Genomic DNA, 227,736 nt, shown 5'->3' with positions numbered 1-227,736 from the left:
CAGCAGTCGTGTTGCCATTGCGCTAGCCAGTTATATCTCCACGGCCAGCTTCGTCGAGTGGGACATGGAAGTATTGGGCCTAGACGTTCACGTTTGACTTCTCAACGCCTCCCGTACTACCTCGGTTGCCCGTCCTGGAGTGAAAGCGCCTGGCGTGATTCGCTGTACCCGGAAAATGCGCGGCCCAACGATTTCCTCGGGTTGTACGCACAGGTGTTCAATGCGGTGGAAGGCAATACCACCTTCTACGCGCGACCATCGCCGATCATCGTCCAGCGTTGGGCGCAGACCCTGCCAGAACACTTTCGCTTCACTGCCAAATTCCACCGCGACATCAGCCATGGCGGCGATCTGCGCCAACAATTGCAAGCCGCAGACGATTTCGTGCAACTGCTGGCACCGCTGGGCCAACGCGTAGCGCCCCTGTGGCTGCAATTGCCGGCCAGTTTTGGCCCGCTGCGCCTGGCGGAGTTGGCCAGCTTCATCGATGCCCTTGATCGTCCGTTGGCCGTCGAAGTACGCAACCGGGCGTTCTTTGCCAAGGGCGATGAGGAGCGCATGCTCAATCGCCTGCTGCTGGATCGCGGTGTCGAACGCATTTGCCTCGACCCGCGCGCGCTGTTCAGTTGCGTGTCGAGTGATCCGGCGGTGCTGCATGCACAATCGAAAAAACCCAAAGTCCCGCCACGTCCAGCGGCCCTGACGCAATTCCCTCAGGTGCGCTTCATCGGTCATCCGGTGCTGGAGGCCAATGATGCGTTTCTGCTGCCCTGGGTAGAGAAAGTCGCCGGCTGGATCGAAGAAGGGCGCACGCCCTACGTGTTTCTGCACACCCCCGATAACATCCAGGCGCCGGAGCTGGCCCGTCGCTTTCATGGGCGACTGATGGCACGCTTGCCAGGACTGCCAGAGCTGGCGCTGTTGGAGCGCGCGCCGGTCGCGCAGCAGTTGGGCTTGTTGTAAGGTCATACGCCTACCCAACAAGAATCAGGAGTGCACAAATGGGGACGCAATTACTTCGAGCCGAGCGCTTTAAAGCCTTGCATGAACGTGAGGGCGCGTTCGTCATTCCCAACCCGTGGGACGCTGGTTCGGCCAAACTGTTGGCGGAGCTGGGGTTCGAGGCATTGGCCACCACCAGTGCCGGCCTGGCCTTTACCCTGGGGCGTGCCGACGGCGAGGGCTTGGTCAGCCTCGATGAGACCCTGGATAACCTCAGTGCCATCGTCAGTGCCACACGCCTGCCGGTGTCGGCCGATCTGGAAAACTGCTTTGCCGACAGCCCGGAGGAGTGTGCCGAGACCATCCTTAAAGCAGCGGATGTCGGGATTGTCGGTGGTTCGATTGAAGATGCCACGGGTAACCCGCATGACCCGATCTACAGCTTCGAATTGTCAGTAGCGCGGGTCAAGGCCGCCGTTGACGCTGCGCGCAGTTTGCCGTTCCCCTTCATGCTCACCGCTCGTGCGGAGAACCTTCTGCATGGTCGAATGGACTTTGCTGACACGCTACGACGGATTACTGCCTACGCCGAAGCGGGCGCGGACGTGTTGTTCGTGCCGGGATTGCGCACCCGCGAGGAAATCATCGCCGTGGTCCAGGCCGTGGCGCCGAAGCCGGTCAATGTGCTGATGGGGTTAAGCGGCGCCACGCTGTCGGTGGCCGAATTGAACGCCTGCGGGGTCAAGCGCATCAGTGTCGGTTCGTCGTTGGCGCGCACTGCGTTGGGTAGTTTTTATCGCGCGGCGCAAGAAATCAGCGAAAAAGGCACGTTCACCTACAGCGAGCAGGCCCTGCCAATGTCGAAGCTGAATAGTTTATTCGAGGACTGAGGGGTGAGGCTTAAGCGGCCATGCGCAGGTTTTGCAGGATCAGCGGCCGCGCCCAGCCGTTATCGAAGTCCAGGTGACGCTGCTGAGCGTCGATGGTTTGCGGATCGAGGGGCAGGGCAGGCTTGTCCGCCAGGTCCCATTCGAATTCGGCGATCGGCAGGTGCAGCGGACGCTCTTGCGGCGCCGGGCCCGGATCGGCCTGGGGTGGATCAAGTACCAGCGGCCGAACCCAGCCGCTGTCGAAATTCAGGTTGCGTTGCTGTTCGATCATATCGCTGACGCTGAACGGTTCGGCGGGCTTGGGCAGCAAGTCCAGTTCGAACTCGGCAATCGGCAGGTGCAATGGCACGGGCGGAGTGCGCGGTACGCCTTCTACCGGGAGCTGGCGCTGGTCGACGATTTGCCCCAATGCGTTGCTGCCACCCAGCGGTTCGCCGGTGACCGGGTTCGCCGCAGTGGGGCTGACCTCGGTGGAAACGCCTGTGCTTTCACCAACTTGTTCTGCCATTGCGCGAGCGAACGCGTCCGACCAGAGCTGGGTGACACCGCTCAAGGCTCGGGAGTTGCGAAGGCTGTAGTCGCCGGCGTGCGACAAATAGCCTATCGATTTGTTTTCAATGTCAGACATAGCGCTCGTTAATCGTCCGGCTCTGGCAAAATGCTGGATATTCTCGTTATCGGCCAATGTTGCCGATCATTAACAAATAATTGAGCGTGTGGGCACATGAGTGAGCAACAAGCGGGCAATCGCATCCGGGTCGAGACCTTGACCAGCAACGGGCAGGCGCAGGCGCAGCATTGGGCGCAGCGTCTGGGCTTGCCGTTGACGGATGCCGAAGCGGAGTTTGCCCTGCAGGTGACGGACGACGGTTTGCAATTGCAGCAGTTGGGCGCCGACACCTCGGGCCCGGTGCGCGTGGATTTTGTTGAAGGTGCTACGGCCCATCGGCGCTTGTTCGGTGGCGGCACCGGGCAGATGATCGCCAAGGCAGTGGGCATTCAGCCCGGCGTACGTCCGGTGGTATTGGATGCGACGGCGGGGCTGGGCAAGGATGCGTTCGTGTTGGCTAGCCTGGGCTGCGAAATGAGCCTGATCGAGCGTCAGCCGATCATTGCTGCGTTGCTGGAAGATGGCCTGAACCGTGGCCGGGAGGACCGTGAGGTGGGGCCGATCATGGCGCGCATGCGGTTGTTGACCGGCAATTCCATTGATCTGATCCGCGCCTGGGAAGGTGAAGCGCCGCAGGTGATCTACCTCGACCCGATGTTCCCGCATCGTGAGAAAACCGCGCTGGTGAAAAAGGAAATGCGCCTGTTCCGGCCGCTGGTGGGCGATGACATGGACGCCCCTGCATTGCTCGAAGCAGCGTTGGCGCTGGCAACCCATCGGGTGGTAGTCAAACGCCCGCGCAAGGCGCCCTGCATCGACGGGCCGAAGCCGAGTTATGCGCTGGATGGGAAGTCGAGCCGCTACGATATTTATCCGAAGAAGGCATTGAAAGGCTGAAGACGCTTCGCAGCCTTCGGCAGCGCCTATAGAAATTGCGCGGTCTCTGTAAGAGCTGCCGAAGGCTGCGATTGTCGCAAAGCGACATCAGGGCCGATAAGCCCGCATGAAAAAACTCACGACTTCCTGAACATGCTCTTGCGCTTCTTGCTCGCTGGGCTGTTCAGCGCAGCCGATTAGCAATTGGAAGTTACAGACGCCCTTGAGCAGCGACAAAAAATGTTCGGTGGCAATGCGCGGGCTTTCGATGCGCAGGCAACCGCTTTTGTCGATCTCGCTCAGAAAACGCTCCATTTCCTGCTGGATGCGTTGCGGTCCGGCCTCGAAGAAAATCTGCGCCAGTTTCGGCTCCTGGGCGCCTTGAGCGACCATCAATCGATGCAGTTCCAATGACTCGGGACTGTTGATCAGCGCATAAAAGCCACGGCCGATGTTGTTGAGGACCACCTCCACCGGCGTGTCGTGGGCAACCTCGAAAAAAAGATCCGGCAGTTGTTCTTCGCAGCGCGCCACCACGGCAGCAGAGAACAAGGTCTCTTTGTCCGTGAAATGGCTATAAACCGTCAGTTTCGACACACCTGCCTCAGTGGCCACCGCGTCCATGCTGGTGCTGGCGTAACCGTTGCGCAAAAACAGGTTTTTCGCCGCGTCGAGAATAGCCTGGCGCTTTGCCAGGTCTTTGGGGCGGCCGGGGCCGGTCGAGGCTAATGAATTATCTGGCATCTTCGTTTTATTAGTGGACTGGTGAGTTTGGTATTTCTTACTATACGCTTCAGTACAACAATTAAAGCATTCTTTGCCGAAGGCCCATCACCATGTTTCGCGATGCCTTGTCCTTTACCCTGCCGATCAGCCTGGTGCTTCTGCTGACGGCCTGTGGCCATGAAGCGCCTCCACAGGCCACGGTGCGCCCGGCCATGGTCATTCAGCCGCAGCCGGCGTCGCAGTCGATGGAAAGTTACCCTGGCGAAGTACGCGCGCGCTTCGAGCCAGAACTGGCGTTCCGCATTCCCGGCAAAGTGACCAAGCGTCTGGTGGAAGAGGGTGAGCGGGTCAAGGCCAATCAGCCGCTGGCCGAGCTGGACCCCCAGGACATGCGCCTGCAACTGGAGTCTAGCCGCGCTCAGGTCGCCGCCGCCGAAGCTAATTTGCAGTTGGTGCGCTCGGAACGTGACCGCTATAAGACCCTGATGGAGCGGCAACTGGTCAGCCGTTCGGCCTTCGATAACGCGGAAAACCTTTACCTCGCCGGCGATGCCCGCCTCAAGCAAATGAAGGCGCAATTCACGGTGTCCGATAATCAGGCCAGTTACACAGTGCTGCGTGCGTCGCAAGATGGCGTTATCGCCCGCCGTTTGGTGGAAGTCGGACAAGTGGTCGCCGCCGGACAAACGGTATTCACCTTGGCGACCGACGGTGAACGCGAAGTGCTGATCAGCCTGCCGGAGCAAAACTTCGGCCGATTCAAGATCGGCCAGCCGGTAGCGGTCGAATTGTGGGCACAGCAGGATCAACGCTTCCCCGGTCATATTCGCGAGCTTTCACCGTCGGCCGACCCGCGTTCGCGGACGTTCGCTGCGCGGATTGCGTTCGCCGGCGGCAAAGTCCCTGCCGAGCTGGGCCAGAGCGCCCGGGTATTTATCCAGACTGACCAGACCGTGGCGCTGTCTGTGCCCTTGTCGGCATTGACCGCCGAAAACGGTGCCACCTATGTCTGGCGCCTGGAGTCCGACAACACGCTCAAGCGCACTCCGGTACAGGTCGCGGCCTACGGTCAGGACAGCGTGCCGGTGCTGAGCGGCCTCAACGTCACCGACTGGATCGTCGCGGCGGGGGTGCATGTGCTGCATGACGGGGAAAAGGTGCGTCCGGTGGATCGGAGCAATCGGGAAGTGAAACTGGCGGCGAAGGAGTAGCCCTGCATGCGTTTCAACCTTTCCGAATGGGCCCTGCGCAATCGGCAGATCGTGCTGTTTTTGATGATGTTGCTGGCGATCGTTGGCGCGCTGTCCTACACCAAGCTCGGCCAGAGTGAAGACCCGCCGTTCACCTTCAAGGCCATGGTGGTACGCACCTTGTGGCCGGGCGCCAGTGCCGAAGAAGTAGCACGGCAGGTCACCGACCGCATCGAAAAAAAACTGATGGAAACCGGTGATTACGAGCGCATCGTTTCGTTCTCGCGTCCCGGCGAGTCGCAGGTCACCTTCATGGCCCGCGATGCCATGCTCTCCTCAGACATTCCGCAGTTGTGGTATCAGGTCCGCAAGAAGATCGGCGACATCCGCCAGACCTTGCCGCAGGGCATTCAGGGGCCGTTTTTCAACGACGAATTCGGCACCACCTACGGCAATATCTACGCGCTGACCGGCGAAGGTTTCGACTACGCGGTGCTCAAGCACTACGCGGATCGCATCCAGATCCAGCTGCAGCGAGTGAAGGACGTCGGCAAGATCGATCTGCTGGGCCTGCAGGACGAGAAAATCTGGATCGAGCTGTCGAACGTGAAACTGGCCACCCTCGGGCTGTCACTGCAGAGCGTACAGAAAGCCCTGGAAGACCAAAACGCGGTGGCGACCGCAGGATTTTTCGAAACGCCCAGTGAGCGCATTCAACTGCGGGTGACCGGGCGGTTCCAGACCGTGGACGAAATCAGGAGCTTCCCGATCCGGGTCGGCGATCGCACCTTCCGCATCAGTGACGTCGCCGAGGTGCAGCGGGGCTTCAACGATCCACCGGCGCCGCGCATGCGTTTCATGGGCGAAGACGCGATTGGCCTGGCGGTGGCGATGAAGGACGGCGGTGACATTCTGTCGCTGGGTCATGCGCTGGAAGACGAATTTGCCCACATCCAGAAAAACCTCCCGGCAGGCATGGAACTGCGCAAGGTCTCGGACCAGCCAGCGGCGGTAAAATCCGGGGTTGGCGAGTTCGTGCATGTGCTGACCGAGGCCCTGGGCATCGTGTTGCTGGTGAGTTTCTTCTCTCTGGGCATGCGCACCGGGCTGGTGGTGGCGTTGACCATTCCGCTGGTATTGGCGATGACCTTCGCCTGCATGTATTTTCTCGGTATCGGCCTGCACAAGATTTCCCTCGGTGCCCTGGTGCTGGCGTTGGGCTTGCTGGTGGACGACGCGATCATTGCCGTGGAGATGATGGCGATCAAAATGGAACAGGGTTTCGACCGGCTCAAGGCCGCTAGTTTCGCCTGGACCAGCACGGCGTTCCCGATGCTCACGGGTACGTTGATCACCGCTGCGGGCTTTTTGCCGATTGCCACGGCGCAGTCCAGTACCGGCGAATACACCCGTTCGATCTTCCAGGTGGTGACCATTGCCCTGCTGGCATCGTGGGTCGCCGCCGTGGTGTTCGTGCCGTATCTGGGTGACCGGCTACTCCCGGACCTGGCGAAAATCCATGCGGCGAAACATGGCCCGGACGCTCAGGCCCACGACCCCTATGGCACGCCATTCTATAAACGTGTCCGTGCCCTTGTCGGCTGGTGCGTGCGTCGACGCAAGACGGTGCTGGTGTTGACGGTCGGCCTGTTCGTGCTGTCGGTGGTGATGTTTCGATTCGTGCCGCAGCAGTTCTTCCCGGCGTCCGGGCGACTGGAGTTGATGGTCGACCTGAAACTGGCCGAAGGCGCCTCGCTGAGCAGTACCAACGAGCAGGTCAAGCGTCTGGAAGAGATGCTGAAGAATCACCAAGGCATCGACAATTACGTGGTCTATGTCGGTACCGGCTCGCCGCGTTTCTACCTGCCGCTGGATCAACAATTACCGGCGGCCAGCTTCGCCCAGTTCGTGGTGTTGGCGAAAACCATCGAGGATCGCGAGACCTTGCGCACCTGGTTGATTACCACCCTCAACGAGCAGTTTCCGACCTTGCGCCCTCGGGTGACACGTCTGGAAAACGGTCCGCCGGTAGGCTTCCCGGTGCAGTTCAGGATTTCCGGTGAACACATCGAAAAAGTGCGCGAACTGGCGCGCGAGGTCGCCGCCAAGGTGCGGGAAAACCCGCATGTGTCCAACGTCCACCTCGATTGGGAGGAGCCGAGCAAGGTGGTGCACCTCAACATCGATCAGGACCGGGCGCGGGCCTTGGGGGTGACCACCGCCGACCTGTCGCGCTTCCTGCAAAGCTCGTTGACCGGCTCCAGCGTCAGCCAATACCGCGAAGACGATGAGTTGATCGATATCCTGCTGCGCGGTACGCATCAGGAGCGCGAAGGGCTGGCCTCGTTACCGAGCCTGGCCATCCCGACCAATAACGGCACCAGCGTCGCCTTGTCGCAAATCGCGACGCTGGAATATGGCTTTGAAGAGGGCGTGATCTGGCACCGCAATCGCCTGCCCAACGTGACCATCCGCGCCGACATCTACGGCAAGGAACAGCCGGCGACCCTGGTGGCGCAAATCCTGCCGACGCTGGACGGCGTGCGCGCCGAATTGCCGGACGGTTATTTGCTTGAAGTCGGCGGTACGGTGGAAGACTCGGCGCGTGGACAGAACTCGGTGAAGGCCGGCGTACCGTTGTTCATCGTCGTGGTGCTGACCCTGCTCATGCTGCAACTGCGCAGCTTTTCGCGCACCGCCATGGTGTTCCTCACGGCACCGCTGGGCCTGATCGGCGTGACGTTGTTCCTGATCGTGTTCAACCAGCCGTTCGGCTTCGTCGCCATGCTCGGCACCATCGCCCTGTCCGGGATGATCATGCGCAACTCGGTGATTCTGGTCGACCAGATTGAACAAGACATCGCCGGCGGGCTGGACCAATGGCAAGCGATCATCGAAGCCACCGTGCGCCGCTTCCGCCCCATCGTTCTGACGGCGTTGGCGGCGGTGCTGGCAATGATTCCGCTGTCACGCAGCGTGTTCTTCGGCCCGATGGCGGTGGCGATCATGGGCGGCCTGATCGTCGCGACGGCGCTGACGCTGTTGTTCCTGCCAGCGCTGTATGCGGCGTGGTTCAGGGTGAAGAAGGTCGAGGGCTGACTTGTCCTACTCCCGTAGCGGTCCGGCTTGCCGGCGATGGCGATCTTACAGGCGCTGACGCCGGCAAGCCGGACTGCTACGGATTTACATGACCTTTTTGCCTTACAACGCCCCAAACACCTTCTTCGCCAGGCTGGTCGCCGCCGCAGCCGGGTTTTGGCGGATGCTGGCTTCTTGCTTGCCGATCATCTCGAACAGGCCGTTGAGGGCTTGTTCAGTCACGTAGCCTTCGATGTTGGCGTCTTTGCTATTGACCACGCCCAGTGAGGCGGCCTGACCGGCGAAGCTGTTGTATTTCTGGGCAACGCCGACCTTGTCAGTGGCTTGTTTGACGATCGGCAGGAATTTCGCGCGGATTTGATCGCGGCTGGTTTTGTTCAGGTACTGAGTGGCGGAGTCGTTGCCGCCCGTCAGAATCGCCTTGGCGTCCGTCACGCTCATCTTCTTCACCGCATCGACCAGAATCGCCTGGGCTTGCGGCACGGCGGCTTCGGCGGCCTGGTTCATGCTGGCTTCCAGTTCATCAACCTGGGCCCCCATGCCGAACTGTTTCATCTTCTTCGCGACCTTGCCGAGGCTGCCTGGCAGCTCGATGCGCACGTCCTTGTTGTTGCTGAAACCACCCGGTACGCCCAGTTGTTTGACGGCGATTTGTGCGCCTTGGGTCAAGGCGTCCTTGAGGCCGCCAGAAGCGTCCGACTGCGACAGGTCGCTGATGGACAGGGCAAACACGTTGGCCGACAGCAGCAGGCCCGCGAACAGGCCGGCAAAGGTAACGGAAGGGCGGAGCATGGAAACATCCTTTTCAAAGGGGATCGGGTGAGAGGCACGGAATGTTCGCTCGGTGCCGAGAGAATTTACTGAACTGAATCCACGCGGATTCTCAGCGGTTGTTGATCCTGGCCGTCGAGTTGTACGGGATGGTGTCGGGTGCTGATAAACAGCAGTTTTCCGTCCAGTTCAATGCGAGCACTGACCACATAACGATGGCCGGCCTGTACTTTTTTCGGATCATAATCCAGGTGGAAGGGTAGTGGCACCTGGCCTTCGATGGGGCCGCTTTGTCTGGCCAATACCACAACGGGGGCGTCGGCCTTGGACACATCGTGTAGGGCGACGCTCAGGGTTGCTGTGGGCGGCAGGGCCATGCGTTGCAGGTAAAAGACCTCGCCGTCGAGACTGGCCTGCCCCGGGGGGTGTCCGGTGCTGCAGGCACCGAGCAGGGCGGTCAGAAAGAGCAGTGCTAGTTTTTTCATCGGAATCTCCGTACCGGTGGTGCCAGAAAAAGCCTGGCACCAGCGCTACGAAACTTAACGGATTTTACGGCGCAGGGGCTGGTTCTGTTACATCTTCGCTGCGATGCAGGGCGACCTGGCGGATCGACAAACGGATTTCCGCCGGCAAAACCCGCTTCGCCGCGCCTTCCGCCAGCTCACCGAGCAGCGCGTGATAACCGAGTTTTCCGGCGGGGTCTTTGCGTAAAACATCCTGCTCGAGCAGCGTCTGAATGAAATGCCGGAACAAGCTTTTATCGAAAAATTCCGGCGCGTTCAGGCCGTGCAGAATCGACAGGCGTTGGGCCATGATCGTGCACAGGTCTTCCAGCTCTTCGGCGCTGATAGTGTTCTGGCCGCTGTTGAGCAGCAGCGAAATCGCCATATAGAAGCGTTGCAGGGTCTGGGCGATGGCCCGCGAGAGCAATGTCAGCAACACGAAATGACGCGAGCTGGGTGCCGGACGCAGGTACACATCGTTCTCGAAGCGCAGCAGACCTTGCTCGACAAACGCCTCCAGCCACTGATCAATCACGCCGTCCAACTCGTCCAGAGTCCAGCGAATGAACAGTTCGGATTGCAGGTACGGATACAGCGCGCGGGTGTAACGCAGCAGCTGTTCGCGGGTCATGCGCGACGAACTTTGGAAGAAGCTGGCCAGCAGTGAAGGCAGGGCGAAAATGTGCAACACGTTGTTGCGATAGTAGGTCATCAGCACTGCGTTCTGCTCATCGAGGTACAAAATCTTACCCAATGCGTCCTTTTGTTCCGACAGCAGATCCATCCCTTTCACGTACTCGATCAGCGCCTTACCGTCGCCTTCGGGCAGGGTGGTGTGGGGCGAGTACGGCACTCGACGCAATAAGGTCAGGTACAGGTCCAGCACCCGCGCCATGGCCTGATCGTCCAGCGCCAGCTTGTTGGTGGACAGCAATGCCAAGGCCACCAGATTCACTGGGTTGATCGCGGCCGCTTCGTTCAGACGCTGAGCGACACGTTCGCCAAGGCGATTGGTGGTTTCGTTGAGCCAGGCCGGGCGGAATTGCGGCCCCAATTCCTGTTGGCGCCAGTCCGGTTGCTCGTGGTCGAGAAACTCGGCCAGCTTGATCGGCTCACCGAAGTTGACCGACACCTGGCCGAAGCGCTGTTTGAGCGCGCCGAATACCTTGAGCATGTCGAAAATCGATTCTTTCTTCTTGCTCGCGCCGCGCAGTTCGCCCAGGTAGGTGCGGCCTTCGAGCACGCGTTCGTAGCCGATATACACCGGCACGAAGACGATCGGCATCCGCGAGTTGCGCAAGAAACTGCGCAAGGTAATGGACAACATTCCGGGTTTTGGCCGCAACATGCGCCCGGTACGCGAACGGCCGCCCTCGACGAAGTATTCGACCGGGAAGCCTTTGGTGAACAGGGTGTGCAGGTATTCGTTGAACACTGCGCTGTACAGCGGGTTGCCCTTGAACGTACGGCGCATGAAGAACGCCCCGCCACGACGCAGCAAACCGCCCATGCCTGGCATGTTCAGGTTGATACCGGCGGCAATATGCGGCGGTGTCAGACCGTTGCGGAACAGCAGGTAGGACAGCAGCAGGTAATCGATATGGCTGCGGTGGCAGGGCACATAAATCACCTCATGGCCGGGGGAGACCGCCTGCACGCCTTCGATGTGGCTGACCTTGATCCCGTCGTAGATCTTGTTCCAGAACCAGCTCAGCACCACTTCCAGGAAGCGGATCGCCGAGTAGGTGTAGTCCGAGGCGATTTCGTTGCCATAGCGCAGCGCCTGTTCCCGGGCTTTGCTCTCCGGGATCTTCTCGCGCTCGGCTTCGTCGAGAATCGCCTGTTTGACCATCGGCTCGTCGACCAGGCCCTTGACCAGATTGCGCCGGTGCGACAGGTCGGGGCCGATCACTGCGGTTTTAAGGTTGCGGAAATGCACGCGCAAGATGCGTTGGGTCATGCGCAGGGTGCGTTCGTGGCCTTTGTTTTCATTCACCAGCTCGCGCAAATGCACCGGCGCGGAGAATTGCACGCGGGTTTTGCGTCCAAGAATCAGGATGCGGATGAACTGACGCAAGCGCCCGGTCACTGCCCAGCTGTCGGCGAACAACAGCTTCCACGGGCTCGACTCGCTGTCCGGCGACTGGCCCCAGAACACACTGACCGGGATGATCTGCGCATCTTCGGCGGCGTTCTGACTGATGGCACTGACCAACCGCTCCAGCGTCGGCGGCGCTCCGCGTTTGTCCTGGCGACCGAGCCAGTCCGGTTCCGGCGTCAAATAGAAGAACGCCGCAGGCTCCAGCAAATTGCCCACCGACACTGGCAGCACCGGGCGCGGCAAGCCGGCCTTGGTGCATTCGCGGTCAATCACCGCCAGGTCGCTCAATGATGGATTTTGCAGGGCGTAGAACACCGGGCGGCTGCGGTCGAGGTTCAGAGTGAAGGCGGACTGGTTGATGGTTTCCGAGCGAACCCAGAGATACAACACCCGGCGCAGGGCGCCAAACACAAGACGGCGGAACGGAGAACGGGTCATACGGCTTCTGCTGGTTAAAAAACGAGCCCACAGTGTGACGTATATACCGACGATCGGCAAAAAACGACGCCGTTTATACGAATTTCGTAGTTTTTACACCTGCCCTATACTCGCCTGTCCAATAATAAACATGGAGCAACGATTCAATGTCAGCACGCGAGACGGGCAACGTGAAATGGTTCAACGACGCCAAGGGTTATGGCTTCATTCAACGTGAAGGCGGCGGTGACGTATTCGTTCATTACCGCGCGATCCGCGGCGAAGGCCACCGCTCCCTGGCGGAAGGTCAGCTGGTTGAATACGGCCTGATTGACGGGCAGAAAGGCCTGCAGGCTGAGGATGTGGTGGGGGTGTAACAGGCGGGGCGCATCAATCACTTGTAGGAGCTGCCGCAGGCTGCGATAAGGCCGGAACGGCCTTCGCGATCATCATCCAGAGCGCCCTGTTCCAGGGCGATCGCAGCCTCCGGCAGCTCCTACATTATCTTGTGTCTTGATCTAACGACTCAGCTCGTATGCCAGACAATCTCTTCTTCGCCATCGGCGCTGATGCGAATCCAGCGGTCGGCGGCGTCGTCGCTTTCTTCTTCGACCCAGGTGCCCGGTGCGCAGCGCACTTCCACGTTCAGCGCGGCGAAGGCGGCGCGCGCGCAGGCGATGTCGTCGTCCCACGGCGTTTTATCGCTTTCCAGGTACAGGCTGTTCCATTTGCCTACCGCTTTTGGCAGCCAGGTCACGGCAACGTTGCCGGCTTGGCACTTATAGGTCTGGCCTTTTTGTACCCAGTCGCTGCACGAGCCGAGGGCGGTGCTGAGCCAGGCGGCGATGGCTTTGTGGTCGACGTCGGCGTCTTTGAGGTAGATCTCGATATCAGGTTGGCGCATGGATGCCTCGTCAGAAAGTGGAAAATCCATTCGCGGATTCGTTCGGCGGCCCCGCCTGGGCAGGGCTGCATCGATGTGGGTTATTGAAGCACGAAGTAATCGTAACGCATGGACACCGTGGTTTCGAACGGCTCCGGCTGTTCGATGACGTTGGCCCGGCGTTCCGCGCTGGCGCGCCAGCCGTGGGGTGTCATGGCCAGCAGGTTGGCGCGGGATTGGGCATCCACCAGCGTCAGGGTGAAGCGCAGGGTTTCGCTGTGCTGTAGCTGCATGCCGTCAGGGACTTGCGCCAGGTGCTTGTCGTCGACGTAATCACGCACTTCGTCGTACAGCCGCTCACGCAGTTCCATCAGGTGTTCGCTGGTCGGGCCGACGCGCATCAAGCCGCCGCCGGGCGTGAGCAAGCGCTTGGCTTCATTCCAGTCCAGCGGGCTGAACACGCTGGCGAGGAACTGGCAGCTGGCGTCCGGCAGCGGTATGCGGGCCATGCTGGCGATCAACCAGGTCAGCGTCGGGTCGCGACGGCAGGCGCGTTTGACCGCTTCACGAGAAATATCCAGTGCATAGCCGTCCGAATCGGGCAGGGCGCTGGCGATTTGAGCGGTGTAATAACCTTCGCCACAGCCGATATCCAGCCAGTGCGCCGGCGCGTGTTCCGCAGCCAGCTCAGCCAGGCGCTTGGCCACCGGGGCGTAATGGCCGGCGTTGAGGAAGTCGCGGCGCGCTTCGACCATGGCCTGATTGTCGCCAGGGTCGCGGCTGTTTTTATGTTGCACGGGCAGCAGGTTCAAATAGCCTTGGCGCGCGCGGTCGAAACGGTGGCCGACAGGGCAGACCACACCGTTATCCACAGCACTGAGCGCGGCCGCGCAAATCGGGCAAGCCAGCATCATGCGAGTAACTTGACCAGAGTCTGGTAGTAGATTTCGGTCAGGACATCAAGGTCGCTGGCCAATACCCGTTCGTTGACCTGGTGGATCGTGGCGTTGACCGGACCCAGTTCAACCACTTGGGTGCCCATGGTGGCAATAAAACGCCCATCCGAAGTGCCGCCGCTGGTGGAAGCCTTGGTTTCGCGACCGGTCACCGCTTTGATGCTGGCCGAAACAGCGTCCAGCAAATCGCCCGGTTCGGTGAGGAATGGCAGACCGGACAACGCCCAGTCTACGTGCCAGTCCAGGCCATGCTTGTCGAGAATGGTCGCGACCCGCTGTTGCAGGCCTTCGACTGTGGATTCGGTGGAGAAGCGGAAGTTGAACACCGCCACCAGATCACCTGGAATCACGTTGGTCGCGCCAGTGCCGGAGTTGAGGTTGGAGATCTGAAAGCTGGTCGGCGGGAAGAAGCTATTGCCATTGTCCCAATGCTCGGCGGCCAGTTCGGCCAAGGCCGGCGAAGCCAGGTGGATCGGGTTCTTCGCCAGGTGCGGATAAGCCACGTGACCCTGAATGCCCTTCACCGTCAGCTTGGCACCCAACGAGCCGCGACGGCCGTTTTTCACCACGTCGCCCACCAGCGTGGTGCTCGACGGTTCGCCGACGATGCACCAGTCCAGACGCTCTTTCCGCGCCACCAGACGCTCGATCACGGCTTTGGTGCCGTGGTGCGCCGGGCCTTCTTCGTCGCTGGTGATCAGGAACGCGACCTTGCCTTTGTGGTTCGGGTGATCGGCGACGAAACGCTCGGTGGCCACCACCATTGAGGCCAGGCTGCCTTTCATGTCGGCCGCGCCACGCCCGCAAAGCATGCCGTGTTCGTCGATCAACGCATCGAACGGATCGTTCTGCCAGGCTTGCACCGGCCCGGTCGGCACCACGTCGGTGTGACCGGCGAAGCACAGCACCGGCCCGTCCTGGGTGCCGTGGGTCGCCCAGAAGTTGTCCACATCCTCGATGCGCATCGGCTCCAGCTTGAAGCCGGCATCGCCCAGGCGTTGCATCATCGTCACCTGACAATCGGCATCGATCGGCGTAACCGATGGACGACGGATCAAGTCGCAGGCGAGTTGGAGGGTGGGCGAGAGGTCGGCTGGGGCCGTCATGAAAGGACTCCGATTCGTGGGTTCGCACATTAAATGCAGGAGCTGCCGGAGGCTGCGATGGGCTCGAAACGGTTTCGCGTCGGATCGCAGCCTGCGGCAGCTCCTACAATTCAAGGGCGCTAAAAAGGCGAACATCTTAAAGCAAAACGGCGACCCGAAGGTCGCCGTTTATTACCGCTGTTTTTTATTTCAAAGCAGCTGTCATACCGTCGCGACCTGCTCTACCGGCACCGGCTTTGGCAGCGACGACAGGAACGCCATGATCAATGCCGCGACATACGGCAGCGATTGCACCAACAACATGACCACCCACAGCTTCATGTCGGCGCTTGGCAGGCCCTGCACCAGGCAGATGCCCAGCGCCGCGCCCCACAGCAACAGCATGATGAACAGCTCTTCACGCGCTTCCGAGATCGCTACCCACAAACCATGGCTGTCGGCGTTTTTCGGGGTGCGGAAGAACGGAATGCTGCTGGTGAAGAATCCGTACAACACTGCCTTGGCAATGGTGTGCGACAACGCCAGACCGGCCAATGCGGCTGCAAACGCGTCCTTCATGTTGACCCCGACCGCACGGCGGTAGAGGAAGATGATCTTGCCGACCTTGAACACGAACAACGCCAAGGGCGGAATTGCAAAGATCAGCAACGGTGGATCGACCCGTTGCGGCACGATGATCATCGCCCCCGACCACAGCAGGGCGCCGAGGGTGAAGAAGATGTTCATGCCGTCAGCCACCCACGGCAACCAGCCCGCGAGGAAGTGATAGCGCTGACCACGGGTCAACTCGGTGTCCTTGCCGCGCAGCAGGCTCGAGGTGTGGCGTTTGATGATCTGGATCGCACCATAGGCCCAACGGAAGCGCTGTTTCTTGAAGTCGATGAAGGTGTCCGGCATCAGACCCTTGCCGTAGCTGTTGTGGGAATAGGCAGCGGACAAGCCTTTTTCGAACACGCGCAGACCCAGTTCGGCGTCTTCACAGATACACCAGTCAGCCCAGCCCAGCTCTTCGAGCACCGAGCGACGGGTCATGGTCATGGTGCCGTGCTGGATGATCGCGTCACGGTCGTTACGGGTGACCATGCCGATGTGGAAGAAGCCTTTGTATTCCGAGTAGCAGAGCTTCTTGAAGGTGCTTTCGTTCTGGTCGCGGTAATCCTGCGGCGACTGCACTACGGCGATTTTCGGATCGGCGAAGTGCGGCACCATGTGCTTGAGCCAGTTGCGATCGACGCAGTAGTCCGAGTCGATCACCGCAATCACTTCGGCATCCGGCGCGGTGTGCGGAATCAGGTAATTCAGGGCACCGCCCTTGAAACCGGCCAATGGCGCGACGTGGAAAAACTTGAAGCGCGAACCGAGCATTTCGCAATGCGCCTTGACCGGTTCCCAGACAGCCGGGTCTTTGGTGTTGTTGTCGATGATCAGGACTTCGAAGTCCGGGTAATCGAGCGCGGCCAATGCGTTGAGGGTCTGTTTGACCATCTCCGGTGGCTCGTTGTAGCACGGCACATGCACCGAGACTTTCGGCCGGTAGGCTTCGTCCGCTTCGACCGGCAGGAATTCACGACGCCGCTTGTGGGTCCATACCGCTTCCGCCAGCTCGTGGGCTTCGGCCATCAACACGATGAACACCCCCAATGCACCCAACGCCAGCAGGAAGCCTACCGTGAGGCTGAACCAGGTGCTGTATTGCTGGCTGTAGTCGTAACCGATCCACACCAGCACCGAACCACAAAGGAACGCGGTGAAGGTCAGGAAGGTGCGGCCACGTTGACGCAGTGCCGAACCGTCGATCAGCAGCAGGGCCAGGGCCAGCAAGGCCAGGACCACCGAACCGATCGCCAGCACGCGCCATTGCGGGATCGCCACCACCGGGCCTTCAAAATTGAATTTCTGTTGGCGAGCAGCGTTGTACACGCCCCAGTACGCGCCCACGGAACCTTCGTCGCTGGCTTTCCACGGCTGATCGAACGCTTCGATCACGAAGTAGTTGTAGCCCTGACGGTTAAGCTTGTTGACCAGAGTGCGCAGGTAGATCGCCTGATCCGACTGAGTCGCATCGGCACCACCACGCATGCGGCCATTGCTCGGCCAGCCCACTTCGGACAGCAGCAGCGGCTTTTTCGGAAACATTTTTTTCAGTTCCCGCGCACGGTCGAGTACGTATTGGCCAGCCTTGTCCATGGGAATGAATTCCCAGTACGGCAGAATGTGCGCGGCAATCAAGTCGACGTGTTTGGCCAGTTCCGGGTATTTCTCCCAGATGTGCCATTGCTCGGAGGTGGTCACCGGGACTTTCACCGCCGCGCGCACGCGGTCGAGGATCGCACTCAGCTGTTGTACGGTGATTTCACGACGGAACAAGGCTTCGTTACCCACCACCACGCGAACCACGCTGCGAGTAGTGTTGGCCAGTTCGATGGCCTTGGCGATTTCGCGTTCGTTACGCTCCAGATCGGGGCTGATCCAGATTCCGAGGGTCACGCGCAGGCCGAACTCTTCCGCCAGTTTCGGAATATTCGCCAGCGTACCGTCGACCGAGTAGATACGGATACTGTCGGTGTGCTTGCTCATCAACTCCAGGTCCTGACGCATTTCGTCGTCAGTCGGGTAGATGCCTTTTTGCGGATTTTCATCCTGGCGAAAAGGAGAGTAAGAGAAGCCGGAGATCTGCTCGGGCCAGTCGGGGGTTGTAACCGGGCGGTTGATCAGCGCCCAGAAGCCGGTGAATAGTGCGGCGATTGCGACCACTACCACCAGGTTGAGTCCAAATTTACGCGATGCCATAGATGTTTCTGGTTCCAAAGGGTGGAACAGGGAATAGCCGACGAACGCCGGTCGGCGCGCATCCTACTCTGGGCCTTGTACGGCTGTACAGTAAGATGGCTATTGGTCAACTTTAATGAAACTAAGTTCTGTAACAAGTTGTCTTGCCGACGAAATCACCAAGAACTGTAGGAACGGGCTTGTCTGCGATAGCGCTTCATCAGGATAAAGATGCTCTGAACCCCATACGGCCCTATAATGCGCGCCGGTTTTTGGGGTAATGGTCATGAGCACAGAAGATCCGCGGTTTGCTGGCGTCGCCCGTTTGTATGGCATCGAAGGCCTGGAGCGGTTGCGCGCGGCGCATGTGGCGATCGTCGGCATCGGCGGAGTCGGTTCGTGGGCGGCGGAAGCGATGGCTCGCTGCGGTGTCGGCGAGATCTCGTTGTTCGACCTGGATGACGTCTGCGTCAGCAACAGCAATCGCCAGTTGCATGCGCTGGACGGCACCATCGGCCGGGCCAAGGTCGAGGTCATGGCCGAACGCCTGCGTGCGATCAACCCGGACTGCACGGTGCACGCCGTCGCCGATTTCGTCACCCGCGAGACCATGGCCGAGTACATCACCCCGGACATCGACTGCGTGCTCGACTGCATCGACAGCGTTAACGCTAAAGCCGCGCTGATCGCCTGGTGCAAACGCCGCAAGATCCAGATCATCACCACCGGCGGTGCGGGCGGGCAGATTGACCCGACGCTGATCCAGGTCTGCGACCTCAACCGTACCTTCAACGATCCGCTGGCCTCTAAAGTGCGCTCGACTTTGCGTCGCGACTACGGTTTCTCGCGCACCGTGACCCGGCATTACAGCGTGCCGTGCGTGTTTTCCACCGAACAACTGCGCTATCCAAAACCGGACGGCAGCATTTGCCTGCAGAAGAGCTTTGTCGGCGATGGCGTGAAGCTGGACTGCGCCGGTGGTTTCGGCGCGGTGATGATGGTCACTGCGACCTTCGGTATGGTCGCGGCCACCAAGGCGGTGGATAAGATTGTCGCTGGCGCGCGACGTCCGTCAGAACGCAGTAAACCTGCTCAGGCGTTGCCGCAAGCCAGCTGACGCATGCGTTGCAGCACGGCATTCAAGCCGTTGCTGCGTGAGGGCGAGAGTTGCCGGCTGAGGCCCAGTTGGCTGAACCAGTCCGGCAAGTCCACCTGCTGCAGATCTTCAGCCGACAACCCGTTGACCCTTGCCAGCAGCAGCGCCACCAGACCCCGAATCAAACGCGCATCGCTGGCCGCGCGAAATTGCCAGTGACCGTTACTGATGTCGCCCAGCAACCAGACCTGGCTTTCGCAGCCGTGCACCCGATGTTCTTCGGTTTTTTCCTCGTCGCTGAGGGCGGGCAAGCGTTCGCCCCACTGCATCAACAGGCGTGCACGTTGTTCCCAACCGAGCGACTGATTGAAGGTCTCGAGCGCGGTCTGCGCCTCGGCTGGCAGGTTCATCGCAGCAGCTCCAACGCCTGATCCAAGGCACTGAAAAAGCGCGCCAGGTCGTCGGAATCGTTGTACAGCGCCAGGGAAACCCGAATCGCACCCGTCAGGTCGAGGCTTTTGATCAGCGGCATGGCGCAGTGGTGTCCGGCGCGTACGGCGATGCCTTGTTCGGTGAGCAGGTGCGCCAGGTCGGCGTTGTGAATACCGTCGACCACGAAACTCACCAGTGCGGTCTGGGGGTTGCCCAGCACGCGCACGCCTTCACGGGCTTTGAGGCCGTTCAGCAGCAAACTGTGCAGCGCGGCTTCGTGGACCAGCACCGCGTGGTGATCGAGGCTCGCCAGGTAGCCCAGCGCCGCGCCAAGGCCAATCACGCTGGCAATCGGCGGCGTCCCGGCTTCAAAACCCAGCGGTGCAGCGCGGAAGCTGGCGTCATGGTAATCCACGTTCAACACCATCTCGCCACCAAACTGCCAGTGACGCAGTTGCGCCAAGGCCTGATGACGGCCACACAACGCGCCAACGCCGTCGGGGCCATACAGCTTGTGGCTGGAAAACACATAGAAATCACAGCCCAGCGCCTGCACATCATGGCGACCGTGGACGACGCCCTGGGCGCCATCGACAACGGTCAGCGCGCCGGCAACCTTTGCCATGTTCAGCAATTCAGGTAACGGCTGCCAGGTGCCCAGTACGTTGGACAGTTGGCTCACCGCCAGCAAGCGGGTGTGTGGGCCGATCAGCTCGGCTGCGGTTTGCAGATCGATCAGACCGTCGGCGTCGAGCGGCAGGATCACCAGCTTGAGGTCCCGGCGCCGGGCCAACTGCTGCCAGGGCAACAGATTGGCGTGGTGCTCCAGAGCGCTGATGACAATTTCATCGCCGGCGCTGAACAGATGCTCAAGCCCATAGGCCAACAGGTTCAGCGCCGAGGTCGCGCCGTGGGTAAAAACAATTTGCGCGATGTCGCCGGCATTCAGCCAGTCAGCAACTTTGCGCCGGCTGTCTTCGAAGGCCTGGGTCGCGGTGGCGCCCGGCAGGTGTTGCGCTCGATGCACGTTGGCTGCGCCATTGACGTAGTAATGGTGCAGGGCATCCAGCAGTATTTGAGGTTTTTGCGTGGTCGCGGCGTTGTCCAGATAGGTCTGGCCTTGCCGATGCAGTGCGGCGATGGCTGGGAAATCAGCACGCCAGGGGGAGGGCAGAAGCATGGTTATTCAAACTCGATGGACCGGATCCGAGTGTATATCAATACAACCTCGGATCCGGACGCTGCATCACATCAGTTGTGAGCGTGCAGCGCTTCGTTCAGCTCGATGGCCGACTTGTGGGATTTGCATTCCACGGCACCGGTTTGCGAGTTGCGACGGAACAGCAGGTCCGTTTGATCTGACAGTTCGCGGGCCTTGACCACTTTTACCAGCTCGTTTTTATCGTCAAGCAGCGCGACTTTGGTTCCGGCGGTGACGTACAGGCCCGCTTCCACGGTGTTGCGATCACCCAGGGAAATACCAACGCCGGCGTTGGCGCCGATCAGGCAGCCTTCACCGATCTTGACGATGATGTTGCCACCGCCCGACAGGGTGCCCATGGTCGAGCAACCGCCGCCCAGGTCGGAACCCTTGCCAACGAAGATGCCCGCGGAGATGCGTCCTTCGACCATGCCCGGACCTTCGGTGCCGCCGTTGAAATTGACGAAACCTTCGTGCATCACGGTGGTGCCTTCGCCGATGTAAGCGCCCAGACGCACGCGTGCGCTGTCAGCGATACGCACGCCGCTCGGCACCACGTAGTCGGTCATTTTCGGGAATTTATCGACCGAGAACACTTCCAGCAGTTCGCCCTTGAGGCGCGCTTCCAGCTGACGCTCGGCCAGTTCGCCCAGGTCGACGGCGCCTTGGCTGGTCCAGGCTACGTTCGGCAGCAACGGGAAGATGCCGGCCAGGCTCAGGCCGTGTGGCTTGACCAGACGGTGCGACAACAGGTGCAGCTTGAGGTAGGCCTCAGGCGTCGAGGTCAGCGCCGCGTCTTCGGCGAGCAGGGTGACGACCAGTGGCTTGTGGCTTTCGGCCAGACGGGTCAGCAAAGCAGCCTGACCGGCGTCGATGCTCTTCAGGGTTTCCGCCAGTTGCGACGCCTGAGTGGTGTTGAAGGCGATGGCCTGGTTGCCGCCGGTGTAGCCCAGTGCTGGCGCGATGGCAGCGACCAGTTCGGCCGACGGGTTGAGCAGTGGCTGCGCGTAGAACACTTCCAGCCAGGTGCCTTGACGGTTTTGAGTGCCGACGCCAAACGCCAGGCTGAACAGAGAATTGGACATGAAGATACCTCTAACATTCTTTACTGATGTGAACGGGGCTCTAGCAGCGCTGTGGCTTACTCGAAGGCCGCCGCATACAGATCGGGCTTGAAGCCAATCACGGTTCTGTCGCCGAGATCGAGCACCGGGCGCTTGATCATCGACGGTTGTGCGAGCATCAGTTCGATGGCCTTGGCTTGATCGAGATCGGCTTTTTGTCCGTCGTCGAGTTTGCGAAAGGTCGTCCCGGCCCGGTTGAGCACGACTTGCCAGCCATGCTCGTTACACCACTGGGTCAAATGCTCGCGGTCGATACCGACCGTTTTATAGTCATGAAAATCGTAGCTCATGGCTTTTTCGTCGAGCCAGGTGCGCGCTTTTTTCATGGTGTCGCAGGCTTTAATCCCGTATAGGTGTAAGCCCTTGTTTTTGCTGGAGGAATTTTCCATCCCCGAAACTCCTCTCAGTAGTCCGCAAAAATTCAGCGGGTGATTATGCCACGTCCGACTACTTGGCGCTTAGGCAGTCTGCCAAGCGCGCTGATCGCCGCCCGCGGCAGAGTAAGGCACAGGTTTAAGACGAAGCGATGACTGTTATAAAATTTCACGGATGAGGGGTGAATACTGGGTACAGCAACTATTGGTTAAAATTTACCTTTTTAATTGCAGGCGTCGAGAGTCGTTTTTCACACTTTTTTCGCTCCGCGAAAGGCACCATCCAACGCGCTATGAGTACCTGTCTGGCCTATGGAAGGTTCAGCCATTTATCTGGAGATACACGTTTGTCCTCTTTACCCCTAGCTCAATCACCGGCAGTGCCGATGGCGACATTGCGCCAGCAGTCATGGCTCCTCGGCCTTGTGGCGCTGGTGTTGTTCGTCATCGGCAATTACCAACAGCAGGCGCTGGGATTCGACTCGCGCTTCGTGCTGTTTGCCGAGGAAATGTTGCGCCACGGTCCGGGCTTTTTTCCGACCACCTACGGTGAACCGTATCCGGACTACTCCGCGACCACGACCTTTTTCATCTATCTGCTCTCGCTGCCGTTCGGGCAGGTGAACAGCTTCACCGCGTGGTTGCCAACCGCGCTTTCTTCAGCCATTCTGGTCATGCTGATGTATCGCCTGGTTGCGCCGTACTCGCGTTTGTGGGCGCTGTTGAGTGTTGCCTTGCTACTGCTGAGCAACACCTTTATCACCGAGACCCGCGCGGTGTCGCTGGATCAGATGCTGGCCACGGTGGCCTTTGCGGTGTTCTACCTGGGGTATGCCGTCGATCACTTTGAAGCTCGCCAACGCAGGGGCTGGATTCTGGCGCTACTGGTGCTGGGATTCGCCATTCGTGGGCCGATCGGGCTGGTAGTGCCCACCGGCATGCTCTGCAGTTATTACGTGCTGAACGGCCAATGGCGCCGGATGTTTATCTTCGGCGTCCAGGCGGCGGTGTTGTTGGTGGCCTGCGTCGGCGTGCTGCTGCTGTTGGCCCATGTGGCTGGCGGTGCGGACTTCTTGCACGAAGTGGTGCGGATGCAGTTCACCTCACGCATGGATGGCAGCGAGGGCAAGAGCAGCGTGCTCTACTATTTCACCAGTTCCGTGGGTAACTACGCGCTGGCTTATCCATTGGCCGCGCTGGTGTTGGCGGCGCTGTTGCTGAGCAAACGCGAGCAGCATGACCCTGCGCTGCGGCTGGTTGTTTTTTGTGCGGTGGCGGGCTTGATCGTGATGATCGGTCTCTCGGTGCCGCAAGCCAAGAAGGCCCGGTACATGCTGCCGATGATTCCCATGGCGGCGATCATCGCGGCCTATCCGTTTCAGGTTGCGCAGGGGCGTGTTTTCGCCGGGTTGCGTTGGCTGATTCAAGGTATCTGGCTGTTATTGCCGAGTCTGCTGATCGTTGGCCTGCTGGTGGCGCGGCATCGTTTTTCCGATCAACTCCACTCCATCAGGTTGATTCTGACGGTGCTGGTGGTGTTGCAATTGATCGCCGTGGCGCTGTTGTTCAAAGTCCAGTGGCGGTCTGTTGGCCTGGCCATTTGTGGCGTGCTGTCGGTGTGGGCGAGTTATATCCTGGTGTTCGAGCCGGTGGAACGAGCGGTGTATGACACGCGCAGTTTTTCCCAGGCGGTTTATGGGGCGATTAAGCAAGCGCCGGCACCGCTGGTCCTTCATCAACTGACCAAGGACGGCAAGGCCATCAAGTTCATGGTCAATGTTCCGGAAGACTTGCAACCGCTGTTTACCAATACCACCGAACAAGTGACCAACATCAAGGCGCCGGCCTGGCTGCTGATGGAGCAGCGTGACTTCAAGGCGCTGCAAGGCACACGGATCGCCGAGTTACCGGTCATGGTCAGTGGTCGTTTCGATAATGACGAATATGTGTTGCTGCACGTGCCACAAGCGCCCACCAGCGCGCCCTGACAGCGGATTGTAGGAGCAGGCTTGCCCGCGGTGGCGGCCTGCCTGACGCACTGCGACAGCCATTCGCCAACACGTTGGCGAATGGCTGCGTAAGCGCCGGAGACTTCCCAGACAACAGAAAGTCTCCTACCGATGATTACTCGGCGGTGGCAGCCGACCACTGCTGATGCGGGATCGGCAGGTTACGCGAGTCGCCACGACCCATCGGGAAATACTGGAAGCCTTTGCGCGCCATGCGCTCGGTGTCGTACAGGTTGCGACCGTCGAAAATCACCGGTTGGTTCAGGCGCTCCTTGATCAGGTTGAAGTCCGGTGCCTTGAACTGTTGCCATTCGGTGCAGATGATCAGCGCATCGGCGCCGCCCAATACCGACTCAGGCGTACCCATCAGGGTCAGGCCCGGATGGTTGCCGTAAATGCGCTGGGTTTCCTGCATGGCTTCGGGGTCATAGGCCAGAACTTTCGCGCCCGCTTCCCACAAGGCTTCCATCAACACACGGCTAGGCGCATCGCGCATGTCGTCGGTGTTGGGTTTGAACGCCAGGCCCCAAATGGCGAAGGTCTTGCCGCGCAGTTCGCCTTTGAAGAACGCATTCACGCGCTCAAACAGCTTGGTCTTCTGACGCTGATTGATGGCTTCCACTGCTTCCAGCAGATCGCTCGAGCAATGGGCCTGCTGGGCGCTGTGGATCAGGGCGCGCATGTCTTTAGGGAAGCACGAGCCGCCGTAACCGGCACCTGGATAGATGAAGTGATAACCGATACGCGAGTCGGCACCGATGCCCAGACGTACATGCTCGATGTCGGCACCCAGGTGTTCGGCCAGCTCGGCGATCTGATTGATGAAGCTGATCTTGGTCGCCAGCATGCAGTTGGCGGCGTACTTGGTCAGCTCGGCGCTGCGCAGGTCCATGAAGATGATGCGATCATGGTTACGGTTGAAGGGTCCGTAGAGTTCGCGCATGACTTCGCGTACTTCTTCGCGCTCGCAGCCGATCACGATGCGATCCGGGCGGCGGCAGTCGGAAACGGCCGAGCCTTCTTTGAGAAACTCCGGGTTGGAGACGATATCGAACTCCAGCGTGCGACCGGCTTTCTGCAGTGCGGCTTCGATGTGCGCGCGCAGGGTGTCGCCGGTGCCGACCGGTACGGTGGATTTTTCCACCAGAATCAGCGGTTCGACACGATGGCGAGCAACCGCGTCGCCAACGGACAACACGTATTTCAGATCAGCGGAGCCATCTTCATCCGACGGCGTACCCACGGCGATGAACAGCACCTGACCGTGCTCGATGGCCATTTTTTCGTCGCTGGTGAAATGCAGACGGCCGCTTTCCAGGTTCTCGCGGACCATGCTCTCCAGGCCCGGCTCGAAGATACTGACCTGACCTTTCTTCAGCAGCTCGATCTTGTTCTGGTCGACGTCCATGCACACGACGTCATGGCCCACTTCTGCCAGGACAGTTGCCTGCACCAGACCTACATAACCGCTACCAATTACACTGATTTTCATACTAGGTCCCTAGGACGGGGTATACGTGGAGAGTTGATCGTAATAACACCGAGGATGACCAGAGCCACTCCCAGTGTCTTTGAAAGACTGAAGCTTTCATTAAAGAATGGCAGGCTCGCAGCCAGCAAATATACCAGCGCATAGCTGATGCTGAGCAACGAATACGCCCGGCCCAGCGGCAGGTCACGCAAGGCAAATAACCAACAGAGCATGGACAGGGCGTAAGCAAGGATCGCCGCAATCACGACGCCAGCTGCCAACAGATTAATATTGCCACTGCTCAGCGCATCCAGCCACTGAGTGGGGGAGGGCAGCCGGGTCATGCTCCAGCGCATGCCCAGTTGCGCGCCGCTGACCAGCAGCACGCTGCCCAGGGCGAAAGTAATGCCTTTGCGCAGGTTCATGCCTGTTGCCCGAGCAAGACGACGCCGGAAATCACCAGCACCACGCCCATCCAGTGGCGGCGGTCGATAGATTCTTTGAACAGGTAGTGCGCGACCACCGTGATCAGCACGAAATTCAGGCTCAGCATCGGGTAGGCAATGCCGACTTCCAAACGCTGCAGGACAAATAGCCAGAGCAACAGGCCGAATCCAAGACTGGCCAAGGCCAACCATAACCAGCCCGAGCGCAGCGCCAGGCCGATGCTCATGTCCCGGCCGCGAAAGCTTTCCACGGCGAACTTCTGTGCGATCTGGCCCAAACAGCTCAGCAGGCAGGCGGCAATCAGCAGGATGAAGGTCATCATTGTGCCTGGGCGAAGATCAGGATCATGATGCTCCCTTCCTCGTAGCGAATAGCGTCCTGGGGCAGCAACGCGACGTCACGCCGGTCATCATCGCTGGTGACCCGTAACACCACGCCGACCGGACCTTGACGTCGGGCATTGAGCATCCATTGCTGGACGTCTTTTTCGCCGACCGTGCGAGCGGCGGCGTCAGGGTAGTTCAAGCCGTACTTGAGTTCGCCGACGGTGTTGTACAACGCCACGTCAGGACGGCGAATACGCCAGGCCAACGCCGAGGCGGCGCCGAGGTCATTGCTCAGCAGGGTTTTACTCTGGCTGAGCTCCTGTGCGTGGCGGGCGATGAACAGATCTGGCGTCTTGTTGAACACCAGGCGGTTCGGCAGCGCGGCGGGCAGCAACGCCACCACCAGCCACGCACCGACGGCGGACGAAGCCCACCAGGTGCGGGGCTTGAGCGCTTGCATGAGATTGGTCACGACCCAGCCTGACAGGGCAATCACCAGCAGCGCCACATGCAGCGGTTCGTTGTCGTAGACCGGACGTTTCCATTGCAGGTAGGCCAGCACCGCCAGCCCCAGCAGGCCCAGCACTACGTTGAGCACGCCATTGAGCCGAACAGCGCCGACTTTGGCCTGTTCGATGCGATCAGCCAGCACCGAGCCCATCAACAGCGCCAGCGGCAACATGCACGGCATGATGTAGGTCGGCAGCTTGCCGCGGCTCAGGCTGAAAAACGCCAGCGGCAGCAACAGCCACAGCAGCAGAAAAGCGCTTTTGGCCTGACCCTTGGTCAGCCATGCCTGTTTGAAGGTGCTTGGCAGCAGCGCGGCCCACGGCAGGCTGGCGATGACCAGCACGGGCAGATAGAACCACAATGGCTGCGAATGCTGGGCGTCATCACCGGCAAAGCGGCGGATATGCTCGTGCCAGAAGAAGAAACTCCAGAAGTCCGGCTCGTGGTATTGCACGGCCAGCGCCCAAGGCAGGCAAACCAGCACCGCGACAATGACTGCCAGGGGGCCGTATTTGAACAGTTCGCCGAGGCGTTTTTGCCAGAGCATATACGGCAGGGCGATCAGCGCCGGCAGCAGCCAGGCGAGAAAACCCTTGGTCATGAAGCCCATGGCACAGGCAAACCCCAGCAGCGCCCAATGCAGTAAACGTTCACGGCCCGTGGCGTTGATCGCGAACCACAGCGTCACGAGGCTCAAGTTGACCCACAGGGTAAATTGCGGGTCCAGGTTGGCGTAGCCAGCTTGAGTGGCCACCAGGCCAAAACTGAGAAACAGCAGGGTGCAGATAAAGCTCTTGCGCGGGTCGTTCCACAAACGGCGGGCGACCAGGTACGCCAACAACGCACTGAGCCCGACGCTGAGCACCGAGGCAATGCGCACACCAAATAAATTCTCGCCAAAGACGGCCTGACCGATAGCGATCATCCAATAGCCGGCGATGGGCTTTTCAAAGTAGCGCAGCCCCATGAAATGGGGAGAGATCCAGTCGCCGCTGAGCAGCATTTCCTGACCGATTTGCGCGTAACGGCTTTCGTCTGGAATCCACAGGCCGTGCGAGCCCAGCGGTAGAAGAAAAGCCAGGCAGAACGCGAGCAGTAAAAGGGGGAGTGCCCAGCGAGCGGTCATGGACGTTGTACTCCCAACCAGCCCTCGCGACCGTTCAAGGCGCCGCGAACCAATTGCCCTGCCGGCAGGGAATCGATCTGTGCAGGCAACAAGTTGCCCAAGGGTTGGAAAAGAATATCGCGTGCGCGTGCCTGCGCGAGCAATTGACGAAAGTCATTGGCCATGAGAATCCCTTCTACTTCTGCATGAATCGTGTACACGTTCAGGTTCTCGGCGCGGAAACGCTCGAGAATGAATGCGTTGAAGTCGCCAGCGCTCACGTCCGGTCCGACGACTTCGTCGAAAGTGGGCATGTCCACTGGGATTTGCGGTGTACCCAGGCTGCCATCCAGCAGCCTGGGTTGAAACAGACTGCTGCCGCGACAATCACTGTTGTAACGGAAGCCGAACGTTTCCTTGGCTTCCACTACGTGCTCATCCGCACGCCAGCCGGCCGTGGCCGAACAGTCGATGCGTTGACCAATGATGTCGCTGAGGCAATCGACGCCGAGACGAATCTGCTCGATCAGTTGCGCTTCGCTCCAGCGTCCGGCATTGGCCTGCCAGCCGTGGTGATCCCAGGCATGCAGGCCGACTTCGTGACCGGCGTCGACCGCCTGGCGCATCAGGTGACCCAGGTCGCGCCCGATTGGCTTGCCCGGCCAGGCGGTGCCGGCCAGCAAAATATCCCAGCCATATAGGCTGGCAGCCTTCGAACGGAGCATTTTCCAGAAGAACTGTGGGCGGATGAGACGCCATAAATGGCGCCCCATGTTGTCCGGCCCGACGCTGAAAAAGAACGTCGCTTTGATCTGAGCTTCATCGAGCATTTCCAACAGCCGAGGCACCCCCTCCCGGGTGCCACGATAGGTGTCTACATCGATCCGGAGTCCTGCCTGCATCAGCGCTTGTCCGCGATTTCAGCCATGGCTTCACGCAGGAAAAAGTCCAGGGTGTTGCCGATGGTTTCGCTCATCTCGACGGTAGGCTCCCAGTTCAGCAGGCGCTTGGCGTTTTCGATGCTTGGCTTGCGGTGTTCCACGTCCTGGTAACCGGCACCGTAGAACGCCTTGCTTTCTACGTCGCGGAAACCGGCGAACGGAGGGAAGTTGGCACGCAGCGGGTGAGCTTCGAACTGACGCAGCAGTTCTTCGCCCAACTGACGGATGCTGGCTTCGTTGTCCGGGTTACCGATGTTGATGATCTGGCCGTTGCACGCGTCATTGTCGTTGTCGATGATGCGTGCCAGCGCTTCGATACCGTCGGCGATGTCAGTGAAGCAGCGCTTCTGCTCGCCACCGTCGAACAGACGAATCGGCGTACCTTCCACCAGGTTCAGGATCAACTGGGTGATGGCGCGGGAGCTACCGATACGAGCCGAGTCCAGACGGTCCAGGCGCGGGCCCATCCAGTTGAACGGACGGAACAGGGTGAAGTTCAGGCCCTTGGCGCCGTAAGCCCAGATGACGCGGTCCAGCAGTTGCTTGGAAACCGAGTAGATCCAGCGTTGCTTGTTGATCGGGCCAACGATCAGGTTCGAAGTGTCTTCGTCGAAGTTCTTGTCCTGGCACATGCCGTAGACTTCGGACGTCGACGGGAAGATCACGCGCTTGTTGTACTTCACGCAGTAGCGAACCAGTTTCAGGTTCTCTTCGAAGTCCAGTTCGAAAACACGCAGCGGGTTGCGGGTGTATTCGATAGGCGTCGCGATGGCCACCAGCGGCAAGACCACGTCGCACTTCTTGATGTGATATTCGATCCACTCGGAGTGAATCGAGATATCGCCTTCGACGAAGTGGAAGTTCGGGTGGCTGCGCAGACGCTCAACCGCGTCGGAGCCGATGTCCAGACCGTAGACTTCGTACTTGTCGTCACGCAGCAGGCGCTCGGACAGGTGGTTGCCGATGAAACCGTTGACGCCCAGGATCAGTACACGGGTACGACGCGGAGCACGGCCCGATTCAGCACCACGCAGCACGGAACCATCAACCAGACCCAATTCGTTGGCCAGTTGTGGGCCGCTCAGATACAGACCGCTTTCGTTACGCTGACCGGCGTTGACCACCAGCGAGTCTTCGCCACAGGCGATACGCAGTGGATCGACACTGATCACGCGGCCAGGTGCCAGACCTTCGTTGCCTTTGACAACTTCGGCACTCCAGACGATCAGCTTGTGCTCGCCTACCGCACAGAACGCGCCCGGGTAAGGCTTGGTCACGGCGCGAACCAGGTTGAACAGTTCTTCAGCAGGGCGCTTCCACACCAGCTTGCCGTCTGCCGCGGTACGACGACCGAAGTAAGTGGCTTTGGATTCGTCCTGCGCGGTCTCGGTCAGTTTGCCTTGAGCCAAATTTGGCAGGGCGTCCTTGAGCAGATCAGCTGCGGCCGAACGCAATTTGCCGTGCACGGTCAGTGCGGTGTCGGCACGCTCGATGGCTACTCGGCTCTGCGCCAGGATCGCGCCAGCATCAGCGCGTTTGACCATGCGGTGCAGGGTGACGCCGGTTTCGGTTTCGCCGTTGACCAGCACCCAGTTGGCCGGTGCGCGACCGCGATAAGTCGGCAGCAGCGAACCGTGCAGGTTGAAGGCACCTTTGGCGGCGCAGGCCAGCAGCTCTTCGCTCAGCAGGTTGCGGTAGTAGAACGAGAAGATGAAGTCCGGGCTCAGTTTGGCGATGCGCTCGATCCACAATGGATGGTTGGCATCTTCAGGAGCGTGAACCGGAATGCCCTTGAGTGCGCACAGCTGTGCAACCGAACCGTAGAAATTGTTTTCCTTCGGGTCATCAGCGTGGGTAAACACGGCGGCGATGTCATAGCCGGCGTTCAGCAGGGCTTCGATGCCAACGCAGCCAATATCGTGGTAGGCAAAGACGACAGCTTTCGGATTCATGATGCGACCTGATTGGAAGTTGAAGTAGAGGATTCTTCGCTGACCGCTGCGGTGGTAACCGGGGCGGCAACGGGAGGCTGGCTACGCAGCACTTTTTCGATGAAGAAACGTGGGCGGGCACGCACATCGCTGTACATGCGGCCGAGGTATTCACCCAGCAAACCCATACCGATGAACTGGCCACCGGTGAAGATAAACAGCACGGCGAACAGCACGAAGGAACCATCGCCGGCCCACGCGGCGCCGAAGATCAGACGCAGGAAGATCAGCATGAAGGCGAACAGTCCACCCACAATCGCCATGCTGAAACCGATGATGCTCAGCAGGCGCAGTGGGGTGGTGGTCATGCAGGTGACCAGGTCGAACATCAGGTTGATCAGACGCATCGGGCTGTATTTGGAATCGCCGTGTTCACGCTCGGCGTGCTGTACCAGCACTTCGGTGGTGTGACGGGCGAAGCTGTTGGCCAGGATCGGAATGAACGTGCTGCGTTCGCGGCAGGCGAGCATGGCGTCAACGATGGTGCGGCGATAGGCGCGCAGCATGCAGCCGTAGTCGCTCATGGCAACGCCAGTGGAGCGTTGCACGGCGAGGTTGATCACGCGCGATGGCCAGCGACGCCAGGCGGAATCCTGACGGTTGTTGCGCACAGTGCCGACCACGTCGTAGCCCAGCGCGGCCTGTTCCACCAGCCGCGGAATTTCTTCGGGGGGGTTTTGCAGGTCGGCGTCGAGGGTGATGACCACGTCGCCTTTGCACTGTTCGAAACCGGCCATGATCGCTGCGTGTTGCCCGTAGTTACGGTTGAGGATCACCGCAACGATGGAGCTGCCTGCGCGTTCGGCGGCATCTTGCAGGATTTGCGCGGAATCATCGCGGCTGCCGTCGTCGACCAGCACGATTTCGAACGGCTGCGTCAGCTGCGCGCAAGCGGCTTCGGTGCGGCGCAGCAGCTCGGGCAGGCTTTGCTCTTCGTTGTAGACCGGAATGACGATCGACACGCAATTAATCGGATAGGGTCTCAAAGGCTTCGTTCCAGAGTAGTTTCAATGGCGCTGGCTACCCGCTCGACGTCGTCGAGCGTCATGTCCGGGAACAACGGGATCGAGCACAGGCGCGCGGAGTTCCACTCGGTGTCAGGCAAGTGGACGTCCGGGTAGCGTTGACGGTAATACGTGTGCATGTGGGTCGCGACAAAGTGAATGCCGCTGCCGATGTTCTGCTCTTGCAGGCCTTTCATGAACGCTTCGCGATCCATGCCGCACTGCTCGGCGTCGATGCGCACGATGAACAGGTGCCAGGCGTGCTGCTGCGGATACGTCGGCAGGTGCAGCGGCTGGACCGGCAAGTGCGCCAGGCGCTTGAGATAGGCTTGCGCCAACACTTCACGCTTGGCGTTGATTTCGTCCAGACGCTTGAGTTGAACCAGGGCAATCGCAGCGTTGATATCGGCCAGGTTGTATTTGAAGCCCGGCTCGAGAACCATCGCCTGCGGTTTGCGACCGTGGGTCATGCGGTCGTAGGCGTCGACGCCCAGACCGTGGAACTTCAGGGTGCGCACGCGGTTGGCGAGGGCTTCGTCATCGCTGACAAACATCGCGCCTTCAGCGCAGGTCATGTTCTTGATCGCGTGGAACGAGAAAATCGCCGTGCCTTGCGCGCCGACCGGACGGCCACGGTAAGTGGTGCCCGCCGAGTGTGCCGCGTCTTCGATCACGGTAATGCCATGGCGATCGGCCAGCTCATACAGCGGATCCAGATCAAAGGCCGCGCCAGCGTAGTGCACCGGAATGATCGCTTTGGTCCGCGGCGTGATAGCCGCCGCGATCGCATCGACGTCGCTCATCAGGGTATGACGATCGACGTCAACGAACACCGGTGTGGCACCCAGCAGGCAGATCATGTTCGCCGTGGAGACCCAGGTCTGCGACGGGGTGATCACTTCATCGCCCGGGCCGATGCCCAGCGCCAGAAGCGTGACATGCATCGCACCGGTGGCCGAAGACAGCGCCACGGCGTGACGGCAACCCACGCGCTCGGCGAATTGTTGCTCAAGTTCCTGACTTTTCGGGCCGGTGGTAATCCATCCAGAACGTAGAACCTGCTCTACGGCGGCTATTTCCTCATCGCCAATACTTGGGCGGGAAAAGGGAAGGAAACTTTGATTCATGGGATCCTCTGGTACAGGAAGGTAGTGCGGCGTTAGATTACCTGCACACTACCCAATCATCGACTGTCTATTATTGGAAAACGAAGCTGCAGGGCCCGGTAGGGAATGCGAACTCGAAATGCCGGTACAGTTAAGCATAAAAGAGCAAGAGTGAAAAATACGTTTACGTTCAACGTGATCGGGCATGTGGACGCCTGGGCTCACGGTGCGACGGTGGGGCCGCAATCATTGGGTTATAAGGGTGGCCCGACGGACGACCAAAAAGCCCCTATGCTTTTGGGCTCCTGAACAGCGGTGGGGAACGCACAGAAAGGTTCGTCCCACACTAACATTCACAACCTGAACAGCGACTGTCAGGCAAAAAATCAACCCCCTGAAGCGGAGTCGGGCGTTGTGGTGAGGGCAGAACCGGCGGGGCGATTGTTTTATCGATGATTAAAGGGACATAGGGAAGACGCCACTTACAGGGTAGTTATCGTCAGATTAATAGGTTGCTATGCAGGGCCTGAAAGGATATTCGTTCTTGTTTAAGCGTACTTCGCGGATCGGGAAAAAGTCTTATGCAGGCCGCCTATACCGTCCTGATTCTACTGATGTTGGTCGGTATCTCACGTCTAGTTGCGCGGTTGATTCCGTTGCCGCTGCCATTGCTGCAAATTATTGCCGGTGCGTTGCTGGCGTGGCCGACCCTGGGCCTGCATGTCGCGCTGGACCCTGAACTGTTTTTGTTTCTGTTTTTGCCGCCGCTGCTGTTTTCCGACGGCTGGCGTATGCCAAAACGCGATTTGTGGCGCTTTCGCGGGCCGATCCTGACCCTGGCGGTGGGCCTGGTGCTGTTCACCGTGGTGGGCGCCGGGTTGTTTATTCATTGGCTGATTCCCAGTATTTCCTTGCCGGTGGCGTTCGCCCTGGCTGCGGTGTTATCGCCGACGGACGCGGTGGCGGTCTCAGCGATTGCCCGGGATCGATTGCCATCGCCGGTGATGCTTATGCTGCAAGGCGAAGCGCTGATGAACGACGCATCGGGCCTGGTGACCTTCAAATTTGCCTTGGCGGCGGCCGTGACGGGGGTGTTTTCGCTGGCCGAAGCCAGCGTGATCTTTGTGCTGGTGGCGTGCGGTGGGCTGGTAGTCGGCGTTGTGCTGAGCTGGGTATTGGGGCGTTTGCGTGGCTGGATGATCGCTCGTGGCTGGGATGATCCGGCGACGCACGTGGTGTTTATGCTGCTGTTGCCATTCGCGGCATACGTGTTGGCCGAGCAACTGGGGGCTTCGGGGATCTTGTCGGCAGTGGCGGCCGGGATGATGCAAAGCTGGGTCGACCTGTTGCCGCGCCAGACCAGCACCCGATTGCTCAATCGCAGCGTCTGGACTTTATTGGAGTTCGCGTTCAACGGACTGATTTTTTTGTTGCTGGGCCTGCAATTGCCGGACATCGTCAAGGCGGTGGCCAGTCATGACCTGCCGCTGTGGTCAACGCTGGGCGCGCGCGGGCTGGATGTACTGGCTATTTTCATTGCGCTGTTGGTGCTGCGTTACGTCTGGGTGCGCAGCGTGTCATGGTTGCGATTCGGTGTGCGGCATCTGCGCGGGCATGGCCACTCGTCGCTTGATCGGTCCGCGCGGTCGGGATGGTTGCTGACCTTGGGCGGGGTGCGAGGGGCGGTGACACTGGCTGGTGTGCTGTCGGTGCCGATGATGATAGCCCCCGGGGTGGACTTTCCTGAGCGTGACCTGCTGATTTTCATCGCGGCAGGCGTGATTTTGTTGTCGCTGATCACTGCCAGTATTGGCTTGCCGTTGTTGTTGCGCGGGGTGGTGAAAAGCCCGGATCACGTGATGAAACAGGAGGTTCAAGACGCCTGGAAGCGTACCGCCGAGGCAGCGATTCGTGCTCTGGAGGCGGACGATATGACCGGCAGCGCCACACCGCCGGATGCGGCCCAGGCGGCGTTGGTGATGGAGGTGAAGTCGCGGGTCATGACTGAGTATCGCCATCAGCTCGAGGTGTTCAACGACACCAAGGAGGCTCAGGCGCTGGCCTGGCAAATGGATCAGTTGGAACGGCAGTTGCGATTGCATGCGTTACGCGCGCAGCGGTTGGAGCTTTATCGGTTGAGCCGCCAGCGTCAGATTGGCGATGACGTGTTGCGTCAGGTCTTGAGTGAGCTGGATTTGAGTGAGGCGACGTTGGGGGTGACCAAGTAAATAGGGCGCCGCCCTGTAGGAGCAATCGGTCGACGCTCGAGTGTTCGCGAGCGCTTCACGCGGTGCGTCAGGCACACCGCCTCGCCAACGAGCTGGCTACAGGGTGGGGCAGATGACTAAATCAACCCTTGATGAAATCGCGAATCCGCTCAGCCGCTTCCACGCATTCGGCCAATGGCGCAACCAACGCCATGCGCACGCGTCCGGCGCCCGGGTTGAAACCATCCACTTCGCGCGACAGGTACGAGCCTGGCACCACGGTGACGTGCTCGGCGACGTACAGATCGCGGCAGAACTCGCTGTCGTCAGTGCCGACATGCGGCCACAGATAGAAACCACCGTCAGGGCGCTGCACGTCCATCACCGGCGCCAGAATCTCCAGCACGGCGTCGAACTTTTCGCGATACAGCGCACGGTTGGCGCGCACATGCACTTCGTCATTCCAGGCGGCGATGCTGGCCAATTGGGTTTGAACCGGCATGGCGCAGCCGTGGTAGGTGCGATACAGCAGGAAGGCCTTGAGGATATCGGCATCGCCGGCCACAAACCCGGAGCGCAGGCCCGGCAGGTTGGAGCGCTTGGACAGGCTGTGGAATACCACGCAGCGCTTGAAATCCTTGCGGCCCAGGGCTGCGCAGGCGCTGAGCAGGCCCGGCGGTGGCGTGGCTTCGTCGAAGTACAGCTCGCTGTAGCACTCGTCAGCGGCGATCACGAAGTCATGCTCGTCGGCCAGAGCGATCAATTTTTTCAGGGTTTCCAGCGGCACCAAGGCACCGGTCGGGTTGCCCGGCGAGCACAGGAACAGGATCTGGCAACGTTTCCAGACGTCGACCGACACCGCATCGAAATCCGGGTTGAAGCCATTTTCCGCCAGGCACGGCAGGTAGTGCGGCTGTGCGCCGGCCAGCAACGCCGCGCCTTCGTAGATTTGATAGAACGGGTTCGGGCTGACCACCAGGCCGTCGTCGCTGCGATTGACCACGGTTTGGGTGAACGAGAACAGCGCCTCGCGGGTGCCGTTCACCGGCAGGACATTGCGCGCCGGGTCGATCCAGCCAGCCGGTACATTGAAACGACGCTCGCACCAGGCGGCAATCGCTTCGCGCAAAGCCGGGATGCCGAGGGTGCTCGGGTAAACCGCCATCTGATCGAGGTTGGCGCTCAGGGCCTCGGCGACGAACGAGGGCGAGCGGTGTTTCGGCTCACCAATCGACAGCGCCACCGGGCGTTTTTCCGGGTTGGGTGTCACGCTGCCCAGCAGGACGCGAAGCTTTTCGAACGGGTAGGGCTGGAGCTGTTGCAGAGCGTTATTCATGGGCAAAAAATCTCAATAAGCGTGGCGCCGCAAAGGGCGCCGTTGAGTCGAATCGAAAAAAGGCTGCGCACGGCATTCATTCAGATGCTGAGGCGCATTTCGCCGTGGGGTTCGTGATTGACGCTCAGTTGCTCGACGATGGCTTCCTGCAGTCGGCTGCACAGTTGCGGGTCGGACAGTGGCTGATTGTTTGCGTCGGTAATAAAAAACACGTCTTCCACGCGCTCACCCAGGGTGGCGATCTTGGCGTTTTGCAGCGACAGGTCGAACTCGAGGAAAATCTTGCCGATCCGCGCCAGCAGGCCAGGGCGATCCGGGGCGCTGAGCTCCAGAATCGTCACCGAACGTTGAGCGTCGGTGAGGATAGTGACCTGAGGTGCGAAGGCAAAATGCTTGAGCTGACGCGGCACTCGACGCTTGATGATCGTCGGGTAATCGTCGGGATTGCGCAGCGCTTCGGTCAAACCTTCGCGGATCTCCTTGACTCGCTCCGGGTTATCGCCGATCGAGCCGCCATCGTTGTCGAGCACGATGTAGGTGTCGAGGGTGAACTGGCTGCTGGATGTAATGACCCGGGCGTCATGGATGTTCAGGTTGAGCTGGTCCATGGCCGCCACGGTCACGGCGAAAAAGTCGTGTTGGTCAGGGGCATAAATGAAGATCTGCGTGCCGCCTTCGAACTCACGCTGGGTGGTTTCCTTGATCAGCACCAGCGGGCCGCCATCGGCAGGCTGTTGCAGGATCGCGTCGCTGTGCCAGGCCACGTCGCCGGCGGTATGGCGCAGGAAGTAATCGTCGCCGAGCTGTGACCACAACTGTTCGACATCATCCGGGTCAGTGCCGCTGCGCACCAGGATATCCAGTGCAGCGCTTTGCGTGCGGCGGATCTGCTCTTCGCGGTCGACCGGGTTTTCCAGGCCGCGACGTAGCGCACGCTTGGTTTCGGTGTACAGCTGGCGCAGCAGGCTGGCGCGCCAGGAATTCCACAGCGTCGGGTTGGTGGCGTTGATGTCGGACACAGTCAGGACGTACAGGTAATCCAGATGCGTCTCGTCGCCGACGTGCAGCGCGAAGTCATGGATGACTTGTGGATCGGACAGGTCCTTGCGTTGGGCGGTGGTCGACATCACCAGGTGGTTCTGCACCAGCCACACGATCAGGCGCGTGTCCCATACCGGCAGGTGATGGCGTTGGCCAAAGGCTTCGGCGTCAACCGAGCCCAGCTCGGAGTGATCACCACCCCGGCCTTTGCCAATGTCGTGGTACAGCCCCGCCAGGTAAATCAGCTCCGGTTTGGGCAGCTTGCCCATGATCTTGCTGGCCAGCGGGAATTTGTCTGACGCCTGGGTGTATTGCAGCTTACGCAGGTGCTTGATCAGGTTCAGGGTGTGGGCGTCGACCGTATAAATGTGAAACAGATCGTGTTGCATCTGCCCGACGATATGCCCGAATTCCGGCAGGTACAGGCCGAGGATGCCGTAACGGTTCATCCGTCGCAGGTTGCGGTGGATGCCGACTTCGCACTTGAACAGCTCGATGAACAGGCTGGTATTGCGAATGTCGTTGCGGAATTCGTCGTTGATCAGGTGGCGGTGTTCGCGCAACAAGCGAATGGTGTCGGCGCGTACCCCCTTGATTTCCGGGTGCTGAGCCATCAGCACGAAAATCTCCAGCATGGCGAACGGCGTGCGTTTGAACACGTAGGCGTTGGTCGCCTCGATGTAGCCGTCGTGCAGCTGGAAGCGCGAGTTGATCGGCTGGGTATTGCCGCTTTCATCCGGCGAGAGAATCACTTCTTCGAAATGCTGGATGATCAGGTCGCTGAGTTCGGCGATGCGCATCACCACGCGGTAGTACTTCTGCATGAAGCGTTCGATGGCCAACTTGGCGTCGCTGTCTTCATAGCCGAGCAAGCTGGCGATGGCCCGTTGGTGGTCGAACAGCAGGCGATCTTCAGAGCGACCGGCAAGCATGTGCAGGGCGTAGCGCACCTTCCACAGAAATTCCTGGGACGAAGCGAGCAAGTTATTCTCGCTTTCCAGCAGGAAACCTTCGCCGGCCAATGCATGCAGGTTCAGTGTGCCGTACTGCCGGCGTGCGACCCAGAGAATGGTCTGAATATCGCGCAGACCACCGGGTGAGCCTTTGACGTTCGGCTCCAGGTTGTATTCGGTGTCGTTGTACTTGTGGTGACGGGTTTTCTGTTCGGCGTGTTTGGCCAGGAAGAATTCCTTGCTCGGCCACATCTTGTCGGTGCTGGTGACCTCGAGCATGCGTTGGCGCAGGCGCTCGGGACCGGCCACGGTGCGGCTTTCCATCAGGTTGGTGATGATGGTCAGGTCGGCGATCGCCTCCTGCGCGCATTCATCCACGGAGCGAACGCTCTGGCCGACTTCCAGGCCGATGTCCCACAACAGTGTCAGAAAACGCTCAATGGAATCGCGGAAGACTTCGTGGTCGGCGCTGTCCAGCAGGATCAGCAGGTCAATGTCCGAATAGGGGTGCAGTTCGCCACGGCCGTAGCCGCCGACCGCCAGCAAGGCGATATCGGCTTCTTCGCTCCAGTCGAACTGGTCCCAGGCCTGTTGCAGGATGTTGTCGACGAACCAGGCGCGGTCTTCGATCAGTCGGCGGATTTCGCGTCCTGAACGGAAGCGTCCATCCAATACTTCCCGGGCCTGACGAATGGCTTTCTTGAACGCGGCGATGGGACTCGCCTTCAATGCCAATTCGGCCTTGAACTGGCCGCGATCGAATAATTCGGGATCCACCTGGGGCATCGAACAGCTTTCCTTCTACCTATCGGACCAGTTTTATCAGCGTGTGCCTTGCCATTTTGTCTGCGCGGCGCATTTACGCCGATGTACGCGCAATGGTGTCATCGCTGCGCAGGGTAAAGACTTCATAGCCATCAGCGGTCACCAGAATGGTGTGCTCCCATTGCGCCGACAACTTGCGATCCTTGGTGATTGCGGTCCAGCCATCGCCCAGCAGACGGGTTTCGGCGCGGCCCTGGTTGATCATCGGCTCGATGGTGAAGGTCATGCCTTCCTTGAGCTCCATACCGGTGCCCGCACGGCCATAGTGCAGCACTTGCGGCTCTTCGTGGAAGACCTTGCCGATGCCGTGGCCGCAGTATTCGCGGACCACCGAAAAACCATTTTTCTCGGCGTGCTTCTGGATCACTTCGCCAATGTCGCCCAGTCGTGCGCCCGGACGGACCAGTTCGATGCCTTTATACATGCATTCCTGGGTGATCTTCGACAGCCGCTCGGCCCACTCCGGCACTTTGCCGACATGGAACATCTTGCTTGTGTCGCCGTGGTAGCCGTCCTTGATGACGGTAATGTCGATGTTGAGCACATCGCCATCTTTCAGCGGTTTCTCGTTCGGGATGCCGTGGCACACGACGTGGTTGATCGAGGTGCAGATCGACTTGGGGAAGCCCTTGTAATTCAGCGGCGCCGGGATGGCCTTTTGCTCGTTGACGATGAAGTCGTGGCAGATGCGGTCCAGTTCGTCGGTCGTCACGCCAGGCTTGACATAGGCACCGATCATTTCCAGCACGTCGGCAGCCAGACGGCCGGCGATGCGCATCTTCTCGATGTCCTCGGGGGTTTTGATGGTGACACTCATAAGATTCTCTCGGCGCGACGTGGCGCGGCTAAACACGGGAAAACCGGATTCTAACAGACCACCGGGCTGCTGGTGATCATCGCCTCTATATATGAGGGTAGAATCCGCGCTGCGGCAGGTCGTGAAATCTGCCTGTGCCCGAGTGATTATTTCGGGTTTCGTTATCTGACCTTTTATGATATAAAATGCGCCGCTTTCCGGGGTATGTCCCGGAAGCTTAAACCCACACACGTGTCGACACGATGACCTGGGTGCCCTCGGCTCGAAGCCGCTGGTTGGTCATTGGGATACGTGGAGGCCTAACCCGACTTATCAAGGAACTATCATGTCCCAAGTCAATATGCGCGATATGCTGAAGGCCGGTGTGCACTTCGGTCACCAAACCCGTTACTGGAACCCGAAAATGGGTAAATACATTTTCGGCGCGCGTAACAAGATCCACATCATCAACCTTGAAAAAACCCTGCCAATGTTCAACGAAGCTCTGACTTTCGTTGAGAAACTGGCTTCGGGCAAAAACAAGATTCTGTTCGTCGGCACCAAGCGTTCCGCTGGCAAGATCGTTGCTGAAGAAGCAGCACGTTGCGGTTCGCCGTACGTCGATCACCGCTGGTTGGGCGGCATGCTGACCAACTTCAAAACCATCCGTGCTTCCATCAAGCGTCTGCGCGAGCTTGAAGTTCAGGCAGAAGACGGCACGTTCACCAAGCTGACCAAGAAAGAGGCGCTGATGCGTACTCGCGATCTGGAAAAGCTGGATCGTAGCCTGGGTGGTATCAAGGACATGGGCGGTCTGCCAGACGCACTGTTCGTTATCGACGTTGATCACGAGCGCATCGCGATCACCGAAGCCAACAAACTGGGTATCCCGGTTATTGGTGTCGTCGATACCAACAGCAGCCCGGAAGGCGTTGACTACATCATCCCAGGCAACGATGACGCAATCCGCGCTATCCAGCTGTACATGGGTTCGATGGCTGACGCTGTTATCCGTGGTCGCAACAACGCTAACGGCGGCACCGACGTGTTCGTCGAAGAAGCTCCAGTTGCGGTCGTTGAAGGCTGAGTAGCTAACGCCTAGCGTTTACTCAGTACGCAAAAAGGGGGCTTGGCCCCCTTTTTGCCACCTCGAAAACCATGTTGGCGCCGCCTTGCAGTCATGTGCCGCTGCTAGCATGGGGTTTCACGTATTTGAACGCCCGTTCGGTCGGGTGGAATGGTTTTCAGACCTATCCAAGAGGAATTTGAAATGGCAGAGATTACTGCAGCGTTGGTTAAAGAACTGCGCGAGCGTACCGGCGAAGGCATGATGGATTGCAAAAAGGCCTTGACCAAGGCTGGCGGCGACATCGAAAAAGCAATCGACGAAATGCGTGCTTCCGGCGCGATCAAAGCCGCCAAGAAGGCAGGCAACGTTGCTGCTGAAGGCGCTATCGCCATCAAAGGCGACGGCAAAGCTGCCGTTGTCCTTGAAGTCAACTCGCAGACCGACTTCCTGGCCCTGCAAGACGATTTCAAGAATTTTGTCGCTGCCAGCGTTGAAAAAGCGTTCGCTGACAAGTTGACTGACGCAGCGCCGTTGATTGCTGCTCAGGAAGCTGATCGTCTGGTACTGGTTGGCAAGGTTGGCGAAAACGTCAACATCCGTCGTCTGGTCCGTATCGAAGGTGATGTTGTGGGTGCATACCTGCACGGCAACAAAATCGGTGTTGTGGTTGCCCTCAACGGCGGCGACGAAGAGTTGGCCAAGGACATCGCTATGCACGTAGCGGCCACCAACCCTGAGTTCCTGCTGCCTTCGCAAGTCTCCGCTGAAGCGATCGAACGCGAAAAAGGCGTTTTCATCCAGCTGAACGAAGACAAGATCAAAGGCAAGCCAGCCGAAATCGTTGAAAAAATGGTTGCCGGTCGTATCACCAAGTTCCTGGCTGAGGCTTCCCTGGTTGAGCAGGCGTTCGTCAAGAACCCTGAAATCAAGATCGGTGACCTGGCCAAGAAAGCCGGTGCCGAAATCGTGTCCTTCACCTACTTCAAAGTAGGCGACGGCATCGAGAAGCCGGTAGACGACTTCGCTGCTGAAGTAGCAGCACAAGTAGCCGCCAGCCAGCAATAAGACGGTTTACCTACTGTCGCCCCGAAGAGGCTGCCCGCTTACGCGCGCAGCCTCTTCGTCAAATAGGTAAAAGGAATTTGTTTTCCTTGGGGAAGTGGCTTACAAGGCTGCATCCTTCTGACGCTGCAAAAGCGTCAGCTAGAGTTAGCGCAGGCTGAAAACAGCCCCGCACAGAATTTTTAAAAACGCCGCAGGAGAGATTCGCAATGGCTCAGCAGGGCAGTGGTTATCAAGCTCGCTATAAACGCATTCTACTCAAGCTTAGCGGCGAGGCCCTGATGGGCTCGGAAGAGTTCGGCATCGACCCGAAAGTCCTGGACCGCATGGCCCTTGAAGTCGGCCAGTTGGTTGGGATCGGCGTTCAGGTCGGGCTGGTCATCGGTGGTGGCAACCTGTTCCGTGGCGCCGCGCTGAGTGCAGCAGGCATGGACCGGGTCACAGGCGATCACATGGGCATGCTGGCCACTGTGATGAACGCTCTGGCCATGCGCGATGCGCTGGAACGTGCCAATATCTCCGCCATCGTGATGTCGGCTATTTCCATGGTAGGCGTGACCGATCACTATGATCGTCGCAAGGCCATGCGTCACCTGAACGCGAAGGAAGTGGTGATTTTTGCTGCAGGTACGGGGAACCCGTTCTTCACCACCGATTCGGCTGCCTGCCTGCGGGCAATTGAAATCGATGCGGACGTCGTGCTGAAAGCGACCAAGGTTGATGGGGTTTACACTGCAGATCCATTCAAAGACCCGCATGCCGAGAAGTTCGATCATCTGACCTACGATGAAGTGCTGGATCGCAAGCTGGGTGTAATGGACCTGACGGCCATTTGCTTGTGCCGCGACCACAAGATGCCGTTGCGCGTATTTAACATGAACAAGCCTGGCGCCCTGCTGAATATCGTACACGGCGGCGCCGAAGGGACCCTGATCGAGGAAGGCGAACAATGATCAACGAAATCAAAAAAGACGCTCAAGAGCGCATGCAGAAATCCCTGGAATCGCTGGCTCACGCGTTCAGTCGCATCCGTACCGGCCAGGCGCACCCAAGCATCCTTGAAGGGGTCATGGTGCCTTATTACGGCTCGGACACTCCTATCAAGCAGGTTGCGAACATTACCGTCAAGGACTCGCGGACGCTGCAAGTCGTGGCCTTCGAGCGCAACATGCTGGGTGCTGTCGACAAGGCAATCCAGAGTGCCGGTCTGAACTTCAACCCGACCAACCTGGGCGAGTTGCTGTTGATTTCCATGCCTGCCCTGACTGAAGAAACCCGTAAAGGTTTCACCAAGCAGGCGCGTGAAGCGGCTGAAGATGGTCGTGTTGCACTGCGCAACATTCGTCGTGACGCATTGGGTCAGTTGAAAGACCTGGTCAAAGAGAAAGAGATCAGTGAAGACGAAGAGCGTCGTGCAGCCGATGAAATCCAAAAGCTGACCGACAAGTTCGTTGCGGAAGTTGAAACGGCCGTGAAGCAAAAAGAAGCGGACCTGATGGCCGTATAAAGGGTCAGGGCGTTTATGGACAAGACCAAGCAGGCTGTGCTGTCGTCGGTGCCGCGACACGTCGCGATCATCATGGATGGTAATAATCGATGGGCGAAAAAGCGCCTTTTGCCCGGTGTTGCCGGGCATAAAGCTGGCGTGGATGCGGTTCGTGCAGTCATTGAAGTATGTGCCGAGGCGAAGGTCGAGGTGCTGACCCTGTTCGCTTTCTCCAGTGAAAACTGGCAGCGTCCGGCCGAAGAGGTCGGGGCGCTGATGGAGTTGTTCTTTACCGCGCTGCGTCGTGAGACGCGGCGTTTGAACGATAACGCCATCAGCCTGCGGATTATTGGTGACCGCTCGCGATTCCACCCGGAATTGCAGGCGGCCATGCGCGAAGCCGAAGCACAGACAGCCGGCAATGACCGCTTTATCCTGCAGATTGCTGCCAATTATGGCGGGCAGTGGGATATCGCGCAGGCCGCACAACGCCTCGCCCGGGAAGTCCAGGCGGGGCATTTGCGTCCGGACGACATCACCCCGGAACTGCTGCAAACCTGTCTGGCCACCGGCGATCTGCCGTTGCCGGACCTGTGCATCCGTACCGGTGGCGAACATCGCATCAGTAACTTTCTTCTGTGGCAACTCGCTTACGCGGAGTTGTACTTCTCCGACCTGTTCTGGCCGGACTTCAAACACGAGGCCATGCGCAATGCGCTGGCTGATTTCGCTTCACGCCAGCGTCGCTTCGGTAAAACAAGTGAACAGGTAGAAGCTGGAGCCCGGGCTTAATGCTGAAACAACGAATCATCACGGCACTGATTCTGCTGCCTATAGCCCTTTGCGGGTTTTTTCTGCTGGATGGTGCGAGTTTTGCCCTGTTCATCGGCGTGGTCGTGACCTTGGGAGCCTGGGAATGGGCGCGTCTGGCAGGTTTCCAGGCGCAGGTCGCACGGGTGGTGTACGCCGCAGTGATCGCTGTTTTGCTGTTTTTGATGTACCTGTTGCCCGATCTGGCGCCCTGGGTGCTGGGGGCGTCGGTGTTGTGGTGGATGGCGGCGACCTTCCTGGTGCTGACCTATCCGCAGAGCAGCGAGCGCTGGGCAAGTGCAGCCAGCAAGCTGGTGATTGGTTTGTTGATTTTGCTGCCAGCGTGGCAGGGACTGGTCCTGATCAAGCAATGGGAGCTGGGCAACTGGTTGATTCTTGCGGTCATGGTGCTTGTCTGGGGTGCGGACATCGGTGCTTATTTTTCCGGCAAGGCCTTTGGCAAACGTAAGCTGGCAGCCAAGGTCAGCCCGGGTAAAAGCTGGGAAGGCTTGTTCGGCGGGTTGATTGCCAGCCTGGTGATCACTGCCATCGTCGGGCTTTTTCGCGGCTGGTCGAGCTCACAGCTTGTTTTCGGGTTGCTGGGTGCCTCCGTCGTGGTGTTGATCTCGGTGGTCGGTGACTTGACCGAAAGCATGTTCAAGCGTCAGTCCGGCATCAAGGACAGCAGCAATCTGCTGCCAGGTCATGGTGGCGTCCTGGACCGTATCGACAGCCTCACGGCTGCCATTCCTGTTTTTGCAGTGCTGCTCTGGGCTGCCAATTGGGGGGTTCTGTGAAGAAGCCTCAACAAATCACGGTCCTGGGCGCAACGGGCTCGGTTGGCCTGAGCACCCTCGACGTTGTTGCCCGTCACCCGGATCTGTATCAAGTATTTGCCCTGTCGGGTTTCAGTCGCCTTAAAGAGCTGCTGGCGCTGTGTGTGCGTCACGCGCCGCAGTTTGCCGTGGTGCCGGAAATCGGCCTCGCCCGCACCCTGCAGGACGATCTGGTGGCTGCCGGGCTCGATACCCGTGTACTGGTTGGGGAGGCCGGCCTGTGTGAGGTCGCGGCACATCCACAGGTCGACATGGTCATGGCGGCGATCGTCGGTGCAGCCGGTCTGCGGCCGACGCTGGCGGCTGTCGAAGCGGGCAAGAAAGTGCTGCTGGCCAACAAGGAAGCGCTGGTCATGTCCGGCGCCTTGTTCATGCAGGCCGTGCGTCGCAGCGGGGCGGTGCTCCTGCCGATCGACAGCGAGCACAACGCAATCTTCCAATGCCTGCCTGTCGACTATGCCCGTGGTCTGGGGCCGGTGGGGGTGCGTCGGATCCTGCTCACCGCATCCGGTGGTCCGTTCCGGGAAACACCGATAGCCGATTTGATGGGGGTTTCTCCAGAGCAGGCGTGCGCTCATCCCAATTGGTCGATGGGACGCAAGATTTCTGTAGACTCCGCCAGCATGATGAATAAAGGGCTCGAGTTGATCGAAGCCTGCTGGCTGTTCGATGCGCGCCCCGATCAGGTAGAGGTGGTCATTCACCCGCAAAGCGTGATTCACTCCATGGTTGATTACGTGGATGGCTCGGTATTGGCTCAATTGGGCAATCCCGACATGCGCACGCCGATTGCTCACGCCTTGGCCTGGCCACAGCGGATTGATTCCGGTGTCGCACCGTTGGACCTGTTCAAGATCGCGCGTCTGGATTTCCAGGCGCCGGACGAACAACGCTTCCCCTGTCTGCGCCTGGCGCGTCAGGCTGCCGAGGCGGGTAACAGCGCCCCGGCGGTATTGAATGCGGCGAACGAAGTGGCGGTGGCGGCGTTTCTCGAACGGCGCATCCGCTACCCGGAGATCGCGAGTATTATTGAAGAAGTCTTGAATCTTGAGCCGGTGATTTCGGTCGCCGAGCTTGATGCGGTCTTCGAGATTGATTCAAAAGCGCGTACTTTGGCCAAGCAATGGCTTGTCCGCAGTGGGCGGTAATGGCAATACGCTAGAAAGCGCTGCCGATTGTGCGAGTGTAAGCGGGCTGGATGACGCACCCGTCCGACGAAGGTTTTCACGCTGCACACGGCAGACGCCCGGAGAAAGTTGATGAGCGCGCTCTATATGATTGTAGGCACCCTGGTGGCATTGGGTGTGCTGGTGACCTTTCACGAATTTGGCCATTTCTGGGTGGCTCGGCGTTGTGGCGTCAAGGTTTTACGGTTTTCTGTCGGGTTCGGCATGCCGTTGCTGCGTTGGCACGACCGCAAGGGTACCGAGTATATGGTGGCAGCCATCCCGCTGGGTGGCTACGTCAAGATGCTCGATGAGCGTGAAGGTGAAGTGCCGGTTGAGCAGCTTGATCAGGCCTTCAACCGCAAAACTGTGTATCAACGTATTGCAATCGTGATTGCCGGCCCGGTGGCCAACTTCTTGTTGGCCATTGTCTTCTTCTGGTTCCTGGCGATGCTGGGCAGCCAGCAAGTCCGTCCGGTGATTGGCGATGTCGAGTCAGGCAGCATTGCCGATAAGGCTGGTTTGACCTCGGGGCAGGAAATTGTCGCTATCGATGGCGAGCCGACCTCGGGCTGGGCGGCGGTCAACTTGCAGTTGGTGCGGCGTCTGGGTGAAACCGGCACCATTGTGCTGCAAGTGCATGAAAAGGGTTCCTCGGTCGATACTCCGCGCCAACTGGTGCTGGATAAATGGTTGAAAGGTGCGGATGAGCCGGACCCGATCAAATCCCTGGGTATTCGTCCTTGGCGTCCAGCGTTGCCACCGATTCTTGCCGAGCTGGATCCGAAAGGCCCGGCGCAGGCGGCAGGTCTGAAGACGGGCGACCGACTGGTTGCGCTGGACGGGCAGGCGCTGGGTGACTGGCAACAAGTGGTCGATTCGGTGCGTTTGCGCCCGGACGCAAAAATTTCGCTGCGCATTGAGCGTGACGGCGCGCAGCTGGACGTTCCGCTGACACTGGCGGTACGGGGTGATGGGAAGGCGGCAACCGGTTATCTGGGGGCAGGGGTCAAAGGTGTCGATTGGCCACCTGAGATGCTGCGCGAGGTGAGTTTCGGGCCTGTGGCCGCCGTGGCTGAAGGTGCCAGACGCACTTGGACCATGAGTGTTCTGACCCTTGATTCACTAAGAAAAATGTTGTTCGGCGAGCTCTCGGTAAAAAACTTGAGCGGACCGATAACCATTGCTAAAGTGGCGGGCGCTTCGGCCCAGTCGGGGATAGGGGATTTCTTGAATTTCCTCGCCTACCTGAGCATAAGTCTGGGGGTTCTCAATTTGCTGCCTATCCCAGTGTTGGATGGCGGGCATCTGTTGTTCTACCTGATCGAGTGGGCGCGGGGTCGTCCGCTCTCGGATCGGGTACAGGGTTGGGGGGTTCAGATCGGTATCAGCTTAGTGGTCGGGGTAATGCTCCTCGCACTGGTCAACGATCTGGGTCGACTGTAAAGCTTCGCTGAATTGCGAATCTGCCGCATTTTGCGGCAGTTTGTTTATTGCCAGTTGGAATAAGAAAGGACTTCATGAAACGTCTGCTGCTAACTGCGGTTCTCGCCGTACTGATGATCGCCGAAGTTCACGCCGAGTCCTTCACTATCTCCGATATCCGCGTCAATGGCCTCCAGCGGGTTTCCGCCGGTAGCGTCTTTGGTGCCTTGCCGTTGAACGTCGGCGAGACAGCGGATGATCGTCGTCTGGTGGATGCCACTCGCGCGCTGTTCAAAACCGGGTTCTTTCAAGATATCCAGTTGGGCCGCGATGGCAATGTCCTGGTCATTACTGTAGTCGAACGTCCGTCGGTTTCGAGTATCGAAATCGATGGTAACAAGGCGATCAGCACCGAAGACCTAATGAAAGGTCTCAAACAGTCAGGTCTGGCTGAAGGTGAGATCTTTCAGCGTGCGACCCTTGAAGGCGTGCGTAACGAACTGCAACGCCAATACGTTGCCCAGGGTCGTTACTCGGCTGAAGTAGCCACTGAAGTCGTTCCTCAGCCACGCAACCGCGTGGGCCTGAAGATCAACATCAATGAAGGTGAAGTCGCCGCGATCAAGCACATCAACGTGGTGGGCAACAGTGTCTTCCCCGATGAAGACCTGATTGGCCTGTTCGAGCTGAAGACCACCAACTGGCTTTCATTCTTCAAAAACGACGACAAGTACGCCCGGGAAAAGCTCTCCGGCGACCTGGAGCGTCTGCGTTCGTACTACCTCGATCGCGGCTATATCAACATGGATATCGCTTCGACCCAGGTGTCGATCACGCCTGACAAGAAAAGCGTGTACATCACCGTCAACATCAACGAGGGCGAGAAGTACAGCGTCAAGTCGGTGAAACTGAGCGGTGACCTGAAAGTCCCTGAAGACCAGATCAAGGCGTTGTTGTTGGTCAAGCCGGGTCAGGTGTTCTCGCGCAAAATCATGACCACCACGTCCGAGCTGATCACCCGTCGTCTGGGTAACGAGGGTTATACCTTCGCCAACGTCAACGGCGTGCCGACCCCGAACAACGAAGATCACACCGTCGACATCCTGTTCGCCGTCGATCCGGGCAAGCGTGCTTATGTGGACCGCATCAACTTCCGTGGCAACACCAAGTCTGCGGACGAAGTGCTGCGTCGTGAAATGCGTCAGATGGAAGGTGGCTGGGCTTCGACCTACCTGATCGACCAATCGAAAACCCGCCTTGAGCGTCTGGGCTTCTTTAAAGAAGTGAACGTCGAAACGCCAGCAGTGCCAGGCACCGACGACCAGGTTGACGTGAACTACGCGGTTGAAGAGCAGGCATCCGGTTCGGTAACGGCCAGCGTTGGTTTCGCCCAGGATGCGGGTCTGATCCTTGGTGGTTCCATCAGCCAGAACAACTTCCTGGGTACCGGTAACAAGGTCAGCATCGGCCTGACCAAAAGCCAATACCAGACCCGCTACAACTTCGGTTACGTCAACCCGTACTTCACGCCTGACGGTGTGAGCCTGGGTTACAACGCTTTCTATCGCACCACCAACTACAACGACCTTCAGGTTGACGTAGCCAGCTATGCGGTAGACAGCATCGGTGCGGGCGTCAGCCTGGGTTACCCGATCAACGAAACGTCGCGCCTGACCTACGGTCTGACCGTGCAGCAAGACAAAATCAAGACCGGTACCTATACCGTTGACGAGATTTTCGATTTCCTTAACAAGGAAGGTGACCAGTTCACCAACTTCAAGGCTTCTATCGGCTGGTCCGAATCGACACTGAACAAAGGTGTGTTGCCAACGCGTGGTAGCTCCCAGAGCCTGGTGTTCGAAACCACTGTTCCGGGCAGCGATCTGTCGTTCTTCAAGCTGGATTACCGTGCCCAGTACTTCCACCCGATAACCGACCAGTACACGTTGCGTCTGCACACTGAGTTGGGTTACGGCGACGGTTACGGTTCGACCTCGGGTCTGCCGTTCTACGAGAACTACTACGCGGGTGGTTTCAACTCGGTGCGTGGCTTCAAGGACAGCACCCTGGGTCCTCGCAGTACACCGAGCAGTGGCGTTAACCCGGGTACACTTCAAGACCCGGATCAGAAGTCACTGCCGTTCGGTGGCAACATTCTGATTCAAGGTGGTGTAGAAGTCATGTTCCCGCTGCCGTTCATCAAGGATCAGCGTTCCCTGCGGACCTCCGTGTTCTGGGACGTGGGTAACGTCTTCGACAGTAATTGCACGAACAAGACCAACACGATTACCGGTGAAAAAATCACCTGCGATAACATCGATTTCTCCCAGTTGGCGAGTTCGGTGGGTATCGGCGTAACGTGGGTCACTGCATTGGGCCCGTTGAGTTTTGCGGTGGCAGCGCCGATCAAATCGCCGCAAGACTCCGAAACCCAAATTTTCCAATTCTCTCTCGGTCAGACCTTTTGATCGTCTGACCTTTGATAACGACAACAGATTTTGTAGGAGTGCATTGTGCGTAAGTTGACTCAGCTGGTTCTTTTGGCCACGGCCCTGATAGCGTCCCCAGCATTCGCTGAAATGAAAATTGCGGTGCTGAACTATCAGATGGCGCTGCTGGAATCAGACGCTGCAAAACAATACGCGGTGGATGCCGAGAAGAAATTCGGCCCACAACTGACCAAGCTGAAATCCCTGGAAAGCAGTGCCAAGGGTATTCAGGACCGTCTGGTGGCCGGTGGCGACAAGATGGCTCAGCCTGAGCGCGAACGTCTGGAGCTTGAATTCAAGCAAAAGGCCCGTGACTTCCAGTTCCAGTCCAAGGAGCTGAACGAAGCCAAAGCCGTTGCTGACCGCGAAATGCTCAAGCAACTGAAGCCGAAGCTGGATCAGGCGGTAGAAGAAGTGATCAAGAAAGGTGCTTATGACCTGGTGTTCGAGCGCGGTGCAGTGATTGACGTCAAGCCTCAGTATGACGTGACTCGCCAAGTCATCGAGCGCATGAATCAGCTGAAGTAACCATGACCGTGACTATCAAGCTCGGCCAATTGGCCGAGTTCCTCGGCGCCACGCTACGTGGCCCTGAGGATAAAGAGATTACCGGGCTGGCCACTTTGCAAGAGGCCGGCCTTGGTCAGGTCACGTTCCTGGCCAATCCGCATTACCGTAAATTTCTCGTTGATACGCACGCAGCGGCTGTCTTGCTCAAGCCTGCGGATGCCGAGGGTTTTACCGGTGATGCGTTGATCGTGCCTGATCCCTACCTGGCTTATGCCAGGATTTCTCATTTATTCGACCCCAAACCCAAGGCAGCGCCTGGGGTGCACCCGTCTGCCGTGGTTGCAGCGGACGCTCAGGTCGATGCCAATGCGAGTGTCGGTCCGTTTGCCGTCATTGAAAGCGGTGCTCGTATCGCGGCCGGCGTCACCATTGGTGCGCATTGCTTCATCGGTGCTCGTTGCGAGATCGGCGAGGGTGGCTGGCTGGCGCCGCGTGTCACGCTTTACCACGATGTACGCATCGGCAAGCGTGTGGTCATACAATCCGGCGCGGTGCTGGGCGGTGAAGGCTTCGGTTTTGCCAATGAGAAAGGCGTCTGGCAGAAAATCGCCCAGATCGGCGGCGTTCTGATCGGTGACGACGTGGAAATCGGCGTCAACACCGCGGTTGACCGTGGCGCGCTGGCGGACACCTTGATCGGTAACGGGGTCAAGCTGGACAACCAGATTCAGATCGCGCACAACGTGCAGATCGGTGACCACACCGCCATGGCGGCGTGCGTCGGCATCTCGGGCAGCAGCAAGATCGGCAAGCATTGCATGCTGGCCGGTGGTGTCGGGCTCGTCGGTCATATCGAAATCTGCGACGGTGTATTCATCACCGGCATGACCATGGTGACCCATTCGATCACCGAGCCAGGCTCATATTCTTCGGGGACGGCGATGCAGCCGGCCGCAGAGTGGCGCAAAAGCGCAGCACGTCTTCGCAAGCTCGATGACATGGCAAGACGGTTACAGAAGGTGGAAAAGATTGTCGAGGCAGTGACCTCAGGCAGTAATACTCCATCAGATGGCTGATACTTTTTTCATATCAAGCGTGTACAGCCGATAAACTGCCTCCTTGATTTGCAAGAGGAGTGCTGCGCGTTAGTCGCGAACTCCCAATCTTTACTACAGGCTTCCCCCAGAAATGATGGACATCAACGAGATTCGCGAATACCTGCCCCACCGTTATCCGTTCCTGCTGGTGGACCGGGTGGTGGAGCTGGATATCGAGAACAAAAGCATTCGTGCCTACAAGAATGTCAGCATCAATGAACCTTTCTTTAACGGTCACTTTCCTCAGCATCCAATCATGCCGGGCGTATTGATCATTGAAGCGATGGCTCAGGCCGCTGGTATCCTTGGCTTCAAAATGCTCGATGTGAAGCCAGCTGATGGCACACTTTATTACTTCGTGGGCTCGGACAAGCTGCGCTTCCGTCAGCCAGTGATGCCCGGCGACCAATTGATCCTGGAAGCCAAATTCATCAGTTGCAAGCGTCAGATATGGAAGTTCGAATGCCAGGCTTCGGTCGATGGCAAGCCGGTCTGCTCGGCAGAAATCATCTGCGCGGAACGTAAACTATGAGTTTGATTGACCCTCGCGCAATCATCGATCCGACAGCTATTCTGGCTGATAACGTAGAAGTCGGCCCTTGGTCGATCGTCGGACCTGGTGTGGAAATAGGCGAGGGTACAGTCATCGGGCCGCATGTGATTCTCAAAGGCCCGACGAAAATCGGTAAGCACAACCACATCTACCAGTTTTCATCGGTAGGCGAGGACACGCCCGATCTCAAGTACAAAGGTGAAGATACGCGTCTGGTGATTGGCGATCACAACGTCATTCGCGAGGGTGTGACTATCCACCGCGGCACCATTCAGGATCGCGCCGAAACCACGCTGGGCGATCACAACCTGATCATGGCCTATGCACACATCGGCCACGACAGCGTTATCGGCAACCACTGCATTCTGGTCAACAACACTGCGTTGGCCGGGCACGTGCACGTCAATGACTGGGCGATCCTCTCCGGCTTTACCCTGGTGCATCAGTTCTGTCATATCGGCGCTCACAGCTTTTCCGGCATGGGCACGGCGATTGGCAAGGACGTGCCTGCATTCGTCACCGTATTCGGTAACCCGGCGGAAGCACGCAGCATGAACTTCGAAGGCATGCGCCGTCGTGGTTTCACTGAAGAGGCCATTCATGCGTTGCGTCGGGCCTACAAAGTGGTCTATCGCCAGGGGTTGACCGTCGATCAGGCCATCGTCGAATTGGCGGAGCCGGCAGCGATCTACCCGGAAGTCGCCATTTTTCTTGAGTCCATTCAGACTTCGACTCGCGGCATCACTCGTTAATGGCTCAGATACTGCGTATCGCGCTGGTAGCCGGCGAAGCGTCGGGCGATATTCTCGGCGCCGGGCTGATGCGGGCACTCAAGATTCGTCATCCCTCTGTGGAGTTCATCGGTGTCGGCGGCCCGCTGATGGAGGCCGAAGGCATGGTCTCCTACTTCCCGATGGAACGTCTGGCGGTGATGGGGCTGGTCGAGGTGTTGGGACGGTTGAGGGAGCTGCTGGCCAAACGCAAAGAGCTGGTTCGCACGCTGATCAACGAAAAACCTGATGTATTCATCGGCATCGACGCCCCGGATTTCAACCTCAACATAGAGCTCAAGCTGCGTCGTGCCGGAATCAAGACTGTGCATTACGTCAGTCCTTCCGTGTGGGCCTGGCGGCAGAAGCGGGTGCTGAAGATTCGCGAGGGGTGCGATTTAATGCTCACCTTGCTGCCCTTCGAAGCGGGCTTTTACGAAGAGAAGGGCGTGCCGGTGCGGTTTGTCGGTCACCCGCTGGCCGATACCATTCCCCTCGAGTCCGATCGCGCTGCGGCACGGGCCGAGATGAGCCTGGGTGACGGCCCGTTGGTGGCGTTGATGCCGGGCAGTCGTGGCGGCGAAGTCGGGCGCCTTGGCGGGCTGTTTTTCGACACTGCCGAGCGCTTGCTGGCGCTGCGACCAGGCCTGCAGTTCGTGCTGCCGTGTGCCAGTCCCGAGCGTCGTGCCCAGGTCGAGTTGTTGCTGCAAGGGCGAAAGCTGCCGGTGAAGCTGCTCGACGGTCAATCACACCTGGCGCTGGCCGCCTGTGATGCGGTATTGATTGCCTCCGGGACCGCGACCCTGGAGGCCTTGCTCTACAAACGACCGATGGTCGTCGCTTACCGTCTGGCGCCGATCACCTATTGGATACTCAAGCGTCTGGTGAAAAGCCCGTACGTCTCCTTGCCTAATCTGCTGGCTCAGCGGTTGCTGGTGCCGGAGTTGTTGCAGGAAGCCGCAACCGCCGAATCCCTCGCGCAAACCCTGCTGCCACTGCTCGACAGCGGTGCCGCGCAGACCGCAGGCTTCGATGAGATTCACCGGACCTTACGCCGCGATGCCTCCAACCAGGCTGCCGATGCAGTGCTAGGCCTGTTGGGTCAGTCGCCCTCACTGTGAGTTCGCATTAAATGCAAATGGGTTTGGACTTCAATCTGGTCGAAGATCTGGTTGCCGGCGTCGATGAAGTCGGTCGCGGCCCGCTGTGTGGCGACGTCGTCACCGCCGCCGTCATTCTTGACCCACGTCGGCCGATTCTCGGTCTCAACGATTCGAAAAAGCTCACCGAAGCGCGTCGTGAAAAACTGTATGACGAAATATGCGAAAAAGCCCTGTGCTGGTTCGTCGCGCGGGCTGGTGTGCACGAAATCGACGAGCTGAACATTCTTCACGCCACCATGCTGGCGATGAAACGCGCTGTCGAAGGTTTGATCATTACCCCGAAACTGGCGCTGATCGACGGTAACCGTTGCCCACAACTGTCGGTGCCGAGCGCGCCGGTGATTCAGGGCGATGCCAAGGTTCCGGCCATTGCAGCAGCGTCGATTCTGGCTAAAGTCACCCGCGACCGCGAAATGGCGGCCTTTGAGCTGATCTACCCCGGTTACGGCATCGGTGGCCACAAAGGCTATCCGACCCCCGTACACCTCGAGGCGCTGGCTCGTCTGGGCCCGACGCCGATTCACCGACGCTCCTTCGCGCCGGTGCGGGCCGCTTACGAAGCCCGCGAACTACTGGCGCAAAGTCCAGTCGCGATGTTTCTGCCGGGCTGATGTTTTAACCAAGGCTCGCTACACTCCGGGCCTTCGTTTTTTTGTATTTCGCGCTATAGGATCAACATGCCGGCTTCTTTCGTTCATCTACGCCTGCACACTGAATACTCTCTGGTCGATGGCCTGGTGCGGGTCAAACCCTTGGTCAAAACCCTGGCCGGGATGAATATGCCCGCCGTGGCCGTGACTGATCAGAACAACATGTGTTCGTTGGTCAAGTTTTATAAGGCGGCCATGGGCGCGGGGATCAAGCCGATCTGCGGCGCCGACCTGTGGCTGGCGAACAAGGACGAAGACGCGCCGTTGAGCCGGATCAGCCTGTTGGTGATGAACCCGCTGGGCTACCGCAACCTGACCGAGCTGATTTCCCGTGGTTTTATCGAGGGCCAGCGTAACGGTCAGGTCGTCATTCAACGTGAGTGGGTCGCGCAAGCCAGCGAAGGTTTGATTTGTCTGTCCGCCGCCAAAGAAGGCGAGATCGGCATGGCCTTGCTCGGCGGCAACCCGGACGAAGCCGACATCTTGCTACGCGAGTGGATGACGGTGTTCCCTGACCGCTTTTACGTCGAATTGCAGCGCACCAATCGCGCCAATGACGAGGAACACCTGCACGCTGCCGTCGCCCTGGCCGACCGCCATGGCGCGCCGCTGGTGGCGACCAACGATGTGCGCTTCATCAAGCAGGAAGATTTCGAAGCCCACGAGACCCGCGTTTGCATCGGCGAAGGCCGGGCGCTGGATGACCCGCGCCGTTCGCATAATTACAGCGATCAGCAATACCTGAAAAGCGCCGAGCAAATGGCCGAGCTGTTCAGCGACTTGCCTGAGGCGTTGCAGAACACCGTTGAGATTGCCAAGCGTTGCAACATCGATGTGAAGCTGGGCACGCACTTTTTGCCGAACTTCCCGATTCCCGATGGCATGACCATCGACGAGTATTTCCGCAAAGTGTCCTTTGAAGGTCTGGAAGAGCGCCTCGCGGTACTGTGGCCGACGGAAACCACCGAGAATTACGAAGCCAAGCGCCAGGAATATGTCGATCGCTTGAATTTCGAGCTGGATATCATCATCCAGATGGGTTTTCCCGGTTACTTCCTGATCGTGATGGACTTCATTCAGTGGGCCAAGAGTAACGGCGTACCGGTAGGCCCCGGCCGTGGGTCGGGTGCCGGTTCGCTGGTGGCCTATGTGCAGAAAATTACTGACCTTGATCCGCTGGAATACGACCTGCTGTTCGAACGTTTCCTCAACCCGGAAAGGGTTTCCATGCCCGACTTCGACGTCGACTTCTGCATGGATGGTCGTGACCGCGTGATCGATTACGTGGCCGAGAAATACGGCCGCAACGCGGTAAGTCAGATCATTACTTTCGGTTCGATGGCAGCCAAGGCTGTAGTCCGTGACGTGGCGCGGGTGCAGGGCAAGTCCTACGGCCTGGCGGATCGCCTGTCGAAGATGATCCCCTTCGAAGTCGGCATGACCCTGGAAAAAGCCTACGAGCAGGAAGAAATCCTCCGCGACTTCCTCAAGGTCGATGAAGAAGCGGCAGAAATCTGGGAGATGGCGCGCAAGCTGGAAGGCGTTGTGCGTAACGTCGGTAAACACGCCGGTGGTGTGGTGATCGCACCCACCAAGCTGACCGACTTCTCGCCGATCTATTGCGATGAAGCGGGCGACGGTCTGGTGACCCAGTTCGACAAGGATGACGTCGAGGCGGCGGGGCTGGTGAAGTTCGACTTCCTCGGTCTGCGTACCCTGACCATCATCGATTGGGCGCTGAAAACCATTAACCGCGACCGCGCCAAGACGGACGAAGCGCCGTTGGACATCGCGTTTATCCCGCTGGACGACAAACCGACTTACACCCTGCTGCAAAAAGCGGAAACCACTGCGGTATTCCAGCTTGAGTCGCGCGGCATGAAAGAGCTGATCAAAAAGCTCAAGCCCGACTGCCTGGAAGACTTGATCGCACTGGTGGCGTTGTTTCGTCCGGGCCCGCTGCAATCGGGCATGGTGGACGACTTCATCAACCGTAAGCACGGTCGCGCCGAACTGTCCTACCCCCACGTCGACTACCAGTACGAAGGCCTCAAGCCGGTATTGGCGCCGACCTACGGCATCATCCTGTATCAGGAACAGGTGATGCAGATCGCTCAGGTGATGGCGGGTTACACCCTCGGCGGCGCGGACATGCTGCGTCGGGCCATGGGTAAGAAAAAGCCCGAAGAAATGGCCAAGCAGCGTGGCGGTTTCATCGAAGGTTGCAAGAACAACAACATCGAGCCGGACCTGGCCGGTAACATTTTCGACCTGGTGGAAAAATTCGCCGGTTATGGCTTCAACAAGTCTCACTCCGCCGCCTATGGGCTGGTCTCGTACCAGACTGCCTGGCTGAAAACCCACTACCCGGCGCCGTTTATGGCTGCGGTACTGTCGGCGGACATGCACAACACCGACAAGGTCGTGACCTTGATCGAGGAAGTGCGCAACATGAAGTTGCGCCTTGAGCCGCCTGACGTGAACACCTCGGAGTTCAAGTTCACCGTGAGCGAAGACGGCCGCATCCTTTATGGCCTCGGCGCGATCAAGGGGGTCGGCGAAGGCCCGGTGGAAGCGATTACCGAAGCGCGTCAGGACGGACCGTTCAAGGATTTGTTCGACTTCTGCGCGCGCGTCGACCTCAAACGCATCAACAAGCGCACCCTTGATGGCTTGATCCGCAGCGGTGCGCTGGATCGTCTGGGGCCGTATTTCGAGGACGATCTCAAAGCCTGGCAGGCCAACATCGACCGTAACCGTGGCGTGCTGCTGGCCGCCCTGGAAGGGGCGATTCAGGCTGCCGAGCAAACCGCTCGCAGTAACGACAGCGGCCACGCGGACCTGTTCGGCGGTTTGTTCGTCGAGGCCGATGCCGACGTCTACGCCAACCATCGCAAGGCCAAGGAGCTGAGCCTCAAAGACCGTTTGCGTGGCGAGAAGGAAACCCTGGGCCTGTACCTGACCGGGCACCCGATTGACGAATACGAAGGCGAAATCCGCCGTTTCGCCCGTCAGCGCATCATCGACCTGAAACCGGCGCGGGACACGCAGACGGTGGCCGGCTTGATCATTGCCTTGCGAGTGATGAAGAACAAAAAGGGCGACAAGATGGGTTTTATCACCCTCGATGACCGCTCTGGGCGCATTGAGGCGTCACTGTTTGCCGAGGCCTTCCATTCGGCGCAATCGCTGTTGCAGACCGATGCGATGGTGGTGGTTGAAGGTGAGGTGAGTAACGACGACTTCTCCGGAGGCCTGCGTTTGCGCGCCAAGCGGGTGATGAGCATTGAAGATGCCCGCACCAACCTGGCGGAAAGCCTGCGACTGAAGATCAACGTCGAGGCGCTCAAGGGCGATCGCCTCAAGTGGCTGGGCGAATTGTGCAAACGCCACCGTGGTGCGTGCCCGATCACCCTGGACTACACCGGCATGGACGCCAAGGCGTTGTTGCAGTTTGGCGAGGCGTGGCGAATCGATCCGGCGGACAGCTTGATTCAGGCGCTGCGTGACCAGTTCGGGCGTGAGAACGTCTTCCTGCAATACCGTTGATTGCGCAGGGGGCTATACCTACCTCCTGTGCTCAACCATAATTTTTAATCTCGACCTGAATGCGCCAGATCCCGTAAGGTATGGCGCTCACGGATCAACCGGCCGGCCCCTTGGCCGTCGACCCAAGACGGATGCCTATGAACCCGAATTTTCTTGATTTCGAACAGCCGATCGCTGACCTGCAAGCCAAGATCGAAGAACTGCGCTTGGTGGGTAACGACAATTCGCTGAACATCGGCGATGAAATTTCGCGTCTGCAAGAAAAGAGCAACACGCTCACCGAAAGCATTTTCGGCAATCTGACCAGTTGGCAGATCGCGCGCATGGCGCGTCACCCGCGTCGTCCGTATACCCTGGACTACATCGAACATATCTTCACCGAGTTCGACGAACTGCATGGTGATCGTCACTTCTCCGACGACGCAGCCATTGTTGGTGGCGTTGCACGTCTGGACGACCAACCAGTCATGATTATCGGTCACCAAAAAGGCCGAGAAGTACGCGAGAAGGTGCGTCGCAACTTCGGCATGCCGCGTCCTGAAGGCTACCGCAAAGCCTGTCGCCTGATGGAAATGGCCGAACGCTTCAAGATGCCGATCCTGACGTTCATCGATACGCCGGGTGCTTACCCAGGTATCGACGCTGAAGAGCGCAACCAGAGCGAAGCGATTGCCTGGAACCTGCGGGTCATGGCCCGCCTGAAAACCCCGATCATCGCTACCGTTATCGGTGAAGGTGGTTCGGGTGGCGCGTTAGCCATCGGTGTTTGCGACCAGTTGAACATGCTGCAATATTCGACCTACGCAGTGATTTCACCGGAAGGCTGCGCCTCGATCCTGTGGAAAACCGCCGAAAAAGCGCCAGATGCCGCTGAAGCCATGGGTATCACGGCTGAGCGTCTCAAAGGCCTGGGTATCGTCGATAAAGTCATCAATGAACCCGTGGGCGGTGCACACCGTGATCCAGCGGGTGCGGCAGCTGCGATCCGCAAGGAATTGAGCAGCCAGTTGAAGATGCTCAAGAAGTTCGACAACGACGCGCTGTTGGCTCGTCGTTACGAGCGCCTGATGAGCTACGGTCTGTAACGGATTGCGCAATTCCCTGTAGGAGCTGCCGGAGGCTGCGATTAAACGTAAGTTCGGCAGTGTTCTTTCGGTCTATCGCAGCCTGCGGCAGCTCCTACAGGATTGAGTTCATCCATGCTTCAGCTCGATATTGAAAAGGCTTTAGCCCCTTGGCGTACTGCTTCAGGTTGGCGCATCGCTTTCTCCGGTGGTCTGGATTCTACCGTCCTCCTGCATCTCTTGGCCGATCTCGCTAAACGCGAGCTCCTGCCGCCCCTTTCTGCGATCCATATCCACCACGGCCTGCAGGCTGCGGCCGATGCGTGGCCGGCTCACTGTCAGGCTGTGTGTGCTGCGTTGGGCGTGCCGCTGCAGGTCATCCATGTTCAGGTGCAACCTGGTGCAAGCATCGAGCAAGCGGCCCGTTCAGCGCGTTATGCGGCCTTCGGTGAGGCACTGGCACACGGTGAAGTGTTGCTGACCGCCCAGCATCGCGACGATCAGGCCGAGACCTTGCTCTTTCGCTTGTTGCGCGGTGCCGGGGTGCGTGGATTGGCGGCCATGTCGGGTCAGCGTGTGTTGGGGCAGGGGACGTTGTTGCGGCCTCTGCTCGGCGTTTCCCGGTCGATGCTGGAAACCTATGCTGCCGAACACGGGTTGAGCTGGGTAGAAGACCCAAGCAACACCGAGACGCAATTCTCACGCAATTTCCTGCGTCAGCAGATCGTGCCAGCACTGACTGCGCGTTGGCCGCAAGCGACCGCCAGCATTGCACGCACCGCCGCCCATATGGCTGAGGCGCAAGGGTTGCTGGATGAATTGGCTGCGCAGGACCTGGCAGACGCTGATCGGCTAACGGAGTTTGCCTGGCTGGGGCTGTCGTCACTGGCTCTGGCACCTCTGAAAGACCTTTCACCAGCACGCCAGCGCAACGCCCTGCGTCATTGGATTGCGCCGCTGACCCGTTTGCCGGACAGCGAGCATTGGGCCGGTTGGGACAGCCTGCGTGATGCCGGCGGCGATGCCAGGCCGATCTGGCGTTTGGCCGACGGCGAGCTGCACCGCGCCGAAGATCGCCTGTGGTGGTTGTCGGGTGCGTGGCTCAAACCGCTTCAGGGCGCGTTGGCCTGGAGCGCGCCTGGGCAAATCCTCGAACTGCCGGGTAACGGTCAGTTGCAGTTGATCGGCGAGATTCCGACCGGTGACCTGCAGGTGCGTTATCGCCAGGGCGGAGAGGTCATGCAATTGCCGGGGCGCGGTCATCGGGATGTGAAGCGTCTGTTGAATGAGCGCGGTGTGCCGGTTTTTGCCCGTGGGCGTTTGCCGTTGCTGTACCGCGACGGGCAATTAGTGGCGGTCGCCAACCTGCCCGGACTGGACGCAAGTGCCGATGACAGCTGGCGTTTGCGCTGGTGCGCACCGACGAACGACCAAAGTTTGAGCTGAAAGGCCATTTCCGGTAGACTACGCTCCCTTCTTGATACAACTTCTGTTGATTCACATGAATTGACGAAAGTTGCTGATTACCAGGCGGTTTTTGCCGGGCGATTCTCAAAAAATGTAGCGCGCAACAGTCAGGCTTATTTCAGCCTGCCCGTCTTAACGCAGCAATTTTAAGGAGTGCACTGTGAAATTTATCGGTAATCGGGGGCTTCGGCCTTCCTTCGCTTTCCCCGGCGGCTCTGACCGCTTTAACGCAGACTTCTAGGGTTTTTCATGACGCGCTACATCTTCGTCACGGGCGGTGTTGTTTCTTCATTGGGGAAAGGCATTGCCTCGGCTTCATTGGCGGCCATCCTGGAGGCGCGGGGACTTAAGGTCACCATGCTCAAGCTGGACCCCTATATCAACGTGGACCCGGGCACCATGAGCCCGTTCCAGCACGGTGAAGTGTTCGTCACTCATGACGGCGCCGAAACCGACCTGGACCTGGGCCACTACGAGCGGTTCATCCGCACGACCATGACCCAGAACAACAACTTCACCACTGGCCGTGTTTATGAACACGTCCTGCGCAAAGAGCGCCGTGGTGATTATCTGGGCGCGACCATCCAGGTGATTCCGCACATCACCGACGAGATCAAACGCCGCATCATCAAGGGCGCGGGCGATGCTGATGTCGCCATGGTCGAAATCGGCGGCACAGTGGGTGACATTGAGTCGCAACCGTTCCTCGAAGCTATCCGTCAGCTGCGTATCGAAGTCGGCGCCAAGCGCGCAATGCTGATGCACTTGACGCTGGTGCCGTACATCGCCACTGCTGGCGAAACCAAGACCAAGCCGACCCAGCATTCCGTCAAGGAACTGCGCTCCATCGGTCTGCAGCCAGACGTGCTGATCTGCCGTTCCGACCACCACGTGGATATTTCCTCGCGTCGCAAGATCGCGCTGTTCACCAACGTTGAAGAGCGTGCGGTGATTTCGCTGGAAGACGCCGACACCATCTACAAGATCCCGGGCATGCTGCACGCCCAGGGCCTGGATGATTTCGTGGTCGAGCGTTTCGGCCTGCAATGTGGTGGCGCTGATCTGTCCGAGTGGGAAGCCGTGGTCGACGCCAAGCTCAACCCTGAGCATGAAGTCACCATCGCCATGGTCGGTAAATACATGGAGTTGCTGGACGCCTACAAGTCGCTGATCGAAGCGATGAGTCACGCCGGCATCACCAACCGTACCAAGGTCAACCTGCGCTACATCGACTCCGAAGACATCGAAAACCAGGGCACTGCCTTGCTTGAAGGTGTCGACGCCATTCTGGTTCCGGGCGGCTTCGGTCTGCGCGGTGTCGAAGGCAAGATCACCGCCGTGCAATTTGCTCGCGAGAACAAGGTCCCGTACCTGGGTATCTGCCTCGGCATGCAAGTGGCGGTCATCGAGTTCGCCCGTAACGTGCTGGGCTGGAAAGACGCCAACTCCACCGAGTTCGATCGTACCAGCGCCCACCCGGTCGTGGGTCTGATCACCGAGTGGGCTGACACCACCGGCGCGGTCGAAACCCGCACCGAAGCTTCTGACCTGGGCGGCACCATGCGCCTGGGTGCACAGGATTGCCTGATCGAGCCAGGTTCGCTGGTTCACGATTGCTACGGCAAAGACGTGATCGTCGAGCGCCATCGTCATCGTTACGAAGTGAACAACAACCTGCTGCCTGACCTGATCGAAGCCGGCCTGAAAATCTCCGGTCGTTCCAGCGATGGTGCGTTGGTCGAAGTGATCGAGTCGCCGGATCATCCTTGGTTCGTGGCTTGTCAGTTCCACCCTGAGTTCACCTCGACACCGCGCGACGGTCACCCGTTGTTCAGCGGTTTCGTGAAGGCGGCCCTGACGCAACACCAGAAGAAGGCCTGAGTCCATGGCGCAGAAAATCATTCGCGTCGGTTCCATCGAGATTGCCAACGACAAGCCGATGGTCTTGTTCGGTGGCATGAACGTTCTGGAGTCGCGGGACATGGCGATGCAGGTCTGCGAAGAATATGTGCGGGTTACCGAAAAACTCGGTATCCCTTACGTGTTCAAGGCCAGCTTCGATAAAGCCAACCGTTCGTCGGTGACTTCTTACCGTGGCCCAGGCCTGGAAGAGGGCATGCGCATTTTCGAAGAGATCAAAAAGACCTTCGGCGTGCCATTGATCACTGACGTGCATGAGCCAGAGCAAGCGGCGGTTGTCGCTGAGGTCTGCGACATCATCCAGCTGCCGGCGTTTCTGTCGCGGCAGACGGACCTGGTGGTGGCCATGGCCAAGACCGGCGCGGTGATCAACATCAAGAAGGCCCAGTTCCTCGCGCCTCAGGAAATGAAACACATCCTGAACAAGTGCGAAGAAGCCGGGAATGATCAATTGATCCTGTGCGAGCGTGGCTCCAGCTTCGGGTACAACAACCTGGTGGTGGACATGCTCGGCTTCGGCATCATGAAGCAGTTCGAATACCCTGTGTTCTTCGACGTGACCCACGCCCTGCAAATGCCGGGCGGTCGTTCGGACTCTGCGGGCGGTCGTCGCGCGCAGGTCCTCGATCTGGCCAAGGCTGGCCTGAGCCAGAGTCTGGCCGGGTTGTTCCTCGAGGCGCATCCGGATCCGGATAACGCCAAATGCGATGGTCCTTGCGCCCTGCGCCTGGACAAGCTGGAGCCATTCCTGACCCAGCTCAAGGCACTGGATGACCTGGTAAAAAGTTTTCCGCCGGTAGAGACCGCGTAAACGCTTTTCTCCGGTAAAGTGCTGCTCGATATTTCCCTGACCGATCAGTCAGGGCTTATCGCCGTCAGGCCTGCCCGCTTTTAAGCCTGACGGCGATAAACCATTTCCTCAGTTGCGTCGTTTTCGTCAATCCTGGAGTGTTTACAACAATGGCAAAAATCGTCGACATCAAAGGTCGTGAAGTTCTCGACTCCCGTGGCAACCCCACCGTGGAAGCCGATGTGCTCCTCGACAACGGCATCATCGGCAGCGCCTGCGCTCCGTCCGGTGCTTCCACCGGCTCGCGTGAAGCGCTTGAGCTGCGTGATGGCGACAAGAGCCGTTACCTGGGTAAGGGTGTGTTGAAGGCCATCGCCAACATTAATGGTCCGATCCGCGATCTGCTGCTGGGTAAAGACCCGGTTGACCAGAAAGCCCTGGATCACGCAATGATCAAGCTGGACGGCACTGACAACAAAGGCAGCCTGGGCGCCAACGCGATCCTCGCTGTATCGCTGGCCGCTGCCAAGGCCGCTGCTCACGATCAAGACCTGCCGCTGTACGCGCACATAGCCAACCTGAACGGTACTCCGGGTGTGTACTCGATGCCGGTGCCGATGATGAACATCATCAACGGTGGCGAGCACGCCGATAACAACGTTGATATCCAGGAATTCATGGTTCAGCCGGTTGGCGCCAAGACCTTCTCCGAAGGCCTGCGTATGGGCACCGAGATTTTCCATCACCTCAAGGCTGTTCTGAAGGCCCGTGGCCTGAGCACCGCCGTGGGTGACGAAGGTGGTTTCGCGCCGAACCTGGCTTCCAACGAAGACGCGCTGAAAGTGATTTCCGAAGCCGTGGCCAACGCCGGTTACAAGCTGGGCACCGACGTGACCCTGGCGCTGGACTGTGCGGCCAGCGAATTCTACGAAGACGGTAAGTACAACCTGTCCGGCGAAGGCCAGGTATTCACCGCCGAAGGTTTCGCTGACTACCTCAAGGGGCTGACCGAGCGTTATCCGATCATCTCCATCGAAGACGGTCTGGACGAGTCTGACTGGGCTGGCTGGAAAATCCTCACCGACAAGATCGGCGAGAAAACCCAGTTGGTGGGCGACGACCTGTTCGTCACCAACACCAAGATCCTGAAAGAAGGCATCGATAAAAAGATCGCCAACTCGATCCTGATCAAGTTCAACCAGATCGGCACCCTGACCGAAACTCTGGAAGCGATCCAGATGGCCAAGGCCGCGGGTTACACCGCAGTCATCTCGCACCGCTCCGGTGAAACCGAGGATTCCACCATTGCCGACCTGGCTGTCGGTACTGCTGCGGGCCAGATCAAAACCGGTTCGCTGTGCCGCTCCGACCGCGTTTCCAAGTACAACCAACTGCTGCGTATCGAAGAGCAATTGGGTGCCAAGGCTAAATACAACGGTCGCAGCGAGTTTCGCGGCTAAGCTGTAGATGGTAAAAAGACAACGGGCGCTGTCGGAAATGTCGGATCAGCCGATACTCCGATAGCTTCTGATGCGCACTCTCCTTGTCTTGGGCGCGATTGAGCCTGGTTTTGCCAGGCTCAATGGTCTCAGTCGTTGTTTAACGTGTCGGCACCGCTGTCAATTTCCACTGAGTACCTGAATATTCAATGCGCAGTCCTAACTGGTTGTTCCTCATCTTGCTCCTGCTGCTGGCTGGCCTGCAGTATCGCCTGTGGGTGGGCAATGGCAGTTTGGCGCAAGTCGCCAGCCTGACCCAGCAAATCGCTGATCAACATGCTGAAAACGATGCCTTGCTGGAGCGTAACCGCGTGCTCGATGCGGAAGTGCTGGAGTTGAAAAAGGGCATGGAGACCGTTGAAGAGCGGGCTCGCCACGAGCTCGGCATGGTCAAGGACGGCGAAACTCTCTATCAGTTGGCCCAATGACTGACGTATTACCTGCCTTCTGGGCAGTGATTCCTGCTGCGGGCGTTGGTGCTCGCATGGCAGCTGACCGGCCCAAGCAATACTTGCAACTGGGCGGGCTCACTATTCTTGAACACAGCCTCGAATGTTTTCTCGATCACCCGCAACTCAAGGGGTTGGTGATCAGTCTGGCTGTGGATGATCCTTACTGGCCGACCCTGGCCTGTGCCAATGACCCACGGATTCAACGTGCGGCCGGCGGGCAGGAACGCGCGGACTCAGTGCTCAATGCGCTGCTGCAACTCAATGCCCAAGGTGCCCATGAGGACGACTGGGTGCTGGTGCACGATGCTGCACGGCCGAATCTGTCTCGTGGGGATCTGGACAAACTGCTGTACGAACTGGCCGATGACCCGGTCGGTGGCCTGTTAGCCGTTCCGGCCCGCGATACCCTCAAGCGCGCGGACAGCAACGGTCGAGTAACGGAAACCGTCGATCGCAGCCTGATCTGGCAGGCCTATACGCCGCAGATGTTCCGCCTCGGGGCCTTGCATCGAGCCTTGGCCGATAGCCTGGTCTCGGATGTCAGCATCACGGACGAAGCCTCGGCCATCGAGTGGTCCGGCCAGTCGCCACGACTGATCGAAGGTCGTTCCGACAACATCAAGGTCACCCGACCTGAAGACCTGGAATGGCTGCGTCAGCGGCGCAAGCTGTAACGTCCTACTCGCAATACTCCTTGCGCAACGCCAGCCCTGCCTTCAAGTGCTCGACCAGTTTTCGCACCTTGGGCGACAGATGCCGTTGCTGTGGATAAAGCGCCCACACTGCGGTGTTCGGTGGTTGATGGGTTTCCAACAGGGAAATCAACGCGCCGCTGTTTAAATGCTCAAGCACGTAGTAGTCCGGCAACTGACACAGTCCGACCCCGCGCAAGGCGGCGTCGAGCACCGCCTGGCCGCTGTTGCAGCGCCAATTGCCTTGCACCTTCTGCGAAAACTCCCGACCGTTTTGTTGCAACAACCAACTGTCGCTGCTGCCGATCAGGCAGTTATGCCGGCTGAGTTCGGACAGGCTGTGGGGGCGGCCATAGCGTTCAACGTAGGAGGGCGAGGCGCAGAGGTACATGCGGCGTGGCGCCAGGCGTGTTGCCACCAACCGAGAGTCTTGCAGGCGGCCGAGGCGGATGGCCAGGTCCAAGCCTTCATGCACGAGATCCAGGGTGCGATTGCTCAGTTCGATGTCGATGCGCAATTGCGGATAGAGCGCCATGAACTCGGTGACCAAGGGCGCAATGAAGCGTTCGCCGTAGGCCACGGCACAGGTCATGCGCAGCAGGCCTTTGGGTTCGCTGGTCAGATCACCGACCGCGCGCAGAGCTTCTTCGCGGCCATCCTGCAAGCGCTGGCAATGTTGAAGAAAGGTCTGACCGGCTTCGGTCAAGGTCACGCGCCGGGTACTGCGATATAGCAAGCGAGTCTGTAGGCGTTCTTCGAGGCGGGCGATCTGCCGGCTAATGTGCGAGGACGAAACACCCATTCGCTCTGCCGCCGCAGTGAACTGCCCTGATTCGGCCACAGCGACGAATTCGTCCAAGCCTTCCCAACGATTGAAAGACATCGATTATCCCTGTACAGCAATAATGTTTTGCTTTTGATCTGATTATTCATCATTCAGCACTGTATTACACTCACGGCCTTGTTTTTACTTCGCTGGAGATAATTGATGATCAAGTCACGTGCTGCCGTTGCCTTTGAAGCCAAAAAACCACTCGAAATCGTCGAAGTCGATGTCGCGATGCCCAAGGCCGGTGAAGTGCTGTTGCGGGTCGTCGCCTCCGGTGTTTGTCATACCGATGCTTACACCCTGTCGGGCACCGATCCGGAAGGCATTTTTCCGTCGATCCTCGGCCACGAAGGCGGGGCAATCGTTGAAGCCATCGGCGAGGGCGTGACCTCGGTAGCCGTCGGCGACCACGTGATCCCGCTTTACACCCCGGAATGCAGGAAGTGCAAATTCTGCCTGTCGGGCAAGACCAACCTTTGCCAAGCGATTCGTAGTACCCAGGGCAAAGGCCTGATGCCGGACGGCACTTCGCGCTTCTCCTACAAAGGCGAGACCATTTTCCACTACATGGGTACCTCGACCTTTTCCGAGTACACCGTGTTGCCGGAAATCTCGGTAGCAAAAATCTCTAAAGACGCGCCGCTGGAAAAAGTCTGCCTGCTGGGTTGCGGCGTCACCACCGGCATCGGCGCTGTGATCAACACTGCCAAAGTCAAGCCGGGCGATACCGTGGCGATCTTCGGTCTGGGCGGCATTGGGCTGTCGGCGGTGATTGGTGCCGTGAAAGCCAAGGCGGCGCGGATCATCGCCATCGACATCAACCCGGGCAAGTTTGAAATCGCCAAGCAACTGGGCGCGACCGACTGCGTCAACCCGAAAGACTTCGATCGTCCGATTCAGGAAGTGATCGTTGATATGACGGATGGCGGCGTGGACTTCTCGTTCGAATGCATCGGCAACGTGCAGCTGATGCGTGCAGCCCTCGAGTGCTGCCACAAAGGTTGGGGCGAGTCGGTGATCATCGGTGTGGCCGGTGCCGGTCAGGAAATCTCCACCCGTCCATTCCAGTTGGTGACCGGTCGCGTCTGGCGCGGTTCGGCGTTCGGCGGCGTGCGTGGCCGTACCGAGTTGCCAAGCTACGTCGATATGGCGCAAAGCGGCGAGATCCCGTTGGATACTTTCATCACCCACACCATGGGCCTGGAAGATATCAACAAGGCGTTTGACCTGATGCACGAAGGCAAGAGCATTCGCACCGTCATCCATTTCTGAGACCTGTCATGAGCCTGGAAAACCTGTCCTGTCAGAAAAGCTTCGGTGGCTGGCACAAGCGTTACAAGCATCACTCCAACGTACTGGGCTGCGACATGGTGTTTGCCGTGTACCTGCCGCCGCAAGCGGAGTTGGGCGGTAAGTTGCCGGTGGTGTATTGGTTGTCCGGGCTGACCTGCACCGACGAAAACTTCATGCACAAGGCCGGCGCACAACGCATCGCGGCGGAGTTGGGGCTGATTATCGTCGCCCCCGACACCAGTCCGCGCGGCGCTGATGTGCCGGGTGATCCGGACAACGCCTGGGATTTTGGCCTCGGTGCCGGCTTTTATCTGAACGCCACCCAGCAGCCGTGGGCGAAGCACTACCGGATGCACGACTATGTGGTGAATGAGCTGCCGGCCTTGGTCGAAGAGCATTTTCCGGCGTCGGATAAACGCGGGATCAGTGGTCACTCCATGGGCGGGCACGGGGCGTTGGTGTGTGCCTTGCGCAATCCGGGGCGTTATCAGTCGCTGTCGGCGTTTTCGCCGATCAGCAATCCGATGGACTGCCCGTGGGGCCAGAAAGCCTTTTCCCGCTATCTGGGCGAAGAGCGTTCCCGCTGGCGTGAATGGGACGCCTGCGCGTTGATCGCCGAAGCCAGCGAAAAGTTGTCGATCCTCGTCGATCAGGGCGATCGCGATGATTTCCTCGCCAACCAACTGAAACCCGAAGCGTTGATCCAAGCGGCAAAATCCGCCGATCACCCACTGACGGTGCGCATGCAACCGGGGTATGACCACAGTTATTTCTTCATCGCGAGCTTTATCGAAGATCACTTGCGTCACCACGACCGCGCGTTACGTCAATAGACCTAATGTCGGACAAAGTAGGTAGAATCACGCCCTGACTTTTTCGGGGCGTTTTTTTATGCGTATTGGCCACGGCTACGATGTGCACCGTTTCGCTGAAGGCGATTTCATTACTTTGGGCGGCGTACGCATCGCCCATCGCTTCGGCTTGCTTGCTCATTCGGACGGTGACGTGTTGTTGCACGCCCTCAGTGATGCCTTGCTCGGCGCTGCGGCGTTGGGTGATATCGGCAAGCATTTCCCGGACACTGACCCACAATTCAAGGGTGCCGACAGCCGTGTGCTGTTGCGTCATGTGATGGCGTTGGTCAAAAGCAAGGGCTGGAAGGTCGGCAACGTCGACGCCACCATTGTCGCCCAAGCACCGAAAATGGCCCCGCATATAGAATCGATGCGCGCGCTGATTGCCGCGGATCTGCAGGTTGAGTTGGATCAAGTGAACGTAAAAGCGACCACCACCGAAAAACTCGGCTTTACCGGCCGTGAAGAAGGCATTGCGGTACACGCTGTCGCCTTGTTGCTGTCGGCATGACCGAACTCGAATTGCTCGGCCCGCGCGCCTATGGCGATGCAGTGGGCACTGCGGTGCTCAAGGCCACGGCGGAAGATTTCCAGGTCGATGAAGTCTTGGACATTCCGTTGTCCGGCGACGGCGAGCACCTATGGCTGTGGGTTGAAAAACGCGGTCTGAACACCGAAGAAGCGGCACGCCGTCTGGCGCGTGCCGCCGGCGTGCCGGTGCGCACGGTCAGCTATGCCGGTCTGAAGGATCGTCAGGCGTTGACGCGGCAGTGGTTCAGCGTGCAATTGCCGGGCAAGGCCGATCCGGATATGTCGGCGGCTCAGGACGATACGTTGAAGATCCTGAAAATGAGCCGCCACAAGCGCAAGCTGCAGCGTGGCGCCCATGCGGCCAACGGTTTTACCTTGCGTCTGACACAATTGCAGGCCGACCACGCCGCGCTCGATGCCCGGCTTGAGTCGATCATCAAACAGGGTATTCCGAACTATTTCGGTACCCAGCGTTTCGGCTGGCAGGGCGGCAATCTGGGTGAGGCCCGCGAATACGCTTCGCGTCAGGCGTTACCGGAGCAGCGCAACGTGCGTTCACGTTTGCTGTCCACCGCGCGCAGCTATTTGTTCAATCGGGTGCTGGCCGCCCGCGTCGCCGATGGCAGTTGGCAGCGCGCACAGGTGGGTGATTTGTTGGCGTTCACCGACAGCCGCAGTTTCTTTCCGGCAGGCGAGGCAGAATGCAGCGACCCACGTCTGGCGATTCTCGACCTGCACCCGACCGGGCCGCAGTGGGGCGAAGGGGGCTCGCCGGCGACGGGCGCTACCGGCGCACTGGAGCAGACGATTGCCGCTGAGGAGCAGAGCCTGCGCGATTGGCTGATCAAGGCGGGCATGGAGCACGAGCGTCGTATCCTGCGACTGCCCATTGGCCGGTTGACGTGGCATTATCCCGAGCCTGACATTTTGCAATTGGAATTCGTCCTGCCGGCCGGATGCTTCGCCACTGTCTTGGTGCGCGAACTGGTCAACCTGGTATCGGTAGGGCAAACGGACAGCTCATGCGTATTCTGATTTCTAACGATGACGGGGTGACTGCCCCCGGTCTGGCGGCGTTGCATGCGGCGCTGGCGGACTACTGCGAGTGCGTGGTCATAGCGCCTGATCAAGACAAAAGCGGCGCCAGCAGCTCGCTGACGCTGGATCGTCCGCTGCATCCGCACGCGCTGGCCAATGGCTTCATCAGCGTCAACGGCACGCCGACCGACTGCGTGCACCTGGGCCTCAACGGGCTGCTGGAGCACCAGCCGGACATGGTCGTCTCGGGGATCAACCTGGGCGCCAATCTGGGCGATGACGTGTTGTATTCCGGGACCGTGGCTGCCGCTTTGGAAGGGCGGTTTCTGGAGCGTCCGTCGTTTGCATTTTCGTTGTTGTCGCGGCAGGTGGATAATCTGCCGACGGCTGCTCATTTCGCGCGTCTGCTGGTCGAGGCCCATGATCAACTCAACCTGCCGCCGCGTACGGTGTTGAACGTTAATATCCCGAATCTGCCACTGGAGCATATCCGTGGAATCAAGCTGACGCGCCTGGGCCATCGAGCCCGAGCGGCGGCGCCGGTCAAAGTGGTCGACCCACGTGGCCGGGTCGGTTATTGGATTGCCGCTGCCGGTGACGCCGAAGACGGCGGAGCGGGGACCGACTTTCATGCCGTGATGCAAGGCTATGTGTCGATCACGCCACTGCAATTGGATCGTACCTATCAGGATGGTTTCAGCAGCCTCAATGGCTGGTTAGAGGGACTGCGTTGATGTCGCGCGAGCAAGATAATTTTTTACGACGCGGGATTGGAATGACATCCCAGCGTACCCGCGAGCGGCTGATTCAACGACTGTATGAAGAAGGCCTGTCCAACGTCCGGGTGCTGGATGTCATGCGTAACACGCCTCGGCACCTGTTCGTCGATGAGGCGCTGGCTCACCGCGCCTATGAGGACACCGCGCTGCCGATCGGGCATAACCAGACGATTTCCCAGCCGTACATGGTTGCCCATATGAGCGAGCTGCTGTTGGCGGCCGGTCCACTGGACAAGGTCATGGAAATTGGTACCGGTTCGGGTTACCAGACGGCGATCCTGTCGCAATTGGTCGAGCGGGTTTTTTCCGTCGAACGCATCAAGGTCCTGCAGGACCGGGCGAAAGAGCGCCTGGTCGAGCTGAACCTGCGTAACGTGGTATTTCGCTGGGGCGATGGCTGGGAAGGCTGGCCCGCGCTGGCACCTTACAATGGAATCATCGTGACCGCTGCTGCGGCCGACGTCCCGCAAGCGTTGCTCGATCAACTGGCACCGGGTGGCCGATTGGTCATACCGGTGGGTTCGGGGGAGGTTCAGCAGTTGATGCTGATTATCCGCGAAGAAAACGGATTTTCCCGGCACGTGCTGGGTACGGTGCGCTTCGTGCCGTTACTCAACGGGCCGACGGCTTGAGGGTTTGTTTTCGCGGACAGTGAATTTCGTTTCACACCGGGGGTCCTACTGCCTGACATACGGCGGGCATAGAATCCCGGTACAGTGCCGTAGTGCACGATTTGTCATCAGTTAAGTAGTAGTTGCCAGCCGTTATTGCGGCACAATAGGCATCTTTCCAATTCAGTCACCAGTAAAGGGAGTGGCGGGTGAGTCTCACAGTCATTCAGCAGCGTATTTCTTCAACTAGCTTTCAGCGTCTGGTGATTGGCATTGCCCTCGGTTTTCTGTTGGTCGGTTGCTCGAGCAGGTCCCCCAGTGGCGCGCCGGTGGTTGATCGCACCAAGGCGGCCGCACCTCAGAAGCAGCCGGTGACCACTGGCCAATATGTCGTACGTCGCAGCGATACCTTGTTCTCGATTGCATTTCGTTACGGTTGGGACTGGAAGGCGCTGGCCGAACGCAACCAGATTCCTGCGCCTTACACCATTCATCCGGGTCAGACGATTCGCTTTGATGGTCGTTCAAATTCATCATCGACGTCGGTCGTTTCCACTCCAGTAGTGGCACCTGCAGTGGCATCTACATCACCGTCCGTCGCCGCACCCGCTCCTGATACCACCCCTTCCGGCTCGTTCAAAAAGACCGTCATGCCTGCTTCTGGCGCAGTTGTTCCGGTGGTCGTCGCGACCCCGCAAAGCTCGCCGGCGCCTGCTTCGGTGCAGGCTGGAGGACGTTCGCCGACCGGTTGGGCATGGCCTTCTAGTGGCACTTTGATAGGCAAGTTTTCTTCAAACGGTAGTTTGAATAAAGGAATTGATATCGCTGGGGATTTGGGACAGCCTGTTTTAGCTGCGTCTGATGGTTCTGTTGTATACGCCGGGAGTGGCTTGCGGGGCTACGGCGAATTAGTGATCATCAAACACAGCGATACCTACGTCAGTGCTTACGGTCACAACCGTAGGCTGTTGGTTCGGGAGGGACAGCAGGTCAAGGTCGGGCAGACAATTGCCGAGATGGGGTCAACGGGGACTGACCGGGTGAAACTGCACTTTGAGATTCGCCGCCAAGGTAAACCTGTAGATCCTCTGGAATTCCTGCCACGTCGTTGATTCTGTTACCAGCCTGTTCCTTATGCGTAGAGGGAGCAGGCTCAAGCGTTGCCAAGGAGAATGAGGCGGCGCTAGAGCTTGAGGTCGAACTCACCAAAGGACTATAACAATGGCTCTCAGTAAAGAAGCGCCGGAGTTTGACATCGACGATGAGGTACTCCTTATGGAGCCCGGCATCGTTCTGGACCCGATGTCGAGCGAGGAAGTGGCAGCACCTCCTGTTCGTGCAAAAGGCAAAAACTCTACAACGCTCAAGCAACACAAATACATTGATTACACCCGGGCGCTCGACGCTACCCAGTTGTATCTCAATGAAATAGGTTTCTCTCCTCTGCTTTCGCCGGAAGAGGAGGTCCACTTTGCGAGATTGTCGCAAAGCGGCGATCCGGCTGGGCGCAAACGCATGATTGAAAGCAATCTGCGGCTGGTGGTGAAAATCGCCAGGCGTTATGTCAATCGTGGGCTTTCATTGCTTGATCTGATCGAAGAAGGCAACCTGGGCTTGATCCGGGCAGTCGAAAAATTCGATCCAGAGCGCGGCTTCCGCTTCTCAACCTACGCGACATGGTGGATTCGTCAGACCATCGAGCGTGCCATCATGAATCAGACCCGTACCATCAGGTTGCCGATTCATGTGGTCAAAGAACTCAACGTGTACCTGCGTGCTGCTCGCGAGCTCACTCAAAAACTCGATCACGAACCCTCTCCTGAAGAAATCGCCAACTTGCTTGAAAAGCCGGTCGGTGAGGTCAAGCGCATGCTTGGTCTGAATGAGCGGGTGTCGTCGGTAGATGTTTCTCTGGGGCCAGATTCGGACAAGACGCTGCTCGACACGCTGACGGATGACCGGCCAACGGACCCCTGTGAGCTGTTGCAAGACGATGATCTGTCGCAGAGCATCGATCAGTGGCTTTCCGAGCTGACTGACAAGCAGCGTGAAGTAGTGGTGCGGCGTTTCGGTTTGCGGGGGCACGAAAGCAGTACATTGGAAGACGTCGGTCTTGAGATTGGTCTGACTCGGGAACGGGTTCGGCAGATCCAGGTCGAGGGTCTCAAGCGCTTGCGTGAGATTCTTGAAAAGAACGGTCTTTCGAGCGAGTCCTTGTTTCAATAGCAGGATTTGCACGGTTTGCGCCGCATAAAACACCCCGACTGGTTCGGGGTGTTTTTATATGTGCAGCAATCATTAAACTTCGAGATGAACGGCCGGTTTCGTATTCGTTTAGATGACGCTATTAATATATTAACACCCTGTAGCGAAAGGTGGGCGTCGCCTGTAAGAGTTTGCTTACAGGCGACGTAAGTGTTCGTGGTTTTTTGCAGGAGAATATCGTCTTTTTTTGATTGATTATTTTCCTATCATTTTGATTTATAAAGATATATTGGATGATGGATGCGCATTCACGTATCTTTTTGAAAGGTTTGGTGGGTTGCTCTGGGTGGGTAAATCATTATTATCAGAACTGTGTCTAGGGACAGACGCAGGCCGTCATGGACGACAGTCATGGACATCGCAGGATGCGATTCATCAGGATGATGAAAGGGATAAAAGGGACTAAGGAAAAAATGTGGGCGGGTCATACCGCCCCTTTTTTTGCCTGTAAAAAGCCAGCGTTAAAGGCGTACAAACAAAAAAGGCCCACAGAGGGGCCTTTTGTGAAGCATCGAAGCTTAGCGCTCCAGATCCTTGAGCTTGCTTCCAACCGCTTTATTTATAGCCCGATCGAATTCTTCGGCATTAGGCAGACCCGCTTTCTTCTCGGTAATGTTCGGCCAAATCTCCGCCAACTCTACGTTCAGCTGGATAAATTCCTGCATGTCTTCTGGCACTTCATCTTCCGAGAAAATGGCCACGGCAGGGCATTCAGGCTCGCAGAGTGCACAATCGATGCACTCATCCGGGTGAATCACCAGGAAGTTCGGGCCTTCGTAGAAGCAGTCCACCGGACAGACTTCTACGCAGTCGGTGTACTTGCACTTGATGCAGTTGTCGGTGACGACGAAGGTCATTTCTAATTCTCTCCTCAGGCGGCGGTAGCAGAGCCCTTTAAGCAGGGTTGCCAGGGCCGGGAAGTGTCCCGGGCCGTGTGAAAACCAATGCATTCAGCAGGCAGACGTTCAGTGTGCAACGCGTCGTGTCCTGCCGTGGTTCGCTGCGTTCTCACGCGGCTCGGATATCTGCGCAGTCAGGCTAAAACCGCACAGCATCCCAAACCGCGCGGGATTCTAACAGCTTGCAACGATTCCCGTTAGATGCGCGTTTGCAAGGAATACAACAACTCTAACGCCTGGCGCGGGGTCAAGTCGTCTACTTTGGTTTTCGACAACTCCTCCAGCACCGGGTGCGGCAGGCTGGCGAACATATCGCTCTGTTGTGGAATCGATGGCTTCCCGGGCGCAGCCTTGGGCGTCTCATGGGGCAGGCTGGTGGTTTCCAGGCGCTGTAGATGTTCCTTGGCGCGCAGGATCACCTTGGCGGGAACCCCGGCCAGTTGCGCTACAGCCAGGCCGTAACTCTGGCTGGCGGGCCCCGGCAAGACGCGGTGCAAGAAGACAATGCGCTCGTTGTGCTCGGTCGCATTGAGGTGCACGTTGGCGACCAGCGGCTCGCTTTCCGGCAGTACCGTCAATTCGAAGTAGTGTGTGGCAAACAAGGTGTAGGCGCGCAGCTGAGCGAGGCATTCGGCCGCAGCCCAGGCCAGCGACAGGCCGTCGAACGTACTGGTGCCGCGTCCGACCTCGTCCATCAGCACCAGGCTGCGGTCAGTGGCATTGTGCAGGATGTTCGCGGTTTCGCTCATTTCCACCATGAAGGTCGAGCGTCCGCCCGCCAGGTCATCACTGGAGCCGATCCGGGTGAAAATACGATCGACCAGCGACAGCTCGCAGCTGGCCGCCGGCACGAAGCTGCCGATATGCGCCAACAGTACAATCAGCGCCGTTTGCCGCATGTAAGTCGATTTACCGCCCATGTTCGGGCCGGTGATCACCAGCATGCGGGTATTGTCATCGAGGTCCAGATCGTTGGCGACGAAAGGGCTGGTGAGTACTTGCTCGACCACCGGGTGGCGGCCTTGCTCGATGCGCATGCACGGTTCGTCGACGAACGTCGGGCAATTCAGGTCCAGGTTCAACGCACGCTCGGCCAGGTTACTCAGCACGTCCAGCTCGGCCAGGGCCGCCGCGGTGTCCTGCAGCGGCGCCAGATGACTGATCAGGTCCTCCAGCAGCGCTTCGTAGAGCATCTTCTCGCGAGCCAAGGCGCGGCTTTTGGCCGACAGTGCCTTGTCTTCGAATGCCTTGAGTTCCGGGGTGATGAAGCGCTCGGCACCCTTGAGCGTCTGGCGCCGGATGTAATCCGCCGGGGCCTGTTCAGCCTGCTTGCTTGGCAGTTCGATGAAGTAACCGTGAATGCGGTTGTAGCCGACCTTGAGGTTGGCCAGGCCGGTGCGGGCCTTTTCCCGGGTTTCGAGATCGATAAGGAATTGTCCGGCGTTCTCGCTGAGGGATTGCAGGTCATCCAGCTCGGCGTCGTAACCGGTTTTCAGCACGCCACCGTCGCGGATCACCGCCGGTGGGTTGTCGATGACTGCCCGCTGCAGCAGGTCGGCCAGCTCAGGGTAGGTGCTGGTGGTGTGCGCCAGTTGTTGCAGGTGCGGGGCATCCAGCTCGACCATGGCCACTTGTAGCTCGGGCAAGGCTGCCAAGGCATCGCGCAGACGCGCCAAATCCCGAGGTCGGGCGTTGCGCAGGCCGATACGGGCAAGAATCCGCTCGATATCGCCGATTGCTTTCAACTGCGGCTGCAAGTGTTCGAAGCGATAACGCTCGAGCAGACAGGCAATGGAACTCTGGCGTGCTTGCAGGACGGCCAGGTCACGCAGGGGGCGATTCAGCCAGCGGGTCAGCAAGCGAGTGCCCATGGCGGTCTGGCAGCGATCCATGACCGATTGCAGGGTGTTGTCGCGGCCACCGGCGAGGTTGGTGTCCAGCTCCAGGTTGCGGCGGCTGGCGCCGTCGAGGACCACCGTGTCGTCCAGGCGCTCATGGCGCAGGCTGCGCAGATGCGGCAAGGCAGTGCGCTGGGTTTCCTTGGCATAACCGAGCAAGCAGCCGGCGGCGCCAATGGCCAGGGTCAGGTTCTCGCAGCCAAAGCCTTTGAGGTCCTGGGTGGAGAACTGCTGGCACAGGGCTTTAAATGCTGAATCACGCTCGAAATCCCAGGGCGCACGGCGTCGGGCACCGCGACGTTTTTCCGCGGGCAGACCTTGTGGCCAGTCATCAGGAATCATCAGCTCGACCGGGTTGATCCGCTCCAGCTCCGCCAGCAGATTTTCCCAACCTTTGATTTCCAGCACGCTGAAATTGCCACTGGTGATGTCCATCACCGCCAAACCGAACAGACGCTCGTCGCCCAGTACCGCAGCGATCAGGTTATCCCGACGCTCGTCGAGCAAGGCCTCGTCACTGACGGTACCCGGCGTAATGATCCGTACCACTTGGCGATCGACCGGGCCTTTGCTGGTCGCGGGATCGCCGACCTGCTCGCAAATCACCACTGACTCGCCGAGCTTCACCAGCTTGGCGAGATAGCCTTCCGCCGCATGGTACGGAATCCCACACATGGGAATCGCCTGTCCTGCGGACTGACCTCGGGCGGTGAGGGTGATATCCAGCAGCTTGGCGGCCTTCTTCGCGTCCTCGTAGAAGATTTCGTAGAAGTCGCCCATGCGATAGAACATCAACTGGTCGGGATGCTGATTCTTCAGTTTCCAGTACTGCTGCATCATCGGCGTGTGCGAAGACAGATCGGTCAGGGCTTTATTCATCGGGGTTCAGGTGAATTCATTAAAAAGTGTGGGGCAAATAGACGGTGTTTTTGCGGACGCTATCAGTCGGATGACGCCCTCGAACCTGTCTGTTTTTTCAATGGGCGCAAGGTTACCACGCACGCTCCAAGCTCGCAGGCCGAGCTGGGGAAAAGTCCGGTAACGACTTCAGGGTTGGCGCCGACCCCAGGTTGGCTACCCTTGCGAAGCAACTGCTGCATTTCCAACTACAGACTGAACAGGATGTTCTTATGTCGCATAAACGTGGTCGGGATTCGGTCACTGGTCGCTTCGTCACGCTGGAGGAGGCCAAGAGACGCCCGAGAGAGACAATCGTGGAAACAGTAAAGAAGCCGGTGAGGCAGGAGCCGTGTCCGGTTAAATGAGGTTTTCACGCAAGGGCAGGCACGGGTCCGTCAGACGCGTTTCTGCCCTTGCACCTATAGGGCGCTCGTGTACGGTATGCCCCCTGACGTGCTGAGATTCGGAGAACATCGTGGATGACATTACCCGGCTTGCCGCAACGCTCGGTTTACGCCTGCAAGCACTGAAGGTGCAGGTAACGACGGCCGAGTCCTGTACCGGCGGCGGAATCGCCGAGGCGATCACCCGCATACCGGGCAGCTCTGCCTGGTTCGAGGCCGGTTACGTGACCTACTCCAACACCCAGAAAACCCGCCAGTTGAGCGTGCCGGTCGGCCTGTTCTCGACGGTGGGGGCGGTCAGCCGCGAAGTGGTCGAGGCGATGGTCCAGGGCGCACAGCACACCAGCGGCGCGCAGTTTGCGGTCGCGGTCAGCGGTGTCGCAGGGCCGGACGGTGGTTCGGCCGAGAAACCGGTGGGCACCGTATGGCTGTGCTGGGGCGCGGGCGAGCAACTGATTTCCCGGCGTCGGCAGTTCGCCGGGGATCGCGATGAGGTGCGCCGACAAACGGTGAAGGCCGCGCTAGAGGGGCTGATACAACTTGCTGCTGGAGAAATACCAGAACAGGGGTAGGCGCGCGCTCAACCCTGTGGAATAATACTGTCTACTTATACAGGTGTTGGCCATTCGGGCCCCTTGATTGAATTTGATTACGTGAGGACTTCAATGGACGACAACAAGAAGAAAGCCTTGGCTGCGGCCTTGGGTCAGATCGAGCGTCAGTTCGGCAAAGGCGCCGTAATGCGCATGGGTGACCATGACCGCCAGGCGATCCCTGCTATTTCCACCGGCTCGCTGGGCCTGGATATCGCACTGGGCATCGGTGGCTTGCCGAAAGGCCGGATCGTGGAAATCTACGGTCCGGAATCTTCCGGTAAAACCACGCTGACGCTTTCGGTTATCGCTCAGGCTCAGAAAATGGGCGCGACCTGTGCGTTCGTCGACGCGGAACACGCACTCGACCCTGAATACGCCGGCAAGCTGGGCGTCAACGTTGATGACCTGCTGGTTTCGCAGCCGGACACCGGTGAGCAAGCGCTGGAAATCACCGATATGCTGGTGCGCTCCAACGCGATCGACGTCATTGTCATCGACTCCGTGGCGGCGCTGGTACCCAAGGCCGAAATCGAAGGCGAGATGGGCGACATGCACGTCGGTCTGCAGGCACGTTTGATGTCTCAGGCGCTGCGTAAAATCACCGGTAACATCAAGAACGCCAACTGCCTGGTTATCTTCATCAACCAGATCCGTATGAAGATCGGCGTGATGTTCGGCAGCCCGGAAACCACCACCGGTGGTAACGCGCTCAAGTTCTACGCTTCGGTCCGTCTGGACATCCGCCGTACTGGCGCGGTGAAAGAAGGTGATGAAGTCGTCGGTAGCGAAACCCGCGTCAAGGTCGTGAAGAACAAGGTTGCTCCTCCGTTCCGTCAGGCAGAGTTCCAGATTCTCTACGGCAAAGGTATCTACCTGAACGGCGAGATCGTTGACCTGGCTGTTCTGCACGGTTTCGTGGAGAAATCCGGTGCCTGGTACAGCTACCAAGGCAGCAAGATCGGTCAGGGTAAAGCCAACTCGGCCAAGTTCCTGGCGGATAACCCGGAAATCGGTGCGGCACTCGAGAAGCAGATCCGTGACAAGCTGCTGACTCCAGGCGCTGATACCAAGTCCGAGGCTACCAGATCGCCTGTTGAGGCTCTGGCCGAAGCTGAATCTGAAGCCGATATCGATATCTGATACGGCCTATGACTGCAGTACTGGATACACCCGTCGCCGTACGGCGTACTGCAATGGACCTGCTCGCGCGACGCGAGCACGGTCGAGTCGAGCTGACGCGTAAACTGCGTCAGCGCGGCGCCACTCCTGAATTGATCGAACCTGCTCTCGACCGTCTGACGGAAGAGGGTCTGCTGTCTGAGTCGCGTTATCTCGAAAGCTTCATTTCCTACCGTGCTCGCTCGGGCTACGGGCCTGCTCGTATTCGCGAAGAACTGAACCAGCGGGGTTTGCAACGCGCCGATGTTGATCAGGCATTGAAATCGTGCGGGTTCAACTGGCAGGAAAAACTGGAAGAAACCTGGCGACGAAAATTCGACGGGCAATTGCCGTTGGATGCGCGCGAACGTGCGCAGCAAGGGCGTTTCCTCAGTTACCGAGGTTATCCGCTGGACATGATTGGCCGCTTGTTGAGCGGCCGGAGTGGGGATGACTGATCGATTGCGGCAAGTTTTAGGCTTGCCGCAGGGTAGGGTTGTTTAGGCTTTCAGCGGCTCGCGTGTGCGGGGCTGTTGCGGTGCCGGGGCTTGAACCCGGTTTTCCGGAAGGTTGATGAAGTCGATCAGTTCGCGAAGGCGGCCGTTGTCCCGACCATTGAACGCGAAGGCCAGGCGCGTCAGGTGACTGAACTGTGCCTCGTCGTGCTCTTCCCCCTGATACATGTGTTGATGAAAACTGTCGCTCAGGCACAGGTCGGCGAACGTCTTCTGCAATTGCTCAAGGGCCCGTTCGTTGAGCGCTTGATGCATCCGAATGACGAACATGTTTTTCAGCCAGCGGGTGGAGTGGAAGTTATCGTAGAAACGGTTGATTTCCTCGACTGCTTCTTCCGCGCTGTACACCAGCCGCATGAGTTTCATGTCGCTTGGCAGAATGTAGCGGTTCTCCTCCAGTTGGTTCTTGATGAAGTTCAGTGCCTCCTGCCAGAAGCTGCCACCGGGCGCATCGAGCAGGACCACTGGCACCAGCGGGCTTTTGCCGGTCTGAATCAAGGTCAGCACTTCCAGTGCTTCGTCCAATGTGCCAAATCCGCCCGGGCAGAGCACCAGCGCATCGGCTTCCTTGACGAAAAACAGTTTGCGGGTGAAGAAAAAGTGGAATGGCAGCAAGTTACCGGTGCCCTCCACCGTCTGGTTGGCGTGTTGCTCGAAGGGCAAGGTGATGTTGAACCCCAGGCTGTAATCCAGGCCCGCGCCTTCGTGAGCGGCGGCCATGATGCCGCCACCGGCACCGGTGATGACCATCAATTCAGAGCGTGCCAGGGTGGCGCCGAGCTCGCGTGCCATGGCGTACAGCGGGTGTGCCACCGGCGTTCGGGCGGAGCCGAAGACCGTGACCTTGCGACGGCCTTTGAACTGTTCCAGCACACGAAAGGCGTTTTCCAGCTCACGCAAGGCTTGCAGGGTGATTTTGGCGTTCCAGCGGTTACGGTCGTCCTGCGCCATACGCAGGACAGTCAGCATCATGTCGCGGTAAAGGGGTTGGTTCGGGCTGTTGGGAGCAACCAGGCGGATCTGCTCTTCGACTTTGCTGGTGAGGTCGATGCCGTTGCTCTGAAAGTGGCGAGACAGCACATCATTCGGTTCATAGGGCATACAGACTTTCTCCTTCTACAGAGCCACAACTCTAGACTAAACAAGTGACTAGACCACGACACCTCATGTGCCGCTAGCAGTCCAGAACCACTACTTGAGCTGATTCGATCATGTGCCCAACGCGTCAGGCGAGGCAACCTGTTTGCGGCGTAATGCGTTGTTTTCCCGCTCGTCAGACAAGGCTCGCCGTTCGCCAATGTCTGATTTACTGATCAATGTAGCGAAGGGTTTTAACGTGTTGCGAGGAAGTAGGCGGAGCAGGGAGGCGGGACATGCACAGAATGAGTCTGGAGCTGGATCAGGATCTGTATTGCGTGCTTGAAGCAGCCGCGCAACTCAACCATCTGACGCTTGAACAGGAATGTTTGAAGAGACTTGAAGGGAGGGAGCGGCGCTCGCGTTACATACAGGCGCTGGTGGCAGAACTGCGCGCTGATGATGAACAACACCGCGCGTCCGAAGAATAAAGCCGAGTGCGATTATTTTTTGTGAACGCAGTCTGAGGCCTTGAATACGTGAGCCGCGACGGCACGATTGGTCTTGTACTCGGTAAACTCGTACTTGAGCACTGCACCCTTGGCCATCAGTTCGCGGAAGCCGTCATTATTGCAAACGCTCTGGCCCAATTGATTGCGAACAGCGTCGGGGTTGGCGCGCATCTGCACGGCGTGTCCCGGAAGCACGCTTAAGTGGTCGATCAGCTCTTTGCCTTCAACGGTAAACCCTTGATCGAGGATATCTTCATTGATCGCCCGAGGCGTGCCGACACTGCTTTCCGCTGCCACTTTCTTAAGTAACTGGCTCAGGTCGTAATCCTGCTTCGAAGCCGCTTGTGCGCAAAAGGGCGCTGCCAGCAAAAGTGCAAGGGTGGGGGCGATAAGGCGCAACATGAAACTCTCCTGATTCAGTGACTGGCCGTTGGACCAGCGACTTGAAAGTGCGTTCACTGCCGAGTCCGGTTAAGGCGCGGGGCGCGCAGTATAAGTCAAACATCGGCGAAACAAGGAGTCGGTAAACGCGAGGCGCCGACGCTGGCTCTGGTAAACTGCCTCAGTCCCCTTATATGCCGAGTTGCTGCTGTGTCGATGTTGTCCGTTTGTCGGTATTTCCCACAATGAGCCATGCCGTTTCCCGCCTGCGCGCCCAGCGCCTGGCCCGTAGCGTCAAACCCTTCGTCGCGCGTGGTTCACGAGCGCCGCGTTGCCCGCGCTGCCGGGTGATTGACAGCTATTGCCTGTGCGCATGGCGCCCGACCGTCGAGGCCAAATCGGCCATGTGCCTGTTGATGTATGACGTCGAGCCGTTGAAACCGACCAACACCGGCTGGCTGATCGCGGACGTTATCCAGGACACCCACGCCTATGGCTGGTCGCGCACTGAAGTCGATGCGGCGTTGCCAGCGTTGCTCAATGATCCGCAGTGGCAGCCCTATATCGTGTTTCCCGGCGAGTTCGTGGCTAAAGAACGCGTGGTGACCGAGGTCAAGCTCGAAGACGGCAAGCGTCCGCTGTTCATCTTGCTGGACGCGACCTGGAGCGAGGCGCGCAAGATGTTTCGCAAGAGCCCGTATCTGGATCACTTACCGGTCTTGAGCCTGGAACCGGAACAAATCTCCCGTTACCAGCTGCGTCGTTCGCGGCGCGACGACCACTTCTGTACCGCAGAGGTGGCGGCGTTGTGCCTTGAACTGGCCGAAGACAACACTGCCAGCGGCGTGCTGGATGCCTATCTGGACGTCTTCAGCTCCCATTACCTGGGCGCGAAGCACCTGCTGCCTATCGACGAAAGCGATGCTTCACACACTCATCTGAAAGCTTTTCTATAACGCTACTCAAGCCCGAACCGTCGAGGGCTCTGGCTTTTTCGGCCATAACTGCGCCAACAGCATGCCGGCCAACATCAGGGCGCAACCGAAGTAGCCTTTCAGGTGCAGCGACTCATTGAGAAGCAGTGCGCCAGCAATCGCGGCAAACACCGCTTCCAGCGACAGGATGATTGCCGCGTGGGAGGCGATGGCGTCTTTTTGCGCGATGACTTGCAGCGTGTAACCGATGCCCACCGCCACCACGCCGCCGTACAACAGGGCCGGACCGGCTGCGATGATCGATTGCAGCTGTATCTCTTCGAAGACCAATGCCAGGATCAAACTGACCACCGAGCAGGTCAAAAACTGCAGAAAGGCCAGGCGAATAGGGTCATGTCGGCTGGCGAACACGCCGACCAGGATCACGTGTCCGCCCCAGACGAACGCGCCAATCAGCTGTAACCAGTCGCCGGTCGACACATGGAAATTGTCGCCCACGCTGAGCAGGAACATGCCGGCCACGGCCAGACCCGCGCCGAGCCAGGTGCCCATTCCGGTCTTGTGACCCAGTAGCAGTCCCAGAAGCGGAACTACAATCACGTACAGGCCGGTGATGAATCCGGCGTTGGTGACACTGGTAAACAGCAGGCCGACCTGCTGCAAGTTGATACCGGTGGCCAGAGCCAGTCCCATCATCAGGCCGCCGAGCAACAGGCCGCGATTGAGGAAAGGTTCGGGCTGCATGTCGCGGGTACCCGTGGGCGCGCGCAGGACCAGTGGCAACAGGCATAGCGAGCCAAGGGCGAAACGCAGGCCGGTATAGAGATAAGGGCCGATATGGTGCATGCCAGCGGTTTGCGCGACAAAACCCGAGCCCCAGATCATCGCGGTGATCAGCATTAATATATCGGCACGCAGGGCTGGTCTTCGCATGATGGCGCTCTATCTGTCGGGGCGCAGACTTTGCCGTAAAGCGTTGAACTTGACCACCCCGAGTTCGCTCGTCATCCTTGTCGCCGTTGTAACATTTGAACGTCGCTTTTGTGGGGGCTTGACGTTGAGATGTGCCTGGTTGGCACCGTGATATTGCCGGCATCGCAGGATGCCGTCGTGAGCGCTGAATCCATCGGCGCCCACCTAAAAACAGGATCATTGATAAATGACATACGAAATCCTGATTGCCGATGACCACCCTTTATTTCGCAGTGCGCTGCATCAGGCCCTGACGCTGGGTCTTGGCCCGGAAGCGAAACTGGTCGAGGCCGAAAGCATTGCTCAGCTTGAAAGCCGTCTGGCCGAAAAGGCGGACTGGGATCTGGTGCTGCTGGACCTGAACATGCCTGGCGCCTACGGCTTTTCCGGCCTGGTGCTGCTGCGCGGTCAATACCCGCAAATTCCCGTGGTGATGGTGTCGGCGCAAGAAGAAGCGTCGATCGTTGTCCGTTCGCGGGAGTTCGGTGCCAGCGGCTTTATCCCCAAGTCCAGCTCGCTGGAAACTATCCAGCAAGCCGTGCGCCTGGTCTTGGACGGTGACGTCTGGTGGCCGCCGCAGGTGAACGAAGCGGTCAGCGTTTCGGACGAAGCCAAAGCCGCCAGTGCCGGTTTGGCCAGCCTGACGCCCCAGCAGTTCCGGGTGTTGACCATGGTCTGCGAGGGTTTGCTGAACAAGCAGATTGCCTATGAATTGAGCGTGTCGGAGGCCACGATCAAGGCCCACGTCACGGCGATTTTCCGCAAGCTGAATGTGCGAACCCGGACTCAGGCGGCCTTGCTGCTGCAACAAATGGAATCAATTCCGGCTGGCTAAAGGCCAGTTTGAATCGCTTCATTCACGCTTTTTTGATGACCTTCAAATTAGTCTTGTCCGTCTTTTTTCAAGCAGTTACCTATGTCTATGTCACCCTTTAAAGGCCAGACCGGCCTGAAACGTATCCTTAATGCCGCGGGCTATTCATTTGACGGTTTGCGTGCTGCTTTCAAAGGCGAGGCCGCCTTTCGTCAGTTGGTGTTACTCAACGTGATCCTGATCCCTCTGGCGTTCATTTTTAATGTCAGCCGTGGCGAGCGCGCGGTATTGGTCGCTGTCTGCCTGCTGGCATTGATCGTAGAGTTGCTCAACTCGGCGATTGAAGCGGCGATTGACCGGATCTCGCTGGACCTGCACCCACTGTCGAAAAACGCCAAGGACATGGGCAGTGCCGCGCAGTTTGTTGCGCTGAGCATGATCGGGCTGGTGTGGGCAATTATTCTGCTCTGAGACCTTAGGCAATGCTCGGCAGGACGATTTCGTCGCTGCGCTGGACCCCGGCGGTGAAGGCGCGGCACAGATCGAGAAACTCGCGAATGGCGGAGGTCTGGTACTTCTGCTTGTGCCAGATGAAGTAGAACTGCCGCTTCAAATCCAGTTCCGGCGTTTCAACCGCGACCAGGCTGCCGCGGCGGAAAGCGTCGCGCAAGGCAAGGCGGGAAATGCAACCAATGCCGAGCCCGGACTCGACCGCGCGTTTGATCGCCTCGGTGTGCTCCAGCTCCAGGCGAACGTTCAGCGCATTACGATGATGACGCATGGCTTGATCGAAGGTCAGACGCGTGCCTGAACCTTGCTCACGCAGAATCCACGCTTCCTGAGTCAGCTCTTCCAACGAGGCGCGGCCACGTTTGGCCAAGGGATGCTGAGGCGCGCAAAACACCACCAATTCGTCCTCGACCCAGGATTGCACTTCGATATCCGGGTGGGTGCAGTCGCCCTCGATCAGACCCAGGTCAATTTCGTAATGCGCGACTTGCTGGACAATGTTTGCGGTGTTTTGCACGTGCAGTTTGACCTGGCTTTCCGGGTGCAACTGCATGAAACTGCCGATCAGCAGGGTGGCGAGGTAGTTGCCGATGGTCAGGGTCGCGCCCACCGACAATGAGCCGAAACCGGATTTACCGTTGAGCAGATCCTCGATCTCCTTGGCCTGATCGAGCAAGGCCACGGCTTGCGGCAGCAGTTGCCGGCCGGTAGCGTTCAGGCTCAGGCGTTTGCCGGCGCGGTCAAACAGTTGGCAGCTGGATTGCCGCTCGAGTTCGGTGATCGAGGTGCTGGCGGCCGATTGCGAAAGCGCCAGCAGCCCGGCGGCCCGGGAGACGCTTTGCTGCTGGGCGACGGCGACAAAAACCTGAAGTTGACGCAAAGTAAATCGCATATCTATATAACCGATAACCTATATCTTGATAATCCATTTAACAGATATTGTGTCTGCAACTAGAATGACGCGCAATGGCGCTTTACTGTCAGCGCACGCAAAATTTTCAGGAGCCCCACGTACATGAGCAACATGAACCACGAGCGTGTCCTCAGCGTCCATCACTGGAACGACACCCTCTTCAGTTTCAAGTGCACCCGTGACCCAGGCCTGCGCTTCGAGAACGGTCAGTTTGTAATGATCGGCTTGCAGCAGCCTAACGGGCGCCCGCTCATGCGCGCTTACTCGATTGCCAGCCCGAACTGGGAAGAGCATCTCGAGTTCTTCAGCATCAAAGTGCCGGATGGTCCGCTGACCTCGCAGTTGCAGCACTTGAAGGAAGGCGACGAGATCATCATCAGCAAAAAGCCTACGGGTACGCTGGTGCTGGACGACCTCAAGCCGGGCAAACACCTTTATCTGCTCAGCACCGGCACCGGCCTGGCACCGTTCATGAGCGTGATTCAGGACCCTGAAACCTACGAGCGTTTCGAGAAGATCATCCTGTGCCACGGCGTGCGCTACGTGAACGAAGTCGCTTACCGTGAGTTCATCACCGAGCACCTGCCGCAGAACGAGTTCTTCGGTGAAGCCCTGCGTGACAAGCTGATCTACTACCCAACCGTGACCCGCGAGCCGTTCGAGAACGAAGGCCGCCTGACCGATCTGATGCGCAGCGGCAAGCTGTTCACTGATATTGGTCTGCCGCCGATCAATCCCGAAGACGACCGCGCGATGCTGTGTGGCAGCCCAAGCATGCTCGATGAGACCAGCGAAGTGCTGAACAGCTTCGGCCTGAAGGTTTCCCCGCGCATGCGTGAGCCAGGCGATTACCTGATCGAGCGCGCGTTCGTCGAGAAGTAACAGCGCCGCAGGCCGACAGGTCAAAAAAAACCGCTCCTCCGTCATGGGTCGAGCGGTTTTTTTGTATTCAGGTTTGGCAGAACTGAGTTATGCCGCTGGAACGACCTCCAGCACGCGTATAAGCCCGGACTGCGGATAATGCCAACGCACATCAAGATCCCACAGTTGCGCGCCGTAGCGGCGCTCTGGCGTAGGAATTTGGTATGCAGGACGTGGGTCTTGTGCCAGACATTGTTCGATCAGTTCAACCAGCGGTTCGTTCAGGCGCAGTGCGTGCTGGTTGGCCTGGCGTAGCGCAGCGTCATCCCACTCCACCGGGATCAGCGTCGGCGCGGCACTGGCGATGCGGTTAATGGCGTCAGCGACACTGTCGGCGTAAGGCACGTAGGGTTTGATATCCAGCACCGGCGTGCCGTCCAGCAAATCGATGCCTGACAACCACAGGCGCCCGGGTTCGACCTTGTCCAGCTTGACCACCGATTGGCCGATGCCGTTGGGGCGATGGGTCGCTCGCGTGGCGAACACGCCCATGGACTGGTTGCCGCCCAGACGCGGCGGGCGAACCTTCAGTCGGGGTTTGTCTTCCAGTGCCTGATGGAACAAAAACAGCAGCCAGACATGACTGACCTGTTCCAGGCCTTGCACCGCATCGCCATTGTCGTAAGGCGCAACCAGTTCCAGGACGCCGCGTGCGGCGGGCGCCAGGTGTGGCTGACGTGGAATGGCGAATTTTTCCTTGAAGCAGGAGCGCACAAAGCCGACGGGGGAAACGCTGTAAGTCATGGTCGCCATCGGCCTCTGTGCAGAAATCAGCCGCGAACGCGCAGGGTCAGGCCCTTGAGGAAGTTACGCAGCAACTGATCGCCGCAGGTGCGGTAGTTGGTGTGACCGAACTTGCGAAACAGCGCGCTGAGCTCCGGTTTCGACACGGGGAACTCTGCCGACTTGAGGATCGCGTGCATGTCGTCTTCTTTCAGCTCGAAGGCCACACGCAATTTCTTCAGCACGCTGTTGTTGGTCACTGGCAGTTCGACTTTTTGCGCAGGACGGCTGTCGTCCTTGCCACGCTTGAAGATCACCAGGCCATCGAGGAAGTGCGCCATGATTTCATCGCTGCAATCCAGGTAGCCTTCTTCTTCGTCTTTCTTCATGAAAGCGATAACGTCGCTCTTGGTCACGTCGAAACCGGCGAGTTTGGTGATCTCGACGATCTTGCCATCGCTGATATCGAGCATGTAGCGAACGCTACGCAGTACGTCGTTGTTCATCATGGTGTACGGTCCTGATAAGACTGAGTCAGCGTTGCACTGAATCGCGCAACGCTCAAATGAGAGGGATTAGAACTTTTCTTTGCTGGACAGATAACGCCATTGGCCTTCCGTCAGCTTGCCCATGGACACACCGCCAATGCGGATCCGGCGAATCGACACGACCTTGAGGCCGACCGCTTCGCAGAGCAGGGCGATGATGCCGGGCTGCGGATTTTTCATCGCGAAGCGCAGGCGGTTCTCGTTTTGCCAACTGGCTTTCACCGGCGGCAGGTCTTTGCCCTTGTAGGTCAACCCGTGCGTGAGGCGGTTCAGGCCGTGAGGCGCCATCTCCCCGGAAATCTCGACCACGTATTCCTGTTCGATCTTGCTGCGGTCGTCGGTCAGCTTGCGCAAGATTTTCCAGTCCTGGCTGAACACCATCAAGCCGCTGGCGTTGGCCTGCAAGGTCGAAATCGGTGACAGGCGCAGGAAGTGCCCCTTGAGTGGACGCTTGCCGAAACGGTGCTCGTCAGACAGCGTGCCGGGGGTGATCAGTTGCAACGCGCTTTCGGCGTCAATCTTTGCCGGCTGGTGCAGCAAAATGGTCACCGGCTCGGGTGCGTCGGCCTTGGCTTCCGGGTCCAGCACGACGCTTTGCGTGTCGACCTTGAACTGCGGTTCATCGATCACTTCGCCATCCACCGTGACCCAACCGCCCTCGATAAACAGCTCGGCCTCGCGGCGGGAACAGCCGACCAGCTCAATAAGGCGTTTGGAAAGGCGAGTGGGTTCTGTCATGACAAAGAGCCGTTACATAAGAGGAAAGGCCGCCATTGTACCCGCGCGAGCCGCGTTAATCGCGGCTCCATTGAAAATGCCTGCGAGATAGTTGTCCGATCGTGGGGTTTTCTTCGAGGAAACCGATCAAAACCGCTGGGCAAGGCGCATATGCAGCAGCGGATACGGCTGGCCCATGCCGTCACGCTCGGAACGGCCAATGACTTCAAAGCCCAGCTTGAGATAAAACCCCAGCGCCTGTTCATTCTGCTCGTTAACGTCCAGTGAGTCGGCGTGGAAGTGGTTGATGGCGTGCATCAGCAATTGCTTGCCCACCCCTTGGCCGCGATATTCGGGATCAATAAACAACATCTCGACCTTGCCCCCGGCAATGCCGGCAAAACCGGTGATGCGCTGGCGGGCGTCTTTGCTGCAAATCAGCATCACTGCGTCCAGGTACTGATCCAGCAACAGCGTTTTGAGAATGGCGATGTAAGACTCGGGAAGGAAGTCATGGGTCGCTCGCACCGAGTCTTCCCAAATCCGCACGAGTTCCGTGTAGTCACTCTGTCTGGGGGTATGAATGACTGAATGATGGCGCATACAACTGTCTCCTGAGGCGAAAAGTGTCGGTCCGTGACTCGACTGCTTTTCTAGTCGATTTCTGAGGCGCGTTGTCATCATCATGAAATCTGCAGGGAAAAAAAAGCCCCGCCGTTTAACGGGCAGGGCTTTTTTACAAGAGCAAACGATTAGATCGTTTCAGCCCACAGGTCGTACTCGTCAGCGGCGGTGACGCGGCACATGACTTTGTCGCCTGGCTTGAGGTCCTGGTCGCTGTCGATGTAGACGCTGCCGTCGATTTCCGGGGCGTCGAAGAAGCAACGGCCTACCGCGCCGCCGTGTTCGTCGATTTCGTCGACCAGCACTTCAATCTCTTTGCCGACTTTCATTTGCAGGCGTGCAGCGCTGATTTCCTGCTGGTGCGCCATAAAGCGTTCCCAGCGGTCCTGCTTGATGTCGTCCGGCACGTGGTCCTGCAGGGCGTTGGCGGGTGCGCCTTCGACCGGGGAGTACTGGAAGCAGCCGACGCGATCGAGCTGGGCTTCGGTCAGCCACTCGAGCAGGTACTGGAAGTCTTCTTCGGTTTCGCCGGGGAAGCCGACGATGAAGGTCGAACGGATGATCAGGTCCGGGCAGATTTCGCGCCAGTTCTTGATCCGCGCCAAGGTCTTGTCTTCGAACGCTGGACGCTTCATCGCCTTGAGGATTTTCGGGCTGGCGTGCTGGAACGGGATGTCCAGGTACGGCAGGATTTTCCCGGCGGCCATCAGCGGGATCAGCTCGTCGACGTGCGGGTACGGGTAAACGTAGTGCAGGCGGACCCAGACGCCCAGCGAGCTGAGGGCTTCGCAGAGTTCAGTCATGCGGGTCTTGACCGGCGCGCCGTTCCAGAAACCGGTGCGGTATTTGACGTCGACGCCGTAGGCGCTGGTGTCCTGGGAAATGATCAGCAGCTCTTTAACGCCGGCCTTGACCAGACGTTGAGCTTCGTCGAGCACATCACCGACCGGGCGGCTGACCAGCTTGCCACGCATCGACGGGATGATGCAGAAGCTGCAGCTGTGGTTGCAGCCCTCGGAAATCTTCAGGTACGCGTAGTGGCGCGGTGTCAGCTTGATGCCTTGTGGTGGCACCAGGTCGATCAGCGGGTTGTGATCTTTGTTGGGCGGCACGGCGTCGTGCACCGCATTGACCACTTGTTCGTATTGCTGCGGGCCGGTGACCGCCAACACGCTAGGATGAACCAGACGGATCGCGCTTTCTTCGACACCCATGCAGCCAGTCACGATCACTTTGCCGTTTTCGGCCAGGGCTTCGCCGATCACTTCCAGCGACTCGGCCTTGGCGGAGTCGATGAAACCACAGGTGTTGACCACCACGACGTCGGCGTCCTGATAGGTGGCAACGACTTCGTAGCCTTCCATGCGCAGTTGAGTAAGGATGCGCTCGGAATCGACCAGGGCCTTAGGGCAACCCAGGGAAACGAAGCCAACCTTTGGGGCGGACGGCGTAGTGACGGTGGACATGGCGAACCTCGGTATTAAGTAGGCCTCCGGGCAAATGGCCGGGACGCCGAATGGGCGCTGGGTGCGCCTCTGATCAAAAAGTTCGCAATTCTAGCGGCGTGACCGTCGATTGACCAGCTTTATGCAGAGAATTACGACGAGTGCTGCGCTATGCTTCGCGGCGTTACGCCCAATCACGGTGATGGCGTAGAACGGTATCTGTAAAAACGGCGATCGCTTGCGTACGACGCTGTGCTTTTAGAACCCAGGTTTTGTTCGTAGGAGTGGTTAATGGGTCAGGCAAGTAGTCAGGCAGAAGCTGGGCATCATCCGGCAAAGCCGTTCAGTCTGCTGATCGCAGCCGTCGGTGTGGTTTACGGCGATATCGGTACCAGCCCGTTGTACACCTTGCAAACGGTGTTCTCTGGCGGGTATGGGGTGCGAGCGGACCACGATGGAGTGCTTGGCATTCTGGCGCTGATCTTCTGGTCTCTGATTTGGGTGGTTTCGCTTAAATACGTGTTGTTCATTCTGCGTGCCGACAACCAGGGCGAAGGCGGCATCATGGCCCTGACTGCGCAGGCTCGGCGGGCGGCGGCGCCGTATCCCAGGCTGCGCAGTGCGCTGGTGGTCTTCGGCTTGTTTGGTGCCGCGCTGTTTTATGGCGACAGCATGATTACCCCGGCGATTTCCGTACTCTCGGCCGTAGAAGGTATGGAGTTGGCGTTCAAGGGGGTTGAACACTGGGTCGTGCCATTGTCACTGATCGTACTGGTGGGGCTGTTTCTGATTCAGCGCCACGGTACGGCACGGATCGGTGTTCTGTTTGGGCCGGTGATGGTCGCCTGGTTTGGGGTGCTGGCGGTGTTGGGCCTGAGTGGGATCCTGCGGCATCCGGAGGTACTCGAAGCGCTTAACCCCGTGTGGGCTGTACGATTCTTCGCGCTACATCCGGGCGTGGGTGTGAGCATTTTGGGCGCCGTGGTGCTGTCGCTGACCGGTGCCGAGGCGTTGTACGCCGACATGGGCCACTTCGGCCGCAAACCTATCTCGCGTGCCTGGTTCGCCCTGGTGCTGCCTGCGCTGGTGTTGAACTATTTCGGTCAGGGCGCTTTGCTGATCATCGATCCTGAAGCAGCGCGTAACCCGTTCTACCTGTTGGCGCCAAGCTGGGCGTTGATTCCGCTGGTGGCCCTGTCGACCCTGGCGACAGTCATTGCATCGCAGGCGGTGATTTCCGGCGCGTTCTCCATGACGTTGCAGGCGATCCAGTTGGGTTACATCCCGCGTATGCACATTCGGCACACGTCCAGCGACGCCCAAGGGCAGATTTACATCGGTGCGGTGAACTGGTCGTTGATGGTCGGCGTGATTCTGCTGGTGCTGGGTTTCGAGTCTTCCAGCGCGTTGGCCTCGGCCTACGGTGTTGCGGTAACCGGTACCATGCTGATCACTACCATCCTGGTCTCTTCGGTGGTCTTGCTGCTGTGGAAATGGCCGCCGCTGTTGGCCATACCGGTGCTGCTGTGCTTTTTGTTGGTGGACGGTCTGTTCTTTGCTGCCAACGTGCCGAAGATCGTCCAGGGCGGTGCATTCCCGGTATTGGCAGGTATCGTCCTGTTCATCCTGATGACCACGTGGAAGCGGGGCAAGCAACTGCTGGTCGAGCGATTGGAGGAGGGCGGGCTGCCGCTGCCTATCTTTATCAGCAGTATTCGCGTGCAACCGCCTCATCGGGTGCAGGGCACGGCGGTGTTTCTGACGGCGCGACCGGATGCGGTGCCCCATGCGTTGTTGCATAACCTGCTGCATAACCAGGTGCTGCATGAACAAGTGGTGCTACTGACCGTCGTCTATGAAGATTCCCCGCGCGTCCCTGCAAGCCGCCGGTTCGAAGTCGAAGCCTATGGCGAGGGTTTCTACCGGGTGATCCTGCACTTCGGTTTCATCGATGAGCCAGATGTGCCAGCAGCGCTTAAGCTGTGCCACCTCGCTGAACTGGACTTCGGCCCGATGCGCACGACCTACTTCCTGAGTCGCGAGACGGTGGTCAAGGCGACCAAACTGATGGGAATGTCCCGTTGGCGCGAGGGGTTGTTCTCGTTCATGTTGAAGAACGCCAACGGTAACCTGCACTTCTTCAATCTGCCGTATAACCGGGTGATTGAGCTAGGTACGCAGGTCGAGATGTAAGGGAAGAGCGGCGGGACTGCTACGATGTTTGCAGCCCGACAGTGCAGTGCACAGAAACAAAAAAGTCCCCGAGCTGCGAAGCTGCGGGGACTTTTTTATGCCTTCAGAGAACGCCGCAGGATCAGCCTTGTTTGGCGACCGGGTTTGTCTGGCGCTTATCAATAGCTTCGATCATGCGCTTGGCCAGCGCCGGGTAGTTCTCATCGAAGTGATGACCACCCGGTAGCTTGAGCTTCTCGCCCACAGCGGTCGCTTCGGTGCAGCCGCTCTCGGCGTCTTCTTCTGCGCCGTAGACGCACAGCACTTTCTCAGGTGGCAGCTTGGCCATCTCGGGACCGGTAGCCGCTTCCTTGCCAGCGGTGCCCAGCCAGCCCTCTACCTGGATCTCGAAACTGCCGCTACGGGCGAAGGCCAGCAGCACGATGGCGTCAACGCGCTTCTGCTCTTCCGGCGCCATGCGGTTGTAGATGGCCGGCAGCACATCGGCGCCGAACGAGTAGCCCATCAGCACGAAGCGTTTGGTGCCCCACTTCTGCCGGTAATGCGCCATCAGTTCGGTCAGGTTCAGCGCGCTTTGCTCTGGCGACTTGTGTTCCCAGTAGTAGCGCAGGGTGTCGATGCCGACCACTGGGTAGCCAATCTTGGCCATTTCACCCGCGACGTCGCGGTCGAGGTCGCGCCAGCCGCCGTCGCCAGAAAGGAACAGGGTAACGGTGTCTTTGGTCGAGCCTGCCGGCACTTCAACGACTGGAATGTTCAGGCCGCCGGAATGGTCATCGGCAATCAACTGGTGACGCAATTGAGTATTGAGCAGTTGCGGCAGATGAACGTCGTAGTCGCTGATGCTGTTCTCGGCGTTGGGCTGGTCACGGACCAGTTTTGCCGCGTCGTCATCCGGGCCGTCGTTCCAGGCAGCGTACCAATGACCGTGCGCTGCCGATTGCGGAATATTGTCTTTGCACGCAGGCGGTTCAAGGCTGAAGCCGACCGACACCGCCTTCGCGTTGTCATCGGTCTGTTGCGCCAACCAGCGCCAGGCCAGGGTCGCGCCCGGGCCAACGCCGCCGACGATGGTGGCAGGGCCGTCCAGTTTTTGCAGGGCAGCGGTCAGGGTCTTTTCCTGCAGTGCGCAGTCATCTTTGGGCAACGTCACCTGTACGACCTGGGCGAAACCGTCCTGGCTCAACGCCAACAACTGTTTCTCGGTCAGGCCTTCGTCCGCGAGAGAGGCGATGGCGACGTTGGCTTTGACCGAGGCTCCCGGCGTTACACGGATCAGCGTGGTGCCGTCATCCAGGGTCAGGTGCTCAAGGTGCGCTTCAGGGGCTGGGCGGTTCCACAGCCAAAAACCAAGTACCAGTGCGAGAACAATCAGGGCTGCGAGCAAAAATCGCCAGTAGCGTTGAATCATTAGCGTTTCACCAATCCAGTCAGGCCGCCCGCAATGAGGGCAGCAGTATCAGCCAGTGCAACCAGCGGATCGAGTCCGGCGGGCACGGCCATATAGCGAGGTTCCCAGTCAGGCTGGAATTTGTCTTTGAAACGGCGCAATCCTTGAAAGTTGTACAGTTGCTCGCCACGGCGGAAAACCATTGAGCCGAGACGTTGGGTCAGTGGTGCACCCCGGCGCGGTTGCAGGCCGGAAAGTGGCACCATGCCCAGGCTGAAGCGTCCATAGCCTTGTTCTTTGTAGTGCAGAATCAGGCCGACCATCATGAATTCCATGGTCAGCTTCGGTGCATCCGGGTGCGCCCGCATCAAGTCGAGACTGGCCAGATCGTGCCGAGACGTTTCCAACAGGTTGGAAAACGCGACAGGCTTGCCTTCGAAATGGATGATCGCGATGCGGAAGTGCTGCAAGTAATCTTCGCTGAAACGTCCGAGGGAGAAGCCTTTCTCGCGGACATTCTTGCCAGTGAGCCAGGCATCGGAAATAACCTTCAGTTCATCCAGCGGTGCCTGACCTACCTCGTAGATCTCCAGTGACAGGCCGTCCCGGCCGCCGCGGTTCCACGTGTAACGCAGGTCCTTCATTTCCTTGCCCTTGGACTCAATGTCAAAGGTGTGCAAGTTGACCCGGGCTTCCTCGCCCAGCTTGATCGCAGTCAGGCCGATGTCCATGTAGAACGGCAGGTTTTCCGCACGTACCTGATAAAACACAGGACGCGCGTGGTGGACATCACACAGGTCACGGAATTGCCAGATCAGCTCGGCGCGTTGCTGGGTCGGCCCGATTGGGTCGTACAGCGCGACGAGACTACGGCCACGACGGGCATACATCAAGAACGCTTTGCCGCTCGGATGCAGCAGCAGTGCCTTGTCGCCGGTCAATACCAGGCCGCCATCAGGCTGGTTGGAAGCATTGACGATCTTGGCGGCAATCGCCAGTTCGGCGGCGTCGGGCAAGGTAATCACCGGACGTGCGGTGCGCAGCAGCCAGGTCAGCGAAACCACCACCAGCAACACGGCGCTGCCCAGCGCAGAACGCAAGGCGCGCGGGGCGTCGGAGTTAAGTGTGAACTGCCACCAGAGTTCTTGGCTATAGGGGACATCCTGATAGGCGAACAGCAGTAACCAGATCGACGCGGCCAGTACGCAAACGCTTGCGACCAGATACAACGGCGAAAACGGCAATTCGAGCAAGCGGCTTGGCCGATAGAACGAGCGGCGAAAAATCGCCAGCAGACTGGCGGTCAGGATCAGCAGACTGGCTTCTTCCCAGTCGAAGCCCTTGAGCAACGACAGCAGCGCGCCGACCAGCAACAGCACGGTGGTCAGCATCCAGGCAGCGGACAAGCGGCGGCGCAAGCCTTGTGCCAGCAGCAGGCACAGCACGCCGATCAGGCTGGCGCCAAAGTGCGAGGCATCAATCAGGCGATGGGGCAGCAGAAAGCCGAGGTGCTTCAGACGAGAGTCTATTTCTGGCGTGGCGCCGGAAAACAGCAGAACCACGCCGGACAAAAAAACCAACAGTGCGAGGATCGGCGCGCCCATGCCCGAGGCAACGCGAATCGCATTGCGCGTAGCCAACAAGCGCTTGGCTTCGGTGAACAGTAGCGCCAGACATGCCAGCAACAATGGCAGCACGACGTAGATCAAGCGATATAGCAACAGAGCGGCAGCCAGTGGCGCGGCTCCAAGCTGATCGGCAAACGCCGCCAGCAAGATGGCCTCGAACACACCCACGCCGCCAGGGACGTGGCTGAGTACGCCAGCGGCCAGAGCCAGCAGGTAGATCAGGACGAAGGCACCAAAAGGCGGCGCATCGGGCAGCAGCAGGTAGAGCACCGTGGCGGCGGCAGCGACGTCCAGAGCGGTGATAACCAATTGCATCAGGGTCAGGCGCAGTGCGGGGAGGCGCAAGGTACGACGGCCGGCGCGCACCAGCAGGTTGTGCGCAATGGGTTGTTCCGGAAGGCGACGGCGATAGATACCGGCAGCGAGCAAGGCACTGAGCACCAGGATGCCGATGGACACCGATGCCAACAATGTGACCGACAGGTGCAACGCCGCCGAGGCTGACGACAGATCGCTTAATGTCGCTAGGGCAGCCAGGGGGGGCAGGGCGCAGCCGAGGGACAGGCTGGCAAACAGTGTCATGCGTGCCACTTCGGCCGGACCGAGGCCATGGCGCGCGTACAACCGGTAGCGCACAGAACCGCCAGACAGCAACGACAGGCCCACCGCGTTACCAATGGCGAACGCGGTGAAGCCACCGAGGATCAGTGTGCGAGGCGGTAGCGTAACGTTGGCGTAACGACTGGCGGACCACTCGTAGCCCAGCAGTACCACAAACCCGATAACGGTCGCGGCAAGTGCGCCTCCCAAAGAAGGCAAGGGAACGCTCAGCAACGAATCATGCAGGGCGTACAGGTCCAGTTCACTCAGCAGATGGCGGCAAGCAATCAGGGCAATGGTGAATAGCAGCAAGGTCACCGCCAGACCCAGCGGTTGGCGATATTTGCTCAGCAGTTCAAGCCAGTGCAGGCGAGCAGGGGCAATCGGATGGGGACCCGTGACAGCTTCATTGTTTTCGGACGAGTTGGCGCGCATCAATCACTCCTTGGATCGTGCGCGACAGGATGGAGGTATACAGACAAGTTACCAATCCCTACGCAAAAAATATTTTCGAAATATTAGCGCGTCATAGTCTAACGGGCGAATGTAGCGGATTCGTTTCAGCCGACGTTTGGTCGGTAGATACCTATCCATGGGATCGACAATTCAGACAAGCATTTTAGGCTACTGTTCCTGTGCTTTTCAGTCAGGCACAAAAAAGGCCACTCTTTCGAGCAGCCTTTTTCGATGTTTGGTTGCGGGAGCCGGATTTGAACCGACGACCTTCGGGTTATGAGCCCGACGAGCTACCAGACTGCTCCATCCCGCGTCTGTGTGGCGGCATTCTACAGCCGAACGCCAGAGTGTCAACCGTTAATGCTAAACAAATGACAATTAATCGAAATTAGCTGGGTTGGCGGGCTAAGTGGTCGATGTGCAAAGGCTTTTTGCCCTCGGCGCACCTTTCATCTTATTAGCTGCTTATAGAGAGAAGGGCGAGGGGGCCGTAAAACGCATGTCTAGTCCTGAAATAGGTTTACACCTGTTTCACTTCAAAAACGCCCGATGCACCGCATCGGGCGTTTTGTATTTCAAGGCTAGGTGGGGCCGCTTCTCGTTGTAGATCCTTACAGACTCTCCAACCATGTGGGTCGCATCAGCCAAGTCCTTGGGGCGGTGCAGCAAGAATTCTGTTTTCAAAATGCCGTTCACACGCTCTGCGAGCGCGTTCTGATAGCAGTCATAGCCATCGGTCATCGAACACCTGACGCCATGCTTGGCGTGCAGCCTTTGGTAAAGATCAGAGCAATACTGGGCACCTCTATCCGAGTGATGAACCAGTAGCTGATCGGTTTTCCTTTGTCGCAGCGCTTTACTCATTGCCTGGATGACTGATGCCGTGTGCAGGCTTTCATGCACGTGATAGCCGACAATCTTGCGAGAGTAAGCGTCCGTCACCAAGCTCAGATAAACGACACTTTGCTGCGTAGGCAAGTAGGTGATATCTGCGACCCAAACCTGCTCGGGACCTGTAGCCACAGCCTGATTAGGGCCAGGTTTGAGCAGGTTGGGGTGTCGGCGAAAGCGATGATGGCTGTCAGTTGTCTTGTGATAGGCACGCTTGCGCTGAACCAGCTGACGGCGGTCACGCAAGATATCAAACAGCCGGTCTCGACCGACCTTCAGGGCCTCGTCGGGCTCTGAGTGCATCAGACTATGCAGCTTGCGAGTACCTAACCGAGGCAACTGAAGGCGCGTCTCAAGAACGAAGCCCATTACGGTTTGGGCGCTCTTCGCGCGCGCGTCAAACGCTCGGTTACGTTTGTAATATGCCTGTCGGGAAATGCCCATGAACTGGCAAGCCCTGGAAATGCTCAGGTCTTTGATTTGCCCTTGGGTGAGGACTTGCCGGATCGCTTTTTTACGACGCAAACACCGTAGTCGTTTTTCAGAACGTTCACGACAGCTTCAAAGAACTGCGCTTTCTGGTTGCTTAGCGCCAACTGTTCTTCAAGCTCTTTGATCCGTTGCTCGGGCGTCAACGGGAGGTTTGGTTCGGTCATGGACCTGCTCCTCGGCTCTCGAATTGATGCGCCTAGGCTCCAGTCCTGCCGACCGTGCTTGCGTAACCAGACCAGCACCGTGGACCGGCCTTGGATGCCATAGCGCCGTTGGGCTTCTTTATAACCCAACTCGCCTTTTTCGACTTGGTCTACGACCGATAATTTAAAGGCTAGCGTGTAGTCACGCTGGCTCCGCCTTTTGCCTGATTCCATTACATCCTCCTGAAGATAGGTCAGAAGGTGTAAACCTTATTCAGGACGAGACAGCAGATACAAAAAAGGCCACTCTTTCGAGTAGCCTTTTTTGATGTTTGGTTGCGGGAGCCGGATTTGAACCGACGACCTTCGGGTTATGAGCCCGACGAGCTACCAGACTGCTCCATCCCGCGTCTGTGTGTCGGCATTCTACAGTGGAACGCCTGGCTGTCAATCACTAATTTTAAAAAAATGCTTTTTGTTCAAACGCTTAGCTAAGCTGTGCGGTCGTCCGATCAGGTTCAGGGGCTTGCCGGGCGGGGCTGTCAGGCAAGTTTAGGGGCAAGCTTTCAGGACTTTTCCGACAGTGCCTGCTGTATCAGGAGTGCCTCAGCCCGGCGTGAGTGAGATACTGGTCGTCCTACTGCTCGTATGCCCGCTGCTCATGACGCAACGCAAAATCATCCATGTCGACTGCGATTGTTTCTATGCCGCCATAGAAATGCGCGACGACCCGCGTCTGGCCGGCAAACCGTTGGCCGTCGGCGGGTCTGCGGATCATCGCGGGGTGATTGCCACCTGTAACTACGAAGCGCGTGCCTATGGCGTACGCTCTGCCATGTCGTCACGCCATGCGTTGAAGCTGTGCCCGGACCTGACCATCGTCAAGCCGCGCATGGACGCTTATAAAGAAGCCTCCCGGGAAATTCAGACGATCTTTCGCGACTACACCGAGCTGATCGAGCCACTTTCGCTGGATGAGGCGTACCTGGATGTTTCCGAAAGCAGTCATTTTGCCGGAAGCGCGACGCGAATCGCCCAGGACATCCGCCGCCGCGTCTCCAATCAGCTGCACATCACCGTCTCCGCCGGCGTAGCGCCCAACAAGTTCCTGGCCAAGATCGCCAGTGACTGGAGAAAGCCCAACGGGCTGTTTGTGATTACCCCGGAGCAGGTGGAGGATTTTGTCGCTGAATTAGCCGTGAACAAATTACACGGGGTGGGCAAGGTTACGGCCGATAAGCTGGGGCGGTTGGGGATCATCAACTGCACTGACCTGCGTGACTGGAACAAGCTGGGGCTGGTGCGAGAGTTCGGTAGCTTTGGTGAACGATTGTGGAACCTGGCGCGCGGGATTGATGAGCGTCCGGTGCAAAACGACAACCGGCGTCAGTCAGTCAGTGTGGAAAATACCTACGACACGGACTTGCCCGATCTGGCGAGCTGTCTGGAAAAGCTTCCGAACTTGCTGGAAACGCTGGCGGGGCGGATGGCGCGTATCGGCGACAGCTACCGAGCGGGCAAGCCGTTCGTCAAAGTGAAGTTTTACGACTTTACCCAGACCACGCTGGAGCAGTCGGGCGCGGGGCGCGACCTGGACAGCTACGAGCAACTGCTGACCCAGGCGTTTGCGCGCGGTGCAAAACCGGTGCGGCTGCTCGGGATAGGCGTGCGCCTGCATGATTTGCGCGGGGCGCATGAGCAGTTGGAGTTGTTTGTGCGGTAGCTGGTGTGTAGGAGCCAACAAGTTGGCTACAGAAAATCCATTCTCAATTACTCGCCTGTGGATCCGCCACCAACCGTCCCGCATCCCGCGTCAACGACTTGAGGAATTGCTTTTGCAGTTCTGGATCGTTATGGGTCAGTTCGATCAGGCTTTGCTCCAGTTCACTGGCTTCTTCTTCCAGGCCCAGTTCCGACAGGCGCTTGACCCGATGCACCCATTGGCTGACATCGTCATCTTCGAGGTCGTCGTAGATCAGTGCATGGGCTTCCAGCAGTTTTCCGCGCAATGAGCCACTGATGGGCAGGGAGATGTCGCTGCGCACGTTGTCCTGATCATCTTCGACACTAATCCGTAAGCGCATGACGTGGCTCAGGTCCTGCTCGGCAAATGGGCTGTCGAGCAGGCTCAAGCGCAAAACGCCACTGCGATCGGTCGTCAGCGTATAGCTTTGCGTGCCGGCCTGGACCTCGACCGGGCGTTCACTCCACGGCAGGCTGGTGGATTCGGTGCGTCTGTCGCGCTGAACTTCATCGATACTGGCAAGGTTCTGCTGCGCCCGGCCATGGGATTGTATGTTCATGAACGGGTTGATCCCGGCCACACCGTTGTCGATCCAGTCCTTGGTCACGCTGTCGGGCAGGTGCCCAAGCATGAACACATTGAGAATATTGGCGCCCACCCCGGCGACGATGGCCACGGCGCCCAGAGGAACTTCGTACAGTTCACGCCAGGGCTGATAGGGGGTGTAACGGTCATAGTTGCGGGTGACTTCGAACTCAGTGACTTCGAAGGTCTTTTGCTCGTGAATGCGTATGCGCCGCTGCGGCAGCTCCAGCGATTTGGGCTCGCCGATATCGACCTGCAGGGTGTGATCGAGCAGTTTGCGCTCGACGCGCTCTTCGTGCTCGCTGCGTTGTTGCAGATGGTTGGCGCAACCACTGGCAAGCAAGGCTCCGCAGAGTGCGGTACCGCCGAGACTTAACGTACTTCGCTTGAACATGTGATCTCTTGATGCAGAAAGGGCGGTTCTCACTATGTCACGAGAAGGCGCGCACGTTATTCACGTGCGCGCCCCGGACTTAGCGACGGATGCGCGCTTGAACAAACGCCAGTACGTCAGCAACCGGCAGTGCTTGCGGCTGTGCTTCGGTGCGGCTCTTGTACTCGAGATTGCCTTCGGCCAGACCACGGTCGCTGACCACGATGCGGTGCGGGATGCCAATCAGTTCCATGTCGGCAAACTTGTTACCCGGGCTGGTCTTCTTGTCGCGATCGTCCAGCAGGACTTCGAAACCGGCAGCAGTCAGCTCGGCGTACAGTTTGTCAGTGGCTTCGCGCACGGCGTCGGTTTCATAACGCAACGGCACCAGGGCAATCTGGAACGGGGCGAGAGCATCGTTCCAGATAATGCCGTTTTCGTCGTTGTTCTGCTCGATGGCTGCCGCTACCACGCGCGAAACACCAATACCGTAGCAACCCATGGTCAGGGTCACTGGTTTGCCGTTTTCGCCCAGCACCTGGCACTTCAGGGCTTCGCTGTACTTGGTGCCGAGTTGGAAGATATGCCCGACTTCGATACCGCGTTTGATTTCCAGCGTGCCTTTGCCGTCCGGGCTTGGGTCGCCAGCCACCACGTTACGCAGGTCTGCAACCTGTGGAACCGGCAGATCACGCTCCCAGTTGACGCCGAAGTAGTGCTTGTCGTCGATGTTGGCACCGATACCGAAGTCGCTCATCAGCTCGACCGAGCGGTCGATAATGCACGGCAGTGGCAGGTTCAGTGGGCCCAGCGAACCGGCACCAGCGCCAATGGCGTCGCGCAGTTCGGCTTCGGAAGCCATGACCAACGGGCTGGCCACCAGCTCCAGGTTGGACGCCTTAATTTCGTTGAGTTCGTGGTCGCCACGAATGATCAGCGCAACCAGCTTGCCTTCTTCTGCAGCATGGACCACCAGGGTCTTGATGGTTTTTTCGATCGGCAGGTTGAAGCCTTCCACCAGTTGCGCGATGGTTTTCGCGTTCGGGGTGTCGACCAGGCGCAGTTCTTCGCTTGGTGCCGCGCGCGAGGTTTCCCGAGGAATGGCCTCGGCCTTCTCGATGTTCGCTGCGTAATCCGAGCTGTCGCTGAACACGATGTCGTCTTCGCCGGATTCGGCCAATACGTGGAATTCGTGGGAGCCAGCACCGCCGATGGAGCCGTTGTCCGCTTCAACCGGGCGGAATTTCAGGCCCAGGCGAGTGAACACGTTGCAGTACGCCAGGTGCATGCGATCGTAGGTGGCTTGCAATGAAGGCTGATCGACGTGGAACGAGTACGCATCCTTCATGATGAATTCGCGGCCGCGCATCAAACCGAAGCGTGGACGGATCTCGTCACGGAATTTGGTCTGGATCTGGTACATGTTGATCGGCAACTGTTTATAGCTATTGAGCTCGTTGCGCGCCAGATCGGTGATCACTTCTTCGTGGGTCGGGCCCGCGCAGAATTCGCGATCGTGACGGTCTTTCATGCGCAGCAATTCAGGGCCGTACTGTTCCCAGCGCCCGGATTCCTGCCACAGTTCGGCCGGCTGGATGCCCGGCATCAATACTTCGAGCGCGCCCGCAGCGTTCATCTCTTCGCGAACCACCGCTTCGACCTTGCGCAATACGCGCAGGCCCATGGGCAGCCAGGTGTACAGGCCGGAAGCCAGTTTGCGGATCATGCCGGCACGCAGCATCAGCTGGTGGCTGACCACGACCGCATCGGAAGGGGTTTCTTTCTGTGTGGCGAGCAAATATTGACTGGTACGCATGGTCGGCCGTTGTCGGTTGCTGAGACTGGATATGACCCGGCATTGTACGGTGGTGATTCCATCGCGTACAGGGCGGGGCGGTGTAGCAAAATCGGGATAACAGTGGTTTAAGCCCATAAAAAAACCCGGCATCAGCCGGGTTTTTTCGAAGCGAGACGCTGATTGCGATTACAAGATCGAGATCGGGTAGTCGACGATCAGACGGAACTCTTTGGTGTCGCCGTCGATCTGGCCAGCGTCGGCAGTGTGCCAGGCTTGACGGATACGGAACGACAGGTCTTTTACTGGGCCAGTCTGGACAACGTACTTGGCTTCCAGGTTGGTCTCGTGGTGACGTACGTCGGTCAAAGCCGGGTTGAAGTAACCGCCGTAACCAGGGCTGTCCTGGTTGCCTTTACTGTAGTCGATGTCCCAACCGTAAACGTAACGGGTCATGAACGTCAGACCAGGAACACCAAAGCTGGCCATGTTCAGGTCATAGCGGATCTGAGCAGACTTCTCACCCGGGCTGTTAAAGTCGGAATATTGAATAGAGTTGGCGAGGAAAATCGAGTCGCCACCACGGTCGTTATCGCCTACGCCGATGTAGTCGAACGGCTGACTACCGTTAATCTTCTGGAAAGCCAGAGTTACGGTATGTGCAGTCAGGAACGAGTAAGCGGCTTGCAGCGAGTACGAGTTGTTGTTGATTTCGCCAGCGTTGGCTGCACCGGAGTCGCGGGTGTTGTAGTAGTTGAAGTCAAACGCCAGCGACTGGGTGTCGGTCAGTGGCAAGGTGTAGTTGACGTTGGTGTAGTACTGGTTCCAGATGTCCTTCAGTTTGGCGCCGTACAGCGAAACCGACAGACTGTCAGTAATGGCGTATTTGCCACCTGCGTAATCAATCGACCTGGCCTTGATTCCGGTATATGCCGTCCCCAGTTCGCCATCGGCGTTCATCTGGCTTTCGCTGGACGCGGAAGTAAAGTGACCGCCTTCTACGTCAAGACCTTTGACTTCGCTGCTCTGCAACTGGAAGCCGGTAGCGGTTTGCGGCAGGACGCGCGAGCCGCCGATCGCGAACACTGGTGAGGTGGTCGGTTGCTGCTGGCCGTAGGTCAGCTGGGTTTTCGAGAAGCGGACCTTAACAGCGGCGCCTGCTTTACCCATGCTGTCTTGCACATGAGTCTTGCCGTTAGCATCTGGAGCGCTGATAGCCGAGTTGTTAGTGCCGGTGGTGCCGTCGCCGCCATCCAGTTTGACGCTCAGGTAACCGAACGCGTCAACACCGAAACCGACGACACCTTGGGTGAAACCGGAGCTGAAGTTGCCACGGAAACCTTGAGTCCAGTCAATGGAGTCATGGTGAGGTGTGCCATCCGGATCGTGACCTTTGTTGTCGCGGTTAAAGTAGTAGTTCCGCAGCAGCACGTTCAGGCTGCTATCTTCAACAAAACCCTTGGCGTCTGCTTGATCAGAGACGAACGCTGCTGCGCTTGCCAGTTGGGTAGTGCCCGCAGTAACTGCAAGGGCGATTGCGCTCCACTTCATCACTCTCATCGTGATTTGCTCCTTTGGTTTTTAAGAAGAGTTACCGCCTTCCCACCTGTTTTTTTATCTGGGAGGCTCTTTCTTTTTGTGTCGGCGCAAACTTATATCACGCAGACCCTATTGGCGATAGTTGCAATTTTAACCTTTCGCTATCTTTACGGCCGTGTCGCAAACGTAGGTTGTAGATGTCGCATTCACGTATGTGTTCACGATGAAGCCCCGCAACTACGCCAGTATTTTTTGAAGGCTTAAGCATAGGTAAAAACAGTCTATGTGCCATCCTTCAAAACACTCCCTGCATGCAGCGCTTCCGTTTTTATTCGTCCCCAAAGCGCTTGCCTCGCAGCGAGCCTCCTTGCTGACATGGTGGGTGACAAAGCAACAACCGTGCACAAAGTTAGCTGCACATTACGTTTTTTTCACATTTTGTTTTCTGTTCGTAACGATTGATTGTTAAGTCATTGTTTTTAAAGATATTTATTTTATGAAATTTTCATTAAAAAAATCTAAAAAATAGGCTCGACAGCTAAGAAAACTTCCGAAACGTTACCTCGTTAGACGGAGCTTTGGGTAAATCTTGGATGCGGTGTCACTCCTGGCGCCGGGATGTGAGTCGTTTTGGTGCGTAGTGTTACGCAGGTGCCAGTTCTTGGGTCTGGGGTATTGACTATAAGGCGTCTAGACGGCAGTTCTGCGGCGGTTTTTTTGCAAAAGCATGACGGGCCGCCGTTCCTCGGGAGGTGCATTGGAAGCGCGTTGCTTATAAAGGGAAGCAAGCGCTGAGATTTCCAGGTGTAAAAATTGAGTCATCCCGGTGCAAACCTTTGTTATGCGTCCTGTGCTGGTGCGCGGGCTTGTTTTCCCTGTGGCGCATTGCCCTGTTGGGTTGTCGGACTAAATTGCTCGGGTACATGCACGCCAATGTGTTTGGAGAGTGGGCAGTGAACGGCGCCTGATTCCCGAGTATCCTGCTGCTATTGCCGGGTCGCTCTGTTCATTTCGGGCGTCGGGTTAAAAAATAACCAGCCGATCAGGAGTTCTGCGGTGTTCGTTTTAGATTCGCGTCTCGCCCAAGATACAGCGGTCATCGGGGACTTCCCCCTGTGTCGTTTGTTGTTATCCAACGATTCGAATTACCCGTGGTTCATTCTGGTTCCGCGGCGACCTGATATCAGTGAAGTGTTTCAGCTTGTGACAGCCGATCAGTTGCAACTGTGGCAGGAGACCACCGCGCTGGCGCAAGTGCTCAAAGACTCGTTCAATGCCGACAAGCTCAATATCGCGGCGTTGGGTAATGTCGTTAGCCAACTACATATGCACGTTATTGTTCGTTTCCGTGAAGACGCCGCCTGGCCTTCGCCGGTTTGGGGGAAGCATCCGGCGCAGCCTTATACAGCCGAGCAGTTGTCGTCGATTCGCGATCGCTTGCGTGGTGTGTTGTCGGACGATTTCCGTTTCGAGGAGGCGTAATCATGAATCTCGAAGAGCGTATCAACGAGTTGGAGAGCCGCCAGGCTTTCCAGGACGACACGATCCAGGCGCTAAACGACGTGCTGGTCAGGCAGCAGCGAATGGTCGAGCGCTTGCAGCTGCAGATGGCGGCGCTGCTGAAGCGTCAGGAGGAGATGGGTGGGCAGTTTGAGACCTCTGAAGAAGAGGCGCCGCCGCCGCATTACTGACCCGCGCGAATTTCGGGCCGTAAAAAACCCGCCTTCTCCTGGAGAGAGGCGGGTTTTTTTTGCCAGTGCGCTCTAGTTGTTAGCGGCGCGGCAGTGCGGCAATCACGTCTTCGGCTTGCAAGCCTTTGTCGCGATTCATCACCGAGAACTCCACGCGCTGGCCTTCGACCAGGACGCGATGGCCTTCGCCGCGAATGGCGCGGAAGTGCACGAAAATATCGTCGCCGGAGTCGCGCGAGATAAAGCCAAAGCCCTTGGAGGTGTTAAACCACTTCACGGTGCCAGTATCACGGTTGGTCATGTCGTGGCTTGGCGCCATGTGTGAGGGTGAGGGCGAGGAACGATAGAAGCTGACGCCCAGGTGCAGGATCACCGCGATAAGGACTGCCAGCAGGCTGACAATAATTGCGGGCTGGCCGGCGATGGTTTGGAGTGGAACGAGCAGGGTCAGTATTTGCAGGATAACGGCCACTACCAGCAGCGCGCTGACCAGGTTTTGCAGTTGGTGACGTGGACCTTTATTCCAGTAAGGAATGACCGGGGCGAGGACAAGGTTGAGTAGACCGAACAGCGCCAGGTAAAGCGCGTCGGGTTGCAGGAGGTAAGAAGACAGCGCTTCGCTCCGCAGGCTGGGGATGAAGGAAAGCAGCAGGGCTGCTGCGCCCGTTAGCAGGTGGACGATTTTCAACATATTAATAAACTCACATTAAGACGGATCACGAGGAAATAGCTGGCTGCGTTCGGTACACCGCTGAATGCATCTGAATAAAAAGAGCAAGCGCTGGAGACAGGGGTGTGCTGCACGAACATCGGGTCAGCCTATGCACTAGAACCACAACGACAGGCTCTAGCGACACGCGTGTATTTAACAGCAAAGCCGTGGGCTACTCAAATCACGTGCCTGACGCCGGGGACGACTTTATCGATAATAGGCCTGTATCCAGGGAGCAGCGTGTCGCGCTAACAGCTGTTCTAGAGCGGTTTTTGTGCCATTGAGTGTTTGTTACTGCCTGTAAGGCTTTTCTGAAAAGCGACCGGTTATCCGTCGTTTCAGCGTTTTTCACGCTACGCCACCATCGGCTGCGATCGTTTGTGTCTTATCGCTAAGAATAGGCTTTTTGTAACAGGGCGATAGCGTAATAGCGGGCTGCTTTGCACCGAATCTCTTGCTAGAGTGGGGCGCACACTGGCCAGGTAACACCATCCTACAAAAGGGGAAAAACATGGCAATCGATATTGGTATCGGCGAAGACGATCGCAAAGACATCGTGGACGGTCTTTCTCGCCTATTGGCGGATACGTACGTGCTGTATATGAAAACCCATAATTTTCACTGGAACGTCAGCGGTCCGATGTTTCGTACCCTGCACCTGATGTTCGAAGAGCAATATAACGAACTGGCGTTGGCAGTGGATCTGGTGGCCGAACGTATTCGCGCGCTGGGCTTCCCTGCACCGGGTACCTATAGCGCCTATGCGCGTCTTACTTCTATCAAGGAAGAGGAGGGCGTGCCAGCGGCTGAAGACATGATTAAACAACTGGTTCAAGGTCAGGAAGCGGTCACGCGTACAGCGCGCAGTATTTTCCCGATGGTTGAAAAAGTCAGCGATGAGCCGACGGCCGACTTGTTGACCCAGCGCATGCAAGTGCATGAAAAAACCGCGTGGATGTTGCGTTCCATGCTCGAGACCCGCTAACAGCGGCAGGCGGGTGGTGTCGTCGATGCCGCTTGCCTGATCCCCCTGCGTCCTTGTGTGGCGTGCTGCTTGACCTTGAATCCCCTCCTGATTTTTCTCTGCCTTGCCATCGGATGTTTCAGCGGTGAAGCGCGGCTTTGTCGTCCGTTTTCGGCTGAACATAAAATGCCATATATATTAATGACCGGCCGTTGACCTGTACGGCTTAGTGGTTTTCTGATGTTCATTAATCGCCATTGAAATGTCGCAATATCCTACAGGCTTAGGGTGCTTGTGCTGCTGGCGAGGAAACTTCTGTTGGATTTATATGAGGGTGAACTTTGCATTTATCAATATCGACGCAAGGTGTGGTTATTTTAGATGGATAGTCGAAGGGGCTACTAAATGGTTCGGCGTGCGGTACAACAGATCAAGGATTTCAGTCGATCAGGGAATATACAAGATGACCCTTTTGTCGAGAGCTTCAATATGAACCTGGCGCGTCCTCACTCTCGATCGGTTCGGTTGAACGGATTGGCGACGTGCCTGCGGCTGGAGGAGGTGTATTGGACGATTCTGGCCGAAATCGCCCGGTTGAACAGCTGTTCGGTCAATGCTGTGCTTTCTTATGTCGATCGTGAAGTGCATCTGCGCCACGGGGGCGTGAAAAATTTCAGTGGTCTGATTCGCGTAGTGTGTGTGGCGCATCTGCTGAAAGCCGAGCCGGGAGCGCCGGCAGCCGTCTAGAGCGGGAGGGCTGCCCGGTCTTGCGGCAGGCGTCAGGCACTTATGTCGTCGGGATCGGGTCGGGCGGCTGCACAGTGTCCATTTACCCTATATAATCCCCCGCCTTACTACGGGGCGCAGGCCGTCGGGTTGAACTGCATGCCAGGGTTCTTGCACTATTGAGCGCAAGCGAAGGGCGAGAGCTCCACCGAATTTCGAATTACGGGAAGTGAAAACACCATCATGATGCGCAGCCATTATTGCGGCCAACTGAACGAGAGCCTGGAAGGCCAGGAAATTACCCTTTGCGGATGGGTCCACCGTCGTCGAGATCATGGCGGGGTTATTTTCCTCGATATCCGTGACCGTGAAGGCCTGGCTCAGGTGGTGTTCGACCCTGATCGCGCTGACACCTTTGCAGCTGCCGATCGTGTGCGCAGCGAATACGTGGTCAAGATCACCGGTAAGGTACGTGCGCGTCCAGCCGGCGCGGTCAACGCCAACATGGCCTCTGGTGCTATCGAGGTTCTTGGTTATGAACTCGAAGTCCTGAACGAGTCGGAAACGCCTCCGTTCCCGTTGAACGAATTCTCTGACGTCGGCGAAGAAACTCGCCTGCGTTATCGCTTCATTGATCTGCGTCGTCCGGAAATGGCTGAAAAGCTGCGTCTACGTTCGCGTATCACCACCAGTATTCGTCGTTACCTGGACGAGAACGGCTTCCTCGATGTCGAGACGCCGATCCTGACCCGTGCTACGCCGGAAGGCGCTCGTGACTACCTGGTCCCTAGCCGCACACACCCAGGCAGCTTCTTTGCTCTGCCGCAGTCGCCACAACTGTTCAAGCAGTTGCTGATGGTTGCCGGCTTCGACCGTTATTACCAGATCGCCAAGTGCTTCCGCGACGAAGACCTGCGTGCTGACCGCCAGCCGGAATTCACCCAGATCGACATCGAAACCAGCTTCCTCAACGAAGCCGATATCATCGGTATCACCGAGAAGATGATTCGTCAGTTGTTCAAGGAAGTGCTGGACCTGGAATTCGACGAGTTCCCGCACATGACCTTCGCCGAAGCCATGCGTCGCTACGGTTCCGACAAGCCAGACCTGCGCAACCCGCTGGAACTGGTAGACGTTGCGGACCAGCTCAATGCCGTGGAATTCAAGGTGTTCAGCGGCCCGGCCAACGATCCTAAAGGTCGTGTTGCCGCCCTGCGTGTACCGGGTGCCGCGAGCATGCCGCGCAGCCAGATCGACGACTACACCAAGTTCGTCAGCATCTACGGTGCCAAGGGCCTGGCCTACATCAAGGTCAACGAACGTGCCAAAGGTGCGGAAGGCCTGCAGTCGCCAATCGTCAAGTTCATCCCTGAGGAAAACCTCAAGGTGATTCTGGATCGTGTGGGTGCTGTCGATGGTGACATCGTGTTCTTCGGTGCCGACAAATCGAAGATTGTCAGCGAAGCCCTCGGCGCGCTGCGGATCAAGATCGGTAACGACCTGAAGCTGCACACCTGCGAATGGGCGCCGATGTGGGTCGTTGACTTCCCGATGTTCGAAGAGAACGACGACGGTAGCTTCACCGCGCTGCACCACCCGTTCACTGCACCGAAATGCACGCCGGAAGAGCTTGAAGCCAACCCGGCAACGGCGTTGTCCCGCGCTTACGACATGGTCCTCAACGGCACCGAGTTGGGCGGCGGCTCGATCCGTATCCATCGCAAGGAAATGCAGCAAGCGGTATTCCGTCTGTTGGGCATCAGCGAAGACGAACAGCAAGAGAAGTTCGGCTTCCTGCTCGATGCACTGAAATTCGGCGCGCCACCGCACGGTGGTCTGGCCTTCGGTCTGGACCGTCTGGTGATGCTGATGACCGGCGCCCAGTCGATCCGTGAAGTGATCGCCTTCCCGAAAACCCAGAGCGCAGCCGATGTCATGACCCAGGCTCCGGGCGAAGTCGATGCCAAGCAGTTGCGTGAATTGCACATCCGCTTGCGCGAACAGCCAAAGGCTGAGTAATAGCTGAAGAAGGCGCATCACACCGGGTGGTTGACGGGGTCGGTGCGCCTTTGTTCGTTATGGAATAGTGAAAGTCTTTCGCTCGCCGTCATGGAGCGAAAGGTGCAAGCGTTGCGTAAGCATTCGGAGCGAGTTATGGCTGGTCATTCTAAGTGGGCGAACATCAAGCACCGCAAAGAGCGTCAGGATGCCAAGAAGGGCAAGATCTTCACCAAGTGGATTCGTGAACTGACCGTCGCCGCCCGTCAAGGCGGTGGCGATCCAAGTTCCAACCCACGCTTGCGACTGGCGCTGGACAAGGCGCTGGGTGCGAACATGACCCGCGACACCATCGACCGTGCCGTTGCCCGAGGGGCCGGTGCTGCTGACGGCGATGATGTCGAGGAGCTGGGTTACGAAGGCTACGGGCCGGGCGGCGTAGCGATCATGGTCGAAACCATGACCGACAATCGCAACCGCACTGCAGCGGCGGTTCGCCATGCCTTCGTCAAATGCGGCGGCAATTTGGGTACCGACGGTTCGGTGTCTTACCTGTTCGATCGCAAGGGGCAGCTGTCGTTCGCGGCAGGCGTCAATGAAGATGCGCTCATGGAAGCCGCGATGGAGGCGGACGCCGACGACGTGGTCACACACGAAGACGGCTCTATTGACGTGTTCACGTCGTTTGCCGGTTTCTATGCCGTGCGTAACGCATTGGACGCCGCCGGTTTCAAGGCGACTGATGCGGAAATCGTCATGTTGCCGACCACCAGTGCCGTGCTCGACCTGGAAACCGCAGAAAAGGTGCTCAAGCTGATCGATATGCTTGAAGATCTGGATGACGTGCAAAACGTCTATTCCAACGCGGAGATCCCTGACGACGTCATGGAACAGCTTGGCTGATCATTGCGGGTCAGAGCGTTATTCGAAGCCGGAAGTACGAAGCCGTGATCAACACGTCGCTATCGGCCTCCGGCTTCTGCCTTTATGCTGCACCCATTCGTGCGCGTCACTTCTCAAGGGCGTTATGACTCTTATTCTTGGTATCGACCCCGGTTCGCGAATCACCGGCTATGGCGTGGTGCGCGACACGGGCCGTGGCTGCGTGTACGTGGCGTCGGGGTGTATTCGTACGGGCAGTGGTTTGCTGCATGAGCGTTTGCAGATTGTGTATCGCGGTGTGCGCGAGGTTATTCAGACATACGGTCCGGTCACCATGGGCATCGAAAAAGTGTTCATGGCACGTAATGCCGATTCTGCACTCAAACTCGGTCAGGCGCGCGGCGCGGCGATTGTTGCCGGTGCCGAAGAAGAGCTGGAGATCGCCGAGTACACGGCGACTCAGGTCAAGCAGGCTGTGGCCGGGACGGGCGGCGCCAATAAGGAACAGGTGATGATGATGGTCATGCACCTGTTGAAACTGACGCAAAAACCGCAGATCGACGCCTCCGACGCCCTGGCCATTGCGTTGTGTCACGCGCATACCCGTTCCAGCCTGATACCCCATGGCTTGGGCACCGCGCGCAGCCGTGGCGGCCGGTTACGCCTCTGATTGCAGCACCGATTAAAACTTTTTAGCTTGCAGGTCTGGCCATGCCTGTAATGATGACGACCAGCTTCGTCGCTAAGCTTGGGCACGAGAAAGGATCTGATACGTGATTGGACGGTTACGCGGGTTTTTGGCTGAAAAACAGCCGCCGCATCTGGTGTTGGACGTCAACGGTGTCGGCTACGAGCTTGAAGTACCGATGACCACGTTGTATCGACTGCCCCATGTGGGCGAGCCGGTCACCTTGCATACCCATTTGGTGGTTCGTGAGGACGCGCATCTGCTGTATGGTTTCTTCGAAAAGCGTGAACGTGAGCTGTTTCGTGAATTGATCCGCCTCAATGGCGTCGGTCCGAAGCTGGCGCTGGCCTTGATGTCAGGTCTTGAGGTCGACGAACTGGTGCGCTGCGTGCAGGCTCAGGACACCTCGGCCCTGACCCGGATTCCGGGTGTGGGCAAGAAAACCGCCGAGCGTCTGTTGGTCGAGCTCAAGGATCGCTTCAAGGCGTGGGAAACGTTGCCGGGGACATTCCACCTGGTTTCCGACGGGCCGAACGCGGCCCCGGCGGTCGCCACGGCAGAAAACGATGCGGTCAGCGCGCTTATTTCCCTGGGCTATAAACCGCAAGAGGCCAGCAAGGCCATTTCCGCGATCAAGGAAAAGAATTTGAGCAGTGAAGACCTGATTCGACGGGCGTTGAAGGGAATGGTTTAAGTGATTGAAGCCGACCGCCTGATAACCGCCACGGGGCGTGACCGTGACGAGCAATTGGACCGTGCGATCCGTCCGCTGAGCCTGGCTGACTATATCGGTCAGCCAGTGGTGCGCGAGCAGATGGAGTTGTTCATCCAGGCCGCGCGTGGCCGCAACGAAGCGCTGGATCACACCTTGATTTTCGGTCCGCCGGGCCTGGGCAAGACCACCCTGGCGAACATCATTGCTCAGGAAATGGGCGTGTCGATCAAGAGCACGTCCGGGCCGGTGCTGGAGCGTCCGGGTGACCTGGCGGCGATCCTGACCAATCTTGAGCCTCACGATGTGCTGTTCATCGACGAAATCCATCGGCTTTCCCCGATCGTTGAAGAAGTGCTGTACCCGGCAATGGAAGATTTCCAGCTCGACATCATGATCGGCGAAGGCCCGGCCGCGCGCTCGATCAAGCTCGATTTGCCACCGTTCACCCTGGTCGGCGCCACCACGCGTGCGGGGATGTTGACCAATCCGCTACGTGACCGCTTCGGTATCGTGCAGCGTCTTGAGTTCTATAACACCGCCGATCTGGCCACTATCGTCACCCGCTCGGCCGGCATCCTGGGCTTGCCGATCGAGGCCGAAGGGGCGTTTGAAATCGCCCGTCGTGCGCGCGGTACGCCACGGATCGCCAACCGTCTGCTGCGTCGGGTTCGTGATTTCGCCGAAGTGCGGGCCAATGGGCATATCACCAAGTCAATCGCCGACCTGGCGTTGAACCTGCTGAACGTCGACGAACGTGGTTTCGATCATCAGGACCGGCGCTTGCTGCTGACCATGATCGAGAAATTCGACGGTGGTCCGGTAGGGGTCGACAGCCTTGCGGCGGCGATCAGTGAAGAGCGTCACACAATTGAAGACGTACTCGAACCCTATTTGATCCAACAAGGCTATATCATGCGTACCCCGCGCGGACGTGTGGTGACACGGCACGCGTATCTGCATTTCGGTTTGAACATACCGACGCGCATGGGCGACATGCCGGCCGCCGCAGAGAGTGTTGAGGATACGGATGAGTAATTAAACGCACAGGGCACCGATTTATTCAGTGTTTTGGTGGTCAGACTGGCGGAACCGTTGCTCAGACCGGTAATAAGTGGCAAAAAATGAAAAACAGTTGCCAGGCGGTTGGCAACCCGAGGAGTAAGCACTAGAGTATGCGCGCGCAAAACGGGGTTCAGTCGTTCGTCCATCGCTGTCGCGTTTATTACGAGGACACCGATGCAGGCGGCATCGTCTACTACGTTAATTACTTGAAATTCATGGAGCGGGCTCGAACCGAGCAGCTACGGGCGTTGGGCTTTGCCCAGTCGCAGCTGGCCGGTGAGGATCTGTTGTTCGTTGTACATTCCTGCGAGGCGCGTTATCACAAGCCGGCGCGATTGGACGATGAACTATTGGTGACTGCCGAAGTGATTGAATTGAACCGCGTCAGCCTGCGATTTCGTCAGCAGGTCAGGCTGGCCGCGGATGAAACGCTGCTCTGTGAAGGGCAGTTCTTGGTGGCGTGTGTGCGCGCCGATAGTTTGAAACCCCGGGCCATTCCCGAAGCTTTGCGTGCGGCCTTTGCCGACCAGAGCGGCGCGGGTACACATTTAGAGCAGGAGATAAAGCGTGGAAGCTAACGTCGTCGACCATTCCTCCATGTGGAGTATGGTCAGCAATGCCAGCATCATTGTTCAGCTGGTCATGCTGATCCTTGTAGGTGCTTCGATCACCTCGTGGATCATGATCTTTCAGCGCAGCAACCTGCTGCGCGCCGGTCGCCGTGCCCTGGAGAGCTTTGAAGAGCGCTTCTGGTCGGGTATCGACCTGTCCAAACTGTACCGTCAGGCCGGCAGCAACCCGGACCCTGATTCGGGTGTCGAGCAAATCTTCCGCGCCGGCTTCAAGGAATTCTCCCGTCTGCGTCAGCAGGCTGGCGTCGATCCTGATGCGGTCATGGAAGGGGTGGCACGTGCGATGCGCGTGGCAATTTCCCGCGAGGAAGAAAAGCTCGAACAAAGCTTGCCGTTCCTGGCCACCGTCGGCTCCACCAGCCCGTACATCGGTCTGTTCGGCACCGTGTGGGGGATCATGAACTCCTTCCGTGGTCTGGCAACCGCCCAACAAGCCACCCTGGCAACCGTTGCTCCCGGTATTTCCGAAGCGCTGGTTGCGACCGCGATTGGCTTGTTCGCCGCTATCCCCGCAGTAATTGCCTACAACCGTTTTGCCGCTCGCGGTGAGCTGTTGATCAGCCGTTACTACACGTTCGCCGATGAATTCCAGGCGATCCTGCACCGTAAAGTGCACACCAGCGAAGAGTGAGCAGGTAACCCTTAATGGCTCGAGTTCGCCACAAACGCAAGCCGGTCGCCGAAATGAACGTGGTGCCTTACATCGACGTGATGTTGGTACTGCTGGTCATTTTCATGGTGACCGCACCGATGCTCAACCAGGGTGTGAAGGTCGACCTGCCGAAAGTCTCCAGTGAGGCTTTGCCGCAGGACAACAACACTCAGGTCCTGACCATTTCGATCAAGGCTGACAAGACCTATTACTGGAACCTTGGCAGTGAGGTCGATACTGACAAGCAACAGGACAAGGCCATGAACTTGCCGCAGATGACCGACGCGGTGACCAAAATCATCGCTGCCGGCCGTGAAGGCGGCAAGCAGACTCAGGTCTTCATTCGTGGTGACAAAACCGTCGACTACGGCTCAGTGATGGGCGCAATGGGCGGGCTGCAGAAAGCAGGGGTCGGGAATGTTGGCTTGATTACCGAGGCGCCCTGATGCAGCCGATTCGAGAGCCCTCCGCCTCGGAAAGCTACTTCTGGCCCAGTGTCTGGGCTGTGGCGCTGCACGTCCTGATTTTTGGCGCGCTGTTCGTCAGCTTTGCCATGACTCCGGATCTGCCGGAAGCCAAGCCTATCGTCCAGGCCACTTTGTACCAGCTGAAGTCTAAAAGCCGGGCGACGACCCAGACCAACCAGAAGATTGCCGGTGAGGCGCAAAAAACCGCTGCGAAACAGACTGAAGTCGAGCAGTTGGAAGCCAAGAAAATCGAGCAGCAAAAACAGGAAGCTGTGAAAGCTGCGGAACAAAAGAAAGAAGAAGCGGCTCAAAAGGCCGAAGATCAAAAAGCAGACGAGGCGAAGAAGGCTGACGAAGCCAAGAAAGCCGATGACGCGAAAAAAGCCGACGACGCCAAAAAGGCGGCTGACGCTAAAAAGGTCGAAGAGAAACAATTGGCTGATATAGCCAAGAAGAAAGCCGAAGAAGACGCGAAGAAACAGGCGGTCGAGGACGCGAAGAAAGCGGCCGAGGAAGCCAAGAAGCAAGCCGCTGACGACGCCAAGAAGAAAGCAGCCGACGACGCGAAGAAACAGGCCGCGGATGACGCCAAGAAAAAGCTTGCTGACGACGCCAAGAAAAAAGCGACTGCCGATGCGGCCAAAAAGGCGCAAGAGGCGGCGCGCAAATCTGCCGAAGACAAGAAGGCGCAAGCCTTGGCCGAATTGCTCTCCGATAAAACGGAACGGCAACAGGCGCTGGCAGAGGAGCAGGGCGATCAAACGGCGGGTAACTTCGACGATCTGATTCGTTCACGTGCTGCTGAAGGTTGGGCTCGTCCGCCGTCGGCGCGCAAAGGCATGGTCGTGGTGCTGCAGATCAATATGTTGCCGGATGGCACGGTAACCGCAGTCAGCGTTGCCAAGTCCAGTGGGGACACGCCTTTCGATAGCTCGGCAGTGGCGGCAGTCAAAAACATTGGTCGGTTGATAGAAATGCAGGGTCTGAAGCCTAGTGACTTCCAACCCTACCGTTCATTCAAGATGACATTCAAACCTGAGGATCTAGCCTTGTGATTAACATTTTTCGAGGACTGCTTATCGTTCTTTGCTGCGCGGCCGGGATGGCTGCTGCAGATGAAAAGAACATTCTGGTTACCAGTGGCAGTGATCGTGCGACGCCGATTGCCGTTGTTCCTTTCGGTCTCCAGGGTGGTACCGTCCTGCCTGAGGACATGGCGGACATCATCGGTAACGACCTGCGTAACTCGGGTTACTACTCGCCGCTTCCAAAGCAGAACATGATCAGCCAGCCGACCCAGGCGAGCGAAATCATCTACCGCGACTGGACGGCGATTGGTGCGCAATACCTGATGGTAGGCAGCATCGTGCCCAACGGCGGTCGTCTGCAGATCCAGTACGCGCTGTTCAACGTGGCGACCCAGCAGCAAGTGCTGACGGGTAATGTCTCGGGTACGAACGATCAACTGCGCGACATGGCGCACTACATCGCCGACCAGGCATTCGAGAAACTCACCGGTATCAAAGGTGCGTTCTCTACTCGCATGCTGTATGTCACGGCGGAACGTTTTTCGGTAGATAACACGCGTTACACCCTGCAACGTTCGGATTACGACGGCGCACGTGCGGTGACCTTGTTGCAATCCCGTGAACCGATCCTGTCGCCGCGTTTCGCGCCGGACGGCAAGCGTATTGCCTATGTGTCGTTTGAGCAGAGGCGTCCGCGTATCTTTATTCAACACATCGATACGGGGCGTCGCGAGCAGGTCACCAACTTCGAAGGCCTTAACGGCGCGCCTGCGTGGTCTCCGGACGGTACCAAGCTGGCACTCGTATTGTCCAAAGACGGAAGCCCGTCGATCTACGTGATGAACCTGGCTTCGCGTCAACTCACTCGTGTGACCAATGACTCCTCCATTAATACCGAGCCTTTCTTCGGTAAAGACGGTTCGACGATTTATTTCACGTCTGACCGTGGTGGCAAGCCACAAGTTTATAAGACCAATATCAACGGCGGTGCTGCTGAGCGTGTGACGTTCATTGGTAACTACAACGCCAACCCGAAATTATCCGCTGATGAAAAGACGCTGGTAATGATTCACCGGCAGGATGGCTTCACGAACTTCAAGGTTGCTGTGCAGGATTTGGCACGCGGTACTGTAAAAATCCTCACAGACAGCAACCTTGATGAGTCGCCTACTGTTGCGCCTAACGGCACCATGGTAATCTACGCCACCCGCCAGCAGGGCCGGGGAGTCTTGATGCTCGTGTCCATTAATGGGCGCGTGAGGATACCGCTTCCCACAGCACAAGGCGAAGTCAGAGAACCTTCCTGGTCCCCTTACCTGAACTGACGCGGCGCTGCACGCTAATACTTAATACACTGGGGTTCATTAGGAGTTTCACGATGGAAATGCTGAAGTTTGGTAAATTTGCTGCTCTGGCTCTGGCCATGGCTGTAGCTGTTGGTTGCTCGTCCAAAGGCGGCGATAACGCCGGTCAGGGCGCTGCTGTAGATCCAAACGCTGGTTACGGCGCTAACACTGGTGCTGTTGATGGCAGCCTGAGTGAAGAAGCCGCTCTGCGTGCAATCACTACTTTCTACTTCGAATACGACTCTTCGGATCTGAAACCAGAAGCCATGCGCTCCCTGGACGTGCACGCTAAGGACCTGAAAGCCAACGGCGCTAAAGTCGTTCTGGAAGGTAACACCGACGAACGTGGTACTCGCGAGTACAACCTGGCACTGGGCGAGCGTCGTGCGAAAGCCGTTCAGCGCTACCTGGTACTGCAAGGTGTTTCCCCAGCTCAGCTGGAGCTGGTTTCCTACGGTGAAGAGCGTCCAGTTGCTACCGGCAACGACGAGCAATCCTGGGCTCAAAACCGTCGCGTCGAACTGCGTAAGTAATTTGACATGCGAACGTGCCGCCGTGCTGTAACCGTTTTGGCTCTCACTCTCCCGCTTTTCGCGTGGGGTGCGGTTCCTGTGGTCGATGACAACTCTTCTGGCTCTGCTAGCAGTGGCAGCAGTTATCCGCCATCGGGTTATGGTACGGCTGGCGCCTATGCCGGGGGAGGGGTTGCGACCCCTGCCTCGGCAAACGGTCAGTTGTTCCAGCAGTTGCAACAAATGCAAGACGATATTGCCAAATTGCGGGGTCAGGTCGAAGTTCAGCAGAACGATATCGACCGGATGAAGCAAGAGTCGTTGGAGCGATACAAGGATCTTGATTCACGTATCAGCGCTGGCGCTGGAGCTGGCGGCGCACCTGCCGCAGCAGCTACCGATAATTCTCAAGCCAACGGCGATGTCAATGCCGGGGGTGCGCCTTTGGCGCCTGCAGCGCAGGCTCCGGCGGCAAGTGCAGAACCGGGCGATCCGGCGAAGGAGAAGCTCTACTACGACGCTGCCTTCGACCTGATCAAGGCCAAGGATTTCGATCGCGCCAGTCAGGCCTTCACGGCTTTTCTGCGTAAATACCCAAACAGCCAATACGCGGGTAATGCCCAGTACTGGTTGGGTGAAGTGAACCTGGCCAAAGGCGACCTGCAAGGCGCCGGTCAAGCCTTCGCCAAAGTCAGCCAGCTGTATCCGAAGCACGCCAAAGTGCCGGATTCGTTGTACAAACTGGCAGATGTCGAGCGCCGTCTCGGTCACACCGACAAGGTTAAAGGCATCCTGCAACAAGTGGTTTCCCAGTACCCTGGAACCTCGGCTGCACAGCTCGCTCAACGTGATCTGCAACATATGTGACGGGTGTAGTTGACCACCGAGTTAAAGAAAGCCGCGCCTGTCGCGGCTTTTTTCGTTAGAATCTCGCACCCGAAATTCCGGTAATACTTTCGCCTCTTCGAATCATGCGTTTGCAGCTTCGTGGAGGTGCCTAACGGAGGCGGATGGCCTGTTTAGCTGTCATGCCCGTGGCTCATATGCAAGACACATTACGAATCACCGAAGTCTTTTACTCATTGCAGGGTGAAACGCGTACAGCCGGGCTGCCCACGGTATTCGTGCGCCTCACTGGCTGCCCATTGCGTTGTCAGTATTGCGACAGTGCTTACGCGTTCAGTGGTGGCACTCTCCAGACCCTGGACGCGCTCCTTGAGCAGGTAGCCGATTTCCGTCCGCGTTACGTCTGCGTAACCGGTGGCGAACCTCTTGCCCAGCCCAATGTCATTCCTCTGCTAAAGCGTCTGTGTGATGCCGGCTATGAAGTTTCCCTGGAAACCAGCGGCTCAATTGATATCTCGGCCGTCGATCCCAGGGTCAGTCGCGTCGTCGATCTCAAAACTCCCGGGTCGAAAGAAGCTCATCGTAATCGCTACGAGAACATCGAGCTGCTGACGCAGAATGATCAGGTCAAGTTTGTGATTTGCTCGCGGGAAGACTATGACTGGGCGGTGTCCAAGCTGATTCAGTACGGTCTGGAGCGGCGCGCCGGCGAGGTGTTGTTCTCGCCCAGCCATCACGATTTGAAGGCGCGGGACCTGGCCGACTGGATCGTGGCGGACAACCTGCCGGTACGTCTGCAAATGCAATTGCATAAAATCCTCTGGGACGATGAGCCAGGACGCTGAGATGAGTGAGACGATGATGACTGAAAAAAGAGCGGTGATCCTGCTGTCCGGCGGCCTGGATTCGGCCACCGTGGTGGCGATGGCGCGTGAAGATGGCTACACCTGCTACACCATGAGTTTTGACTACGGCCAGCGCCACCGCGCCGAGCTGGACGCCGCTGCGCGCGTCGCTCGCGATCTGGGTGTGGTCGAGCATAAGGTGATTGGCCTGAACCTCAACGGGATTGGCGGTTCGGCATTGACCGACAGCTCGATCGCCGTACCGGAGTCGCCTGGCGAAGGCATTCCGGTAACCTACGTGCCTGCGCGCAACACCGTTTTTCTGTCGTTGGCCCTGGGTTGGGCTGAAGTACTGGGCGCGCGCGACATCTTCATCGGTGTTAACGCCGTGGATTACTCCGGTTATCCGGACTGCCGCCCCGAGTTCATCGAGGCTTTCGAGCGTATGGCCAACCTGGCGACCAAGGCCGGTGTAGAAGGTAATGGCTTTCGGATTCAAGCGCCGCTGCAGAACCTGAGCAAGGCCGATATCGTCAGGGCTGGTACCCGCCTGGGTGTCGACTACGGGCTCACTGTTTCGTGTTATCAGGCCGATGATCAGGGTCGTGCCTGTGGCAAATGTGACAGCTGCCGCCTGCGTGCAGAAGGCTTTGCGTCGGCGGCTGTAGCCGACCCAACACGTTATTTTTAAATTATTTTCACATAGGTGTTGAATTACTCATAGAAATCAGTAATATACGCGCCACGTCGGGTCGTTAGCTCAGTTGGTAGAGCAGTTGGCTTTTAACCAATTGGTCGTAGGTTCGAATCCCACACGACCCACCATTTTTTAAGTCGACGTATTTGTAAAGCTGGAAGGCCCATGAAAATGTGGATTTCCAGCTTTTTTTTTGCGTCTTTTTCAGGTGTACACTCGTTATCCGCGCACCAGCGCACTCAGGTCCGGTGAACATGACGCAGATTTCCGAACGCCTTCTGGTTCAGGCCCATCTCGACGCCAAGCAGCCCAAGGCGCTGAGCGCCGAAGAGCAGGCGCATTACCGCGCCGCAATTGCTGCCGAGTTGAAAGCGCAAGATGCGGTGCTGGTCGCTCATTACTACTGTGATCCGGTGATCCAGGCGCTGGCCGAGGAGACCGGTGGATGCGTGTCGGACTCGCTGGAAATGGCGCGCTTCGGCAGCAAGCATTCGGCCAAGACAGTGCTGGTCGCCGGCGTGCGTTTCATGGGCGAAACCGCGAAGATCCTCAATCCGGAAAAGCGCATCCTGATGCCGACCCTCGAGGCAACGTGCTCGCTGGACCTGGGGTGCCCGGCCGATGAGTTCGCCGCGTTCTGTGATCAGCATCCCGAGCGCACCGTGGTGGTGTACGCCAACACCTCGGCGGCGGTCAAAGCCCGTGCGGACTGGGTTGTGACCTCGAGTTGCGCGGTGGAAATCGTCGAAACCCTGATGGATAACGGCGAGAAAATCATCTGGGCACCGGATCAGCATCTGGGGCGTTATATCCAACGCAAAACCGGTGCCGACATGCTGCTGTGGGACGGTGCCTGCATCGTTCACGAAGAGTTCAAGGCCAAGCAGCTCGAGGACATGAAGGCGCTGTATCCTGAGGCTGCAATTCTGGTTCACCCGGAGTCCCCGGAATCAGTGATCGACCTGGCGGATGCCGTCGGCTCAACCAGTCAGTTGATCGCCGCAGCGCAAAATATGCCAAACAAGATGTTTATCGTCGCCACCGATCGCGGCATCTTCTACAAGATGCAACAGGTGTGTCCGGACAAAATCCTGATCGAAGCGCCTACCGCCGGTAACGGTGCGGCATGCCGCAGTTGCGCGCATTGCCCGTGGATGGCGATGAACACGCTTGAGCGCACGTTGCAGTGCCTGCGCGAAGGGACTAACGAGATCTTTGTTGATCCATCGTTGATCCCCAAGGCGATTCGTCCGTTGCAACGCATGCTGGATTTCACTCAGGCAGCGCGGTTGAAAGTAGCTGGTAACGCGTAGCCTTTGTAGGAGCGGGCTTGCCCGCGATCAGTTCGACGCGGTATGCCAGACATACCGCTATCGCTGGCAAGCCAGCTCCTACAGGTCCATCAATCTAGTTCATCATCTCTTTGAGCAAACGTTCTTGGTCAGCCAACTCCCTCTGCCGCGCATCGATGCGGGAGGCCATCTGGAAGTTGTTGTTCGAGCGCCGTTTGGCAATCTCAAGCTGCTGCTGGGCCTGTTTGTAATCGCCGATCAGGGCGAAGTACTCGGCCCGTGCGCGGTTGGAGCCAACCATGTCGCCGGACAGGCCACGCACGTCGGCAACCAGGCTCCAGACGTCCGGATCAGTCGGACGCGCCTTCACCATCACTTCCAGGTCCTTTTCCGCATCCACCGGGCGGTTTTGCTTCAGCAGAAGGTCCACGCGCGCCTGGCTCAACGGGTAGTTTCCGGGTAGCTGCGCTTTCAACCGGTCAATGCGTTGTTGGGCGTCGGCCAGTTTATTGCTGCCGACGTCAATCTCGGCCTGCGCCAGGTTGTAAGTAATGTTGTTCGGGTCCTTGCTCAGCAGCGGTTTGAGTGTTTCACGGGCGACGCTGAACTGAGAGGCTTTGATCTGGGCGATGGCCAGGCCGTAGCGCATCGGATCGGAGTTGGGGTTTTCGTCCAGTTCCGCACGGAAGCGCTTGGCGGCCAACCCGCTTGATTCTTCGTAATACAGTGCCACGCGGGCACGCATCAATTGGTACGGCAGGCTGTCTTCCTTGCCTCCCGGTTTTTCCTGTTCGGCGCGGTTACGGGTGTCGGCGATACGCGATTCGGTGACCGGGTGATCCAGCAGGAATTCCGGTGGCTTGGCGTCAAAGCGATACTGGCGCATCAAGCGTTCGAACATGTTGGGCATGGCCCGAGGATCGTAACCGGCTTTTTGCAGGTTGATGATGCCGATTCGGTCAGCTTCTTGCTCGTTCGCTCGCGAGAAACGGGTTTGCTCTTGAATCGCCGCCGCCTGGGTGCCAGCAATGGTTGCGATACCCGCGTCCCCCGCGCCGGCGGCGGCGATCACGATCCCGGCGAGCATGGCCGCGAGCATCGGCACTTGCATACGGCGTTGGGCTTCGACGCCCCGTGCGAAGTGGCGTTGTGACAAGTGAGCCAATTCGTGCGCCAGTACCGCAGCGTATTCAGCCTCGGTCTGTGCGTTAAGGAACAATCCGCCGTTGATCCCGACAATCCCGCCAGGGGCCGCGAAGGCGTTCAATTCCCGGCTGTTGATCAAGATGAATTCCAGTTGCGGGTTTTGCACCTGGCTGGTTTCGGCGAGGCGATACACCGAGGTTTCGACGTAATCCTTGAGTTGCGGATCAGACAGTTGCGAGACCTGGCCACGCAGCATGCCCAGCCACGCACGACCCAGTTGATACTCTTGCTGTTGAGAAACGATGGCAGAACTGGCGTCGCCGAGTGACGGCAGGTCGTCGGCAAAACCCGGCGAGGCGAGCAGGCAAGCGAGCGTCAACAAGGTAGGGCGCAGAAATTTCATGCACAGGGCTCTAAGCGTTAAAGAACCCTTACTGTAGCTGGCTCAATGGCTTGCTGACCAGAGTGGGGTATTCTTGTCTTCCGCTGGAAGCATCCGCTGTGTCAAATTCAACGGTTGTAACGCCATTCGATGTGTCTGCCTGGAGATAAATGATGTCTGACGCTGTAGAGCGCCCCGAGGTCTGCGACGCTGAACTCGACGCCAGTGGCCTGAATTGCCCGTTGCCACTCCTCAAGGCCAAGCTTGAGCTTAATCGCCTGGCCAGCGGGGCTGTCCTCAAGGTCACGGCTACCGACGCAGGCTCTCAGCGCGACTTTCGCACCTTCGCTCGCCTGGCGGGGCACACCCTGTTGCACGAAGAGGTGGAAGAGGGCGTGTACCGATATTGGTTGCGCAAGGCCTGAGCATTCAGCCCGTTGAACGCGCCGTACGTTTGATTATTACCAATGATGACTGCCTGAAGGATGCTTGATGTTCAAGGTGCTACGCGACTGGATGCAACGCTACTTCTCCGATGAGGAGGCGGTGGTGCTGGCGGTGCTGCTTGTTTTGGCCTTTACGATCGTTCTCAAGCTCGGTGGCATGCTGGCGCCGGTGTTGGCGGGCATGGTCCTGGCTTTTCTGATGCAGGGCGTGGTCGCGCTCCTGGAGCGGCTGCGCGTCCCCGAGACCGGAGCGGTCAGTCTGGTATTCGCCTTGTTCATGGGCGCCTTGATGGTGTTCTTGCTGGTGCTGGTGCCGTTGCTCTGGCACCAGTTGATTACCTTGTTCAATGAATTGCCGGGAATGCTCGCCAAATGGCAGTCGCTGCTGTTGCTCCTGCCTGAGCGCTATCCGCATCTGGTGTCGGACGAACAGGTCCTGCGAGCCATCGAAGCGGCGCGCGGCGAAGTAGGAAAGTTCGGCCAATGGGCGCTGACCTTTTCGCTGTCGAGCCTGCCGCTGTTGGTCAATGTCATGATCTATCTGGTGCTGGTGCCGATCCTGGTGTTCTTTTTCCTCAAGGACCGCCAGATGATCGGGCGCTGGGTGCGCGGTTACTTGCCGCGCGAGCGAGCGCTGATTACCCGTGTGGCGCAGGAAATGAACCGGCAGCTGGCCAATTACATTCGCGGCAAAGTCATTGAAATCATCATTTGCGGCGGCGTGACCTACATCGCCTTCGTCGCCCTAGGCCTCAACTATGCCGCGCTGCTGGCGTTGCTGGTCGGGCTCTCGGTGGTGGTGCCGTATGTCGGTGCGGTGGTGGTGACAGTGCCGGTGACTTTGATCGCCCTGTTCCAGTGGGGCTGGAGTGATCAGTTCATCTACCTGATGGCGGTCTACGGAGTGATTCAGACCTTGGATGGCAACGTGCTGGTGCCGCTGTTGTTTTCCGGCGCGGTCAACCTGCACCCGGTGGCAATTATCTGCGCGGTGCTGTTGTTCGGCGGTTTGTGGGGCTTCTGGGGGGTGTTCTTCGCGATTCCGCTGGCGACTCTGGTCAAGGCCGTGCTCGATGCCTGGCCGCGTCAGGAGCCTACGGTGGCGCCGCTGCTGTGAGATAAGTCGAAGAGAAGCGTTTTCGCTGCAAGCTACTTCAATGTGTGCTGGCAGCGAACTCTCTTCTACAGCGATCAGCCGTTGTGCAACGCTTGCGCGTGTTCAAGCACGGTGGCGACGTGACCGGGTACTTTCACGCCGCGCCATTCCTGACGCAAGACGCCGTCTTTGTCGATCAAAAATGTGCTGCGATCCACGCCAAGGTATTCCTTGCCGTAGAGTTTTTTCAGCTTGATCACCTCGAACAGCTGGCACAGGGCTTCGTCCTTGTCCGAAATCAACTCGAACGAAAACGCTTGCTTGGCCTTGAAGTTCTCGTGGGATTTCAGGCTGTCGCGGGAAACGCCAAACACCAGTGTGTTGGCCGCTTCGAACGCAGCGTGCTGATCACGGAACCCCTGACCCTCGGTGGTGCAGCCGGGCGTACTGTCTTTCGGGTAAAAATAAATCACCACCTGCCGGCCCTTGAGCTCGGCCAGACTGACAGTCTGTCCACTGGTGGCCTGCGCCTGAAAGTCGGCAACAGGTTGGTTCAAAGCTACAGCCATTAATGTTTCCTTACATAGGGGCTTGTGGGCGCCAGGGTTCGATCAGCGCATCGAGATTCAACGCATCGGCGAAATCGAGGAACTGATCGCGCAACCAACTGATCTGGATACCGGCAGGCAATGTGACCGTAAAGGTCGCGTTAAGCATCGTGCCGCCAGTTTGCGGCGCCTGGTACGTGTCACAGATGAGGTTTTCCAGCTCGACGTTGTGGTCGATGAAGAACTGGCACAACTCATTGATGATGTCCGGGCGATACGCCGAGCTGACATAAGCCACGTAAGGCAGAGCCTCGGGACGGCTTTCCAGGGTGGCGCTGCGTACGACGCTGACGGTGAAAGCGTGCTTTTTCGACAGGCTGGGCAAACCCGTTTCCAGGCGAGCCAGGGCATCCCAGCTACCGGCGACCTGAAGAATCAGCGCACTGTATTCGCCATGACGTGTCAGACGTGAACTGACCACTGAGCAGCGGTTTTCATGACTGGCGCGGCACAGCACGTTGGTCAGCTCCATTGGATTTGCGCCAAGGGCACTGATGACAAGGAATTGTTCGCGAACTGTGGGGGTGGACGACATGCAGCATTCCTAAGCGATGAGCGGTCAATACATACGATGGCATGCACGGCTGATTTCACAACCTCTTTTGCCTGCGAATGCAATCCGGATCCCGGCGGCGCTTGCCTACACGGCTGAGCCATGGCGGGTCGCGACGTATCAGGAACACGGATTCCGGCAGTAAAACAGACTGATTGAACGACCTGTGCAGGTGACCCGTACCGACCAAAGACCGAAGGGTAGCGAAAAGCATCGCTCAGGGGAATGCTCGTAGCACGGTACTTCACTTGTGCAAGCCTGATAGCGCCAGTACCATTACCGCTCTCTTTTTCCGGCAGGAGCGGTTGCATGATTGCGGGCAGCATGGTGGCATTGGTCACACCTATGGATGCGAATGGTCGTCTCGACTGGGACAGCCTGAGCAAACTGGTGGACTTCCATCTGCAAGAGGGCACCAACGCCATCGTTGCGGTCGGCACCACGGGTGAGTCGGCCACACTGGATGTCAACGAGCACATCGAAGTGATTCGTCGCGTGGTAGCCCAGGTTGCAGGCCGTATTCCGGTCATCGCGGGTACAGGCGCGAACTCCACGCGCGAAGCGGTTGAACTGACCACCAACGCGAAAACTGCCGGCGCCGACGCGTGCCTGCTGGTAACGCCTTATTACAATAAACCGACGCAAGAAGGGCTGTATCAGCACTTCAAGTACATCGCCGAAGCGGTCGACATCCCGCAGATTCTGTACAACGTGCCAGGCCGTACGGTCTGCGACATGCTGCCAGACACTGTCGTGCGTCTGTCCACCGTGCCGAACATCATCGGGATCAAGGAAGCCACCGGCGACCTGCAACGTGCCAAGGACATCCTGGCGCGGGTCAGCAGCGACTTCCTGGTGTACTCCGGCGATGACGCGACCGCGGTCGAACTGATTCTGCTGGGCGGCAAGGGCAATATCTCGGTAACCGCCAACGTGGCACCGCGTGCCATGGCCGAGATGTGTGCCGCTGCGATGCGTGGCGATGCCGTCACCGCCCGGGCGATTCACGAAAAACTGATGCCGCTCAATAAAACCTTGTTTATCGAGTCCAACCCTATCCCCGTGAAGTGGGCCTTGCATGAGATGGGCTTGATGCCGGACGGTATCCGTCTGCCGCTCACCTGGCTCAGCGAGTCCTGCCACGAACCGCTGCGTCAGGCCCTGCGCCAGTCCGGTGTATTGGTTTAATTGAGGAAGCATGACGCAATGAAGCGATTGGCCGGACTTTCCACACTAGCCCTGATCATATCCAGCACCGCCGGTTGCGGCTGGGTGTGGGGTCCAAATGGTTACTTTCGCGACCGCGGGAGTGACTATCTGGAGGCGACTCAAACGGCGCCTATGCAGTTGCCAGCCGATGTGACCAGCAAACGCCTGGACCCATTGCTGCCAATTCCGCGCAACGTGGCGACTGACACGCAAAAAGGCGAGTTCGTCGTTCCTCGTCCGCAACAATTGGCTGCCACTGCCACCTCCAGCGACTTCACCTTGCAGAAAAGCGGTGACGCACGGTGGATTCTGGCTCAGCGCTCGCCTGCCGAAGTCTGGCCAATTGCGCATCAGTACTTTGAAGACAATGGTTTCCGCATCGCTGAACAGCGCCCGCAGACCGGTGAATTCAATACCGCGTGGCAGCGTGTCGATGAACTCTCTGCGAGCATGGCCAAGCGCCTGACCGGCAGCGGTGCGACAGGTGATACGCAAACCCGCGTTCGTGTGCGTATCGAGCCCGGCGTACAGCGCAACACCAGTGAAATCTACATCGTCAGCGTCGAGCGTCCTTCGGGCAGCACGGCCGATACCGATTTCCCGGCGCGTACCACCAACCTGGGCTTCGATTCGGCGCTCAACGACGACCTGCTGGCCAGCATGAGCCGCAGTTCGGAGAAGGGCGGTTCGGTTTCCCTGTTGGCCGCGCGTGATTTCGATACGCCAAACCGCGTTGCCTTGAGCACCGACGGCAGCGGCAACCCGATTCTCAACGTCGGTACCGACCTCGACCGTGCGTGGTCCAGTGTGGGTCGTGCGCTGGATCAGGGCGAGTGGCGCGTCGAAGACATCAACCGCAGCCTGGGCCTGTACTACATCAACCTGGCCGAGAAAGCGAAAACGCCTGAGAACGAGCCGGGCTTCTTCAGCCGCCTGTTCGGCAGCGCGCCGGACAAGGCACAGATCGAAGCCCGCGCCGAGCGTTATCAGGTTCGCCTGAGCAAGGTCGGCGACAACGTTCAGGTCACGGTCGAGAAGAACATCAACACCGTGGCACCGGCTGATGTGGCACGTCGCGTGTTGAGCGTCATCCAAGATAACCTCGGTTAAGTGCGTTTCGCTGTTCTGGGCAGTGGTAGTCGAGGCAATGGCACCCTGATCGCAAGCAACGATACGTTCGTGTTGGTGGATTGCGGTTTCTCCCTGCGGGAAACCGAGCGACGCTTGGCTCGTCTGGGTGTCGAACCGCAACAACTGAGTGCCATTCTGGTCACCCACGAACATGCCGACCACGTGCATGGCGTGGGGTTGCTGTCTCGGCGTTACAATTTGCCGGTGTACCTCAGCAGTGGCACCTTGCGCGGGATGCGCAAACCGGTGGAAGCCGCAGGGCTTCTCTCGGGCGGTCAGGAACTGCAGCTGGGGGCGTTGAGCGTCAAGGTAGTGTCGGTTGCCCACGACGCCCTTGAGCCGACGCAGTTCGTGTTCAGCGATGGTCACTGCCGTTTCGGCGTGCTGACCGACCTGGGTTCGTACTGCTCCAGGGTTCTGGACAATTATCAGGGCCTGGATGCCTTGATGATCGAGGCCAACCACTGCCGCGACATGCTGGCCAGAGGTCGCTACCCTTACTTCCTCAAGGAACGGGTCGGCGGCGAACTGGGACATTTGAACAATCATCAGGCTGCCAACCTGGTGAGCGAACTGGGATGGCAAGATCTACAGCATTTGGTGCTGGCCCATCTCAGCAGCAAGAACAACCTGCCACAGCTGGCCCGGCAGTGTTTTGTCGACACCCTCGGGTGCGACCCGGACTGGCTGCAACTGGCCGATCAAGATTCAGGGCTCGACTGGCGACATATCGCCTGGCCCACCATTTAGCAAGCGGAGCCCATCATGGAAAAACGTGAAGAACTCTACCGCGGCAAAGCCAAATCGGTGTACACCACCGACGACGCTGACCGCTTGATCCTGCTGTTTCGCAACGACACTTCGGCGTTCGACGGCAAGCGCATCGAACAACTCGACCGCAAAGGCATGGTGAACAACAAGTTCAACGCCTTCATCATGCAGAAGCTGGAAGAAGCGGGCATCCCCACCCAATTCGACAAGCTGCTGGGCGACAACGAATGCCTGGTCAAAAAACTCGACATGATCCCGGTCGAATGCGTCGTGCGTAACTACGCCGCCGGCAGCCTGGTCAAACGCCTGGGCGTGGAAGAGGGCATCAAGCTCAACCCTTACACGTTCGAGCTGTTCCTCAAGGACGACGCCAAGGGCGACCCGTTCATCAACGAATCCCACGTCGTGGCATTCGGTTGGGGCACCGCAGAAAACCTCGTGCGCATGAAAGAACTGTCGCTCAAGGTCAACGACGTCCTCACCAAGCTGTTCGACGACGCCGGCCTGCTGCTGGTCGACTTCAAGCTTGAATTCGGCACCTTCCATGGCGAAATCGTCCTGGGCGACGAATTCAGCCCGGACGGCTGCCGCCTGTGGGACAAAGAAACCCGCAAAAAGATGGACAAAGACCGCTTCCGCCAAGGCCTCGGTGACGTCATCGAAGCCTACGAAGAAGTGGCAAAACGTCTCGGCGTCCCGCTTTAAGCAACAAAGTTACGCAAGCGCTTGATAGCACGAAAAAAAATCAGCAAAAAGGTTCGCCTTCTGCGCTGATACTGTTATCATGCGCGCCGTTGGAGAGATGCCAGAGTGGCCGAATGGGACGGATTCGAAATCCGTTGTACTGGCGACAGTACCTAGGGTTCGAATCCCTATCTCTCCGCCATTATTTGAGAAGCCCCGTAGATCAAGGTCTACGGGGCTTTTTCGTTTCTGCATTGTACGTAGGCGTTGTACGTAAATTCGCAGCCGAAAACCTCAGGGCTCAAAAAAACACCGGCGTTTTTTTTATCGGACCATGCCAACAAAGTGGGCCCCTTTAGCCCCTTTAGCCCTTTCTGAGGTCATGTAGTCAGTCCCCCGGTGTCACCCCTTCGCGTAGCCCCGTCCAAGCTGGTTCGTCAACATGGAGCGATTTAATCCGTAGTGTTGATCGGTGCCACCTGGAGCTGACTACGAACCTGAAGATCCACACTCCTGCGCGGCTTTCGTGCTGCTCCTTCGTTGGTGATAAAGTCTCGCCAAATCTCAACGAGGGAACGACATGAAATTGCTTGTAGGAGCTTTGGCGGTGGTGATGTTAGCGGGATGTGCTGACTCTGGCCCCATGAAAGTTGGCCCAGACACCTACACGATTTCAACGCGTGTTCCTTTCGGTGGTCCTGCCTCCGCGAAAGGGCAAGCTCTGAAGGAGGCAAACGCGTTTTGTTTGTCCCAGGGAAGGGAAATCCTTCTCGACCATATGCAGGCGAGCGAATGCGCGCTACACGGTGGCTGTGGGGAAGCTGAGATATTTTTCTTTTGCCTAGCCTCGAGTGATCCGCAGCTGAAGCGTCAAAAATACAGCCCCGACCCGACTCAGAAGATCGAAGTTGATCAGCGGTAGACCGCTGCTGTAGTGGGATCGGCTGAGGGCGGCGGCAGCCTAAGGTTTCGGAAAGCCTGACGTGAAAAAGCCCAGTCTAGTGCTGGGTGTAGTTTGATCTCAAAACTGGGCAGTGGGCGCTTTTGAGCAATGGCGCCCATTAATAAATCCGTCCCCAATATTCGTCCCCAATATTTGGCTCTAATATTCGCCGGCTGGATCAAAAAAGCAGAACACTGGTAGTGCCAAACGGCACGGCGGCGAACGCTGTCCGTGAGGGCGCATCACCTCGGTTCTGCGATTAGGGATCTACTTGCCCCATCAGTACAGCCACCGATTCCTGGCGTTTGGCATACCGCTGGGCGAGCACCGCGCAGACCATCAGCTGAATCTGGTGGAACAGCATCAGCGGCAAGATCAGCACGCCGATGGTACTGCCGGCGAACAGCACCTGGGCCATCGGCACACCGGTGGCCAGGCTTTTTTTCGAGCCGCAGAACAGTATGGTTATGCGGTCTTCCTGAGTAAAACCGAAGGCTTTTCCCAGCATTGTGGCTGCGATCAACACCAGCCCCAGTACCACGCAGCAGGCGACCACTAGCCCGAGCAGGTCCCGCAGCGGAATCTGATGCCAGATGCCTTCGTTCACCGCTTCGCTGAACGCGCTGTAGACCACCAGCAGAATCGAGCCCTGATCAACAAACTTCAGCCAGCTCTTGTTGCGCGCTACCCAGGCACCGACCCAGCGCCTCGCGATCTGCCCGGCAATGAATGGCAGTAATAGCTGAACGCTGATCTTGAGAATCGCGTCGAGAGTCGAGCTACCTTCGCCGTGCACATTCAACAGCAGCGTCACCAGCAACGGTGTAAGGAAAATCCCAAATAAACTTGACGCCGCCGCACTGCAAATTGCCGCGGGAATATTGCCTCGTGCCAGAGAAGTAAAGGCAATCGCCGACTGCACCGTGGCGGGCAGCGCGCACAGATAGAGCATGCCCATGTACAGATCGTCTCCGACAAGAGGTGTCAGCACCGGCTTGAGCGCCAAACCGAGTAACGGAAACACCACGAAGGTCAGGCTGAACACCAGCAAATGCAGGCGCCAGTGGCTGGCACCAGCAATGATCGACTCGCGTGACAGCTTGGCACCATGCAGGAAGAACAACAGCGCAATGGCGAGGTTGGTCAGCCAGCCAAAGCCCACCGCCACTTGTCCGCTCGCGGGCAGAAAACTGGCGAGGAGCACCACACCAATCAGGAACAGGGTGAAGTTATCGGGCAAGAAACGTGGTCGAGTCATTGGGAACATCCGGGATAGCCAAAGCGTGATTGCTACTCTACCGCGGCTGCGAATTGCCGACTAACGCTAATAAGCCAGTAGATATCGCGTAAAGGACAGGGATATGAATTTTGCCGAAGGCTTCGATGGATGTTGCGCCAGTAGCCGCAACAGCCGCTCAACGCATCAATACCTACAACCCCTCAACCTCCCGCCCCAAAAACTCATAAATCCGGTCATCCATCGAGTGCGCCACGTTAAAGCGGATCCACGGCACGATTCGCGCGTCGGGCATAAACAGTTGTCCGGGGGCGAAAAGGATTTTCTGGTCTCTGGCTTTTGTGGCGAGTTCGGTGGAGTTCTGGATCAGCGGGTGGCGGGCCCACAGGAAGAGTCCGGCGTGGGGCTTGGCGAATATTTCCATTCCCATTGCTTCGAGGCGGGTGGCCACGGTTTCGTGTGCCTGGGCCAGGTTGCCTTGCAGTTGTTTGATGTGTTTGCGATGCCGTCCTTGCAGCAGTACGTCGAGGACCAGTTCTTCGGCAATGCCTGAGGTGGTGAGGCCGCTGACGAGTTTTAGCGGGACCAGTTCGTCGATCAAATCCTGATGCGCGGCAATGAAGCCGACTCGCAAGGCCGGGGCGATGGTCTTGGAAAAGCTGCCGATGTAGATCACTCGGGATAGCTGGTCCATGCCGGCCAGTGTCTGTTGGCCGGTGGGGTCGAGGTCGGCGTAAATATCGTTTTCTACGATCAGAAAATCGTACTTTTCTGCCAGTTGCAGCAGGCGGTGAACGACTGCCAGCGAGAGGCTGGTGCCTGTAGGGCATTGCAGGCGGGTGTTGGTGAACAAGACTTTGGGCCGATGAAGGCGGATCAGTTCTTCAAGGACGATCAGGTCGACGCCGTCGCTGGTGCGCGGCACGCCGAGCAGTTTGGCGCCCTGGATGTGCAGGTTGAGAAACAGGTTGTGATAGCCCGGTTCGTCGACCAGTACGCAGTCGCCGCGTTGCACCAGATAGCGCACCGCGAGGTCCAGGGCGTGGCTGCCGCCGGTGGTCAGCATGATCTGGTCCGGATGGGCGGCGATCTGCGCATCCGAAAGTTTTTCGGCCAGTTTGGCACGCAGACGAGCGCACCCTTTGGCGTGGCCATAACCGGTAAAGTCGCTCAGTTCGCGGCGGGCCATGGCGCGCATGCTGCGTTGCAGGCCATCGTTATCGGTCCAGTGCTCGGGCAGCAGGCCGATGCCGGGACGCAGTATCATGCCCATGGGCTGGAAGACTTTTTGCAACAGTAAATACGCGTCGAAATCGAACTCCTCGTCCGTCACGATTGTGGCGGGGGGTGGCTCTATGAGCGGCGCATCCGAGGTCATTCGAACATAGAAGCCAGCATTGCGTACCGGTGTCAGATGGCCGAGTGCGACGAGCCGGTCATACGCCTCGACCGTGGTGAAATGACTGACTTTATGACTTTGGGAAAACTTGCGAATCGACGGCAATTTACTGCCAGGGCGTAAACGCTGTTCCTTGATTGCCAGGCTGATGCCGGCAACGATCTGGCTGACTAGCGATAGGTCAGACGCGGGGTCAATAAAGATCATGAAAACCACTCTTCAAGCGCGACGGTCTGCGGTGGGTGTATTGGTAAAAATGCCATAACAGTGATGCCGCTCGTGGCTGTTTGGTGTTCATGGTGGTCCGTTGAAGGGTGTTGCAAGATCGCCTCGCTAGCGGTCGTCCCGGTCGGCCGAACATACCATGAACAAGGATGCGCAATGCACGACATCGCTTATCAACTCGACCGTAACCAGGTATCCAGCGAAGAGTGGGAAACCCGTTGCGATCTGGCGGCGCTTTATCGGTTGCTGGCACACTTTCGTATGACCGATCTGATCGACACGCACATTTCCGCCCGCGTTCCCAGCGAAGAAGGATTGTTTCTGATCAATCGTTACGGCGTGCTGTTTCACGAGATGCGGGCCTCTGATCTGATCAAGATCGATTACGACGGCAATCCCACGGATCCTCGTTACGACTCGGCGAGTGTCAATCGCGCGGGATTTAATATTCACTCGGCGATTCATGCATCGCGCCCTGATCTCAGCTGTGTCGTGCATACCCACACGTCAGCCGGTATTGCGGTAAGTGCGCAGGAAGATGGACTGTTACCGATTAGTCAGCACGCTCTGAAGTTCTACAACCGGCTGGGTTACCACGACTACGAAGGCATTGCCCTTGACCCGGACGAGCGCAGTCGACTGGTCCGCGACCTGGGTGTGCATATGGCGATGATTTTGCGCAATCACGGCTTGCTCGCGGTGGGGCGGTCAATCGCTGAAGCGTTCAATCAGATTTATTTTCTGGAGCGTGCCTGCCAGGCGCAGGTCCAGGCGTTGGCTGGCACGCGAACACTGCGACTTCCATCGGCAGCGGTGTGTGAATTGACCGCGCAACAACACGACGACGAGATCGACGACCATCTTCATCAGCTCGGCTGGACCTCAGCGCTACGCCTGATTGCGGGTGATCAAGTGAGTTACCGAAGTTAATGACGGTTGACGGCTCCGGCCGTTACCGATGACAGGAGTCACCGCCCCGACTGGCCTTAGAGTCAGGCAGGGGAGCTGTCAATGCTCAGCCTGAACGCTGTAACGCGTGTTTCGAATCTGCCAACAAAATCAATAATCCTAGAGGTAGACATGAAGAAGAAAGCAATCGGTGCCTTGTTTCTCTCAGTTGTTGCATCCAGTGTCATGGCGACCGACATCACCGTCATTTCATTTGGTGGGGTCAGTAAGGATGTGCAGACCGAAGCGTTCTACAAACCCTTTGAGAAGGCCACCGGCAACACAGTTATGGCTGGTGAGTACAACGGGGAGATGGGACGTATCAAAGTGATGGTCGACACCAAGAGCGTCAATTGGGACGTGGTGCAAGTTGAGGGGCCGGAACTGATTCGTGGGTGCGACGAAGGCCTGTTTGAGCATCTCGACCCGACACACTTGGGCAAGCCGGCTGATTCGGTCGCGGGCACCTACTCTGAGTGCGGCGCCGGTTTGCTGGTCTGGTCCATGGCGGTGGCGTACAACGCCGATAAGCTGAAAGTCGCGCCAACCGGCTGGGCCGACTTCTGGGATTTGCAGAAATTTCCAGGCAAACGTAGCTTGCGCAAGGGCGCCAAGTACACGCTGGAAGCGGCATTGATGGCTGACGGCGTAGCTTATGCGGACATCTATACATTGCTCTCTACCAAAGAGGGCGTTGACCGGGCGTTCCGCAAACTGGATCGGATCAAACCTGAAATCCAGTGGTGGGAGGCGGGTGCACAGCCTATGCAGTTTCTGGCCAGTGGCGATGTGGTTATGAGTACGGCGTTCAACGGCCGGGTGTTCGCCGCCCAAGAGTCAGGTGCCAATATTCACATTGTCTGGAAGGGCAGTATCTACGCCATTGATTCATGGGCGATCCCTAAAGGCAGCAAGAACAAAGCGCAGGCCGAGCAATTTATCGAATTCTCGCTGCGTCCGCAGAGTCAGAAGATTCATACCGAAAAACTCGGCTATGGTTCGACCAATCTAGAGACCGCCGCACTGCTGGAACCGGCGCTCGCCGCCCGGTTGAATACAGCGCCAAACAACCTGGAACAGGCGATGCCGATCGACAGTGAATTCTGGGTCAACCATGGCGAAGAGTTGGAGCAACGTTTCAACGCCTGGGTTGCCAAGGCCAACTGACAACTGCAGTACACAACCGCAGCCCGGCCCTCAGTGATTGATGGCCGGGTTTTTTTATCTGGATGACTCTGCCCGGGACTTAAGGCTTTTTTTCGGTAAAAAACCCTACACCCCCCGCCAATAATCATTCGCCGCCGCCACCACCGCAAACTCCATCGCCACGGTTTGCCCGACCTGCAGCAACATCGCCGCATCATTCGCATACACCCCGCGCAGGGTGTTGCGCACGCCATCATCTGGCTGTGTCGCCTTGATCACCAGCCGTGCCATTTTCATCGCCAGATACCGGCCTTCTTCGGGTGTCGCGGTGATCAAGGTGTTGCCGGGTATCAGGGGCGTGCTCATGGTCGTGTTTCCATTGATGGGTTGGTGGTGAGTCTAGCAACATAAAAACAATAATGACAAGACGTATTGTCTTTATTGTTTTTTCCCGAGAAGATCAAAATGGATGGCTATAATTGGCGTAATCCCGTCGATACCCCCGAGTACGCAGTGACTACCAAGAACGAGATTCTCAGTCTCTTGCAGCGCGAACCCCTGACCGTCGTCCAGCTGTGCGAGCGCCTTGATGTGACCCGAAATGCCATCAATGTGCAGATCAAACAGCTGGAGGCCGAAGGTTTTGTTCGCCGCTCCAAGCTCCGTCAGCGCGGGGCGGTGGGCAAGCCCGCGACCCTCTATGAGGCTGCGCCAGGCAGTGAAGACAACGCCTCGAGCGCCTACCAAACCTTCCTTTTGAGTTTGCTGGGCGTGATGCAGGAGCAGTTGGGCGAGGAGGTGTTGAGTGACCTGCTTGAACGCACCGGACGAAAACTGGCCCGGGATTCAGGGTTGGCAGAGCCGGCGGATTTCGACAGCGGCCTGAATTCGGCCATGGCCGCCGCCGATGCGCTGGGTGCTTCGACCGAAGCAGTGGTGCAACTCGGCGGGGTGATGGTGCGCAACTACAGTTGCCCATTGGGCACAGCGGTGCGCGAGCAACCCTGTGTGTGTCGGGCGATGGCGTCGTTCTTTTCCGAAGCCACCGGGCGTCCTGCGAGCGAGCATTGCTCTCGGGATGGGCGGCTGATTTGTCAGTATTTTATTGAAGGGTGATTAATCTCCGCCATTGCTGCCCGAACCGCTGTTGTTATTGAGCTTCACCTGCGGCCCAACCCCATCCCCGGTGCGGAAGGTCGGCAAGGCCACCGAGTCCACGAATTTCACACCATCCCAACTCGGCAGCGGCGTTGGCATCAGTTGGATCTGGCCGGGGTGTTCGGTGTCCCAGCGCAGCAGCATTGAGTTGTCCTCGTGCTGAGTGTTGTGACAATGCTCCATGTAGGTGCCGGCGAACTCGCGGAAACGAATCGCTATTTCGACATTGTCGAGGCTTTCGTTGTCGTTGTTGCTGCCGATTCGGAACACGTCCTTGCGTGCCCATTTTTCCCACTCAGGAGGGGCTTTGCCACCACGGCTGAGGATGATGCCCTCCTCGAAATGCACATGCACCGGGTGACCCCAGCCATTGCCGCCGTTCTGGATTTTCCACACTTCCAGCGTCCCTTCGCCTTTGAACCCGGCGGGTGTCGGGCCGCTGGCCAGTTGTGGCGCGGCAGAAAGGCGACGCGGGTCCATGTTGAAGCCCGGTCCACCGTCGGTTTTGATCGTCCAGGGTTTGTCGTCGGTACCCTCGGAACGGCCAAAGTTGAACGTGCGATGGCGGGCCTGGGCGAGTAGCGCGATGTCTGTGGGGTCGTCGCGATGCAAGGGCAGAGGGATCATGACCTTGCCTGTCGGCTTGCCGGGTTTGGCGGGTTCGAAGTCTGCCGGGTTCATGCTGACGTCCTGGCCGGTGTAGGCCTTGACGTTCAATTGCAGGAACCGTCCTACGCCGGGGTCGCCGTTGATCCATTGTGGACCGTTGCTGGTCTGCTTGATGACTGGCAGATATTTCTCGGACAGGATGTCGGCCAAGGGAATATCGCGTTTCGGGGTCTTGCCGTTTTCATGCTCCTCGATGTTGACGAAAAACAGCTTGTCGCCTGGCTGGATGCCATTTTTCGAGAAGTCGACGACGATGTCGTAGCGCTCGGCAATACCCTGTAGCGGCAGAATCCGGTTGTGCTCCTGCAGGTCGCCGTCGCCGTCCAGGTCCAGGGTTCCGTCGAACGGCACGGCGTGTTCCATGATGTTGCCGTCGTTGGCAATCATATGGAACGGCACGCGCGCGTAAGAAATGCCGGCGTTTTTCGGCCCCGGAAACTCACCGCCATTGCCTTTGACTTCGCGCACGATTGCCACCTTGAAGTAGCGTGAGACCGATCCGTTGAGCAGGCGCAAGCGGTAACGACGAGCGCGCACATCAAGGATGGGTTTGTACTCAAAGTTGGTCAGCACCTGATCGCCGAGAAACCCGTCGGTGTTGAAGGGGTTGAACCACAACTGCCCGGCAGCGTCCCAAGCCTTGTCGGCATACACCAGATTGACGTCGTAGTCGCGGTTCCCCCAACCCAGTGCCGAACCACTGGGCAGGCGCAAGTTGACGCCGTCATCGACGGCTTCGTTACCACGGTCGACGGCGCTGTAGTAGTTCATCATTGTCGCGTTGCCCTTGTAGACGTTCTGGGCGGTGAAATCGAGCATGTGGTCGTGAAACCAATGAGTGCTCATGGTTTCGCGCCAGTCACCACGGATCTTGATCGTGCCGTGGTCACAGGTCTTGAGGCCAGGCGCTGCGTCATTCACCCAGAGGGTTTCACCGGGGTCGCAGGGGAATGCCGCGCGTGGGTCCTGGGCCTTGGTGTTGATCGAATCGTAGCCTGCCAGCTGGATCGGCCAGCGGTAGTCGTAATACTGGCCGGGAAAGAAAAAAGCGTTGGCAAATCCGTCGCTTTCTGCGGGCGAATGGCCGTTGTGTTCGTGGGTGGTAATGGTGTGTAAACCAAACCCCTTGTTGGCTGACGGGTCGATGGGCAGGGCGTCGTAGTGACGCATCAGCATCGCCTGGCCATAGCGTACCAGCAGCAATTTGGGTGGGAAGGTGCCGTCGAAGGTCCACAACGCGTTATGGTCCTGGACTGGAAATTTGGGGTGAAATTGCACCGGCACGCCTTTGGTGGTGCCCTCGTTGATCGGTTCGCCTGTGGTGTTGTGATACAGCCCGCCGACGGCAAACTCGCCAACGGCATAGCCATGCCGTTGCAAAGGATCGCGAAAGCCGCTGTTGTTGTGGGCGCCCGCTTGCACGGTCTTGAAGGCGTTGCGCGGGAAAAACTCATTGAAGCGCTGATGAGACCAACCTTTTCCCGGTGGCCGCCCCTCAGCCGGCGAACTCACCCGACGGTTGAGAAACGCCTCAATTTGCGTCTGCCAGGGATTGCGGTCGACCACATTGGAAAATTCGGTGGGGAAGGGCGTCAGCGCGGGCTGCCGCAGAAAGGCGTCCAGCGCGTTGGGTGATGGGCCGCTGCGGGCCACATTCAGCGGATCTTGCGCGGGCGCCGGCCCTACCGTGGGGACGGGAAAAGGCACCGGCGATGGCGGGTCCGCAGGGTCCAGTTTTCCCGGGCCGAACTCTTCGAAAAGCACGGCTTGTTGGGTAAACGGCAGCGCCCCGAACAACGGGCTGGGTTTGCCGTTGGAGGGGATGTTGAAATTGGTTTGCGCCTTGGGCGGCACTGAATTGTCGACCAATGGGGTCTTTCGGTCGCCCGTGACGCCGTTGGGCTGATCGAAAGCACTCACGTTGGTGGCGGGCGCCTTGAGCAGATTGTTCAGCGCAGCCTGGGGATCGGCAGGCTGCTCGGTGAACGCAGACGGGTCACTGGGGGGCGGTGGATCAGTGTTATCGAGCGGTAGCGCGTTGACCTGGGACAAACTCAGGCCCAATGCGATCAACGCTGTCGGGGCTATCTGTAGACGCTTTTTAGTACGTACTTTCGTCACGAGCAGTTTCATGGCCGTTACCTTGCACTCGTTCCCTGGAAACCATGGCGATGCATAAGCATCGAACGCTGCTCCTGATTCAGTACTGGCAGGTCTGTTTCACAAGCAGGTAAAGGCCCTACGCAAACGCCTTGCCAGAATGTGAAAAATGAGTGAATGAAGGCGGTAGTGGCTCTGGGCTATGGCTCCAGGCGGGCGGGTCGTGAACCGCCCTGAAATGGCGAGCCTTTCCAACGGACGCGTTCAGGGTATATATCCCCAGAATCGGGGCGTTGGCAGGGGGTTTTTATGGGCGCTTAGCAGTCCGCTTGGCCTGGCGCCGGGTGCAGTTTTTCTCGCGCAATACTCAGGTGCCGAGGGCAGACTGACTTTTTGCCCGCGTAAAATCGTCCTGTGCAAGGGCGGTTTATGCCATACCTTAGTCGTAGACAGCAGGTCCGATGAAGGACAGCTGCCGCATTTGCCCTCAGCGCGAGTAAGATAGCAGCCGCGATCTCGTCCTACGATTCGCAGGGAAGGGTCTGAACAGAGAACTGTCGAGCGTCATGAACAAGTTCCGGCGGTCCCGTCTCGGTTGCACATTGATATTTCAGAGTAAACGAAAAAAGGCGATCACTGAAAATGACTAAAACCTCGCGTCCTTTATATATTTCTTACGCCGGCCCTTCGCTGCTGGAGATGCCCCTGCTGAACAAGGGCAGCGCCTTCACGCCGCAGGAAAGGGTCGAGTTCAACCTGATCGGGTTGCTGCCACAGAACGTGGAAACCATCGAAGAACAAGTGGAGCGGGTCTTTAGCCAATACAACCAATGCGCTAGCGACCTCGACAAGCACATCTACCTGCGTTCGATTCAGGACAACAACGAAACGTTGTTCTTCCGCCTGCTCGATTCGCACCTTGACGCCATGCTGCCGATCATCTACACTCCGACGGTCGGCCAGGCGTGCCAGGAATTCTCGAAGATCTATCGCACCCACCGCGGCCTGTTCATTTCCTACCCGGAACGCGACCGCATCGACGACATCCTGCGCAGCGCGACCAAGGACCAGATCAAAGTGATCGTGGTCACCGACAGCGAACGAATTCTCGGTCTGGGCGACCAGGGCATCGGCGGCATGGGTATCCCGATCGGCAAACTGTCGCTGTACACCGCGTGTGGCGGCATCAGCCCGGCGTACACCTTGCCAATCGTGCTGGACGTCGGCACCAACAACCAGGAACTGCTCGACGACCCGATGTACATGGGCTGGCGCCACAAGCGCGTGACCGGCAAAGAGTACGACGACTTCCTCGCCTTGTTCATCGAAGCCGTGCAACGTCGCTGGCCGGAAGTGCTGTTGCAGTTCGAAGACTTCGCCCAGACCAACGCCATGCCGTTGCTCGAGAAGTACCGCGACGAGCTGTGCTGCTTCAACGATGACATCCAGGGCACCGCTTCGGTGGCCGTCGGTACGTTGCTGGCGGGCTGCAAAGCCAAGCACGAGAAAATCTCCGAGCAGACCGTGGTGTTCTTCGGTTCGGGTTCTGCCGGTTGTGGCATCGCCGAACACATCATTGCGGCGATGACCCTTGAAGGTCTGAGCGAAAGCGAAGCGCGCAAGCGCGTGTTCATGATCGACCGTCATGGTCTGCTGACCGACAAAATGGAAGGTTTGTTCGACTTCCAACAGCGTCTGGCGCAGAAAACCAGCGACGTTGCTGGTTGGGGCACTGACGCCTTCCCGCAACTGATGGACGTGATCACCCACGCCAAGCCGACGGTATTGTTCGGTGTGTCGGGCCAACGCGGTCTGTTCACTGAGCAAGTGATTCGCGAAATGCACACGCACTGCGCCAAGCCGATGGTATTGCCGCTGTCCAACCCGACCTCGAAGATCGAAGTCACGCCGGAAGAAGTTCTGCGCTGGACCAATGGCGAAGCCTTGGTTGCTACCGGCAGCCCGTTTGCCCCGGTAGAGATCAACGGTCGCAGTATTCAGATCGCTCAATGCAACAACTCCTACATCTTCCCGGGCATTGGTCTGGGCGTGATCGCGGCGAAAGCCTCGCGTATCACTGACAAGATGTTGATGGCGGCGTCCAACGCGCTGGCTGATTGCTCGCCAATCGTCACCGGCGAAGGCGATGCTGTTCTGCCACCGCTGAAAGACATCCAGGCCGTGAGCAAGAAAATTGCCTTCGCCGTGGCCAAGGAAGCACAGGCTGAAGGCCTGGCACTGGAAACGACTGACGAGATGCTGCACGCAGCGATCGAACGTAACTTCTGGCTGCCGAGCTACCGCACCTACCGTCGCCGTTCTGTCTGATCCCGATCAGGCATAACAGGCGATAAAAAGGCCGCTGCAAGGCAACTTGCAGCGGCCTTTCTTTTTGCTGAAAAACCGCTTATAGCTATTCGCCTGGTAACAAAAAAACAATAAAAAGCTCCCGAGGCAGGCATGCAAGCGACGAGTGTGGTGTACGACTATGTGATTGTTGGCGCTGGCCCGGCGGGTTGCCTGCTGGCCAATCGGCTGTCGGAAAATCCCGAGCACCGTGTGCTCTTGCTAGAAGCCGGCGGTCAGGATAATTACCCATGGATTCACATCCCGGTGGGTTACCTCTACTGCATCGGCAACCCCCGCACCGATTGGTGTTTCAAGACCGAAGCCGAACCGGGCCTTAACGGTCGCGCCCTGAACTATCCGCGAGGCAAAGTATTGGGTGGCAGCTCGTCGATCAACGGCATGATTTACATGCGCGGCCAATCGAGCGACTACGACGGCTGGGCGGCGCAAGGCAATCCGGGCTGGAGTTGGAACGAAGTGTTGCCGCATTTCAAACGTTCGGAAAATCACTACGCCGGCGACTCAGAATTCCACGGCGCCAAGGGCGAGTGGCGGGTCGAGCAACAGCGTTTGTCCTGGGGCATTCTCGACGCATTCCGTCAGGCAGCGGCGCAGACCGGCATTGCCTCCATCGACGACTTCAACAGCGGCGACAACGAAGGCTGCAGTTACTTTCAGGTCAACCAAAAACGCGGGGTGCGCTGGAATGCCTCCAAGGCATTTTTGCGGCCGATCGCACAGCGTAAAAACCTCACCGTGCTCACCGGTGTAGAGGCCTCCCGCATCGAATTTGACAATGGTCGGGCCAGTGCCGTGGTGGCCCGAGTCGAACAAAAAGAACAGCTACTGCGTGCGCGCCGGGAGATCATCTTGTGTTGCGGCTCGGTGGGCTCACCGACGCTGTTGCAGCGCTCCGGCATTGGCCCGCGACCGTTGCTGGAAAAACTCGGCATCGGCGTGCGCCATGAGTTGCCGGGTGTCGGCGGCAATCTGCAAGACCACCTGCAACTGCGCTTGATCTACAAGATCAGTAATGGTCAGACGTTGAACCAGATGGTCGGCAGCCTGTGGGGCAAGATGAACATGGGCCTGCGTTACGCAATCAATCGCAGCGGGCCGTTGGCCATGGCGCCAAGCCAACTGGGAGCGTTCGCCCGCTCGGGGCCGGAGCAGCGTTCGGCGAACCTGGAATACCACGTACAACCGCTGTCGCTGGAGCGTTTTGGCGAACCCTTGCACGCCTTTTCGGCATTCACGGCGTCGGTGTGCGATGTGCGACCAAAGAGCCGTGGCACGGTGCAGATTCGCTCGGCGCAGGTGGAAGATGCGCCGCTGATTCGTCCGAATTATCTGAGTCACGACACTGACCTGAAAGTCGCCGCCGATGCGATTCGTCTGACGCGGCGTATCGTCGCCGCGCCGGCATTGGCAGCGTTTGAGCCAGTGGAGTATTTGCCGGGTGCCAGCCTGCAAAGCGAAGAGCAATTACGTGAAGCGGCAGGCAGTATCGGCACGACGATTTTCCATCCGGTCGGCACCTGCAAAATGGGCCAGGATCGCGACGCCGTGGTAGACGAACGTCTGCGGGTGCATGGCGTGGCCGGGTTACGGGTGGTGGATGCCTCGATCATGCCGACCATCACCTCCGGCAACACCTGCTCGCCAACGTTGATGATTGCCGAGAAGGCGGCGCAAATGATCATCGCAGATGCGCGGGTTGCGGTCGCCAGCCTGGTGCGGGAGCCGGCTTAAGTTGGCGATACATCCCTTGTAGGAGCGGGCTTGCCCGCGATCGCGGCGTGTCAGATTCAACGCCATCGCGGGCAAGCCCGCTCCTACAGGTCTTTAACTACAGGCCCACTTCCGGCAACACCGGCCGTTTGGCCATCGCCTTGCTCATGATCGCCTCGACAAACTCACGGTCCTCATCCGGCAACGCCAGGCGCGGTGGGCGGGTGAGGGCGCTGCCGCGGCCGGCCAGTTCTTCGCAAAGTTTGATGCATTGCACCAGGTCCGGACGGGCGTCGAGGTGCAGCAGCGGCATGAACCATTCATACAGCGCAATCGCCTCTTTGAAGCGCCCATCCCGCGCCAGGCGGAACAGGGTTTCGCCTTCTTTCGGGAAGGCGTTGGACATCCCCGAGACCCAACCCACCGCGCCCACCGCAATGCTTTCCAGCACCACATCGTCGAGCCCGGCGAACAACACGAAGCGATCACCCACCTCGTTGCGCACATCGATAAAGCGCCGGGTGTCGCCAGACGAATCCTTGAAACACACGATATTTTCGCAATCGGACAGGGAAATCAGAATGTCCGGCGTCACGTCGTTCTTATAGATCGGTGGGTTGTTGTAGACCATCACCGGCAGATCGATGCTGGTGGCCACGCTGCGAAAGTGCGCCGCCGCTTCGAAGGGCTTGGAGGAGTACACCAGCGCCGGCATCAACATGATGCCGTCGGCCCCTACGCGCTGGATTTCTTTCGCGACCTTGGTTGCATTGGCGCTGGTGAATTCGGCGATCCCGGACAACACCGGCACGCGCCCACCGGCGGCGTCTTTGGCGACTTCCACCAGGCTGACTTTTTCTTCGGTGCTCAACGAGGTGTTCTCACCGACGGTGCCGCAGATGATCAGCCCGGAAACGCCATCGCGCACCAGGTTGGAAATGACTTTGTGCGTGGCTTCCAGATCGACGCTGAAGTCACTGCGAAACTGCGTGGTGACGGCGGGGAATACGCCGCTCCAGTTGACGGATGTGCTCATGTTATCTCCAGATAATAATTAAGGTATTTCGTATACGTTAGATGTCAAACAAAGCGGTGCCGCTATATTTTCGTCCTCTCAGATGTCCAGGTGCACCGGCCAGGTATCCGACAACTGATAGCCGACAGGCCACGGATCGCTGGGGTCGAGCATGTGTTGATGGGTGCCGGTGATCCAGGCGCGCCCAGACAGGCAAGGAATGATCGCCGGGCGTTCGGCCACGGTGGTGGCTGCGTCGATGCGGCAGTGAAATTCCGAGCCGATAATCGAACGACCAATAAAGCGTTCGCCTACGGCCAATTGGCCTTTGGCATGCAACACCGCCATGCGCGCCGAACAGCCGGTGCCGCAGGGCGAGCGGTCGATCTTGCCAGGGCGGATCACCACGGCATTGGTAGCGCTGGCGACCCCGTCATCGTGGGTCAGCGGCGCAGCGATCTGGCAGAACGAAATGTGTTTCCAGTCTGGATTCAGCGGGTGACGGAAGCCCAGTTGCTCGTTGGCCGCCAGGGTGATTTTCAAACCGGTGGCGACCAGGTCGGCGGCTTCGTCGGCGGTCAGAGCAAAGCCCAGTGTCTTGGCGTCGACGATGACAAAACTGTCGCCGCCATACGCGGTGTCGACCTGTAAGGTGCCCAGGCCTTGGACTTCGATCATCACGTTCAGCTTGTCGGCGAACGAGGGCACGTTGCGGATTTCCACACGTTCGGCCTTACCGTTGCGGCACTCGGCGAGCACCTCGATCAATCCGCCCGGTGCCTCCAGCACCAACCGAGTGTGCGGTTCGGTCATTGGCAGGATGCCGGCGTCGAGCAATACGGTGGCAACGCACATTGAGTTGGAACCGGACATCGGCGGCACGTCCGCCGGTTCCATGATGATGAAGCCCATCTGTGCCAGCGGGTTCTTCGGCGGGACCAGTAAATTGACGTGACGAAACACGCCGCCACGGGGTTCGTTGAGCACGAAATTGCGCAGCACGTCATCGTTGGCGACCCAACGCGACTGTTCCCACAAGGTGTCGCCTGGAGGCGGCGCGACACCGCCGACGATGACATCGCCGACTTCGCCCTCAGCGTGGCAACTGATGACATGGATGACTTTCGATGAACGCACGTTGCAGTCTCCTTTATGAAATTACGGATTTAAGAAACTCGGCGGTTTCGGCTTTTTGCGGATGCACGATGACTTGATCCGGCGTACCGATTTCATGCACCAGGCCCTCGCGCAGAAACGCCACCCGGTCGGACACATCGCGGGCGAAGCGGATCTCGTGGGTCACCAGGACCATGGTCATGCCGTCTTCGGCCAGCAGGCGCATGGTGTCCAGCACCTCGCCAACCAGTTGCGGGTCCAGCGCGGACGTGGCTTCGTCGAACAGCATGTAGTTCGGCGACATGGCCAGCGCCCGGGCAATCGCCATGCGTTGTTGTTGGCCGCCGGACAACTTGCCGGGGAACACTTTCAGCTTGTCGCCCAGGCCAACGTGGGTGAGTTGTTTGACCGCCAGTTCCTCGGCTTCGGCAGCGCTTTTGTTCAGCACCTTGCGCGGTGCGAGCATCACGTTCTCCAGCACGGTCAGGTGCGGAAAGGCGTTGAATTGCTGGAAGACGATGCCGATCTTCTGCCGCAGTGCGTTGAGGTTGGTACCCTTGGCGTGGACCTCGGTGCCGTCCACCCGAATGCTGCCGCTGTTGATCGATTCCAGGCCGTTGATGCACATCAGCAGGGTCGATTTACCGGAGCCCGAGCCACCGATGATCGACACCACTTCGCCCTTGTTCACGGTCAGGCTGACGCCCTTGATCACATCCAGTGGGCCGAAGGATTTGTACACATTGTCGATCTCAATCATTTTCCTGCCACCTTGTTTCCAGTAGGGCGCCCAGGCGGGCAATGACCAGGCTCATGACGTAATAGATCAGTCCGGCGATGCCCAGCACCAGCAGCGGTTCGTCGATGCGCGTGACGATGGTTTGCGAGGCGCGCAGCAGTTCGATGATGCCGATCCACATCACCAGCGCCGTGTCTTTCATCACCGACAGGGTCAGGCCGACCCAACCGGGGAAGGCCACCCGGGTAGCGATGGGTAGCACGATGCAGCGCAGGTCCTGCCAGTAGGTCAGGCCCAGCGAGCGGCTGGCGCGACGCAGGGTCGGCGGCACCGCCAGCACCCCGCCGCGCACGATTTCCGTGCAATAGGCCGTGGCGTAGATGCCCAGCACAATGCAGCCGACGGAGAAGGCACTCCATTCCAGGCCGACGATGCTTTTCAGCGCGTTGAACAGCACGAACTGGATCAACAACGGCACGCTGCGGAAGATGTCGAGGAACCATGACAGCGGCACGGTCGATCTCGGCAGCATGGCCCGCAATAGGCCGCAGATCACCCCGGACAGCGTGCCGATCACCATCGCCGCCAGGGTCAACAGAATCGTGACCCAAGCGCCTTGCAGCAAAAACAGAAAATCGTTCCAGGTAAAGGTCGTCGTAAACATGTGCGTTCCTCAATACCTGAACAGGCGCCAGCTCAGCAGCCGGGCGACACCGACGATCAGCTTGGCGATCAGGTAATAGATCACTGCCGCCAGGGCAAAAAACTCAAAGGTGCGGAACGTTTTCACGTTGTAGTCCTGGGTCACACCCGTGAGGTCGTTGTTGAGCCCGACGATCACCCCCAGCGAGGTCATCAGCACCGCCCAGACCATTTGGTTAGTCAGTGGATAAAACACGATGCGCAACAGTTGCGGGACCACAATCAGCCGGTAGGCCTGAAATGCACTCATGCCCAGCGAGCGGGCTGCACGCATCTGGGTTTCCGGCACCGCCTTGAGCCCGCCGCGAAAGTTTTCCGCCAGGTAGCCGGCGTTGTTGAAGGTGATCCCGGCCAGCAAGGCCAGCCAGGAACTGACGTGCAAGCCGAGGGAGCCGAGGCCGAAATACAGCATGTAGATCTGAAACAGTGACGGCGTATTGCGCGCGACGGACACCCAGAGGTTGCCGAATCCGCGCAGGCCGAGGTTCTGGTTCTGGCGCATGAGCGTCAGGATCAGTGCGATCAGCACGCCGAGGATCATCGATAACGCAGCGGTCTGGAAGGTCACCACCGCGCCGCCGAGCATGTCCGGCAGCGCTTTGAAGGCGGCGCGCCAATGGAACTCGTAGTCGAAGTCAAACATGGGCGGGCGCCTCCTCGACCCCGACCAGCCAGGCCGGTAGCCGCGCATCGGTGGTGCCGTTGCAGGCCGCCTCGACGCAGGCCGCCAGACTGCCGAAGCGCACGCGACGCCCAACCAGTCCCGGCGCGTAGTGCGCGTACTTGCCCGAGTTGGTCATCAAGGTTTGTGCATGGCGCGGGATCACCGGTTCACCGAGCATGCACCAGCAGGTGTCGGTGACAAACTGCACGCCAAAGGCTTCCAGTTTCGCGACATAGCCGGCTTTAATCGCCTGCTCGTGAATCGCCCGACCGCAGGTGATCACCAGTGCCACATCAGGGTGTTTGCGTTTGCCATCACACAGCGTGGCCAGGGTCGCGCATTCGCTCAGGGAAAAGTGCGGATTGCCCAGCGACACCAGGTCGATTTTCAGTTCGTCGGCGCTGTTGAGTTCCGCCCAACTGCCTTGCAGATCGCTCAATGCAATGCTCAGCGTTTGCGCTGGCGACTGACCGCCCAGCGCCTGATCGACAGTGGTGGCTTCCGGGGTGACCCCGGCAATATGAAACATCGGCGCGCCAGAGGTGGTGGCAAACGCGGCACCAAAGGCTTTCAGGTCATCAAGACTCGGCTGACGCTGCTCCAGGCCGCAGACCACAGGAATCTCGCTGCCAGCCAGCAGTCCGACGTGGTAGCCGAGCAGTGGGTAAAAGGCGTCGTCGAGGTCAGACAATTCCGGCACGTCGATGCGCAGGCTGGCATGGCGCGCTTGATCCAGGTGGCAACCGGTCAACGGTGCGCGGCCGGTCAGGGCGATGCAGATGTCCAGGTAATCCGGGTATTTCAAGGTGCGCGCGCCGATCACGCTGTTGGCGTAGACCACGGCGTTGGATTCTGCCCAGACGATCTGTTCGCCGGCCTTGGGCGCGGTATCGAGCAAGTAGGGCGCGCAGGTGAAACTGACTTTCGCGCCCATGTCCAGATAGGCATCGCCCAATTGGCTGGCGGGCAGGCCGAGGGCAGCGTCGATCCCCTGTTCACGCCAGCGGCGCTTGTCCACGGAAATCGAATTCAGGGTGGTGGGCACACTGACTTTGGCCCCCCATGCCACCAGTTGTTGAGCGAAGCGCAGGCTGGCCGGGCCGGTGTAGATGCAGCCGTCGATATGCGCCTGAGTGACGTCCAGCAACTCGCGGGCACCTTGCAGTTCGGCGATGCGCAGGATGATTTGCATGGCCACTTGCGCCGCTTTACCGTGGGCGCCGGCGAGGATTTCTCGATCCTTGGGGCTGAGTGTCAGGCTCGAGGTTGTGTTGTGTACGGCAGGTGCCGGGGCAGTGGTAATGAGCGCCGCGGGGGCCTGGGAATAGCCGTACAGGCGATCGCCTTCAATTCGCACATGACTGACGTCGCGCAATGCAGCGAAACCATCACGGCCGACACACAGTACCGGAATCGATTGATGAAACATTTGCTCGGCGATGATCACGCCAAGGGTCAGGATGTCTTCAACCTGTTCGAAGACCAGCGCGGCGGGCGCATGGCCGTTAAGGATCAATTCCAGCAACACGCTGCTGCCGGTGCACGAGCCACGGCCGCTGGGAATCGCCAGTACACGATGGGCGAGAATCGCGCCGCTCAACGGGTGATGGCGGTCGATGACTTCGCCACTGAATGGGTCGACGCCCCCCCAGAAACTCAGGCCGACATTGGCATACAGCAACTCACCCTGAGCTGATCCGGAGACCAGGCAGCGACCGCTTAGAGAAATATCAGACATCGTGGTTTCCTGAAGGGCAGAAAAGGCCCGGCGCGCTGCTACACATAAGGCGACGCGCCGGCCGATGAAGCTGATATCAGCGATAGATGCCTGGCACCGTCAAGTTCACAGGCTCGCCGCCCACCCATTTCTGGTACAGCTCGGCATAACGTCCGGTGCGTACTTGCTGGTTGATGAACAGGTTCAGGTAGTTGATCAGGCCGTACTCGCTGCGCTTGGCGGCCAGCGCGACATAGTCGATGACGTAAGGCGCGTTACCGACCACTTCGAGGTCCGGGTATTTACCTGTTTTGATCACGGCGGCCGACACAGTGTTGGTGATCACGGTGGCATCAATGTGGCCTTGGGCGACCGCTTGAATCGTGTCGTTCTGGGTTTGATAGGCGCGGAAACTGCCGTTCGGGTCGTTCCAGGCCTTCACGTCTTTTTCCAGGGCCAGGGCTTCGAAGGTGCTGCTGGTATTACCGACGGGCTTGCCTTTGAGGTCTTCGTATTTGGTGATGCCTTTGCCTTTGTGGGCGACGACTTTCATCTGGAAGGCGAAATACGGAATCGACATGCCTACGGTTTTTGCCCGTTCCAGGGTGTCCGAGGTCGAGGCGACGATGATGTCAGCGCGCCCGGAAACCAGGGCCGGGATACGGTCGGCGAACGGGGTGTCGACGATTTCCGCAGTGACACCGAGGATTTTCGCCAGGTCGTTGCAATAGTCGACGTCGAAACCGATGGGCTTGTTGTTCTCGTCCCGCGATCCCATCGGTGGGAAGTCGAGGGTGACGGCGCAGCGCAGTTTGCCGCTTTCAATAATGCTGTCCAGCTTGTCGGCTTGCGCCGTGCCCATGAAGCAGGCGCTGAGCAATGTTGCGAGGGCTACAACGGTTGCTTGAGTTTTCATTTAAGAGCCTCGTTGTCCTGGTGTCGGTCAGATGAACTCATTTTTTGATATTTGGATTTCGTATACGGTATTTGATATGCAGAGCATGTGCCAATTTCCAGCGTAGCTGAGATTGGCCAAGGAGAAGCTTTCAAGTGGCTGTGGGCATTACAAAAATCGCGTGGGAGCTGCGCAGGGCGTTGTGGCGGGAGTGATTCATATTCGGGCGGCGGGGTGCCGGGGTGTTACATATGGGAGCAGCGGGTGGTTACTGGGGAATGTGTTGAGGTATTTATGTAGGAGCGAGCTTGTCTGATCGCCGCACCGCCGCGATGCCGGTGTATCTGACCCACCGCATCAAGCAGATCGCGGGCAAGCCCGCTCCTACACGTGTTTGTCTTGGCAAAGCGCTTAGACCTTGACCGGTCGATTCGGCAGGTGTTCGTACAAGGTTCGGCACACACCAATGATGTGCTGTTCGATCAATTCGGCCGCTTTGTCGGCATCGCCGTTGCGGCAGGCCTGGACGATTTCCCGGTGCTCGACGTTTGCCCGTTCCTTGCTTTCACCCAGGCTCATTTGCAGGCGCAGGTAGCGTTCGACCTTGTCGTGGATCGAGCGGATCAAGTTGGTCAGAAACGGCCGCTGCGCCGGCTCGTAGAGACAGGCATGCAGTTCCCAGTTCAGTTCAGCCCAGTGGCCGACGTCGTTGTTGTCGAGGAACTCATCGCAGATGCGCTCGGCATTGGCGAAGGTTTCTTCGGTCATGTTCGGCACCGCCAGGCGAATGGCCTGCACTTCCAGCAGCACGCGTACTTCGAAAATCTGCGCCAGTTCTGGCTCGGAAATCTTGGTGACGATGGCGCCCTTATTGCGCTGAAACAACACCAGACCTTCTGCCTCCAGCCGCTTCAGTGCTTCGCGCACCGGAATTTTGCTGACGTTGAACAGGCCGGCAATTTCGTCCTGGCGGATGGGTTCGCCCTCGGCAAAATGGCCGACGATAATCGCGTCTCGCAAATGCTTGGCGATAATTTCAGAGGCTGTCGGCGTGATCCCGAGGTTAGGGGGATTGAAACTTGGCAAGGGCAATGAACTGGACCGTCGTCGAGGGGCAAAAGAATATTGTATACGACGTTACTGAGGGCTGTGGCCGATTTCATCCACGGCAAGGCACGCCAGGGTGCCGATCCGTGCGGGGCTGAGGGGGAACCTCGGTACCGGCGGTGTCCAGTCGAACAAATAGTGCGCGGCCGAACCGCACACGCGTCCCTGGCAGGCGCCCATGCCACAGCGACTTTGCAGCTTGGCGTCGGTCCAGCCTGAACAGGATTGCAGCGCCGAGTAGGGCACGTCTTCACAGCGGCAGACCAACGTGTCGGGCGCGGCCAAGGTTTTCAGCGCCGGATTCAGGGTGAACGTGGTGTTGAGCAAGTCGGCAAATTGCTGCCAGTGCTGGCGCTGCGGCCATAACGCACGGGCCTTGGTGTGATCGCCGACGGCGGCATGTCCGGCGATGGCACCTTCGATCAACGCCAGTTCGCTACCACCGAAACCGGTGCATTCGCCGGCCGCGTAATGATCGGCGAGGGTGCTGGCCTGCCAGGTGTCGACCAGGATCGCCTGATCATCGATCCGGCAGCCCATCACCTGGGCCAATTGAATGTTGGGAATCAAGCCGAAACCGCAGGCCAGTCGACTGCAGGCCACTTCCACCACGTTGCCGCCGCGCAGCACGCGCACGGCCTCCAGGCGCTCCTCGCCCAACGCGGCCAGCACATGGCTGGAGCAGCGATAACGGCTGTTGATCAGGGTCAGTGCTTGCAGGGCCTTGGCTGGCCATTTCGGTAGCTGCGCGGCAAAGCCCATGACCGCGCCGTAGGAGGCTTGCTCGGCAATCTGCAACACCGTCGCGCCAGCCTGTTTCGCGGTGGCGGCGCTGGCCAGCAATAAGGGACCGCTACCGGCGACCACCAAGGCTTCACCGGCCACCGGCATTCCGCCCTTGATCAGCGCTTGCAACGCGCCTGCACCGGTGACGCCAGGGAGGGTCCAGCCGGGGAACGGCAGTAACAATTCACGCGCGCCGGTGCACAGGATCAGGCTGTCGAACGTCACCTGCCAACCGCGTTCGGAATCCTCCAGCAGCAGGGCTTTGTGCCCGGTGCAGGCGACGACTCGGGTGCCGCTGAGCACTTCAATATTGGGCGCCCTGCGCAACGCCTCGCGGTGTTGCAGGGCCGTGGCCGGCAGATGGGCTTGAGGTCCGTCGCGCCAGATCTGTCCGCCCGGCACCGGATTATCATCCAGCACGACGATAGCCACGCCACTGGGCGCGGCGGCGAGGGCGGCGGCCATACCGGCCGGGCCAGCGCCGATGATCAGCAAGGGGATGTGTTGACTCATGGCTGGGTCTCCACCGACATGCCGGTACGGCACAAGGTCTGACAGGCCAGACGGCGTTTTCCATCGATGGTGACCCGGCATTCCTGACAGATTCCCATGCCACACAGCGGCGCCCGACGGTGGCCGGTGACCGAAGTACGACTGCTGCCATCGGCGCCGATGTACAGGGCGGCGGCCACCGTGGTGCCTTCGACGACGTGCAGGCGGTTGCCGTTGAGTTGGAGTTCGATCATCAGTGGACACCTGCCATTTGCTCGATATCACTGAAGCGTTCAAGGCGATACGGCATTGGCTCAATCGCCGGTTGTTCCTTGAACAGCTGCGCCGCCAACAGGTGCGCGCTGCCGGGCGCCGTGGTGACGCCCAACCCTTCGTGACCGACTGCCAGCCACAGACCCGGTTGCTGTGGATGTTCACCCACGATCGGCAGGCCGTCAGGGGTGGCGGCGCGAAAACCGCTCCAACTGCGAATCGCGTTGAGGTCCGCCAGCCCTGGCAAATAGGTCAAAGCGCGCTGAATCATCTGCGCCAGTATCGGCCCCTCCACCTGCGGATCGAGGGTGTCGAACTGGCGGGAAGAGCCCAGCAGAATTTGCCCGGTGGGCCGTGGCTGGGCGTTGAATGCGACCGAGGTGCCTTGGTTGGCGTGGGCGTTGGTGATGTAGCCCAATTCCACCAACTGATGGTGAATCTGCGCCGGGTAGCGGTCGGTGATCAGCAGGTGGCCCTTTTTGGCGCGAATCGGCAGATCGGGGCAGAGTTCGGTGGCGTAGATGCCGTTGGCCAGCACCACGGCTTCGGCGCTCAAGCGGCGCTGATTACTCAGGCGAATTCGATTGCCCTCGACCTCAATCACGTCGGCGTGCAGTTGGGTAATGCGCGAACGGTGTTGGTCGAGCAGCCAGCGGCTGGCGTTGGGCGCATAGAGAATTCCGTCGCCACTGACCCTGAGGCCGCCGACCAAGTGTTTAGCCAACGCTGGTTCGCTGGCGGTAGAGCGCCTCGCGGGTGAGCATTTCGCAGGTGATGCCGTGGGCCTGCAACACGCGCTGCTTGTGTTCGGCGGCCGCCATTTCCTCGGCATTGGCCGCCAGCCACAGGGTGCCGCACTGGCTGTAGGCACAGCTTTCGTCGAGCTGCGCCGTCCATTGGCGCCACAGCCCGATGGAGTATTGGCTGAGCGCCAACTCTGCCGGGCTGTCATCCATCGCCACCAGATGGCCCATGCTCGCCGCCGTCGCGCTCCTGCGTTGGCTGTCCACCACCAGCACCCTTAGGCCACGGCCGGCCAGCTCATGGGCGCAGGCACTCCCGACGATGCCCGCGCCGATGACGATGACGTCCGCGTCGTTCACTGACGAATGCCCCAGGCGAAGGGGTCGTCGTCCTCCAACAGTAAAGTGGCTTCAGCACTGACGTACGCGCGGCCTCGAATCGTAGGAATAATCTTGGGACCGCCTTCGGTCTGCCATTCAAAACTGCCTTCGAACTGACTACCGATCACACTGGCCTGGCGCCAGATCTCACCCGGTTGCAGCTTGCCGTCGGCGGCCAGGCAGGCCAGTTTGGCGCTGGTGCCAGTGCCGCAGGGGGAGCGGTCGTAGGCTCTGCCGGGGCACAGCACGAAGTTTCGGCTGTCGGCGTTGTCGTCATCGGCAAACAGTTCCACATGGTCGATCACGCCACCGTCTTCGCCGCGAATGCCCTGATCCTCCAGCGCCTGCCGCACCGCCATGCTGTACGCGGTCAGCGCGTCCAGGTTGTCGCTGGCCACGCGCAGGCCATGCTCGGCCATCAAGAAGAACCAATTACCGCCCCAGGCAATGTCACCACTGACGTTGCCCTGTCCGGGGACGTCGACCATCACCGCCTTGCGATAACGATAGGCCGGGACGTTACGCACGCTGACCGAGCGGTCTTCGTGCAGGGTGGCTTCTACGGTGCCTACGGGCGTTTCGATTCGGTGCACGCCGGCCTGGATGCGGCCGAGATGAGCCAGGGAAATCACCAGGCCGATGGTGCCGTGGCCGCACATCCCCAGGTATCCGTTGTTATTGAAAAAAATCACGCCGGTGCAGGCGCTGGGGTCGACCGGTCTGCACAGCAGGCCACCGACAATCACATCGTTACCGCGTGGTTCGAGCATGGTGCTGGCGCGCCAATGGTCGTGCTGATCTGCCAGCAATTGCCGGCGCTCGGCCATGCTGCCGCTGCCCAGGTCCGGGAAACCATCGATCACCAGCCGCGTCGGCTCGCCGCCGGTGTGGGAGTCGAGAACACGAATTCGCTTCATGGATGCCTACACCTGCACAGGAATGTTCAGGCAAGAATGGTGCTTCAGCGGGGCGATGGCTTGACCGTTTTCTTGGGTAAGGATGACGAAATCGGCACAGTCGCTGCACGGCTGTTGTAGGAGCGAACTTGTTCGCGAGAGCGTTGTGTCAGGTACCCGCCTCGCTAACAAGTTAGCTCCTACAGAGTGATACGACGCGGTGTATTAGGCATACACCTGCCGATACTGACTCGGCGATAACCCGGTCAGCGCCTTGAACTGGCGGCTGAAGGCGCTGTGGTCGGTGTAGCCGCAGCGCAGGGCGATGTCAGTGATCGGCAGCTCACCGGCCAGCAAATGCGACGCCGCGCCAAGCCGGGCTTTGTGGATCATCTGCCGAGGCGTGAGCTGGAAGATGCGTTTGCACTGGCGCTCCAGTTGCGCAACCGACAGGCCGGCAATTGCGGTCAGTTCGGCGAGGCTGATGGGCCGGGCAAAGTGCGCACGAATATGCGCGTCCACGGCGGCCAGTTTCTGATACGCCGGATGGGTCGAGCGCGGCGCTTGCAGGTCGTGGGAGATGCCGGCCATGCCGATGATTTCACCTTGATCATCGCGCAGCGCCAGTTTGTGCGTCAGGCACCAGCCGGGTTGGCAACCGGGGTACAGGTGCAGTTCAAGCTGATCGCTCAATGGGCTGCCATCGGCCAATACCTGCAGGTCTTGTTCGGTGTAGACCGGGCCGAGACTGGCCGGAAACACCTCTTGCGCTGTCCGCCCTTCGAGCTGCTGCTTGTCCCTCAAGCCGCAGCGCTGGGCCAAGGTCTGGTTGGCCAGCACGTAACGCGCTTGCAGGTCCTTGATGAAAAACACCACGTCGGGCATGGCATCGAACAGCGGCGCGATCTGTTGCAAGCTGGCGACCAGGCTGGCGAGATCGGGCGATGGGGGCAGTTGATCGAGGCGCATGGGCTGGTCTGATCGAAGGGGTGTAGGCAACTTATCGGTTCAGAGGCGGATCTGTCTACGGCGGGGGTGGGACGAAGCTCGACAGACTCGGGGTCAGCATCAGTTGTTTCTGTGCGCCCAATGGTCTGCCGTGCCAGGGCAAGCTCTCCCACGGGATTTTTCCCAGCACGTCATCGGACGCAATCAGCCATTGGCGGGCGGGATCGATTTGCCGCGCCAGCGGCCGCAGCAAGGCGTCGCTGAGCCATTGTCCATGGCGGCTGATCGAACGTTGCCGCAGCGCCATGTAGCGCGTGGGAGCGACGATTTTGCCGTTCACCGGGCGTTTGCCCGGGGTGGCGATATACACCAGGCCATTTTGCTGCCAGGCCTCCAGCGGTACTTCTTGCAGTGCTTTATTGAAACTGTCGACGTCGGGCAAGGCATTTAGCCAGCGAAAAGATTCCGCACGGGCGATCAGCTGCGGGCCGGGCGCGCTCTTGATTACCTGCATATCGCCAACCTTGGGCAAGGCGAGGGATACGCCCGTGGCATCGGCATCGAACAGCCAGGTGATAAACACGCCGTTGTCTGGCAAGCGTGCGCGGCCGTCTTCGAGGCTGATCGGTTTGCTGCCAGCGGCGGCGCGTGCTTTGGCGCGTTCGCTGACGTTCAAGACTTCTGCATAGTCGCCGCGATTGGCCGCCAGATCGACGGCGAGGCGTGTGTAGTAATCCTGATCCAGTGGCCGCTTGGGACTGTGCTCGATCAGCTCCAGCGATTCGCGCCGCAGGGCCAGTGCCTCGGGACGGCGCCCGGCGAGGTCGTAGCGGTTGGCCAGCGTGAACTGCGTGGCAAGCGTGTCGGCAGGGTCGACACCCTGTTGATTGCGCCGCAGTTGCAGGATCTGTTCATTGAGTTTCAACGCCTCCGCGTGACGCCCGACCTCGTCATAGGCGTCGGCCAGACGGGCCATGCTGTCGAGGGTTGCGGGATGGTTGGGACCTTGTATGCGAGTTCGCTGCACCAGCGCTTCTTCGCTGAATTGCAGCGCCTCGCTGCGTCGCCCCAGATGGCGGTAGTCGCTGGCCAGTTGATCGAGGGTGGCGAGGGTCGCCGGGTAGTCGTCGCCCTGGAGGCGAACCCTGAGTTGCAGGGTGTCGCGACCCAGTTTCAGCGCTTCGGCGTATCGCTCCAGTCCGGCGTAATCGAGGGCCAGGTTGTTCATGCTGTCGAGGGTGGCGGTCTGTTCGGCACCGAGCAGTCGACGTCGTAATTTGAGCACGTCCTGATCGAGTTGCAGCGCCTCGTCGAATCGATTCCATTCGCGATAGGTGGTCGCCAGATTGCTCATGGCGTCCAGCGTCGTGGGGTGTTCGGCACCTTGGGCACGGCGGCTGATGAGCAGTACTTCTTCATTCAATTTCAATGCGTCGGCGCGCCGCCCGGCGGCGCTGTAGCTTTCAGCCAGACTGTTCATGCAGCCAAGGGTAATCGGGTGTTCGGTGCCCAATGCACTGCGCGCCAGCTCGAGGGCTTGTTCATTGAGCTTCACAGCGTCATCGAGACGCTTGAGGCTGACATAGATGTGCGCCAGATGGTTCATGCTGACCAGCGTATCGGCGTGTTTTTCACCCAGTGTGCTGCGCCGCAGGGCCACCACTTCTTCGCTGAGTTTCAGGGCGTCGGCGGCCCGCCCGGCGTGGTCGTAGGCGAGCGCCAGAGCGTCCATGCTGTCAAAAGTTTCGCGGCTTTTCAGCCCCTGTTTCAGGCGCCGGGCTTTGAGCAGTTCTTCGTAGAGTTTTACCGCCTCGCTGTAACGCCCATAGTCGTCGTAGCTGTCCGCCAGCTGATTGATGCTGATGAGCGTTTCGGGGTTGTCATCGCCCAGCAATCGACGACTAAGTGCCAGCGCTTCTTCGCGCAGTTTAAGCGCGTCGGCCAGCCGACCCAGGTGTGCGTAGTCGTCGCTGAGATTGTTCAGGCTGACCAGGATTTGCGGGTCTTGCGCACCCGCCACGCGCCGTCGCGCCGCGAGGGTTTCTTCGTCGAGTTTGGCGGCTTCGTCGTAACGCGCCAGCTTGCTGTAATTGAGCGCCAGATTACTCATGGCGAACAGGGTGTCAGGATGGTTGGCGCCCAGTAAACGCAGGCGGATTGCCAGCAGGTCTTCGTTGAGGGCCAGCTCATTGTCGAAGCGTCCCAGCGCATGGTAATCAGCGGCCAGGCGGCTGATGCCAGCGAGGCTGTCCGGGTCGTCGTCACCCAGTTTTCGACGCGTGATCGCCAGCAGGTTTTCGTTGAGTTTCAGCGCCTCGGCCGGGTGATCCAGGGCACTGTACAGCCGCGCCAGATTGCTCATGCAATCGAGGGTTTTCGGATCTTCGGGGCCGAGGTCACGGGTGTAGGCGTTCAGGGCCTGGGTCATGAGTTGCGCGGCTTCTTCGACCTGGCCGTCGCGGTAGGTGCTGATGCCTTTGAGCGACAAGCGGTCACCTTCGATGCTTTGTTTCTGCTCGGTAGGCGTATCGGTAGCGCTGAGGGCCAGGGGCGGATAGATCAAGGGTGGCCCTAGCAGCAGGATGGTCAGGGCGCAGCGAGCAAGACGGCCTGATCCGGCGCGTTTCCGGTGGTGCGTCATGACATTCGGTTCCGGCATAAGACTGTCCAGTGGCGCTATTCAAGATCAACGCAGTTCCTACAGAGACCGCGCCTTCTCATGAAGTGCGAATCCTTCGACTACAGTCTGGCCGAGAATTTCCGTGGCGCGCTTCAAATTACCCAATTGCGTCGGATGGACCAGCCAGATATCCAGGCTCAGGGAAAAATCCTTCACCTCGACCTGCGTCAGATCCTGATGGAAGCTGCTCCGGTTCAGCACACTGCGCGGGACCAGTCCCAACCCCAGACCAGCAGCCACCATGCGCAATTGCACCTCGGTGCCGTGGGTGTCGACGCTCAGGCGGATATTTTTTCCCGTGCCCTCGATCGCCCGTTCCAGCGCGGCCCGATAACCACAGCCTTCCGGGTTCAAGATCCACGGTTGGCTGGCCAGGGTGTCGACATCGGCCTGGTCACCGATCAATGGCTTGCGCTTGCTCTGCACCACCAGCACGTCGAGAGTGCTGATAAAGCGTCCGGCGAACGCCTGCGGCAGGCGGCTGGGGGAGGTCAGCATCAGGGTCGCTACATCGAGACTGCCGTCCTGCATCTGTTGTTGCAGGGCGGAACTCCAGTCGGTCTGCAACTGCACCTCCAGTTCCGCAAACTCGGCTTTCATCTTCATCACCACGTCGAACAGCACCACGTCCGCCACCACCTGGGTGAACCCCAGGCGAAAAGGACCGCTCGGCGGCGCGCCTTCGCGGGGCACCTCCAGCAGGTGCTCGGCGTCGCGTAGCAGCACCACCGCATGTTGATAAATACGATGCGCCAGCGCCGTGGGCTTTGGCGGCCGGCTGGTGCGGTCGAACAGGTTGGCGTCAAGCGACTCTTCGAGGTGCTGAATGCGCCGCGAGATGGCCGACTGCGTCAAGCACAGCGCCTGGGCTGCGCGGGTCAGCGAGTTGTGGTCGATCACCGCGACGAAGGCTTTCAGGTCTTCAAATAGCATGCGTAACACTCATAATTAGTGGAAAAATTATGCGCTTGTAGAAAATTACTGTCGAGACTACTTTGAATCCCGCACCACGCAGCTACTTTTCCTGCCCACTTCTCAGATAGGTCCCGCCATGCCACTCGCCAGAATCGATCTCGCCGCCGACACCTCCACCGAAGTGGTTCAAGCCATCGGCGATGTGATCTACGACGCCATGACCCGCGTCGCCAACGTCCCGGAACATGACAAATACCAAATCGTAAACCGTCACGCCGCCGATGAACTGGTGTACCCGGCGGCCGGCTATATGGGCGTGACCTACACCCCGAAAATCGTGTTTATCCAGGTGACGTGGAACACCGGCCGCAGCATCGAGGTGAAGAAGGCGTTCTACAAAGCCGTGGCGGACGGGATTCACGAAAAAACCGGGATTCGCAAAGACGACGTGTGGATCAACCTGGTCGAAGTCAATCGCGAAGATTGGTCGTTCGGTGGCGGTGAAATGCAGTACGCGCCGAAGTAACAACGGTATAAGCATCGTGCAGGAAGTCGTCATCCTGCACGATTGCCTCATCGGTTAGTTGGATTTAGTACGGGCGTACAAATACGAATAAGAAATAACAACCAATACGAATATTTATCATTTACAAATCGTTTCAAGCCCTCTATCTTGCCGGTCTTCGTCATCGTCCCGCCGGTAAGCCAATGTTTATCTTCGCTAAATCACGCATGTCCACAGCCATTTTTTGCGCGGCGACCTGCGCCTCGTTCGTACCTGCTGCCTACGCCGCCGACACGGAAGCGTCCACCTCTACAGGCATTACCCTGCCTGCCACTGCGGTGGATGCAGTTGCTGATTCCACGACACAAACCAAGGAACTGCCGTCCTACAAACTAACGGCGCCGCTGATTGATACACCGCGTTCCATTACGGTTATTCCTCAGGAAGTGATCAAGAAAAGCGGCGCGACCACGTTTACCGATGCCTTGCGCACAGTGCCCGGTATCACCTTTCTGGGTGGCGATGCGGCAGCCAACCCCTCGGCGGATCGTCCGGTGATTCGCGGTTTCGAGTCACGCAACTCGATCTTTGTCGATGGCATGCGCGATACCGGTGTGCAAAACCGTGAAACCTTCGACGTCGAACGCATCAGCGTGATCAAGGGCCCGGACTCGGTGTATGCCGGGCGCGGTGCGGTGGGGGGCAGTATCGACATCGAAACCAAGACGCCGAAGCTTGAAGACTTCCTCGACGCCAGTGTCGGTGTAGGCACTGACTCTTATAAGCGTACGACCCTGGACGTAAACCGGGTGATCGGCGACGGCACGGCGTTCCGCTTGAATGTGATGGGGCACGACGCGGATCAGCCGGGTCGTACTGATGTGTTCAGCAAGCGCTGGGGCATTGCGCCGTCGATTGCCTTTGGCCTCGGTGGACCGACGACCGTCACGCTGGGTCTGTATCACCTCAATACCGACGACATGCCTGACTTCAGCGTGCCGTTCCGTTCTACTGGTGGCACCCCTGCGTCGGAAATCAGTCGTTCGCAGTTTTATGGTCTGAAGGACCGAGACTACCGTCGTGGTCAGACGGATACCGGTGAGGTGCGCGTCGAGCACGATCTGGAGGGTAGCTGGAAGGTCAAAAACACCACCACTTACGGTCGCTCGACGCTGGACTACATTGCCACCAACCCACAGTTCACCAGCGCGAATTCTAACGTTCTGCAACTGCAAGCCAAGAGCGGCAAGTACGCAACTAACACCCTGGCCAACCAGACTGAATTGACGGGGATGACCTCGCTGTTTGGTCTGGACAATAGCGTGACCACCGGTGTCGAACTGAGCCATGAGAAGAGTCAGTACCAGGGATATCTGGTGACTGACAGCACCGGTAAGAACATTCGTACCGGTGGTTCCTGCTCGGTTGTCGGCAACTGCACCACGATCGGTAACTGGGACCCGGACATGGACTGGACCGGTACCAAGACCCTCAACGGTGATAGCTTCCCGGGCAATCCGACCTATACCACGACCAACATGGCGTCGACCTACGCGTTCGACAGCCTGAAACTGTCAGAGAAGTGGTTGCTCAATACCGGTGTGCGTCTGGATTACTACAACATCCAGGCCGAGCAGAAAGGTGCTGCCGACCTTGAGAACATTGCCAATCTGTTCAGCTATCAAGTCGGGCTGGTCTACAAACCGATCACCAACCTCAGCCTTTACACTTCCTACGGCACCTCGGCCAACCCACCGGGCGCCAATGGTGGTCTGGGCGGTGGCAGTGACCAGTTGACGGCAACCAACAGCGACCTGTCGCCGGAGCGCAGCCGCAACATTGAAGTGGGCGCCAAGTGGGATGTGCTCGACAGCCGCCTGTCGCTGACGTCGGCGATCTTCCAGACCGACAAGACCAATGCGCGGGTCAGCGACGGTCTGGGAGGCATCATCAATGCTGGCGAACAGCGTGTTCGAGGCGTCGAACTGGGCGCCGCGGGCGACCTGACCAGTAACTGGCGTGTGTTCGGCGGCTATTCCTATCTGGATGCGGTGACCACCGACGCGGGCGCTGCCAACGCGTCGGCGTCCGGTTTGCCGATGGTCATGGTGCCCAAGCACAACTTCACACTCTGGACGTATTACGACATCACGCCCGAGTGGACCGTCGGTTCGGGCATGAAAGCCTCGAGCCTGACCTATGCCTCGGTCAGTTCGACCACCAAAAAGTGGACACCGGGGTACTCGTCGTTCGACGCAATGACCTCCTACAAAATCTCCAAATCCATGGACATGCAGTTGAACGTGAAAAACCTGTTCGACCGCAAGTACTTCGCCTCGTCTTACCCGATCTACGCGACCTGGGCTGAAGGACGCTCGGCTCAGGTGACGTTTAATTTCCATTACTGAGGGTTGAGGGGCGTGGAGCGGTGTGCCTGACACACCGCCTAAGTGATAAACCGCTGATTCCGCAGCCCGGCTTGCCGGCAATGGCGATTTTATCGACGTAGACGCCGGCAAGGCGGACTTCATCAATCTGGATGTCGCCTACGATGAGCGCTCGCTGGGACATGTTCGTATCCTCGGGGATGACTGAATGTTCTGTGGTAACTGCAAGCACACCTTTCTGGACCCGCTTGCTTCCTCGGGGCACAACGGATTAAGGTCCTTGCCTCATTCCTGCCGCTCATCCAGAGAGTCCCCATGCCCCACGTCACGATGGAATACACCGCGAACCTGCCGCAACTGGATGTTGCCAAAACACTGCTGGTGCTGAACCAGACGCTGTTGATCTCGGGGCATTTCGGGGCGGAGATGGATATCAAGAACCGCGCCATCCCGCTGGAGTTTTTCCAGGTGGGCACCACGGCGGCTTCGCGAGGTTTTGTCCATGTAAAGCTGGCGCTGTTGAGTGGGCGGTCTGCCGAAGTGAAGAAAGTCCTGTCGGAAAGCCTGCTGACTGCGCTGCGGGATTCTGCGACCTGGCCAGCGGAGGTCGAGGTGCAACTCAGCGTCGAAGTGGTGGATCTTGATCGTGAGTCCTACGCCAAGGCAGTGATTCGCGGCTAAATCTGGCGGGCGATTGTTTAGTCGCGTCATACGCCAGCTTAGTCAAAACTGGATTTAATCCGCGATGGTTGGCATGTGACGCTGCACGTCTCTTCAGTCTGCAGCGTTTTACATGGACGGCACCGCGCCAAGTCTCAGTGCACTTCCTTCCGAACTCGCGTTTTGGGCGCTGTGGCATTGCCGTCATGCCCGCCCACCGGATCTTGCTTTTCCTGATTGAACCCCATTGAACGTCGCTTGATGCCATAGCGCATCGAGCGGCCTGTGAGTTGATCAGCCGCACGCGCCCCTGCGTGCGCCGGCCTGGAAAAGTGAATCATCATGACCTTTGCCTCTTCGCAAGAAGCCCTGAGTTTTCTCGAACGCCATCCCGATATCGAAATGTTCGAGTTGTTCATCCTCGACAACAACGGCGTGCCTCGCGGTAAGTTGCTGCACCGCGATGAGCTACTGGCCGTGTACCAAAGCGGTCGCCCGCTGCCCAGTACGATTCTGGGGTTGACGATCAATGGCGACGACGTGGAAAACTCCGGGCTGGTGTGGGACGTCGGCGATATCGACTGCCGGGCTTATCCATTGCCCGGCAGTTTGCAACGCATGCCGTGGCGGCAGATTCCGACGGCAGCGGTGCAGGTCAGCATGCACCCGGAGCAAGGTCTGCCAGCGACGGTTGCCGACCCACGCCGGTTGTTGGCCAAGGTCATCGACGGCCTCAAGGCCGAGGGTTATTACCCGGTGATGGCGGCGGAGCTGGAGTTTTATTTGCTCGATCGCCAGCGTGACAGCAGCGGCCGGCCACAGCCCCATCGCGACGCGGATGGCGGTCGACCAGTGGCAACTCAGGTTTATGGTCTGCGCGAGCTGGAACAAATCGAGCCGTTCCTTGCCGACCTCTACAGCGCCTGTAAACTGCAAGGCATTCCGGCACGCACGGCGATTTCCGAATACGCGCCGGGGCAGGTGGAAATCACCCTGGAGCACCGCGCTGATGCCCTGCAAGCGATGGACGAAGCGGTGCGTTACAAGCGGCTGGTCAAAGGCGTGGCGCACAAGCACGGGATGATTGCCTGTTTCATGGCCAAGCCGTTCGATGATCAGGCGGGCACCGGCTTGCACATGCACATCAGTCTGGCCGACGAGCAGGGCAATAATCTGTTCGCCAGCGAAGCCAAAGATGGCACGCCGTTGTTGCGTCAGGCAGTGGCCGGGATGTTGACCACGCTGCTCGATTCCTTATTGATGTTCTGCCCGAACGCCAACTCCTATCGACGCTTCCAGAGCAACAGCTACGCACCGTTGGCCGCAACCTGGGGCGTGGATAACCGCACCGTCAGCCTGCGGGTGCCGGGAGGGCCGGCCGCTACGCGGCATATCGAACACCGGATCTGCGGCGCGGATGCCAATCCGTACCTGGCCGCAGCTGCGATTCTGGCGGGCATTCATCTGGGTATTCGTCAGCGCCTCGACCCCGGCGCGCCGGTTGAGGGCAATGGCTATGCGCAAGATTCGCAACGGTTGCCCACCGATTGGCTGACAACCCTGCGTGCACTGGAACGCTCGACTTGGGCCAAGGAGGTTTTTGGCGATGAGTTTTTGCGGGTTTTTCTGGCGGTGAAAAACGCGGAGTACCGGCAATTCATGGGCGAAGTAGGCGAACAGGACTGGCGCTGGTATTTGCAGCAAGCCTAGGCGCAGTGGCAACCGTTGAATAAACGGAATAACCGTTTTGTTGAATTACCTACGGAGAAACAAGCCGTTATAGCGCCTTTGTTCGCGTTGTTTTCACAAAAAATTGATGGTCGGTTGATTAAGGTTTATGACGTCTGAGGAGTTTATCGATTCAGTCTGTCCTGACAGCGCGAGCCGGTGACTTCATTAAACAAACAGTTTTTTCATATAGCAGAGTGTCATGCTGAAAGTTGAAGCCTTACGCTCTGAACCCGACGCCGAGCCGTCCGAGCACCTTATGGATTCAGACACTTCCAGGCAGAGCGAGCCGCCCGCCCAGCGCTATCTGGAGAAGGAGTCGTTTGGCTTGACCGGACGCCTGACCCACTGGCGCGAAGAGCAACTGGCTCGCCACGCGTTAAAAGTGGCGGGGGAGCCGGGGCTTGTCCTTGACTTGCCCTCCGGCATGGGGCGTTTCTGGCCGGTGCTCACCGAACACAGCAACCGGGTAGTGTTGGCGGCCGATCATTCGCCGGAGATGCTGGCGGCGGCCGAGGCCGGTTTCCCCAGTGAGAAACTGGCGCGAATCAAGACGTTCCAGACCTCGCCGCTGTCCATCGACTTGTCGGCGAATGCGGTCGACTGCATTTTTTGCATGCGCCTGTTCCATCGCCTGGCCGACGGTGAGCATCGTTCGGCCATTTTGCGTGAGTTCCATCGCGTCACCCGCGACACGGTGATCGTCGCCCTATGGGTAGACGGCAATATCAAATCCTGGCGGCGCAAGCGTCTGGAGCGGGTAAGGGCCAGCGCCCAACCAGCCATCAGCCGCATGAACCGCTTCGTGGTCAGTCGCCTGGTGATAGAAAACGAATTCACCCAGGCGGGTTTCCAGATCCTCGCGCACCATGATGTGCTTCCCGGCTACGCCATGTGGCGGGTCTATGTGCTGCGCAAATCCTAGACTAATCCGATAATCGGTCTGATATTTCCCCCGTGTTCCTCCGAAGTTGTTCAAGACTTGCAGTGCGCATGCGCGGTAATGGTCGAGGGCGATATATACTGCGCGCCATTCTTCAAGGGAGAGCCGTGTGGCCATCGATATTCACTGGATTCGCGACGACGCCAGCCTCGCCCAACATTGCGTCGAATGGCAATCATTGCCGTTTGTCGCCCTCGACACCGAATTCATGCGGGTCGACACCTTCTATCCCATCGCCGCGCTGCTGCAGATCGGCGACGGCTCGCGCGCGTTCCTGATTGATCCGTTACTGATCAACGACTGGGCGCCGTTGTCGGCGTTACTGGAAAACCCCGCTGTCATCAAGGTGGTGCACGCCTGCAGCGAAGACCTGGAAGTGCTGCTGCGCTTGACGGGCAGCCTGCCGGCGCCGTTATTCGACACCCAATTGGCGGCTGCGTACCTGAACCTTGGCTTCTCGATGGGCTATTCGCGTCTGGTCCAGGAAGTGCTGGGGATCGAGCTGCCCAAGGGCGAAACCCGCTCCGACTGGCTGCAACGCCCGCTGTCCGACACCCAGATCAGCTACGCGGCGGAAGACGCCGTGCACCTGGCCGAGGTCTACAGCATCTTGCAGCCCAAGCTGTCGGCGGATAAGCACGCCTGGTTGCTGGACGATGGTGCTGAACTGGTCGCCAACTTGCGTCGGGAAACCGATCCTTACGAGGTTTATCGCGACGCCAAGTTGGCGTGGAAGCTGTCTCGGGCTCAGTTGGGCGTGCTGCGTGAGCTGTGTGCCTGGCGCGAGCGTGAGGCGCGTGCGCGTAACTTGCCGCGCAACCGGATCGTCCGTGAGCATTCGCTGTGGCCCCTGGCCAGAACTCAGCCGGATAACCTTGCCGCTTTGGCGAAGATCGAAGACATTCACCCCAAAACTGTGCGCCAGGACGGCGAGTTTCTGATCAGTCTGATCAAGACCGCTGCCAGCCTGCCGCCGGATCAGTGGCCGCCTGCGTTGCCCGAGCCGTTGCCGATCGAAGCGTCCGCCGTGTTGAAAAACCTGCGCGTGATCGGTCAGCAATACGCCGAGCAACTGAACATGGCCCCTGAGCTGATGCTGCGCAAGAAAACCCTCGAAGCCTTGCTGAAAAGCGGCTACCCCGACGGTCCTTATCAATTGCCGGATTCGCTGCGTGGCTGGCGCCGCGAACTGATGGGCCAGGCGCTGCTCGACAGCCTGGCCACTGCTGGAGAACAGCTTTGAAACGTATTTGCTCGATTTATAAAAGCCCGAAAAGAAACGAGATGTACCTCTATGTGCTCAAAAGCGATGCGCTCAAGCGTGTACCGCCCGAGTTGATGGTCGCCTTCGGCTCGCCCGTTCATACCTTCGATATGGTGCTCAGTCCCGAGCGCAAGCTGTCCCGCGAGGACATCGTGCAAGTGCTGGAAAACCTCGACAAGCAGGGCTACCACCTGCAAATGCCACCGGCAGAAGACGAGTACATCGAGCACTTGCCAGAAGAGCTGCTGCGCCGCAACGATCCGATGTGATCAGCGGTTTCGCGGTGTTTTTCAAATGCGCCTTGATCTGACGGGGGTTAGCCCTGTCGACGGCCGCATGTTTTGTTTTGATAGGTTTTGAGCCATGCGCGTTCTGATTGCCGAACACGATTACCCGCTGTACACCCAATTGTTGAAACAAGCGGCGCCCGATATTGAAGTCTTGAGCACCGGCGATTCGGCCGAGCTGGCAGGGTATGCCGCTGACTGTCCGGTCTGGTTGGGTCAACCGGACTTGCTGGCCACCCTGGTGCGCCAAGGTCACACCCCGGCCTGGCTGCAATCGACCTGGGCCGGCATCACCCCGTTGCTGGCTGAAGGCTTGTCGCGCAATTATCGTCTGACCCGCGCGGTGGGCATTTTTGGTCAGGTCATGGCCGAGTTCGTGCTGACCTACATGCTCGGCCATGAACGTGAAGTGCTGGCGCGACTGGTCAGCCAGGTCGAGCGCAAATGGGATAGCCGCCTGGGCCAGAGTCTGGCGGGGCGCAAGGCGCTGATTGTCGGTGCTGGCGATATCGGACTGTGCGTGGCGCAGTTTCTACAGCCGTTTGGCGTGGAAACCTTTGGCATCGCTTCTTCTCCACGGGCTCAGGTGCCGTTCGTCGAAGTCGGTGGCATGGCCGATCTGCCGCGTTTGGTTGGCGAAGTGGATTACGTGATCAACTTGTTGCCGAATACGCCAGCGACCCATGACCTGTACAACGCGAAACTGTTCGCCCAATTCAAGCCGACGGCGCTGTTCATCAACGTCGGACGTGGCGTGGCGGTGGTGGATGCGGATCTGGTGGAAGCGCTGAAGGAAGGGCACCTTGCCGGGGCAGTGATCGACGTTTGCCGTCAGGAACCGTTGCCGCAACGTCACCCGTTCTGGACCGCCTGGGGCTTGTTGTTGACCGGGCACAGCGCCGCGCCGACCTCGCCAGCGGCGATGGTGCAGTTGTTTGTCGAGAACCTGCGGGCATTTGAAGCGGGAACTGCACTGCGCGGCGAAGTGGATTTCACGCGCGGGTATTGACCAATATCCCTGTAGGAGCCAACTGGTTGGCGAGCAGCTTGACGCGGTGTGTCTGGCACACCGCCTCGCGAACAAGTTCGCTCCTACAGAAAAGTGGCGTCTTGGCTGGTTACAAGCTGAAATCACCCTCAGCCGCCAGCTCTTCCAGCGGACGACGCGGGCTTGGTGTTTCGCGGGCTTGCAGGTACTCGGCCAGGGTCGACTTGTCGCCCAGTTTGCCGATCGCTACCGCTGCGTGCAAAACGTAGCCTTCAGGGATCTTCAGTTCCTTGCGCGTCAATTCCTGATCAAAACCGGCCATGCCATGGGTGTGCCAGCCGCTCAGGCTGGCTTGCAGCGCCAAATGGCCCCAGGCCGAACCGGTGTCGAAGGTGTGCCACAGGGCCGGGGTTTCTTCAGTCGCGCCCGGTGCAGTGAAGGTGGTTTTCGAGATCACGATCACCAACGCCGACGCGTGCTGAGCCCAGCCACGGTTGAATTCATTCAGCAGGCCCAGGAAACGCTCCCAGTTCGGCGTGTCGCGGCGCGCGTAGAGAAATCGCCATGGCTGCGAGTTGTAGGCCGAAGGCGCCCAGCGCGCGGCTTCGAAGAAGCTCAGCAGGGTTTCCTGGTTGATGGCCTCGCCGGTGAAGGCGCGTGGTGACCAGCGGTCGGTGAATTGAGAATGGATCGGGTAATCGGCGACGCGAGTGTTGGCGCTCATAAATATCCTGATGGGAGGTTGAACAATAGAAAAGCCGGCGCGGGCGTTAGCTCAGGCTGGCTGGAACAAGATGGGCCGTGGTCGGCAAACATCGGGAATTCGGGCAAGTAAAATTACTGCGCCGCCCGTCATCTGACAAGCCCGCGTTTATCCTGACCCTTGGCCCGCGCCTTCCATAGCACTAGACTGGCGGCCTTTTCACTCTTCGATGCTGATTGCCCAAACCCATGGCCGCTAAAGTTGAACCCTTCTGGATACGCAAAACCCTCGAACAACTCGATCAGGCCGAGTGGGAGTCGCTGTGCGACGGCTGCGGTTTGTGCTGCTTGCAAAAACTTGAAGATGAAGAGGACAACAGCGTTTATTACACGCGAATCGCCTGCAAGTTGCTGGACCTGAAAACCTGCCAGTGCACCGACTACAGTAACCGTCGCGCCAGCGTGCCGGACTGCATTCAACTGACGCCGGGCCAGGCGGACCAATTCAAGTGGCTGCCACCGACCTGCGGTTACCGGCTGGTCAGTGAAGGCAAAGACCTGCCACTGTGGCATCACCTGGTCTGCGGCGACCGCGACGCGGTGCACCATGAACGCATCTCGCAGTCTGGGCGCATGCTCAGCGAGAACAGCGTGTCCGAAGACGATTGGGAAGATCACCTGATTTTTCGCGCGGGTTAATCGCTGATCACCCTGTTGTACACGGAGCCCTAAGCCCGTTGGTGCAGTAACACCGCAATTCCCTTGTAGGAGCGAGCGTGTTCGCGAGGCGATATACCTGATGTATCCCAATCAAACTGCTCGCCAACAAGTTGGCTCCTACAGAGTCGTTTTTTCAGTAGGTTGTTTACTTAGGCTGCTCAGCCGCAATTTCCGCCCGGGTCTTCAACTGGCTCAGCTCAGCGCCGACGCGCTCGATGTGCGAGCGGGCCTTGCTCATGTCGCTGCGGCCCTGTTCGATCAGGTCTTTCGCCGCGCAATGACCGGTGATCCCACGGGCCAGGACGGCACCGCCAATCGCCAGTTGAATCAAGCCCAGGACGCCGCCGCGACGCAGGCCCTTGCCCATCATCAGCACGCCGCCCGCCAGCGATCCGATACGCTCCCAGCCCTGCACGTTTTGCGCCGGCTGCGTTTGGAACGGCGTGAAGTCAATGCGTTCGACGCGTGGAATATCGCTCATGATCGTTCTCCATGCTCAGATAAGGTGAGTTCACTAAAGCTGACTGCCTCAGGGTAAATCTGTTCCATCGACAACGTCAGAACTTGGGCCCGGAGCGGGTGTTATTGCCCTTGGCCATGCGGTCGTAAAGCACGACGTTGACGGTGGCCGCGAGGTTCATGCAGCCAGTGGTGGGGATGTACACCACGTCTTCGCACCAGTCGCGGATGCTTTTATCCAGCGAGCCGTCTTCCGGACCGAAGATGTAGATCGCACGGTCGGGATGGGTGTATTCGGGCAGCGAACGGGCGCCTTCGACCAGTTCCACGGCCACCGGCACGCAGCCCAGGGGAATGATTTTTTTCAGGTCGTCGATGCCGATCAGCGGAATGTCCTGGTGGACTTTCTTGGTGTCGGTGACGAAGTCGCGGGCACGTTCATAACGTGTACCGGTGTAGAACACGGACGCAACGCCATAGCAGCCAGCCGCGCGCATCACCGAACCGACGTTCTCCGGGGATTTGGGGTTATACAAACCAATGCAGCTGTACCGTTTATTCGCCACGTGCGGGTGCTCTTGAAGGAAGGCTGGCGATTATACGGTAATACCTGGCAGGAGCGGGCTTGCCCGCGATCGGCTTGACGCGGTGTGCCTGACACACCGCCATCGCGGGCAATCGAGTGTCGACCGGCCGTTCCTACAGATCGAAGGTGTTACTCGTCCTTCTTCATCAACCCGGCCAGCGCGGCGAAGGGGTTGTGCGTGGCCTTGGCGATTTTCGGGCTGCTGGTCGAGCCTTCCGAGAAATACTGCTGATCGGTATAACGCGAGTGCTCGTTATCGTGGCAGTACAGGCACAGCAACTCCCAGTTGGAACCGTCTTGGGGGTTGTTGTCGTGGTTGTGGTCGCGGTGGTGCACGGTCAGCTCGCTCAGGCGCTTGCCGGCAAACTCACGGGCGCAGCGGCCACACACGTGGGGGTACATCTTCAGCGCTTTATCGCGATAGCCCATCTCACGGTCGCGTTGGGCGTCGGCAAGGATGCGATCCAGCTTGGCGGTGTGGGAGGGTGGATTTGCCGAGCTCATGGTGTCACCTGTGTTCTGTTCAGTAATAGGGGCAGTCTAGCGCTTTTCAGCCTTTGAGTTTTTCCGCGATCCAGATGGTATGGCGCGTGCCCTTGTTGCCATGGGCAAACACCTGGACTTCTTCCGCCTTGAAACCGGCCTTGCGCAGCTTGTCGGAAAACTTCTGATCGGCGCTGGCCGACCACACCGCAAGAATGCCTTTGGGCCGCAAGGCCTGGGCGCACGCACTCAGGCCGCCCGAAGAATACAGCCAGCTATTGGATTTCTGCGTCAGGCCTTCGGGGCCGTTGTCGACATCGAGCATGATCGCGTCGAAGCCCTTGGGTTCGCTTTTCAATACTTGGGCAACATCCTGAATCACTACTTTTGCCCGTGGGTCGAGCAGCGGGTTACCGGATTTTTCACCCAGCGGCCCACGGTTCCACTCGACCACGCCCGGCACCAGTTCGGCCACTACCACTTCGGCGTTCTTGCCCAGGTGCTTGAGCGCGGAGGCGAGGGTGAAGCCCATGCCCAGGCCGCCGATCAACACCCGTGGCATCACGCGATGGGTGACCTGCTTGCAGGGGATTTCGGCCAGCGCGTCTTCGGAACCGTGCATGCGCGTGTTCATCAACTGGCCGCCGTCGCCGCCCTGAATCTTGATCACGAAATCTTCGCCGTACTCGAACAGGCACAAGGCACCGCCGTTATCGGGAATCGGAGTGGTGTCGAGTAGAACGAAACGTTTCATTGAGCACTCAATAGGCAGGAAAATTTTCAAGGGGCAACTTTGTCGCGCAAGGAGTAGCCTGAGGCGGACAAAATTTGCGTGGCATCGGAGGCCATTGATGAAGCGCTCTATTCTAACGGCGATTGTTCTGGCAACGCTCTCGGTAAGTGCCGTTGGTGCAGACATTCTGCAACCCGTACCCAGTGTGCCGTCGCCCGGTTCGCCGGGAACCGCCACGCCGACCCCGTATCCGCAGGTCGTGCCGCCGAGTATTCCGCGTGTTGGGGGCAATGAAGGTAATCCGCCGTTGCTGCCGAAAATCGATATTCCCGGCCCACCCAAAGACCAGCCGTTGCCAGGCTTGCCTGTCCCGGGGGCGCCGAATGCCGGCCAGTCGACTCAGATCGTGCCCGACGACATACCGCCGAACGACCCTGAGCCCAGCGAAGACGCCAGGCGAAAACTCAAACCCTGAGAGCCCTATTGCGACAGCAACTGGCCGTCCACCATGCGCAGCCGTTTGGACAGCGCCACGGCAATCGCCCGAATGATTTTTGCCGCGACCTTGGGCGACTCGTTGAGCATTTTATCCAGCGAGTCCTTGCCCAGGTTCAGCAGGTGACAGCGGCTGGCGGCGACGCAACTGGCTGAGCGGCGTTCGCCATCCAGCACGGCCATTTCGCCAAACGCGCCTTTGCGCAGCAGGGCGATTTCGACCGGCTGCCCCTCGCTATTGCGTTTGCGCACCGACACCGTGCCGGAATTGATGATGCACATGAAACTGCCGGCATCGCCTTCCTGGAAGATCGCCTGACCTTGTTCAATCGAGGTAATGCTGAAATAACCCGCAGCCGCCAGGAAGTCGGCGGGCAGCAAGGCGTTGAACAAACCGCAGTCCATCAATAGGTCGCGGATCTCGCTGTTGAGGAAGGAAGCGTCTGGCATGGCGGCTTGATCTTGTTGTTGGGTAGGTAGTGGGTTACACGTAAAAAGGGCCCGCAGCGGCGGACCCAGTCATAAGACAAGACAATGGGCGCGAGTTCCCTCAGCTTAGTTGCAGCACCTTAAACACGAATGCATATTCCAGCGCCACGTCACGCAAGCCCTGATAACGCCCGCTCATGCCGCCATGTCCAGCGCCCAGTTCGGTCTTGAGCAGCAGCAGATTGTCGTCGGTTTTGCTGGCGCGCAATTTGGCCACCCACTTCGCCGCCTCCCAATACTGCACGCGGCTGTCGTTATAGCCAGCAATCACCAGAGTTGCCGGATAGTGCTGGGCACTGACGTTTTCGTACGGCGCATAACCCTTGATCCGTTCATAAACCTCGGCGTCTTGCGGGTTGCCCCATTCGTCATACTCAGTAACCGTCAGCGGCAGGTCCGGATCAAGCATGGTGTTGAGAACGTCGACAAACGGTACTTCGGCAATCGCCGCCTTGAACAATTCCGGACGCTGATTGAGCACCGCGCCGATCAGCAATCCACCCGCGCTGCCGCCACTGATTACCAGTTGCCCGGCGCTGGTCAATCCGTTGTCGATCAGGTGCTCGGCGCAGGCAATGAAGTCGCTGAAGGTGTTGGCTTTGTGTTCCTGCTTGCCATTGCGGTACCAGGCTTCGCCCAGTTCCCCGCCGCCACGCACGTGGGCGATGGCGAAGGCGATGCCACGATCCAGCAGGCTCAGGCGCGCATGGGAGAACCACGGGTCGAGGCTTTCGCCGTAAGCGCCGTAGCCGTACAAATACAGCGGCGTGGCCTGACCTTGCAGCTCGCGTTTGACCACCAGGCTGATCGGCACCTGCGTACCGTCCGGCGCCGTCGCCCACAATCGTTGGCTGACGTAGGCGTCGGCGTCGAAGGTGCCGAGCACCGGGGTTTCCTTGAGCACCACTTGCTCGCCGCTGGCCAGGGTCAACTGGCGCACTTGCGCCGGTCGATTCAGCGACTGATAGCGCAGGCGAATCGCGTCGCTTTTGAATTCCAGAGTGTCCTGCACATACAGGCTGTAGGCGGCGTCGGGCAATTGCACGCGGTAGGTCGGCAGACCGTGTGGGTGGACCTCGATGATCGGCAGACCGCCTTCGCGCAGGCTCAGGGTCATGGCTTCAGCGTTGAGGCTCATGGCTTCGAGCATCACGCTGTCGCTGTGCGGGACCAGGGTTTGCCAGTCCTGAGGCACGGGTACGCCGCTGGTTTTTTCCGGGGCGTGGTACAGGGCGAAGTTGATGCCGCTCTGGTTACTGCGGATAAACCAGGTCCAGACACCGTCGAGTTGCCCGTGGTCGGGGAAATACTCGTGATTTTCGACCCGTGGCGCCATGCAGATAAAGGCTTGATCGGGTTTGTCCGCGTCCAGCAGCCAGGCTTCGCTGGTGGTCTTGCTGTTGAGCAGCAAGATCAACTGCCGCTCCGAACTGCTGCGATAGCAATGCAGGAAGAAACGCCCGTCCGGCTCGTTGAACACCAGATCGGCGGAATCGCTGCCCAGTTTATGGCGATAGAGTTTGTGCGGGCGGTGGGTGTCGTCCAGTTCGCCGAAGAACAGCGTCTGATTGTCGTTGGCCCACGTCATGCTGCCGTCGCAGTCTTCGAAGGGCAGGGTGGTGAGCTGGCCGTTGCTCAGCTCTTTGACGTACAGCTGGTAAACCTCTTCGCCTGTGGTATCGAGGCTGTAGGCCAGGCGCTGGTGGTCCGGGCTGATGCTGAAGGCGCCCAGTGAGAAGAAACCGCCGGCCGCCAGTACATTGGGGTCCAGCAGCAATTCTTCGTGGCTTTCGTCCACCGTCAGCGAATGATCAGCCGGGCGCGGGCAACGGTAGTGGCGGGCGTATTCGTCCCCTTCGGTAGTGCGCGTGTAGTACAGGTACGGTCCCCACGGCGAAGGCAGCGACAGATCGGTTTCGAGGATGCGGCCCTTGATCTCCTGGAACAGGGTTTCACGCAGGGCGTCCTGATCGGCCAGCTGCGCTTCCTGATAGTCGTTCTCGGCCTTGAGGTAGTCGAGCACCTCGTCGGTGTCGCGGTTCTGCAGCCAGGCATACGGGTCGGAACCGGCGTCCTGACGAGCGACTGGCGCAGTGGAGCGGAGGGTGGATGAAGGCATGCTGGGCTCTCTTTAGCGAAAGAAAAATCGGTGGTCAGCGCTGCACGTCCAACGATTACTGACGTCAGGGAAGCCGGGCTAACGAAAAGCCGTTATCATAAGCGCCTCTTTACCTGGCTTACCATGAACGTCATGAACGAGAACGACTACCTGCTGGCCTGGGGCCTTTACGCTTTTGCCGCTTTCGGCTGCCTGATGGTGGCGTTCAAGCTGACCGGCTGGATGTGGCGCTGGCTGCGCGAGCCACTGCGTGTGATCGTCGCGGTGGTGCTGTTCAGTCCTACCATTATTGACCCGGTGAAGGAAAAATTCGCGCCGGCCGTGGCGATTACCGCGCTGGACCTGGCATTCAAGGTCGGCAGCAACGTCTGGCGTGCGCTGTCGGACTTGGCGATGTACGCGATGATCGCCCTTGGCGTGTACATCGTCTTCGCCCTGATTCGCTGGCCGATCGAGCGCGGTCGCAGGGCCCGGGTGGCGCTGGCGGCCGAGCAGGCGGCTGCGGTGAAGGCCGATGACCAGCCCTATGCGCCGGCCGACGACAACCGCTACGGGCGCAAGCCCGCACCCCCTCCTGCCCCTAGCCGTGCGCGGGTTGAACCACGCCTGTAGACTTTGCTTCGTTGCAGGACGCGCGGGCGCGTCCCGCACTGCTGAACGTATTGAAGCGAGAGTTTGAGCATGTGTGAACTACTGGGCATGAGTGCCAACGTACCGACCGACATCGTGTTCAGCTTCACCGGGCTGATGCAGCGCGGCGGGCGTACCGGCCCGCATCGCGACGGCTGGGGCATCGCCTTCTATGAAGGACGCGGCCTGCGCCTGTTTCAGGACCCGGCGGCCAGCAGCGAGTCGCAAGTCGCAGAGCTGGTGCAGCGTTACCCGATCAAAAGCGAAGTGGTCATTGGTCACATTCGTCAGGCCAACGTCGGCAAGGTCTGTCTGGCCAACACCCATCCTTTCGTCCGCGAGCTCTGGGGCCGTAACTGGTGCTTCGCGCACAACGGCCAACTGGCGGACTTCAATCCTCGTGCCACGTTCTATCGCCCGGTCGGCGATACCGACAGCGAGGCCGCGTTCTGTGACCTGCTCAATCGGGTCCGCGAAGCCTTTCCGGAGCCTGTGGACGTCGAACAGTGGTTGCCGACGTTGGTCGAAGCCTGTAGCGAGTATCGAAACAAAGGTGTGTTCAACTGCCTGCTGAGCGACGGCGACTGGCTGTTCTGTTTTTGCTCCAGCAAGCTGGCGCACATCACTCGCCGAGCACCGTTCGGCCCGGCACGCTTGAAGGATGTCGACGTGATTGTCGATTTCCAGGCCGAAACCACCGCCAACGACGTGGTCACGGTGATCGCCACCGAACCGCTGACTGAAAACGAGACCTGGACGCGTTATGAGCCGGGACAATGGAACCTGTGGCGCCGCGGAGAATGCGTGAGTCGGGGCCAGGCCTGAGGAGAGGGATCGATGCTGCGAAGCTATGTGCGATTGGTACTGTTCACTGCGGGGCTGCTGCTGGGCGTACAAATTCCGGGGTTCATCAGTGATTACAGCAAGCGGGTCGAGGCGCATCTGATCGAAGCGCAGCAAGGCCTTAAAGGCTACAAGGACACCGCCGACCAGTTCTTCAAGGGCGACTTGCAGGCGTTGCTCGCGCACTATCGCGGCAGTAACGATCCGGTGTTTCGCAGCGATGCCGACAGCGTCAACCAACTGTTGATGCGTGATCAGATGCTTGATCGCGAATGGATGGCGTTGCAAGGCCCTTGGTACGCCAAGGCCTGGCACGTAGTAGCGGCCGCCAACCCGGACATCCGCCGGGAAACCCTCAACGCTTATACCTATCAAGTGCTGCTGGTACCCGACGTCATTGCCTGGGGCATCACCTGCGCCTTGCTGCTGGCCCTGGTCGTGGAAAGTTTCTTCCTGCTGATCGGCTGGGTGATCAACGGCGGACGGCGCAAGCCAGTGCTGGATCGGGACTGGCGGTAAGCAAACATTTGTAGGCGCTGCCGGAGGCTGCGAAATGCACTTCGGTGCCCACACAGACAAAGGAGAGCCCCTTTGAGCCGCCTGTTATTGAATTGCGATATCGGTGAAAGCTACGGCGCCTGGACCATGGGCCTCGACGCCGAGGTGATGCCGTTTATCGACTGCGCCAACATCGCCTGCGGCTTCCACGCGGGTGACCCCAGCGTCATGCGCAAGACCGTGGCCCTCGCGCTGGCCAATGATGTGAAGATCGGCGCGCACCCGGCATATCCTGACCTGGTGGGCTTTGGTCGGCGTTCCATGGCCTGCACTGCGGCGGAAATCGAAGATCTGCTGCACTACCAGATCGGTGCGCTGGACGGTATTTGCCGTGCGCAAGGTGGCCGGGTGCAGTACGTCAAACCCCATGGCGCATTGTACAACGACATGATGGCCAAACCCGAACAACTGCGTGCGGTGATCCAGGCCATCGCCCGTTACGACGGGCAATTACCGCTGATGTTGCTGGCCATGCGCGACAACAGCGCCGCTCAGGCACTGGCCGACGAGTTTGGCGTGACCTTGTGGTTCGAAGCCTTTGCCGACCGTGCCTACGACAGTGCAGGGCGATTGGTCTCCCGACAGTTGCCGGGCGCTGTGCATCACGATGCAGAAACCATCATCGCCCAAGCCTTGACCCTGGCCCGTGGCGAACCGTTGCGCGCCAGCGATGGCAGCGACTTGCTGTTGAACGCCGATACCTTGTGCGTACACGGCGACAACGCCAGTTCGGTGGCCGCAGTACAGCGTATCCGTCAGGCATTGGGTGAGCTGCCGAACGGATGAACGTGCGTCTTGAGGTGGTGGCCATCGATTGCCTGATGGTGCGGTTGTTCGATGTGATCGACGAAGGCAACATGCCGTGGATGCTGGCCGCCAGCCTGCGATTGCGCGAGGGCTTCGGCGAGGCGCTGATTGACCTGGTGCCGTCCTACACCACCTTGATGGTGCATTACGACCTCACACAGCTGAACCCGAATCAGGCCCGCGAGCTGATTCATCAGGCGTTGACTGATCTGGCGCCCGACGCTCAAGCCAGTGGCACGCGACACGTGCTGCCGGTGTGGTACGACCTCAGCGTCGGCCCTGAGTTGAGCCTACTGAGCACACGCAGCGGACTGAGCGTCAGCGAGGTCATCACCCGGCACAGCCAGCGCGAGTATCAGGTGTTTGCCCTGGGGTTCGCACCGGGTTTTGCGTTCATGGGCCTGGTCGATGAAATCCTCGCCACGCCACGCCTGAATACGCCGCGTAAACGGGTGGCCGCGGGCAGTGTCGGGATTGCCGAGCGCCAGACAGCTGCGTATCCGGTGGTCTCGCCCGGCGGCTGGAACCTGATCGGGCGCACGCCGAGCAAACTGTTTGACCGCCAACGCGAAGGCTACAGCTTGATGCAGCCGGGTGATCGCGTGTGCTTCGCTGCGGTGGAGCATGCCGAGTTCATCCGCCTGGGTGGCGATGATACGCCGCTGGAGGCGCAATCATGAGCGCCTTACTGATCGAAGCCGCCACGCCGCTATGTCTGCTGCAAGATGCCGGACGCTTTGGTGTGCGTCATTTGGGCGTGACCCAGGGCGGGGCGCTGGACTGGGTGTCGATGTCCTGGGCCAACAAACTGCTGGGCAATGCGTTAGATGCGGCGGTAATTGAAATCACCCTCGGCGGTTTGGTGCTGGTGGCCGAACAGGACTGCTGCCTGGCGCTGGCCGGCGCCGACTTGGCAGCGAAACTCGACAGCCGTCCCTTGGCGCCGTGGCGCAGCTTTTTCATGCGTAAAGGCGAACGCCTGAGATTTACTCAACCGATAACCGGAGCCCGCGCTTATTTGGCAGCGCCGGGTGGCTTCGATGCGCCAGCGGTGCTGGGCAGTTGCGCCAGCGTGATTCGTGAAGAGCTGGGCGGTCTGGATGGACTGGGCAAGCCCTTGGCCAAAGGTGACCGGTTGTCGTACACCGGCGCAGCGTTTGTGCTGCACACGCTGGCCCATGCGCAGATTCCAGACATGACTGACACTGCACCGCTGGACGTCATCCTCGGTGCGCAAATCGGCCAATTCAGCGGCCTGAGCCTGTTTGATGCCTTCAACAGCGACTGGACCCTCGACAGTCGCGCTGACCGCATGGGCATCCGTTTACTCGGGCCGGAACTGGCGTATCAGGGTAAACCGATGATCTCCGAAGGCATCCCGCTGGGCGCGATCCAAGTGCCACCGGATGGGCAGCCTATCGTATTGCTCAACGACCGACAGACCATCGGCGGCTACCCACGACTCGGCGCGCTGACGCCACTGTCGCTGGCACGACTGGCGCAACGTCTCCCGGGTGCGGTGGTGCGATTGAAGCCGGTTTTGCAGGGGGTTGCCCATGAACAGCAGGTGCGGTATTTGCGACAGTTCGTGTAGGGCCAACGTGTTGGCGAGGGGGCTGGACGCGACTCGTCAGATACATTGCCTCGCGAACACGTTCGCTCCTGTAGCGGGTAGTCTGTAAGCAACTTCCTACATCAAGCTCGGAAGTTTCTCGCGAAATTGTCGGGTGTGTTTATTAAAGCACCTGCCGTTAACTCCTTTGAGAATAACGGAGCGCGGTGGCAAGTCATGAATCTGCTTTTGGTTGTGGATCAAAATCTTAGTTATAGGCAGGCGGTGCAAGTGGCTTATAACAAGGCAAAAATGAACGGTGGGGTCGACGAATTTACCGAGAGAGTGTGTCAGGCGCTTTTCAGTACCCCTGAGCCAACGACCGTTTATCATGAAAGCGATATGGACGGTGTTGAATATACGCCTGATGGTGGTGTTAATTTTGCATCGTGGGGTGGGGCGGCGAATTATGAGCAGTCAAAAATCGACGGCCGAAAAGGCTATGCTGATTGGCTGCAAGAGAGTATGAGGCGTATAGGTGAAGAGTTAAATGTAGATTGTATGTCGTCGGCTACGAGTTTAAATAGCAGGGCAGTCAGTTTTGTTGTTGACGAGAAAGGAGAACTAAAAGCAGTATCGTTAACAGGGCAGTTGACACCTGAAGAAGAAAGGCGATTCAGCAGGCTGCTGAACGAGAGACAGGATTTGAAGACGTTGGCTGTGGAGTATGCGAGGGTCATGCTAAGCCTGTTGAGTTGTACAAAAGCTGGACCGAATGCGGGGTATGCTCAGCTATTTAAACCTTCGTAAGCGGTGGGTGGCATGGCTAACAGGTACTTGTTTAGTGTCCTGTTGGGAGTGTCAGATTTTTTGTGTTCGGGCTGGTTGTGGCCTGCCGTCAGGCAGGCCTTTGTTTTACCAGCTCGGCCTGGTAAATCGATCTCCATAGAGAATCGCAAATTGATTCATCGCCACCTTCCAATCATGCGCTGCGTTACCCCAGTTAGCGGTGATGTTGCGTAATCCCAGCCATATCAGCTTCGTCGCTGCATCGTCAGTGGGGAAGTGCCCTCGGGTCTTGATGATCTTTCGTAGCTGAGCGTTGATGCTTTCGATGGCGTTGGTTGTGTAGACCACCTTTCGGATGCCTGCCGGGAAGACAAAAAACGGGATGACTCGATCCCAGGCTCTACGCCAAGCAGCAACTACAGTCGGATACTGCTTGCCCCAAGGCCCCGCCTCAAAGGCGTTCAGTTCCTGCTCAGCGATATCGGCGTTAATGGCTTGATAAATCGGCTTGAGCGCCTTGGCCAGTGCTCGACGTTTATCCCAAGCCGCATAGTCCAGGCTGTTGCGGATCAGATGCACGATGCAGGTTTGCAGTGTGGTAGCAGGAAACACCGCCCCTAGGGCCTCTGGTATCCCTTTAAGGCCGTCTGTGACGGCGATCAGCACATCTTCAACACCACGAGTCTTCAGGTCGTTGAACACCTTCATCCAGAACTTGGCACCCTCGGTGCTTTCGATCCAGATGCCCAAAATATCTCGTGTGCCATCGGGTAACACGCCCAGTGCCAAGTACACCGCCTTGTTACGCACCAAGCCTTCGTCGCGAATTTTGACCCGCAGCGCATCAAAAAAGATGACTGGGTACATAGGCTCTAAAGGGCGTTGCTGCCAAGCGCCAACCTCTTCCAGCACAGCATCGGTCACTGAACTGATGAAGTCATGCGACACATCGGTTCCATACTGCTCGGACAGGAAAGCGCGTATCTCACGCACCGTCATCCCTCGGGCGTACATGGCAATGATCTTGTCATCAAAGCCTGTAAATCGGCGCTCATGCTTGGGAATGAGGATCGGCGCGAAGCTGCCATCGCGGTCTCTGGGGATATCCAGGCGAAGTGGCCCGTCATCGGTCAGTACCGTTTTACCGCTTTTACCATTGCGCTGGTTGGTTGAATCCTCAGGGCGCTCCGCGCCCTGAGGATAGCCAAGGTGGTGACCCAGTTCGGCGCCTAGCGCACGCTCGATCAGCGCCTTTTTGAACGCCATAGAGGCGTCCTGAATGGCTGCGGCGCTCATCGGGCCTTGGACGAACTGATCAATCAGCTCTTTGGGTATCGAGGGCAATTCCCTCGGTGTTGCACTGGCGGACTTCTTTTTGGTCGGCATAAATGCACCTCTGGTGACATGTTATGCCCGAACACAAAATTTCTGACAGTCTCGTCCTGTTAGCCAATGCGTCCTGCTACTTGACTATTCGTTGGTTACAAATGTGTACCAAGGAAACTTTCCTTCCGTCACGGCTGCCTACCCCGCCGTCATCGTTACCTTGGGGAGACATGAAATAATAACCGGTATTGTAGGTGAGTTGCCATTTGGTTCTGAAGTCGAATACACCCACGAATGGTTTCGTGGTGTTTTTTCCAATACAGGCGCCCAGATTAAAGGTCGACCAAATAAACCCTGATTGATTGCTGACCCGTTTATCGACCACGTTCGTAAACGGCGCGTGCTGGTCAAGATCGAAATTCAATTCAACCGTAACCCCTTCAATCGGGTGGCCTGTAGAATCAATGACGTGGGTCGACCATTCGACTTTATTGATAAACAAGGCCTGGCCGAAATAGATGTTGTAGCGATCACCGTCCTTGATGATGTTGTGTTTTGTCAGGCGCGGAGCCGAGCCGAACTCAATTTTATATGACTGACCGGGTTGGCGAAGTACTGCAGGATTTCGAGAAACCCTTACCTGAACCTTTTGTTGAGGCACTAGTGTAGACGTAATGTGCGAGCCGATCGACGGCATCAGGTACCAATCCTGATCAACCTTATGTTCGATTTTCCATGGGGATAGCTCGTTCGGCAGTCTGATTTCATGAATCATCACCTTCTGCCCCCGAACAGCGGTAAAGCTGTAGTACTTCACATCCTGATCATTCTCCAGGCTGTCGGTGATCGTATTTAATTTGTCCGGCAACTCCATCACCGTCGGCTCAACAGGAACCGCAACCTCTACCTTCTCCTCCAATTTCATATTCGCACTGGCCGCAGCCTCGTACTCTTCGGCATCAAAGAACGACATCGCAGAGGCTGAGCTCGCAGCAACTCCCATAAATGACAGTGCAGCTGCCATCAATCCAATATGAAATACATCTCTATTTTTTCGCATCGTAAGAATCCATTTCTTTCAAATAGCCGCCGTCGAGCGATGCGCAAACGCGCTCGCTGAATAGCCTTGCCATACTTATCGATTAATTAAACAGCCACGCTGCAGCGTGGCCGTGGTTCAGTTGGTTTATCAACTGACAGCCCGACGTAACCAGCGATAGGAAATGTTGTCAATCCGACAGATGAAAATAAACATGATGTTTATTGGCGGTGTAGACCTGACGTACCGCGTCAGGCTATTCGACAACAAGTTGGCTCCCACAGGGATTGTGTGTTGCCGGGGAACATAGAGTCCCCACATTGATTTGAGTCTGACGCAGAATATGAAGTCAGCCAAGGACTCTGTGGGAGCCAACGTGTTGGCGAAGCGGCTGGTTTGGCAACGTAGATTTGCCCGCAGAGCCGCTCTCTTAGCCAGCCTATTTCGCCAAAAACCTCATCCCTTCCTCCAACCCACGCAACGTCAGCGGATACATCTGATCATCGATCAGATCACGCACGATGTTGGTTGAGGCGGTGTAGGTCCAGGTGTCTTTCGGATAAGGGTTGATCCAGATGAGTTTCTTGTACTTTTCCTTGAAACGCTGCATCCACAGGTAGCCAGCTTCTTCGTTCCAGTGCTCGACGCTACCGCCGGCCTGGGTGATTTCGTAGGGCGCCATGGCGGCGTCGCCGATGAAGATCACTTTGTAGTCGGCGCCGTATTTGTGCAGTAGATCCTGGGTAGCGGTGCGCTCCGACGTGCGACGCATGTTGTTCTTCCACACCGATTCATAAATGAAGTTGTGGAAGTAGAAGTACTCCAGGTGCTTGAACTCGGTCTTGCACGCGGAAAACAGTTCTTCGCAGGTTTTGACGTGGGCGTCCATCGAGCCGCCAATGTCGAACAGCAACAACAATTTGATGGTGTTGCGGCGTTCCGGGCGCATCTGGATGTTCAACAGACCGGCATCGCGAGCGGTGTGGTCGATGGTGCCGTCGATGTCCAGCTCGTCGAGGGCGCCCTGGCGCGCGAATTTGCGCAGGCGGCGCAGGGCGATTTTGATATTGCGCGTGCCCAGTTCGACCTGGTCGTCGAGGTTTTTGTACTCGCGCTGCTCCCAGACCTTGACCGCTTTGCCTTGACGCTTGCCGGCATCGCCGACCCGAATGCCCTCCGGGTTGAAGCCGCCGGAGCCGAACGGGCTGGTGCCGCCAGTGCCGATCCATTTGTTGCCGCCGGCGTGGCGTTCCTTTTGTTCTTCGAGGCGCTTCTTGAATTCCTCGATCAGCTTGTCCAGACCGCCGAGGCTCTGGATTTGCGCGCGTTCCTCTTCGGTCAGCGAACGTTCGAATTCCTTGCGCAGCCAATCTTCAGGGATCAGTGCCTGCAGGTGGTCGTCGAGTTTTTCCAGGCCATTGAAGTAGGCGCTGAACGCCCGGTCGAACTTGTCGAAATGACGTTCATCCTTGACCAGCACGGTGCGGGCGAGGAAGTAGAACTCGTCCATGTCGGCGAAGGTGACCCGCTGTTTCAGCGCATTGATCAGGTCGAGCAGTTCGCGTACCGACACCGGTACCTTGGCTGCACGCATTTCATTGAACAGGTTGAGCAGCATGGCTGTCGCCCTTGATGTCGTGTGTCCGGACGCAGAGCGAACTCCGCATGATTCAGATGCCGCTCAGGTTCAGCGATTGCCGCGACGGCTCATGAAGGCCAGGCGCTCGAGCAATTGCACGTCCTGCTCGTTCTTCACCAGCGCACCGGCCAGCGGCGGGATGGCCTTGGTTGGATCGCGTTCGCGCAGTACGGCTTCCCCGATGTTGTCGGCCATCAGCAGTTTCAGCCAGTCGACCAACTCGGACGTGGACGGTTTTTTCTTCAAACCAGGGACTTTGCGCACGTCGAAGAACACGTCGAGGGCTTCGCTGACCAGGTCTTTTTTGATATTCGGGTAGTGCACATCAACGATTTTTTGCAGCGTCACGCGATCCGGGAAGGCGATGTAGTGGAAGAAGCAGCGACGCAGAAAGGCGTCCGGCAGTTCTTTTTCGTTGTTGGAGGTAATGATGATAATCGGGCGAACTTTGGCCTTGATGGTTTCATCGATCTCGTAAACGTAGAACTCCATCTTGTCGAGTTCTTGCAGCAAGTCGTTGGGGAACTCGATGTCGGCTTTGTCGATCTCGTCGATCAGCAGAATCACCCGCTCTTCAGCCTCGAAGGCCTCCCAGAGCTTGCCCTTTTTCAGGTAGTTGCGCACGTCGTGGACTTTATCCACACCCAGTTGCGAGTCACGCAGGCGGCTGACCGCGTCGTATTCGTACAGGCCTTGGTGTGCCTTGGTGGTGGATTTGATGTGCCAGGTGATCAGCCGCGCGCCGAAGGACTCCGCCAATTGCTCGGCCAGCATGGTTTTCCCGGTGCCCGGTTCGCCCTTGACCAGCAGCGGACGCTCCAGAGTAATGGCAGCGTTGACTGCAAGTTTCAGGTCGTCAGTGGCGACGTATGCGCTGGTGCCTTCGAACTTCATCTAAAAATCCTCGAACGTATCGCCTGAGTGGGCGCAATAAGGGGCTGCTCAATGTGTCGACTATAACGCGCACGCCCGGCGACTGTGAACGCAGACGGGCCATTCAGTCTCTGAATGGAGCGTCACATGCTGACTGGGTTCTGAACTGTTTGGTTGTAACGGTCTAGAGGGAGTGGGTCAGATGCACCGCGTCAAGCCATTCGCCAACACGTTAGCGCCCACAATAAATCTGGGTCTGACGCAAAATCTGTGGGCAGATCATTCAATCAAGGCGACTTGCCATTGTCATACTTCGCACTAAACGCCTGAATAAACGCATTGTGCAGAATCTGCAAAAACGCCTGAAACGCGCTGACGTCCTGCTGATGCACGCTGCCGCTGAGCTCGACTCGGGTGGCGAACTGGTTTTTGCTTTGGTTTTTCAACACCTGCTGGCCCCCGCCGACCACCGCTTCCCAGATTGAACGAAAGAAACTTTTGTTCTGGTTTTCCACGTCCTGGTGCCAGTTGAACACTTCAACGTTGTGCAGCAGCGGTTTGATATAGCCGGTGAGTTGGCCTTTGGTGGCTTTGGCCTGGATCACCAGATCGCCGCTGCCGGCATTGAAGTCGAATTTGCCGTAGGCCGAGGCGAAGTCGTTGAGGCTTTTCAGTTCGATGCCGGTGGCGCGGAAGCGAAAGTTGAAATCTTCGAAATTACTGAACGGATCAAAGTCGGCGGCGGTTTCCAGCGGGGCTTTGCCCAAGAGCATACCTTTGGCGGCGAACTGAGCCTCGCGCTTGCCTTTGGCATCGGTGACGGTGGTCAGGTTGAGCAGGTAACCGTTGACCTTGTCGGCTTCGATTTTCACCTTGGGCGATGAGTTGAAGTTGTTGAAGGTGATGCGCCCGTCAAACACTCGCACTTCGTTCAGCGTGATAGGCACCAGTTTGTTCAACTGATCGCGCCAATCGGTGCCCTGACCCGTTTGCGAGGCGGCCTTGTTATCGCCGCCGTCGACGAAATTCAGCTCGGGCTGAGTGAAGTTGACCCGCGCCACCACCGCATGATCGTCCCACAGGGAGCGCCAGCTCACGGCCAGGTCGATGACCGGAATCTTGATGAAGGGCACGGGTACCTTGCCGCTGACCTTGACGATGTCCAGCCCGTTGATGCGATAGGCACCGCGCCACAGGGCGATATCCACATCGGTCACCTGGCCACGGTAATCGCCCATGTCCGCGAGTTTTTCATTCAGGTAGTTGCGTACCAGATAGGGCAGGGCGATGTTCAAGGCGATCAACAACACAACGATGCCTGCCAGTGCCCACAACGGCCAGCTATAGCGACGTTTCATGATGAAAGTCTCCAGTTTCATAGGTGGTTGACTGCCTTGAGCCGGATCCGTTCGCTACGACTGGACGCACACAGGCTGGCGGCATAGGCTTTGGCCATTCCGAACACGCACAAGGACACCGTCATGAGCCGCATCTATGCCGACAACGCCCATTCAATCGGCAACACCCCGCTGGTGCAGATCAATCGCATCGCGCCGCGTGGGGTCACCATCCTGGCCAAGATCGAAGGGCGCAACCCCGGTTATTCGGTGAAGTGCCGGATTGGCGCCAACATGATCTGGGACGGAGAAAGCAGCGGCAAACTCAAGCCGGGCATGACCATCATCGAGCCCACTTCAGGTAACACTGGCATTGGCCTGGCTTTTGTTGCCGCCGCCCGCGGTTACAAACTGACATTGACCATGCCTGCGTCGATGAGCATAGAACGGCGCAAGGTACTCAAGGCGCTGGGTGCTGAATTAGTATTGACCGAGCCCGCCAAAGGCATGAAAGGCGCGATCGCCAAGGCCGAGGAGTTATTGGCCGGCGATCCGGCGAAATATTTCATGCCGGGTCAATTCGATAATCCGGCGAACCCGGCAATACACGAGAAAACCACCGGCCCGGAAATCTGGAATGACACCGGTGGCGCCATTGATGTGCTGGTGGCGGGCGTCGGTACCGGCGGCACCATCACCGGTGTTTCCCGTTACATCAAGAACACCCAGGGCAAGCCGATTACCTCGGTCGCGGTCGAGCCCATCGTTTCGCCGATCATCACCCAGGCGTTGGCGGGTCAGGAAATCACCCCGAGCCCACACAAGATTCAGGGGATCGGTGCCGGTTTCATCCCGAAAAACCTGGACCTTTCGCTGGTGGATCGGGTCGAATTGGTGAGCGACGATGAAGCCAAGGCCATGGCCCTGCGCCTGATGCAGGAAGAAGGGATTTTGTGTGGCATCTCCTGTGGCGCGGCCATGGCAGCGGCGGTGCGCATGGCGGAAACCCCGGAAATGCAGGGCAAGACCATTGTCGTGATCCTGCCGGATTCGGGCGAGCGTTACCTGTCGAGCATGCTGTTCAGCGACCTGTTCACTGATCAGGAAAACCAGCAGTAAGCGGTCTTTGGTCTCAGGTGGCTTTTTACCTGAGTGCTGAACGCTTATGATGGCGGGCTAAGAATCCTCTGATTGCGCGCGCCCGATAATGGCGTGCGCGATAGGTTGCTCAGAGCGCAACCGTTTCGGGATCAACTGACAAACGTGCCGTGCTGTGCAGTGAGTTGCCTATTTTTCTGGAGTGTTTCATGACATTTTCTCTAGCGGCCAAGGTGTTGATACTGGCGCTGTTCCTCGGGAGCACGCTGTATGTGCACCTGCGCGGCAAGGCTCGACTGCCGTTGCTGCGTCAGTTCGTCAACCATTCGGCGCTGTTCGCCCCCTATAACGCCTTGATGTACCTGTTTTCCGGCGTGCCGTCGAAACCGTACCTCGATCGCAGCAAATTCCCCGAGCTGGATATTCTCAAGGACAACTGGGAAACCATCCGCGACGAAGCCATGCACTTGTTCGACGAGGGCTACATTCGTGCGGCCGCCAAGGACAACGACGCCGGTTTCGGTTCGTTCTTCAAGAAAGGCTGGAAGCGCTTTTACCTCAAGTGGTACGACAAAGCGCTGCCCTCAGCCGAGTTACTGTGCCCGAAAACCGTCGAACTGGTCAGCCGCATCCCCAACGTCAAGGGCGCGATGTTTGCCCTGTTGCCGGGTGACAGCCACCTGAACCCGCACCGCGACCCGTTTGCGGGTTCGCTGCGTTATCACTTGGGCTTGTCGACACCGAACTCCGATGATTGCCGGATTTACGTCGATGGTCAGGTGTATGCCTGGCGCGACGGCGAAGACGTGATGTTCGACGAAACCTACGTGCATTGGGTCAAGAATCAGACCGCCATGACCCGGGTGATCCTGTTCTGCGACATCGAGCGCCCATTGCGTTCGCGGCTCATGACCCGCCTCAACCGTTCGATCAGTGCCTTCCTCGGTCGCGCCACGGCGCCGCAAAACACCGATGACGAACGCGTTGGCGGGATCAACCAGGCGTATGCCTTCAGCAAGCGGTTCAGCAATGGTTTCAGTGGTGGCGTCAAGAAGTTCAAACGCCGTTACCCGAAAGGCTACCGGATCCTGCGTCCGGTGCTGGCGGTGATTGTGTTGACCCTGCTCGGCTATTGGTTGTTTGGTTGAAATAGGGGATTGAGGTCCCCTGTAGGAGCTCTTCACCCGCATTGGGGATTGCGCTATAGTCAGCGCCGATGCCATTCGCGCATCCCCACCCAGTTCCCAAGAAGGCCTGCCTCATGCCTGTTGCCCACACTGAATACCTGTTCGTCGCCGCAGCCTGTGCTGTTGCCGAACCTCGTGGGTGCCAGCAGCAAGCCTTTCGCAGTCACTACCCGCCACCATCCCCTGCAACACCGGTCGTGTGCGTTGTCGCACCGCCAGGCGTTGTCTTGCTGGGCTGATCGGCGTTACCCGCCGATACCTGCGCCCGCAAACCGTTCATCTACCTCACAGCCTACGGATTGACCGAGGCGTGACGTCGCGCATCCAGCGCGTTTGAATCACAGGTGGCATCTATGTTGTTTTCTCGCAAAGCCTTGGCCTCAGTGGCCACGACAACCCTGTTCGTCCTGCTCTGGAGCAGTGGCGCGATTTTCTCCAAGTGGGGATTGGCCCACGCGGCGCCGTTTACCTTCCTGTTGTTCCGTTTTTCCCTGGCGCTGCTGGGGCTGATGATCATGTTCCCGTTGCTGGGCTTCAGCCTGCCGCGTGGACGCAAGCCGTTGCTGTATGCGGCGGCGACCGGTGCGGTGTTGCTGGGTGCTTATCAGATTTTCTATCTGCTGGCGCTGGACCTTAAAGTCACGCCTGGGGTGATGGCGACGATCATGGGCGTGCAGCCGATCCTCACGGCGGTGTTGATGGAGCGCAGCCGTTCCTGGTCACGCATGTTCGGCTTGGGCCTGGGTTTGGCCGGGTTGATTTTGGTGGTTTATCAGGGCATCGGTCTGGGCGGCATGTCCCTGGCTGGGATGCTGTTTGGTCTGTTGGCGTTGGCCAGCATGACCTTTGGTTCGATCATGCAGAAGCGCATCACCGACAACCCGCTGGGAACCTTGCCGGTGCAGTACCTGGCTGGGTTGCTGTTGTGCACGGTATTTGTGCCGTTCCAGCCGTTCCACTTCGAGGTCAGCACCGGGTTTATCGTGCCGGTGTTGTGGATGGGGCTGGTGGTGTCGGTGCTCGCGACTTTTCTGCTGTATCGGCTGATCGCTCAGGGCAATCTGGTCAACGTCACCAGTTTGTTTTACCTGGTGCCGGCGGTGACGGCGGTGATGGATTACCTGTTCCTTGGTAATCGCCTGGCGCTGCTGAGTCTGTTTGGCATGTTGCTGATCATCGTTGGCTTGGTGTTTGTGTTCCGCAAACCTTCGTAGTAGTCCGGCTTGCCGGCGATGGCGGTTTTATGGGCGCCGTCGCCGGCAAGCGGGACTGCTACGGGATGTGCGTCGAGCTCTTGATTTTGATCTTCGCGATCCCCCTGACGAAACCCACTATCGCCCCGTTCCCAGCAGGCCGAACGCAGGTCCTGTTCCGGGGGATGCTCGACATGGATGTCGAGCAAGCCGCGACCCCCGCCAGGGATGGCGGGTCGCGGCGTGCCCCAGGAACAGGACCGGAGTGAGGGCAGTCCGAGCCTAAGCGAGGACCCGTATGGCGGGGCAAGGACCTTTTGCTTACTTTTGGGGCTGTTTGCCAAAAGTGAGCCGCCGTAAGGGCGGAACCATAACACCAGCTAAACGCAGATTACGGATATACACACCCATCAAAGCTTTGCGTATAAAAGTCAGACGGCCCTACATTCGCCCACGCCGGCAAGCCGGACTGCTACGGGATTTTGTCAGTACAGGGCGCAATCAAGCATGCGCGTAGGCCATGCGAATCTGATTGCGTCCGCCATGTTTGGCTGCGTACAACGCTTGGTCGGCCTTTTCCTGCAGTTCGATGGGGCTGTATGAGCCATCGTTGTTGGAGATGCCACCGCTCAGGGTCACGCTGAATTCGGCGTCCTGAGCAAAAAATCGCAGCTCGGCGAAGCTTTGACGGATCTCGTCCAGGGTCTTGAGTGCGTCTTCCGGGCTGCAGCCGGGCAACACCGCGAGAAATTCCTCGCCACCATAACGCCCGAGAATGTCGACCTTGCGCAGGCGTTGCCGCAGCAGGTTGGCCAGCGCGCGGATGACTTTGTCGCCCGCGCTATGGCCATAACGATCGTTGACCGCTTTAAAATTATCGATGTCGATCATGACCACGGCGACCGGTTGCGAATTGCGCGAGGCGCGTTCGGCTTCCAGGGCCACGCGCTCCTTGATGTCGGCGTGTTTCAGCAAACCAGTCAGGCTGTCCCGCGACAAGGCATTGCCGAGCATTCGCGCCCGTTGCGCGCGGGCGAACACGGCGGTGATCAGCGCGTTGTCGGCGATGGGTTTGGTGATGAAATCGTCGCCGGCCTTGAGCAGCGCGCGCATTTGCCGGGTGAGGTTGGTTTCGGCGGAAAGGTAAATGATCGGCACCCGCAGCCAGTCGTCGTGGAACCGAATGATCTGCGCCAGTTCCGGGCCGCTGCAGTCGGGCATGCTCAGGTCCATCAGCACCACTTCCGGTTTGAACTGGTGCATCAGGTCCAGCAGTAACGAAGGCTTGCTCAACACTTCCACGGTCATCCCGGCGTTGCACAGCACCATGTTGTAACGCTTGGCCAGGTCTTCGTCGTCATCGACGATCAACACGCGGTAGGGGTTGGTCAGTGGGTGCGCCAGGCAGCGTTCCAGGCAGTTTTCCAGGCGGGCGACGTCCACCGGTTTTTTCAGGTAGCCGGTGGCGCCGATGCGTACCACGTCGAGCAGGGTGTCGAACTCGTCGTCGGCGGTGATCACCAGCAGCGGTGTGTGCTTGAGCACTTCGCGCTTGATCGCGGCGGCGTGGTGCATGCCTTGCAGCGGGTCGACGGTCAGGTCGTAGATCAGCACGTCCGGCATGGAAAGGGCGATCTGGGCATCCAGCGCAGGGGCGTTGTCGACGCGGTTGACGTCGTAGCCGAAATTGCTCAGGGTCAGTTGCAGGCTGCGGCCCAGATTGCCTTCCGATTCAAGAATGAAAATCTTCGGCGACAGCGAGGGAATGCGGCGCGTCTCGAGGTCGGTGGTGATACACCGTTCACCGTAGTGCGATTTGCGCTTGAAACCTTCGAGGCGCTGAACCTTGACGATAAAGTCGATGAGCGTCGAGTCGATGCTGCCGGGGTTGTCCAGCCAGCCGGAAGCTTGCAGGTCCAGGTCCCGGGCGAAGTCTCCCAGCTCGCTCATGCCGAAGGTGCCGGCGGCGCCTGCCAGTTTGTGCAGTTGGTACTGCAAGGCAGACAATCGGGTGATCTGCGCGTCGAGGTCGCTGGCGTCCAACAGGTAAATGGCATTGTTTACCAGCACGGGCAATTCGTGTTCCAGCCGGGCGCTGAACGCCAGGCTCAATTGGTGCAGGTCACTTTCGAGCGATGCTTCCAGTGGCGTCATGTCGGTCATTGACTGGCTTCCCAAATCTTCTTGATTTGCCCCGCCAGGAGCATGGGATCGAAGGGCTTCACGATCACATCGCGGGCCCCCAGACTGTGGTAGTACTCGATTTCCTTGAGCTGAACCTTGGCGGTCATGAACACCACCGGAATCCGTTGCAGGTCGACCAGCCCTGCGAGTTGTTTCAAGGTCGCGGGGCCGTCCATGTCCGGCATCATCACATCGAGCAAAATCAGGTCCGGGGCAAACGCCTGCACCTGGTCCAGCGCCTGTCGCCCGGATTCGCAGGTGAGCACCTTGAAGCCGCCGACGGTCTCCAGCGCGACCTTGGCCACCGCCTGGATGCAATGGTCATCCTCAACATGCAGGATACGGCTCAGTGTGCTCATGGGTTTAACGTCCTTTGGCCGGTAACAGCCGGCGAAGCAGGTTCACAAAATGCTGTGCATCGGTGCGTGACTTGGCCAGGGCCGCCTCGACCAGCGCCAGTTGCTTGTTGGACAGTTCTTGCGCGGACAGCACCACCACCGGCAGGCCAGGGTGGCGCAAATGCAGCTCTTCAAGCAGCTCCAGGCCGTTGCCATCGGGCAGTGTCAGGTCCAGCAGGATCAGGTCGAAATGCATCTTCGCCAGGTACTGACGCGCTTCGGCAATGCTGCTGGCCGGGATGAAGTCGGCAATTTCCTGGCCCAGATGCGAAATGACTTGGCACAGGTCGGTGTCGTCCTCCACGTGCAGCACTTTTGGGCGTCCGGCAAAGCCGTTCAGCGCACGGCGCAAGGCGTCGGCCAGCAGCAGTGAATCGATGGGCTTGTCCAGCCAGTCGATGGCCTGGAAGCCACCATTGAGGCGTAGCTTGCCTTCTTCGCAGGCAGCGGAAATCACCAGTACCGGCAGCGCCTGAGTGCTGGGTGAGTTGCGCAGTTCACGGATCAATTGCAGGCCGTCGCCGTCTGGCAATTCGAGGTCCAGGGTCACGGCGTCGAAGCGTTGACTGTCCAGCAGCGCACGGGCTTCCTGCAAGCTGGCTGCCGAGGTCACGTTGTAACCGGCGCGGCTGATCAGCAGGTTGAGCAGGTAGGCGATGTCGGGTTCGTCTTCGACCACCAACACCCGGGGCAGGCCGGCTTGTTCGGCGCTGCTGACCTGGGCTTGTTCGTTGCGCATCGAGGTCAGGTCGGAGCGCGGCGCATCGTCCATCGGGTAAGCCGGCAGTTCGAACCAGAACGTCGAACCCTGGGCTTCCACCGAGGAAAAACCAATGGTGCCGTCCATGCGCTCGACCAGTTCCTTGCTGATCGACAGGCCGAGCCCGGTGCCTCCTTTGCGTCGGCTGTCACTGCCGTCCGCCTGGGAAAACTTCTGGAAAATGTGCTGGTGAAACTCGCGGGGAATGCCGCTGCCGTGATCGACCACACTGATCCGCACCTTGTCTTCGCGCTGTTCGCTCAAGACATACACCTGGCTTTGCGGGGTCGAGAATTTGATCGCGTTGGATAAAAAATTGGCCAGCACCTGCTGAAAACGAATGTCGTCGACCCGCACCGCGCAGGGCAGTTCATCCAACAGTACCAGCTGCACCTTGTGTTGCTCGGCGTAGGCGACATTGCTTTCGATGCTGTTCTGCAACAGCGGGTACAACGCCTGCAATTGCAGGTCGAAGTTCATTTTGCCGGCGACCAGCTTGTCCATGTCCAGCAAGTCGTTGATCAAATGGCTCAGGCGCATGCTGTTCTGGTAGGCGATGTCGAGCATTTGCGCCATGGTTTCAGGCACTTCGCCGACGACCCCGCCTTTGATAAGGCCCAGCGAGCCGGCAATCGAGGTCAGCGGCGTGCGCAGTTCATGGCTGACGGTGGAGACAAATTCGCGCTGCATCGACTCGATGCGCTTACGCTCGGTGATGTCGTGCATCACCACCACCGCACCGAGCAGTTCACCTTCCGGGGTGTGCAGCGGGTCGGCGTTGCACACCACAAAGCGGATCGGCTGACCGACCGCAGAAATGCTGATTTCGAAATCCCGCACATGCTCGCCGCGCAGCGCCCGCAGCAAGGGGATACGGTCGTTGATGATCGGCGTGACACCGTCGGCTTCGTAGATGTCGTACAGCTTGCCCCAGTGCTCCACCGGGATCTGCCGGATATCGGCGCCGTGCCACTCGCGCGCGGTGTCGTTGAACATCGTCAATTCGCCTTGGGCATTGCAGGAAATCACCGCTTCGGACAGCGCTTCCAGCAGGCGGCGGTTCATTTCCTGATGCTTGTCCAGCTCGGCCTGTTGCAATTTGCGCTGGCTGATGTCGGCCAGCACGCCATGCCACAGGATCGAGCCGTCGCCATGCAACTGCGGCCGCGAGTTGCCACCGATCCAGATCAAGCCCTTGATCGGATGAATCACCCGGAATTCGTGTTGCCAGCGCGCTTGTTTAAAGGCTGACTGTTCAATTGAGGCGATAAAACCCGGACGGTCGTCCTCGTGAATAATCGCCAGCATGTCGTCGGTGTGTTGCTCGATGTCGTGGGGCGACAGGCCGAAAATATCGACCACCCCTTCGCTGGCGTAGGACAGCAGAAACTTGCCATCTTTGGGCAGCTCCGCCTGGAAGAACATGCCGGGCACATGGTCGGCGATCTGTTGCAGGCGCTGGTGGCTGATATCGCTGTCGAGTGTCTGTTGGCGAACGCTGCGCGCCTGGTTCTGCCGGGTTTCGTGGAACTGCTCAAGGGTGCGCAACACTTCTCGACCCAGGCGCACCAGGCCGTCGTGTTCTCGCATGCTGAGCATGCGCGGTTGTGGGTCGATGAGGCCGAGGACGCCGATGATTTGCCCGCCTTGGGTGCGCAATGGCAAGCCGGCGTAGAATCGGATTTTCGGGCTGCCGAGCACCCGTTCATGGTGCTTGAAGCGCGCGTCTTTCAGCGCGTCAGGGAGTTGCCCGAGGTCATTGCCGAGGGTGTCCGCGACGGTAAAGGCGAAGCTGGCGAGGTCGCTGTCGGGCTGAAGGCCGACGCTGGTCTGCAAGCTGGGATAATGGGGGTGTTTCAGCGACAGGAAGGCAATCTGTACATCGCAAAGGTCCTTGGCCAGATGGGTGAGGTTCAGCAGTGCATCCGCCACCGCTTTCTCCAGTTCACCCTGGCCGAACACCTTGATAAAGGCCTGGCCAAGCGCGCTCCCCGGGCTATCCTTGTCGACGACTGCACTGCGCTCAACGTCCATTTTCCTCTCCACCCGTGGTCAGCTCAGTCAGCTGAGAGGCACGATTCGCGATCAAGCGACGAACGGCGAACTCAGCTGGCTGGACAAACAAGACCCGCCTGACAATGCATAGACAACCTGAGGCTGCCTGTCAAACATTTGTACAGGATGCGTTGGCTTTCGTCCTCAATCGAAGCTTTTTCAGGCTCATTGGGCCGATATCGCACGGTCAGGTGATGACGCTCACTCCGTTACGACCTGCGCAACCGCGCCGGGTTTCAGCACCAGCCACAAGGCCACTGCAATCAGCAGGCCACCGTAGAGGTGCGCCCAGGACAACGGCTCCCCCAGAAACAGTGCGCCCCACAGCACGCCGAAGGGCGGGATCATGAAGGTCACCGTCATTGATTTTAGCGGACCGATGTCGGTGAGCAGGCGGAAGTACAGAATATAGGCGAAGGCCGTACAGCCCAGCCCGAGGCCGAGCAGCGACAACCAGACGCTGGTCCCGCCCCAACTGGCGGGTGGATGGACCAGCGCGCTGTAGCTGAACATCGGCAGCAACAGCAGGGTGGCGCCAAGCATGCTGCCAAGAGTGGCCAGACGTGGGTCGAGGCCGCCCTGTTGATCGAGCCAGCGGTGGGCGAGGAACCCGGCAAAGCCGTAGAACGTAGTCGCCAGCAAACAGGCGAGGGCGCCCATCAGCAGCTCCATGTTGAATGCCACGGGGCCGGCACGGGTCAGAATGCCCACCCCCAGCAGACCCAGAAATACTCCGGCGAACTTCGACAGCGACTGCTGCTGACTGAAGAACAATCCACCGATGATCACGCCCATCAGCGGCGTGGTGGCGTTAAAAATCGCCGAGTACCCGGCCGGCAGCACCTGAGCCGCTATCGAGTAGAGCGTGGCCGGCATCCCGGAATTGATCATGCCCAACACCAGGCAGATTTTGAATTTGCCGCGAAAACTCCAGTGGGTGCGCATCAGCAACAGAATCACCAACAACCCGCTGGCGGCAATCGAAACGCGAAAAAACGCGGTCGGCAAAGCGCCCAACTCCGGGGCAATGATGCGCATAAACAGAAAACTGGCGCCCCAAACCGCAGCCAATCCCAACAAACGCAACGTGTCGACAGCTCTCACAATGAGCTCCTTGCTCGAAAAGGCTTGGAGTGTCACCGGAGGTTGAGTGCAAGGCAATCATTGTTGCCGGATTTTGCACGCCGGAGGCTCTATATTCTCACGCAATACACATAAGCCCTGTAGGCGCTGCCGAAGGCTGCGATCGATTTGGGCCGCACTCGGACGCAGCAGTCGTTTTCTTAAATTGCAGAAGGTCCTTCGGACCTTATCGCAACCTTCGGCAGCTCTCATCAAACAAAAGATAACCGGTTGATTTCAAAGGCTCCGCAATCTGCTTCTGCCGAAGGCGTAGGAGCCAGCTTGCTCGCGATCTGGTGCGAAGCGGCAGTAAAACCTGAGCACGCGGAGTGTCAGTTAAACCCGACAACCTGACTTTACGACTGCTGCGCAGCCGATCGCGAGCAAGCTGGCTCCTACAGGGACCGCGTTTGCTGCGCGACAGCGCGGCGTCTGGACGACGGGGATTCTCCTACAGTGAATGTGCGCGTGGAGTACGATCTGTTAGTCGACCGCAGGGCTACAACACAAACTTCGCCACCAACCCATTCAAACCGATAGCCAAGCGCGACAACTCCTGGCTGGCGGACGAGGTCTGTGTCGCCCCGGCGGCGGTCTGGGTCGACAAATCGCGGATGCTCACCAAACTGCGATCCACCTCCCGCGCCACCTGGGATTGCTGCTCGGCGGCACTGGCGATGACTAGATTGCGCTGATTGATTTCGGAAATCGCGGCAGTGATTTTCTCCAGCGCCTGCCCGGCACTGCTGGCGCGCAGCAAGGTCTGTTCAGCCTGGCCGGCGCTGTTTTGCAGGGCGTTGACGGTATCCTGGGTGCCCGTCTGAATGTTGCTGATCATCGCCTCGATTTCCTGAGTCGAGTTTTGCGTGCGCTGCGCCAGCGAGCGCACTTCATCGGCCACGACCGCGAAGCCGCGACCTGCTTCCCCGGCGCGCGCGGCTTCAATCGCGGCGTTAAGCGCCAACAGATTAGTCTGCCCGGCAATGCCACGAATCACCTCCAACACCTTGCTGATGTCCTGAGCCTGAGTCGCCAGGTGCTGCGCCTGCCCCGACGCGTTCAACACCTCACTGACCAGACCCTGAATCGCGTCGATGGTGTCGGCGACCTGGCGTTGGCCGTGCTGGCTGTCGGCATCCGAGTTTTTCGACGCTTCGGCGGTGGACACCGCATTGCTGGCGACTTCATCCACCGCGGCGCTCATCTCGGTCACGGCGGTGGCGGCCAGTTCGATCTCATCGTTCTGCGCTTTCAGTCCACGGGTGCTGTGTTCCATCACCGCGCTCATTTCTTCGGCGGCCGAGGCCAGTTGCTGCGCCGAGTCGCTGATGCCGCGAATGGTCGAGCGCAGGTTGCCCTGCATGCTGGCCAATGCCGCGAGCAATTGCGCGGGTTCATCCTGGCCTTCCTGTCGAATCACTGTGCTGAGGTTGCCGGCGGCAATGGTTTTGGCCACGTCCAGGGCCTGGCGGATCGGCTGCACCAGGCTGCGGGTCAGCACCCAGGCCAACACCAGCGTGCCGAGCAAGGCGGCGACAATGAGCAGACTGACGATGGTTCGGGTCCGCTCGTAAAGCGCCGCCGCCTCTTTGGCCGCAGTCTTGGCGCCCTGTTGGTTGAAGGTGATCAAGGCTTCCAGATCGGCGTCGAGCTTGCGCCCCATCGGCGCGATTTGGTCATTGAGGAGGGCATACGCCTGCTCGGTTTGCTGCGCATCGATCTGTGCGGCGAGTTGATCGACCCGTTGCAGATAGCTGTCCACCGCGACGCGCAGTTCAGCGAGTAACGTACGTTGTTGGGGTGCGGCGGTCAGCGCGGTGTAGTTCTCCAGGCGCGTGAGCAGTTCGTGACGCGAGTCGTTGATAATGCTTTTGCTGCGTTGTTGACTGGCGGACTGGTTGTTGGCGAGCAGGCGCAGGGTTTCCAGGCGAATGGCGGCGATGTTCGAGCCGGCGTCGTGCATGCGTTCGATGTTGGGCATCCATGACTCTTCGATGACCTGCGCACTGGAGCGCAAGTCAGACATCTGCATCAGGCAGAACACACCGACCACCGCCAGCAACCCGCCAACCAGGCCAAACCCCAGACCGGCCCTGATTCCTATGCGTATATTCCGAATAAACATGTGCAGCTCCTTGGCAATTCAATGGGTGTCACTCCCTGGTTTTTATTCTTCTGCAGGAATCGTCGAGCTGTATATCAAATGGCCATAGCTTGCCTCTCCGGAAAAGTGTGTCTAGATAAGTCGGCTGATTCGTCGTGCAAATTGCGCTTCTACTAACGCCATCCGCTGACTAAGCTCGATGTTCCGAACTCCCGCAGAGGTTTCGTTATGCCCCAACACTGGCCGGCCGCTGACATTGCGCAAATGATCCTCGATGGCTTCGACGATTATCGGGAGCATTTCCGGCAGATTGCCGATGGCGCCCGGGCGCGTTTCGAACAGGCGCAATGGCAGGAGGCGCAGCGTGCGTCGGCTGCGCGAATCAACCTCTACGAAGAAAAAGTCAGCGAAGTGATCGCGCGCTTGCACGCGACCTTCGATGAGCAGGGCTTGCTTGATGTGGAGGGCTGGCCGCTGGTGAAAAGCGCCTGCATCGACCTGATCGACGTGCGTTTCGACGATGAACTGGCAGAAACCTGGTTCAACTCGATCTTCTGCGGGCTGTTCAGCCATGACCTGATCAGCGACGGCTGCATGTTCATCCACACCACCCGACCGTCATTGCGCCGCCGTGAACATTCGGCCCAGACCCACACCTACCGGCCAGAGGGCGAACTGTCGAGCATGCTGCGACAGATCTTTACCGACTACACCTTTGACGTGGCCTTTGCCGACTTGCCCGGGGACATGCAGCGACTGGAAGCACAACTGCGGGAAAACCTGCCGGACTGGGTGTGCAAGGACCCGTTGCTCAGCGTCGAATTATTCTCGTCGGTGCTGTATCGCAACAAAGGCGCCTACCTGGTCGGGCGGATCTTCACCCCCGACGAACAATGGCCGCTGGTGATTCCGTTGTTGCACCGTGAAGGGCACGGGATTCAGGTCGATGCGCTGATCACTGACGAGTCCGAAGTCTCGATCATCTTCTCCTTCACCCGCTCGTACTTCATGGTCGACGTGCCGGTGCCGGCGGAATTCATCGGTTTCCTCAAGCGCATTTTGCCGGGCAAGCACATCGCCGAGCTGTACACCTCGATTGGCTTCTATAAGCACGGCAAGTCCGAGTTTTATCGCGCGCTGATCAACCACCTGGCCAACACCGACGACCGCTTCATCATGGCCCCCGGCGTGCGCGGCATGGTGATGAGTGTGTTCACCCTGCCGGGCTTCAATACCGTGTTCAAGATCATCAAAGACCGTTTTTCGCCGTCGAAAAACGTCGACCGCGCAACGGTGATCGAGAAGTACCGGCTGGTGAAAAGCGTCGACCGGGTCGGGCGCATGGCTGACACCCAGGAGTTCGCCGACTTCCGCTTTCCGCTGAGCAAATTCGAACCCGATTGCCTGGCCGAACTGCTGGACGTCGCGCCCTCGACGGTGGTGGTGGAAGGCGACACGGTACTGATCCGACACTGCTGGACCGAACGCCGAATGACCCCGCTGAACCTGTACCTGGAGAATGCCAACGACGCGCAGATTCACGATGCGCTGGAAGACTATGGCCTGGCGATCAAACAACTGGCCGCGGCAAACATCTTCCCCGGCGACATGCTGTTGAAAAACTTCGGCGTGACCCGACATGGGCGGGTGGTGTTCTACGACTACGACGAAATCTGCTTCCTCACCGAAGCCAACTTCCGGCGCATCCCGGAGCCGCGCACGCCCGAGGATGAAATGGCCTCGGAGCCCTGGTATTCCATCGGCCCGCTGGATGTATTTCCGGAAGAGTTTCCGCCCTTTCTGTTTGCCGACATGGGCCAGAGGCGGTTATTCAACACGCTGCATGGCGAGTTGTATGACGCCGATTATTGGAAAAGCCTGCAAGCGGCGATTCGGGCGGGGAAGGTCATCGACGTGTTCCCGTATCGGCGCAAGGGGCGATCAGACGAGGCGTTGAGCTGAAGCCTACGCAAATCTCTGTAGGAGCCAACTTGTTGGCGAGAGGCTTGACCCGGTGCAACAGATTCACTGTCTCGCGAACAAGTTCGCTCCTACAGGGATCTTCAACTCAAACTCACATGCCGGCTCAATATCGCCCGCAACGCGGCGGGCTTGACCGGCTTGGACAAATACCCCAACCCCGCCGCATGGATCTGCGCCACCAGTTCCGGACGGCCGTCGGCGCTGATCACCACGCCCGGCAGTGGTTCGCTCATCCGGGTCCGCAACCAGGCCATCAATGCAGTACCGGTTTCACCGTCATCGAGGTGGAAGTCCACCAGCGCCAGTTGTGGCCGCACGCCGTCGCTCAACAGTGCCTCGCATTCCGCGCGGTTGCGTGCCGTCCACACCTGACACCCCCAGCGCGTCAGCAGGCTGTTCATGCCGATCAGGATGCTGTCTTCATTGTCCACGCACAGCACCTGGGTGCCGCTCAACGGTTGGTTTTTTACGTCGGACAATGGCACCACTGACGGCGTCTTGCACAACGCCAGCGGCACGCTGACACTGAACACGCTGCCTTTGCCCGGCCACGAACGCACTTCCAGTTCATGGCCAAGCACCCGACACAGGCCGTCGGCAATCGCCAGCCCCAGCCCCAGGCCTTTTTCTGCGCGGGTCTGGTGGCTGTCGAGGCGTTTGAACTCTTCGAAAATCACTTGCCGTTTATCTTCCGGAATCCCCGGCCCACGGTCCCAGACTTCCAGGCTCAAATGCTCGCCTCGGCGCCGCACACCCAGCAATACCGGGCCTTGGGCGTAACGGAAGGCGTTGGTCAGGAAGTTTTGCAGGATCCGCCGCAACAGCTTCAGGTCGCTGTCGACCCGCAGGTTGCTGCCGCGCAAACGGAATTTCAGGCCTTGTTCTTGCGCCTGGGCCTTGAACTCGGCACCCAGGGTGTCGAACAGCGTGTTGAGCGGAAACGGCTGACGCACCGGGGTGATCTTGCCGTTCTCCAGGCGGGAAATGTCCAACAGGTCGCTGATCAGGTCCTCCGCCGAGCGCAGCGAACTGTCCAGGTGTTGCACCAACTGTTGCGCCTCGTTGGAGATACCGTCTTCCTGGTGGGCGAGGGCGGCAGAGAACAGCCGCGCGGCGTTCAATGGCTGCATCAGGTCATGGCTGACCGCCGCCAGAAAACGGGTTTTCGACTGGTTGGCCGCTTCTGCGGTGCCCTTGGCTTCGGTCAGCGCCACGTTCAGTTGCGACAGCTCATGGGTGCGTTCGGTCACCCGTTGTTCGAGGCTTTCGTTGGAACCCTTGAGCGCCTGTTCGGCCTCACGGAACGCGGTGATGTCAGTGAAACTCATGACGAAACCGCCGCCGGGCATCGGGTTGCCGATCAGCTCGATCACCCGGCCATTGGGGAACAGCCGCTCGGAAGTGTGCGCCCGTCCCTGACGCATCCAGTGCAGGCGGCGCGCCACGTGCACTTCGGCTTCGCCCGGACCGCACAAGCCGCGTTCAGCGTTGTGGCGGATGATGTCGGCAATCGGTCGACCAATGCTAATCAGGCCATCCGGGTAATTGAAAACTTCAAGGTAGCGATGGTTCCAGGCCACCAGCCTCAGCTCACGGTCGACCACGCTGATGCCCTGGGTCACGTTTTCAATCGCGCCTTGCAGCAGTGCGCGGTTGAATTGCAGCACCTCGGAGGCTTCGTCGGCGATGCGCACCACGTCCTCGAGCTGCATGTCGCGGCCTTCGATGGCGGCCTTGACCACCGCGCGGGTCGACGACGCGCCAAGCACACCGGCAAGTAAACGCTCGGTGTGGGCAATCCATTCCCCATCGGCGTGCTGGTTCGGGTTGAAGCCCTTACCCTGGCGGTAGGCGAAACGAATAAAGCTCTGTCGCGCGCGTTCTTCACCGACGAAACGCGCGGCCAGGCTCAGCAAGTCTTCGATCTGCACCGACAGCAACGAGCGATTGCCAGGCCGTGGGCTGACTTCCTGACCGACAAAACGCCCGGCCTGCCAGTGCTCCGAAACCCGCGTGCGCGACAGCAGCGAGACCCAGGCAAACAGGGTGAAGTTACCCGTCAGCGACAGCACCACGCCTTGGGTCAGCGGGGTGATCGGCAGGTTCAACGGGTTGCCCTGCAACCACGCCAAGCCCGGGAAGGTGCTCAGCGACCAGCCCAGACTCAGGGCAGTCAGCGGCAGGATCAAGGTGTAAAACCAGAGGAAAGTCCCGGCGGCAATCCCGGCAAATACGCCACGGCGATTGGCCTGCTTCCAGTACAAGGCACCGAGCATCGCCGGGGCCAATTGAGTGACAGCGGCGAACGCGACCTGGCCGATGGTCGCCAGGCTGGAGTTCGACCCCAGCAACCGATAACAGACGTAGGCCAGCAGCAGAATCACCACGATGCTGACCCGACGCACCGAGAGCATCCAGTAGCGGAACACTTCGAACGGGCGCTCGGCAGTTTTGCGACTGAGCAACCAGGGCAGCAACATGTCGTTGGAGACCATGGTCGACAGCGCCACGCTGGCGACAATCACCATGCCGGTGGCCGCCGAAGCGCCGCCGATGAACGCCAGCACCGCCAGCGCCGGGTGCGCCTGTGCCAGCGGCAGGCTGATCACGAACGAGTCGGGCAATACCGAACTTGGCAGCATCAACTGCCCGGCCAGCGCGATCGGCACCACAAACAAACCGGCGAGGATCAGGTAAATCGGGAAAACCCACTTCGCCAGTCGCAGGTCCTGCGGCTCGATGTTCTCGACCACGATCACCTGGAACTGCCGTGGCAAACAAATCATCGCCATCATGGCCACGCCGGTCTGCACCACCATCGATGGCCAGTTGATGGTCTCTTTCCAATACTCCTGCAAACGCGGTGCGAGCATTGCCTGACTGAACAGGTCATCGAAACCGTCGTACAGGCCAAAGGTGACAAAGGCGCCGACCGCAAGGAAGGCAAACAGCTTGACCAGGGCTTCGAAGGCAATCGCCATCACCATGCCGCGATGGTGCTCGGTGGCGTCGAGGTTGCGCGTGCCGAACAGGATGGTGAACAGCGCGAGAATCAACGACACGATCAACGCCGTGTCCTGGGCACGAGTGCCGGTGGATTCAGCGACGGCGCCGATCAGCAGGTTTACCCCGAGCACGATGCCTTTGAGCTGTAATGCAATGTAGGGCAACACGCCCACCAGGCAGATCAACGCGACCACCACCGCCAGCGACTGGGATTTGCCATAGCGGGCGGCGATGAAGTCGGCAATGGAGGTGATGTTCTCCTGCTTGCTGATCAGCACCATTTTTTGCAGCACCCACGGCGTCAACGTCAGCAGCAACACCGGGCCGAGGTAGATTGGCAGGAACGACCAGAGCTGTTCGGCGGCCTGGCCCACGGCGCCGAAGAAGGTCCAACTGGTGCAATACACGGCCAGCGACAGGCTATACACCCAGGCCCGCAGACGCGGCGGCAGGGGCGTGCTGCGTCGATCGCCGTAAAAGGCGATGAGAAACATCACGGCCATGTAGGCCAGGGCAACGGCGGCAATCAGTCCGCTGGACAGCGACATTTGAAACTCCAAAGAGCACTCTAATCAGTGCTGATGAAACAGTTTGGCATGATGGCTGGTGTTCGTCAGTTTGACCAAGGTCGTGACGCGGTCAGATGCCGCAGAACGGATATATAGGTAAAACAGATGACCTATAGAGAAAATACCCGTTATATAGATATTTCCCAAAGGCATAAGATCAATCCCACCTCACCAGAGGAAGGAGACGACCATGACTTGCCCAAATTCGATTCGCCCTGACCCCGCTGCCACCAGCGGCTTGCGCCCCCTGAGTCAACTCAGCCACCCGCGCGAAGTGATCCGTCAGTTCACCCCTAATTGGTTCGCTGCGACCATGGGCACCGGGATTTTGTCCCTGACCCTGGCGCAAGTGCCGCTGCAGATTCCTGGCCTGCGCCTGCTCGCCGAAGCCCTGTGGCTGTTCAACATCGTGTTGTTCGTGCTGTTCACCGCGCTGTATACGGCGCGCTGGGTTTTTTTCTTCGACGAAGCGCGGCGGGTGTTTGGCCACTCCACGGTGTCGATGTTCTTCGGCACCATTCCTATGGGCATGGCCACGATCATTAACGGTTTTCTGGTGTTCGGCGTGCCGCACTGGGGCGATGCGGCGGTGTCGATTGCCGAAGTGATGTGGTGGCTGGACGTGGCCATGTCCCTGGCGTGCGGTGTGCTGATTCCGTTCATGATGTTTACCCGTCAGCAACACAGCATCGATCAGATGACCGCCGTGTGGCTGCTGCCGGTGGTGGCGGCTGAAGTGGCGGCATCGAGTGGTGGTCTGCTGGCCCCGCATTTGGCCACGGCGACCGCGCAGTTTCAGGTGCTGATCACCAGTTACGTGATGTGGGCGTTTTCGGTGCCGGTGGCGTTGAGCATTCTGACGATACTGCTGTTGCGCATGGCCCTGCACAAACTGCCCCACGAAAGCATGGCGTCGTCGAGCTGGCTGGCGCTGGGTCCGATCGGCACCGGCTCGCTGGGCATGTTGGTGTTGGGCGGCGACGCACCGGCAATTTTTGCGGCCAACGGCTTGCCGGGTGTCGGTGAAATCGCCAACGGTATCGGGCTGATTGCGGGCGTCACCCTGTGGGGGCTGGGCTTGTGGTGGATGCTGATGGCGGTGCTGATCACCGTGCGCTACCTGCGCAACGGTATCCCGTTCAACCTCGGCTGGTGGGGCTTCACCTTCCCCTTGGGTGTGTATGCCTCGACCACCCTCAAGCTGGGTTCGGTGTTGAACCTGAGCTTCTTTTCGCTGCTGGGCACGTTGCTGGTGTTGAGCCTGGTGGCGCTGTGGGTAGTGGTCATGGCCCGTACCGTGCGCGGTGCTTATCGAGGGGAGTTGTTTGTCTCGCCGTGCATTGCCGGGTTGGGAAATAAGTAGCGGATGCTGTAGGACGCGTCTGAGTGAGTCGCGTCCTATCGACATTCGTCCGGGTTACCTCTTCAATGTGGCTCCGATTGGACTTCGATCCTCCAATTGAAAAAGCCGATCTCGGCGCCACTCAGGTACACGGACGATGAGTCAGTCGCAATTCAATCTGCTGGGGAAGCGGCGCTTCCTGCCGTTTTTCATCACCCAGTCCCTCGGGGCGTTCAACGATAACGTCCTCAAGCAGTCGCTGATCCTCGCCATTCTCTACAAACTGAGCATCGACGGTGATCGCTCGATCTGGGTCAACCTGTGTGCACTGCTGTTCATTCTGCCGTTCTTTTTGTTTTCGGCGCTGGCCGGGCAGTTCGGTGAAAAGTACGCCAAGGACGCGCTGATTCGTCTGATCAAGCTGGGCGAAATTGCGATCATGCTGGTCGGCGCCGCGGGCTTCATGCTCAACCATTTGTGGATGATGTTGCTGGCGCTGTTTGCCATGGGCACCCATTCGGCGCTGTTCGGGCCGGTGAAGTATTCGATCCTGCCGCAGCACCTGCATGAAGATGAACTGGTGGGCGGCAACGGCCTGGTGGAGATGGGCACGTTTTTGGCGATTCTGGCCGGGACCATTTGCGCCGGGGTGATGATGTCTTCTTCGCACTACGCGCCCATCGTCGCAACGGTGCTGTTGCTGGTGGCGTGCCTGGGTTACCTCGCCAGCCGCGGCATCCCGCGTGCGGTGGCGGCGTCACCGGAAATGCGCCTGAACTGGAACATTTTCAGTGAGTCCTGGGCGACGTTGCGTCTGGGCTTGGGCCAGACCCCGGCGGTGTCGCGCTCGATTGTCGGTAACTCCTGGTTCTGGTTCGTCGGTGCGGTTTACCTGACGCAGATTCCGGCCTACGCCAAAGAATGGCTGTACGGCGACGAGACCGTGGTGACTTTGATCCTTACGGTGTTTTCCATCGGCATTGCCGCAGGCTCGATGCTCTGTGAGCGGCTGTCGGGGCGTAAGGTCGAGATCGGTCTGGTGCCCTTCGGCTCGGTGGGCCTGACCGTGTTTGGCTTGCTGCTGTGGTGGCATTCCGGAGGTTTCCCGCAGAACGCGGTGGCCAATGACTGGCTGACGGTGTTGTCCTACGGGCAAGCGTGGTGGGTGCTGGCGGATGTGCTGGGCATCGGCGTCTTCGGCGGTTTCTACATCGTGCCGCTGTATGCGTTGATTCAATCGCGCACGTCGGAGAAAGAACGCTCGCGGGTGATTGCCTCGAACAACATTCTCAATGCGCTGTTCATGGTGGTCTCGGCCATTGTTTCGATTGTGCTGCTGAGCGTGGCCAAGCTGTCGATTCCGCAGCTGTTCCTGGTGGTGTCGCTGATGAACATCGCGGTCAACACCTACATTTTCAAAATCGTGCCCGAGTTCAGCATGCGTTTCATGATCTGGCTGCTCAGCCATTCCATGTACCGCGTCGAACACCGCAACCTTGAGGCGATCCCGGATGAAGGCGCGGCGTTGCTGGTGTGCAACCATGTGTCGTTTGTCGATGCACTGTTGATCGCCGGTTCGGTGCGTCGGCCAATTCGCTTTGTGATGTATTACAAGATCTTCAACCTGCCGGTGTTGAACTTCATCTTCCGCACCGCCGGAGCGATCCCGATTGCCGGGCGCGGCGAGGATCTGCAGGTCTACGATCAGGCGTTCAAGAAAATAGCCGAGTACCTGAATGAGGGTGAGCTGGTGTGCATCTTCCCGGAGGGCAAATTGACTACGGATGGCGAGATTGACGAGTTCAAGGGCGGGGTGACGCGGATTCTGCAAGAGACGCCGGTGCCGGTGATTCCGCTGGCGTTGCAAGGGTTGTGGGGCAGCTTCTTCAGCCGTGATCCGAACAAAGGGTTTCTGCGTCGCCTGTGGTCGCGGATTACCCTGGTGGCCGGGCCAGCGGTGCACTCCGAGGCGGCGCACCCGGCAGGGTTGCAGGCACAGGTGGCGGAGCTTCGGGGCGTGGTTCGCTAAACGACGCAAATCCCTGTAGGAGCGAACTTGTTCGCGAGGGCGGTATTTCTGGCACACCGCATCAAGCCTCTCGCCAACAAGTTGGCTCCTACAGAGACTGCGGCGCATTTGACACACCGCTTCAAGCGCTGATTTTTAGTCCCACCAACCCACACAAAATCAACGCCACACTGGCAACGCGCATCAACGCCATGGACTCACCGAACAGGATCACCCCGGCGATCACCGTGCCAATCGCACCGACCCCGGTCCAGATCGCATAGGCCGTGCCCAGCGGCAGTTCTTTCATGGCGATGCCCAGCAAGCCAAGGCTGGCAAGCATCGCAGCGACGGTCAGGGCGGTAGGCAGGGGGCGGGTGAAGCCTTCGGTGTATTTCAGGCCGACGGCCCAGCCAACCTCGAACAGGCCGGCGAAAAACAGAATGATCCAGGACATGATGACCTCCTTATATAGGGGTCGTCCCCGAAGCGGTTTTTCCTGATGGATCAGTCAGGTCGTCCTGACTGTGTGCAGTATTTTGCACAAAACCGATCCGGGGGCAAGTCCGGGGTGTTAACGAACAGTCTGCTGGCTGGCCAATTCGCGGTCGGCTTTTTCACTCATGCGGCGGAAATAGGTCGAGAGCAAGGCCCCGGAAATATTGTGCCAAACACTGAACAGCGCGCTCGGCACCGCCGCCAGTGGCGAGAAATGCGCACTGGCCAGCGCAGCGCCCAGCCCGGAGTTTTGCATGCCGACTTCCAGCGACAGCGACTTGCGTTGCGCCAATGGCAGCTTGAACAGCTTGCCGGTGAAGTAACCCAGCACGAAGCCGAAGCTGTTGTGCAACATCACCACCGCCATGATCAGCAGGCCGGATTCAGCGATCTTCGCCTGACTCGCCGCGACCACCGCACACACGATCATCACAATGCTGACCACCGAAATAAGCGGTAACACATCCACGGCAAAACCGACGCGCTTGCCCAGCACTCGCTGCGCCACCACACCCAGCACAATCGGCAGCAACACCAGTTGCAGGATCGACCAGAACATATCCATGAAGGACACCGGTAACCACGCCGAGGCCAGCAGCCAGATCAGTGCCGGGGTCAGTAGCGGGGCGAGCAGGGTGGTGACGGCGGCAATTGCCACCGACAACGCCAGGTCACCGCGGGCCAGCCAGGTCATGACGTTGGACGAGGTGCCACTCGGGCAGCAACCCACCAGAATCACCCCGACGGCAATTTCCGCCGGCAGGTGAAACGCCTGACACAACAGCCAGGCCACGCCAGGCATGATCACGAAATGCGCGACCACGCCCAAGGCCACACGCCACGGATGGCGCACGACTTCAGAAAAATCTTCGAGCTTGAGGGTCAAGCCCATGCCGAACATCACCAGGCCCAACAACGGCACGATGGCGCCCTTGAGACCGATGAAGGCAGCGGGAAACAGAAACGCCAGTACTGCGAACAACAGCACCCAATACGCAAAGGTATTACCGACAAAGCGACTCAATGCAGCCAACGCACGCATGGCGTGTTCCTTTTTATTAGAAAGATGAGTGCGCTACCGAGGTCAGCAGCGCACACGCACCGATGGCTTAGATGCCTTGAGGTAATTCTTCGCCGCCCAGCGCTTCAAACAGCTCCGGCAAGAACTCGCCGAAGGTCAGCATCATCAGGGTGAAGCTGGCGTCCAGTTGGCCGAGGGCTTCTTCGCCGCCGTCCTGTTCTGCTTGATCCTGCAACAAGTCTTCGAACTTCAGGCGCTTGACCACCATTTTGTCGTCCAGCACGAAGGACAGTTTGTCCATCCACGCCAGCGACAGCTGGGTGACGACTTTGCCAGTGCTCAGGTGCAGCTGGATTTCATCGCTGGTCAGGTCCTGGCGCTTGCAACGCACGATGCCGCCGTCTTCATGGGTATCGCGCAGCTCGCATTCGTCGAGGACGAAGAAGTTGTCGGCGGCTTTCTGGGTGGTGACCCAGTCAGTCATGACGGCGGTCGGGGCGACTTTCACCGTCAGCGGACGTACCGGCAACGTGCCGATCACTTCACGCAAGGTGGAGAGCAGGTCTTCGGCGCGCTTCGGGCTGGCGGAGTTGACCAGAATCAGCCCCTGTTTTGGCGCGATGGCGGCGAAGGTCGCGGAGCGACGAATAAAGGCACGCGGCAGGAAAGCCTGGATGATTTCATCCTTGAGCTGATCGCGTTCCTTCTTATAGACCTTGCGCATTTGCTCGGCTTCGATCTCTTCGACCTTTTCCTTCAGCGCGTCACGCACCACGCTGCCCGGCAGAATACGTTCTTCTTTACGTGCCGCGATCAGCAGGAAGTCGCCGCTGACGTGGACCAGGGGCGCGTCTTCTCCTTTGCCGAACGGTGCGACGAAGCCATAAGTGGTCAACTCCTGGCTGGCACAAGCGCGCGCTGGCTTGGTCGCCAATGCTGTTTCCAGCGCCTCGGCATCAAAAGGCAGATCTTGGGTCAGGCGATAGACAAGCAGGTTTTTGAACCACATGGGGTGAATCTCTCCTTTATACAAAGGGGGGCATTATTAGCTGCTCGGCCCTCGCGGCCAACCCTGTGCTAAGCCTTTGGCAGGATTATAAAAATTATTTAAAAAAGTGCTTGCCAGAGGTGGGGTCGCTCCGTAGAATGCGCGCCACACCGAGAGTGAAGGGTGATTAGCTCAGCTGGGAGAGCATCTGCCTTACAAGCAGAGGGTCGGCGGTTCGATCCCGTCATCACCCACCAATCCTTCTTAGTGTTACGCGCAGCGGTAGTTCAGTCGGTTAGAATACCGGCCTGTCACGCCGGGGGTCGCGGGTTCGAGTCCCGTCCGCTGCGCCATTATTTAGCTTCAAGGCCCTTGAACTCCTTGAAGCGACAAAAAAAGCGACCTTAGGGTCGCTTTTTTTATGCCTGAAATTCTTCTCCTTTCCCCGCGGTCCTGTCTCGCTGCTGATTAATATCAAACTGATGCTAATGATAGTCAGGCCCCGGTCGATGACTAAGCTGCCAATACTTCGGAGTGCGGTAATGTTCAACGGCAAGCTAAAAGCTGAAATGCGTGCGCTGCGCGAAGAATTGATGTCACTGGAGCAAGTCAAACACAGCCTTGATAGTGAAATGCTGGTGTTGTATCTCGACCCTCAGGGCAACATCGAGTCGGTTAACAGCAATTTCGAAAAAGAGATGCTGTACAGCAGCGGTCAATTGATCGGGCGCAATATCGAAGAAATTGTTCCGCCGCACGTCAAACAGCTGGATTTCTATCAGCGCCTGAAAAGCGCAATTACTCGTGGCGAACACTTGAGTGGTGCGGTTCGCCTGTTGCGGGGCGATGGGCGTGAAGCCTGGTTGCGTTCGATTGTGCAGCCGATCAAATGCCCCGACGGTCGGATCAAGCATTTCTCGGTGCATTCCAGCGACCTGACCCGCACCATCGAAACCTCCCGCGAGCACGAGAGCCTGATCAACGCACTGATGCGTTCGACGGCGGTGATCGAGTTCAATCTCAAAGGCGAAGTGCTGGCCGCCAACGATCGGTTTCTGCAAGCGATGGGCTATTCGCTGGAGCAGATCAAAGGCAAACACCACAAGATCTTCTGCGAGCCGGAAGAGGCCAGCTCTGCGGAGTATCAGAACTTCTGGGAAAAGCTGCGCCGAGGCGAGTTCATTGCCGAGCGTTTCAAGCGCGTAGACAGCCGTGGCCGCGTGGTGTGGTTGGAGGCTTCTTACAACCCGCTGCTCGATGCCCATGACCGGCTGTATAAAGTAGTCAAGTTCGCCACGGTGATCACCGACCAGATCAACCAGGAGCAAGCCGTTGCCGAGGCAGCCAATATCGCCTACAGCACTTCGCTGCAAACCGATGCCAGTGCGCAGAAAGGCACTGACGTGGTGACCCAGACCGTGGAAGTCATGCGCGGGCTATCTACCTATATGCAAGAAGCAGCCGATGGCATCGAAGCGCTGAACAACCAGTCCCACGTGATCAGCGCGATCATCAAGACCATCAGTGACATCGCCGGGCAAACCAACCTGTTGGCGCTCAACGCGGCGATTGAAGCGGCACGGGCTGGCGAGCAGGGCCGTGGTTTTGCGGTGGTTGCCGATGAGGTGCGACAGCTGGCTTCGCGCACCAGTAATGCCACGGATGAGATTGCCAAGGTCGTGCAACAGAACCAGCAACTGGCGAGCGCGGCGGTGCAGACCATCGATAACGGCAAGCGCCAGGCGGAGCAGGGCCTTGAGTTGGCAGGGCAAGCCGGTTCGGTGATTGTCGAGATTCGCGACGGCGCGCAACGGGTGGTCAGTGCGGTCGGGCAGTTTTCGAACCAGCTGTCGAGCTAACACCCATCGCGGCAGGCATCCCAGCCTGCTGATCATCGCTGCCATGGATGTGCAGCCCCAAGCCAGCACCGGGGCGAAATTTTCATGGCATGCGATGTCCATATCTGAAAAACTTACCGGTCAATGGCCTCGTTAGCGTCCTCGCTCGCCTTTCGTCTCGTGATTTCAGTCTGGAGTTGCCCCATGGCTTTGCGGCCAACGATTACCTTGCTTCCTCCGAACGCAGCGTTGAATGGCCAGGTGTCGCCACCCGGTTCCAAGTCGATCACCAACCGCGCCTTGCTGTTGGCCGCTCTGGCCAAGGGCACCAGCCGCTTGAGCGGTGCGCTGAAGAGCGACGACACCCGTCACATGTCCAACGCTTTGCGGCAGATGGGCGTGACCATCGACGAGCCGGACGACACCAGTTTCGTGGTCACCAGCAGTGGCGTACTCACGGCTCCCGAAGCTCCGTTGTTCCTCGGTAACGCCGGCACGGCGGTGCGTTTCCTGACGGCAGCGGTGTGCACGGTCAAGGGTTCGGTGACGCTGGACGGTGACGATTACATGCGCAAGCGGCCCATCGGCCCGCTGCTGGACGCTTTGGGTCGTGCAGGGTTGGACGCCCAAAGCGCCACCGGTTGCCCGCCGGTGCAGGTGCGTGGCACGGGGCCACTTCAGGTCAAACGCTTTGAAATCGATGGTGGCCTGTCGAGCCAGTACGTGTCGGCGTTGTTGATGCTGGCGGCCTGCGGCGATGCGCCAATCGAAGTGGCGTTGACCGGCAAGGACATCGGTGCCCGCGGTTATGTCGATCTGACCCTGGCCTGCATGCGCGCCTTCGGTGCTCACATTGAAGTATTGGACGACACCCTGTGGCGTGTGGCGCCGACCGGTTACTCGGCCAATGATTACCTGATCGAGCCGGACGCTTCGGCGGCCACCTATTTGTGGGCGGCTGAAGCGTTGACCGGTGGTCGTATCGACCTGGGCGTTGCAGCGGAAAACTTCACCCAGCCCGATGCCGACGCCATGCACTACATCGCGCAATTCCCGCGGATGCAGGCGCAGATCAACGGCTCGCAAATGCAGGACGCGATTCCGACCCTGGCGGTGCTGGCGGCGTTCAACCAAACCCCGGTGCGTTTCGTCGAACTGGCCAACCTGCGGGTCAAGGAGTGCGACCGCATTCAGGCGCTGTACGATGGTTTAAATGCGATTCGTCCGGGGCTGGCCACGGTCGAAGGTGACGACCTGCTGGTGGCCGCCGATCCGGCGCTGGCCGGCACTTCCTGCGACGCACTGATCGAAACCCACGCCGACCACCGGATTGCCATGTGCTTTGCCCTGGCAGGTTTGAAAGTGTCGGGCATTCGGATTCTTGATCCTGAATGCGTGGGCAAGACTTATCCGAAGTACTGGGATGCGTTGGCTTCATTGGGTGTGAAGTTCGAGAACCGTTAAGGGGTTCTCAATGAGAACCCTGCGCCCCGACCAGTGATCGCTTAGCCCAAGGCTTCGGCAACGAAGTCGAGGCGATCCTGACCGAAGAACATCTCGTCGCCGACGAACATCGTCGGCGCGCCGAACACGCCGCGCTCCAGCGCTTCGTCGGTGGTCGCCCGCAGTTGCGCCTTGACCTCGGGATCGTTGCTCAGGGCCATGATCTCGTCGATGGCAAAGCCCGCCTTGATCAGCGTGCGGCCGATTAATTGCGGATCGTTGAGGTTCACTTCATCCACCCAGAGTGCGGTGAACAGTGCGCTGATGAAGGCGTCGAAACGCTCCGGCTGACGCATCTGCACGCCTGTCACGGCGCGCATCAATTGCAGGGTATTGATCGGGAAGTGGGGGTTCATCACCATCGGCACGCCGTAACGCTTGGCGAAGCGTCCGAGGTCGATGGTCGAATGCCGACCTTTGGCCGGTACTGCGGCGGGGGAGGCGTTACCCGTGGCCTGAAAAATCCCGCCTAGCAGCATCGGCCGAAACACCAGCTCAGCCCCCTTCGCCGCGCACAGCGTTGGCAATTGTGTCCACGCCAGATAGGCCGCTGGACTGCCGACATCGAAAAACAACTCCACCTTCATCCCGCGCGCTCCCTTGATAGAAAAACCATCGTTTACTGAACGGACGTTATGCTATCGTTTTGACTCTGTCAAACCGCCGTTTCAGGTGCGCCGCCATGCGCTATTCAAAGACCCACAAAGACGAAACCCGCCTCAAATTGCTCAGCAGCAGCCGGGCAATTACCAAGAAGGGTGGCTTCGGTACGACCAGCGTAGACACCCTGATGGCGGCCGTGGGCATGACCGGTGGCGCGTTCTACAACCACTTCGCGTCGAAGCAGGCGTTGTTCCAGGCGGTGATCGAAGAGGAAGTCGAAAACAGCCGGCAAATGCTCGCCGGTGACGAAAATTCGCCCAACGATCATGTGCTCAAGTGGCTACGCAAATACTTGAGCACGGCCCACTCGCAGCATCCAGATGAGGGGTGTGTGTTGCCGACCCTGGGTCCTGAGATTGCGCGTTCCGGGCCGCAAGTTCGGCAAGTGGTAGAGAAAAGCGTGACGGGCGTGCATCAGGCCTGGAGTGCGCGCCTGGAAGATCCCGACGCGGCCTGGGCTGTCATCGCGCAATGCATTGGTGCCCTGGCATTGTCGCGGATGGTCGAGAGCCCGCAAACCCGCGATGAAATCCTGCAGGCCAACCTGCGGGTCATCGAAAAGCAGCACCTGCCAAAGCCTGACTGACAAACAGACGCGCCTTGACCGTCCTTTGGGCTGAGCGTATGTTTTATTAAAAAACGATCGTTCATTAAAGGAGTTGCGATGTCCAGTTCATCCGAAGCCAAGGTAGCGTTGATCATCGGCGCGGGCGATTCCACTGGCGGGGCGATAGCCAAGCGTTTTGCCGCCGAGGGTTACATTGCCTGCGTCACTCGCCGTGATGGTGAGAAGCTGCAACCGCTGGTCGACAGCATTCGTGAGCAGGGCGGCGTGGCCCATGGCTTTGCCTCGGATGCACGCAAGGAAGAAGAAGTGGTGGCGTTGGTCGAGCGCATCGAGGCCGAGATCGGTCCGATCGAAGTGCTGGTGTTCAACATCGGCGCCAACGTGCCGTGCAGCATTCTCGAAGAGACGGCGCGCAAGTATTTCAAGATTTGGGAAATGGCCTGTTTCTCCGGATTCCTGAATACCCGTGAAGTGGCCAAGCGCATGGTGACTCGCCAGCGAGGCACCATTTTGTTTACGGGGGCGACGGCAGCACTGCGCGGTTCGGCAAATTTCTCGGCGTTTGCCGGCGCCAAGCACGCGCTGAGAGCCTTGGCGCAAAGTGCTTCGCGGGAGTTGGCACCGCAGAATATTCACGTCGCCCATGTGGTGGTCGACGGGGCCATCGACACCGATTTCATTCGCACCCAGTTCCCGGAACGCTATGCGCTGAAGGATCAGGACGGCATCCTCAACCCTGACCACATCGCCGACAGCTACTGGTATTTGCATACACAGCCGCGTGATGCCTGGACCTTCGAGCTGGACCTGCGGCCGTGGATTGAGAAGTGGTGATCGGACAAATGTGGTGATTTTACTGCCGCTTCGCGAAAGGTCGCGGCCTGCGGCAGCTCCTACAGGGAAGGGCGTCGCAGCAAGCTCAGTCGAGCGTGATACTGGAAGCAAACACCCCGGACTGGATCAGCGTGGTCAGCAACGCCATGAAGTCCAGTTCGGCCTCTGCTTCCAGTGCATGATGGGCGGCGTGATCGAGGGGCAACCCGGCAGCGCAGGCATCGAGAAAGGCGCAGCCGCCGGCACCTAGCGGCTGCCACTCAACCTGGCCGGTGCTGCGCACCAGTAGCGCGCCTTCACCGACCCAATTCAAATCTTCCGGCATCTGCCGTTGTTCGCGGTTGATGCTCCAGATGCTGTAGACCGGCTGATCGACAAACCATACCCAGCGCGCGGCAGGGCGTGGCTTGAGACGAATCAGGCTCATTTTTTCCGGGGTGAAATCGGCGAACACTGACAGATCAAGGTCGCTGTCTTCGGCCTCGCTGTGTACTTCATTCCATAAACGATCAAGGCGCGCAACATTACCCAGGTAAGGCATGTCCTGAGCGTGTTCGAAGGTGTCGAGAAAGGCCGGGAAGTCGGCGCCGTAATACAGCAGTCGGGCATCGGTGGGGGGCGTTTGATGCGCATGAATCGAGGCCGCGGCGCGAAACCAGTCGGTTCCCACCAGTCGCTCAACGGTCGGGAAGTTGGCAAGCAACGCATCGGTGGTGCCCTTGAGCACCGTGTTTCGATACACGCTGAAACCCGGTTGTTCAGTCAGCGCGGCCAGTGCCGACGAGTCGACGCCATACAGCGCGCCGACAAAGGCATTTTGAAAGTCACTCAATGGCAGCTTCATCGCGCCATCTCCAGCACGGCCTGGGCGGTATCGCGTTCGGCCAGCAACACCTCGAACTCCGGAATGTGGTCGTCACGCTCGATCAGCGTCGGCCGTGCGCCGATGCGGGCAATCACCCGACGGTACAGCGACCACACGTCCTCGACGATGGGTGCATCGTGGGAGTCGATCAACAGCGCAGAGCTGCCGGGGTCGACGCTGTGACCTGCCAGGTGGATTTCCATCACCGCGTCGCCCGGAAAGGCGTCGAGGTAGACTGTTGGATCGAAGTCCAGGTTATGCGCACTGATGTAGACATTATTCACGTCCAGCAGCAGCCCGCAGCCAGTGCGTTGACTCAGTTCGGCAAGGAAATCGACCTCGCTCCAGTCATGCCCGTCGAGGCGCAGGTAATGGGTCGGGTTTTCGATGGCGATGCGCCGTTGAAGCACATCCTGAGTCTGTTGAATGTTGCTGGCGATGCGATTGAGCGCTTCGCCGGTCCGGGGAAAGGGCAGCAAGTCAGGATGGTACTGACCGCGCCACGCCGACCAGGCAAGGTGCTCGGAAATAAGTGCCGGCTGAACGCGATCTGCGAGCGCCTTCAGCCGCTGTAAATGCATTTCGTCAGGCTGGCAATCCGCAGCGAGCGAAAGTGAAACACCGTGAAGCGACAGTGGATGACGACTGCCTATCGCTTCCAGCCAAGCCAGGCGCGGGCCACCGCCGACCATGTAGTTTTCCGGATGGACTTCGAACCACAGGCCGCTGGCCGCGCATGCTGATGCGACCTCATAGTGGTTCGGCTTAAGGCCCAGTCCGGCCCCCATAGCGAGGTGTGTCTTCATGATTGGCGTTTGCCCGATTGACCTGTTGTTACCTTACATTGCTTTCAGCGAGCCAGTGCCATTTGGAGTCTTGATGCTGGTGCAGGTGCCGGCTGGAACGTTTTTCCAGGAGTTAGTCTGGTAGTCCATTTTTGCGGTACCGGCACAGGTAGTGCCTGCGCCTGCTTTGCAGTCGTTATGGCCGGCCATGGCAACGCCGTAGCATTTTTCCATCGCGCCGCCAGTGGTCGGAGTTTCGGCGGCCATTGCGGTGGCAGCGAAGGAGGAGAAAGCGATAGCCAGGGCAGCCAGTTTGACGTTGTTCATTGTGTGTACTCCAGAGCTTTAAGGGGGTGGTCGCAGCGCCAGTGCAATCTGCTCTGTGCTTGCGATCCGAAAGGTAATTCGCCGGCAATCGTCATCGGGTTACAGCCATTGCAAAATATTTTTGGAAATCTTCACAAATAATTTTCTGGCGTGTCCTGGCTGCACCGGCAAAACTGTCGGCGGCTGTTATGGCATAGCCCTGAAAAAATACTTTTTCCATTCGTGTAACCAGAGCGATCGATGGACCGAACTACACATAACGAGTTGTTGCGCAGTCGGGAGATCCATCTTCAGACGCTATTTCTCGCCGGGTTGGACGGAGATCAGCTGGCCTATCGCGCTTTTCTCTCGGAGTTGAGTCCGCATCTGCGGGGTTTTCTCCGGGGGAAACTGGTGCGTCAGACCGCCGAGATCGAAGATGTGCTGCAGGAAGTGTTGTTGGCCGTGCACAACGGACGACACACCTACCGTGCGGATCAGCCGCTGACGGCCTGGGTTTTTGCGATTGCGCGCTACAAGCTGGCCGATTTCTTTCGGTCGCGTTCACGTCATGACGGACTCAATGACTCCCTCGATGATTCGGCCGAGCTGTTTGCCGAGCCGGAACTCGAGCCTGCGCAAGCGAGCCGTGACCTGGGCAAATTGCTCGAGCAACTGCCTGATCGCCAGCGTTTGCCGATCATGCACGTGAAGCTTGAAGGCTTGTCGGTCCAGGAAACGGCCGTGATGACCGGGTTGTCGGAGTCGGCAGTAAAGATTGGCGTGCACCGCGGGCTCAAGGCCCTGGCGGAAAAGATTAGAGGCACACGATGAACACAGATGATTTTATTTCGATGCTGGCCACCGGCGTCGCCCCGATCGACCGCTGGGCGTCGGCGAAACGTTTTGGCCTCGCGGTGCTGGTGGGTATCATTGGCGCCACCTTGCTGGTGACCGTGGTTTTTGGTATCCGGCCTGATCTGGCGCAAGTGGCGATCACCCCGATTTTCTGGGCAAAACTGGCGCTGCCGCTGGGCCTGATGATCGGTTCGTTGATGATGGTGACGCGTTTGGCACGGCCCGGCATGAGCGGTGGTTCAGGTCGCCTGTTTATCGTCGCGGCCCTGGCGGCGGTGTTGCTTGGGGGCGTTTATGTGTTAGCCCTGGCGGCACCCGATACCCGCGTCGCGCTGGTGCTGGGCAGAACCTGGCGGGTGTGTGCGATCAACATCACGCTGCTCTCGGTGCCGGGTTTCATTGCGGTGTTCTGGGCCTTGCGTGGCCTGGCTCCGACCCGCCTGAAACTGGCCGGTGCCTGCGGCGGGCTACTCGCGGGTTCGATGGCGACCCTTGCCTACTGCCTGCATTGCCCGGAAATGGAAGTCCCGTTCTGGGGCGCGTGGTATGTGCTTGGCATGCTGCTGCCAACGCTCATCGGTTCGCAGGTGGGGCCGCGCTGGTTGCGTTGGTAACTACCGGTAGCTGTGATCCCTGTAGGAGCCAACTTGTTGGCGAGCGGTCTGATGCGGTATGGCGGGTACACCGCCTCGCAAACAAGTTCGCTCCTGCAATGTGGTGGCGCGTTCGAGGTCACGGCCCCGCATTACGACTATGCCGATAGTCACTCACCGCCTCATACACCGTCTTGCGCAGCCGATTGATCCCGCCAATCGGCCGATGCGCCGCCACGCCAAACCAAGGATTGAACGATAGGTTATCGCACGCCAGGTTCAGCGCCGGGGTGTCGAAATCCTGCGCGGGAATACGCACCTTTGCCACGGTTTCGAAGGGCGCGTCGCTTTCCTTCCATTCAATGCTGGTGTCTTCGATCGGCATGTACTTGCTCGGGTCCTGACGCTGGATCTGCAGCACGAAACACGCCGGTACTCGATCAGCCGACAGCCGCTGGTGCAGTGCGTTGCGCAGGAAGTTGGGCAGTTTTTCGTTCTGTGGCGGCAATGTGTAAGCGGGGCAGTTTAGCGGGTCCGGGGCAACGCGGAATTTGGCGTTGGCGCTACCGAACTTGTAGGGCGAAACCGAATAATAGGTGGCCTCGGTCGGGCTGCTGGGCGCCGGGGCGAGGGTCGCGTTGGCGATCAACAGGTGGCGCAGCTGCCAACTGCGCGGGTCCCACCAGATGGGAAAGAACGCTTGCCACGTCTGACCAGTAGCCTGGGCAGCAATGTTCTGCTGATACTCCGCCACATCGCTGACAAAGAAATTCGGATGGCTGAACATCACAAAATCCTGTTCCTTGCGCTCCGGTTTATCCGTCAGCAACTGCGCCCCAGGCACGTCCAACAACTTGATCGCCATGCCACGCGCGTCTGTGACGCTGTCGAACTGCGGAAAGGCATTGCCATTGGACAGACGCAGGGTCGCTTGCCAGGTTTTGCCGGCCTCGGCGAATACCCCCTGGCGCAGCGCCGGCGTAAGGTCGTTCAAGACCTGAACCTCGGCCTTCACGCAGCCATGCGCCTTGGCGTGAGCATCACGCAGGTAACGGGTGCTTTCGCGGTGCTGGTCGACGATACGGATCGCGGTCTGGATGATTTCCTGCGACATCGCCGACTCGCCGGACGGGATGTGCTCTTCGGCCGACACCGGGCCGCGATCGTGCCAGGCGAACCAGGTACTGGACAAAATCCAGACGACCCCAGCGATGCTCAACAGCAGCAGAACCAGCTTTAGAAGAAACGCGCCCAGGCGCATCCATAAGTTTGCGAGCATGGGACATTCCTTTAGAGCGCCGCTGCCGGCGTTGAGGGCAATTGCGCTTCGAGCGGGCCGCCGAGCACTTTCAAATATTCCATCAAGGCCCAGCGTTCTTCGGGTTGCAGCAGGCGACCGATAACCCCGTTACCACGGGTTCCGGATCGGAATTCGTGACCGCTGTTGTGGTTGCCGCTGACCCGTGTATCGAAGCGGAACGCGCCGTCGAATGCAGCGGTGCGATAGCCCAGATGGCGCGGATCGTATTCGAAACTGCCGGTGTAGAAAGTGGTGGCGCGTTCATCCTGAGGCGAGAGCAATTGGTAGATGTTCGGCACCGAACCATTGTGTAAAAACGGCGGTGTGGCCCAGACCCCGGCCAGCGGCCGTGCCTTGTACGCGCGCAGTTCACGCACGCTGATCGGCAGACCGTAGCCGTCCAGACGCGGGCGCTCGGCGGGCGTGACATTGGCGTCGCGGTAGGACCGCTCTTCGACCAGGGCCGTGATCAAGGCCAGGCCTTTGGCCATCGACAGTTGGTTGATGTTCAACGGGGCGGCGGGCGCCGGTTGCAGATCGATCTTGAGCCGGGTCAGTTCGGTGTTCGGGTCCATCTTCAACGGGCTGAGGTCATAGCGGTTGTCGGCAATGTTATTGGCGGCGTTGGCGTCGGTGCCAATGTAGTCAACCGGCAACATCTTCAACGTCTGCACCGGACGGTCGCCGACGGTTTTGACCGAGGGCACGTGGCAGCCGGCGCAGTTTTCGGCGAACAACGCCTGGCCGTGGGCGGCGCGACGCATGTCGATCTTGCCCAACAGCTCTTCGGGCCAGGCGGGCGGCTTGAGCCGGTGCAGCGTTTCTTCCAGGGTGTTCAGGTCGCGCACGCGCACGCTCGACGGGTAGCGCGCGTCGCCGGTCAGCGGCTGATGATTGCTGTCAAACAGATCGAGGGTGGCGCCAACGCCAAGGGCTTCGCCGATGTTGCGCGCCATGGGTTGCTGCGCCGAGCCGTTCCACTGCACCCAGTCGAAGGTCCAGATATCCCACAGTTGCGGGTAGTCCACCGGTGCGTTGGCGATGCGGTAGTTGCTCTCGGAAATCGCGTCGCCGAACGTCGCATTGGCGATCCGCCCGAAGGCATCGGCCCGACCCGGGCCCTCCTGGGTCGGGTACAGACCACGATGCATGTCATTCCAGGCGACGTGGGCGAAGGTGTCGAGGGATTTTTTGAACTCGCTGCGCAACTGTTCGTGCTGCGCGTCATAGTTCGGGCCAAGGACGTTGCGGGCGAAGCGCTCGAATTTCCACGGGTTGAAATAGGTTGAGGCGATGCTCGATACCAGCGCCTGGCCAAAGCTGCCGCCTTTCAAGGTCGGTACGCTGGACGGCAGCACATGCTGCGCCGAGCCGCCGTCGATGCGCAGGGCCTGGCCCTTGAAGCGCAATTCGCCGGTGTGGCAAGCGGCGCAGGTGATGTCCAGGTACTGCTCTTTGCCATCCGCGCCGGGGTGGCGGGTGAAGCCGACGGGCAGATTGCCGGGGTTATTCGGCGTCGCCGTCTGTTTCGGATCGACCAGAAAACCGAAGCGCGCCAGGTATTCGGGCGTGGCGAAGCGTTGTTCGGAGAACGGCAATTCCAACGCGGTGAACCACTCGTAACGCAGCCCTTTGACCTGAGTTCCCTGTGGCGTGTAATAGAAGGTCTGGCGATCGTCAGGGCTCCACTGATTCAGGTAATGAACCTGTTCAGCGGCCACGTAGACCGGCAGCTTCGGGTTGGCGGTGTAATACAGGATGACCGCCAGACCCAGGCACAGCAGGGCAGCGACGATGAACAGGGCACGGCGAAAAAGGCGCAAGTTGGACCCTCCTTGTCTAGTTGTACCGACCTTATGCCTGAGCGGCGCAAGGGTGGCAAGTGGCCATTCCATAGATTCGAAATCGTACGTAAACACGATATGACGCGTCTGAAAAGTGCCTGATTGATCGCGGTATATTTCGGTTGCAGGTTGCTCTGCAGATCGGCAAAAAAACCGGTAACGGCCAATGGCCTGCTTTACTTGAGCTGAACCCAAGCTGTACGGCTTGAGCATGGGCCGATAAAAACCTTTGGATACCTGAACTTATCTGCCTTTTCTGCCTCTCATGCCGGTAGCCATTGATCGCGGCACCCTGATAAGCTCGCGGCTTTACACGTTTGCCCTATTGGCGCATCAACAAGGAATTAGCATGAAACAGCATCGGTTAGCAGCGGCGATTGCCCTGGTCGGTCTGGTACTCGCAGGCTGCGACAAGCAGGCGAGCACAGTAGAACTGAAGACTCCGGCCCAGAAAGCCTCGTACGGCATCGGCCTGAACATGGGCAAGAGCCTGGCGCAGGAAGGCATGGACGATCTCGACTCCAAAGCCGTAGCCGAGGGTATCGAAGACGCTGTTGGCAAAAAGCCACAGAAGCTCAAGGATGACGAACTGGTCGAAGCCTTTGCTGCCCTGCAGAAGCGCGCTGAAGAGCGTATGGCCAAAATGAGCGAAGAGTCGGCAACTGCTGGCAAGAAATTCCTCGAAGAAAATGGCAAGCGCAAGGAAGTGACAACTACCGCTTCCGGCCTGCAATACGAAATCATCAAGAAAGCCGACGGCGCACAGCCTAAGCCATCCGACGTGGTGACTGTTCACTACGAAGGCAAACTGACTGATGGCAAAGTGTTCGACAGCTCCGTTGAACGCGGCAGCCCGATTGATCTGCCAGTCAGCGGCGTGATCCCGGGTTGGGTTGAAGGTCTGCAACTGATGCACGTTGGCGAGAAGGTCAAGCTGTACATCCCGGCTGACCTGGCTTACGGCGCTCAGAGCCCAAGCCCGGCCATCCCGGCCAACTCGGTTCTGGTGTTCGACCTTGAACTGCTCGCAATCAAGGACCCAGCAGCCGCTGCTGCCGCTGAAGCGCCAGCCAAGTAATCGAACCTGATGGTTTGAGTGCCCAACGCCCCGTTTCGACGGGGCGTTGTCGTTTCTGGGGATAGGGTAGGGCTGGTTCGGGCTGGATTGTAGGACGATGGGTGATCGTCTCGATGTTGCGATGGGGGTAACGTCACTCAAGCATCAAGTCAACGATATTTACGGTATTTTTCATGTGAGTAAAAAACGCCCGATTTGAGCCAAAGCCCTATAGAACGGGGGTCTCAGACCTGAAAAAGGGCTCTGTTCACAAGGTTATCCACAAGTTGTGTGGATAACCTTTGGATGGGGATAAACATCTCTCAAGCGTAGATGACGAATCATCGGGCTTCCTTGAATTTTTTGGTCAACGTGTTGACGAATGCTTTGATGCGGTGAATCAGGAACCGGTGAATACACGTAGCCCCTAAGGAATGGGGGCAATCACAGGTTTTACCCAGCCACAAAATCAATCTCCGGTACAGATCGGGAGTCACCATGAAAATACCCTGGAACCTGATTCGCTTCATTCCCATGGCCCAGCGCTTGATCACCGCCGGGCGTTTGCCGGCGTTGTTGTTCGCCGTGGCGCGCAAGGGCGCGGAGCAGGGTGATCGGCTGGGCAAATTCAAGGACGACCTGCGCTTGCTTCAGGCCTTGTGCCTGGCGTACTGGCGCGGTGAATACCGCGCGATCAGTCCCAAGGCGCTGGTGGCGGTCGTGGCAGGGCTGATGTACTTCCTCAGCCCCATCGACCTGATCCCCGACTGGATTCCGGTGTTCGGCATGCTCGACGATATCGTGGTCCTGGGCTGGGTCATGAAGAGCCTGCACGTTGAACTGGATGCCTTCCGCGCCTGGCGCGATGCGCAATCGGTGGAAAAACTGGCAGTGGTTGAACGCTTGCCGGCAACCCCTGCGTTGCTCGAGCAGGAACGTCGCGAACCCTGATTACCGCGCATTTATTGAATAAAGTGTCGCACAGAGTGAAGGTGTGTCGATTCAGAGCACGCCAGCGGCCCTTGTCCACTGTTAAGATGCCAATACAAGGAATAAGACTACGTGCATTGTGTTGCCGTCTTACAGGGGGTTGTATGGATCTTCAGGTAATTTCGCGTGATGGAGAGCCAGAGTACGCAGTGTTGCCCTGGGCTCAGTACCAGGCATTGCTAACGGCGGCAGGTATCGCGGCCGCTCCGGCGCCGCGGGTCTCGAGTCCGCCTGCCGAGGCGGCTGCCGAGCTTCCCGGCTTTGACCAATTGGCTGCGCTGCGTGCGGCTAAAGGTCTGGAACTGGCGCAACTGGCGCGCACAGTGGGGATCAGTCCGTCGTATCTGCAGTTGATCGAAAGCGGAGAGCGGCTACCCGATGCCGCGATTCGCCGCAGCCTCGCCTGGGAGTTGGGTGTGGCGGGCTGGAGTGAGGTGTCGTGAGCGTGCGCATCAGTCGTCAGCACTGGGACGGTTTGCTGACCGAATTGGATCAAGCGCGTCGGCAGCGACACCTCTTGACCTACCGCGCATTGCTCGAGCGCTTGCAACTGCCGAGCCCGGCGATGCAAACCCTGACCGCCGCCCTCGAGCACCTCGCGGCCCTCGATGCCCGTGCCGAACAACCCTTGCGCAGCTCGTTGGTGATCAGCCAGGGCGCGAGTCGTTTGCCGCGCACTGGTTTCTTTGAGTGCGTCGAGCGTCTGGGACGTTTTTCCGGGCCGTCCGACGGCGTCGCGGCGGCGTCATGGCACGCCTCCGAAGTGGCGCGCGTGTTTGAGTACAGCTACCCGGAAATGGCGTGAAGCGCGGCCTGTGGTGGGTACGCGCCCGGGTGACTTACCTGCTGGCGCGGCGCCTGTTTCGCTGGGAACGGTTCGTCAGACATCCGCGTGGCTGGCAATGGCTCGAGGGCCAGTTCTCACGCATGGCCAACCTGGGCGATGTCAGCGCGCAAAGCTTCTATGGCCACATCCTGGCCTTTCGCGGTCAAGGGTTGGGTGCGCGTGAGGAGGGTGTGCGCTTGTTGCGCCTGGCGGCATTGGCGGGCGATGGCAAAGCGGCGTATCAAATGGGGGTGATAAGCCTCGCCGGAAATCCAAGCAACGGGCCTGACGCGGTCGAGGCGGTACGCTGGTGGGAAATGGCCGCCGAGGCTCGCCATCCATTGGCGATGATGAAACTGTCGGAGATTTATCGGATGGGCGCTCCGGGGCTGCCGCCAGATCCGCGGCGCGCCACCTATTGGGAAGCAGACGTTAACTATCCAGGCTGATTGCACAATCCCGAGTATCAATCACATGCAGGCTCGCTCCGGCGATGTCCTTGGCATAGTGTTTGGCTTGTGACGCCAGCTCGGCCAAGTGGCTGGCATCC

At 58.8% G+C, this 227,736-nt stretch carries 208 protein-coding genes, 6 tRNA genes and 3 pseudogenes (2 of these 217 running past the window's edge); 121 read left to right on the top strand and 96 right to left on the bottom strand.

Going from position 1 to position 227,736, the window contains the following annotated elements; translation table 11 throughout:
- The 3 genes in view from ACF0H7_RS24765 to ACF0H7_RS24755 are tightly spaced (at most 38 nt apart) and all read left to right on the top strand, a layout consistent with a single transcriptional unit that may run on beyond the window.
- Positions 1 to 97, top strand: the 3' portion of a protein-coding gene (locus ACF0H7_RS24765) for a hypothetical protein (RefSeq protein WP_397449476.1). 197 nt of this gene lie to the left of the window's left edge; the window shows 97 of its 294 coding nt (coding positions 198–294); its start codon lies beyond the left edge, outside the window; it ends in the stop codon at positions 95 to 97.
- Complete coding sequence (locus ACF0H7_RS24760; RefSeq protein ID WP_397449475.1) at positions 94 to 963, top strand: DUF72 domain-containing protein; 870 nt, start codon at positions 94 to 96, stop codon at positions 961 to 963. Before ACF0H7_RS24765 ends, ACF0H7_RS24760 begins: the two co-directional genes overlap by 4 nt.
- A 38-nt stretch (positions 964 to 1,001) precedes the next feature.
- A complete protein-coding gene (locus ACF0H7_RS24755) occupies positions 1,002 to 1,832 on the top strand; it encodes an oxaloacetate decarboxylase (RefSeq protein WP_397449474.1) in 831 nt (276 codons plus the stop codon).
- 10 nt (positions 1,833 to 1,842) lie between these two features.
- On the opposite strand, the gene ACF0H7_RS24750 is transcribed toward ACF0H7_RS24755, so the two are convergent.
- Entirely contained in the window at positions 1,843 to 2,460 is a 618-nt protein-coding gene (locus ACF0H7_RS24750) for an energy transducer TonB (RefSeq protein ID WP_397449473.1), read from the bottom strand.
- Between the two features lie 96 nt (positions 2,461 to 2,556).
- Here ACF0H7_RS24750 and ACF0H7_RS24745 point away from each other — a divergent pair, with 96 nt between their 5' ends.
- A complete protein-coding gene (locus ACF0H7_RS24745) occupies positions 2,557 to 3,339 on the top strand; it encodes a class I SAM-dependent methyltransferase (protein WP_397449472.1) in 783 nt (260 codons plus the stop codon).
- An 87-nt stretch (positions 3,340 to 3,426) separates the two neighbouring features.
- Here ACF0H7_RS24745 and ACF0H7_RS24740 read toward each other — a convergent pair whose 3' ends face one another.
- Complete coding sequence (locus ACF0H7_RS24740) at positions 3,427 to 4,062, bottom strand: TetR/AcrR family transcriptional regulator (RefSeq protein ID WP_397449471.1); 636 nt, start codon at positions 4,060 to 4,062, stop codon at positions 3,427 to 3,429.
- Positions 4,063 to 4,154: 92 nt separating this feature from the next.
- Here ACF0H7_RS24740 and ACF0H7_RS24735 point away from each other — a divergent pair, with 92 nt between their 5' ends.
- Together ACF0H7_RS24735 and ACF0H7_RS24730 are read left to right on the top strand one after the other, a co-directional pair.
- Positions 4,155 to 5,255, top strand: a complete 1,101-nt coding sequence (locus tag ACF0H7_RS24735; protein WP_397449470.1) for an efflux RND transporter periplasmic adaptor subunit — start codon at positions 4,155 to 4,157, stop codon at positions 5,253 to 5,255.
- 6 nt (positions 5,256 to 5,261) lie between these two features.
- Positions 5,262 to 8,333 carry an efflux RND transporter permease subunit gene (locus ACF0H7_RS24730; RefSeq protein WP_397449469.1) on the top strand — a complete coding sequence of 1,024 codons (3,072 nt, stop codon included), beginning with the start codon at positions 5,262 to 5,264 and terminating at the stop codon, positions 8,331 to 8,333.
- Positions 8,334 to 8,435: 102 nt separating this feature from the next.
- Here the strand turns inward: ACF0H7_RS24730 and ACF0H7_RS24725 are convergent, their stop codons facing one another.
- From ACF0H7_RS24725 to plsB, 3 genes are all read right to left on the bottom strand, one after another.
- Positions 8,436 to 9,125: a DUF4197 domain-containing protein gene (locus tag ACF0H7_RS24725; protein WP_397449468.1), complete on the bottom strand. Its 690-nt coding sequence runs from the start codon at positions 9,123 to 9,125 to the stop codon at positions 8,436 to 8,438.
- A 65-nt stretch (positions 9,126 to 9,190) separates the two neighbouring features.
- Entirely contained in the window at positions 9,191 to 9,589 is a 399-nt protein-coding gene (locus ACF0H7_RS24720) for a YbaY family lipoprotein (RefSeq protein ID WP_397449467.1), read from the bottom strand.
- A gap of 64 nt (positions 9,590 to 9,653) precedes the next feature.
- The gene (plsB, locus tag ACF0H7_RS24715; protein WP_397449466.1) at positions 9,654 to 12,146 is read right to left on the bottom strand and encodes a glycerol-3-phosphate 1-O-acyltransferase PlsB; all 2,493 of its coding nucleotides are present in this window, start codon (positions 12,144 to 12,146) and stop codon (positions 9,654 to 9,656) included.
- A 146-nt stretch (positions 12,147 to 12,292) separates the two neighbouring features.
- Here plsB and ACF0H7_RS24710 point away from each other — a divergent pair, with 146 nt between their 5' ends.
- Positions 12,293 to 12,502 carry a cold-shock protein gene (locus tag ACF0H7_RS24710; protein WP_397449465.1) on the top strand — a complete coding sequence of 70 codons (210 nt, stop codon included), beginning with the start codon at positions 12,293 to 12,295 and terminating at the stop codon, positions 12,500 to 12,502.
- Positions 12,503 to 12,651: 149 nt separating this feature from the next.
- Here the strand turns inward: ACF0H7_RS24710 and ACF0H7_RS24705 are convergent, their stop codons facing one another.
- The 4 genes from ACF0H7_RS24705 to ACF0H7_RS24690 form a co-directional block, all read right to left on the bottom strand.
- Positions 12,652 to 13,029 carry a hypothetical protein gene (locus ACF0H7_RS24705; protein WP_397449464.1) on the bottom strand — a complete coding sequence of 126 codons (378 nt, stop codon included), beginning with the start codon at positions 13,027 to 13,029 and terminating at the stop codon, positions 12,652 to 12,654.
- A gap of 80 nt (positions 13,030 to 13,109) precedes the next feature.
- On the bottom strand, positions 13,110 to 13,919 hold the full coding sequence (locus ACF0H7_RS24700) for a putative RNA methyltransferase (RefSeq protein ID WP_397454008.1): 810 nt from the start codon (positions 13,917 to 13,919) through the stop codon (positions 13,110 to 13,112).
- The gene (dapE, locus tag ACF0H7_RS24695; RefSeq protein ID WP_397449463.1) at positions 13,919 to 15,070 is read right to left on the bottom strand and encodes a succinyl-diaminopimelate desuccinylase; all 1,152 of its coding nucleotides are present in this window, start codon (positions 15,068 to 15,070) and stop codon (positions 13,919 to 13,921) included. Before dapE ends, ACF0H7_RS24700 begins: the two co-directional genes overlap by 1 nt.
- A 201-nt stretch (positions 15,071 to 15,271) precedes the next feature.
- A complete protein-coding gene (locus tag ACF0H7_RS24690; RefSeq protein WP_397449462.1) occupies positions 15,272 to 17,860 on the bottom strand; it encodes a glycosyltransferase in 2,589 nt (862 codons plus the stop codon).
- Between the two features lie 265 nt (positions 17,861 to 18,125).
- On the opposite strand from ACF0H7_RS24690, the gene tcdA reads away from it, so the two are divergent.
- Complete coding sequence (tcdA, locus tag ACF0H7_RS24685) at positions 18,126 to 18,956, top strand: tRNA cyclic N6-threonylcarbamoyladenosine(37) synthase TcdA (protein WP_397449461.1); 831 nt, start codon at positions 18,126 to 18,128, stop codon at positions 18,954 to 18,956.
- Here tcdA and ACF0H7_RS24680 read toward each other — a convergent pair.
- The 4 genes from ACF0H7_RS24680 to ACF0H7_RS24665 all read right to left on the bottom strand — a co-directional run bounded on the left by ACF0H7_RS24680 (position 18,932) and on the right by ACF0H7_RS24665 (position 22,081).
- On the bottom strand, positions 18,932 to 19,345 hold the full coding sequence (locus tag ACF0H7_RS24680) for a SufE family protein (protein WP_397449460.1): 414 nt from the start codon (positions 19,343 to 19,345) through the stop codon (positions 18,932 to 18,934). The two genes, tcdA and ACF0H7_RS24680, sit on opposite strands and share 25 nt — an antisense overlap.
- Positions 19,342 to 20,547, bottom strand: a complete 1,206-nt coding sequence (locus tag ACF0H7_RS24675; RefSeq protein ID WP_397449459.1) for an aminotransferase class V-fold PLP-dependent enzyme — start codon at positions 20,545 to 20,547, stop codon at positions 19,342 to 19,344. The genes ACF0H7_RS24680 and ACF0H7_RS24675 overlap by 4 nt, the downstream gene beginning before the upstream one ends.
- Positions 20,548 to 20,618: 71 nt before the next feature.
- Positions 20,619 to 21,653 carry a 2,3,4,5-tetrahydropyridine-2,6-dicarboxylate N-succinyltransferase gene (gene dapD, locus ACF0H7_RS24670; RefSeq protein ID WP_397449458.1) on the bottom strand — a complete coding sequence of 345 codons (1,035 nt, stop codon included), beginning with the start codon at positions 21,651 to 21,653 and terminating at the stop codon, positions 20,619 to 20,621.
- A 56-nt stretch (positions 21,654 to 21,709) separates the two neighbouring features.
- Positions 21,710 to 22,081, bottom strand: a complete 372-nt coding sequence (locus ACF0H7_RS24665) for an ArsC family reductase (protein ID WP_397449457.1) — start codon at positions 22,079 to 22,081, stop codon at positions 21,710 to 21,712.
- Between the two features lie 371 nt (positions 22,082 to 22,452).
- Here ACF0H7_RS24665 and ACF0H7_RS24660 point away from each other — a divergent pair, with 371 nt between their 5' ends.
- Positions 22,453 to 24,054, top strand: coding sequence for an ArnT family glycosyltransferase (locus ACF0H7_RS24660; protein ID WP_397449456.1), 1,602 nt, complete (start codon positions 22,453 to 22,455; stop codon positions 24,052 to 24,054).
- A 136-nt stretch (positions 24,055 to 24,190) separates the two neighbouring features.
- On the opposite strand, the gene ACF0H7_RS24655 is transcribed toward ACF0H7_RS24660, so the two are convergent.
- The 8 genes from ACF0H7_RS24655 to arnB are packed head-to-tail and all read right to left on the bottom strand — an operon-like array spanning position 24,191 to position 32,997.
- Complete coding sequence (locus tag ACF0H7_RS24655; protein ID WP_397449455.1) at positions 24,191 to 25,567, bottom strand: UDP-glucose dehydrogenase family protein; 1,377 nt, start codon at positions 25,565 to 25,567, stop codon at positions 24,191 to 24,193.
- Positions 25,564 to 25,971, bottom strand: a complete 408-nt coding sequence (gene arnF / locus ACF0H7_RS24650) for a 4-amino-4-deoxy-L-arabinose-phosphoundecaprenol flippase subunit ArnF (protein WP_397449454.1) — start codon at positions 25,969 to 25,971, stop codon at positions 25,564 to 25,566. Before arnF ends, ACF0H7_RS24655 begins: the two co-directional genes overlap by 4 nt.
- Positions 25,968 to 26,312, bottom strand: a complete 345-nt coding sequence (gene arnE, locus ACF0H7_RS24645) for a 4-amino-4-deoxy-L-arabinose-phosphoundecaprenol flippase subunit ArnE (RefSeq protein WP_397449453.1) — start codon at positions 26,310 to 26,312, stop codon at positions 25,968 to 25,970. Before arnE ends, arnF begins: the two co-directional genes overlap by 4 nt.
- On the bottom strand, positions 26,312 to 27,955 hold the full coding sequence (arnT, locus tag ACF0H7_RS24640; protein ID WP_397449452.1) for a lipid IV(A) 4-amino-4-deoxy-L-arabinosyltransferase: 1,644 nt from the start codon (positions 27,953 to 27,955) through the stop codon (positions 26,312 to 26,314). Before arnT ends, arnE begins: the two co-directional genes overlap by 1 nt.
- Positions 27,952 to 28,836: a 4-deoxy-4-formamido-L-arabinose-phosphoundecaprenol deformylase gene (arnD, locus tag ACF0H7_RS24635; protein ID WP_397449451.1), complete on the bottom strand. Its 885-nt coding sequence runs from the start codon at positions 28,834 to 28,836 to the stop codon at positions 27,952 to 27,954. The genes arnT and arnD overlap by 4 nt, the downstream gene beginning before the upstream one ends.
- On the bottom strand, positions 28,836 to 30,827 hold the full coding sequence (gene arnA / locus ACF0H7_RS24630) for a bifunctional UDP-4-amino-4-deoxy-L-arabinose formyltransferase/UDP-glucuronic acid oxidase ArnA (RefSeq protein WP_397449450.1): 1,992 nt from the start codon (positions 30,825 to 30,827) through the stop codon (positions 28,836 to 28,838). The genes arnD and arnA overlap by 1 nt, the downstream gene beginning before the upstream one ends.
- A complete protein-coding gene (gene arnC / locus ACF0H7_RS24625) occupies positions 30,824 to 31,852 on the bottom strand; it encodes an undecaprenyl-phosphate 4-deoxy-4-formamido-L-arabinose transferase (RefSeq protein ID WP_397449449.1) in 1,029 nt (342 codons plus the stop codon). Before arnC ends, arnA begins: the two co-directional genes overlap by 4 nt.
- Positions 31,849 to 32,997: a UDP-4-amino-4-deoxy-L-arabinose aminotransferase gene (arnB, locus tag ACF0H7_RS24620; protein ID WP_397449448.1), complete on the bottom strand. Its 1,149-nt coding sequence runs from the start codon at positions 32,995 to 32,997 to the stop codon at positions 31,849 to 31,851. Before arnB ends, arnC begins: the two co-directional genes overlap by 4 nt.
- 560 nt (positions 32,998 to 33,557) lie before the next feature.
- Between arnB and ACF0H7_RS24615 the strand changes: the two genes are divergently transcribed.
- A complete protein-coding gene (locus tag ACF0H7_RS24615) occupies positions 33,558 to 35,204 on the top strand; it encodes a Na+/H+ antiporter (RefSeq protein ID WP_397449447.1) in 1,647 nt (548 codons plus the stop codon).
- A 121-nt stretch (positions 35,205 to 35,325) separates the two neighbouring features.
- On the opposite strand, the gene dapC is transcribed toward ACF0H7_RS24615, so the two are convergent.
- The 3 genes from dapC to map form a co-directional block, all read right to left on the bottom strand.
- Positions 35,326 to 36,519 (bottom strand): succinyldiaminopimelate transaminase, encoded by a 1,194-nt coding sequence (dapC, locus tag ACF0H7_RS24610; protein WP_397449446.1) that lies wholly within the window; start codon positions 36,517 to 36,519, stop codon positions 35,326 to 35,328.
- An 80-nt stretch (positions 36,520 to 36,599) separates the two neighbouring features.
- The gene (locus ACF0H7_RS24605; protein WP_397449445.1) at positions 36,600 to 39,299 is read right to left on the bottom strand and encodes a [protein-PII] uridylyltransferase; all 2,700 of its coding nucleotides are present in this window, start codon (positions 39,297 to 39,299) and stop codon (positions 36,600 to 36,602) included.
- Positions 39,300 to 39,372: 73 nt separating this feature from the next.
- On the bottom strand, positions 39,373 to 40,155 hold the full coding sequence (gene map, locus ACF0H7_RS24600) for a type I methionyl aminopeptidase (protein ID WP_397449444.1): 783 nt from the start codon (positions 40,153 to 40,155) through the stop codon (positions 39,373 to 39,375).
- A gap of 325 nt (positions 40,156 to 40,480) precedes the next feature.
- On the opposite strand from map, the gene rpsB reads away from it, so the two are divergent.
- From rpsB to ispD, 23 genes are all read left to right on the top strand, one after another.
- The gene (gene rpsB, locus ACF0H7_RS24595) at positions 40,481 to 41,221 is read left to right on the top strand and encodes a 30S ribosomal protein S2 (protein WP_397449443.1); all 741 of its coding nucleotides are present in this window, start codon (positions 40,481 to 40,483) and stop codon (positions 41,219 to 41,221) included.
- A gap of 183 nt (positions 41,222 to 41,404) precedes the next feature.
- Positions 41,405 to 42,268, top strand: coding sequence for a translation elongation factor Ts (gene tsf / locus ACF0H7_RS24590; RefSeq protein WP_397449442.1), 864 nt, complete (start codon positions 41,405 to 41,407; stop codon positions 42,266 to 42,268).
- A gap of 206 nt (positions 42,269 to 42,474) precedes the next feature.
- A complete protein-coding gene (gene pyrH / locus ACF0H7_RS24585; protein ID WP_019692086.1) occupies positions 42,475 to 43,218 on the top strand; it encodes a UMP kinase in 744 nt (247 codons plus the stop codon).
- Complete coding sequence (gene frr / locus ACF0H7_RS24580; protein ID WP_397449441.1) at positions 43,215 to 43,772, top strand: ribosome recycling factor; 558 nt, start codon at positions 43,215 to 43,217, stop codon at positions 43,770 to 43,772. Before pyrH ends, frr begins: the two co-directional genes overlap by 4 nt.
- A 15-nt stretch (positions 43,773 to 43,787) precedes the next feature.
- A complete protein-coding gene (gene uppS / locus ACF0H7_RS24575; protein ID WP_397449440.1) occupies positions 43,788 to 44,543 on the top strand; it encodes a polyprenyl diphosphate synthase in 756 nt (251 codons plus the stop codon).
- On the top strand, positions 44,543 to 45,358 hold the full coding sequence (locus tag ACF0H7_RS24570) for a phosphatidate cytidylyltransferase (RefSeq protein ID WP_397449439.1): 816 nt from the start codon (positions 44,543 to 44,545) through the stop codon (positions 45,356 to 45,358). Before uppS ends, ACF0H7_RS24570 begins: the two co-directional genes overlap by 1 nt.
- On the top strand, positions 45,355 to 46,545 hold the full coding sequence (gene ispC, locus ACF0H7_RS24565; RefSeq protein WP_397449438.1) for a 1-deoxy-D-xylulose-5-phosphate reductoisomerase: 1,191 nt from the start codon (positions 45,355 to 45,357) through the stop codon (positions 46,543 to 46,545). Before ACF0H7_RS24570 ends, ispC begins: the two co-directional genes overlap by 4 nt.
- A gap of 111 nt (positions 46,546 to 46,656) precedes the next feature.
- On the top strand, positions 46,657 to 48,009 hold the full coding sequence (rseP, locus tag ACF0H7_RS24560) for a sigma E protease regulator RseP (RefSeq protein WP_397449437.1): 1,353 nt from the start codon (positions 46,657 to 46,659) through the stop codon (positions 48,007 to 48,009).
- A 74-nt stretch (positions 48,010 to 48,083) separates the two neighbouring features.
- Positions 48,084 to 50,456 (top strand): outer membrane protein assembly factor BamA, encoded by a 2,373-nt coding sequence (bamA, locus tag ACF0H7_RS24555; RefSeq protein WP_397449436.1) that lies wholly within the window; start codon positions 48,084 to 48,086, stop codon positions 50,454 to 50,456.
- A gap of 45 nt (positions 50,457 to 50,501) precedes the next feature.
- Positions 50,502 to 51,005: an OmpH family outer membrane protein gene (locus ACF0H7_RS24550; RefSeq protein ID WP_397449435.1), complete on the top strand. Its 504-nt coding sequence runs from the start codon at positions 50,502 to 50,504 to the stop codon at positions 51,003 to 51,005.
- Between the two features lie 2 nt (positions 51,006 to 51,007).
- Complete coding sequence (lpxD, locus tag ACF0H7_RS24545; protein WP_397449434.1) at positions 51,008 to 52,063, top strand: UDP-3-O-(3-hydroxymyristoyl)glucosamine N-acyltransferase; 1,056 nt, start codon at positions 51,008 to 51,010, stop codon at positions 52,061 to 52,063.
- 112 nt (positions 52,064 to 52,175) lie between these two features.
- Positions 52,176 to 52,616: a 3-hydroxyacyl-ACP dehydratase FabZ gene (gene fabZ / locus ACF0H7_RS24540; RefSeq protein ID WP_397449433.1), complete on the top strand. Its 441-nt coding sequence runs from the start codon at positions 52,176 to 52,178 to the stop codon at positions 52,614 to 52,616.
- Positions 52,613 to 53,389, top strand: a complete 777-nt coding sequence (lpxA, locus tag ACF0H7_RS24535) for an acyl-ACP--UDP-N-acetylglucosamine O-acyltransferase (RefSeq protein ID WP_397449432.1) — start codon at positions 52,613 to 52,615, stop codon at positions 53,387 to 53,389. The genes fabZ and lpxA overlap by 4 nt, the downstream gene beginning before the upstream one ends.
- On the top strand, positions 53,389 to 54,528 hold the full coding sequence (gene lpxB, locus ACF0H7_RS24530; protein WP_397449431.1) for a lipid-A-disaccharide synthase: 1,140 nt from the start codon (positions 53,389 to 53,391) through the stop codon (positions 54,526 to 54,528). The genes lpxA and lpxB overlap by 1 nt, the downstream gene beginning before the upstream one ends.
- Before the next feature lie 11 nt (positions 54,529 to 54,539).
- Complete coding sequence (rnhB, locus tag ACF0H7_RS24525) at positions 54,540 to 55,181, top strand: ribonuclease HII (RefSeq protein WP_397449430.1); 642 nt, start codon at positions 54,540 to 54,542, stop codon at positions 55,179 to 55,181.
- 66 nt (positions 55,182 to 55,247) lie between these two features.
- Positions 55,248 to 58,769, top strand: coding sequence for a DNA polymerase III subunit alpha (gene dnaE / locus ACF0H7_RS24520; protein WP_397449429.1), 3,522 nt, complete (start codon positions 55,248 to 55,250; stop codon positions 58,767 to 58,769).
- A 137-nt stretch (positions 58,770 to 58,906) separates the two neighbouring features.
- Positions 58,907 to 59,854, top strand: a complete 948-nt coding sequence (locus ACF0H7_RS24515; RefSeq protein WP_397449428.1) for an acetyl-CoA carboxylase carboxyltransferase subunit alpha — start codon at positions 58,907 to 58,909, stop codon at positions 59,852 to 59,854.
- Positions 59,855 to 59,968: 114 nt separating this feature from the next.
- The gene (gene tilS / locus ACF0H7_RS24510; RefSeq protein WP_397449427.1) at positions 59,969 to 61,279 is read left to right on the top strand and encodes a tRNA lysidine(34) synthetase TilS; all 1,311 of its coding nucleotides are present in this window, start codon (positions 59,969 to 59,971) and stop codon (positions 61,277 to 61,279) included.
- 270 nt (positions 61,280 to 61,549) lie between these two features.
- Positions 61,550 to 63,181, top strand: coding sequence for a CTP synthase (locus ACF0H7_RS24505; RefSeq protein ID WP_397449426.1), 1,632 nt, complete (start codon positions 61,550 to 61,552; stop codon positions 63,179 to 63,181).
- A gap of 4 nt (positions 63,182 to 63,185) precedes the next feature.
- Positions 63,186 to 64,031 (top strand): 3-deoxy-8-phosphooctulonate synthase, encoded by an 846-nt coding sequence (kdsA, locus tag ACF0H7_RS24500; RefSeq protein WP_397449425.1) that lies wholly within the window; start codon positions 63,186 to 63,188, stop codon positions 64,029 to 64,031.
- A 149-nt stretch (positions 64,032 to 64,180) separates the two neighbouring features.
- Positions 64,181 to 65,470: a phosphopyruvate hydratase gene (eno, locus tag ACF0H7_RS24495; RefSeq protein WP_397449424.1), complete on the top strand. Its 1,290-nt coding sequence runs from the start codon at positions 64,181 to 64,183 to the stop codon at positions 65,468 to 65,470.
- 188 nt (positions 65,471 to 65,658) lie between these two features.
- Positions 65,659 to 65,937 (top strand): cell division protein FtsB, encoded by a 279-nt coding sequence (gene ftsB / locus ACF0H7_RS24490; protein WP_397449423.1) that lies wholly within the window; start codon positions 65,659 to 65,661, stop codon positions 65,935 to 65,937.
- Entirely contained in the window at positions 65,934 to 66,635 is a 702-nt protein-coding gene (gene ispD, locus ACF0H7_RS24485) for a 2-C-methyl-D-erythritol 4-phosphate cytidylyltransferase (RefSeq protein WP_397449422.1), read from the top strand. Before ftsB ends, ispD begins: the two co-directional genes overlap by 4 nt.
- A 4-nt stretch (positions 66,636 to 66,639) precedes the next feature.
- Here ispD and ACF0H7_RS24480 read toward each other — a convergent pair whose 3' ends face one another.
- Entirely contained in the window at positions 66,640 to 67,536 is an 897-nt protein-coding gene (locus ACF0H7_RS24480; protein ID WP_397449421.1) for a LysR substrate-binding domain-containing protein, read from the bottom strand.
- 105 nt (positions 67,537 to 67,641) lie between these two features.
- Between ACF0H7_RS24480 and ACF0H7_RS24475 the strand changes: the two genes are divergently transcribed.
- The 8 genes from ACF0H7_RS24475 to rpoS all read left to right on the top strand — a co-directional run bounded on the left by ACF0H7_RS24475 (position 67,642) and on the right by rpoS (position 74,814).
- Complete coding sequence (locus ACF0H7_RS24475; protein WP_397449420.1) at positions 67,642 to 68,754, top strand: S-(hydroxymethyl)glutathione dehydrogenase/class III alcohol dehydrogenase; 1,113 nt, start codon at positions 67,642 to 67,644, stop codon at positions 68,752 to 68,754.
- 8 nt (positions 68,755 to 68,762) lie between these two features.
- Entirely contained in the window at positions 68,763 to 69,608 is an 846-nt protein-coding gene (gene fghA / locus ACF0H7_RS24470) for an S-formylglutathione hydrolase (RefSeq protein ID WP_397449419.1), read from the top strand.
- Positions 69,609 to 69,666: 58 nt separating this feature from the next.
- Positions 69,667 to 70,140, top strand: a complete 474-nt coding sequence (gene ispF, locus ACF0H7_RS24465) for a 2-C-methyl-D-erythritol 2,4-cyclodiphosphate synthase (RefSeq protein ID WP_397449418.1) — start codon at positions 69,667 to 69,669, stop codon at positions 70,138 to 70,140.
- The gene (truD, locus tag ACF0H7_RS24460; RefSeq protein WP_397449417.1) at positions 70,137 to 71,195 is read left to right on the top strand and encodes a tRNA pseudouridine(13) synthase TruD; all 1,059 of its coding nucleotides are present in this window, start codon (positions 70,137 to 70,139) and stop codon (positions 71,193 to 71,195) included. The genes ispF and truD overlap by 4 nt, the downstream gene beginning before the upstream one ends.
- Positions 71,183 to 71,932 carry a 5'/3'-nucleotidase SurE gene (gene surE, locus ACF0H7_RS24455; protein ID WP_397449416.1) on the top strand — a complete coding sequence of 250 codons (750 nt, stop codon included), beginning with the start codon at positions 71,183 to 71,185 and terminating at the stop codon, positions 71,930 to 71,932. Before truD ends, surE begins: the two co-directional genes overlap by 13 nt.
- Before the next feature lie 41 nt (positions 71,933 to 71,973).
- A complete protein-coding gene (locus ACF0H7_RS24450) occupies positions 71,974 to 72,609 on the top strand; it encodes a protein-L-isoaspartate(D-aspartate) O-methyltransferase (RefSeq protein WP_397449415.1) in 636 nt (211 codons plus the stop codon).
- Positions 72,610 to 72,797: 188 nt separating this feature from the next.
- Positions 72,798 to 73,700 carry a peptidoglycan DD-metalloendopeptidase family protein gene (locus ACF0H7_RS24445; protein WP_397449414.1) on the top strand — a complete coding sequence of 301 codons (903 nt, stop codon included), beginning with the start codon at positions 72,798 to 72,800 and terminating at the stop codon, positions 73,698 to 73,700.
- A 109-nt stretch (positions 73,701 to 73,809) separates the two neighbouring features.
- Positions 73,810 to 74,814, top strand: coding sequence for an RNA polymerase sigma factor RpoS (gene rpoS, locus ACF0H7_RS24440; protein WP_397449413.1), 1,005 nt, complete (start codon positions 73,810 to 73,812; stop codon positions 74,812 to 74,814).
- Between the two features lie 557 nt (positions 74,815 to 75,371).
- Here rpoS and fdxA read toward each other — a convergent pair.
- The gene (fdxA, locus tag ACF0H7_RS24435) at positions 75,372 to 75,710 is read right to left on the bottom strand and encodes a ferredoxin FdxA (protein ID WP_397449412.1); all 339 of its coding nucleotides are present in this window, start codon (positions 75,708 to 75,710) and stop codon (positions 75,372 to 75,374) included.
- A gap of 239 nt (positions 75,711 to 75,949) precedes the next feature.
- The gene (gene mutS / locus ACF0H7_RS24430; RefSeq protein WP_397454007.1) at positions 75,950 to 78,517 is read right to left on the bottom strand and encodes a DNA mismatch repair protein MutS; all 2,568 of its coding nucleotides are present in this window, start codon (positions 78,515 to 78,517) and stop codon (positions 75,950 to 75,952) included.
- 508 nt (positions 78,518 to 79,025) lie between these two features.
- Here mutS and ACF0H7_RS24425 point away from each other — a divergent pair.
- The 3 genes from ACF0H7_RS24425 to recX all read left to right on the top strand — a co-directional run bounded on the left by ACF0H7_RS24425 (position 79,026) and on the right by recX (position 81,166).
- A complete protein-coding gene (locus ACF0H7_RS24425) occupies positions 79,026 to 79,526 on the top strand; it encodes a CinA family protein (RefSeq protein WP_397449411.1) in 501 nt (166 codons plus the stop codon).
- A gap of 93 nt (positions 79,527 to 79,619) precedes the next feature.
- On the top strand, positions 79,620 to 80,690 hold the full coding sequence (gene recA / locus ACF0H7_RS24420) for a recombinase RecA (RefSeq protein ID WP_397449410.1): 1,071 nt from the start codon (positions 79,620 to 79,622) through the stop codon (positions 80,688 to 80,690).
- 8 nt (positions 80,691 to 80,698) lie between these two features.
- A complete protein-coding gene (recX, locus tag ACF0H7_RS24415) occupies positions 80,699 to 81,166 on the top strand; it encodes a recombination regulator RecX (RefSeq protein ID WP_397449409.1) in 468 nt (155 codons plus the stop codon).
- Positions 81,167 to 81,208: 42 nt separating this feature from the next.
- Here recX and ACF0H7_RS24410 read toward each other — a convergent pair whose 3' ends face one another.
- On the bottom strand, positions 81,209 to 82,324 hold the full coding sequence (locus ACF0H7_RS24410) for an LOG family protein (protein WP_397449408.1): 1,116 nt from the start codon (positions 82,322 to 82,324) through the stop codon (positions 81,209 to 81,211).
- A 272-nt stretch (positions 82,325 to 82,596) separates the two neighbouring features.
- On the opposite strand from ACF0H7_RS24410, the gene ACF0H7_RS24405 reads away from it, so the two are divergent.
- On the top strand, positions 82,597 to 82,791 hold the full coding sequence (locus ACF0H7_RS24405; protein ID WP_397449407.1) for a hypothetical protein: 195 nt from the start codon (positions 82,597 to 82,599) through the stop codon (positions 82,789 to 82,791).
- Positions 82,792 to 82,803: 12 nt separating this feature from the next.
- On the opposite strand, the gene ACF0H7_RS24400 is transcribed toward ACF0H7_RS24405, so the two are convergent.
- A complete protein-coding gene (locus tag ACF0H7_RS24400; protein ID WP_397449406.1) occupies positions 82,804 to 83,214 on the bottom strand; it encodes a quorum-sensing-regulated virulence factor family protein in 411 nt (136 codons plus the stop codon).
- 224 nt (positions 83,215 to 83,438) lie between these two features.
- On the opposite strand from ACF0H7_RS24400, the gene ACF0H7_RS24395 reads away from it, so the two are divergent.
- The gene (locus tag ACF0H7_RS24395) at positions 83,439 to 84,149 is read left to right on the top strand and encodes a tRNA-uridine aminocarboxypropyltransferase (RefSeq protein WP_397449405.1); all 711 of its coding nucleotides are present in this window, start codon (positions 83,439 to 83,441) and stop codon (positions 84,147 to 84,149) included.
- Between the two features lie 6 nt (positions 84,150 to 84,155).
- Here ACF0H7_RS24395 and ACF0H7_RS24390 read toward each other — a convergent pair whose 3' ends face one another.
- Complete coding sequence (locus tag ACF0H7_RS24390; protein WP_397449404.1) at positions 84,156 to 85,061, bottom strand: DMT family transporter; 906 nt, start codon at positions 85,059 to 85,061, stop codon at positions 84,156 to 84,158.
- Between the two features lie 226 nt (positions 85,062 to 85,287).
- Here ACF0H7_RS24390 and erdR point away from each other — a divergent pair, with 226 nt between their 5' ends.
- Positions 85,288 to 85,935 (top strand): response regulator transcription factor ErdR, encoded by a 648-nt coding sequence (gene erdR, locus ACF0H7_RS24385; protein WP_397449403.1) that lies wholly within the window; start codon positions 85,288 to 85,290, stop codon positions 85,933 to 85,935.
- 81 nt (positions 85,936 to 86,016) lie between these two features.
- Positions 86,017 to 86,385 (top strand): diacylglycerol kinase, encoded by a 369-nt coding sequence (locus ACF0H7_RS24380; RefSeq protein WP_397449402.1) that lies wholly within the window; start codon positions 86,017 to 86,019, stop codon positions 86,383 to 86,385.
- Between the two features lie 4 nt (positions 86,386 to 86,389).
- On the opposite strand, the gene ACF0H7_RS24375 is transcribed toward ACF0H7_RS24380, so the two are convergent.
- A complete protein-coding gene (locus ACF0H7_RS24375) occupies positions 86,390 to 87,316 on the bottom strand; it encodes a LysR family transcriptional regulator (RefSeq protein WP_397449401.1) in 927 nt (308 codons plus the stop codon).
- 123 nt (positions 87,317 to 87,439) lie between these two features.
- Here ACF0H7_RS24375 and ACF0H7_RS24370 point away from each other — a divergent pair, with 123 nt between their 5' ends.
- Positions 87,440 to 88,219: a ferredoxin--NADP reductase gene (locus tag ACF0H7_RS24370; RefSeq protein ID WP_397449400.1), complete on the top strand. Its 780-nt coding sequence runs from the start codon at positions 87,440 to 87,442 to the stop codon at positions 88,217 to 88,219.
- A gap of 87 nt (positions 88,220 to 88,306) precedes the next feature.
- Here the strand turns inward: ACF0H7_RS24370 and tsaA are convergent, their stop codons facing one another.
- From tsaA to rimO, 5 genes are all read right to left on the bottom strand, one after another.
- Entirely contained in the window at positions 88,307 to 89,002 is a 696-nt protein-coding gene (tsaA, locus tag ACF0H7_RS24365) for a tRNA (N6-threonylcarbamoyladenosine(37)-N6)-methyltransferase TrmO (protein WP_397454006.1), read from the bottom strand.
- A gap of 26 nt (positions 89,003 to 89,028) precedes the next feature.
- Positions 89,029 to 89,490, bottom strand: coding sequence for a DUF1456 family protein (locus tag ACF0H7_RS24360; RefSeq protein ID WP_397449399.1), 462 nt, complete (start codon positions 89,488 to 89,490; stop codon positions 89,029 to 89,031).
- 66 nt (positions 89,491 to 89,556) lie between these two features.
- A complete protein-coding gene (locus ACF0H7_RS24355) occupies positions 89,557 to 90,267 on the bottom strand; it encodes an rRNA pseudouridine synthase (protein ID WP_397449398.1) in 711 nt (236 codons plus the stop codon).
- 126 nt (positions 90,268 to 90,393) lie between these two features.
- Positions 90,394 to 90,849 carry an acetyltransferase gene (locus tag ACF0H7_RS24350; protein WP_397449397.1) on the bottom strand — a complete coding sequence of 152 codons (456 nt, stop codon included), beginning with the start codon at positions 90,847 to 90,849 and terminating at the stop codon, positions 90,394 to 90,396.
- Between the two features lie 149 nt (positions 90,850 to 90,998).
- Positions 90,999 to 92,336, bottom strand: coding sequence for a 30S ribosomal protein S12 methylthiotransferase RimO (rimO, locus tag ACF0H7_RS24345; RefSeq protein ID WP_397449396.1), 1,338 nt, complete (start codon positions 92,334 to 92,336; stop codon positions 90,999 to 91,001).
- Between the two features lie 270 nt (positions 92,337 to 92,606).
- Between rimO and ACF0H7_RS24340 the strand changes: the two genes are divergently transcribed.
- Entirely contained in the window at positions 92,607 to 94,508 is a 1,902-nt protein-coding gene (locus tag ACF0H7_RS24340; RefSeq protein ID WP_397449395.1) for a potassium transporter Kup, read from the top strand.
- Positions 94,509 to 94,629: 121 nt separating this feature from the next.
- Here ACF0H7_RS24340 and ACF0H7_RS24335 read toward each other — a convergent pair whose 3' ends face one another.
- From ACF0H7_RS24335 to ACF0H7_RS24315, 5 genes are all read right to left on the bottom strand, one after another.
- Positions 94,630 to 95,919: a virulence factor family protein gene (locus ACF0H7_RS24335; RefSeq protein WP_397449394.1), complete on the bottom strand. Its 1,290-nt coding sequence runs from the start codon at positions 95,917 to 95,919 to the stop codon at positions 94,630 to 94,632.
- Positions 95,919 to 98,561: a bifunctional lysylphosphatidylglycerol flippase/synthetase MprF gene (mprF, locus tag ACF0H7_RS24330; RefSeq protein ID WP_397449393.1), complete on the bottom strand. Its 2,643-nt coding sequence runs from the start codon at positions 98,559 to 98,561 to the stop codon at positions 95,919 to 95,921. Before mprF ends, ACF0H7_RS24335 begins: the two co-directional genes overlap by 1 nt.
- Positions 98,562 to 98,818: 257 nt before the next feature.
- A tRNA-Met gene (locus tag ACF0H7_RS24325) sits at positions 98,819 to 98,895 on the bottom strand.
- Positions 98,896 to 99,113: 218 nt separating this feature from the next.
- A protein-coding gene (locus tag ACF0H7_RS24320) for an IS3 family transposase (protein ID WP_397449392.1) occupies positions 99,114 to 100,342 on the bottom strand; the annotation gives its coding sequence in 2 pieces (ribosomal slippage) (positions 99,114 to 99,991 and positions 99,991 to 100,342; 1,230 coding nt in all).
- Between the two features lie 99 nt (positions 100,343 to 100,441).
- A tRNA-Met gene (locus tag ACF0H7_RS24315) sits at positions 100,442 to 100,518 on the bottom strand.
- A 251-nt stretch (positions 100,519 to 100,769) separates the two neighbouring features.
- Here ACF0H7_RS24315 and dinB point away from each other — a divergent pair.
- Entirely contained in the window at positions 100,770 to 101,831 is a 1,062-nt protein-coding gene (dinB, locus tag ACF0H7_RS24310; protein WP_397449391.1) for a DNA polymerase IV, read from the top strand.
- 43 nt (positions 101,832 to 101,874) lie between these two features.
- Here the strand turns inward: dinB and ACF0H7_RS24305 are convergent, their stop codons facing one another.
- From ACF0H7_RS24305 to ACF0H7_RS24295, 3 genes are all read right to left on the bottom strand, one after another.
- Positions 101,875 to 102,831 carry a hypothetical protein gene (locus tag ACF0H7_RS24305; protein WP_397449390.1) on the bottom strand — a complete coding sequence of 319 codons (957 nt, stop codon included), beginning with the start codon at positions 102,829 to 102,831 and terminating at the stop codon, positions 101,875 to 101,877.
- 79 nt (positions 102,832 to 102,910) lie between these two features.
- Positions 102,911 to 104,626 carry a proline--tRNA ligase gene (locus ACF0H7_RS24300; RefSeq protein ID WP_397449389.1) on the bottom strand — a complete coding sequence of 572 codons (1,716 nt, stop codon included), beginning with the start codon at positions 104,624 to 104,626 and terminating at the stop codon, positions 102,911 to 102,913.
- A 168-nt stretch (positions 104,627 to 104,794) separates the two neighbouring features.
- Positions 104,795 to 106,165: an OprD family porin gene (locus ACF0H7_RS24295; protein ID WP_397449388.1), complete on the bottom strand. Its 1,371-nt coding sequence runs from the start codon at positions 106,163 to 106,165 to the stop codon at positions 104,795 to 104,797.
- A gap of 1,035 nt (positions 106,166 to 107,200) precedes the next feature.
- Between ACF0H7_RS24295 and ACF0H7_RS24290 the strand changes: the two genes are divergently transcribed.
- Entirely contained in the window at positions 107,201 to 107,626 is a 426-nt protein-coding gene (locus ACF0H7_RS24290; protein WP_397449387.1) for an HIT family protein, read from the top strand.
- A gap of 2 nt (positions 107,627 to 107,628) precedes the next feature.
- A complete protein-coding gene (locus ACF0H7_RS24285; RefSeq protein ID WP_397449386.1) occupies positions 107,629 to 107,835 on the top strand; it encodes a SlyX family protein in 207 nt (68 codons plus the stop codon).
- A 79-nt stretch (positions 107,836 to 107,914) separates the two neighbouring features.
- Here ACF0H7_RS24285 and ACF0H7_RS24280 read toward each other — a convergent pair whose 3' ends face one another.
- Positions 107,915 to 108,526 (bottom strand): cold shock domain-containing protein membrane protein, encoded by a 612-nt coding sequence (locus ACF0H7_RS24280; protein WP_397449385.1) that lies wholly within the window; start codon positions 108,524 to 108,526, stop codon positions 107,915 to 107,917.
- A gap of 532 nt (positions 108,527 to 109,058) precedes the next feature.
- Between ACF0H7_RS24280 and ACF0H7_RS24275 the strand changes: the two genes are divergently transcribed.
- The 18 genes from ACF0H7_RS24275 (at position 109,059) to nadA (ending at position 123,920) form a co-directional block, all read left to right on the top strand.
- Complete coding sequence (locus ACF0H7_RS24275; RefSeq protein ID WP_397449384.1) at positions 109,059 to 109,532, top strand: Dps family protein; 474 nt, start codon at positions 109,059 to 109,061, stop codon at positions 109,530 to 109,532.
- A 384-nt stretch (positions 109,533 to 109,916) separates the two neighbouring features.
- On the top strand, positions 109,917 to 110,258 hold the full coding sequence (locus tag ACF0H7_RS24270; RefSeq protein WP_397449383.1) for a ribbon-helix-helix domain-containing protein: 342 nt from the start codon (positions 109,917 to 109,919) through the stop codon (positions 110,256 to 110,258).
- A 222-nt stretch (positions 110,259 to 110,480) separates the two neighbouring features.
- Entirely contained in the window at positions 110,481 to 112,256 is a 1,776-nt protein-coding gene (aspS, locus tag ACF0H7_RS24265; protein ID WP_397449382.1) for an aspartate--tRNA ligase, read from the top strand.
- Between the two features lie 135 nt (positions 112,257 to 112,391).
- Positions 112,392 to 113,138, top strand: coding sequence for a YebC/PmpR family DNA-binding transcriptional regulator (locus ACF0H7_RS24260; RefSeq protein WP_397449381.1), 747 nt, complete (start codon positions 112,392 to 112,394; stop codon positions 113,136 to 113,138).
- 124 nt (positions 113,139 to 113,262) lie between these two features.
- Positions 113,263 to 113,787 carry a crossover junction endodeoxyribonuclease RuvC gene (gene ruvC, locus ACF0H7_RS24255; protein ID WP_397449380.1) on the top strand — a complete coding sequence of 175 codons (525 nt, stop codon included), beginning with the start codon at positions 113,263 to 113,265 and terminating at the stop codon, positions 113,785 to 113,787.
- A 103-nt stretch (positions 113,788 to 113,890) separates the two neighbouring features.
- A complete protein-coding gene (ruvA, locus tag ACF0H7_RS24250) occupies positions 113,891 to 114,499 on the top strand; it encodes a Holliday junction branch migration protein RuvA (RefSeq protein WP_397449379.1) in 609 nt (202 codons plus the stop codon).
- A complete protein-coding gene (gene ruvB, locus ACF0H7_RS24245; protein ID WP_397449378.1) occupies positions 114,500 to 115,555 on the top strand; it encodes a Holliday junction branch migration DNA helicase RuvB in 1,056 nt (351 codons plus the stop codon).
- Positions 115,556 to 115,692: 137 nt separating this feature from the next.
- Positions 115,693 to 116,160, top strand: a complete 468-nt coding sequence (gene ybgC, locus ACF0H7_RS24240) for a tol-pal system-associated acyl-CoA thioesterase (protein ID WP_397449377.1) — start codon at positions 115,693 to 115,695, stop codon at positions 116,158 to 116,160.
- A complete protein-coding gene (tolQ, locus tag ACF0H7_RS24235; protein WP_397449376.1) occupies positions 116,150 to 116,845 on the top strand; it encodes a protein TolQ in 696 nt (231 codons plus the stop codon). Before ybgC ends, tolQ begins: the two co-directional genes overlap by 11 nt.
- Before the next feature lie 14 nt (positions 116,846 to 116,859).
- Positions 116,860 to 117,312 (top strand): protein TolR, encoded by a 453-nt coding sequence (tolR, locus tag ACF0H7_RS24230; RefSeq protein WP_397449375.1) that lies wholly within the window; start codon positions 116,860 to 116,862, stop codon positions 117,310 to 117,312.
- Positions 117,312 to 118,388 carry a cell envelope integrity protein TolA gene (gene tolA, locus ACF0H7_RS24225; protein WP_397449374.1) on the top strand — a complete coding sequence of 359 codons (1,077 nt, stop codon included), beginning with the start codon at positions 117,312 to 117,314 and terminating at the stop codon, positions 118,386 to 118,388. Before tolR ends, tolA begins: the two co-directional genes overlap by 1 nt.
- Before the next feature lie 47 nt (positions 118,389 to 118,435).
- The gene (gene tolB, locus ACF0H7_RS24220; protein WP_397454004.1) at positions 118,436 to 119,686 is read left to right on the top strand and encodes a Tol-Pal system beta propeller repeat protein TolB; all 1,251 of its coding nucleotides are present in this window, start codon (positions 118,436 to 118,438) and stop codon (positions 119,684 to 119,686) included.
- A gap of 53 nt (positions 119,687 to 119,739) precedes the next feature.
- Positions 119,740 to 120,240: a peptidoglycan-associated lipoprotein Pal gene (gene pal, locus ACF0H7_RS24215; protein WP_397449373.1), complete on the top strand. Its 501-nt coding sequence runs from the start codon at positions 119,740 to 119,742 to the stop codon at positions 120,238 to 120,240.
- A 6-nt stretch (positions 120,241 to 120,246) separates the two neighbouring features.
- Complete coding sequence (ybgF, locus tag ACF0H7_RS24210) at positions 120,247 to 121,086, top strand: tol-pal system protein YbgF (protein WP_397449372.1); 840 nt, start codon at positions 120,247 to 120,249, stop codon at positions 121,084 to 121,086.
- Between the two features lie 176 nt (positions 121,087 to 121,262).
- Positions 121,263 to 121,910 carry a 7-carboxy-7-deazaguanine synthase QueE gene (gene queE / locus ACF0H7_RS24205; protein ID WP_397449371.1) on the top strand — a complete coding sequence of 216 codons (648 nt, stop codon included), beginning with the start codon at positions 121,263 to 121,265 and terminating at the stop codon, positions 121,908 to 121,910.
- A 16-nt stretch (positions 121,911 to 121,926) separates the two neighbouring features.
- Positions 121,927 to 122,601, top strand: coding sequence for a 7-cyano-7-deazaguanine synthase QueC (queC, locus tag ACF0H7_RS24200; RefSeq protein WP_397454003.1), 675 nt, complete (start codon positions 121,927 to 121,929; stop codon positions 122,599 to 122,601).
- A 58-nt stretch (positions 122,602 to 122,659) separates the two neighbouring features.
- Positions 122,660 to 122,735 (top strand) — tRNA-Lys (locus tag ACF0H7_RS24195).
- Positions 122,736 to 122,861: 126 nt separating this feature from the next.
- Positions 122,862 to 123,920: a quinolinate synthase NadA gene (gene nadA / locus ACF0H7_RS24190; protein ID WP_397449370.1), complete on the top strand. Its 1,059-nt coding sequence runs from the start codon at positions 122,862 to 122,864 to the stop codon at positions 123,918 to 123,920.
- A 94-nt stretch (positions 123,921 to 124,014) separates the two neighbouring features.
- Here the strand turns inward: nadA and ACF0H7_RS24185 are convergent, their stop codons facing one another.
- Positions 124,015 to 125,448: a M48 family metalloprotease gene (locus ACF0H7_RS24185; RefSeq protein WP_397449369.1), complete on the bottom strand. Its 1,434-nt coding sequence runs from the start codon at positions 125,446 to 125,448 to the stop codon at positions 124,015 to 124,017.
- 152 nt (positions 125,449 to 125,600) lie between these two features.
- On the opposite strand from ACF0H7_RS24185, the gene ACF0H7_RS24180 reads away from it, so the two are divergent.
- Both ACF0H7_RS24180 and ACF0H7_RS24175 read left to right on the top strand, forming a co-directional pair.
- Entirely contained in the window at positions 125,601 to 125,852 is a 252-nt protein-coding gene (locus ACF0H7_RS24180) for a sulfurtransferase TusA family protein (RefSeq protein ID WP_397449368.1), read from the top strand.
- A gap of 67 nt (positions 125,853 to 125,919) precedes the next feature.
- A complete protein-coding gene (locus ACF0H7_RS24175) occupies positions 125,920 to 126,990 on the top strand; it encodes an AI-2E family transporter (RefSeq protein ID WP_397449367.1) in 1,071 nt (356 codons plus the stop codon).
- A gap of 74 nt (positions 126,991 to 127,064) precedes the next feature.
- On the opposite strand, the gene ACF0H7_RS24170 is transcribed toward ACF0H7_RS24175, so the two are convergent.
- Positions 127,065 to 127,538 carry a peroxiredoxin gene (locus tag ACF0H7_RS24170; RefSeq protein ID WP_397449366.1) on the bottom strand — a complete coding sequence of 158 codons (474 nt, stop codon included), beginning with the start codon at positions 127,536 to 127,538 and terminating at the stop codon, positions 127,065 to 127,067.
- A 10-nt stretch (positions 127,539 to 127,548) separates the two neighbouring features.
- On the bottom strand, positions 127,549 to 128,112 hold the full coding sequence (locus ACF0H7_RS24165; RefSeq protein WP_397449365.1) for a glycine cleavage system protein R: 564 nt from the start codon (positions 128,110 to 128,112) through the stop codon (positions 127,549 to 127,551).
- Positions 128,113 to 128,439: 327 nt separating this feature from the next.
- On the opposite strand from ACF0H7_RS24165, the gene dapA reads away from it, so the two are divergent.
- The 6 genes from dapA (at position 128,440) to ACF0H7_RS24135 (ending at position 132,847) form a co-directional block, all read left to right on the top strand.
- The gene (gene dapA / locus ACF0H7_RS24160) at positions 128,440 to 129,318 is read left to right on the top strand and encodes a 4-hydroxy-tetrahydrodipicolinate synthase (protein ID WP_397449364.1); all 879 of its coding nucleotides are present in this window, start codon (positions 128,440 to 128,442) and stop codon (positions 129,316 to 129,318) included.
- Positions 129,319 to 129,336: 18 nt separating this feature from the next.
- Positions 129,337 to 130,449 (top strand): outer membrane protein assembly factor BamC, encoded by a 1,113-nt coding sequence (bamC, locus tag ACF0H7_RS24155; RefSeq protein ID WP_397449363.1) that lies wholly within the window; start codon positions 129,337 to 129,339, stop codon positions 130,447 to 130,449.
- Positions 130,450 to 131,220, top strand: coding sequence for an MBL fold metallo-hydrolase (locus ACF0H7_RS24150; protein ID WP_397449362.1), 771 nt, complete (start codon positions 130,450 to 130,452; stop codon positions 131,218 to 131,220). It abuts the gene before it with no gap.
- A 15-nt stretch (positions 131,221 to 131,235) separates the two neighbouring features.
- On the top strand, positions 131,236 to 131,946 hold the full coding sequence (gene purC / locus ACF0H7_RS24145) for a phosphoribosylaminoimidazolesuccinocarboxamide synthase (protein ID WP_397449361.1): 711 nt from the start codon (positions 131,236 to 131,238) through the stop codon (positions 131,944 to 131,946).
- A gap of 91 nt (positions 131,947 to 132,037) precedes the next feature.
- Positions 132,038 to 132,127: transfer RNA gene (locus ACF0H7_RS24140), tRNA-Ser, on the top strand.
- Positions 132,128 to 132,505: 378 nt separating this feature from the next.
- Positions 132,506 to 132,847 carry a hypothetical protein gene (locus ACF0H7_RS24135; RefSeq protein WP_397449360.1) on the top strand — a complete coding sequence of 114 codons (342 nt, stop codon included), beginning with the start codon at positions 132,506 to 132,508 and terminating at the stop codon, positions 132,845 to 132,847.
- A gap of 280 nt (positions 132,848 to 133,127) precedes the next feature.
- Here ACF0H7_RS24135 and ACF0H7_RS24130 read toward each other — a convergent pair whose 3' ends face one another.
- Complete coding sequence (locus ACF0H7_RS24130; protein ID WP_397449359.1) at positions 133,128 to 134,126, bottom strand: bile acid:sodium symporter family protein; 999 nt, start codon at positions 134,124 to 134,126, stop codon at positions 133,128 to 133,130.
- A 172-nt stretch (positions 134,127 to 134,298) separates the two neighbouring features.
- Positions 134,299 to 135,711, bottom strand: a complete 1,413-nt coding sequence (locus ACF0H7_RS24125) for a PLP-dependent aminotransferase family protein (protein WP_397449358.1) — start codon at positions 135,709 to 135,711, stop codon at positions 134,299 to 134,301.
- Positions 135,712 to 135,885: 174 nt separating this feature from the next.
- On the opposite strand from ACF0H7_RS24125, the gene ACF0H7_RS24120 reads away from it, so the two are divergent.
- The gene (locus ACF0H7_RS24120) at positions 135,886 to 136,659 is read left to right on the top strand and encodes a class II aldolase/adducin family protein (protein ID WP_397449357.1); all 774 of its coding nucleotides are present in this window, start codon (positions 135,886 to 135,888) and stop codon (positions 136,657 to 136,659) included.
- 150 nt (positions 136,660 to 136,809) lie between these two features.
- Positions 136,810 to 137,844, top strand: a complete 1,035-nt coding sequence (locus ACF0H7_RS24115; RefSeq protein WP_397449356.1) for an ABC transporter substrate-binding protein — start codon at positions 136,810 to 136,812, stop codon at positions 137,842 to 137,844.
- Positions 137,845 to 137,949: 105 nt separating this feature from the next.
- On the opposite strand, the gene ACF0H7_RS24110 is transcribed toward ACF0H7_RS24115, so the two are convergent.
- On the bottom strand, positions 137,950 to 138,189 hold the full coding sequence (locus ACF0H7_RS24110; protein WP_397449355.1) for a hexameric tyrosine-coordinated heme protein: 240 nt from the start codon (positions 138,187 to 138,189) through the stop codon (positions 137,950 to 137,952).
- Between the two features lie 99 nt (positions 138,190 to 138,288).
- Here ACF0H7_RS24110 and ACF0H7_RS24105 point away from each other — a divergent pair, with 99 nt between their 5' ends.
- Positions 138,289 to 138,939, top strand: coding sequence for a helix-turn-helix transcriptional regulator (locus tag ACF0H7_RS24105; protein WP_397449354.1), 651 nt, complete (start codon positions 138,289 to 138,291; stop codon positions 138,937 to 138,939).
- Here ACF0H7_RS24105 and ACF0H7_RS24100 read toward each other — a convergent pair whose 3' ends face one another.
- A complete protein-coding gene (locus ACF0H7_RS24100; protein WP_397449353.1) occupies positions 138,940 to 141,783 on the bottom strand; it encodes a multicopper oxidase domain-containing protein in 2,844 nt (947 codons plus the stop codon).
- A gap of 609 nt (positions 141,784 to 142,392) precedes the next feature.
- On the opposite strand from ACF0H7_RS24100, the gene ACF0H7_RS24095 reads away from it, so the two are divergent.
- Entirely contained in the window at positions 142,393 to 144,078 is a 1,686-nt protein-coding gene (locus ACF0H7_RS24095) for an NAD-dependent malic enzyme (RefSeq protein WP_397449352.1), read from the top strand.
- A gap of 132 nt (positions 144,079 to 144,210) precedes the next feature.
- Positions 144,211 to 145,851 (top strand): GMC family oxidoreductase, encoded by a 1,641-nt coding sequence (locus ACF0H7_RS24090; protein ID WP_397449351.1) that lies wholly within the window; start codon positions 144,211 to 144,213, stop codon positions 145,849 to 145,851.
- 97 nt (positions 145,852 to 145,948) lie between these two features.
- On the opposite strand, the gene ACF0H7_RS24085 is transcribed toward ACF0H7_RS24090, so the two are convergent.
- The 15 genes and pseudogenes from ACF0H7_RS24085 to ACF0H7_RS24015 form a co-directional block, all read right to left on the bottom strand.
- Complete coding sequence (locus ACF0H7_RS24085) at positions 145,949 to 146,866, bottom strand: dihydrodipicolinate synthase family protein (RefSeq protein WP_397449350.1); 918 nt, start codon at positions 146,864 to 146,866, stop codon at positions 145,949 to 145,951.
- Positions 146,867 to 146,944: 78 nt separating this feature from the next.
- On the bottom strand, positions 146,945 to 147,982 hold the full coding sequence (locus ACF0H7_RS24080) for a proline racemase family protein (protein ID WP_397449349.1): 1,038 nt from the start codon (positions 147,980 to 147,982) through the stop codon (positions 146,945 to 146,947).
- A 13-nt stretch (positions 147,983 to 147,995) separates the two neighbouring features.
- Positions 147,996 to 148,721, bottom strand: coding sequence for an amino acid ABC transporter ATP-binding protein (locus ACF0H7_RS24075; RefSeq protein WP_397449348.1), 726 nt, complete (start codon positions 148,719 to 148,721; stop codon positions 147,996 to 147,998).
- Positions 148,714 to 149,364: an amino acid ABC transporter permease gene (locus ACF0H7_RS24070; RefSeq protein ID WP_397449347.1), complete on the bottom strand. Its 651-nt coding sequence runs from the start codon at positions 149,362 to 149,364 to the stop codon at positions 148,714 to 148,716. The genes ACF0H7_RS24075 and ACF0H7_RS24070 overlap by 8 nt, the downstream gene beginning before the upstream one ends.
- Positions 149,365 to 149,373: 9 nt before the next feature.
- Positions 149,374 to 150,045: an amino acid ABC transporter permease gene (locus ACF0H7_RS24065; RefSeq protein ID WP_397449346.1), complete on the bottom strand. Its 672-nt coding sequence runs from the start codon at positions 150,043 to 150,045 to the stop codon at positions 149,374 to 149,376.
- Entirely contained in the window at positions 150,038 to 151,804 is a 1,767-nt protein-coding gene (locus ACF0H7_RS24060; protein WP_397449345.1) for an aconitase X, read from the bottom strand. Before ACF0H7_RS24060 ends, ACF0H7_RS24065 begins: the two co-directional genes overlap by 8 nt.
- Before the next feature lie 76 nt (positions 151,805 to 151,880).
- Complete coding sequence (locus tag ACF0H7_RS24055) at positions 151,881 to 152,699, bottom strand: transporter substrate-binding domain-containing protein (RefSeq protein WP_397449344.1); 819 nt, start codon at positions 152,697 to 152,699, stop codon at positions 151,881 to 151,883.
- Positions 152,700 to 153,089: 390 nt separating this feature from the next.
- On the bottom strand, positions 153,090 to 153,764 hold the full coding sequence (locus ACF0H7_RS24050; RefSeq protein WP_397454002.1) for a GntR family transcriptional regulator: 675 nt from the start codon (positions 153,762 to 153,764) through the stop codon (positions 153,090 to 153,092).
- A 51-nt stretch (positions 153,765 to 153,815) separates the two neighbouring features.
- Positions 153,816 to 155,084, bottom strand: coding sequence for an FAD-dependent oxidoreductase (locus ACF0H7_RS24045; RefSeq protein WP_397449343.1), 1,269 nt, complete (start codon positions 155,082 to 155,084; stop codon positions 153,816 to 153,818).
- Positions 155,081 to 155,317: a (2Fe-2S)-binding protein gene (locus ACF0H7_RS24040; protein WP_397449342.1), complete on the bottom strand. Its 237-nt coding sequence runs from the start codon at positions 155,315 to 155,317 to the stop codon at positions 155,081 to 155,083. The genes ACF0H7_RS24045 and ACF0H7_RS24040 overlap by 4 nt, the downstream gene beginning before the upstream one ends.
- A pseudogene (locus ACF0H7_RS24035) lies at positions 155,317 to 156,439 on the bottom strand (NAD(P)/FAD-dependent oxidoreductase). The gene ACF0H7_RS24040 and the pseudogene ACF0H7_RS24035 overlap by 1 nt, the downstream one beginning before the upstream one ends.
- Positions 156,436 to 157,377, bottom strand: coding sequence for a 4-hydroxyproline epimerase (locus tag ACF0H7_RS24030; RefSeq protein ID WP_397449341.1), 942 nt, complete (start codon positions 157,375 to 157,377; stop codon positions 156,436 to 156,438). The pseudogene ACF0H7_RS24035 and the gene ACF0H7_RS24030 overlap by 4 nt, the downstream one beginning before the upstream one ends.
- Positions 157,378 to 157,581: 204 nt before the next feature.
- Entirely contained in the window at positions 157,582 to 158,325 is a 744-nt protein-coding gene (locus ACF0H7_RS24025; protein WP_397449340.1) for a helix-turn-helix domain-containing protein, read from the bottom strand.
- A 55-nt stretch (positions 158,326 to 158,380) separates the two neighbouring features.
- Positions 158,381 to 160,963 carry a tetratricopeptide repeat protein gene (locus tag ACF0H7_RS24020; protein ID WP_397449339.1) on the bottom strand — a complete coding sequence of 861 codons (2,583 nt, stop codon included), beginning with the start codon at positions 160,961 to 160,963 and terminating at the stop codon, positions 158,381 to 158,383.
- Between the two features lie 39 nt (positions 160,964 to 161,002).
- Entirely contained in the window at positions 161,003 to 161,917 is a 915-nt protein-coding gene (locus ACF0H7_RS24015; RefSeq protein ID WP_397449338.1) for a LysR family transcriptional regulator, read from the bottom strand.
- A gap of 118 nt (positions 161,918 to 162,035) precedes the next feature.
- Here ACF0H7_RS24015 and ACF0H7_RS24010 point away from each other — a divergent pair, with 118 nt between their 5' ends.
- From ACF0H7_RS24010 to ACF0H7_RS23975, 8 genes are all read left to right on the top strand, one after another.
- Positions 162,036 to 162,425, top strand: a complete 390-nt coding sequence (locus tag ACF0H7_RS24010) for a tautomerase family protein (protein WP_397449337.1) — start codon at positions 162,036 to 162,038, stop codon at positions 162,423 to 162,425.
- 206 nt (positions 162,426 to 162,631) lie between these two features.
- Positions 162,632 to 164,812, top strand: coding sequence for a TonB-dependent receptor (locus ACF0H7_RS24005; protein ID WP_397449336.1), 2,181 nt, complete (start codon positions 162,632 to 162,634; stop codon positions 164,810 to 164,812).
- A gap of 294 nt (positions 164,813 to 165,106) precedes the next feature.
- A complete protein-coding gene (locus ACF0H7_RS24000) occupies positions 165,107 to 165,472 on the top strand; it encodes a 5-carboxymethyl-2-hydroxymuconate Delta-isomerase (RefSeq protein WP_397449335.1) in 366 nt (121 codons plus the stop codon).
- Between the two features lie 321 nt (positions 165,473 to 165,793).
- Positions 165,794 to 167,161 (top strand): glutamine synthetase family protein, encoded by a 1,368-nt coding sequence (locus ACF0H7_RS23995; RefSeq protein ID WP_397449334.1) that lies wholly within the window; start codon positions 165,794 to 165,796, stop codon positions 167,159 to 167,161.
- A 277-nt stretch (positions 167,162 to 167,438) separates the two neighbouring features.
- Entirely contained in the window at positions 167,439 to 168,104 is a 666-nt protein-coding gene (locus ACF0H7_RS23990; protein WP_397449333.1) for a class I SAM-dependent methyltransferase, read from the top strand.
- A 127-nt stretch (positions 168,105 to 168,231) separates the two neighbouring features.
- Positions 168,232 to 169,365, top strand: a complete 1,134-nt coding sequence (gene rnd, locus ACF0H7_RS23985) for a ribonuclease D (RefSeq protein ID WP_397449332.1) — start codon at positions 168,232 to 168,234, stop codon at positions 169,363 to 169,365.
- A complete protein-coding gene (locus ACF0H7_RS23980) occupies positions 169,362 to 169,655 on the top strand; it encodes a YcgL domain-containing protein (RefSeq protein ID WP_397449331.1) in 294 nt (97 codons plus the stop codon). The genes rnd and ACF0H7_RS23980 overlap by 4 nt, the downstream gene beginning before the upstream one ends.
- 94 nt (positions 169,656 to 169,749) lie before the next feature.
- Positions 169,750 to 170,682: a D-2-hydroxyacid dehydrogenase gene (locus ACF0H7_RS23975; protein ID WP_397449330.1), complete on the top strand. Its 933-nt coding sequence runs from the start codon at positions 169,750 to 169,752 to the stop codon at positions 170,680 to 170,682.
- 109 nt (positions 170,683 to 170,791) lie between these two features.
- Here ACF0H7_RS23975 and ACF0H7_RS23970 read toward each other — a convergent pair whose 3' ends face one another.
- Positions 170,792 to 171,385 (bottom strand): nitroreductase family protein, encoded by a 594-nt coding sequence (locus ACF0H7_RS23970; RefSeq protein WP_397449329.1) that lies wholly within the window; start codon positions 171,383 to 171,385, stop codon positions 170,792 to 170,794.
- Positions 171,386 to 171,612: 227 nt separating this feature from the next.
- On the opposite strand from ACF0H7_RS23970, the gene ACF0H7_RS23965 reads away from it, so the two are divergent.
- Complete coding sequence (locus ACF0H7_RS23965) at positions 171,613 to 172,062, top strand: YcgN family cysteine cluster protein (protein ID WP_397449328.1); 450 nt, start codon at positions 171,613 to 171,615, stop codon at positions 172,060 to 172,062.
- Between the two features lie 166 nt (positions 172,063 to 172,228).
- Here the strand turns inward: ACF0H7_RS23965 and ACF0H7_RS23960 are convergent, their stop codons facing one another.
- From ACF0H7_RS23960 to ACF0H7_RS23945, 4 genes are all read right to left on the bottom strand, one after another.
- The gene (locus ACF0H7_RS23960) at positions 172,229 to 172,564 is read right to left on the bottom strand and encodes a DUF2892 domain-containing protein (RefSeq protein ID WP_397449327.1); all 336 of its coding nucleotides are present in this window, start codon (positions 172,562 to 172,564) and stop codon (positions 172,229 to 172,231) included.
- Between the two features lie 76 nt (positions 172,565 to 172,640).
- On the bottom strand, positions 172,641 to 173,108 hold the full coding sequence (locus ACF0H7_RS23955) for an RNA methyltransferase (protein ID WP_397449326.1): 468 nt from the start codon (positions 173,106 to 173,108) through the stop codon (positions 172,641 to 172,643).
- Positions 173,109 to 173,257: 149 nt separating this feature from the next.
- A complete protein-coding gene (locus ACF0H7_RS23950) occupies positions 173,258 to 173,632 on the bottom strand; it encodes a YajD family HNH nuclease (protein ID WP_397449325.1) in 375 nt (124 codons plus the stop codon).
- A gap of 46 nt (positions 173,633 to 173,678) precedes the next feature.
- On the bottom strand, positions 173,679 to 174,365 hold the full coding sequence (locus ACF0H7_RS23945; RefSeq protein ID WP_397449324.1) for a spermidine synthase: 687 nt from the start codon (positions 174,363 to 174,365) through the stop codon (positions 173,679 to 173,681).
- Positions 174,366 to 174,462: 97 nt separating this feature from the next.
- Between ACF0H7_RS23945 and ACF0H7_RS23940 the strand changes: the two are divergent.
- Positions 174,463 to 174,708, top strand: a pseudogene (locus ACF0H7_RS23940) (hypothetical protein); the annotation flags it as partial.
- A 116-nt stretch (positions 174,709 to 174,824) separates the two neighbouring features.
- Here ACF0H7_RS23940 and ACF0H7_RS23935 read toward each other — a convergent pair.
- The gene (locus tag ACF0H7_RS23935) at positions 174,825 to 175,289 is read right to left on the bottom strand and encodes a cyclic nucleotide-binding domain-containing protein (protein ID WP_397449323.1); all 465 of its coding nucleotides are present in this window, start codon (positions 175,287 to 175,289) and stop codon (positions 174,825 to 174,827) included.
- Positions 175,290 to 175,389: 100 nt separating this feature from the next.
- A complete protein-coding gene (locus ACF0H7_RS23930) occupies positions 175,390 to 177,447 on the bottom strand; it encodes a S9 family peptidase (protein WP_397449322.1) in 2,058 nt (685 codons plus the stop codon).
- Between the two features lie 123 nt (positions 177,448 to 177,570).
- On the opposite strand from ACF0H7_RS23930, the gene ACF0H7_RS23925 reads away from it, so the two are divergent.
- The 7 genes from ACF0H7_RS23925 (at position 177,571) to ACF0H7_RS23895 (ending at position 182,647) form a co-directional block, all read left to right on the top strand.
- Positions 177,571 to 178,059 (top strand): MFS transporter, encoded by a 489-nt coding sequence (locus ACF0H7_RS23925; protein ID WP_397449321.1) that lies wholly within the window; start codon positions 177,571 to 177,573, stop codon positions 178,057 to 178,059.
- 69 nt (positions 178,060 to 178,128) lie between these two features.
- Positions 178,129 to 178,902 (top strand): class II glutamine amidotransferase, encoded by a 774-nt coding sequence (locus tag ACF0H7_RS23920; RefSeq protein WP_397449320.1) that lies wholly within the window; start codon positions 178,129 to 178,131, stop codon positions 178,900 to 178,902.
- 12 nt (positions 178,903 to 178,914) lie between these two features.
- Positions 178,915 to 179,439, top strand: coding sequence for a DUF2937 family protein (locus ACF0H7_RS23915; RefSeq protein ID WP_397449319.1), 525 nt, complete (start codon positions 178,915 to 178,917; stop codon positions 179,437 to 179,439).
- 72 nt (positions 179,440 to 179,511) lie between these two features.
- The gene (locus ACF0H7_RS23910; protein WP_397449318.1) at positions 179,512 to 180,264 is read left to right on the top strand and encodes a 5-oxoprolinase subunit PxpA; all 753 of its coding nucleotides are present in this window, start codon (positions 179,512 to 179,514) and stop codon (positions 180,262 to 180,264) included.
- Positions 180,261 to 180,965 (top strand): allophanate hydrolase subunit 1, encoded by a 705-nt coding sequence (locus tag ACF0H7_RS23905; RefSeq protein ID WP_397449317.1) that lies wholly within the window; start codon positions 180,261 to 180,263, stop codon positions 180,963 to 180,965. The genes ACF0H7_RS23910 and ACF0H7_RS23905 overlap by 4 nt, the downstream gene beginning before the upstream one ends.
- Complete coding sequence (locus ACF0H7_RS23900; RefSeq protein WP_397449316.1) at positions 180,962 to 181,879, top strand: biotin-dependent carboxyltransferase family protein; 918 nt, start codon at positions 180,962 to 180,964, stop codon at positions 181,877 to 181,879. Before ACF0H7_RS23905 ends, ACF0H7_RS23900 begins: the two co-directional genes overlap by 4 nt.
- A gap of 195 nt (positions 181,880 to 182,074) precedes the next feature.
- Positions 182,075 to 182,647 (top strand): hypothetical protein, encoded by a 573-nt coding sequence (locus ACF0H7_RS23895; protein ID WP_397449315.1) that lies wholly within the window; start codon positions 182,075 to 182,077, stop codon positions 182,645 to 182,647.
- A 105-nt stretch (positions 182,648 to 182,752) separates the two neighbouring features.
- Here ACF0H7_RS23895 and ACF0H7_RS23890 read toward each other — a convergent pair whose 3' ends face one another.
- The 5 genes from ACF0H7_RS23890 to ACF0H7_RS23870 form a co-directional block, all read right to left on the bottom strand.
- Positions 182,753 to 184,012, bottom strand: coding sequence for an IS256 family transposase (locus ACF0H7_RS23890; protein WP_397449066.1), 1,260 nt, complete (start codon positions 184,010 to 184,012; stop codon positions 182,753 to 182,755).
- A 76-nt stretch (positions 184,013 to 184,088) separates the two neighbouring features.
- A complete protein-coding gene (locus ACF0H7_RS23885; RefSeq protein ID WP_397449314.1) occupies positions 184,089 to 185,012 on the bottom strand; it encodes a hypothetical protein in 924 nt (307 codons plus the stop codon).
- A 418-nt stretch (positions 185,013 to 185,430) separates the two neighbouring features.
- Positions 185,431 to 186,609 (bottom strand): VWA domain-containing protein, encoded by a 1,179-nt coding sequence (locus ACF0H7_RS23880; protein WP_397449313.1) that lies wholly within the window; start codon positions 186,607 to 186,609, stop codon positions 185,431 to 185,433.
- 69 nt (positions 186,610 to 186,678) lie between these two features.
- The gene (locus ACF0H7_RS23875; RefSeq protein ID WP_219064215.1) at positions 186,679 to 187,524 is read right to left on the bottom strand and encodes a MoxR family ATPase; all 846 of its coding nucleotides are present in this window, start codon (positions 187,522 to 187,524) and stop codon (positions 186,679 to 186,681) included.
- A 266-nt stretch (positions 187,525 to 187,790) separates the two neighbouring features.
- Complete coding sequence (locus ACF0H7_RS23870) at positions 187,791 to 188,861, bottom strand: DUF748 domain-containing protein (RefSeq protein WP_397449312.1); 1,071 nt, start codon at positions 188,859 to 188,861, stop codon at positions 187,791 to 187,793.
- A 123-nt stretch (positions 188,862 to 188,984) separates the two neighbouring features.
- Between ACF0H7_RS23870 and cysK the strand changes: the two genes are divergently transcribed.
- From cysK to ACF0H7_RS23855, 3 genes are all read left to right on the top strand, one after another.
- The gene (cysK, locus tag ACF0H7_RS23865; protein ID WP_397449311.1) at positions 188,985 to 189,959 is read left to right on the top strand and encodes a cysteine synthase A; all 975 of its coding nucleotides are present in this window, start codon (positions 188,985 to 188,987) and stop codon (positions 189,957 to 189,959) included.
- Between the two features lie 188 nt (positions 189,960 to 190,147).
- The gene (locus ACF0H7_RS23860; protein WP_397449310.1) at positions 190,148 to 191,086 is read left to right on the top strand and encodes an aspartyl/asparaginyl beta-hydroxylase domain-containing protein; all 939 of its coding nucleotides are present in this window, start codon (positions 190,148 to 190,150) and stop codon (positions 191,084 to 191,086) included.
- A 392-nt stretch (positions 191,087 to 191,478) separates the two neighbouring features.
- Positions 191,479 to 192,339: a DMT family transporter gene (locus ACF0H7_RS23855; protein ID WP_397449309.1), complete on the top strand. Its 861-nt coding sequence runs from the start codon at positions 191,479 to 191,481 to the stop codon at positions 192,337 to 192,339.
- 480 nt (positions 192,340 to 192,819) lie between these two features.
- Here the strand turns inward: ACF0H7_RS23855 and ACF0H7_RS23850 are convergent, their stop codons facing one another.
- From ACF0H7_RS23850 to ACF0H7_RS23830, 5 genes are all read right to left on the bottom strand, one after another.
- Positions 192,820 to 194,481, bottom strand: a complete 1,662-nt coding sequence (locus tag ACF0H7_RS23850) for a diguanylate cyclase (RefSeq protein WP_397449308.1) — start codon at positions 194,479 to 194,481, stop codon at positions 192,820 to 192,822.
- Positions 194,478 to 194,861 (bottom strand): response regulator, encoded by a 384-nt coding sequence (locus ACF0H7_RS23845; protein WP_397449307.1) that lies wholly within the window; start codon positions 194,859 to 194,861, stop codon positions 194,478 to 194,480. Before ACF0H7_RS23845 ends, ACF0H7_RS23850 begins: the two co-directional genes overlap by 4 nt.
- Positions 194,862 to 194,865: 4 nt before the next feature.
- Entirely contained in the window at positions 194,866 to 197,694 is a 2,829-nt protein-coding gene (locus ACF0H7_RS23840) for a response regulator (protein WP_397449306.1), read from the bottom strand.
- 222 nt (positions 197,695 to 197,916) lie between these two features.
- Positions 197,917 to 198,819 carry a DMT family transporter gene (locus ACF0H7_RS23835; protein WP_397449305.1) on the bottom strand — a complete coding sequence of 301 codons (903 nt, stop codon included), beginning with the start codon at positions 198,817 to 198,819 and terminating at the stop codon, positions 197,917 to 197,919.
- 517 nt (positions 198,820 to 199,336) lie between these two features.
- Positions 199,337 to 200,962: a methyl-accepting chemotaxis protein gene (locus tag ACF0H7_RS23830; protein ID WP_397449304.1), complete on the bottom strand. Its 1,626-nt coding sequence runs from the start codon at positions 200,960 to 200,962 to the stop codon at positions 199,337 to 199,339.
- A gap of 207 nt (positions 200,963 to 201,169) precedes the next feature.
- On the opposite strand from ACF0H7_RS23830, the gene aceK reads away from it, so the two are divergent.
- Positions 201,170 to 202,903: a bifunctional isocitrate dehydrogenase kinase/phosphatase gene (aceK, locus tag ACF0H7_RS23825; protein WP_397449303.1), complete on the top strand. Its 1,734-nt coding sequence runs from the start codon at positions 201,170 to 201,172 to the stop codon at positions 202,901 to 202,903.
- A gap of 101 nt (positions 202,904 to 203,004) precedes the next feature.
- Here the strand turns inward: aceK and ACF0H7_RS23820 are convergent, their stop codons facing one another.
- Complete coding sequence (locus tag ACF0H7_RS23820; protein WP_397449302.1) at positions 203,005 to 206,478, bottom strand: NahK/ErcS family hybrid sensor histidine kinase/response regulator; 3,474 nt, start codon at positions 206,476 to 206,478, stop codon at positions 203,005 to 203,007.
- A gap of 211 nt (positions 206,479 to 206,689) precedes the next feature.
- On the opposite strand from ACF0H7_RS23820, the gene ACF0H7_RS23815 reads away from it, so the two are divergent.
- Positions 206,690 to 207,862: a TDT family transporter gene (locus ACF0H7_RS23815; protein WP_397449301.1), complete on the top strand. Its 1,173-nt coding sequence runs from the start codon at positions 206,690 to 206,692 to the stop codon at positions 207,860 to 207,862.
- A gap of 136 nt (positions 207,863 to 207,998) precedes the next feature.
- The gene (locus tag ACF0H7_RS23810) at positions 207,999 to 209,870 is read left to right on the top strand and encodes an MFS transporter (RefSeq protein WP_397449300.1); all 1,872 of its coding nucleotides are present in this window, start codon (positions 207,999 to 208,001) and stop codon (positions 209,868 to 209,870) included.
- A gap of 121 nt (positions 209,871 to 209,991) precedes the next feature.
- Here the strand turns inward: ACF0H7_RS23810 and sugE are convergent, their stop codons facing one another.
- From sugE to rdgC, 3 genes are all read right to left on the bottom strand, one after another.
- Positions 209,992 to 210,306, bottom strand: coding sequence for a quaternary ammonium compound efflux SMR transporter SugE (sugE, locus tag ACF0H7_RS23805; protein ID WP_397449299.1), 315 nt, complete (start codon positions 210,304 to 210,306; stop codon positions 209,992 to 209,994).
- A gap of 117 nt (positions 210,307 to 210,423) precedes the next feature.
- Positions 210,424 to 211,389, bottom strand: a complete 966-nt coding sequence (locus ACF0H7_RS23800) for a bile acid:sodium symporter family protein (RefSeq protein ID WP_397449298.1) — start codon at positions 211,387 to 211,389, stop codon at positions 210,424 to 210,426.
- A 67-nt stretch (positions 211,390 to 211,456) separates the two neighbouring features.
- Positions 211,457 to 212,377: a recombination-associated protein RdgC gene (gene rdgC, locus ACF0H7_RS23795; RefSeq protein ID WP_397449297.1), complete on the bottom strand. Its 921-nt coding sequence runs from the start codon at positions 212,375 to 212,377 to the stop codon at positions 211,457 to 211,459.
- Positions 212,378 to 212,537: 160 nt separating this feature from the next.
- Between rdgC and ACF0H7_RS23790 the strand changes: the two genes are divergently transcribed.
- The 5 genes and pseudogenes from ACF0H7_RS23790 (at position 212,538) to aroA (ending at position 215,658) form a co-directional block, all read left to right on the top strand.
- A tRNA-Val gene (locus ACF0H7_RS23790) sits at positions 212,538 to 212,613 on the top strand.
- Between the two features lie 19 nt (positions 212,614 to 212,632).
- Positions 212,633 to 212,709 (top strand) — tRNA-Asp (locus tag ACF0H7_RS23785).
- Between the two features lie 129 nt (positions 212,710 to 212,838).
- Positions 212,839 to 213,675 (top strand): annotated as a pseudogene (locus tag ACF0H7_RS23780) (PAS domain-containing protein); the annotation flags it as partial.
- Between the two features lie 108 nt (positions 213,676 to 213,783).
- A complete protein-coding gene (locus tag ACF0H7_RS23775) occupies positions 213,784 to 214,215 on the top strand; it encodes a methyl-accepting chemotaxis protein (RefSeq protein ID WP_397454000.1) in 432 nt (143 codons plus the stop codon).
- A 183-nt stretch (positions 214,216 to 214,398) separates the two neighbouring features.
- Complete coding sequence (aroA, locus tag ACF0H7_RS23770) at positions 214,399 to 215,658, top strand: 3-phosphoshikimate 1-carboxyvinyltransferase (RefSeq protein ID WP_397449296.1); 1,260 nt, start codon at positions 214,399 to 214,401, stop codon at positions 215,656 to 215,658.
- A gap of 41 nt (positions 215,659 to 215,699) precedes the next feature.
- Here aroA and ACF0H7_RS23765 read toward each other — a convergent pair whose 3' ends face one another.
- Entirely contained in the window at positions 215,700 to 216,284 is a 585-nt protein-coding gene (locus ACF0H7_RS23765; RefSeq protein WP_397449295.1) for a 2-hydroxychromene-2-carboxylate isomerase, read from the bottom strand.
- A 95-nt stretch (positions 216,285 to 216,379) separates the two neighbouring features.
- Between ACF0H7_RS23765 and ACF0H7_RS23760 the strand changes: the two genes are divergently transcribed.
- Positions 216,380 to 216,946 carry a TetR/AcrR family transcriptional regulator gene (locus ACF0H7_RS23760; RefSeq protein WP_397449294.1) on the top strand — a complete coding sequence of 189 codons (567 nt, stop codon included), beginning with the start codon at positions 216,380 to 216,382 and terminating at the stop codon, positions 216,944 to 216,946.
- A 78-nt stretch (positions 216,947 to 217,024) separates the two neighbouring features.
- Positions 217,025 to 217,762, top strand: a complete 738-nt coding sequence (locus tag ACF0H7_RS23755; protein WP_397449293.1) for an SDR family oxidoreductase — start codon at positions 217,025 to 217,027, stop codon at positions 217,760 to 217,762.
- Positions 217,763 to 217,847: 85 nt separating this feature from the next.
- Here ACF0H7_RS23755 and ACF0H7_RS23750 read toward each other — a convergent pair whose 3' ends face one another.
- From ACF0H7_RS23750 to ACF0H7_RS23735, 4 genes are all read right to left on the bottom strand, one after another.
- Entirely contained in the window at positions 217,848 to 218,606 is a 759-nt protein-coding gene (locus tag ACF0H7_RS23750) for a putative DNA-binding domain-containing protein (protein ID WP_397449292.1), read from the bottom strand.
- A complete protein-coding gene (locus ACF0H7_RS23745) occupies positions 218,603 to 219,415 on the bottom strand; it encodes a DUF692 domain-containing protein (protein ID WP_397453999.1) in 813 nt (270 codons plus the stop codon). Before ACF0H7_RS23745 ends, ACF0H7_RS23750 begins: the two co-directional genes overlap by 4 nt.
- Before the next feature lie 51 nt (positions 219,416 to 219,466).
- Positions 219,467 to 219,739 (bottom strand): DUF2282 domain-containing protein, encoded by a 273-nt coding sequence (locus ACF0H7_RS23740; RefSeq protein WP_397449291.1) that lies wholly within the window; start codon positions 219,737 to 219,739, stop codon positions 219,467 to 219,469.
- 91 nt (positions 219,740 to 219,830) lie between these two features.
- Complete coding sequence (locus ACF0H7_RS23735) at positions 219,831 to 219,959, bottom strand: hypothetical protein (protein WP_397449290.1); 129 nt, start codon at positions 219,957 to 219,959, stop codon at positions 219,831 to 219,833.
- Positions 219,960 to 219,979: 20 nt separating this feature from the next.
- On the opposite strand from ACF0H7_RS23735, the gene ACF0H7_RS23730 reads away from it, so the two are divergent.
- Together ACF0H7_RS23730 and ACF0H7_RS23725 are read left to right on the top strand one after the other, a co-directional pair.
- Positions 219,980 to 220,552 carry a sigma-70 family RNA polymerase sigma factor gene (locus tag ACF0H7_RS23730; protein WP_397449289.1) on the top strand — a complete coding sequence of 191 codons (573 nt, stop codon included), beginning with the start codon at positions 219,980 to 219,982 and terminating at the stop codon, positions 220,550 to 220,552.
- Positions 220,549 to 221,190, top strand: coding sequence for a DUF1109 domain-containing protein (locus ACF0H7_RS23725; RefSeq protein WP_397449288.1), 642 nt, complete (start codon positions 220,549 to 220,551; stop codon positions 221,188 to 221,190). The genes ACF0H7_RS23730 and ACF0H7_RS23725 overlap by 4 nt, the downstream gene beginning before the upstream one ends.
- A gap of 118 nt (positions 221,191 to 221,308) precedes the next feature.
- Here ACF0H7_RS23725 and ACF0H7_RS23720 read toward each other — a convergent pair whose 3' ends face one another.
- On the bottom strand, positions 221,309 to 222,448 hold the full coding sequence (locus tag ACF0H7_RS23720) for a catalase family protein (RefSeq protein ID WP_397449287.1): 1,140 nt from the start codon (positions 222,446 to 222,448) through the stop codon (positions 221,309 to 221,311).
- A gap of 11 nt (positions 222,449 to 222,459) precedes the next feature.
- On the bottom strand, positions 222,460 to 224,292 hold the full coding sequence (locus ACF0H7_RS23715) for a di-heme-cytochrome C peroxidase (RefSeq protein ID WP_397449286.1): 1,833 nt from the start codon (positions 224,290 to 224,292) through the stop codon (positions 222,460 to 222,462).
- A 370-nt stretch (positions 224,293 to 224,662) separates the two neighbouring features.
- On the opposite strand from ACF0H7_RS23715, the gene ACF0H7_RS23710 reads away from it, so the two are divergent.
- From ACF0H7_RS23710 to ACF0H7_RS23690, 5 genes are all read left to right on the top strand, one after another.
- Positions 224,663 to 225,391, top strand: a complete 729-nt coding sequence (locus ACF0H7_RS23710) for an FKBP-type peptidyl-prolyl cis-trans isomerase (RefSeq protein ID WP_397449285.1) — start codon at positions 224,663 to 224,665, stop codon at positions 225,389 to 225,391.
- A 477-nt stretch (positions 225,392 to 225,868) separates the two neighbouring features.
- Complete coding sequence (locus ACF0H7_RS23705; protein ID WP_397449284.1) at positions 225,869 to 226,321, top strand: YkvA family protein; 453 nt, start codon at positions 225,869 to 225,871, stop codon at positions 226,319 to 226,321.
- Between the two features lie 143 nt (positions 226,322 to 226,464).
- Positions 226,465 to 226,803, top strand: a complete 339-nt coding sequence (locus ACF0H7_RS23700; RefSeq protein WP_397449283.1) for a multiprotein-bridging factor 1 family protein — start codon at positions 226,465 to 226,467, stop codon at positions 226,801 to 226,803.
- The gene (locus ACF0H7_RS23695; RefSeq protein ID WP_397449282.1) at positions 226,800 to 227,165 is read left to right on the top strand and encodes a hypothetical protein; all 366 of its coding nucleotides are present in this window, start codon (positions 226,800 to 226,802) and stop codon (positions 227,163 to 227,165) included. Before ACF0H7_RS23700 ends, ACF0H7_RS23695 begins: the two co-directional genes overlap by 4 nt.
- Entirely contained in the window at positions 227,162 to 227,635 is a 474-nt protein-coding gene (locus ACF0H7_RS23690) for a tetratricopeptide repeat protein (protein WP_397449281.1), read from the top strand. Before ACF0H7_RS23695 ends, ACF0H7_RS23690 begins: the two co-directional genes overlap by 4 nt.
- Here the strand turns inward: ACF0H7_RS23690 and ACF0H7_RS23685 are convergent.
- Positions 227,619 to 227,736, bottom strand: partial view of a bifunctional diguanylate cyclase/phosphodiesterase gene (locus ACF0H7_RS23685; RefSeq protein WP_397449280.1) — the 3' portion only. Its footprint extends 1,655 nt past the window's final position; the window shows 118 of its 1,773 coding nt (coding positions 1,656–1,773); its start codon lies beyond the right edge, outside the window; its stop codon occupies positions 227,619 to 227,621. The two genes, ACF0H7_RS23690 and ACF0H7_RS23685, sit on opposite strands and share 17 nt — an antisense overlap.

It is taken from the genome of Pseudomonas sp. NA-150, assembly GCF_044336365.1.
Classification (GTDB): domain Bacteria; phylum Pseudomonadota; class Gammaproteobacteria; order Pseudomonadales; family Pseudomonadaceae; genus Aquipseudomonas.
This window is presented reverse-complemented; position numbering and strand designations above follow the sequence as displayed.

Coding starts and splice junctions, on each gene's coding strand:
- ACF0H7_RS23820 (WP_397449302.1), bottom strand. CDS start 206,478: ATGTCGCTGTCCAGCGGACTGATTGCCGCCGTTGCCCTGGCCTACATG.
- plsB (WP_397449466.1), bottom strand. CDS start 12,146: ATGACCCGTTCTCCGTTCCGCCGTCTTGTGTTTGGCGCCCTGCGCCGG.
- ACF0H7_RS24180 (WP_397449368.1), top strand. CDS start 125,601: ATGTCTGACGCTGTAGAGCGCCCCGAGGTCTGCGACGCTGAACTCGAC.
- aceK (WP_397449303.1), top strand. CDS start 201,170: ATGCCCCAACACTGGCCGGCCGCTGACATTGCGCAAATGATCCTCGAT.
- arnF (WP_397449454.1), bottom strand. CDS start 25,971: ATGAACCTGCGCAAAGGCATTACTTTCGCCCTGGGCAGCGTGCTGCTG.
- surE (WP_397449416.1), top strand. CDS start 71,183: ATGCGTATTCTGATTTCTAACGATGACGGGGTGACTGCCCCCGGTCTG.
- recX (WP_397449409.1), top strand. CDS start 80,699: ATGACTGCAGTACTGGATACACCCGTCGCCGTACGGCGTACTGCAATG.
- uppS (WP_397449440.1), top strand. CDS start 43,788: ATGGACAAGACCAAGCAGGCTGTGCTGTCGTCGGTGCCGCGACACGTC.
- rimO (WP_397449396.1), bottom strand. CDS start 92,336: ATGTCCACCGTCACTACGCCGTCCGCCCCAAAGGTTGGCTTCGTTTCC.
- ACF0H7_RS23840 (WP_397449306.1), bottom strand. CDS start 197,694: ATGGACGTTGAGCGCAGTGCAGTCGTCGACAAGGATAGCCCGGGGAGC.
- ACF0H7_RS24260 (WP_397449381.1), top strand. CDS start 112,392: ATGGCTGGTCATTCTAAGTGGGCGAACATCAAGCACCGCAAAGAGCGT.
- ACF0H7_RS23890 (WP_397449066.1), bottom strand. CDS start 184,012: ATGCCGACCAAAAAGAAGTCCGCCAGTGCAACACCGAGGGAATTGCCC.
- ACF0H7_RS23915 (WP_397449319.1), top strand. CDS start 178,915: ATGCTGCGAAGCTATGTGCGATTGGTACTGTTCACTGCGGGGCTGCTG.
- ACF0H7_RS23745 (WP_397453999.1), bottom strand. CDS start 219,415: ATGGGGGCCGGACTGGGCCTTAAGCCGAACCACTATGAGGTCGCATCA.
- ACF0H7_RS24130 (WP_397449359.1), bottom strand. CDS start 134,126: ATGACTCGACCACGTTTCTTGCCCGATAACTTCACCCTGTTCCTGATT.
- ACF0H7_RS24725 (WP_397449468.1), bottom strand. CDS start 9,125: ATGCTCCGCCCTTCCGTTACCTTTGCCGGCCTGTTCGCGGGCCTGCTG.
- rnhB (WP_397449430.1), top strand. CDS start 54,540: ATGCAAATGGGTTTGGACTTCAATCTGGTCGAAGATCTGGTTGCCGGC.
- ACF0H7_RS24475 (WP_397449420.1), top strand. CDS start 67,642: ATGATCAAGTCACGTGCTGCCGTTGCCTTTGAAGCCAAAAAACCACTC.
- ACF0H7_RS23950 (WP_397449325.1), bottom strand. CDS start 173,632: ATGAGCTCGGCAAATCCACCCTCCCACACCGCCAAGCTGGATCGCATC.
- ACF0H7_RS24005 (WP_397449336.1), top strand. CDS start 162,632: ATGTCCACAGCCATTTTTTGCGCGGCGACCTGCGCCTCGTTCGTACCT.
- tcdA (WP_397449461.1), top strand. CDS start 18,126: ATGAGCACAGAAGATCCGCGGTTTGCTGGCGTCGCCCGTTTGTATGGC.
- ACF0H7_RS24410 (WP_397449408.1), bottom strand. CDS start 82,324: ATGCCCTATGAACCGAATGATGTGCTGTCTCGCCACTTTCAGAGCAAC.
- ACF0H7_RS23925 (WP_397449321.1), top strand. CDS start 177,571: ATGAACGTCATGAACGAGAACGACTACCTGCTGGCCTGGGGCCTTTAC.
- map (WP_397449444.1), bottom strand. CDS start 40,155: ATGAGTGTCACCATCAAAACCCCCGAGGACATCGAGAAGATGCGCATC.
- ACF0H7_RS24375 (WP_397449401.1), bottom strand. CDS start 87,316: ATGCGATTTACTTTGCGTCAACTTCAGGTTTTTGTCGCCGTCGCCCAG.
- ACF0H7_RS24020 (WP_397449339.1), bottom strand. CDS start 160,963: ATGCCGGAACCGAATGTCATGACGCACCACCGGAAACGCGCCGGATCA.
- ACF0H7_RS23760 (WP_397449294.1), top strand. CDS start 216,380: ATGCGCTATTCAAAGACCCACAAAGACGAAACCCGCCTCAAATTGCTC.
- erdR (WP_397449403.1), top strand. CDS start 85,288: ATGACATACGAAATCCTGATTGCCGATGACCACCCTTTATTTCGCAGT.
- ACF0H7_RS24400 (WP_397449406.1), bottom strand. CDS start 83,214: ATGTTGCGCCTTATCGCCCCCACCCTTGCACTTTTGCTGGCAGCGCCC.
- ACF0H7_RS24065 (WP_397449346.1), bottom strand. CDS start 150,045: ATGTTTGACTTCGACTACGAGTTCCATTGGCGCGCCGCCTTCAAAGCG.
- arnA (WP_397449450.1), bottom strand. CDS start 30,827: ATGAATCCGAAAGCTGTCGTCTTTGCCTACCACGATATTGGCTGCGTT.
- pyrH (WP_019692086.1), top strand. CDS start 42,475: ATGGCTCAGCAGGGCAGTGGTTATCAAGCTCGCTATAAACGCATTCTA.
- ybgC (WP_397449377.1), top strand. CDS start 115,693: ATGCGCGCGCAAAACGGGGTTCAGTCGTTCGTCCATCGCTGTCGCGTT.
- ACF0H7_RS23705 (WP_397449284.1), top strand. CDS start 225,869: ATGAAAATACCCTGGAACCTGATTCGCTTCATTCCCATGGCCCAGCGC.
- ACF0H7_RS24295 (WP_397449388.1), bottom strand. CDS start 106,165: ATGAGAGTGATGAAGTGGAGCGCAATCGCCCTTGCAGTTACTGCGGGC.
- ACF0H7_RS24270 (WP_397449383.1), top strand. CDS start 109,917: ATGGTTCGGCGTGCGGTACAACAGATCAAGGATTTCAGTCGATCAGGG.
- ACF0H7_RS24055 (WP_397449344.1), bottom strand. CDS start 152,699: ATGAAAACTCAAGCAACCGTTGTAGCCCTCGCAACATTGCTCAGCGCC.
- ACF0H7_RS24745 (WP_397449472.1), top strand. CDS start 2,557: ATGAGTGAGCAACAAGCGGGCAATCGCATCCGGGTCGAGACCTTGACC.
- ACF0H7_RS24110 (WP_397449355.1), bottom strand. CDS start 138,189: ATGAGCACGCCCCTGATACCCGGCAACACCTTGATCACCGCGACACCC.
- cysK (WP_397449311.1), top strand. CDS start 188,985: ATGAGCCGCATCTATGCCGACAACGCCCATTCAATCGGCAACACCCCG.
- ACF0H7_RS24360 (WP_397449399.1), bottom strand. CDS start 89,490: ATGATGAACAACGACGTACTGCGTAGCGTTCGCTACATGCTCGATATC.
- ACF0H7_RS23700 (WP_397449283.1), top strand. CDS start 226,465: ATGGATCTTCAGGTAATTTCGCGTGATGGAGAGCCAGAGTACGCAGTG.
- tolA (WP_397449374.1), top strand. CDS start 117,312: ATGCAGCCGATTCGAGAGCCCTCCGCCTCGGAAAGCTACTTCTGGCCC.
- ACF0H7_RS23920 (WP_397449320.1), top strand. CDS start 178,129: ATGTGTGAACTACTGGGCATGAGTGCCAACGTACCGACCGACATCGTG.
- ACF0H7_RS23905 (WP_397449317.1), top strand. CDS start 180,261: ATGAACGTGCGTCTTGAGGTGGTGGCCATCGATTGCCTGATGGTGCGG.
- ACF0H7_RS23775 (WP_397454000.1), top strand. CDS start 213,784: ATGCGCGGGCTATCTACCTATATGCAAGAAGCAGCCGATGGCATCGAA.
- mprF (WP_397449393.1), bottom strand. CDS start 98,561: ATGCGCGCCAACTCGTCCGAAAACAATGAAGCTGTCACGGGTCCCCAT.
- ACF0H7_RS23960 (WP_397449327.1), bottom strand. CDS start 172,564: ATGAGCGATATTCCACGCGTCGAACGCATTGACTTCACGCCGTTCCAA.
- fghA (WP_397449419.1), top strand. CDS start 68,763: ATGAGCCTGGAAAACCTGTCCTGTCAGAAAAGCTTCGGTGGCTGGCAC.
- ACF0H7_RS24300 (WP_397449389.1), bottom strand. CDS start 104,626: ATGCGTACCAGTCAATATTTGCTCGCCACACAGAAAGAAACCCCTTCC.
- recA (WP_397449410.1), top strand. CDS start 79,620: ATGGACGACAACAAGAAGAAAGCCTTGGCTGCGGCCTTGGGTCAGATC.
- dinB (WP_397449391.1), top strand. CDS start 100,770: ATGACGCAACGCAAAATCATCCATGTCGACTGCGATTGTTTCTATGCC.
- queE (WP_397449371.1), top strand. CDS start 121,263: ATGCAAGACACATTACGAATCACCGAAGTCTTTTACTCATTGCAGGGT.
- aspS (WP_397449382.1), top strand. CDS start 110,481: ATGATGCGCAGCCATTATTGCGGCCAACTGAACGAGAGCCTGGAAGGC.
- sugE (WP_397449299.1), bottom strand. CDS start 210,306: ATGTCCTGGATCATTCTGTTTTTCGCCGGCCTGTTCGAGGTTGGCTGG.
- ACF0H7_RS23900 (WP_397449316.1), top strand. CDS start 180,962: ATGAGCGCCTTACTGATCGAAGCCGCCACGCCGCTATGTCTGCTGCAA.
- ACF0H7_RS23855 (WP_397449309.1), top strand. CDS start 191,479: ATGTTGTTTTCTCGCAAAGCCTTGGCCTCAGTGGCCACGACAACCCTG.
- ACF0H7_RS23875 (WP_219064215.1), bottom strand. CDS start 187,524: ATGAAGTTCGAAGGCACCAGCGCATACGTCGCCACTGACGACCTGAAA.
- tolB (WP_397454004.1), top strand. CDS start 118,436: ATGGCTGCTGCAGATGAAAAGAACATTCTGGTTACCAGTGGCAGTGAT.
- ACF0H7_RS24275 (WP_397449384.1), top strand. CDS start 109,059: ATGGCAATCGATATTGGTATCGGCGAAGACGATCGCAAAGACATCGTG.
- rseP (WP_397449437.1), top strand. CDS start 46,657: ATGAGCGCGCTCTATATGATTGTAGGCACCCTGGTGGCATTGGGTGTG.
- ACF0H7_RS24605 (WP_397449445.1), bottom strand. CDS start 39,299: ATGCCCCAGGTGGATCCCGAATTATTCGATCGCGGCCAGTTCAAGGCC.
- ACF0H7_RS23750 (WP_397449292.1), bottom strand. CDS start 218,606: ATGAAGCTGCCATTGAGTGACTTTCAAAATGCCTTTGTCGGCGCGCTG.
- ACF0H7_RS24370 (WP_397449400.1), top strand. CDS start 87,440: ATGAGCAACATGAACCACGAGCGTGTCCTCAGCGTCCATCACTGGAAC.
- tsf (WP_397449442.1), top strand. CDS start 41,405: ATGGCAGAGATTACTGCAGCGTTGGTTAAAGAACTGCGCGAGCGTACC.
- ACF0H7_RS24660 (WP_397449456.1), top strand. CDS start 22,453: ATGGCGACATTGCGCCAGCAGTCATGGCTCCTCGGCCTTGTGGCGCTG.
- dnaE (WP_397449429.1), top strand. CDS start 55,248: ATGCCGGCTTCTTTCGTTCATCTACGCCTGCACACTGAATACTCTCTG.
- ACF0H7_RS24665 (WP_397449457.1), bottom strand. CDS start 22,081: ATGGAAAATTCCTCCAGCAAAAACAAGGGCTTACACCTATACGGGATT.
- ACF0H7_RS24030 (WP_397449341.1), bottom strand. CDS start 157,377: ATGAAGCGAATTCGTGTTCTCGACTCCCACACCGGCGGCGAGCCGACG.
- lpxA (WP_397449432.1), top strand. CDS start 52,613: ATGAGTTTGATTGACCCTCGCGCAATCATCGATCCGACAGCTATTCTG.
- ACF0H7_RS24185 (WP_397449369.1), bottom strand. CDS start 125,448: ATGAAATTTCTGCGCCCTACCTTGTTGACGCTCGCTTGCCTGCTCGCC.
- eno (WP_397449424.1), top strand. CDS start 64,181: ATGGCAAAAATCGTCGACATCAAAGGTCGTGAAGTTCTCGACTCCCGT.
- ACF0H7_RS24730 (WP_397449469.1), top strand. CDS start 5,262: ATGCGTTTCAACCTTTCCGAATGGGCCCTGCGCAATCGGCAGATCGTG.
- ACF0H7_RS24450 (WP_397449415.1), top strand. CDS start 71,974: ATGACATCCCAGCGTACCCGCGAGCGGCTGATTCAACGACTGTATGAA.
- ACF0H7_RS24705 (WP_397449464.1), bottom strand. CDS start 13,029: ATGCGCCAACCTGATATCGAGATCTACCTCAAAGACGCCGACGTCGAC.
- ACF0H7_RS24075 (WP_397449348.1), bottom strand. CDS start 148,721: ATGATTGAGATCGACAATGTGTACAAATCCTTCGGCCCACTGGATGTG.
- ACF0H7_RS24380 (WP_397449402.1), top strand. CDS start 86,017: ATGTCTATGTCACCCTTTAAAGGCCAGACCGGCCTGAAACGTATCCTT.
- ACF0H7_RS24515 (WP_397449428.1), top strand. CDS start 58,907: ATGAACCCGAATTTTCTTGATTTCGAACAGCCGATCGCTGACCTGCAA.
- ACF0H7_RS24740 (WP_397449471.1), bottom strand. CDS start 4,062: ATGCCAGATAATTCATTAGCCTCGACCGGCCCCGGCCGCCCCAAAGAC.
- ACF0H7_RS23850 (WP_397449308.1), bottom strand. CDS start 194,481: ATGACCGACATGACGCCACTGGAAGCATCGCTCGAAAGTGACCTGCAC.
- ACF0H7_RS23895 (WP_397449315.1), top strand. CDS start 182,075: ATGAATCTGCTTTTGGTTGTGGATCAAAATCTTAGTTATAGGCAGGCG.
- bamA (WP_397449436.1), top strand. CDS start 48,084: ATGAAACGTCTGCTGCTAACTGCGGTTCTCGCCGTACTGATGATCGCC.
- ACF0H7_RS24015 (WP_397449338.1), bottom strand. CDS start 161,917: ATGCTATTTGAAGACCTGAAAGCCTTCGTCGCGGTGATCGACCACAAC.
- ACF0H7_RS23930 (WP_397449322.1), bottom strand. CDS start 177,447: ATGCCTTCATCCACCCTCCGCTCCACTGCGCCAGTCGCTCGTCAGGAC.
- ACF0H7_RS23755 (WP_397449293.1), top strand. CDS start 217,025: ATGTCCAGTTCATCCGAAGCCAAGGTAGCGTTGATCATCGGCGCGGGC.
- ACF0H7_RS24305 (WP_397449390.1), bottom strand. CDS start 102,831: ATGTTCAAGCGAAGTACGTTAAGTCTCGGCGGTACCGCACTCTGCGGA.
- ispF (WP_397449418.1), top strand. CDS start 69,667: ATGCGTATTGGCCACGGCTACGATGTGCACCGTTTCGCTGAAGGCGAT.
- ACF0H7_RS23995 (WP_397449334.1), top strand. CDS start 165,794: ATGACCTTTGCCTCTTCGCAAGAAGCCCTGAGTTTTCTCGAACGCCAT.
- ACF0H7_RS23970 (WP_397449329.1), bottom strand. CDS start 171,385: ATGAGCGCCAACACTCGCGTCGCCGATTACCCGATCCATTCTCAATTC.
- ACF0H7_RS23870 (WP_397449312.1), bottom strand. CDS start 188,861: ATGAAACGTCGCTATAGCTGGCCGTTGTGGGCACTGGCAGGCATCGTT.
- ACF0H7_RS23735 (WP_397449290.1), bottom strand. CDS start 219,959: ATGGAAAAAGTATTTTTTCAGGGCTATGCCATAACAGCCGCCGACAGT.
- ACF0H7_RS23810 (WP_397449300.1), top strand. CDS start 207,999: ATGAGTCAGTCGCAATTCAATCTGCTGGGGAAGCGGCGCTTCCTGCCG.
- ACF0H7_RS24405 (WP_397449407.1), top strand. CDS start 82,597: ATGCACAGAATGAGTCTGGAGCTGGATCAGGATCTGTATTGCGTGCTT.
- ACF0H7_RS24735 (WP_397449470.1), top strand. CDS start 4,155: ATGTTTCGCGATGCCTTGTCCTTTACCCTGCCGATCAGCCTGGTGCTT.
- bamC (WP_397449363.1), top strand. CDS start 129,337: ATGAAGCGATTGGCCGGACTTTCCACACTAGCCCTGATCATATCCAGC.
- ACF0H7_RS24615 (WP_397449447.1), top strand. CDS start 33,558: ATGCAGGCCGCCTATACCGTCCTGATTCTACTGATGTTGGTCGGTATC.
- ACF0H7_RS24115 (WP_397449356.1), top strand. CDS start 136,810: ATGAAGAAGAAAGCAATCGGTGCCTTGTTTCTCTCAGTTGTTGCATCC.
- ACF0H7_RS24690 (WP_397449462.1), bottom strand. CDS start 17,860: ATGGCATCGCGTAAATTTGGACTCAACCTGGTGGTAGTGGTCGCAATC.
- ACF0H7_RS23830 (WP_397449304.1), bottom strand. CDS start 200,962: ATGTTTATTCGGAATATACGCATAGGAATCAGGGCCGGTCTGGGGTTT.
- ACF0H7_RS24085 (WP_397449350.1), bottom strand. CDS start 146,866: ATGAGCACATCCGTCAACTGGAGCGGCGTATTCCCCGCCGTCACCACG.
- ACF0H7_RS24755 (WP_397449474.1), top strand. CDS start 1,002: ATGGGGACGCAATTACTTCGAGCCGAGCGCTTTAAAGCCTTGCATGAA.
- queC (WP_397454003.1), top strand. CDS start 121,927: ATGACTGAAAAAAGAGCGGTGATCCTGCTGTCCGGCGGCCTGGATTCG.
- nadA (WP_397449370.1), top strand. CDS start 122,862: ATGACGCAGATTTCCGAACGCCTTCTGGTTCAGGCCCATCTCGACGCC.
- ACF0H7_RS24505 (WP_397449426.1), top strand. CDS start 61,550: ATGACGCGCTACATCTTCGTCACGGGCGGTGTTGTTTCTTCATTGGGG.
- ACF0H7_RS24350 (WP_397449397.1), bottom strand. CDS start 90,849: ATGCGCCATCATTCAGTCATTCATACCCCCAGACAGAGTGACTACACG.
- ACF0H7_RS23885 (WP_397449314.1), bottom strand. CDS start 185,012: ATGCGAAAAAATAGAGATGTATTTCATATTGGATTGATGGCAGCTGCA.
- ACF0H7_RS24105 (WP_397449354.1), top strand. CDS start 138,289: ATGGATGGCTATAATTGGCGTAATCCCGTCGATACCCCCGAGTACGCA.
- ACF0H7_RS24395 (WP_397449405.1), top strand. CDS start 83,439: ATGAGCCATGCCGTTTCCCGCCTGCGCGCCCAGCGCCTGGCCCGTAGC.
- ACF0H7_RS23720 (WP_397449287.1), bottom strand. CDS start 222,448: ATGCTCGCAAACTTATGGATGCGCCTGGGCGCGTTTCTTCTAAAGCTG.
- ftsB (WP_397449423.1), top strand. CDS start 65,659: ATGCGCAGTCCTAACTGGTTGTTCCTCATCTTGCTCCTGCTGCTGGCT.
- fdxA (WP_397449412.1), bottom strand. CDS start 75,710: ATGACCTTCGTCGTCACCGACAACTGCATCAAGTGCAAGTACACCGAC.
- ACF0H7_RS24060 (WP_397449345.1), bottom strand. CDS start 151,804: ATGTCTGATATTTCTCTAAGCGGTCGCTGCCTGGTCTCCGGATCAGCT.
- ispD (WP_397449422.1), top strand. CDS start 65,934: ATGACTGACGTATTACCTGCCTTCTGGGCAGTGATTCCTGCTGCGGGC.
- aroA (WP_397449296.1), top strand. CDS start 214,399: ATGGCTTTGCGGCCAACGATTACCTTGCTTCCTCCGAACGCAGCGTTG.
- ACF0H7_RS24335 (WP_397449394.1), bottom strand. CDS start 95,919: ATGATTCAACGCTACTGGCGATTTTTGCTCGCAGCCCTGATTGTTCTC.
- purC (WP_397449361.1), top strand. CDS start 131,236: ATGGAAAAACGTGAAGAACTCTACCGCGGCAAAGCCAAATCGGTGTAC.
- ACF0H7_RS24480 (WP_397449421.1), bottom strand. CDS start 67,536: ATGTCTTTCAATCGTTGGGAAGGCTTGGACGAATTCGTCGCTGTGGCC.
- ACF0H7_RS24000 (WP_397449335.1), top strand. CDS start 165,107: ATGCCCCACGTCACGATGGAATACACCGCGAACCTGCCGCAACTGGAT.
- rdgC (WP_397449297.1), bottom strand. CDS start 212,377: ATGTGGTTCAAAAACCTGCTTGTCTATCGCCTGACCCAAGATCTGCCT.
- ACF0H7_RS24070 (WP_397449347.1), bottom strand. CDS start 149,364: ATGTTTACGACGACCTTTACCTGGAACGATTTTCTGTTTTTGCTGCAA.
- pal (WP_397449373.1), top strand. CDS start 119,740: ATGGAAATGCTGAAGTTTGGTAAATTTGCTGCTCTGGCTCTGGCCATG.
- ACF0H7_RS23740 (WP_397449291.1), bottom strand. CDS start 219,739: ATGAACAACGTCAAACTGGCTGCCCTGGCTATCGCTTTCTCCTCCTTC.
- arnB (WP_397449448.1), bottom strand. CDS start 32,997: ATGAATCAAAGTTTCCTTCCCTTTTCCCGCCCAAGTATTGGCGATGAG.
- rpsB (WP_397449443.1), top strand. CDS start 40,481: ATGTCCCAAGTCAATATGCGCGATATGCTGAAGGCCGGTGTGCACTTC.
- tolR (WP_397449375.1), top strand. CDS start 116,860: ATGGCTCGAGTTCGCCACAAACGCAAGCCGGTCGCCGAAATGAACGTG.
- ACF0H7_RS23710 (WP_397449285.1), top strand. CDS start 224,663: ATGAAACAGCATCGGTTAGCAGCGGCGATTGCCCTGGTCGGTCTGGTA.
- ACF0H7_RS24390 (WP_397449404.1), bottom strand. CDS start 85,061: ATGCGAAGACCAGCCCTGCGTGCCGATATATTAATGCTGATCACCGCG.
- ACF0H7_RS23800 (WP_397449298.1), bottom strand. CDS start 211,389: ATGCGTGCGTTGGCTGCATTGAGTCGCTTTGTCGGTAATACCTTTGCG.
- ACF0H7_RS23990 (WP_397449333.1), top strand. CDS start 167,439: ATGGATTCAGACACTTCCAGGCAGAGCGAGCCGCCCGCCCAGCGCTAT.
- ACF0H7_RS24280 (WP_397449385.1), bottom strand. CDS start 108,526: ATGTTGAAAATCGTCCACCTGCTAACGGGCGCAGCAGCCCTGCTGCTT.
- ACF0H7_RS24090 (WP_397449351.1), top strand. CDS start 144,211: ATGCAAGCGACGAGTGTGGTGTACGACTATGTGATTGTTGGCGCTGGC.
- ACF0H7_RS24010 (WP_397449337.1), top strand. CDS start 162,036: ATGCCACTCGCCAGAATCGATCTCGCCGCCGACACCTCCACCGAAGTG.
- ACF0H7_RS24340 (WP_397449395.1), top strand. CDS start 92,607: ATGGGTCAGGCAAGTAGTCAGGCAGAAGCTGGGCATCATCCGGCAAAG.
- ACF0H7_RS23845 (WP_397449307.1), bottom strand. CDS start 194,861: ATGAGCACACTGAGCCGTATCCTGCATGTTGAGGATGACCATTGCATC.
- tsaA (WP_397454006.1), bottom strand. CDS start 89,002: ATGACTTACAGCGTTTCCCCCGTCGGCTTTGTGCGCTCCTGCTTCAAG.
- ACF0H7_RS23965 (WP_397449328.1), top strand. CDS start 171,613: ATGGCCGCTAAAGTTGAACCCTTCTGGATACGCAAAACCCTCGAACAA.
- ACF0H7_RS24710 (WP_397449465.1), top strand. CDS start 12,293: ATGTCAGCACGCGAGACGGGCAACGTGAAATGGTTCAACGACGCCAAG.
- ACF0H7_RS24355 (WP_397449398.1), bottom strand. CDS start 90,267: ATGACAGAACCCACTCGCCTTTCCAAACGCCTTATTGAGCTGGTCGGC.
- ACF0H7_RS24675 (WP_397449459.1), bottom strand. CDS start 20,547: ATGCTTCTGCCCTCCCCCTGGCGTGCTGATTTCCCAGCCATCGCCGCA.
- ACF0H7_RS24135 (WP_397449360.1), top strand. CDS start 132,506: ATGAAATTGCTTGTAGGAGCTTTGGCGGTGGTGATGTTAGCGGGATGT.
- dapC (WP_397449446.1), bottom strand. CDS start 36,519: ATGAATAACGCTCTGCAACAGCTCCAGCCCTACCCGTTCGAAAAGCTT.
- ACF0H7_RS24165 (WP_397449365.1), bottom strand. CDS start 128,112: ATGTCGTCCACCCCCACAGTTCGCGAACAATTCCTTGTCATCAGTGCC.
- ACF0H7_RS24680 (WP_397449460.1), bottom strand. CDS start 19,345: ATGAACCTGCCAGCCGAGGCGCAGACCGCGCTCGAGACCTTCAATCAG.
- ACF0H7_RS24175 (WP_397449367.1), top strand. CDS start 125,920: ATGTTCAAGGTGCTACGCGACTGGATGCAACGCTACTTCTCCGATGAG.
- ACF0H7_RS23935 (WP_397449323.1), bottom strand. CDS start 175,289: ATGCCAGACGCTTCCTTCCTCAACAGCGAGATCCGCGACCTATTGATG.
- lpxD (WP_397449434.1), top strand. CDS start 51,008: ATGACCGTGACTATCAAGCTCGGCCAATTGGCCGAGTTCCTCGGCGCC.
- ACF0H7_RS24655 (WP_397449455.1), bottom strand. CDS start 25,567: ATGAAAATCAGTGTAATTGGTAGCGGTTATGTAGGTCTGGTGCAGGCA.
- ybgF (WP_397449372.1), top strand. CDS start 120,247: ATGCGAACGTGCCGCCGTGCTGTAACCGTTTTGGCTCTCACTCTCCCG.
- ACF0H7_RS23765 (WP_397449295.1), bottom strand. CDS start 216,284: ATGAAGGTGGAGTTGTTTTTCGATGTCGGCAGTCCAGCGGCCTATCTG.
- ACF0H7_RS24720 (WP_397449467.1), bottom strand. CDS start 9,589: ATGAAAAAACTAGCACTGCTCTTTCTGACCGCCCTGCTCGGTGCCTGC.
- ACF0H7_RS23945 (WP_397449324.1), bottom strand. CDS start 174,365: ATGAAACGTTTCGTTCTACTCGACACCACTCCGATTCCCGATAACGGC.
- ACF0H7_RS23975 (WP_397449330.1), top strand. CDS start 169,750: ATGCGCGTTCTGATTGCCGAACACGATTACCCGCTGTACACCCAATTG.
- ACF0H7_RS24125 (WP_397449358.1), bottom strand. CDS start 135,711: ATGATCTTTATTGACCCCGCGTCTGACCTATCGCTAGTCAGCCAGATC.
- ACF0H7_RS24750 (WP_397449473.1), bottom strand. CDS start 2,460: ATGTCTGACATTGAAAACAAATCGATAGGCTATTTGTCGCACGCCGGC.
- ACF0H7_RS24170 (WP_397449366.1), bottom strand. CDS start 127,538: ATGGCTGTAGCTTTGAACCAACCTGTTGCCGACTTTCAGGCGCAGGCC.
- truD (WP_397449417.1), top strand. CDS start 70,137: ATGACCGAACTCGAATTGCTCGGCCCGCGCGCCTATGGCGATGCAGTG.
- arnE (WP_397449453.1), bottom strand. CDS start 26,312: ATGACCTTCATCCTGCTGATTGCCGCCTGCCTGCTGAGCTGTTTGGGC.
- tilS (WP_397449427.1), top strand. CDS start 59,969: ATGCTTCAGCTCGATATTGAAAAGGCTTTAGCCCCTTGGCGTACTGCT.
- ACF0H7_RS24040 (WP_397449342.1), bottom strand. CDS start 155,317: ATGATCGAACTCCAACTCAACGGCAACCGCCTGCACGTCGTCGAAGGC.
- arnT (WP_397449452.1), bottom strand. CDS start 27,955: ATGACCGCTCGCTGGGCACTCCCCCTTTTACTGCTCGCGTTCTGCCTG.
- ACF0H7_RS23725 (WP_397449288.1), top strand. CDS start 220,549: ATGAACACAGATGATTTTATTTCGATGCTGGCCACCGGCGTCGCCCCG.
- ACF0H7_RS23730 (WP_397449289.1), top strand. CDS start 219,980: ATGGACCGAACTACACATAACGAGTTGTTGCGCAGTCGGGAGATCCAT.
- ACF0H7_RS24025 (WP_397449340.1), bottom strand. CDS start 158,325: ATGCGCCTCGATCAACTGCCCCCATCGCCCGATCTCGCCAGCCTGGTC.
- kdsA (WP_397449425.1), top strand. CDS start 63,186: ATGGCGCAGAAAATCATTCGCGTCGGTTCCATCGAGATTGCCAACGAC.
- ACF0H7_RS24285 (WP_397449386.1), top strand. CDS start 107,629: ATGAATCTCGAAGAGCGTATCAACGAGTTGGAGAGCCGCCAGGCTTTC.
- frr (WP_397449441.1), top strand. CDS start 43,215: ATGATCAACGAAATCAAAAAAGACGCTCAAGAGCGCATGCAGAAATCC.
- ACF0H7_RS23815 (WP_397449301.1), top strand. CDS start 206,690: ATGACTTGCCCAAATTCGATTCGCCCTGACCCCGCTGCCACCAGCGGC.
- ACF0H7_RS24045 (WP_397449343.1), bottom strand. CDS start 155,084: ATGAGTCAACACATCCCCTTGCTGATCATCGGCGCTGGCCCGGCCGGT.
- ACF0H7_RS23880 (WP_397449313.1), bottom strand. CDS start 186,609: ATGCTGCTCAACCTGTTCAATGAAATGCGTGCAGCCAAGGTACCGGTG.
- ACF0H7_RS24570 (WP_397449439.1), top strand. CDS start 44,543: ATGCTGAAACAACGAATCATCACGGCACTGATTCTGCTGCCTATAGCC.
- dapD (WP_397449458.1), bottom strand. CDS start 21,653: ATGTCCAATTCTCTGTTCAGCCTGGCGTTTGGCGTCGGCACTCAAAAC.
- ACF0H7_RS24095 (WP_397449352.1), top strand. CDS start 142,393: ATGACTAAAACCTCGCGTCCTTTATATATTTCTTACGCCGGCCCTTCG.
- dapA (WP_397449364.1), top strand. CDS start 128,440: ATGATTGCGGGCAGCATGGTGGCATTGGTCACACCTATGGATGCGAAT.
- arnD (WP_397449451.1), bottom strand. CDS start 28,836: ATGCAGGCAGGACTCCGGATCGATGTAGACACCTATCGTGGCACCCGG.
- rpoS (WP_397449413.1), top strand. CDS start 73,810: ATGGCTCTCAGTAAAGAAGCGCCGGAGTTTGACATCGACGATGAGGTA.
- dapE (WP_397449463.1), bottom strand. CDS start 15,070: ATGACGGCCCCAGCCGACCTCTCGCCCACCCTCCAACTCGCCTGCGAC.
- ruvC (WP_397449380.1), top strand. CDS start 113,263: ATGACTCTTATTCTTGGTATCGACCCCGGTTCGCGAATCACCGGCTAT.
- ACF0H7_RS23860 (WP_397449310.1), top strand. CDS start 190,148: ATGACATTTTCTCTAGCGGCCAAGGTGTTGATACTGGCGCTGTTCCTC.
- ACF0H7_RS24700 (WP_397454008.1), bottom strand. CDS start 13,919: ATGCTGGCTTGCCCGATTTGCGCGGCCGCGCTCAGTGCTGTGGATAAC.
- ACF0H7_RS24120 (WP_397449357.1), top strand. CDS start 135,886: ATGCACGACATCGCTTATCAACTCGACCGTAACCAGGTATCCAGCGAA.
- ACF0H7_RS24100 (WP_397449353.1), bottom strand. CDS start 141,783: ATGAAACTGCTCGTGACGAAAGTACGTACTAAAAAGCGTCTACAGATA.
- fabZ (WP_397449433.1), top strand. CDS start 52,176: ATGATGGACATCAACGAGATTCGCGAATACCTGCCCCACCGTTATCCG.
- lpxB (WP_397449431.1), top strand. CDS start 53,389: ATGGCTCAGATACTGCGTATCGCGCTGGTAGCCGGCGAAGCGTCGGGC.